The organism is Agrobacterium sp. 5Ca50 (assembly GCF_055381905.1).
Map to the genome: position 1 here is coordinate 3172672 of NZ_AP026438.1, position 230686 is coordinate 3403357.

At 55.2% G+C, this 230686-nt stretch carries 204 protein-coding genes and 3 riboswitches (2 of these 207 running past the window's edge); of the genes, 84 read left to right on the plus strand and 120 right to left on the minus strand.

Features of this window, described 5'->3' with window-relative positions:
* The 4 genes from ACZ5FM_RS15315 to ACZ5FM_RS15330 form a co-directional block, all read left to right on the plus strand.
* A protein-coding gene (locus ACZ5FM_RS15315) for a translocation/assembly module TamB domain-containing protein (protein ID WP_464039152.1) crosses the window boundary here: on the plus strand, positions 1-621 show its 3' end. The gene continues 3537 nt to the left of window position 1, outside the view; the window shows 621 of its 4158 coding nt (coding positions 3538-4158); its start codon lies off the left edge, out of view; it ends in the stop codon at positions 619-621.
* Positions 622-862: 241 nt separating this feature from the next.
* On the plus strand, positions 863-2650 hold the full coding sequence (locus ACZ5FM_RS15320) for a methyl-accepting chemotaxis protein (RefSeq protein WP_259149573.1): 1788 nt from the start codon (positions 863-865) through the stop codon (positions 2648-2650).
* On the plus strand, positions 2650-3126 hold the full coding sequence (locus ACZ5FM_RS15325) for a chemotaxis protein CheW (RefSeq protein WP_192490381.1): 477 nt from the start codon (positions 2650-2652) through the stop codon (positions 3124-3126). Before ACZ5FM_RS15320 ends, ACZ5FM_RS15325 begins: the two co-directional genes overlap by 1 nt.
* Before the next feature lie 304 nt (positions 3127-3430).
* The gene (locus ACZ5FM_RS15330) at positions 3431-5224 is read left to right on the plus strand and encodes a methyl-accepting chemotaxis protein (protein ID WP_275643681.1); all 1794 of its coding nucleotides are present in this window, start codon (positions 3431-3433) and stop codon (positions 5222-5224) included.
* Positions 5225-5281: 57 nt separating this feature from the next.
* On the opposite strand, the gene ACZ5FM_RS15335 is transcribed toward ACZ5FM_RS15330, so the two are convergent.
* The 11 genes from ACZ5FM_RS15335 to ACZ5FM_RS15385 form a co-directional block, all read right to left on the minus strand.
* On the minus strand, positions 5282-6937 hold the full coding sequence (locus tag ACZ5FM_RS15335) for an OFA family MFS transporter (protein WP_464039153.1): 1656 nt from the start codon (positions 6935-6937) through the stop codon (positions 5282-5284).
* A gap of 354 nt (positions 6938-7291) precedes the next feature.
* Positions 7292-9313, minus strand: a complete 2022-nt coding sequence (locus ACZ5FM_RS15340) for a sensor histidine kinase (RefSeq protein WP_464039154.1) — start codon at positions 9311-9313, stop codon at positions 7292-7294.
* Complete coding sequence (locus ACZ5FM_RS15345) at positions 9306-10691, minus strand: sigma-54-dependent transcriptional regulator (RefSeq protein WP_464039155.1); 1386 nt, start codon at positions 10689-10691, stop codon at positions 9306-9308. Before ACZ5FM_RS15345 ends, ACZ5FM_RS15340 begins: the two co-directional genes overlap by 8 nt.
* A 69-nt stretch (positions 10692-10760) precedes the next feature.
* Positions 10761-11585, minus strand: a complete 825-nt coding sequence (fdhD, locus tag ACZ5FM_RS15350) for a formate dehydrogenase accessory sulfurtransferase FdhD (protein WP_464039156.1) — start codon at positions 11583-11585, stop codon at positions 10761-10763.
* Between the two features lie 254 nt (positions 11586-11839).
* Positions 11840-12250: a F0F1 ATP synthase subunit epsilon gene (locus tag ACZ5FM_RS15355; RefSeq protein ID WP_250984301.1), complete on the minus strand. Its 411-nt coding sequence runs from the start codon at positions 12248-12250 to the stop codon at positions 11840-11842.
* 75 nt (positions 12251-12325) lie between these two features.
* Entirely contained in the window at positions 12326-13783 is a 1458-nt protein-coding gene (atpD, locus tag ACZ5FM_RS15360) for a F0F1 ATP synthase subunit beta (protein ID WP_192490388.1), read from the minus strand.
* 24 nt (positions 13784-13807) lie between these two features.
* Positions 13808-14686, minus strand: coding sequence for a F0F1 ATP synthase subunit gamma (locus ACZ5FM_RS15365; protein WP_192490389.1), 879 nt, complete (start codon positions 14684-14686; stop codon positions 13808-13810).
* Between the two features lie 28 nt (positions 14687-14714).
* Positions 14715-16244, minus strand: coding sequence for a F0F1 ATP synthase subunit alpha (gene atpA / locus ACZ5FM_RS15370; protein WP_464039157.1), 1530 nt, complete (start codon positions 16242-16244; stop codon positions 14715-14717).
* A complete protein-coding gene (locus tag ACZ5FM_RS15375; RefSeq protein WP_192490391.1) occupies positions 16244-16810 on the minus strand; it encodes a F0F1 ATP synthase subunit delta in 567 nt (188 codons plus the stop codon). The genes atpA and ACZ5FM_RS15375 overlap by 1 nt, the downstream gene beginning before the upstream one ends.
* A gap of 261 nt (positions 16811-17071) precedes the next feature.
* On the minus strand, positions 17072-17458 hold the full coding sequence (locus ACZ5FM_RS15380; protein ID WP_464039158.1) for an AGROH133_08824 family phage infection protein: 387 nt from the start codon (positions 17456-17458) through the stop codon (positions 17072-17074).
* A gap of 92 nt (positions 17459-17550) precedes the next feature.
* Positions 17551-19779, minus strand: coding sequence for a primosomal protein N' (locus ACZ5FM_RS15385; protein WP_464039159.1), 2229 nt, complete (start codon positions 19777-19779; stop codon positions 17551-17553).
* Positions 19780-19921: 142 nt separating this feature from the next.
* Here ACZ5FM_RS15385 and ACZ5FM_RS15390 point away from each other — a divergent pair, with 142 nt between their 5' ends.
* Both ACZ5FM_RS15390 and ACZ5FM_RS15395 read left to right on the plus strand, forming a co-directional pair.
* The gene (locus tag ACZ5FM_RS15390; RefSeq protein WP_250984297.1) at positions 19922-20857 is read left to right on the plus strand and encodes a tyrosine recombinase XerC; all 936 of its coding nucleotides are present in this window, start codon (positions 19922-19924) and stop codon (positions 20855-20857) included.
* 94 nt (positions 20858-20951) lie between these two features.
* Positions 20952-22049, plus strand: coding sequence for a TraB/GumN family protein (locus ACZ5FM_RS15395; RefSeq protein ID WP_464039160.1), 1098 nt, complete (start codon positions 20952-20954; stop codon positions 22047-22049).
* Positions 22050-22052: 3 nt separating this feature from the next.
* On the opposite strand, the gene ACZ5FM_RS15400 is transcribed toward ACZ5FM_RS15395, so the two are convergent.
* The 15 genes from ACZ5FM_RS15400 to sdhC form a co-directional block, all read right to left on the minus strand.
* Positions 22053-22523, minus strand: coding sequence for a DUF2867 domain-containing protein (locus ACZ5FM_RS15400; RefSeq protein WP_464039161.1), 471 nt, complete (start codon positions 22521-22523; stop codon positions 22053-22055).
* A gap of 103 nt (positions 22524-22626) precedes the next feature.
* Positions 22627-24033 (minus strand): dihydrolipoyl dehydrogenase, encoded by a 1407-nt coding sequence (lpdA, locus tag ACZ5FM_RS15405; protein ID WP_464039162.1) that lies wholly within the window; start codon positions 24031-24033, stop codon positions 22627-22629.
* Between the two features lie 58 nt (positions 24034-24091).
* Positions 24092-24736, minus strand: coding sequence for a LysE family translocator (locus tag ACZ5FM_RS15410; RefSeq protein ID WP_259149560.1), 645 nt, complete (start codon positions 24734-24736; stop codon positions 24092-24094).
* Between the two features lie 12 nt (positions 24737-24748).
* Positions 24749-25159, minus strand: a complete 411-nt coding sequence (locus ACZ5FM_RS15415) for an MAPEG family protein (RefSeq protein ID WP_312946975.1) — start codon at positions 25157-25159, stop codon at positions 24749-24751.
* Positions 25160-25177: 18 nt separating this feature from the next.
* Positions 25178-26410 carry a 2-oxoglutarate dehydrogenase complex dihydrolipoyllysine-residue succinyltransferase gene (gene odhB, locus ACZ5FM_RS15420; protein ID WP_464039164.1) on the minus strand — a complete coding sequence of 411 codons (1233 nt, stop codon included), beginning with the start codon at positions 26408-26410 and terminating at the stop codon, positions 25178-25180.
* Between the two features lie 54 nt (positions 26411-26464).
* The gene (locus ACZ5FM_RS15425) at positions 26465-29461 is read right to left on the minus strand and encodes a 2-oxoglutarate dehydrogenase E1 component (protein ID WP_464039165.1); all 2997 of its coding nucleotides are present in this window, start codon (positions 29459-29461) and stop codon (positions 26465-26467) included.
* A 171-nt stretch (positions 29462-29632) separates the two neighbouring features.
* Positions 29633-30535: a succinate--CoA ligase subunit alpha gene (gene sucD / locus ACZ5FM_RS15430; protein WP_192490402.1), complete on the minus strand. Its 903-nt coding sequence runs from the start codon at positions 30533-30535 to the stop codon at positions 29633-29635.
* An 18-nt stretch (positions 30536-30553) separates the two neighbouring features.
* Positions 30554-31747, minus strand: coding sequence for an ADP-forming succinate--CoA ligase subunit beta (gene sucC, locus ACZ5FM_RS15435; protein ID WP_250984289.1), 1194 nt, complete (start codon positions 31745-31747; stop codon positions 30554-30556).
* Positions 31748-31877: 130 nt separating this feature from the next.
* Entirely contained in the window at positions 31878-32840 is a 963-nt protein-coding gene (gene mdh, locus ACZ5FM_RS15440; protein WP_192490404.1) for a malate dehydrogenase, read from the minus strand.
* A gap of 174 nt (positions 32841-33014) precedes the next feature.
* Positions 33015-34178: a cell division protein ZapE gene (zapE, locus tag ACZ5FM_RS15445; RefSeq protein ID WP_464039166.1), complete on the minus strand. Its 1164-nt coding sequence runs from the start codon at positions 34176-34178 to the stop codon at positions 33015-33017.
* A 66-nt stretch (positions 34179-34244) separates the two neighbouring features.
* Positions 34245-34778 (minus strand): protease inhibitor Inh/omp19 family protein, encoded by a 534-nt coding sequence (locus ACZ5FM_RS15450; protein WP_192490406.1) that lies wholly within the window; start codon positions 34776-34778, stop codon positions 34245-34247.
* Between the two features lie 248 nt (positions 34779-35026).
* On the minus strand, positions 35027-35806 hold the full coding sequence (locus tag ACZ5FM_RS15455) for a succinate dehydrogenase iron-sulfur subunit (RefSeq protein WP_192490407.1): 780 nt from the start codon (positions 35804-35806) through the stop codon (positions 35027-35029).
* Between the two features lie 15 nt (positions 35807-35821).
* Entirely contained in the window at positions 35822-37666 is a 1845-nt protein-coding gene (sdhA, locus tag ACZ5FM_RS15460; RefSeq protein WP_250984287.1) for a succinate dehydrogenase flavoprotein subunit, read from the minus strand.
* Positions 37667-37673: 7 nt separating this feature from the next.
* Positions 37674-38054: a succinate dehydrogenase, hydrophobic membrane anchor protein gene (sdhD, locus tag ACZ5FM_RS15465; protein WP_192490409.1), complete on the minus strand. Its 381-nt coding sequence runs from the start codon at positions 38052-38054 to the stop codon at positions 37674-37676.
* Positions 38055-38066: 12 nt separating this feature from the next.
* A complete protein-coding gene (gene sdhC, locus ACZ5FM_RS15470) occupies positions 38067-38459 on the minus strand; it encodes a succinate dehydrogenase, cytochrome b556 subunit (RefSeq protein WP_250984285.1) in 393 nt (130 codons plus the stop codon).
* Positions 38460-38764: 305 nt separating this feature from the next.
* On the opposite strand from sdhC, the gene ACZ5FM_RS15475 reads away from it, so the two are divergent.
* The gene (locus tag ACZ5FM_RS15475; RefSeq protein ID WP_464039167.1) at positions 38765-39139 is read left to right on the plus strand and encodes a hypothetical protein; all 375 of its coding nucleotides are present in this window, start codon (positions 38765-38767) and stop codon (positions 39137-39139) included.
* A gap of 15 nt (positions 39140-39154) precedes the next feature.
* Here the strand turns inward: ACZ5FM_RS15475 and ACZ5FM_RS15480 are convergent, their stop codons facing one another.
* The 5 genes from ACZ5FM_RS15480 to tsaD are packed head-to-tail and all read right to left on the minus strand — an operon-like array spanning position 39155 to position 42659.
* On the minus strand, positions 39155-39799 hold the full coding sequence (locus tag ACZ5FM_RS15480) for a class I SAM-dependent methyltransferase (protein ID WP_250984283.1): 645 nt from the start codon (positions 39797-39799) through the stop codon (positions 39155-39157).
* Positions 39800-39807: 8 nt separating this feature from the next.
* Positions 39808-40251, minus strand: a complete 444-nt coding sequence (locus tag ACZ5FM_RS15485; protein ID WP_192490413.1) for an EVE domain-containing protein — start codon at positions 40249-40251, stop codon at positions 39808-39810.
* Between the two features lie 6 nt (positions 40252-40257).
* Positions 40258-40551: a YciI-like protein gene (locus ACZ5FM_RS15490; protein ID WP_192490414.1), complete on the minus strand. Its 294-nt coding sequence runs from the start codon at positions 40549-40551 to the stop codon at positions 40258-40260.
* Between the two features lie 24 nt (positions 40552-40575).
* Complete coding sequence (locus ACZ5FM_RS15495; RefSeq protein ID WP_464039168.1) at positions 40576-41565, minus strand: NAD(P)H-dependent glycerol-3-phosphate dehydrogenase; 990 nt, start codon at positions 41563-41565, stop codon at positions 40576-40578.
* Positions 41562-42659, minus strand: coding sequence for a tRNA (adenosine(37)-N6)-threonylcarbamoyltransferase complex transferase subunit TsaD (gene tsaD / locus ACZ5FM_RS15500; RefSeq protein ID WP_464039169.1), 1098 nt, complete (start codon positions 42657-42659; stop codon positions 41562-41564). Before tsaD ends, ACZ5FM_RS15495 begins: the two co-directional genes overlap by 4 nt.
* Positions 42660-42731: 72 nt before the next feature.
* On the opposite strand from tsaD, the gene hemC reads away from it, so the two are divergent.
* The 6 genes from hemC to ACZ5FM_RS15530 all read left to right on the plus strand — a co-directional run bounded on the left by hemC (position 42732) and on the right by ACZ5FM_RS15530 (position 48738).
* A complete protein-coding gene (hemC, locus tag ACZ5FM_RS15505; protein ID WP_464039170.1) occupies positions 42732-43661 on the plus strand; it encodes a hydroxymethylbilane synthase in 930 nt (309 codons plus the stop codon).
* 2 nt (positions 43662-43663) lie between these two features.
* On the plus strand, positions 43664-44398 hold the full coding sequence (locus tag ACZ5FM_RS15510) for a uroporphyrinogen-III synthase (protein ID WP_250984279.1): 735 nt from the start codon (positions 43664-43666) through the stop codon (positions 44396-44398).
* Positions 44399-44479: 81 nt separating this feature from the next.
* Positions 44480-45820, plus strand: coding sequence for a COG4223 family protein (locus ACZ5FM_RS15515; protein WP_464039171.1), 1341 nt, complete (start codon positions 44480-44482; stop codon positions 45818-45820).
* A gap of 5 nt (positions 45821-45825) precedes the next feature.
* Positions 45826-47475 (plus strand): heme biosynthesis HemY N-terminal domain-containing protein, encoded by a 1650-nt coding sequence (locus tag ACZ5FM_RS15520; RefSeq protein WP_464039172.1) that lies wholly within the window; start codon positions 45826-45828, stop codon positions 47473-47475.
* Positions 47476-47513: 38 nt separating this feature from the next.
* A complete protein-coding gene (locus tag ACZ5FM_RS15525; protein WP_250984276.1) occupies positions 47514-48005 on the plus strand; it encodes a tellurite resistance TerB family protein in 492 nt (163 codons plus the stop codon).
* Entirely contained in the window at positions 47995-48738 is a 744-nt protein-coding gene (locus ACZ5FM_RS15530; RefSeq protein ID WP_464040480.1) for a glutamine amidotransferase, read from the plus strand. Before ACZ5FM_RS15525 ends, ACZ5FM_RS15530 begins: the two co-directional genes overlap by 11 nt.
* 43 nt (positions 48739-48781) lie before the next feature.
* On the opposite strand, the gene ACZ5FM_RS15535 is transcribed toward ACZ5FM_RS15530, so the two are convergent.
* A complete protein-coding gene (locus ACZ5FM_RS15535) occupies positions 48782-50020 on the minus strand; it encodes an MFS transporter (RefSeq protein ID WP_464039173.1) in 1239 nt (412 codons plus the stop codon).
* Between the two features lie 185 nt (positions 50021-50205).
* Between ACZ5FM_RS15535 and ACZ5FM_RS15540 the strand changes: the two genes are divergently transcribed.
* Both ACZ5FM_RS15540 and ACZ5FM_RS15545 read left to right on the plus strand, forming a co-directional pair.
* Entirely contained in the window at positions 50206-50520 is a 315-nt protein-coding gene (locus ACZ5FM_RS15540; RefSeq protein WP_192490423.1) for a YggT family protein, read from the plus strand.
* 78 nt (positions 50521-50598) lie between these two features.
* Complete coding sequence (locus ACZ5FM_RS15545) at positions 50599-50919, plus strand: DUF167 domain-containing protein (RefSeq protein ID WP_275643656.1); 321 nt, start codon at positions 50599-50601, stop codon at positions 50917-50919.
* Here ACZ5FM_RS15545 and ppa read toward each other — a convergent pair.
* The 4 genes from ppa to ACZ5FM_RS15565 all read right to left on the minus strand — a co-directional run bounded on the left by ppa (position 50910) and on the right by ACZ5FM_RS15565 (position 56444).
* Positions 50910-51443: an inorganic diphosphatase gene (gene ppa, locus ACZ5FM_RS15550; RefSeq protein ID WP_192490425.1), complete on the minus strand. Its 534-nt coding sequence runs from the start codon at positions 51441-51443 to the stop codon at positions 50910-50912. The two genes, ACZ5FM_RS15545 and ppa, sit on opposite strands and share 10 nt — an antisense overlap.
* A 166-nt stretch (positions 51444-51609) precedes the next feature.
* On the minus strand, positions 51610-52116 hold the full coding sequence (locus tag ACZ5FM_RS15555; RefSeq protein WP_192490426.1) for a GNAT family N-acetyltransferase: 507 nt from the start codon (positions 52114-52116) through the stop codon (positions 51610-51612).
* A 200-nt stretch (positions 52117-52316) separates the two neighbouring features.
* Positions 52317-54137 carry a translational GTPase TypA gene (gene typA, locus ACZ5FM_RS15560; protein ID WP_192490427.1) on the minus strand — a complete coding sequence of 607 codons (1821 nt, stop codon included), beginning with the start codon at positions 54135-54137 and terminating at the stop codon, positions 52317-52319.
* A gap of 246 nt (positions 54138-54383) precedes the next feature.
* Complete coding sequence (locus ACZ5FM_RS15565) at positions 54384-56444, minus strand: M3 family metallopeptidase (protein ID WP_464039175.1); 2061 nt, start codon at positions 56442-56444, stop codon at positions 54384-54386.
* A 309-nt stretch (positions 56445-56753) separates the two neighbouring features.
* On the opposite strand from ACZ5FM_RS15565, the gene ACZ5FM_RS15570 reads away from it, so the two are divergent.
* The 3 genes from ACZ5FM_RS15570 to ACZ5FM_RS15580 all read left to right on the plus strand — a co-directional run bounded on the left by ACZ5FM_RS15570 (position 56754) and on the right by ACZ5FM_RS15580 (position 58977).
* Complete coding sequence (locus tag ACZ5FM_RS15570) at positions 56754-57185, plus strand: hypothetical protein (protein ID WP_464039176.1); 432 nt, start codon at positions 56754-56756, stop codon at positions 57183-57185.
* A 100-nt stretch (positions 57186-57285) separates the two neighbouring features.
* Positions 57286-57738 (plus strand): MarR family winged helix-turn-helix transcriptional regulator, encoded by a 453-nt coding sequence (locus tag ACZ5FM_RS15575; RefSeq protein WP_192490430.1) that lies wholly within the window; start codon positions 57286-57288, stop codon positions 57736-57738.
* Between the two features lie 60 nt (positions 57739-57798).
* A complete protein-coding gene (locus ACZ5FM_RS15580; protein ID WP_464040481.1) occupies positions 57799-58977 on the plus strand; it encodes a multidrug effflux MFS transporter in 1179 nt (392 codons plus the stop codon).
* Positions 58978-59026: 49 nt separating this feature from the next.
* On the opposite strand, the gene ACZ5FM_RS15585 is transcribed toward ACZ5FM_RS15580, so the two are convergent.
* The gene (locus tag ACZ5FM_RS15585) at positions 59027-60250 is read right to left on the minus strand and encodes an argininosuccinate synthase (RefSeq protein ID WP_192490431.1); all 1224 of its coding nucleotides are present in this window, start codon (positions 60248-60250) and stop codon (positions 59027-59029) included.
* A gap of 208 nt (positions 60251-60458) precedes the next feature.
* Between ACZ5FM_RS15585 and ACZ5FM_RS15590 the strand changes: the two genes are divergently transcribed.
* The 6 genes from ACZ5FM_RS15590 to ACZ5FM_RS15615 all read left to right on the plus strand — a co-directional run bounded on the left by ACZ5FM_RS15590 (position 60459) and on the right by ACZ5FM_RS15615 (position 65589).
* Entirely contained in the window at positions 60459-61319 is an 861-nt protein-coding gene (locus ACZ5FM_RS15590; protein ID WP_192490432.1) for an SDR family NAD(P)-dependent oxidoreductase, read from the plus strand.
* Between the two features lie 397 nt (positions 61320-61716).
* Entirely contained in the window at positions 61717-62793 is a 1077-nt protein-coding gene (locus tag ACZ5FM_RS15595) for a LacI family DNA-binding transcriptional regulator (RefSeq protein ID WP_250984269.1), read from the plus strand.
* A gap of 71 nt (positions 62794-62864) precedes the next feature.
* The gene (locus ACZ5FM_RS15600) at positions 62865-63512 is read left to right on the plus strand and encodes a LysE family translocator (protein ID WP_250984268.1); all 648 of its coding nucleotides are present in this window, start codon (positions 62865-62867) and stop codon (positions 63510-63512) included.
* A 123-nt stretch (positions 63513-63635) separates the two neighbouring features.
* Positions 63636-64175, plus strand: coding sequence for a sigma-70 family RNA polymerase sigma factor (locus ACZ5FM_RS15605; protein ID WP_250984267.1), 540 nt, complete (start codon positions 63636-63638; stop codon positions 64173-64175).
* Entirely contained in the window at positions 64127-64894 is a 768-nt protein-coding gene (locus tag ACZ5FM_RS15610; RefSeq protein WP_464039177.1) for an anti-sigma factor, read from the plus strand. The genes ACZ5FM_RS15605 and ACZ5FM_RS15610 overlap by 49 nt, the downstream gene beginning before the upstream one ends.
* A 137-nt stretch (positions 64895-65031) precedes the next feature.
* Positions 65032-65589, plus strand: a complete 558-nt coding sequence (locus ACZ5FM_RS15615; RefSeq protein WP_464039178.1) for a fasciclin domain-containing protein — start codon at positions 65032-65034, stop codon at positions 65587-65589.
* A 142-nt stretch (positions 65590-65731) separates the two neighbouring features.
* Here ACZ5FM_RS15615 and ACZ5FM_RS15620 read toward each other — a convergent pair whose 3' ends face one another.
* The 7 genes from ACZ5FM_RS15620 to ACZ5FM_RS15650 all read right to left on the minus strand — a co-directional run bounded on the left by ACZ5FM_RS15620 (position 65732) and on the right by ACZ5FM_RS15650 (position 71810).
* Positions 65732-66526 (minus strand): ABC transporter ATP-binding protein, encoded by a 795-nt coding sequence (locus tag ACZ5FM_RS15620; RefSeq protein ID WP_250984264.1) that lies wholly within the window; start codon positions 66524-66526, stop codon positions 65732-65734.
* Complete coding sequence (locus ACZ5FM_RS15625; RefSeq protein ID WP_192490439.1) at positions 66523-67404, minus strand: ABC transporter permease; 882 nt, start codon at positions 67402-67404, stop codon at positions 66523-66525. Before ACZ5FM_RS15625 ends, ACZ5FM_RS15620 begins: the two co-directional genes overlap by 4 nt.
* Before the next feature lie 224 nt (positions 67405-67628).
* Positions 67629-68582 carry an ABC transporter substrate-binding protein gene (locus ACZ5FM_RS15630; RefSeq protein WP_464039179.1) on the minus strand — a complete coding sequence of 318 codons (954 nt, stop codon included), beginning with the start codon at positions 68580-68582 and terminating at the stop codon, positions 67629-67631.
* 172 nt (positions 68583-68754) lie between these two features.
* Positions 68755-69981, minus strand: a complete 1227-nt coding sequence (gene rlmN / locus ACZ5FM_RS15635) for a dual-specificity RNA methyltransferase RlmN (protein WP_464040482.1) — start codon at positions 69979-69981, stop codon at positions 68755-68757.
* A gap of 210 nt (positions 69982-70191) precedes the next feature.
* Positions 70192-70695 (minus strand): invasion associated locus B family protein, encoded by a 504-nt coding sequence (locus ACZ5FM_RS15640; RefSeq protein WP_192490442.1) that lies wholly within the window; start codon positions 70693-70695, stop codon positions 70192-70194.
* Between the two features lie 377 nt (positions 70696-71072).
* Positions 71073-71450, minus strand: coding sequence for a YkvA family protein (locus ACZ5FM_RS15645; protein WP_259149526.1), 378 nt, complete (start codon positions 71448-71450; stop codon positions 71073-71075).
* Between the two features lie 51 nt (positions 71451-71501).
* Positions 71502-71810, minus strand: coding sequence for a 4a-hydroxytetrahydrobiopterin dehydratase (locus ACZ5FM_RS15650; protein ID WP_250984261.1), 309 nt, complete (start codon positions 71808-71810; stop codon positions 71502-71504).
* A gap of 46 nt (positions 71811-71856) precedes the next feature.
* Between ACZ5FM_RS15650 and ACZ5FM_RS15655 the strand changes: the two genes are divergently transcribed.
* Positions 71857-72339 carry a low molecular weight protein-tyrosine-phosphatase gene (locus tag ACZ5FM_RS15655; protein ID WP_464039180.1) on the plus strand — a complete coding sequence of 161 codons (483 nt, stop codon included), beginning with the start codon at positions 71857-71859 and terminating at the stop codon, positions 72337-72339.
* On the opposite strand, the gene thpR is transcribed toward ACZ5FM_RS15655, so the two are convergent.
* Positions 72270-72866, minus strand: coding sequence for an RNA 2',3'-cyclic phosphodiesterase (thpR, locus tag ACZ5FM_RS15660; protein WP_464039181.1), 597 nt, complete (start codon positions 72864-72866; stop codon positions 72270-72272). The genes ACZ5FM_RS15655 and thpR overlap by 70 nt on opposite strands.
* 72 nt (positions 72867-72938) lie before the next feature.
* Positions 72939-73583 (minus strand): arylesterase, encoded by a 645-nt coding sequence (locus tag ACZ5FM_RS15665; protein WP_464040483.1) that lies wholly within the window; start codon positions 73581-73583, stop codon positions 72939-72941.
* Positions 73584-73655: 72 nt separating this feature from the next.
* On the opposite strand from ACZ5FM_RS15665, the gene ACZ5FM_RS15670 reads away from it, so the two are divergent.
* The 3 genes from ACZ5FM_RS15670 (at position 73656) to ACZ5FM_RS15680 (ending at position 77994) form a co-directional block, all read left to right on the plus strand.
* Positions 73656-74369 carry an ABC transporter ATP-binding protein gene (locus ACZ5FM_RS15670; RefSeq protein WP_464039182.1) on the plus strand — a complete coding sequence of 238 codons (714 nt, stop codon included), beginning with the start codon at positions 73656-73658 and terminating at the stop codon, positions 74367-74369.
* A complete protein-coding gene (locus ACZ5FM_RS15675; RefSeq protein WP_464039183.1) occupies positions 74366-76915 on the plus strand; it encodes an ABC transporter permease in 2550 nt (849 codons plus the stop codon). The genes ACZ5FM_RS15670 and ACZ5FM_RS15675 overlap by 4 nt, the downstream gene beginning before the upstream one ends.
* A gap of 296 nt (positions 76916-77211) precedes the next feature.
* Positions 77212-77994 (plus strand): Bax inhibitor-1/YccA family protein, encoded by a 783-nt coding sequence (locus ACZ5FM_RS15680; protein ID WP_464039184.1) that lies wholly within the window; start codon positions 77212-77214, stop codon positions 77992-77994.
* A 209-nt stretch (positions 77995-78203) separates the two neighbouring features.
* On the opposite strand, the gene ACZ5FM_RS15685 is transcribed toward ACZ5FM_RS15680, so the two are convergent.
* From ACZ5FM_RS15685 to acnA, 3 genes are all read right to left on the minus strand, one after another.
* Positions 78204-78596 (minus strand): DUF2794 domain-containing protein, encoded by a 393-nt coding sequence (locus ACZ5FM_RS15685; RefSeq protein WP_464039185.1) that lies wholly within the window; start codon positions 78594-78596, stop codon positions 78204-78206.
* A 250-nt stretch (positions 78597-78846) separates the two neighbouring features.
* Positions 78847-79593 (minus strand): DUF1223 domain-containing protein, encoded by a 747-nt coding sequence (locus ACZ5FM_RS15690; protein WP_275643643.1) that lies wholly within the window; start codon positions 79591-79593, stop codon positions 78847-78849.
* A gap of 237 nt (positions 79594-79830) precedes the next feature.
* Positions 79831-82524, minus strand: coding sequence for an aconitate hydratase AcnA (gene acnA / locus ACZ5FM_RS15695; protein WP_464039186.1), 2694 nt, complete (start codon positions 82522-82524; stop codon positions 79831-79833).
* Between the two features lie 269 nt (positions 82525-82793).
* Between acnA and ccmA the strand changes: the two genes are divergently transcribed.
* The 5 genes from ccmA to ACZ5FM_RS15720 are packed head-to-tail and all read left to right on the plus strand — an operon-like array spanning position 82794 to position 85724.
* Complete coding sequence (gene ccmA / locus ACZ5FM_RS15700; RefSeq protein WP_464039187.1) at positions 82794-83435, plus strand: heme ABC exporter ATP-binding protein CcmA; 642 nt, start codon at positions 82794-82796, stop codon at positions 83433-83435.
* A gap of 43 nt (positions 83436-83478) precedes the next feature.
* Positions 83479-84138, plus strand: coding sequence for a heme exporter protein CcmB (gene ccmB / locus ACZ5FM_RS15705; RefSeq protein WP_250984252.1), 660 nt, complete (start codon positions 83479-83481; stop codon positions 84136-84138).
* Positions 84139-84183: 45 nt separating this feature from the next.
* Entirely contained in the window at positions 84184-84945 is a 762-nt protein-coding gene (locus ACZ5FM_RS15710; RefSeq protein ID WP_464039188.1) for a heme ABC transporter permease, read from the plus strand.
* Between the two features lie 3 nt (positions 84946-84948).
* Positions 84949-85125 (plus strand): heme exporter protein CcmD, encoded by a 177-nt coding sequence (ccmD, locus tag ACZ5FM_RS15715; RefSeq protein WP_192490457.1) that lies wholly within the window; start codon positions 84949-84951, stop codon positions 85123-85125.
* Complete coding sequence (locus ACZ5FM_RS15720; RefSeq protein ID WP_312947057.1) at positions 85122-85724, plus strand: DsbE family thiol:disulfide interchange protein; 603 nt, start codon at positions 85122-85124, stop codon at positions 85722-85724. Before ccmD ends, ACZ5FM_RS15720 begins: the two co-directional genes overlap by 4 nt.
* 26 nt (positions 85725-85750) lie before the next feature.
* Here the strand turns inward: ACZ5FM_RS15720 and ACZ5FM_RS15725 are convergent, their stop codons facing one another.
* The 7 genes from ACZ5FM_RS15725 to ACZ5FM_RS15755 form a co-directional block, all read right to left on the minus strand.
* Entirely contained in the window at positions 85751-86941 is a 1191-nt protein-coding gene (locus ACZ5FM_RS15725) for a GGDEF domain-containing protein (RefSeq protein WP_464039190.1), read from the minus strand.
* A 207-nt stretch (positions 86942-87148) separates the two neighbouring features.
* A complete protein-coding gene (locus ACZ5FM_RS15730; protein WP_464039191.1) occupies positions 87149-87739 on the minus strand; it encodes a DUF2585 domain-containing protein in 591 nt (196 codons plus the stop codon).
* A complete protein-coding gene (locus tag ACZ5FM_RS15735) occupies positions 87736-88386 on the minus strand; it encodes a septation protein A (protein ID WP_250984356.1) in 651 nt (216 codons plus the stop codon). The genes ACZ5FM_RS15730 and ACZ5FM_RS15735 overlap by 4 nt, the downstream gene beginning before the upstream one ends.
* Positions 88387-88388: 2 nt before the next feature.
* Positions 88389-89846, minus strand: coding sequence for a signal recognition particle-docking protein FtsY (gene ftsY / locus ACZ5FM_RS15740; RefSeq protein ID WP_464039192.1), 1458 nt, complete (start codon positions 89844-89846; stop codon positions 88389-88391).
* A gap of 20 nt (positions 89847-89866) precedes the next feature.
* A complete protein-coding gene (mtaB, locus tag ACZ5FM_RS15745; protein WP_259149058.1) occupies positions 89867-91141 on the minus strand; it encodes a tRNA (N(6)-L-threonylcarbamoyladenosine(37)-C(2))-methylthiotransferase MtaB in 1275 nt (424 codons plus the stop codon).
* Positions 91138-92055 (minus strand): diaminopimelate epimerase, encoded by a 918-nt coding sequence (dapF, locus tag ACZ5FM_RS15750; RefSeq protein ID WP_464039193.1) that lies wholly within the window; start codon positions 92053-92055, stop codon positions 91138-91140. The genes mtaB and dapF overlap by 4 nt, the downstream gene beginning before the upstream one ends.
* Positions 92056-92225: 170 nt before the next feature.
* Complete coding sequence (locus tag ACZ5FM_RS15755; RefSeq protein WP_464039194.1) at positions 92226-93293, minus strand: MBL fold metallo-hydrolase; 1068 nt, start codon at positions 93291-93293, stop codon at positions 92226-92228.
* Between the two features lie 323 nt (positions 93294-93616).
* On the opposite strand from ACZ5FM_RS15755, the gene ffh reads away from it, so the two are divergent.
* The 5 genes from ffh (at position 93617) to trmD (ending at position 97367) form a co-directional block, all read left to right on the plus strand.
* Positions 93617-95173 (plus strand): signal recognition particle protein, encoded by a 1557-nt coding sequence (gene ffh / locus ACZ5FM_RS15760; protein ID WP_464039195.1) that lies wholly within the window; start codon positions 93617-93619, stop codon positions 95171-95173.
* 8 nt (positions 95174-95181) lie between these two features.
* On the plus strand, positions 95182-95499 hold the full coding sequence (locus ACZ5FM_RS15765) for a chorismate mutase (RefSeq protein WP_192490466.1): 318 nt from the start codon (positions 95182-95184) through the stop codon (positions 95497-95499).
* A 33-nt stretch (positions 95500-95532) separates the two neighbouring features.
* Positions 95533-95910: a 30S ribosomal protein S16 gene (gene rpsP / locus ACZ5FM_RS15770; RefSeq protein ID WP_192490467.1), complete on the plus strand. Its 378-nt coding sequence runs from the start codon at positions 95533-95535 to the stop codon at positions 95908-95910.
* A 181-nt stretch (positions 95911-96091) separates the two neighbouring features.
* Positions 96092-96664, plus strand: coding sequence for a ribosome maturation factor RimM (gene rimM / locus ACZ5FM_RS15775; protein ID WP_192490468.1), 573 nt, complete (start codon positions 96092-96094; stop codon positions 96662-96664).
* Position 96665: 1 nt separating this feature from the next.
* Positions 96666-97367 (plus strand): tRNA (guanosine(37)-N1)-methyltransferase TrmD, encoded by a 702-nt coding sequence (gene trmD / locus ACZ5FM_RS15780; RefSeq protein WP_275643363.1) that lies wholly within the window; start codon positions 96666-96668, stop codon positions 97365-97367.
* Here trmD and ACZ5FM_RS15785 read toward each other — a convergent pair.
* The gene (locus tag ACZ5FM_RS15785; RefSeq protein ID WP_464039196.1) at positions 97349-98095 is read right to left on the minus strand and encodes a sulfite exporter TauE/SafE family protein; all 747 of its coding nucleotides are present in this window, start codon (positions 98093-98095) and stop codon (positions 97349-97351) included. The two genes, trmD and ACZ5FM_RS15785, sit on opposite strands and share 19 nt — an antisense overlap.
* 269 nt (positions 98096-98364) lie before the next feature.
* On the opposite strand from ACZ5FM_RS15785, the gene rplS reads away from it, so the two are divergent.
* From rplS to ACZ5FM_RS15800, 3 genes are all read left to right on the plus strand, one after another.
* Positions 98365-98904, plus strand: a complete 540-nt coding sequence (gene rplS, locus ACZ5FM_RS15790; protein WP_192490471.1) for a 50S ribosomal protein L19 — start codon at positions 98365-98367, stop codon at positions 98902-98904.
* Between the two features lie 234 nt (positions 98905-99138).
* Entirely contained in the window at positions 99139-99822 is a 684-nt protein-coding gene (locus ACZ5FM_RS15795; RefSeq protein WP_312947082.1) for a response regulator transcription factor, read from the plus strand.
* 167 nt (positions 99823-99989) lie between these two features.
* Positions 99990-100445: a cyclic nucleotide-binding domain-containing protein gene (locus ACZ5FM_RS15800; RefSeq protein ID WP_259149048.1), complete on the plus strand. Its 456-nt coding sequence runs from the start codon at positions 99990-99992 to the stop codon at positions 100443-100445.
* A 29-nt stretch (positions 100446-100474) separates the two neighbouring features.
* Here ACZ5FM_RS15800 and ACZ5FM_RS15805 read toward each other — a convergent pair whose 3' ends face one another.
* The 3 genes from ACZ5FM_RS15805 to ACZ5FM_RS15815 all read right to left on the minus strand — a co-directional run bounded on the left by ACZ5FM_RS15805 (position 100475) and on the right by ACZ5FM_RS15815 (position 104925).
* On the minus strand, positions 100475-101278 hold the full coding sequence (locus ACZ5FM_RS15805; protein ID WP_275643365.1) for an exodeoxyribonuclease III: 804 nt from the start codon (positions 101276-101278) through the stop codon (positions 100475-100477).
* A 135-nt stretch (positions 101279-101413) separates the two neighbouring features.
* Entirely contained in the window at positions 101414-102094 is a 681-nt protein-coding gene (locus tag ACZ5FM_RS15810; RefSeq protein ID WP_275643366.1) for an outer membrane lipoprotein carrier protein LolA, read from the minus strand.
* A 101-nt stretch (positions 102095-102195) separates the two neighbouring features.
* Complete coding sequence (locus ACZ5FM_RS15815) at positions 102196-104925, minus strand: FtsK/SpoIIIE family DNA translocase (RefSeq protein ID WP_250984235.1); 2730 nt, start codon at positions 104923-104925, stop codon at positions 102196-102198.
* A 167-nt stretch (positions 104926-105092) separates the two neighbouring features.
* Here ACZ5FM_RS15815 and ACZ5FM_RS15820 point away from each other — a divergent pair, with 167 nt between their 5' ends.
* Positions 105093-105641, plus strand: coding sequence for a L,D-transpeptidase family protein (locus tag ACZ5FM_RS15820; RefSeq protein ID WP_464039197.1), 549 nt, complete (start codon positions 105093-105095; stop codon positions 105639-105641).
* Positions 105642-105711: 70 nt separating this feature from the next.
* Here the strand turns inward: ACZ5FM_RS15820 and ACZ5FM_RS15825 are convergent, their stop codons facing one another.
* Positions 105712-106296, minus strand: coding sequence for a CarD family transcriptional regulator (locus tag ACZ5FM_RS15825; RefSeq protein WP_192490477.1), 585 nt, complete (start codon positions 106294-106296; stop codon positions 105712-105714).
* A 546-nt stretch (positions 106297-106842) separates the two neighbouring features.
* Between ACZ5FM_RS15825 and ACZ5FM_RS15830 the strand changes: the two genes are divergently transcribed.
* Both ACZ5FM_RS15830 and ACZ5FM_RS15835 read left to right on the plus strand, forming a co-directional pair.
* On the plus strand, positions 106843-111600 hold the full coding sequence (locus ACZ5FM_RS15830) for an NAD-glutamate dehydrogenase (protein WP_464039198.1): 4758 nt from the start codon (positions 106843-106845) through the stop codon (positions 111598-111600).
* Positions 111601-111758: 158 nt separating this feature from the next.
* Positions 111759-113078: an MFS transporter gene (locus tag ACZ5FM_RS15835; RefSeq protein ID WP_464040484.1), complete on the plus strand. Its 1320-nt coding sequence runs from the start codon at positions 111759-111761 to the stop codon at positions 113076-113078.
* 58 nt (positions 113079-113136) lie between these two features.
* On the opposite strand, the gene phaR is transcribed toward ACZ5FM_RS15835, so the two are convergent.
* A complete protein-coding gene (gene phaR, locus ACZ5FM_RS15840) occupies positions 113137-113718 on the minus strand; it encodes a polyhydroxyalkanoate synthesis repressor PhaR (RefSeq protein WP_192490479.1) in 582 nt (193 codons plus the stop codon).
* A gap of 223 nt (positions 113719-113941) precedes the next feature.
* Between phaR and ACZ5FM_RS15845 the strand changes: the two genes are divergently transcribed.
* From ACZ5FM_RS15845 to bfr, 3 genes are all read left to right on the plus strand, one after another.
* Entirely contained in the window at positions 113942-115123 is a 1182-nt protein-coding gene (locus tag ACZ5FM_RS15845; protein WP_464039199.1) for an acetyl-CoA C-acetyltransferase, read from the plus strand.
* A 297-nt stretch (positions 115124-115420) separates the two neighbouring features.
* Positions 115421-115732, plus strand: a complete 312-nt coding sequence (locus ACZ5FM_RS15850) for a (2Fe-2S)-binding protein (protein ID WP_192490481.1) — start codon at positions 115421-115423, stop codon at positions 115730-115732.
* Positions 115698-116183 carry a bacterioferritin gene (bfr, locus tag ACZ5FM_RS15855; RefSeq protein ID WP_192490482.1) on the plus strand — a complete coding sequence of 162 codons (486 nt, stop codon included), beginning with the start codon at positions 115698-115700 and terminating at the stop codon, positions 116181-116183. The genes ACZ5FM_RS15850 and bfr overlap by 35 nt, the downstream gene beginning before the upstream one ends.
* An 87-nt stretch (positions 116184-116270) precedes the next feature.
* Here the strand turns inward: bfr and ACZ5FM_RS15860 are convergent, their stop codons facing one another.
* Positions 116271-116930, minus strand: coding sequence for a YggS family pyridoxal phosphate-dependent enzyme (locus ACZ5FM_RS15860; RefSeq protein ID WP_259149042.1), 660 nt, complete (start codon positions 116928-116930; stop codon positions 116271-116273).
* Between the two features lie 188 nt (positions 116931-117118).
* Here ACZ5FM_RS15860 and leuS point away from each other — a divergent pair, with 188 nt between their 5' ends.
* Genes leuS through holA form a run of 3 tightly spaced genes read left to right on the plus strand, consistent with a single transcriptional unit; the run spans position 117119 to position 121337 of the window.
* Entirely contained in the window at positions 117119-119749 is a 2631-nt protein-coding gene (gene leuS / locus ACZ5FM_RS15865) for a leucine--tRNA ligase (protein WP_464039200.1), read from the plus strand.
* Positions 119739-120290 carry an LPS assembly lipoprotein LptE gene (locus ACZ5FM_RS15870; protein ID WP_250984228.1) on the plus strand — a complete coding sequence of 184 codons (552 nt, stop codon included), beginning with the start codon at positions 119739-119741 and terminating at the stop codon, positions 120288-120290. Before leuS ends, ACZ5FM_RS15870 begins: the two co-directional genes overlap by 11 nt.
* A gap of 9 nt (positions 120291-120299) precedes the next feature.
* On the plus strand, positions 120300-121337 hold the full coding sequence (holA, locus tag ACZ5FM_RS15875) for a DNA polymerase III subunit delta (protein ID WP_312947105.1): 1038 nt from the start codon (positions 120300-120302) through the stop codon (positions 121335-121337).
* Between the two features lie 68 nt (positions 121338-121405).
* Here the strand turns inward: holA and fdxA are convergent, their stop codons facing one another.
* From fdxA to ACZ5FM_RS15895, 4 genes are all read right to left on the minus strand, one after another.
* Complete coding sequence (gene fdxA, locus ACZ5FM_RS15880; RefSeq protein ID WP_192490487.1) at positions 121406-121744, minus strand: ferredoxin FdxA; 339 nt, start codon at positions 121742-121744, stop codon at positions 121406-121408.
* Positions 121745-121901: 157 nt separating this feature from the next.
* A complete protein-coding gene (locus tag ACZ5FM_RS15885; RefSeq protein WP_250984226.1) occupies positions 121902-122315 on the minus strand; it encodes an RNA-binding S4 domain-containing protein in 414 nt (137 codons plus the stop codon).
* A gap of 4 nt (positions 122316-122319) precedes the next feature.
* Entirely contained in the window at positions 122320-125346 is a 3027-nt protein-coding gene (locus ACZ5FM_RS15890; RefSeq protein ID WP_464040485.1) for a helicase-related protein, read from the minus strand.
* 743 nt (positions 125347-126089) lie between these two features.
* Positions 126090-127304 (minus strand): ubiquinone biosynthesis hydroxylase, encoded by a 1215-nt coding sequence (locus tag ACZ5FM_RS15895; RefSeq protein ID WP_464039201.1) that lies wholly within the window; start codon positions 127302-127304, stop codon positions 126090-126092.
* An 84-nt stretch (positions 127305-127388) separates the two neighbouring features.
* Between ACZ5FM_RS15895 and tesB the strand changes: the two genes are divergently transcribed.
* From tesB to ACZ5FM_RS15910, 3 genes are all read left to right on the plus strand, one after another.
* A complete protein-coding gene (tesB, locus tag ACZ5FM_RS15900) occupies positions 127389-128279 on the plus strand; it encodes an acyl-CoA thioesterase II (RefSeq protein ID WP_250984224.1) in 891 nt (296 codons plus the stop codon).
* 214 nt (positions 128280-128493) lie between these two features.
* On the plus strand, positions 128494-128844 hold the full coding sequence (locus ACZ5FM_RS15905; protein ID WP_192490490.1) for a P-II family nitrogen regulator: 351 nt from the start codon (positions 128494-128496) through the stop codon (positions 128842-128844).
* Between the two features lie 25 nt (positions 128845-128869).
* On the plus strand, positions 128870-130225 hold the full coding sequence (locus ACZ5FM_RS15910) for an ammonium transporter (RefSeq protein WP_192490491.1): 1356 nt from the start codon (positions 128870-128872) through the stop codon (positions 130223-130225).
* Positions 130226-130388: 163 nt separating this feature from the next.
* Here ACZ5FM_RS15910 and ACZ5FM_RS15915 read toward each other — a convergent pair whose 3' ends face one another.
* The gene (locus ACZ5FM_RS15915; protein WP_464039202.1) at positions 130389-131093 is read right to left on the minus strand and encodes a DUF1013 domain-containing protein; all 705 of its coding nucleotides are present in this window, start codon (positions 131091-131093) and stop codon (positions 130389-130391) included.
* Between the two features lie 229 nt (positions 131094-131322).
* Between ACZ5FM_RS15915 and acs the strand changes: the two genes are divergently transcribed.
* Complete coding sequence (gene acs, locus ACZ5FM_RS15920) at positions 131323-133281, plus strand: acetate--CoA ligase (protein ID WP_192490493.1); 1959 nt, start codon at positions 131323-131325, stop codon at positions 133279-133281.
* A 70-nt stretch (positions 133282-133351) separates the two neighbouring features.
* On the opposite strand, the gene ACZ5FM_RS15925 is transcribed toward acs, so the two are convergent.
* From ACZ5FM_RS15925 to ACZ5FM_RS15950, 6 genes are all read right to left on the minus strand, one after another.
* The gene (locus ACZ5FM_RS15925; protein ID WP_250984223.1) at positions 133352-134359 is read right to left on the minus strand and encodes a TRAP transporter substrate-binding protein; all 1008 of its coding nucleotides are present in this window, start codon (positions 134357-134359) and stop codon (positions 133352-133354) included.
* 42 nt (positions 134360-134401) lie between these two features.
* Positions 134402-135679, minus strand: a complete 1278-nt coding sequence (locus ACZ5FM_RS15930; RefSeq protein WP_192490495.1) for a TRAP transporter large permease — start codon at positions 135677-135679, stop codon at positions 134402-134404.
* 3 nt (positions 135680-135682) lie between these two features.
* On the minus strand, positions 135683-136213 hold the full coding sequence (locus ACZ5FM_RS15935; RefSeq protein ID WP_250984222.1) for a TRAP transporter small permease: 531 nt from the start codon (positions 136211-136213) through the stop codon (positions 135683-135685).
* A 115-nt stretch (positions 136214-136328) separates the two neighbouring features.
* On the minus strand, positions 136329-137489 hold the full coding sequence (locus tag ACZ5FM_RS15940) for a fumarylacetoacetate hydrolase family protein (protein WP_250984221.1): 1161 nt from the start codon (positions 137487-137489) through the stop codon (positions 136329-136331).
* 258 nt (positions 137490-137747) lie between these two features.
* Positions 137748-138464 carry a FadR/GntR family transcriptional regulator gene (locus ACZ5FM_RS15945; RefSeq protein ID WP_464039203.1) on the minus strand — a complete coding sequence of 239 codons (717 nt, stop codon included), beginning with the start codon at positions 138462-138464 and terminating at the stop codon, positions 137748-137750.
* 129 nt (positions 138465-138593) lie between these two features.
* Positions 138594-140036 (minus strand): FAD-binding oxidoreductase, encoded by a 1443-nt coding sequence (locus tag ACZ5FM_RS15950; protein ID WP_250984219.1) that lies wholly within the window; start codon positions 140034-140036, stop codon positions 138594-138596.
* 207 nt (positions 140037-140243) lie between these two features.
* Between ACZ5FM_RS15950 and denD the strand changes: the two genes are divergently transcribed.
* The 6 genes from denD (at position 140244) to ACZ5FM_RS15980 (ending at position 146900) form a co-directional block, all read left to right on the plus strand.
* Positions 140244-141227, plus strand: a complete 984-nt coding sequence (gene denD / locus ACZ5FM_RS15955) for a D-erythronate dehydrogenase (RefSeq protein ID WP_192490500.1) — start codon at positions 140244-140246, stop codon at positions 141225-141227.
* Positions 141227-142123 carry an NAD(P)-dependent oxidoreductase gene (locus ACZ5FM_RS15960; protein WP_464039204.1) on the plus strand — a complete coding sequence of 299 codons (897 nt, stop codon included), beginning with the start codon at positions 141227-141229 and terminating at the stop codon, positions 142121-142123. Before denD ends, ACZ5FM_RS15960 begins: the two co-directional genes overlap by 1 nt.
* Before the next feature lie 8 nt (positions 142124-142131).
* Positions 142132-143916 (plus strand): IlvD/Edd family dehydratase, encoded by a 1785-nt coding sequence (locus ACZ5FM_RS15965; protein ID WP_464039205.1) that lies wholly within the window; start codon positions 142132-142134, stop codon positions 143914-143916.
* A 38-nt stretch (positions 143917-143954) separates the two neighbouring features.
* Positions 143955-145388 (plus strand): aldehyde dehydrogenase family protein, encoded by a 1434-nt coding sequence (locus ACZ5FM_RS15970; protein ID WP_192490503.1) that lies wholly within the window; start codon positions 143955-143957, stop codon positions 145386-145388.
* Between the two features lie 165 nt (positions 145389-145553).
* Complete coding sequence (locus ACZ5FM_RS15975; protein ID WP_464039206.1) at positions 145554-146528, plus strand: threonine ammonia-lyase; 975 nt, start codon at positions 145554-145556, stop codon at positions 146526-146528.
* A gap of 228 nt (positions 146529-146756) precedes the next feature.
* On the plus strand, positions 146757-146900 hold the full coding sequence (locus ACZ5FM_RS15980) for a hypothetical protein (RefSeq protein ID WP_250984215.1): 144 nt from the start codon (positions 146757-146759) through the stop codon (positions 146898-146900).
* A gap of 80 nt (positions 146901-146980) precedes the next feature.
* Here the strand turns inward: ACZ5FM_RS15980 and ACZ5FM_RS15985 are convergent, their stop codons facing one another.
* A complete protein-coding gene (locus tag ACZ5FM_RS15985; RefSeq protein ID WP_312947132.1) occupies positions 146981-148159 on the minus strand; it encodes a M20 aminoacylase family protein in 1179 nt (392 codons plus the stop codon).
* 622 nt (positions 148160-148781) lie between these two features.
* Between ACZ5FM_RS15985 and ACZ5FM_RS15990 the strand changes: the two genes are divergently transcribed.
* Positions 148782-157265, plus strand: coding sequence for a glycoside hydrolase family 94 protein (locus ACZ5FM_RS15990; RefSeq protein ID WP_464039207.1), 8484 nt, complete (start codon positions 148782-148784; stop codon positions 157263-157265).
* 249 nt (positions 157266-157514) lie between these two features.
* Here the strand turns inward: ACZ5FM_RS15990 and ACZ5FM_RS15995 are convergent, their stop codons facing one another.
* Positions 157515-159275 (minus strand): glucan ABC transporter ATP-binding protein/ permease, encoded by a 1761-nt coding sequence (locus ACZ5FM_RS15995; protein ID WP_259149021.1) that lies wholly within the window; start codon positions 159273-159275, stop codon positions 157515-157517.
* 324 nt (positions 159276-159599) lie between these two features.
* Here ACZ5FM_RS15995 and ACZ5FM_RS16000 point away from each other — a divergent pair, with 324 nt between their 5' ends.
* The 4 genes from ACZ5FM_RS16000 (at position 159600) to ACZ5FM_RS16015 (ending at position 166056) form a co-directional block, all read left to right on the plus strand.
* The gene (locus ACZ5FM_RS16000; protein ID WP_275643383.1) at positions 159600-160337 is read left to right on the plus strand and encodes a helix-turn-helix transcriptional regulator; all 738 of its coding nucleotides are present in this window, start codon (positions 159600-159602) and stop codon (positions 160335-160337) included.
* 126 nt (positions 160338-160463) lie between these two features.
* On the plus strand, positions 160464-163925 hold the full coding sequence (gene pyc / locus ACZ5FM_RS16005) for a pyruvate carboxylase (protein ID WP_464039208.1): 3462 nt from the start codon (positions 160464-160466) through the stop codon (positions 163923-163925).
* 122 nt (positions 163926-164047) lie between these two features.
* Entirely contained in the window at positions 164048-164854 is an 807-nt protein-coding gene (locus tag ACZ5FM_RS16010) for a DeoR/GlpR family DNA-binding transcription regulator (protein ID WP_464039209.1), read from the plus strand.
* Between the two features lie 11 nt (positions 164855-164865).
* Positions 164866-166056 carry an MFS transporter gene (locus ACZ5FM_RS16015; RefSeq protein ID WP_464039210.1) on the plus strand — a complete coding sequence of 397 codons (1191 nt, stop codon included), beginning with the start codon at positions 164866-164868 and terminating at the stop codon, positions 166054-166056.
* Positions 166057-166114: 58 nt separating this feature from the next.
* Here ACZ5FM_RS16015 and ACZ5FM_RS16020 read toward each other — a convergent pair whose 3' ends face one another.
* Entirely contained in the window at positions 166115-166384 is a 270-nt protein-coding gene (locus tag ACZ5FM_RS16020; protein ID WP_464039211.1) for a hypothetical protein, read from the minus strand.
* Here ACZ5FM_RS16020 and ispG point away from each other — a divergent pair.
* Positions 166371-167621: a flavodoxin-dependent (E)-4-hydroxy-3-methylbut-2-enyl-diphosphate synthase gene (ispG, locus tag ACZ5FM_RS16025; protein ID WP_192490512.1), complete on the plus strand. Its 1251-nt coding sequence runs from the start codon at positions 166371-166373 to the stop codon at positions 167619-167621. The two genes, ACZ5FM_RS16020 and ispG, sit on opposite strands and share 14 nt — an antisense overlap.
* A gap of 68 nt (positions 167622-167689) precedes the next feature.
* Positions 167690-168358 carry a YiaD family glycine zipper/OmpA-like lipoprotein gene (locus tag ACZ5FM_RS16030; RefSeq protein WP_259149014.1) on the plus strand — a complete coding sequence of 223 codons (669 nt, stop codon included), beginning with the start codon at positions 167690-167692 and terminating at the stop codon, positions 168356-168358.
* A 55-nt stretch (positions 168359-168413) separates the two neighbouring features.
* On the opposite strand, the gene hisC is transcribed toward ACZ5FM_RS16030, so the two are convergent.
* Together hisC and ACZ5FM_RS16040 are read right to left on the minus strand one after the other, a co-directional pair.
* Complete coding sequence (gene hisC, locus ACZ5FM_RS16035; RefSeq protein ID WP_259149013.1) at positions 168414-169478, minus strand: histidinol-phosphate transaminase; 1065 nt, start codon at positions 169476-169478, stop codon at positions 168414-168416.
* Position 169479: 1 nt separating this feature from the next.
* On the minus strand, positions 169480-170394 hold the full coding sequence (locus tag ACZ5FM_RS16040; RefSeq protein WP_250984203.1) for a polyprenyl synthetase family protein: 915 nt from the start codon (positions 170392-170394) through the stop codon (positions 169480-169482).
* Between the two features lie 200 nt (positions 170395-170594).
* On the opposite strand from ACZ5FM_RS16040, the gene mtgA reads away from it, so the two are divergent.
* A complete protein-coding gene (mtgA, locus tag ACZ5FM_RS16045) occupies positions 170595-171278 on the plus strand; it encodes a monofunctional biosynthetic peptidoglycan transglycosylase (protein WP_464040486.1) in 684 nt (227 codons plus the stop codon).
* An 8-nt stretch (positions 171279-171286) separates the two neighbouring features.
* On the opposite strand, the gene ACZ5FM_RS16050 is transcribed toward mtgA, so the two are convergent.
* Positions 171287-172309 carry an aldose epimerase family protein gene (locus ACZ5FM_RS16050; protein ID WP_250984202.1) on the minus strand — a complete coding sequence of 341 codons (1023 nt, stop codon included), beginning with the start codon at positions 172307-172309 and terminating at the stop codon, positions 171287-171289.
* 74 nt (positions 172310-172383) lie between these two features.
* A complete protein-coding gene (metA, locus tag ACZ5FM_RS16055; RefSeq protein WP_250984201.1) occupies positions 172384-173301 on the minus strand; it encodes a homoserine O-acetyltransferase MetA in 918 nt (305 codons plus the stop codon).
* 100 nt (positions 173302-173401) lie between these two features.
* Positions 173402-173478, minus strand: a riboswitch (SAM riboswitch).
* A gap of 89 nt (positions 173479-173567) precedes the next feature.
* Between metA and ACZ5FM_RS16060 the strand changes: the two genes are divergently transcribed.
* From ACZ5FM_RS16060 to ACZ5FM_RS16090, 7 genes are all read left to right on the plus strand, one after another.
* Positions 173568-174221 carry a thiamine diphosphokinase gene (locus tag ACZ5FM_RS16060; RefSeq protein WP_312947150.1) on the plus strand — a complete coding sequence of 218 codons (654 nt, stop codon included), beginning with the start codon at positions 173568-173570 and terminating at the stop codon, positions 174219-174221.
* Positions 174222-174224: 3 nt separating this feature from the next.
* Positions 174225-176051 (plus strand): ABC-F family ATP-binding cassette domain-containing protein, encoded by a 1827-nt coding sequence (locus ACZ5FM_RS16065; protein ID WP_464039212.1) that lies wholly within the window; start codon positions 174225-174227, stop codon positions 176049-176051.
* Between the two features lie 95 nt (positions 176052-176146).
* The gene (locus ACZ5FM_RS16070; RefSeq protein ID WP_192490520.1) at positions 176147-176539 is read left to right on the plus strand and encodes a VOC family protein; all 393 of its coding nucleotides are present in this window, start codon (positions 176147-176149) and stop codon (positions 176537-176539) included.
* A 76-nt stretch (positions 176540-176615) separates the two neighbouring features.
* Positions 176616-176724: riboswitch (TPP riboswitch) on the plus strand.
* Positions 176725-176765: 41 nt separating this feature from the next.
* Entirely contained in the window at positions 176766-177785 is a 1020-nt protein-coding gene (gene thiB / locus ACZ5FM_RS16075; protein WP_464039213.1) for a thiamine ABC transporter substrate binding subunit, read from the plus strand.
* Positions 177786-177816: 31 nt separating this feature from the next.
* Positions 177817-179442 carry a thiamine/thiamine pyrophosphate ABC transporter permease ThiP gene (gene thiP, locus ACZ5FM_RS16080; RefSeq protein WP_464039214.1) on the plus strand — a complete coding sequence of 542 codons (1626 nt, stop codon included), beginning with the start codon at positions 177817-177819 and terminating at the stop codon, positions 179440-179442.
* Entirely contained in the window at positions 179439-180158 is a 720-nt protein-coding gene (gene thiQ / locus ACZ5FM_RS16085) for a thiamine ABC transporter ATP-binding protein (protein WP_464039215.1), read from the plus strand. The genes thiP and thiQ overlap by 4 nt, the downstream gene beginning before the upstream one ends.
* 272 nt (positions 180159-180430) lie before the next feature.
* Positions 180431-181957 (plus strand): M48 family metalloprotease, encoded by a 1527-nt coding sequence (locus ACZ5FM_RS16090; RefSeq protein ID WP_464039216.1) that lies wholly within the window; start codon positions 180431-180433, stop codon positions 181955-181957.
* Between the two features lie 87 nt (positions 181958-182044).
* On the opposite strand, the gene leuC is transcribed toward ACZ5FM_RS16090, so the two are convergent.
* The 17 genes from leuC to rplU form a co-directional block, all read right to left on the minus strand.
* Positions 182045-183454, minus strand: coding sequence for a 3-isopropylmalate dehydratase large subunit (gene leuC, locus ACZ5FM_RS16095; protein WP_192490525.1), 1410 nt, complete (start codon positions 183452-183454; stop codon positions 182045-182047).
* Positions 183455-183715: 261 nt separating this feature from the next.
* Positions 183716-184531: an amino acid ABC transporter permease gene (locus ACZ5FM_RS16100; protein WP_464039217.1), complete on the minus strand. Its 816-nt coding sequence runs from the start codon at positions 184529-184531 to the stop codon at positions 183716-183718.
* Between the two features lie 49 nt (positions 184532-184580).
* On the minus strand, positions 184581-185378 hold the full coding sequence (locus ACZ5FM_RS16105) for a transporter substrate-binding domain-containing protein (protein WP_464039218.1): 798 nt from the start codon (positions 185376-185378) through the stop codon (positions 184581-184583).
* A gap of 104 nt (positions 185379-185482) precedes the next feature.
* A complete protein-coding gene (locus ACZ5FM_RS16110; RefSeq protein ID WP_464039219.1) occupies positions 185483-185998 on the minus strand; it encodes an RNA pyrophosphohydrolase in 516 nt (171 codons plus the stop codon).
* Between the two features lie 47 nt (positions 185999-186045).
* Positions 186046-187242, minus strand: coding sequence for a divergent polysaccharide deacetylase family protein (locus tag ACZ5FM_RS16115; RefSeq protein ID WP_464039220.1), 1197 nt, complete (start codon positions 187240-187242; stop codon positions 186046-186048).
* 63 nt (positions 187243-187305) lie between these two features.
* On the minus strand, positions 187306-188634 hold the full coding sequence (locus ACZ5FM_RS16120) for a S41 family peptidase (RefSeq protein ID WP_250984190.1): 1329 nt from the start codon (positions 188632-188634) through the stop codon (positions 187306-187308).
* Positions 188624-190048 (minus strand): murein hydrolase activator EnvC family protein, encoded by a 1425-nt coding sequence (locus tag ACZ5FM_RS16125; protein ID WP_464039221.1) that lies wholly within the window; start codon positions 190046-190048, stop codon positions 188624-188626. Before ACZ5FM_RS16125 ends, ACZ5FM_RS16120 begins: the two co-directional genes overlap by 11 nt.
* 101 nt (positions 190049-190149) lie before the next feature.
* Complete coding sequence (gene rlmH, locus ACZ5FM_RS16130; protein ID WP_250984188.1) at positions 190150-190632, minus strand: 23S rRNA (pseudouridine(1915)-N(3))-methyltransferase RlmH; 483 nt, start codon at positions 190630-190632, stop codon at positions 190150-190152.
* Between the two features lie 162 nt (positions 190633-190794).
* Positions 190795-191223, minus strand: coding sequence for a ribosome silencing factor (gene rsfS, locus ACZ5FM_RS16135; protein WP_250984187.1), 429 nt, complete (start codon positions 191221-191223; stop codon positions 190795-190797).
* Between the two features lie 102 nt (positions 191224-191325).
* Positions 191326-191979, minus strand: a complete 654-nt coding sequence (locus tag ACZ5FM_RS16140; RefSeq protein ID WP_464039222.1) for a nicotinate-nucleotide adenylyltransferase — start codon at positions 191977-191979, stop codon at positions 191326-191328.
* Positions 191954-193240 carry a glutamate-5-semialdehyde dehydrogenase gene (locus tag ACZ5FM_RS16145; protein ID WP_464039223.1) on the minus strand — a complete coding sequence of 429 codons (1287 nt, stop codon included), beginning with the start codon at positions 193238-193240 and terminating at the stop codon, positions 191954-191956. Before ACZ5FM_RS16145 ends, ACZ5FM_RS16140 begins: the two co-directional genes overlap by 26 nt.
* A complete protein-coding gene (gene proB / locus ACZ5FM_RS16150) occupies positions 193233-194402 on the minus strand; it encodes a glutamate 5-kinase (protein ID WP_464039225.1) in 1170 nt (389 codons plus the stop codon). Before proB ends, ACZ5FM_RS16145 begins: the two co-directional genes overlap by 8 nt.
* Positions 194399-195469, minus strand: a complete 1071-nt coding sequence (obgE, locus tag ACZ5FM_RS16155; protein ID WP_192490537.1) for a GTPase ObgE — start codon at positions 195467-195469, stop codon at positions 194399-194401. Before obgE ends, proB begins: the two co-directional genes overlap by 4 nt.
* 145 nt (positions 195470-195614) lie before the next feature.
* The gene (locus ACZ5FM_RS16160; RefSeq protein WP_275643400.1) at positions 195615-196208 is read right to left on the minus strand and encodes a GNAT family N-acetyltransferase; all 594 of its coding nucleotides are present in this window, start codon (positions 196206-196208) and stop codon (positions 195615-195617) included.
* Positions 196205-196840 (minus strand): GNAT family N-acetyltransferase, encoded by a 636-nt coding sequence (locus tag ACZ5FM_RS16165; protein WP_464039226.1) that lies wholly within the window; start codon positions 196838-196840, stop codon positions 196205-196207. The genes ACZ5FM_RS16160 and ACZ5FM_RS16165 overlap by 4 nt, the downstream gene beginning before the upstream one ends.
* Before the next feature lie 128 nt (positions 196841-196968).
* Positions 196969-197238 carry a 50S ribosomal protein L27 gene (gene rpmA, locus ACZ5FM_RS16170; RefSeq protein ID WP_250984184.1) on the minus strand — a complete coding sequence of 90 codons (270 nt, stop codon included), beginning with the start codon at positions 197236-197238 and terminating at the stop codon, positions 196969-196971.
* A gap of 41 nt (positions 197239-197279) precedes the next feature.
* Positions 197280-197594 (minus strand): 50S ribosomal protein L21, encoded by a 315-nt coding sequence (gene rplU / locus ACZ5FM_RS16175; protein ID WP_192490541.1) that lies wholly within the window; start codon positions 197592-197594, stop codon positions 197280-197282.
* Positions 197595-197927: 333 nt separating this feature from the next.
* On the opposite strand from rplU, the gene ACZ5FM_RS16180 reads away from it, so the two are divergent.
* A complete protein-coding gene (locus tag ACZ5FM_RS16180; protein WP_192490542.1) occupies positions 197928-198368 on the plus strand; it encodes a metallopeptidase family protein in 441 nt (146 codons plus the stop codon).
* A gap of 67 nt (positions 198369-198435) precedes the next feature.
* Here the strand turns inward: ACZ5FM_RS16180 and ACZ5FM_RS16185 are convergent, their stop codons facing one another.
* Positions 198436-198642 carry a DUF1737 domain-containing protein gene (locus ACZ5FM_RS16185; protein ID WP_192490543.1) on the minus strand — a complete coding sequence of 69 codons (207 nt, stop codon included), beginning with the start codon at positions 198640-198642 and terminating at the stop codon, positions 198436-198438.
* Positions 198639-199550: an HpcH/HpaI aldolase/citrate lyase family protein gene (locus ACZ5FM_RS16190; RefSeq protein WP_464039227.1), complete on the minus strand. Its 912-nt coding sequence runs from the start codon at positions 199548-199550 to the stop codon at positions 198639-198641. Before ACZ5FM_RS16190 ends, ACZ5FM_RS16185 begins: the two co-directional genes overlap by 4 nt.
* A 111-nt stretch (positions 199551-199661) precedes the next feature.
* On the opposite strand from ACZ5FM_RS16190, the gene ACZ5FM_RS16195 reads away from it, so the two are divergent.
* From ACZ5FM_RS16195 to leuB, 3 genes are all read left to right on the plus strand, one after another.
* On the plus strand, positions 199662-199898 hold the full coding sequence (locus ACZ5FM_RS16195; protein ID WP_192490545.1) for a hypothetical protein: 237 nt from the start codon (positions 199662-199664) through the stop codon (positions 199896-199898).
* A 166-nt stretch (positions 199899-200064) separates the two neighbouring features.
* On the plus strand, positions 200065-200670 hold the full coding sequence (leuD, locus tag ACZ5FM_RS16200) for a 3-isopropylmalate dehydratase small subunit (RefSeq protein WP_259148991.1): 606 nt from the start codon (positions 200065-200067) through the stop codon (positions 200668-200670).
* A 228-nt stretch (positions 200671-200898) separates the two neighbouring features.
* Positions 200899-202011 (plus strand): 3-isopropylmalate dehydrogenase, encoded by a 1113-nt coding sequence (leuB, locus tag ACZ5FM_RS16205; protein ID WP_464039228.1) that lies wholly within the window; start codon positions 200899-200901, stop codon positions 202009-202011.
* A gap of 58 nt (positions 202012-202069) precedes the next feature.
* Here the strand turns inward: leuB and ACZ5FM_RS16210 are convergent, their stop codons facing one another.
* From ACZ5FM_RS16210 to cobA, 8 genes are all read right to left on the minus strand, one after another.
* Positions 202070-203263 (minus strand): cytochrome-c peroxidase, encoded by a 1194-nt coding sequence (locus ACZ5FM_RS16210; protein WP_259148989.1) that lies wholly within the window; start codon positions 203261-203263, stop codon positions 202070-202072.
* Between the two features lie 120 nt (positions 203264-203383).
* Positions 203384-205525, minus strand: coding sequence for a methylmalonyl-CoA mutase (gene scpA / locus ACZ5FM_RS16215; protein ID WP_464039229.1), 2142 nt, complete (start codon positions 205523-205525; stop codon positions 203384-203386).
* 72 nt (positions 205526-205597) lie between these two features.
* Entirely contained in the window at positions 205598-207601 is a 2004-nt protein-coding gene (locus ACZ5FM_RS16220; protein ID WP_464039230.1) for an acetyl-CoA carboxylase biotin carboxylase subunit, read from the minus strand.
* A gap of 160 nt (positions 207602-207761) precedes the next feature.
* On the minus strand, positions 207762-208139 hold the full coding sequence (locus ACZ5FM_RS16225) for a hypothetical protein (RefSeq protein WP_192490551.1): 378 nt from the start codon (positions 208137-208139) through the stop codon (positions 207762-207764).
* A gap of 11 nt (positions 208140-208150) precedes the next feature.
* Complete coding sequence (gene yghU / locus ACZ5FM_RS16230) at positions 208151-209062, minus strand: glutathione-dependent disulfide-bond oxidoreductase (protein WP_464039231.1); 912 nt, start codon at positions 209060-209062, stop codon at positions 208151-208153.
* 90 nt (positions 209063-209152) lie between these two features.
* Positions 209153-210685, minus strand: coding sequence for an acyl-CoA carboxylase subunit beta (locus tag ACZ5FM_RS16235; protein WP_464039233.1), 1533 nt, complete (start codon positions 210683-210685; stop codon positions 209153-209155).
* A gap of 96 nt (positions 210686-210781) precedes the next feature.
* Entirely contained in the window at positions 210782-212095 is a 1314-nt protein-coding gene (locus ACZ5FM_RS16240; protein WP_464039234.1) for a cobyrinate a,c-diamide synthase, read from the minus strand.
* Positions 212092-212877: a uroporphyrinogen-III C-methyltransferase gene (cobA, locus tag ACZ5FM_RS16245; protein WP_250984351.1), complete on the minus strand. Its 786-nt coding sequence runs from the start codon at positions 212875-212877 to the stop codon at positions 212092-212094. The genes ACZ5FM_RS16240 and cobA overlap by 4 nt, the downstream gene beginning before the upstream one ends.
* Positions 212878-212935: 58 nt before the next feature.
* Here cobA and ACZ5FM_RS16250 point away from each other — a divergent pair, with 58 nt between their 5' ends.
* Positions 212936-214066 carry a cobalt-precorrin-5B (C(1))-methyltransferase gene (locus ACZ5FM_RS16250; RefSeq protein WP_464039235.1) on the plus strand — a complete coding sequence of 377 codons (1131 nt, stop codon included), beginning with the start codon at positions 212936-212938 and terminating at the stop codon, positions 214064-214066.
* On the opposite strand, the gene cobM is transcribed toward ACZ5FM_RS16250, so the two are convergent.
* The 3 genes from cobM to cbiE are packed head-to-tail and all read right to left on the minus strand — an operon-like array spanning position 214021 to position 216433.
* Positions 214021-214794 carry a precorrin-4 C(11)-methyltransferase gene (gene cobM, locus ACZ5FM_RS16255; protein ID WP_464039236.1) on the minus strand — a complete coding sequence of 258 codons (774 nt, stop codon included), beginning with the start codon at positions 214792-214794 and terminating at the stop codon, positions 214021-214023. The two genes, ACZ5FM_RS16250 and cobM, sit on opposite strands and share 46 nt — an antisense overlap.
* Positions 214791-215168: a cobalamin biosynthesis protein gene (locus ACZ5FM_RS16260; protein WP_259148979.1), complete on the minus strand. Its 378-nt coding sequence runs from the start codon at positions 215166-215168 to the stop codon at positions 214791-214793. The genes cobM and ACZ5FM_RS16260 overlap by 4 nt, the downstream gene beginning before the upstream one ends.
* Positions 215165-216433 carry a precorrin-6y C5,15-methyltransferase (decarboxylating) subunit CbiE gene (gene cbiE / locus ACZ5FM_RS16265; RefSeq protein WP_464039237.1) on the minus strand — a complete coding sequence of 423 codons (1269 nt, stop codon included), beginning with the start codon at positions 216431-216433 and terminating at the stop codon, positions 215165-215167. The genes ACZ5FM_RS16260 and cbiE overlap by 4 nt, the downstream gene beginning before the upstream one ends.
* Between cbiE and ACZ5FM_RS16270 the strand changes: the two genes are divergently transcribed.
* Complete coding sequence (locus ACZ5FM_RS16270) at positions 216432-217199, plus strand: cobalt-precorrin-6A reductase (protein ID WP_464039238.1); 768 nt, start codon at positions 216432-216434, stop codon at positions 217197-217199. The genes cbiE and ACZ5FM_RS16270 overlap by 2 nt on opposite strands.
* On the opposite strand, the gene ACZ5FM_RS16275 is transcribed toward ACZ5FM_RS16270, so the two are convergent.
* Genes ACZ5FM_RS16275 through ACZ5FM_RS16305 form a run of 7 tightly spaced genes read right to left on the minus strand, consistent with a single transcriptional unit; the run spans position 217166 to position 225470 of the window.
* Complete coding sequence (locus ACZ5FM_RS16275) at positions 217166-217927, minus strand: precorrin-3B C(17)-methyltransferase (RefSeq protein WP_464039239.1); 762 nt, start codon at positions 217925-217927, stop codon at positions 217166-217168. The two genes, ACZ5FM_RS16270 and ACZ5FM_RS16275, sit on opposite strands and share 34 nt — an antisense overlap.
* On the minus strand, positions 217924-218673 hold the full coding sequence (locus tag ACZ5FM_RS16280; protein ID WP_275643417.1) for a precorrin-2 C(20)-methyltransferase: 750 nt from the start codon (positions 218671-218673) through the stop codon (positions 217924-217926). The genes ACZ5FM_RS16275 and ACZ5FM_RS16280 overlap by 4 nt, the downstream gene beginning before the upstream one ends.
* Positions 218670-219302, minus strand: coding sequence for a precorrin-8X methylmutase (locus ACZ5FM_RS16285; RefSeq protein ID WP_464039240.1), 633 nt, complete (start codon positions 219300-219302; stop codon positions 218670-218672). The genes ACZ5FM_RS16280 and ACZ5FM_RS16285 overlap by 4 nt, the downstream gene beginning before the upstream one ends.
* The gene (gene cobG, locus ACZ5FM_RS16290) at positions 219302-220660 is read right to left on the minus strand and encodes a precorrin-3B synthase (protein WP_464039241.1); all 1359 of its coding nucleotides are present in this window, start codon (positions 220658-220660) and stop codon (positions 219302-219304) included. The genes ACZ5FM_RS16285 and cobG overlap by 1 nt, the downstream gene beginning before the upstream one ends.
* Positions 220657-224007 (minus strand): cobaltochelatase subunit CobN, encoded by a 3351-nt coding sequence (cobN, locus tag ACZ5FM_RS16295; RefSeq protein WP_464039242.1) that lies wholly within the window; start codon positions 224005-224007, stop codon positions 220657-220659. Before cobN ends, cobG begins: the two co-directional genes overlap by 4 nt.
* A gap of 3 nt (positions 224008-224010) precedes the next feature.
* A complete protein-coding gene (gene cobW, locus ACZ5FM_RS16300) occupies positions 224011-225048 on the minus strand; it encodes a cobalamin biosynthesis protein CobW (RefSeq protein ID WP_192490566.1) in 1038 nt (345 codons plus the stop codon).
* Positions 225045-225470: a DUF1636 family protein gene (locus tag ACZ5FM_RS16305; RefSeq protein WP_464039243.1), complete on the minus strand. Its 426-nt coding sequence runs from the start codon at positions 225468-225470 to the stop codon at positions 225045-225047. The genes cobW and ACZ5FM_RS16305 overlap by 4 nt, the downstream gene beginning before the upstream one ends.
* A 123-nt stretch (positions 225471-225593) precedes the next feature.
* Positions 225594-225806, minus strand: a riboswitch (cobalamin riboswitch).
* A 134-nt stretch (positions 225807-225940) separates the two neighbouring features.
* Between ACZ5FM_RS16305 and cobO the strand changes: the two genes are divergently transcribed.
* A complete protein-coding gene (gene cobO, locus ACZ5FM_RS16310; protein WP_259148968.1) occupies positions 225941-226558 on the plus strand; it encodes a cob(I)yrinic acid a,c-diamide adenosyltransferase in 618 nt (205 codons plus the stop codon).
* Between the two features lie 11 nt (positions 226559-226569).
* Positions 226570-228027, plus strand: coding sequence for a cobyric acid synthase (locus ACZ5FM_RS16315; RefSeq protein ID WP_259148965.1), 1458 nt, complete (start codon positions 226570-226572; stop codon positions 228025-228027).
* On the opposite strand, the gene cbiB is transcribed toward ACZ5FM_RS16315, so the two are convergent.
* Complete coding sequence (gene cbiB, locus ACZ5FM_RS16320) at positions 228014-228979, minus strand: adenosylcobinamide-phosphate synthase CbiB (RefSeq protein WP_464039244.1); 966 nt, start codon at positions 228977-228979, stop codon at positions 228014-228016. The two genes, ACZ5FM_RS16315 and cbiB, sit on opposite strands and share 14 nt — an antisense overlap.
* Here cbiB and cobD point away from each other — a divergent pair.
* Positions 228978-230009, plus strand: a complete 1032-nt coding sequence (gene cobD, locus ACZ5FM_RS16325; RefSeq protein WP_464039245.1) for a threonine-phosphate decarboxylase CobD — start codon at positions 228978-228980, stop codon at positions 230007-230009. The two genes, cbiB and cobD, sit on opposite strands and share 2 nt — an antisense overlap.
* 47 nt (positions 230010-230056) lie before the next feature.
* Here cobD and ACZ5FM_RS16330 read toward each other — a convergent pair whose 3' ends face one another.
* Positions 230057-230686 carry the end of an L-fuconate dehydratase gene (locus ACZ5FM_RS16330; protein WP_250984157.1) on the minus strand. It continues 648 nt past the right edge of the window, so only the last 630 of its 1278 coding nucleotides appear in the window; its start codon lies off the right edge, out of view; its stop codon occupies positions 230057-230059.

Consider the following 230686-nt stretch of genomic DNA (forward strand, 5'->3'; position numbering starts at 1 on the left):
ACCGGCAATCTGGTGGTACGCGGCACCGCTGCCGATCCCGTGGTATCCGGTGGCTTTACCATGAAGCGTGGCAGGCTCGAAGTCCTGACCAAACGACTGGACTTCACCACCGGCAACATCACTTTCGGTGGGGGCTTGGTACCGGTTCTGGATATGGCAGCCGATTCCGCCTCCGGGTCGACAACTATTACTGTCTCTGTTTCAGGCCTTGCCAATGATCCGGCAATTACCTTCTCCTCGTCTCCGGCACTGCCGCAAGATGAAGTGCTGGCACAGCTTATTTTCGGTCAGTCCATGTCGAAACTGTCTGCCCTTCAGATTGCCCGTCTGGCAGATGCTGCAAGCCAGCTTGCCGGCGGACGTTCCACGTCGCTGTTCAACAGTTTGCGCAGCAATCTTGGCGTCGATGATCTTGATATCTCCACCGACGAAAAGGGTGACGCGAAAGTATCTGCCGGGAAATACATCAATGACCGCACCTATCTTGAACTGGAACAGAGTGGCAGTTCAGGCGCAAAGGCTGTGATCAATCTGGATGTTGGCAGAGGCGTCAAACTACGGGGTGAAGCAGGCGCAGATGGCGGTGGCGCAGCAGGTATATTCTACGAAAAAGAATATTGATCCCTTATGTACTGCTTATGTATAAGTTTATATTTTCATAATATTGCAAATATAAATATATCAAAAATACCCTATTGTTATTATTTATAATTTTTTAATGATGATTTTGTATAAAAATCGTCAGTTGATTTCGCATATTCAGGAAACACCCCAAACATAACATTGAGTCCTGACGTTTCAATCAATGGAAACGCTTCCGGACTTTCAATTGTACAACGCCTCGCGGAGACGGGAGCCACCCATGAGCTTGTCATTTTTTCCGGGATCACATGCAAAAGCTGTTTTGACTGCCCTTGGCGGCACTCAAGCGATGATTGAGTTTGATCCATCCGGGAAGATACTGTCTGCAAATGACAATTTCTGCCGCGCACTTGGTTATTCAGCCGCCGAAATCATCGGCAAACATCACAGTATATTCTGTGACCCCAAATATAGTGGCAGTCAGGATTACAGGAAGTTCTGGCAGGATTTGGCGAACGGCAAGGCGGATGCAAGACAATACAAGCGCATCGGCAAGGGCGGCACCGAAGTCTGGATACAGGCCTCCTACAACCCTGTGATCATTGGCGGCAAGGTCCAGAGCGTTATCAAGATTGCCACTGTAATTACCGAAGCAAAGCTCAAATCAGCCGAGGATGCGGGTAAGATAAATGCCATCTCACGCGCTCAGGCTATTATCGAATTTACCACCACCGGCCAGATCATTACGGCCAACAGCAACTTTCTGAACTGTCTAGGTTATAGGCTTGAAGAGATAAAGGGCAAACATCATAGCATGTTCTGCGAAGCAGCATTCCGCGACAGTGCCGACTATGCGACCTTCTGGAAAAAACTGGCAGCTGGAGAATTTATTGCCCAGGAATTCAAGCGCATAGGTAAAGGCGGAAAACCCGTCTGGATTCAGGCATCCTACAATCCAATTCTTGATGAGGAAGGCAATGTCTTCAAGATCGTGAAGTTTGCCACCGACGTGACGGAACGCGTTCGCGCCGTCAATGAAATCGCTGATGGTTTGACCGGCCTCGCCAATGGCGATTTGACGACGCAGCTCAACACACCTTTCATCCCTGCCCTCGACAAACTGCGCACAGACTTTAACGGATCGATCGCCAGACTGCGCGACGCCATGAAAGTTGTCTCAGACAATGCGACGGGCATTGCTGGTGCTTCACATGAAGTCAGCATTGCCTCAAGCTCTCTAGCCGAACGGACGGAGAAACAGGCAGCCGCTGTCGAGCAAACCGCAGCCGCACTGGAAGAAATGACCCAAACGGTTACTGACAACAGCCGCAGAGCGGAAGAGGCAGGGCAACTGGTCGCGAAGGCCAAGAGCGGCGCCGAGCTTTCCGGGACTGTCGTCAACAACGCCATTGCGGCCATGGACGAGATTGAGCAATCGTCCAAGGGCATAAGCAACATTATCGGCGTTATCGATGAGATCGCCTTCCAAACCAATTTGCTTGCGCTGAACGCTGGCGTGGAGGCAGCTCGTGCCGGTGAGGCTGGCAAGGGCTTTGCCGTGGTCGCACAAGAAGTGCGTGAACTGGCGCAACGTTCCGCCAATGCCGCCAAGGAAATCAAGGCGCTGATTACCAAATCAACCGAGCAGGTTGCCAATGGTGTTTCGCTTGTTGATGAGACAGGCAAATCACTGGAGTTAATCGTTCGTCAGGTGGCCGAGATCAATCAGAATGTCGCAGCCATGATTGAAACGACCCGCGAGCAGGCGACTGGATTGAAAGAAATCAATTCTGCGGTCAACTCCATCGATGCCAATACCCAGCAGAACGCGGCCGTGGTGGAAGAAACCAGCGCCGCCAGCCACGGTTTGGCAAAAGAAGCAGAATCTTTACGTAATTTGCTAAGACAATTTAGATTTACGCAAGACTCTCACGTTAAAAGGAATGATGTGAAAGGGGATGTGCAGCCCTTGGCATCAAGAGCACGCGGTACGGTTGCCACACCAGCAGCCAGAACACATGGTTCTCTTGCTTTGGCGCAAGTACAGCAAGATTGGGAAGAATTCTGATGGCGACGATTAATTCTACAAACTTCGGCAGCGACACTTTGGAAATTATTGCATTCCGCCTGCACGATCAGGAATTCTGCGTGAAGACGACCACAATCCGCGAAATTCGCGGCTGGGCGCCATGCACCCCGATCCCGCACGCCCCAGCTGACGTGATTGGCGTGATGAACCTGCGCGGTTCTGTTATTCCGATCATTGACCTCGCCTACAAACTCGGCATGAAAAGCACCGTTGCCAATGAGCGTAGCGCCATCGTGGTTGCCGAAGTTCACAACATGGTCATCGGCATGCTGGTTGACCGCGTATCCGACATTCTGACAATTCCTGCCAATCAGGTTCAGCCTGTGCCGGAAGTATCAGCTTCTTTCGACAAGTCCTTCTCCGAAGGCATCATCGCCAACGAACATGGCATGATCTGCTTCCTGAACCTCGCAAAGATGTTCAAGGGCAACGAGATCGAAGATCTGGCAGCATAAGAAACATGCATCACGCTACGCCACACATCGCGAGCGAGATCATCTTTCCAAACGTCCTATGATTTTAAACCGCTACGATCCATTCGTGGCGGTTTTTGTTTGTGTCAAACAGCTAAAATCCCCCTGTTTCTTTCTGTATTAAAAAGAGCTTCAAGCAACAATGCATCAATTACATTTTAATATTCTAATGTTCTAATCACTATATTGGAGATTGATGATTTTTCTCCCTGTCAGCGAATGAATCGCGATAACGCTGCCAAGCGAAAGTAAACGCTCTCACTTTCGCTGTTTCCGGGAGGGTACAATGTTCGGCCTGCATAAAGTCAGTGATGCCAGAAATATCGTTGATGCCATATCTAAATCGCAGGCCGTGATTGAATTCACCCCAAACGGCGTAATCCTCAATGCCAATGAAAACTTTTGCAAAGCCCTCGGTTACGACCTGAGCGAGATTGTTGGCAAACATCACCGCATGTTTTGTGAGCCAGATTACAGCGCATCTGCCGAATACACCCAGTTCTGGCAAAACCTGTCGGCGGGAAAACACGACACCAAAGAATACAAGCGCATCCGCAAGGACGGACGCGAGATCTGGATACAGGCTTCTTACAATCCGGTTTTCCGCTCCGGCAAAGTTTACAAGGTCATCAAGCTGGCGACCGACATCACCGCCGTCAAACAAAAAGCGGTCGAAGATGCCAGCAAGCTGAATGCCCTCTCCAAATCACAGGCGGTGATCGAGTTCACCTCAACTGGTGAAATTCTCACCGCCAATGAAAACTTCTGCAAAACACTGGGTTACGACCTCTCGGAGATCGTGGGAAAACACCATCGCCTGTTTTGCGAGCCGAACTATGCTGCGACATCCGATTATGCCCAATTCTGGCAGCGCCTTTCACAGGGCGAATTTATTGCCGATGAATTTGTTCGCTTTGGCAAAGGTGGCAAGGAAGTCTGGATACAGGCAGCCTACAACCCAATTTTCAACGACAAGGGCACCGTCGTCAAAGTCGTCAAATTTGCGACAGACGTCACCCCACGCATGAGCGCAATTACTGCACTTGGCGACGGCCTCAGAGCCCTGGCCGATGGAGAACTGTCGCAAAATCTCGATACTGCCTTTGTGCCCAGCATGGAAAGAGTTCGGCACGACTTTAATGAAGTCATCGCCAAACTGCGCAACACCATGCAGACGGTGGCCCACAACGCGACAACAATTGCCGCAGGTTCTTCTGAAATCCGCACGGCTGCGGACCAGCTGGCGCAAAGAACCGAGCAGCAGGCTGCCTCACTCGAACAGACCGCCGCAGCACTCGAAGAAATCACCACAACAGTCAAGGATTCCAGTCTGCGCGCCGACGATGCCGGAAGGCTGGTAACTTCCACCAAAAACAATGCCGAACGCTCCGGTGCGATTGTCGACAAGGCAATTGGCGCCATGGATGAGATATCTCGCTCCTCCAAGGAGATCACCAACATCATCGGCGTGATTGACGACATTGCGTTTCAGACGAACCTCCTGGCGTTGAATGCCGGTGTTGAGGCGGCACGTGCTGGCGAGGCAGGCAAAGGATTTGCCGTCGTCGCGCAGGAAGTACGCGAACTGGCACAACGGTCTGCCAGTGCTGCCAAGGAAATCAAGAACCTGATCAATACCTCAGGCGACCATGTCGCCAATGGTGTCGAACTTGTTGGTCAGACAGGCGGCGTGCTGCGAGAAATCGCCAATCAGGTCGACCAGATCCACGTCAATGTCTCGGCGATTGTCGAAGCGGCCCGCGAACAGGCCAACGGCCTTGCGGAAATCAACCAGGCCGTCAACATGATGGACCAGGCAACGCAGAAGAATGCGGCAATGGTTGAGGAAACGACTGCCGCCAGCCACGGTCTGGCGCGCGAATCGGAAATATTGCGGGAGCTGTTGACCCAGTTCCGTATCGGCAATGCTCAGGCACAGGCCTATGAAGCACCGACCCCACATGCCGTTGTCAGCAGACACCAGCAGGTCGCATCACCGGTACATAAGATGGTTGCCAGTCTGCGGCACGCCACATCAGCCATGCCTGCAGAGCGCGCCGATCAATGGACAGAATTCTGACGCTGTAGCGCGTACATCCAGAAACAAAAAAGGCGGCCCGAAAGCCGCCTTTTCTTATTATACGAAGAGCACGAAAGTCTTCTGCAGGGTAATCCAGATACCCCACACAATCGGAACACCGACAACGGCCCAGGCAATCAGTGCCTTGGCGTCGAGACCACCCTTGCCAATACCGAACGAACCGGAAGGACCGGTGTCCACGGCCTTGGTCTTGGCCTGTAAGGCTGCAACTTCTTCATCAGACATGTACCACTTGGCATCCAGCGGCTTCACCAGCAGGTTGGCGATGAGGCCAACAGCCAGCATGCCCGCCAGAATATACATGGTGAAATCGTAGACCTGCGCGCGTGGAATGCCCGCTGCGATCTGTGCTTCACGGATGTAGTTCACGACAACAGGACCGATGATACCGGCTGTTGCCCATGCCGTCAGCAGACGACCATGGATAGCACCAACGAACTGCGTACCGAAGATATCGGCTAGATAGGCTGGAACAGTCGCAAAACCACCGCCATACATCGACACGATGATGCAGAACATGCCCACGAACAGCGCCTTGTTGCCGAGACCTGCAGCCCAAGGGGCAGATGCGTAGAGTACGATACCGAGTGCGAAGAAGGTGAAGTAGGTTGCCTTGCGGCCGATACGGTCAGACATGGAGGCCCATACGAAACGGCCACCAATGTTGAACACCGAAAGCAAACCGGTGAAACCGGCAGCAATCGCTGCAATCGACGCCAGTTGTTCCGTGTTCAGATCAGCAAACTTGACATCAGGCAGACCAATCAGCGAACCGGCAAAAATTTCCTGCAGCATTGGCGAAGCCATGCCGAGTACGCCGATACCAGCCGAAACGTTAAGGCACAGTACCAGCCAGATCATCCAGAACTGCTTTGTCTTGTGCGCGTTCTTCAGGTGAACGTGGCGGGTCGTGATCATTGAGCTCTTGGCAGCAGGCGCTGTCCAGCCTTCAGGCTTCCACCCAGCAGGTGGAATGCGGTAGCCAAATGCACCAGCCATCATGAACACGAAGTAGATCGCAGCCATGACCAGGAAGGTTTCCCAAACACCGATCGATACATCGGTACGGAAATGGCGCATCAGCGCATCCGCAAGCGGCGCACCGATCATGGCACCACCGCCGAATCCCATGATCGCCATGCCGGTCGCCATGCCGCGACGGTCAGGGAACCACTTGATCAGGGTCGAAACCGGAGAGATGTAGCCGAGGCCAAGGCCAATACCACCGATAACACCGGCGCCGAACCACATCAGCCACAGCTGGTGGGTCATGATACCGATGGCAGCGATGGTCATGCCACCACACCAGCACACAGCCGATACGAAACCGGCCTTGCGTGGGCCAGCGCGCTCAAGCCAACCGCCCCAAATCGCAGCCGAGCAGCCCAGCAGAACGAAGAACAGCGTGTAGATCCAGCCAAGGTCACTGACGCGCCAGTCGCAGCTAGTGGTGAACAGGGCAGTCGCAAGCCCCATGTCCGAGCAGACGACGGACTGGTTGATGCCGATTGCCTTGGTCAAAGGCAGCCAGAACACGGAAAAGCCGTAGGCCATACCGATGCAGAGATGAATGGCCAGCGCAGCAGGCGGCACCATCCAGCGGTTAAAGCCAGGCTTGGCGATAATGCGCTCACGGTCAAGGAAGCCGATACCGGCTGCGTTGCCAGTGAAAGTCTCGTTCGTAGCAGTCATGTGTTTCCTCCATTCGACCCGGCTGGACGCCACGCGAATACGGTTATTGTCATTTATTCGGCTGTTCCGACCGGCGGTGAGCACACACCGGCATGGGACATTTGATCAGGCTTGCGTGTCATGGACCCCGACCCTGACGCGGCTTGAGCGGCCTCTCCTAAAACCCGCCCATTTCGCTTGTTCCGAATTGCGTTTTGACAACTGCAAAGATCGTGCCAAAAATAAAACCACGGAATTACAATGAATTAGAATACAATTCCGCCGCATTTCGGACAAAATGTCCGTGGCGATGCGACAAAGTGTCCAGGTGGTGCGACAAAATCGCGCCCGGACAGCAGGTCTGATATGGAAGATTTATTGCGCTTCAGGTAGCCAGACCGTGAAGGTCGTTCCTGTTCCGGGCGTGCTTTCAGCGGTAATGATACCGCCTTGACGGATCACCAGCATCTGGCTGACCGATAGACCAAGCCCTGTACCTTCCTGCCGTTTGGTGGTGAAAAACGGTTCAAAAATTCGAGCGAGAACATCCTGATCCATGCCGATACCGGTGTCGGACACTGTCAGCACAACACCAGCTCGCTCGTCACGCTCTGCATCATGGCAGCCAAGACCTAACGTGCCGCCATGCGGCATTGCGTGAGCGGCATTGACGATCAGATTGACCAGCACCTGCTGCAACTCGGTGCGGTTCATCAACACCAACCGGCTGACATTGTCATCACGCACGACATTGATACCGCTGCGGTTCAGCACGTGCTGAACCAGTGGCATGGTATCGGTCATGATATGGGCCGGGTCATGCCGTTCAACATAACCGGCGAATTCTTCTGGTCGCGCAAATTGCAGCAGCTTGGTGACAATACGGCTTATGCGCTCGACCTGCTCATCAATCAGTCGAAACTCGGTTTTGGCCAGATCGGCCTTTTCACCGATCAGATAACGCGCCACCTCGAGATTGCCCTGAATGACGGCAATCGGATTGTTGATCTCATGGGCAACGCCGGCGGTGATCTCTCCTACCGTGGCCAACTTTTCAGAAATCACCAGCTGTTTCGTGGTGGCTTCCAACTGATGGTTAGCAAGCTGCAATTCCCGCGTCCGTTCGTCAACGCGGACATTGAGCTCTTCATTCCAGGCCCGCAGTTCCCCTTCACGTTCCTGCAACCGTTGCAGCAAATCATCCAGATGCACGGCCACCTGCCCGATTTCATCATGCGTGGCAGGCAGCCCGGTTCGCGCACCAAGATCGCCCTCATCCACACGGGCGATGGTTTCGGTCATTCTTTCCAGTGGCTTGAAGATGCTGCGCGCCCACCGCAAGAACACCGGAATGCTCATCAAGGTTATCGCAAAAAATGCAATAATGACCGCGGCGACCGTTTCATATTTGGCGCGGGCAAAGGGCGCTTCCAGAAATCCGACGTAGAGCATGCCCGCACGATTGCCGTAACTGTCGACCAGCGGTTCATAGGCGGAGACATACCAGTCGTTTACGACAAAGGCGCTGTCGAGCCATACGCGCCCTTCACCCAGCACCGCAGTCCGCACGGCGTTGGATACCTGCGTTCCCAATGCCCGCTTCCCTTCGAAAAGACGGACATTGGTGCTGATGCGGACATCATCCAGAAACAGCGTTGCCGTACCCTGACTGCCCTCCGGCAGACTGGCTTCCTTGTAGACCAGATCATTGATCGTATCGATGAAATCGAGATTCTGGTTGAGAAGTTTGCCACCGACAAGAGCCAGACGCCGGCCAGGCGAAACATCAATCGGACTGGCGGCGTGAATGGCGAGACCGCGTGTTTCCCAAAGCTGTTCCGATTGCCCAGAATTTGGCGTCTTTACAAGCTCCAGGCGAGCACGTTGCGCCAGCGCAGCGGAAATCTCTCCCAACTCGTCATTGGAAAAAATGTCGAATGCGTAAGCGGCTTTTCCCTGCAGCGCCTTGGCCCGCACGGGCCAATTGACCCGCACACGCGACACTTCCGTTCCGGCACTGGCGGTAACCCGCCCCTCAGGGTCAATGATAAACAGGAAGTCGAGCCCCAGCTTTTCGCGGCTTTCTTCCAGATAACCACCCAATTGTGTCGCTGTATCATCCTGCAAGACATCCTGAAGCCGCGCAGAAGTCGCAATGGATTCAATACGTTCGCCGGTGTTTTCGAGAATGGTCGACAGATATTGATGCGCGATGGTCAGATCGCCATGCACTTTGGAGATCAGAAGTGAATCGAACTTGGCGCCCCAACGCACCATCGTCACGCCCAGCAGTAGCGGCAAAATCACCAGGGTTGGTAAAAGGGCAATCGCCAGCAGTTTAACGCGGACGGAGCGAACCGGGCTGACGGCTTTTGGCTGATGTTGCAGATCAGCCATGCCAGGAGGTCAGCTTGCGATCAATGGTCTTGCGGGAAATGCCAAGCCGTTTTGCCGCCTCATCACGGTTGCCAGCAACCTCGTCGAGCACACTCAATATGTGGCGGCGCTCAACCTCTTCCAGCGTGGCATTGCTGGCAGGCGCAGAAATACCGCCACGTAGGTCCGCAGGAAAGCGGCCCAGAATGAGGGTACGTTCAATCAGGTTACGCAACTCACGAACATTACCGGGCCAGTTATAGGCGAGCAAAGCCGCCTTGATCGCATCATCGACCTGCACGGGTGGCATGCCGAGTTGCCGCGACAGCTTGTTCATGAACAGATCGGTCAGTTCAAGAACATCCTTTTCACGTTCACGCAACGGCGCGAGATGCACCTGCATGACGTTGATGCGGTAATAAAGGTCAGCGCGAAAACGGCCTTTTTCAACGTCCTTGGCAAGATCGGCATTGGTGGCAAACACAAAGCGAATATCGATCGGCACTTCGCGCTCGGAACCAACCGGCCGAACCTTGCGATCTTCAATGACGCGCAGCAGCTTGCTTTGTAGCGCCACCGGCATTTCACCGATTTCATCAAGGAACAGCGTGCCACCCTGCGCATGCAGGAAAAGACCCTCGCGCCGGGAATCCGCGCCCGTGAAAGCGCCCTTCAAATGGCCAAACAATTCTGTTTCCAGCATGTCAGCGGGAATAGCCGCACAATTGAGCGGCACGAAGGGTTTACCAGCCCGGTCGGACAGTTCGTGAAGGGAACGCGCCAGCACTTCCTTGCCGGTCCCGGACTCACCTGTCAGCAACACCGACGTTGGCAAGGGTGCAACGCGACTGATCATTTCACGTGTCTGCTGAATGGTCGCAGAGCTACCGAAAATCCGATCACGCAGATAGATGTGATCCGACGCGGCCCTCAGCTCATATTTGAGCGCAAAGTTCTCCCGCTGCAACTGGATGCGGTCCAGCGCGCGAGTTATGGCATTGAGGATCTGGTTTGACCGAAACGGTTTCAGCACAAAATCCGCCGCACCGGCGCGGATCGCCTGTATCGCCGTATCCAGATCGGCATATGCCGTCATCAGGATCGTTTCGGCATAAAGGCCGATGGAGCGCTGCTCTGCCAGCCATTCAAGACCGGTTTTCTTCGGCATGATATTGTCGAGAATTACAATGTCGAAATGACGCTCATCCAGCTTGTGGCTGGCCTCAACCGTATCTGATGCTTCGTCGATAAATTTGCAGCGGCTTTCCAGCGTGCGCACAAGGAAATTGCGCATGCCTGGCTCATCGTCCACCACAAGAATAGATGCCTTGGCGAGCCACGGTCCGAAATCGGATTCTTGAGCCGCGGCCTGCGGCTTTGAAACCACTTCGTGTTGCACATCACTCTCCTGCGACATCCGCTATCAGCTTAAAAATGACGAATAGCAGAGCGGCGCCTAAAAGCAAAATCAGGACCCGATATCCGCACCCGCTGCGATCTCAACAATTCTGTGAGCATGGGTGAAAATTTCGAAGTCCTCACCCCTCACCAATGCCACCAGTGTCACACCGGCCTTTTCCGCCGTCTCGATGGCAAGTGCAGTGGGCGCCGAGATCGCCAGGAGGATGGGACTGCCAAGAATAGCAGTCTTCTGCACCATCTCGACGGAAACACGGCTTGTAACCGCAATCATACCGTCGCGGCCACGGCGGCCAGCACGAAGGACAGCGCCAACCAACTTGTCGAGGCCATTATGCCGCCCGACATCTTCGCGGACAGCCAGCAATCCCTCACCTGGCAGGTAGAAGCCGGCGCCGTGCACGGCGCGCGTTTCCCGATTAAGTGACTGCCCGTCCGACAACAGCGTGATCGCAGACACAATGTCATCAAACGTCGCTTTGAGCGTGGCAGTTGAAACGTCGGGAACCGGACGAAGTGCCTGCTCGATCGATTCAATTCCACAGAGGCCACAGCCGACTGGCCCTGCCATATGACGACGGCGCGCACGCAGTGCATCAGCCTGATTATCTCCAAGCATCACCTGCACATCGTAACCCTGATCGGCCGCAAGGATTTCAACGTCAACGATCTCGGAGACATCACGGATGATGCCCTCGGTCAGACTGAAACCAATGGCAAAGTCTTCTAAGTCCGCCGGCGTTCCCATCATGACTGCATGGGTAGAACCGCCATAAGAAAAGGCGATTGGCACCTCCTCGGGAACCGCACGTGTCGCTTGCGCCAAAACACCTGCGTGCCGTGATATGCGTATGACTTTCCGCGAGGTTTCCATCAGATAACAGCCCTATTCGCCTGCATGCGACAAAAGCCGGAACAATTGGCAGCATCACGCGCACTTGCCATTGGCTTTCATCAAAATTGGAGCCTAGTTCTACCCAAGAGCTAGGGCGCATCAAAGCGCAAATTCGCAACAGCGACGATAGTAGCAGCTGAACATGGGTAGTCTAAAAACAAAAAAGCGACCGAAACGGCCGCTTTTTTCTCATTTTTTGTGGGCAGTCATTCTTTCGAACCCGCCCGGTGCTTTCAAGCAGCGACGAGAACCTCATGCAGGTTCGTCAGTTCGTAGAGGTGCTTTTCAAGCTTGGTCAGGTGCTCGTGGTGGTGGCTACCACCTTCGATTTCTGCCTTCGCTGCATCAATACGCTTCTGCAATGTGTCAGGGCTGATTTCATCAGCCGAAACAGCAGATTCAGCAAGCAATGTGCAACCTGTTGGCAGAATGTCGGCAAAACCACCGAACACCACGTACTTGTGTGTCTCACCAGAGGCAAATTTCACCGAAACGAGACCAGGCTTGATCGTCGTCATTACCGGCGCATGGTTTGCCAACACCGTCATTTCGCCCAGAGTGGCTGGAATGACGACTTCAGTAACCGTTTCGGAAACGAGCAGGCGCTCCGGAGAAACAAGTTCGAATTTGAAAGTGTCGGCCATGGCTATTCACTTCTTGTTTTGTTGCGCGACAGACAAAGGCGCGTGGAAAAGCCACGCGCCCTTCTTAAAGCATTATCAGGCAGCTTCAGCAGCCAGCTTCTTTGCCTTTTCGATAGCTTCTTCCATCGAACCGACCATGTAGAATGCTGCTTCTGGCAGGTGATCGTAGTCACCATTTACCAGGCCCTTGAAACCCTTGATGGTGTCTTCGAGAGCAACCAGCTTGCCCGGCGAACCGGTGAAGACTTCAGCCACGAAGAACGGCTGCGACAGGAAGCGTTCGATCTTACGAGCGCGGGCAACAGCCAGACGGTCTTCTTCAGACAGTTCATCCATGCCAAGGATGGCGATGATGTCCTGAAGAGCCTTGTAGCGCTGCAGTGTCGACTGAACCTTACGAGCCACTTCGTAGTGCTCTTCGCCAACGATCATTGGGTCAAGCATACGCGATGTGGAGTCGAGCGGGTCAACAGCCGGGTAAATACCCTTTTCAGCGATCGAACGCGACAGAACGGTCGTTGCGTCCAAGTGGGCGAACGAGGTTGCTGGTGCCGGGTCGGTCAAGTCGTCGGCAGGTACGTAAATAGCCTGAACCGAAGTGATCGAACCCTTCGTCGTTGTGGTGATGCGTTCCTGCATCTGGCCCATGTCGGTTGCAAGCGTCGGCTGGTAACCCACAGCAGAAGGGATACGGCCGAGCAGAGCGGACACTTCGGAACCAGCCTGCGTAAAGCGGAAGATGTTGTCCACGAAGAACAGAACGTCCTGGCCCTTGTCACGGAAGTCTTCAGCGATCGTCAGACCGGTCAGAGCAACACGTGCACGTGCGCCTGGTGGTTCGTTCATCTGGCCGTAAACGAGAGCAGCCTTGGAGCCTTCACCACCGCCGTGCTTGTTAACGCCCGACTCGATCATTTCGTGGTAAAGGTCGTTACCTTCGCGAGTACGTTCACCCACGCCGGCAAATACCGAGTAACCACCGTGCGCCTTGGCCACGTTGTTAATCAGTTCCATGATGAGAACGGTCTTGCCAACGCCAGCGCCGCCGAACAGGCCGATCTTACCGCCCTTTGCGTAAGGAGCGAGAAGGTCAACAACCTTGATGCCGGTAACCAGGATCTGGCCTTCAGTCGACTGGTCGACGTAGGACGGAGCTTCCTGGTGGATAGCGCGCTTGCCGGAAGTGACCAGCGGGCCAGCTTCGTCAACAGGCTCGCCGATAACGTTCATGATACGACCAAGCGTCTCAGGACCAACCGGAACGGTGATCGGAGAACCGGTGTCACGAACGGCCTGACCGCGAACCAGACCTTCGGTCGAGTCCATGGCGATCGTGCGAACGACGTTTTCGCCGAGGTGCTGTGCAACTTCGAGAACCAAACGGTTGCCCATGTTGTCAGCTTCAAGCGCGTTGAGGATCGCAGGCAGGTCGCCTTCGAACGCCACGTCGACAACAGCGCCGATAACCTGCGTAACTTTGCCAGTCGCGGTTGTGCTCGCTGCGGTTTTCTTGGGGGTAGCTGCCTTAGCCATTATCCTTACCCTCTTTCCTTAACCTCAGAGCGCTTCAGCGCCCGAAATGATTTCAATCAGTTCCTTGGTGATCTGAGCCTGACGCTGACGGTTGTAAGACAATGTCAGCTTGTGGATCATTTCACCGGCGTTGCGCGTTGCGTTATCCATCGCGCTCATTTTGGCACCCATTTCGCCAGCAACGTTCTCGAGCAATGCCCGGAAAACCTGAACCGAAATGTTGCGCGGAATAAGGTCTTCCAGAATGGAAGCCGCATCCGGCTCGTATTCATAAATCGCAGTCGTTGCCGTCTGCTCGACTTCAGCGGCCGGCGCAGCAGCAGGAATAAGCTGCAAGCCTGTCGGCACCTGGCTGATAACCGATTTGAACTCGGAGTAGATCAGCGTGCAGACATCGAATTCACCGGCGTTGAAACGCGCAATGATCTTCTTGGCAATCTGGTCGGCATTTTCGAAAGCGATCTTCTTCACTTCGCGCAGTTCAACGCGCTCAATGATGTTCGATGCGAATTCGCGACGCAGGCTATCGTAGCCCTTTTTACCAACGGTCATGATTTTGACCGTCTTGCCTTCGGCGATCAGCTTACGCGCACGATCACGAGCAAAACGGGAAATCTGTGAGTTGAAACCACCGCAAAGACCACGCTCGGCTGTGCAGACGACGAGCAGATGCACGTCGTCCTTGCCGGTACCGGTCATCAGTGCAGGAGCTACGTCTGCCTCAACCGCCTGAGCGATATTGGACAGAACGGCGCTCATGCGCTGTGAATATGGCCGGGCAGCCTCAGCAGCCTCCTGCGCACGACGAAGCTTCGCCGCGGCGACCATTTTCATCGCCTTGGTAATCTTCTGTGTCGCCTTGACCGAGGCAATGCGGTTTTTCAGATCCTTTAGTGAAGGCATCCGTTATCCGTCCCAGTGTGAACCCTAATCAGGTGAAAGACTTTGCGAAGCTATCCAGAGCAGCCTTGAGCTTGCTCTTGGTGTCATCGCTAACAGCCTTTTCCGTGCGAATGGTGTCGAGAATGCCCTTGCCTTCCGAACGGAGGTAGGACAGCAGACCCTGCTCGAACTTGCCAACCTGGTTCACAGCAACCTTATCGAGGTAACCGTTCACGCCAGCAAAGATCACGGCAACCTGTTCTTCCGTCTTGAGCGGCGAGAACTGTGGCTGCTTCAGGAGTTCCGTCAGACGTGCACCACGGTTCAGCAAACGCTGTGTGGAGGCATCGAGGTCCGAACCGAACTGAGCAAATGCGGCCATTTCGCGGTACTGAGCGAGCTCACCTTTGATCGAACCAGCAACCTGCTTCATGGCCTTGATCTGAGCAGCAGAACCAACGCGCGAAACCGACAGACCGACGTTAACAGCCGGGCGGATACCCTGATAGAACAGGTCGGTTTCAAGGAAGATCTGGCCGTCGGTGATCGAGATCACGTTGGTCGGAATAAACGCGGAAACGTCGTTACCCTGGGTTTCGATAACCGGCAGAGCGGTCAGCGAACCTGCGCCCATTTCGTCGGAGAGCTTTGCAGCGCGCTCGAGAAGACGGGAGTGAAGGTAGAAAACGTCGCCAGGATAAGCTTCGCGGCCCGGAGGACGACGCAGAAGAAGCGACATCTGACGGTAGGCAACAGCCTGCTTGGAAAGGTCGTCGTAACCGATCAGCGCATGCTGACCGTTGTCACGGAAGTATTCGCCCATTGCGCAACCAGCGAACGGAGCCAGATACTGCATAGGAGCAGGATCGGAAGCCGTAGCGGCAACGATGATCGAGTACTGCAGTGCGCCACGCTCTTCCAGAACCTTAACGAACTGGGCAACGGTAGAACGCTTCTGACCGATAGCAACGTATACGCAATAAAGCTTGTCACCGTCAGGACCATTGTCGTGAATGGCCTTCTGGTTGAGGATCGTGTCGAGAATGATCGCGGTCTTGCCGGTCTGGCGGTCGCCGATCACGAGTTCGCGCTGGCCACGACCAACTGGGATCAGGGCGTCGATAGCCTTGAGACCTGTGGACATCGGCTCATGAACCGACTTGCGTGGAATAATGCCAGGAGCCTTTACGTCAACGCGAGCGCGCTTCGTGGCATTGATCGGGCCTTTGCCGTCAATCGGGTTACCGAGAGCATCGACCACGCGGCCAAGCAGCTCAGGACCGACAGGAACGTCAACGATGGCGCCGGTCCGCTTAACGGTGTCGCCTTCTTTGATGTCACGGTCAGAACCGAAAATAACCACACCGACATTGTCGGATTCGAGGTTCAGCGCCATACCACGGATGCCGCCTGGGAACTCGACCATCTCACCAGCCTGAACATTGTCAAGGCCGTAAACGCGAGCGATACCGTCACCAACGGACAGAACCTGGCCGACTTCCGAGACCTCAGCCTCGTTGCCGAAATTTTTGATTTGATCTTTCAGAATTGCGGAAATTTCCGCGGCGCGGATATCCATCAGCCAACCTCTTTCAGTGCAAGCTTAAGGGTGGAAAGTTTGGTGCGAAGAGACGTGTCGATCTGACGGGAGCCAACCTTGACGATAAGGCCACCGAGGATTGACGGATCAACGGTTACTGAAACCGTTACATCCTTACCAGTAACGCTCTTCAGCGCCGCCTTCAGTTCAGTTTCCTGCGCTGCATCGAGCGCATGTGCCGAAGTAACTTCGGCAGTAATTTCGCCACGGTGTGCGGCAGCGATTTCGCGATAAGCGCGTACCATGCCAGGAACGGCAAACAGACGGCGATTCTTGGCGACAACTTTGAGGAAGTTCGCAGCAAGCGTCTTCAGGCCGGCCCTTTCGCAGATAGCTGCGATGGCCTTGCCCTGATCTTCAGACGAAAATACCGGGCTTTCTACCAGACGCTTCAAATCGTCACTCTCGTCGAGAAGCGACTGGAATGCATCGAGATCGGCCCCAACCGCCTCTACAACACCCGCCTCAAGAGCAAGCTCGAAAAGCGACGACGCATACCTTTCCGCTACACCGGATGTTCCATGGGAGGTGTCTGCCACTGGCACTTTTTCCCTGCTTATCATCCAAGAAAGACAAGTCGCGTCAGCAACTTTGCCAAATTCTTGAAATCGTTTCAATTTCCCCGAAAAAGGCTAAAGTGATCCCCCTCACCTTTTCGAATTTCGCGGTCCGTCTAGCATAGGATGCCGGGACTCGCAACACGGGTAATAACGGAATAAGGCTTTAGGGCAACAGGAAAGCAGAAAAAAATACGAAATCCCCATTCCTTTGCCAAAAGCGCCACACCTTGGGCGTTTCAGCCAGCCTCACACTATTCCAAAAACATAGAGTAACGGCAAGGCAGCAAGTAGAAAATTTACAACCATAAGTAGGCAATTTCGCCATGTCGTGCCACCGTCAGACAGGATGGAAAGCACTGCACCGAACACTGAAAGACCGAATGCGGCACCAAACGCGAGATAGACCATAGGCTGCGCGAGCAGCAAAGCAGCAGCGCCAAGTCCCAGGTAAAAGCCAGCCAGCGAGGAGCGGATCAGCACAAACCCGTCATTGCGCTCACGGCTGGATTGCAATGCAAAGAGGCGCAAGGTCACACCAGGCGCAAACAACATCAATAACCCGATCAGGGCTGAGACCGATGCAGCCAAAAACGCCAATTGTTCTCCAAACTCGGTTGGAAAGTAAAATTCCATGATTGCCAGCCCCTCGCTTCAAATCAGTTTCACTTGCCGACTTACAATATTGACCTAAAAATCGGAATCGTTATTTCAGCGCTACTTCAGCCTCACAGAAAACTCTGCGGGTCGATGTCCACTTGGACATGGATAGAGCCACGTTCCTTTGGACCATTGGCCAGCATAGCGCGCATAAACCCCTGCATGTCCGAATTGCGTTTTCCGTGAACCAGCAGCCGGAAACGATACCGTCCGCGAATAAGTGCGAGCGGTGCCTCCGCCGGCCCCAGCAAGGCAATGCCAGCAGCCTGCGGCGCTGCAACTCTCAGAGCACGGGCATGGGTTTCCGCATCAGCGCGGGTTTCCGCCGACACGATAATCGAGGCTAAGCGCCCGAACGGCGGCAACATCGCTTTTTCACGTTCAATGATTTCACGATCATAAAACGCCCCGGCATCACCGGAGACGATGGCCTGCATGACCGGGTGCTGCGGTTGATAGGTTTGCAGAAGACCATGACTTTTCAGACCGGTACGACCGGCGCGACCCGTCACCTGTGACAGAAGTTGGAAGGTGCGCTCCGCCGCACGCGGATCGCCATTTGCCAATCCCAGATCGGCGTCAACAATGCCAACCAGCGTCATCAGCGGAAAGTTATGGCCCTTCGCCACCAGCTGCGTGCCAATGACGATATCGACCTCACCGTTGGCAATCGCTTCCAGTTCCAACCGCAAACGTTTTACGCCACCGGGCATATCCGATGACAGAAGGATGGTTCGTGCATCGGGGAAGTGTTTCTCGACCTCTTCAGCAATACGTTCCACCCCCGGACCGCAGGCAGCCAGATGGTCAAATGTGCCGCATTCCGGGCAGTGGTCGGGTGTCTTTTCGGCGTAACCGCACTGGTGGCACTGTATCTGCTCACGGAAACGGTGCTCCACCAACCAACTGGCACATTGCGGGCACTGAAAGCGATGGCCGCATACGCGGCAAAGCGTCAACGGGGCATAACCACGTCGGTTGAGGAACAGCAGCGCCTGCTCACCGCGTTCAATGGTCTTGCCCATGCCGCGCAGCAACACCGACGACAGAAAGCCGCCCCGTTCTGGCGGGTGGCGTCGCATATCGACAAGGTGCAGATCGGGCATCGCCGCATCGCCAAAACGCGTGTGCAGATGAATGAGATTATAACGCCCGGAATTGCCGTTGACCTGGCTTTCCACCGACGGCGTCGCAGAGACCAGTACGACGGGAAAATCAGCTATTCGCGCCCGCACCACCGCCATGTCGCGTGCATTATAAAACACGCGATCTTCCTGTTTGTAAGCTGGGTCATGTTCTTCATCGACAATGATCAGACCAAGATTGTCGAAGGGTAGAAACAGAGCGGAACGCGCACCTGCCACCACCCGCACCTCGCCGGTCGAGATCTGCCGCCACACCTTTTCGCGGGTTTTCGGGGCAAGCTCGGAGTGCCATTCGGCCGGTTTTGCGCCAAACCGGTTCTGAAATCGCTCTAGAAATGCAGCCGTCAGTGCAATTTCAGGCAACAGGATCAACACCTGTTTGCCTTGCCGCAACGTTTCGGCAACCGCCTCGAAATAGACTTCTGTCTTGCCGGAGCCGGTGACGCCATCGATCAGCGAGACAGAAAATCCGCCCTTGCGCTGATCCTCAAGAATTTCAGACGCTGCCTGCTTTTGCGGACCTTCAATACGCGCCTCGACATAATCAGGGTCAGGTTCGGCAACCACGGGCGGGGCAGGTAGAAACACGGTTTCGAACACGCCCTGTTTTGCCAAACCATCAATAACGCTGGTGGAAACACCGGCGGCATGCGCAAGTCCGCTCTTTGTCCAGGTATGGCCCTCACCCGCTAGCTCGATCACCCGCTGGCGTGCCGGTGTCATGCGTTCGGGCCGGCCTTCGCCCAGACGCAGGCCTTCAATCATCGGCTCGGGGTCAAATGCGGCGGGAGCGCGCAGCGCCATGCGGGCCACCAGCCCCGGCGGAGACAGCGTGTAGGAGGCAACCCAATCGATAAAACGGCGCATTTCAGGCTTCAGCGGCGGGCAGTCAAAAGCCTTGATGATCGGGCGCAGTTTCTTCGGATCAACCGTCTTGCCGTCATCCTGCTCCCTGTCCCAGACCACTCCAATGACCTGCCGAGGCCCAAGCGGAACCTGCACCACAGTACCCGGTTCCACCACCATATCGTCAGGGACAGCGTAACTGTAAGGACCCGGCGCAGGCAGCGGCACAAGAACCGGCACGCTATTGCGCGCCACAGGTGCAGGATCGAATAATGCGCCAAACAGGTCAGTCGAATCTTTTGCCATTGTGCGGCGACCATGCCTTTTCATGAACAAAAAGGAAACTGCAAACAGCGATGCGCGATGCCTTCAATATCGTCAATTTTAACCAAATGCTGATCCGCAGGCTCTATCCTTGTCATCAATTGAACCACCGGAGCTTAATGAATTGTCCGAGATTCTGACCTTTGCCGATCAGGCTCTTCTTGATGAGCGGCAGACATGGCTTGCCACGTTGCAGGGTGAGCGCCGTCTTTCCGGAAACACCGTTGAGGCCTATGAGCGCGACACAAGACAGTTCCTGATGTTCCTCACCGGTCATCTCGCCGCACCGGCAGGCATCAAGGATATTGCCGACCTACGCCCTGCCGACTTACGCAGTTTTCTGGCATCCCGCCGTCGTGATGGTGCAGGCGCCCGTTCGCTTGGCCGCCATCTGGCGGGCTTACGATCCTTTCTGCGCTATCTGGAACGCAAAGGTCTGGTGAAGACAGCAGGGGCAAATGCCATTCGCACGCCCAAACAGCCAAAATCTCTGCCAAAGCCGCTTACCGACAGGCAGGCACTGAACCTGACACAGACCGATACCCAGATGCAGGAAGAACCGTGGATCGCCGCGCGCGATGCAGCGGTACTGTCTCTTCTTTATGGCTGTGGTCTGCGTATCTCCGAGGCACTAAGCCTGCGCGCAGTGGATATTCCAAGCGCCACAAGCGCACTTCGCATCACTGGTAAAGGCGGAAAAACGCGTCTGGTGCCATTGTTGCCGATCGTCGCCGAAGCAATCGCAACATATCGCAAACTTTGCCCGTACCATCTTACGAATGACGAACCCATGTTTGTCGGCGCACGCGGCGGAAAACTGCACGCAGCCATCATCCAGCGCGGCATGCAGAAATTGCGCAGCGCGTTTGGTTTGCCGGATACGGCGACACCGCATGCTTTACGACATTCCTTCGCCACCCACCTGCTGGCTGGCGGCGGTGATCTGCGCACCATCCAGGAATTGCTCGGCCATGCCAGCCTATCAACCACCCAAATCTATACCGGGGTCGATACGGCACGTCTGTTGGAAATCTACGATAACGCCCATCCGCGGGCGTGAACGGAACGGTTGTGCTGTCCGCGCATTAACCACTTTCGTTAATACAATCGCGACGTCGCCGTCATAAAAAACTTTAGCGAAATTACGGGATTGCATGACCATGGCTGGCGGATTGAACACTGAACGTCTTCTTGGTTGGAGATTGCCAAGTCCGGGCAACACCATGCTTGGCCTGTGCGCGCTGTTTAACATCACCCTTCTCACTATCCTGCTTTTGACATTGCTCGGTATCAAACCGGCACATGCACAGGAAGATTTGAGCTGTGTCGGCCAGGATCTCGTCGAGATCATGCAGCGTGATGAACCCCAGAAATACCAGAACTTGCAGGCAGAGGCGGATAAGGTCCTGAATGGAAAAGGTACATTCTGGCGCATCGAAAAGGACGGTCTTGCACCGTCCTATTTGCTGGGCACCATGCATGTGACCGATCCGCGTGTTCTCAAAATGCCAAATGGCGCTCAGGAAGCATTTGCCAGTGCAAAGACGGTGGTGGTTGAGTCAGACGAAATCCTTGATGAACAGAAAGCCGCCGTCGCAATTTTCGCCAGACCCGATCTTTCGATGTTCATCGATGGAAAATCCATTACCGACATGCTGTCAACGCAAGACAAACAGCGCCTGGAAGATGGCTTGAAACAGCGCGGCATTCCGCTGGTCTCGGTTCTGAAGATGAAGCCGTGGATTCTGGCAAGCTTCGTGGCTCTGCCGGCCTGTGAATTCAAACGCAAGGCGCAGGGAGCATCCTTCCTCGACAAGAAGATCGCCCAAGACGGCGTAGCTTCTGGAAAATCCATCAAGGGACTGGAAACCCTTGTCGAACAGATACAGGCCATGGCTGATCTTCCAATGGATTTCCACATGAAGGCATTGGTCGAAACCTTGAGCCTTGGCGACCGCATGCAGGACATCATGTGGACGATGACCGATCTTTACCTTCAGGAAAATGTCGGCGCGATCATGCCAATGGTAACGGCCGTCACACCGGAAAGCTCCGACGCGGACGAAGACGGTTATGCCAGCTTCGAAAAGAGAATTATCACCGACCGTAACCACGTCATGGCCGAAAGAGCAGCGCCGCTGCTTGCGCAAGGCTCAGTCTTCATCGCAGTCGGTGCACTCCATTTGCCGGATGAAGAAGGGGTCATCGAACTCCTGCGCAAACAGGGTTATACGCTGACCCGCGTCAACTGATCATCAGCCCTCAATGGCAACCTTGTGAATGCCACGGCTCACCTTTTTCAGGGTGGCTGGAACGATGCGCCGGTGGACGGGCGCAACAAACATCATATAGACCCAGCCCAGCCAGTTTTTGCGGTTCACAAGCGTCGTGACACTGATTGTCGGATTGCTGTCGTGTGCTTCGACATCAATCACGATGCGAAAATCGAGATGATGATCATCAAACCCCATCACCGTTCTGTCTGCGGTGGAGGCGATAATCGGAAATCCCCCAGCGCTTTCGCCCGCTGAAAGCTGCACGGTCTTCAGACCGAGCCAGCGCACAACGCTGTTGCGCAGTCGCATGAGAAACGAAACCCAGGCCGGTGGATTTTCCAGAATAAGGCGCGCTGCGGTAAGCGATGTCAGCCCCTTCCCCTTAAGGGTACCTTCGAAACGATCCGCCCAGTTAAACGAAAACGGCAACGGTTCTGACAAAAATTTCATGTTCGACCTCGACATTCACTGAGGCCAAGCATTTACCGATACGCACAAAAACAAAAGGCGGCGAATTGTCGCCGCCTTTCATAAACTGTGAAATCAGCAATGATTACATGTGGATTGGCTTGAAGAACGTGGCGAGTGCCGCTTCCTTCACAGCTTCCGACATGGTCGGGTGAGCGTGGCAGGTACGACCGAGGTCTTCGGAGGAACCGCCAAATTCCATGATAACCGCAATCTCGTGGATCATTTCGCCAGCGCCGAAGCCAACGATGTGACCGCCGAGAACGCGATCGGTTTCCTTGTCCGCCAGGATCTTCACAAAGCCGTCGGTAACCTGCATGGCGCGAGCGCGACCATTGGCCGTGAATGGGAACTTGCCAACCTTGTAAGCAACGCCGGCGGCCTTGAGTTCTTCTTCTGTCTTGCCAACCGATGCGATTTCAGGCTGCGTGTAAACAACGCCTGGAATGACGTCGTAATTGACGTGGCCATGCTCGCCAGCCAGGATTTCGGCAAGAGCAACGCCTTCGTCTTCAGCCTTGTGCGCCAGCATCGGGCCCTTCACAACGTCGCCGATTGCATAAATGCCAGCAACGTTGGTCTTGTAGTGAGCATCGATTTCAACGCGGCCACGGCTGTCCAGAACAACGCCGGCTTCGGCAAGGCCGAGACCGTCAGTGTAAGGCTTGCGGCCGGTGGAGATCAGCACAACGTTGGCATCAAGAGTTTCGGCTTCGCCACCCTTTACAGGCTCGAAGACAACCTTTGCGCCGTCAGCCGTTTTTTCAACGGCAGTAACCTTTGCGCCGAGCTTGAAGTCCAAGCCCTGCTTGGCCAGCAGACGCTGAGACTGCTTGGACACTTCGCCGTCCATGCCGCCGAGAATGTTGTCGAGATATTCAACAACGGTCACCTTGGCACCGAGACGCGACCAAACGGAACCGAGCTCGAGACCGATAACACCGCCGCCGACCACGATCAGCTTTTCAGGAACCTTGGTGAGCGCAATGGCGCCGGTCGAGGAAACGATGGTCTGCTCATCGATTTCAACATTGACGCCAGGAATGCCGGCAACGTCAGAACCGGTAGCAATAACGATGTTCTTGGCTTCGATTTCCTGAACTTCGCCCTTGTCGTTGGTCACGGAAACCTTGCCCGCAGCCGCGACCTTGCCGGTGCCTTGGAAAGCATCGATCTTGTTCTTCTTGAACAGGAAGGAAACGCCATCGACGTTGGCTTTCACCACACCGTCCTTGTGCGCCATCATCTTTTCGATGTTGAGCTTTGGTGCGGCAACTTCAACGCCGAGCGAATCCAGACCGTGTGCAACATGTGCGAAGGTTTCGGATGCATGTAGCAGCGCCTTGGAAGGAATGCAGCCGACGTTCAGGCAGGTGCCGCCATAGGTCGAGCGCTTTTCAATAACGGCAACCTTCAGGCCAAGCTGGGCCGCCTTGACCGCGCAAACATAACCACCAGGTCCGGTGCCGATAACAACTACATCATAAGCCATGTTCTAATTCCTGATTGATGATGGAAACGGCTAAACCGTGACCATTCGGTTTTGGCCTTCAGGCCGCTTTTTCAGTGGCAAGTTTAATTCCAAGCGCAATGAAAACCACACCGCTGGTGCGATCGATCCACTGGCTTGCACGCGAGAATGCCGCACGCATGCGTGGCGTTGTCATGAACAGGCTGACCCCGATGAACCACAGGATCAGGAAGCTAGCCATGACCAGCCCGTAAGAGAATTTGATGGCAATCGGTGTATGTGCGCTGACAACTGTCGAAAAAATCGACAGGAAGAAAAACACCGCTTTGGGATTGAGTGCATTGGCCGCAAAACCCAACGTAAAAGCCTTGAGCGCCGATTGCTGCTGACGGGGCGCAGTCGTCACATCGCCTGTGGCTGCCGTTACATCGGTCTTGCCAGCGCGCAACGCCTTGATGCCGATATAGAGCAGGTAGGCAACACCTAGCCATTTGACGAGATTGAACAGGTAAATCGACTGGGAAATGACGAGGCCTAGACCAAGGATCGTGTAGCTGACATGGACCATCAACGCCGCGCCAATACCAAAACTGGTGATGATTGCCTGACCGCGGCCGTGCACGATGGCCTGGCGCATCACCATCGCCAGATCGGCGCCCGGTGATACGATGGCAAAGGCAAAGATCGCCATCAGCGAGAGCAATTCAATCAGGTAAGCGTGCATGACGGATATTCCTCAGATCAACGACAGCAGCATGATAAGCAGTCCGCCAGCCGAAACGAGCCATACCAGCGAACGAATATAGGGAATTCCCAGCAAATAAAGCGGAATATAGGCGATACGCGCCACAAACCATATCCACCCGCCTATCAAACCCCAACCTGAAGCGTCACCCACAAGAGCAACACCGAGGATCAGCCCCACAAAGGCCGGATAGGTTTCCTTGTAGTTTGCCAAGGCGCGTTCAGCCCGACCGGCCAGCGCGCCTTTCGGCTTTTTGCCCTCGTCACGCGGACCTGCATTCCATGCAGATCCGAGTTCCTTGGTCGCAAGTATCCCCTGCAACCCGATATGCAAGAAGAGAAGAATGACACTGAGAGCCAACAGCACCATGTAAGGCGCGTTTTCGCTTGCCAGCGTTTCCATTCTTCTCTTCCTTTTTTCTTAGAGATCGAGAACCAGACGCTCTGGATCTTCCAGGCTTTCCTTGACGCGAACGAGGAAGGTCACGGCTTCCTTGCCGTCAACGATACGGTGATCGTAAGACAGCGCGAGATACATCATCGGGCGGATGACAACCTGACCGCCAATAGCAACTGGACGCTCCTGGATCTTGTGCATGCCAAGAATACCGGACTGCGGAGCATTGAGGATCGGCGAAGACATCAGCGAACCGTAAACACCACCATTGGTGATGGTGAAGGTGCCGCCCTGCATGTCAGCCATGCTGAGCGAACCGTCACGGGCTGCCTTTGCAAGACGACCGAGTTCCTTTTCAACGCCAGCAATAGAACGCTGGTCAGCGTCACGGATAACCGGAACAACCAGACCCTTGTCGGTGCCGACAGCCATGCCGACGTGACAATAGTTCTTGTAGATGATGTCGGTGCCATCGATCTCGGCGTTAACTGCAGGCAGTTCCTTCAGCGCGTGGGTAACGGCCTTGGTGAAGAAGCCCATGAAGCCAAGCTTTACGCCGTGCTTCTTTTCAAACACGTCCTTGTAGCGGTTACGCAGATCCATAACGGCCGACATGTCCACCTCGTTGTAGGTGGTCAGCATGGCTGCGGTGTTCTGTGCATCCTTCAGGCGCTTTGCAATCGTCTGACGCAGGCGGGTCATCTTTACGCGCTCTTCACGTACACCGTCTTCAGCCGAAGACACTGGACGTGGTGCAGAGACCGGAGCAGCGGCAACAGGAGCCGAAGCGCCCTTGGCAACAGCAGCCAGAACATCGCCCTTGAGAACCTGGCCACGCTTGCCAGAACCGTCGATATCTGCAGTCGAGATGTTGTTATCGGCAGCAACCTTTGCAGCAGCTGGAGCAGCAGGCATGGAGCCGGTTGCAGGTGCAGCAGCGGCAGCAGGTGCAGGCGCCGAAACAGCTGCAGCTGGTGCGGAAGCAGCAGCCGCAGGAGCGGTCGGTGCCGCGCCAGCAGCACCTTCAGCGATCTGGCCGAGCAATGCGTCGAGGCCAACCGTTTCGCCGTTCTGCGCAACGATTTCCGTCAGAACGCCAGAGGTCGGCGAAGGCACTTCAACAGTTACCTTGTCGGTTTCGAGTTCAACCAGAGGCTCGTCAGCCTTGACGAAGTCGCCAACTTTCTTGAACCAGGTCCCGACAGTCGCTTCGCTGACGGACTCTCCCAGAGTTGGTACGCGGATTTCAGTGGCCATAATCTTGTTCCGTTTATAGGTGTCTGTTTTGGATGGATGATGGAGGGAGAGTTTTCACTCTCCCAGCGCGTCTTCTAGGAATGCAGCAAGCTGTGCGAGATGCTTGGACATCAGACCCGTTGCAGGCGAAGCTGCAGCCGGACGGCCCGTGTAGCGTACCTTCTGGTACTTGGCGTCGATATGTGCCAGCACCCATTCCAGGTACGGGTCGATGAACGACCATGCACCCATGTTCTTCGGCTCTTCCTGGCACCAAACCATCTCGGCGTTACGGAAGCGCGACAACTCGTTGATGAGCGCCTTGGCCGGGAACGGATAAAGCTGTTCGACACGCAGCAGGTAGATATCGTCGATGCCACGCTTTTCGCGCTCTTCGAGCAGATCGTAATAGACCTTACCCGTGCAAAGCACGACGCGACGGATCTTAGAATCCTTCTGCAGCTTGATCGGACCATCCTTGATCACTTCTGCATCGTCCCACAGCAGGCGGTGGAACGAGGATTCGCCAGCCAGTTCAGCAAGCGAAGACGTTGCACGCTTGTGGCGCAGCAGGGACTTTGGAGTCATCAGAACGAGCGGCTTGCGGAAGTCGCGACGAACTTGACGGCGCAGGATGTGATAGTAGTTTGCCGGTGTGGTGACGTTGGCAACCTGCATATTGTCTTCGGCGCAAAGCTGGAGGAAACGTTCCAGACGAGCGGAAGAGTGCTCGGGACCCTGACCTTCATAACCATGCGGCAGAAGGCAGACGAGACCGGACATGCGAAGCCACTTGCGTTCACCCGAAGAGATGAACTGGTCGAACACCACCTGCGCACCGTTTGCGAAGTCGCCGAACTGTGCTTCCCACAGTGTCAGTGCATTCGGACGGGCCAGCGAGTAGCCATATTCGAAACCAAGCACAGCTTCTTCCGACAGCATCGAGTTGATGACTTCGTAACGAGCCTGTGTCGGAGCCAGGTTGGCAAGCGGAATGTAACGCTCTTCCGTGTCCTGATCGTAGAGAACAGAGTGGCGCTGCGAGAAGGTGCCGCGCTCGCAATCCTGGCCGGACAGACGGATCTTGTGGCCTTCGACGGCAAGCGTACCGAACGCAAAGGCTTCAGCCATTGCCCAGTCGATGCCTTCACCGGTTTCGACCATCTGTGCGCGGTTGTCCATGAAGCGCTGGATCGTGCGGTGCGCATTGAAGCCTTCAGGAATGGTCGACAGTTTCTTGCCGATTTCCTTGAGGGTCTTCATTGCAACGCCGGTCTTGCCGCGACGCTGTTCATCGGCATTGTCGGCAATACGCAGACCGGACCACTGACCGTCCAGCCAGTCAGCCTTGTTAGGCTTGTAGGACTGACCTGCCTCGAATTCCTGCTCAAGATGGGCGCGCCAGTCAGCCTTCAGCTTTTCGAATTCGCCTTCGTTGATCAGGCCTTCCGAGATCAGACGGTCAGCATAGATACGTGCGACAGTCTTGTGGCTGCGGATAACCTTGTACATCTTTGGCTGCGTGAACGCAGGCTCATCGCCCTCGTTATGGCCAAAGCGACGGTAGCAGAACATGTCCACAACAACAGGCTTGTGGAACTTCATGCGATATTCGGTTGCAACCTTGGCTGCATAGACAACAGCTTCCGGATCATCGCCGTTAACGTGGAAGATCGGTGCCTCGATCATCTTGGCAACGTCAGATGGATATGGCGAAGAACGCGAGAAGCCCGGGTTCGTCGTAAAGCCGATCTGGTTGTTGATGATAACGTGCATGGTACCGGCAACGCGATGACCGCGGAGACCGGATAGGCCGAGAATTTCAGCAACAACACCCTGACCTGCAAAAGCGGCATCACCGTGCAGCAAAAGCGGCAGAACCTTTGCGCGCTCGGACAACGGAATGACGTCGCCTTCCCAGACCTTGGCCAACTGGTCCTGCTTGGCGCGGGCCTTGCCCATGACAACAGGGTTGACGATTTCAAGGTGCGACGGGTTGGCTGTCAGCGACAGGTGAACCTTGTTACCATCGAATTCGCGGTCTGAAGAGGCACCCAGGTGGTACTTCACGTCGCCGGAGCCTTCAACTTCGTCCGGCTTGAACGAACCGCCCTTGAACTCGTGGAACACGGCACGGTGCGGCTTGCCCATGACGTTGGTCAGAACATTCAGACGGCCACGGTGAGCCATGCCGACGATGACTTCTTCCAGACCTTCCTGGCCGCCACGCTTGATGATCTGCTCAAGAGCAGGGATCAGCGATTCACCGCCATCGAGACCAAAACGCTTGGTGCCCTTGAAACGAACGTCGAGGAACTGCTCGTAACCTTCGGCTTCAACCAGCTTCGACAGAATGGCCTTCTTGCCCTCAGGTGTGAAATCGACGCCCTTATCCGGACCTTCGATACGTTCCTGGATCCAGGCCTTTTCTTCCGGGCTGGACATATGCATGAACTCAACGCCGAGCGTCGAGCAATAGGTGCGCTCGAGAATTTCGAGCATTTCGCGCACGGACGCATATTCAAGGCCCAGCACGTTATCGATGAAAATCTTGCGGTCGTAGTCGCTTTCTTCAAAGCCATAGGACTTCGGCGACAACTCGTTGTAGTCCTCAACCGCGCTGGCAATGCCGAGCGGATCGAGCTTGGCGTGCAGGTGGCCACGCATGCGGTACGCACGGATCATCATGATGGCGCGTACGCTGTCGCGTGTCGCCTGAAGAACCTCTGCTTCGCTGACCGGCTTGCCGGTCTCTACGACCTTGGCTTCTGCCTTGGCCTGCACCTTCTTTTCGATGGCCTTTTCGACCGTCGCCCAATTGCCGTCCAGCGCGGAGACGAGATCGCCACCAGCCGCGATCGGCCAGTTGGCACGCTTCCAGGAAGCGCCCTTAGCGGCTTTTTTTACATCTTCGGGATTGTCGGACAGGCCCTTGAAGAAGCTCTGCCATTCCGGCGATACGGAAGAAGGATCTTCTTCATACCGTGCATAGAGCTGCTCGATGTAAGCTGCGTTCGCACCGTCGAGAAACGACGTGATCTGAAACTGCTCGTTGGCTTCTTGCCTTGCCATTTGTCCTGCGGGGGAAGTACCCCGCCTCCTCGATTTGTTGATGGCCGCTGATGGCCTGCCGCTTTGGTCATATATGCCGCCGCAGCGGCCTTCATCCCGCGCTCTGTAAGCGCATCCGGACAGCCGGCTCTTCACGATCCGCCTGCCCGGTTTTAGTCTCAGTATGTGGTCTTAGCCCTTGAGAACTTCAACCAGCGTCTTGCCGAGGCGTGCCGGGGAAGGCGAAACCTTGATACCAGCTGCTTCCATGGCAGCGATCTTGGATTCTGCATCACCCTTGCCGCCGGAAACCACAGCACCGGCGTGGCCCATGGTGCGGCCCTTCGGAGCAGTACGGCCAGCGATGAAGCCAGCCATTGGCTTCTTGCGACCCTTCTTGGCTTCGTCGATCAGGAACTGTGCTGCATCTTCTTCAGCCGAACCGCCGATTTCACCGATCATGATGATCGAGGTGGTGGCTTCGTCAGCGAGGAACATTTCCAGCACGTCGATGAACTCAGTGCCCTTGACCGGGTCGCCACCGATACCAACAGCCGTCGTCTGGCCGAGGCCTTCGTTGGATGTCTGGAACACGGCTTCATAGGTCAGAGTGCCGGAGCGCGAAACGATACCAACCGAACCCTTGCGGAAGATCGAGCCCGGCATGATGCCGATCTTGCACTCTTCCGGTGTCATGATGCCTGGGCAGTTAGGGCCAAGCAGACGCGACGTGGAGCGGTCGAGGCGAGCCTTGACGCGAACCATGTCCATGACCGGGATACCTTCGGTGATGCAGGTGATGAAAGGAATTTCAGCATCGATGGCTTCGATGATCGCATCTGCGGCGCCTGCTGGCGGAACGTAGATAACGGATGCATCAGCACCGGTCTTGTCCTTGGCTTCAGCAACAGAAGCAAAGATCGGCAGGCTTTCGCCCTTCGAACCGGTCCAGGTTTCGCCGCCCTTCTTAGGGTGGATACCACCAACCATCTGCGTGCCGTAGTAGGCAAGGGCCTGCTCGGTGTGGAAGGTACCGGTCTTGCCGGTCAGACCCTGAACGAGGATCTTTGTGTCTTTATTTACGAGAATAGACATTATTTCCGGTCCTTCAAATTAGCCGTTGATCGCCGCAACGATCTTCTTGGCTGCATCGTCGAGGTCGTCAGCAGCCGTAATTGCAAGACCCGATTCGTTCAGGAGCTTTTTGCCCAGCTCAACGTTGGTGCCTTCGAGACGCACAACGAGCGGAACCTGCAGACCGACTTCCTTCACTGCGGCGATAACACCTTCAGCGATGACGTCGCACTTCATGATACCACCGAAGATGTTGACCAAAATGCCTTCAACCTTCGGGTCAGCAGTGATGATCTTGAACGCAGCCGCAACCTTTTCCTTGCCAGCGCCTCCGCCGACGTCGCAGAAGTTTGCAGGCTCTTTGCCGTACAGCTTGATGATGTCCATCGTTGCCATGGCAAGACCAGCGCCGTTGACCATGCAGCCGATGTTACCATCGAGAGCAACATAAGCGAGGTCCCACTTGGAGGCTTCGATTTCCTTGGCGTCTTCCTCGGTTTCGTCGCGCAGCAGCTTGACGTCGTCGTGACGGAAGAGCGCATTGCCATCGAAAGACATCTTGGCGTCGAGAACGCGCAGGTGGCCATCTTGCATGACGATCAGTGGGTTCACTTCGAGAAGAGCCATGTCCTTCTCGTTGAATGCCTTGTAGAGCGCAGGGAACAGTGCCTTGGCATCTTCAGCAGCAGCGTCTGTCAGTTCCAAAGCCTTGGAGATCGCAGCAACGTCAGCGTCGGTCACGCCGACTTCCGGATTGATCGCAATCGTGTGAATCTTCTCAGGCGTATCGTGAGCAACAGCTTCGATGTCCATGCCGCCTTCGGTGGAAACCACGAAAGCAACCTGACCAACCGAGCGGTCAACCAGCAGCGAGCAGTACAGTTCGCGAGCGATGTCTGCGCCGTCTTCGATGTAGAGGCGGTTAACCTGCTTGCCAGCATCGCCCGTCTGCGCTGTTACCAGCGTGTTGCCGAGCATATCCTTGGCATGGGAAACAACTTCTTCGATGGACTTCGCAAGACGAACGCCACCCTTTGCATCTGGACCAAGCTCCTTGAACTTGCCCTTGCCACGGCCACCAGCATGAATCTGGCTCTTGACCACGTAAAGTGGGCCAGGAAGCTGCTTTGCAGCGGCTTCAGCTTCTTCAACCTTGAGGATTGCAACCCCTTCGGCGACCGGTGCACCATAGCCCTTCAAAAGAGCCTTGGCCTGATACTCATGAATATTCATGGATTAATCCCTGTTTGTAGCCGTCTGGAGCGCCCCAGATCCTGATGAACTCAGGACGCTCTCAACTGTTGAGTCTCCGCATCGTGGTGCACAGAGGCCTGAACTGCCCTTGCACCGATGCGTCGGGCAATTACTTCAGCGACGGAGCAATGTTGATGCAGGCTTCGCAAAGACCAGCAACCGCGCCGACGGACTTCTGGAAGGCAGCTTCCTCGTCCTTGTTGAGTTCGATTTCGATGATGCGCTCGATACCGCCAGCACCGATAATGGTCGGAACGCCAACATACATGTCGTTGACGCCGTACTGACCGGAGAGGTGAGCAGCAGCAGGCAGAACGCGCTTCTTGTCCTTGAGGTAGGACTCAGCCATTTCGATTGCCGAAGCAGCAGGTGCATAATAGGCAGAACCGGTCTTCAGCAGGCCTACGATTTCAGCACCGCCGTCACGGGTGCGCTGAATGATCTGCTCGAGACGTTCGGCAGTCAGCCAGCCCATCTTCACGAGGTCGGTCAGCGGAATCCCACCAACTGTCGAATAGCGAGCAAGCGGCACCATGGTGTCGCCGTGACCACCCAATACAAATGCAGTGACGTCCTGAACGGAAACGTTGAACTCTTCCGAGAGGAACAGACGGAAACGTGCGCTGTCGAGAACGCCAGCCATGCCAACTACCTTGTTCTTCGGCAGACCGGAGAACTTCTGCAGCGCCCAGACCATCGCGTCGAGTGGGTTGGTGATGCAGATTACGAAAGCGTTTGGTGCATATTTCTTGATGCCGGCACCGACCTGCTCCATGACCTTGAGGTTGATGCCGAGAAGATCATCGCGGCTCATGCCCGGCTTGCGAGCAACACCAGCGGTGACGATGCAAACATCTGCGCCTTCGATAGCTGCATAGTCGCTTGCACCGGTAAGCTTGGCATTAAAACCTTCAACCGGGCCGGACTGTGCAATATCAAGACCTTTGCCCTGCGGAATGCCATCAGCAATATCGAACAGGACGATGTCGCCCAGTTCTTTCAGACTGGCGAGATGCGCCAGCGTACCACCGATCATGCCAGAACCAATAAGTGCAATCTTCTTGCGAGCCATCGAATGCTTCCTCTCGAGCTTCAACTCAATCGCTGCCATAGGGGCAGCTAAATTGTCGCACTCGACTTAGCGTCATTAGCTCAAATTGGCAATAGATTCTTTCAACGTGAGGTTTTTCAATCGTTTAGATATTAAATAACTTACGTAAACGTAAGAAAATACGTCACAGAATTGTCAAATTACGGCGCGTTTCTCGTTGTGTTGCGCGAGATATTCCGCACTTCTCATCTCGAAAAGCCGAGATGCGGTTCGATCAAACTCGAAACCTTCGGTGCCCTTGCGCTTGCCCAGGAGGTCTTCAGGCATCGCTGCAGCCGATGCAAACAGCCGCACTTTGTGGTCGTACAATGCGTCAATAAGGATAATAAAACGTTTCGTTTCGTTGCGCTTATCCGCGTCCAGAAACGGTATATGATCAACGAAAACCGTGTCGAAACGATCGGCAATTGCCAGAAAATCGCTGGCGCCCAACGGCTTTTCGCAGAGGTCCGAGAAAGTAAATCGCGCGACACGTCCCTGCGCGTGAGGAACGTGGATGGAGCGGCCCTTCATTGGAATTTCCGTCGGCGCTATAATGTGGCCAGCGGTAATGTGATGCCAAGCCATATCCATTGCCTGATCCGCAGCACCATCGAGCGGCGAGATATAAACCGGCAAGCTGTTCAACTTTTCCATACGGTAATCGGTAGGGCTATCCAACGTCACCACGTCGACATACTTTTTGAGAAGGTCGACGAATGGCAGGAATAGCCCGCGGTTAAGACCGTCCCTGTAGAGATTATCTGGCACGACGTTGGAGGTGGTGACCAGTGTACAACCATTGGCAAACAGCTCGGTAAACAACCGCGCCAAGATCATCGCATCGGCAATATCGGTGACCGTAAATTCGTCGAAGCACAGCAGCTTTGCTTCTGCCAGCAATGCGGCAGCGACCGGCGGAATAGGGTCTGCCTGTTTGGTCTCGCCATTCTTCAGCTTTTGCCGATGTGCATGGACCCGGTTATGAACGTCGGCCATAAACTCATGAAAATGGCAACGGCGCTTGGATTCAACCGGCGCCATCTCATAGAACATGTCCATCAGCATGGTTTTGCCACGACCGACACTGCCATAGACATAAAGCCCTTTAACCGCATTGTTCTGCTTTGCCTTGCGGGCAAACATCCAGCCAAGGGCGCTGGATTTTTTGGCAGGTTTCAGGGTCTTCAGGTCGTGCAGGATACGGTCAAGCTGCGTGGCCACCTCGATCTGCGCCGGATCGGCTTTCAACTCGCCTGATGCGGTCAGGCTTTTCAGCCGTTCGACAACGCTTAGATTATAGTCGGGAAGTGGCTGCATCGAACGGCGCCCTGAAATATGGGCGCCGCGCACCCGAAATGGGGTGATGTAATGTGAAAAGCCGCCTTAGCGGCTGAGGCTGATCGGCTGACCACTGTTGGTGGTGCCGTCATAACGGGTATCGCCGCTCTTGTAGACGCGACCAAGCGTGTTACCGGCACGATCCTTGAACAGAACCATCTTGCCGGACACTTCCCATGAACCCATGGCGGTCAACTCGCCTGCGCAACCACGTGTGCCGCCGCGCGAACCGCTACCGAGATTGGTTAAGGTCAGGAACATGTCGCAATTTGCGCCGCCATTGGCCACACGCCAGTTACCAACCATGGTTTCCTTGCGGATATCCATAGCCGTCGCGGGCGCCGCAGCAGCCATGTCAACACCGCCCTGGGCGGGTGCTGTGGCTGGTGCGGTTGGAAACTGTGAACTGCCACCGGGTGGAGGCAATGCTCCGGACTGTACCGAAGGCACCGGTTGGGCCTGTAGCGGAGGCGTATAGCCAGAATTGCCGCTGTTATTGTTGTAGTCGTAAGACGTACGTTGGCAACCCGCCAGAGTCATTACGACTGCAATGCCCGTTGCCACATATCTCAATTGCATATCAAGCTCCCGTTCGCTGCTCGCCGTAACACATGAACTGCCGTTGCATATCGGAATTAGCGTATTTCAGTTTGGTTAATCAAGTCAGCACAGGCTTAAATAACCGTTACCAGGGTTTCAAGCCTTGTCCGAGACGAGCAAATCCCGTCACGACATAAACAAAAGCCGTGACCGGAATGCGGCCACGGCTTCCAAAATCTCCCGCCTGACATAGAAACGCGCTTGGTTTCGCAGACGGGTTTTACAAATCAGACGCGGCGCTCGACCATCATCTTCTTGATTTCCGCAATAGCCTTGGCCGGGTTCAGACCCTTCGGGCATGCCTGCGCACAGTTCATGATGGTGTGGCAACGGTAAAGGCGGAACGGATCTTCGAGGTTATCGAGACGTTCGCCGGTTGCCTCATCACGGCTGTCGATGAGCCAGCGGTAAGCCTGCAGCAGAACCGCTGGACCGAGGTAACGGTCGCCATTCCACCAGTAGCTGGGACAGGACGTCGAGCAGCATGCGCACAGAATGCACTCATAAAGACCATCCAGCTTCTGGCGATCTTCATGGCTCTGCTTCCATTCCTTGGCCGGAGCCGGAGACACAGTCTTCAACCATGGCTCGATCGAACGGTGCTGGGCGTAGAAGTTGCTGAGGTCAGGAATCAGATCCTTCACCACAGGCATATGCGGCAGCGGGTACACCTTAACGGTACCCTTGATCTCGTCCATGCCCTTGGTGCAGGCCAGCGTATTCGTGCCGTCAATGTTCATCGCGCACGAGCCGCAGATGCCTTCACGACAGGAACGGCGCAGCGTCAGCGTCGGGTCGATATTGTTCTTGATGTACAAAAGTGCATCAAGAACCATCGGGCCACAGTCATCGATATCGATATAATAGGTATCGATACGCGGGTTCTGGCCGTCATCAGGGTTCCAGCGATAAACGCGATATTCGCGAACGTTCTGGGCGCCTTGAGGCTTCGGCCAGACCTTGCCTTCGTTGATCTGGGAATTCTTGGGGAGAGAAAGTTCAACCATGTCCAGTTCCTCAAATCAGTAGACGCGGGCCTTCGGCGCGATCTTCTTGGGATCAATGCCGTCGGCGATCAGGTCGGTATGGACCGGACGATAGTCGAGTTTAACGTCACCCTGCTCGTTGACCCACGCCAGCGTGTGCTTGCGCCAGTTAACGTCATCGCGACCGGCAAACGGACCATCAACGAAGTCTTCGCGTGCATGGCTGCCGCGGCTTTCCTTGCGGGCTTCCGCGCCGTAAACCGTGGTGATGGCGTTGGCCATGAGGTTGTGCAGCTCGAGCGTTTCGACGAGATCGGAGTTCCAGACCATCGAACGGTCGGTAACTTTGACGTCTGGCAATTCCTTCCAGATGGCGGAAAGACGCTTACAACCGCTTTCCAGCGATTCCTGGGTACGGAACACGGCAGCGTCGTCCTGCATGGCGCGCTGCATCTTGTCACGCAGTACTGCGGTCGGTGTGCCACCATTGGCGTAACGCAGGCTGTCGAAACGATCCATGATCTTGTCGCAGGCCGCAACGTTGAGCGCCGGGATCGGCTCTTCGCGGTTGATAACCTCGGCAGCGCGGATAGCCGCAGCACGGCCAAACACCACAAGGTCGATCAGCGAGTTGGAGCCGAGACGGTTTGCACCGTGAACGGATGCACAACCGGCTTCACCAACCGCCATCAGGCCCGGGATGACCCGCTCCGGATTGCTGCTGTCAGCGTTCAGCACTTCGCCCCAATAGTTGGTCGGAATGCCGCCCATGTTGTAATGAACGGTCGGCAGAACCGGGATCGGTTCGCGCGTCACGTCAACACCTGCGAAAATCTTGGCGCTTTCGGAAATACCCGGCAGACGCTCATGCAAAATGTCCGGATCAAGGTGGTCCAGATGCAGGAAGATGTGGTCCTTGTTCTTGCCAACGCCACGGCCTTCACGGATTTCCATGGTCATGCAGCGCGAGACAACGTCACGCGAGGCAAGATCCTTGGCGGAAGGTGCGTAACGCTCCATGAAGCGTTCGCCTTCGGAGTTGACGAGATAACCGCCCTCACCGCGCGCACCTTCAGTAATCAGGCAGCCTGCGCCGTAAATGCCGGTCGGGTGGAACTGAACAAATTCCATGTCCTGCAGCGGCAGGCCAGCGCGTGCGATCATGCCGCCGCCATCACCCGTGCAGGTGTGTGCGGACGTGGCAGAGAAGTAGGCGCGGCCGTAACCGCCAGTCGCCAACACCACCATCTTGGCAGAGAAGCGATGGATCGTGCCGTCATCAAGGTTCCAGGCGACAACGCCGGTGCAACGGCTGCCGTCGTCAGACATGATCAGATCAAGTGCGAAGTATTCGATGAAGAATTCGGCGTTGTTGCGCAGCGACTGGCCATAGAGCGTGTGCAAAATGGCGTGGCCGGTACGGTCGGCAGCAGCGCAGGTACGCTGTACCGGCGGGCCTTCACCGTAGTTCTGCATGTGACCGCCGAACGGGCGCTGATAGATTTTGCCTTCAGCGTTACGTGAGAACGGCACGCCGTAATGCTCAAGCTCATAAACCGCCTTTGGCGCTTCCATGGCGAGATACTGCATGGCGTCAACGTCGCCCAACCAGTCGGAGCCCTTCACGGTGTCGTAAAGGTGCCATTGCCAACAGTCGGGTGTCATGTTGGTCAGCGAAGCGGCAATACCGCCCTGCGCCGCAACCGTGTGCGAGCGGGTCGGGAAAACCTTGGTGATGCAAGCCGTGCGGAAACCCTGTTCGGCCATGCCGAGCGTCGCGCGAAGACCGGCGCCGCCTGCACCCACGACGATCACGTCGTAGGAGTGGTCGACATAGGTATAGGCCTTGCCATTCTGTGAAGGTGAGCTTGGAGATGCCATGACCGGTTTATCCTGCGAATGCGATTTTCAGAATGGCGAACAGACAGAGACCGCCAACAGCGACTGCAAAGAAGGTGTTGAGCATCACAAGCACTAGCTTGGATACTTCGCCGTGCACGTAGTCCTCGATGATAACCTGCATGCCAAGCTTCATGTGAATGAGGCCAGAGATGATCACGAGGCCCATCACCACCGCAACGAGCGGGTGAGAAAGCGCAGCCTTCACTTCCTCGTAAGGCGCGCCGCCATACATGACGAGGAAGACGACGAAAAAGATGAGAAGCGGCACGTTGGCAACGGCCGTCAGGCGCTGGCGCCAGAAGTGCTCGGTGCCTTCCTTTGCGGAGCCGAGGCCACGAACTTTGCCGAGGGGTGTACGCATATCCATATATGTATCTCCTTAGCGCACGATGAGGGCGATGACCCAGATCAGCGCGGTCAGACAGATCGAAGCCGCGAACATTGCCTTGGCCAGCTTGGTGTTGAAGTGTTTTTCAAAACCGTGTCCAAGATCCCACATGAAGTGACGCAGACCGCCCAGCATGTGGTGAACCAGTGCCCATGTGTAGCCGATCAAGATGATCTTGCCGATGATCGTGCCCATGGCCCATTGAACCCAGGCATAGGCATCAACACCTGACGCCGTTGCGATAAGCCACCAGGCAACCAGCAACGTGCCGAAATACAGCGCTCCGCCCGTGATGCGATGCACGATCGATGCAAACATCGTCGGAATCATGGAGTAAATTTGAAGATGCGGCGACAGAGGCCGATTATTAGTACCGTTCGCCATCAGAACCTCGCGGCGTTTTCCTTTGCGCTCCGAATTTTCGGGCGTCCTACAACAACGCACATGACGAAAGAATGTGCATTGCACCAACCGCGACCTTTAATCGCACGATGGCATCACGACAAGCACAATTCATGGCTGATTCGAATTTAATCGATTGTGTTTTGAGATTCCTGCGAAATTTTTGCTCGGCAAAATAAAAAGTACAGCATTTCCAAGATCACAACGCCAAAAATTTTGACTTTTACGTAAATCAAAAATGCGATATTTAATAGTTTGTTAAGGTAAAAAACCGGAGAAAAAAGCTCATGTTCGACAAACGAATCGCATTGCGACTGACCACCCTGTCAAGCATGATTGCCTTGGCTCTGCCTGTTATGGCGGCAGAAAATTACAATAGTTACCGCCATCATAATCCCGACCGCGACACACGCCAAGAGGTCGTTGGTGGCAACGGATTGCCATCTTATATCCCACGAGTTGGCACCTATGCAGGCTCGATTTCCGGCGTGCGCTTCAAAGGAAATGGCATCTATTTCTACAAGCAGGGCCGCCCCGCCTTTTCTCAGGCAAACAGCACCTCGCAAACAGTCGCACCCAAGGCGAAGATCATTCACGTCAACGCCAGAACGGCAGGCGCCGAATGCTCCTACGAGGCCGGCGTTTGCGTGATCCGTCCATAACGGACAAAAAAAGGTTCAGATAAACCGCCAGACAGTGGTTTTTTTCACGTCACTGTCTTCGAGTGCGCGCGTCACCGGCACCTGATAGGTTGCCAGCAGCTCAAGCCTTTCCTTGGGCAGATAGGCGCGACCGGGATCACCGACCATCACAGTGACACCCTTTTCACAGAGCGCTACAAACCACGGCACCAGCATCTCGGCAAAGGCGCGGTCGTAAAATACATCACCTGCCAGAAGAACATCGGTACGGAGATCGGTACCGACGAGGTTGTCGCCGATAAAGCCGATTTCAGCAACGTTCTCTGCGGCGTTGAGCGCGATAGCAGTCTGCGCCCAGGGATCGATGTCGGCAGCCATGACACTGGCAGCCCCAGCCTTTGAGGCGGCGATGGCAACCAACCCGGAGCCACTGGCAAAATCCAGTACCTTCTTTCCTGCAACGGTCGTCGGATGATCAAGAACATAGCGTGCAAGACCCTGCCCACCGGCCCAGGCAAATGCCCAGAACGGTGGCGGCAGGCCGATCTCATCCAGTTCTTCTTCGGTTTTCAGCCATAGATCATGCGCCTCACTGGCCAGATGTAAACGCACCTCCGGCACATGCGGCGGCGTCATGACATCCGTGTTGGCACGGACGAACTGGCTGGGATCGGTCTTCACCTCAGTTATCAGTCCGGCGAGCGCGGTGGCTTATCGAGGTTACCCATCCGGCAAACCTCGAGGTATTCCTCTTCGGTCACCGGCTGCACCGAAAGCCGCATAGAGGTGACCAGCGACATTTTCTCCAGCTTCGGATTGGCCTTGACATCCTTCAGGGTAACGGACTTTGGCATGTCGCAAACGGCGCGAATATCCACGCAATCCCATTTGGGATCACCTTCTGCCGTCGAATCCGGATGAGACAGCGCGCAAACCTCGGCAATACCAACCACTTCCAGACCCTCGTTGGAATGGTAGAAGAAGCCCTTGTCGCCAATCTTCATGGCGCGCATGTTGTTGCGTGCCTGATAATTGCGGACACCGCCCCATTCTTCACCAACGTCGCCCTTGGCCTTTTGCTGTGTCCAGGACCATGTGTCCGGTTCGGACTTGAAGAGCCAGTAATTTGCCATGGCCAATTACGCTCCCGGATTGTTGAAGACCCAATTGTAGGGCTTCACTTCGACGCTTTCGAACAGGCCGGCCTTTGCATAAGGATCAGCATCGGCAAGTGCCTTGGCAGCATCGATGTCAGCAGCTTCAACGATCACCAGGCTGCCATTTGGCTTGCCTTCCGCATCGAGAAACGGTCCGGCTATCTTCAAAGTGCCTTCCGCATTCAGTTTGTTGAGGTGCTCAAGATGCACAGGACGGGTTTCCATGCGCAGGTTCAGGTGACCGGGCTTGTCTTTGCAGATAAAGGCAAACAGCATTTTCATCTCCTTAAGGGCCATCACTCATTCAGTGGTGATAGGCCGTGTCATCAATTGTTGCATGGCGGTGCGCACATCAAGGCTGCCTTCTATAATGGCAGCCACGGCATCCGTCACAGGCATATCTATCGCAAGTCCCTCAGCCAGCCGGGCAGCAACCGAGGCAGCGAATGCGCCTTCGACCAGACCACCGCCGAATGCGCCCGCATCCAGCCCCTGCCCAAGTGCAATACCAAAACGCAGGTTGCGCGATTGGTGGCTTGTGGCCGTCAATACCAGATCGCCAAGTCCCGAAAGACCACGCACGGTATCTGCCTTGCCACCCATGGCCACCACAAGCCGCGACATTTCCGCAAGACCGCGTGAAATCAGCGCAGCTCTGGCGGAATCGCCAAGCCCAGCGCCTTCGACAATACCGCACGCAATCGCCAGCACGTTTTTCAACGCGCCGCCAAGCTGCACCCCGGCACGGTCTGTCGAGGCATAGAGCCGAAATGTGCGGCCGGAAATGGTTTGCGCCAGTCTCTCGGCATCGCCAGCCTCAGCTGCCGCGATCGCCATGGCTGTCGGCAATCCCTTGGCGATATCCGCGGCAAAACCTGGCCCAGACAGCACAGCAATCGGGTGATGCGGCAGTTCATGTTCCAGAACATCGGTCAGCAACCGTCCCGACGAGCGATCGATGCCCTTGGCGCAGGTTACGATGATTGCATCATTAGCCAGGTAAGGACCGTAGTGGCGCGCTGCATCGGCTTGCGCCTGCGATGGCATGGCAAACAGCACGATACCGGCATCGGTAAGCACGTTGGCGTCGGCTGAAAACTGCAATGCATCTGGCAGGCCGATGCCAGGCAGCGCCGCTTCGTGCACGCCATCGGTTTTCAAATCTGCCATTAGGGACGGATCGCGCCCTAGCAGGGTGACGTCGTGGCGGTTTTCCAGCGCCATGACCACGGCAAGCGCTGTGCCGAAAGCACCGGCACCAATAACGACGACCTTTTCGCGCTCGTTCATGCCTTTGCTCCGCGCTTGCCAAAACCAATCAATGTTTGCGCCGAGGCATCCAGTGGCCAGCGCGAACGTGGTTGCGTATCCAGACCATCCGATGGCATGTCTTGCGCCATACGCTCAAGTCCTGCCCATGCAATCATCACGGCATTATCGGTGCAAAGATTAAGCGGCGGAGCGACAAAGCGGAATTTCTGCTTGTCACACAGCTCCTGCAACGTCCGCCGGATCTCCTGATTGGCCGCCACGCCACCAGCAACCACCAGCGCAGGCACTCCATCGACATCAGGGAACTTTTCACGGAACCGCTGCAAGCCGCGGCCGATCCGGTCCTTCAACGTGCGCGAAACCGCCTTCTGGAACGATGCGCAGATATCGGAAATATCCTGGTCTGACAGCGGCACGATAGCAGTCGCCGCCTGACGAACTGCAGTTTTCAAACCTGAAAAAGAAAAATCAAGCCGTGTCTCCCCCACCATCGGCCGCGGCAAGGCAAAGCGATCAGGATTACCGCTCGCAGCCGCCCGCTCAACGGCTGGTCCACCGGGATAGGGAAGTCCAAGCAGCTTGGCGGTTTTATCGAACGCCTCACCCAGCGCATCGTCGATCGTCGTTCCCCAACGCTCATATTGGCCGACGCCGCGCACCAGAATGAGCTGCGTGTGGCCGCCGGACACCAGAAGCATCAGATAGGGGAACGACAGTCCGTCCGTCAGTCGCGCCGTCAGCGCATGACCTTCCAGATGGTTGACTGCATAAAGCGGCTTATCGGCAGCACGAGCAATGGCTTTGCCAGTCATCAAACCAACGATCAGACCACCAATCAGGCCGGGGCCGGAGGTTGCGGCCACCGCATCGATATCAGCAAGTGTAACGCCAGCACTGTTCAATGCTTCCTCAACCAGCGTATCGAGTGCCTCGACATGGGCGCGGGCTGCGATTTCGGGGACGACACCGCCATAAGCGCTGTGCTCATCGAGCTGCGACAAAACGACGTCGGACACGATCTCGCCACGACCGTCAGGATGCCGGATTACAACGGCAGCAGCGGTTTCGTCACAACTTGTCTCTATGCCGAGGATACGTAGAAAGGAGGCCATTAACCTGTTCGTTCATTGCGATGCTTGGGAAACTTAGGTACGAACACCTCCGGTAACAATGGATAGAAGCGGATGCAAACAAAACCTTTCCGAATCGGCACACGCGGCAGCCCTCTGGCACTTGCGCAGGCTTATGAAACACGCGACCGGTTGATGAAAGCGCACAACCTGCCGCAGGAAATGTTTGAGGTTGTTGTGCTGTCCACCATGGGGGATCGCATTACCGACCGTGCCCTATCGGAAATCGGTGGCAAAGGCCTGTTCACGGAAGAACTGGAAGCCCAGCTTTCTTCTGGCGATCTCGACTTCGCGGTACATTCTTCAAAGGACATGCCGACCGTATTGCCCGAAGGCCTGTTCCTTTCCGCTTTCCTTCCGCGTGAAGATATCCGCGATGCCTTTATCGGCCGTACGGCAAAAACGCTGATGGAATTGCCGCATGCAGCGGTTGTTGGCTCGTCGTCTTTGCGCCGTCAGGCGCTTATTCGTCGTCTGCGTCCAGATATCAGCACCATCATTTTCCGTGGTCTGGTCGATACCCGCCTGCGCAAGCTGGAAGAAGGACAGGCCGATGCCACCCTTCTCGCCTATGCCGGCCTGAAACGTCTTGGAAAGCAGGATGTGCCAACCGCACTGCTTGACCCGAAAGAATTTCCGCCTGCTCCAGCGCAAGGCGCAATCTGCGTCGAAAGCCGCATAAATGACGCCCGGGCCAATGACATGCTGGCCGCAATCAATGATCAGCCGACCTATGATGCCGTGACGTGCGAACGGGCATTTCTGGGCGCGCTCGACGGTTCCTGTCGCACACCGATTGCCGGTTATGCCCTTTGTGACGGCGACGACCTGCATTTCCGTGGCCTCATTCTGACGCCGGACGGACAGACCGAACACGGCATAGAAGTAAGCGGCAAACGTGCTGATGCTGCTGATCTCGGCCGAAAGGCCGGTGAAAAGGTTCGTGCCGCAGCTGGCGCAGGTTTCTTCGAGAGCTGGGATTAAGCATGCGCATTGTCGTCACACGCCCGGAAAACACCGGAAAAAAGACGGCAGCACTTTTGCATGACATGGGACATGACGCGGTGCTTCTGCCATTGGTGGAAGCCCGCCACAATATCGAATCCGCCAGACTTGCGGTGGCAAGCCCATGGGCTTCACTGACCTTTACGAGTGCTCAGGCTCTTGCAGTGTTGGCAGATGCCAAAATTGATTTACGGCCTTTTGCGAAAAAGCCGGTTTTTGCCGTAGGTCAGGCAACGGCGACTGCCGCCAGACATGCAGGTTTTGAGAATATCCATACTGCGGATGGTTATGGTGAAAGCCTTGCCCGACTGATTGGCGAGCAAATCAATGGGTCCGACGGCACCATCGCGCCCCTGCTTTACCTGGCTGGATCCCCCCGATCATCAGCGCTTGAAACCGCGCTGGATGGTTTGGGAATTACCTATACGACGACGGAATGTTATCGCATGGTGCCGATTGATTGGTCGAATGACGATCTCGACGCCTTGCTGGTGGCAAAACCGGTTGACGCCGTGCTGTTGTTCTCGACTGAAACCGCACGGCTTTTTTTTAAAAATATTATTTCTGACCGCTACGAGAACGAGCTTCGGCACAGCCATTTCTTCTGTCTGAGTGAGAATGTGGCAGCCGCAGTTCCCAAGGCTTTTTCCAGCAATGTTCATGTCAGTTCCCTGCCGTCGCAGGCGGGCCTGCTTGACCTTCTAAAGTCGCATTAGGAACCTAATTCGTGCCTTTGCTCTTTCCTTTGCGGTCATCACTGACTAGTTTTGAATTGTTGAAGGCACAAAGAGGTAGACATGGTCTCGGGAAAACCGCCACGCCACTCCAGGACAAAAGCCGAACCGGTCACGATCGACCTTGATGCAAAGGACGTGAAAACGCTTGCGCCCGGCGCAACAGAGCCGGACAAACAAGAGCCGGTCGTCGCGGCTGATCAACCTTCACAGGACATTCATGCCTCATCGCCAATTGAACCGCAGCCGAATGTGGATATTGGCGACGAGCCGAAAGACGAACAGATAAATGAAAAGCCCTCATTTGAGGAGCAACTTTCAGAGGCCTCTGACAAACCGGATGCCCCCAAAACTCTGGAACATGAAACTCAGGAAAATGAGGTGAAGGAAGCGGCGCAGCAAGAAGAGCCAGTCTTCTCGCCACCACCGCCTCAACAACCTGCCTCGACAGAGGCCCGGCAGGGATCATCAAGCTTCATCGCCGCTGGCATTTTTGGTGGCCTGATCGCACTGCTTGCCGCTGGCAGCATGCAATATGCGGGCTACCTTCCACCCTTCTCGTCAGCAGCCGGTCAGGATGCGGAAAATGCACTGTCGGCAGAAATAGCCAGCCTCAAAACACAACTTTCCGCTCTCCAGCAACAAGCACAACCAGCGCCAGCGGCAGACACCTCGGCACTTGAGACTCGCTTGGCCGCACTTGAAAATGCCGTACCTGCAGCGAGTGGCGAAAGTGCCGATGTCTCTGGCCTTGCCGATAAAATCGCAAGCCTTGAAGGAACGGTCTCCAGTCTTCAATCGGAACGCTCTGCGCAGGAAACAGCCACTGCTGATCTGACGCGTCGGTTGAACGATGCTGAAGCCAAACTCAATGAACCGCGGGACGACATCGAAGTCGCCCGTGCCATTGCATCCGCTGGCCTGAAGGCAGCCGTCGATCGTGGCGGGCCATTCCTGACAGAACTGGACACCCTTGCCGGTGTTGCAACCGACGATCCGTCCGTGGCAGCCTTGAAACCTTTTGCCACCACCGGCGTCCCATCGCGTGCCGAATTGCTGCGAACATTCCCGGACGTTGCAAACTCTATGCTGGCCACGTTGAACCAGCCCGACCCCAACCAGTCGATCGTCGAACGTCTGACCGAAAGCGCCTATTCGCTGGTCAAGGTACGGCCGGTCGGCAACATTGAAGGTGAGACGCCTGAAGCCGTCATCGCGCGCATGGAAGACAAGATGCGCAATGGTGACCTGCAAGGTGCCGCCCTGGAATGGAATGCTCTTCCCGATGCGGCCAAAACCGTATCAACCGCCTACAAGCAATCGCTTGATGCACGGATAGAGGTTGAAAAACTGGTCGGCGACAGCCTGTCGCGCGCCATCAACAGCTCCGGGCAGAAGGGATAAGCGGCATGGCAAAAATTCTGACCTTTATCGTCCTTGTTCTGGCCATCGGTTTTGGTTTTTCATGGCTTGCTGACAGGCCGGGCGTGCTTTCGGTCGTCTGGCAAGGACAGCTCATTGAAATGAGCCTGATGGTCGCTGCCTCCATGATCGCGGTGCTGGTTGCCGCTGTCATGCTGTTGTGGTGGCTGTTTGCCGCCATCTGGACCTCACCTTATGCAGCCCGCCGTTATTTCCGCGCCCGCAAGCGTGACCGTGGTTATCAGGCGCTTTCAACCGGCTTGATTGCCGCTGGTGCCGGTAATGCGCTGATGGCACGCAAGATGACGGCCCGTGCTCAAGGACTGATCAGCGCCGATCAGGAACCGTTGATCCATTTGCTCGAAGCACAGGCAGCCCTCATTGAAGGCAAATATGACGAAGCCCGCCGCAAGTTCGAGGCGATGGCACAGGATCCCGAAACACGGGAACTGGGTCTGCGAGGCCTCTATATCGAGGCACGACGTCAGGGCGCGCACGAAGCCGCCATGCAATATGCCGAAGATGCCGCTGAAAAAGCCCCCTACCTTCCATGGGCAGCTCAGGCTGCATTGGAATTCCGCAGCCGCACCGGCCAGTGGGATGATGCCATTCGCCTGCTCGATCAGCAAAAGGCTGCTCATGTTATGGATCGCGGCGAGGCAGAGCGCCTGAAAGCCGTGCTGTTGACCGCCAAAGCCAATGATAAGCTGGAAGGCGACCCGAAGGGCGCGCGTGATGATGCGCTGCAGGCACTCAAGCTTGCCAAGAGCCTTGTCCCGGCCGCTCTCATTGCCGCCAAGGCCTATATTCGCGAAGATAATCTGCGCAAGGCAGCCTCGGTGCTGGAAAGTGTGTGGAAAATCGCCCCGCACCCTGAAGTCGCGGCCGTTTACGTGCGTGCACGCAGCGGCGATACGGCAATCGATCGTCTAAAGCGGGCAGAGAAGCTGGAAGCCCTGCGACCCAACAACGTTGAATCGCTGTTTACCGTGGCGCATGCTGCACTGGATGCCAAGGAATTTGCCAAGGCCCGCAGCAAAGCTGAAGCAGCCGCCAGAATTGAACCGCGTGAAAGCATTTTCCTGCTGATGGCGGATATTGAAGATTCTGAAAACGGTGATCAGGGCCGAGTGCGTCACTGGATGGCGCAGGCGCTGCGTGCGCCCCGTGATCCTTCATGGGTGGCTGATGGCATTGCCTCTGAAAAATGGTTGCCCATCTCACCGGTCACCGGTCGACTGGATGCCTTTGAGTGGAAAGCGCCGTTTGGACAAATCGAAGGCCCGTTGGAAAATGCCGATGTCAAAGAGGCATTCGCCTCACTGCCACCGGTTGCCAAGCCAGCGACGCCAAAAGCACCTGAGCCTAAGCCTGCAGCAGTAAAGCCGATCGACATTCCGCCTGTCGTGACAGTTGCCGAGAAAGCAGAAAAGCCGGCAAAGCCGATCTCAACACCAGCACCAGCTCAAACATCGACGCCTGCCCCCAAATCCAAAGAAACAATTGCTGCACCGCCATTGGCAGAAACGGCAAAGGAAGAGGAACCAGTTCCGTTCTTTGGCGGTTTGCCGGATGACCCGGGCGTTAAAAAAGCCGGCTCTGAACAGGAACCCAAAACTCGGCTCAACCTGTTTTGATCTGCAAGTCTTGAAGCGCCAATTTGAACAGGATAGGCATGCTTAATCGTATTCAATCCTTTTTTCAGGAACTTACGGGTGGTCATTCCGGAAAAGACTTTGCACCGGATGATCTGCGTGTCGCTGTTGCGGCGCTATGTTTCCAGGTGATGGAAGCCGATGGCACCATTTCCAAAAGCGAACGCCAGAAATTGCGGGAAATACTTTCCCAGTATTATTCGTTGAGTGGCAGCACGCTGGAAGCTCTTCTCGAGGCCGGACGCGAGGCAGGCACCGAAGCGGTCGATTATTACCGTTTTACCACCGATATTCGCCGTCACCTTGATGAAGCCCAGCGCGTCGCGTTGATCGGTATCCTCTGGGATATCGTTTACGCAGATGGCGATCGCAGCGAAATGGAAGACCACGTGATCTGGCGTATCGCCGATCTGCTCGGTGTTTCGGTCCGCGATCGGGTTTTGCAACGGCAACAGGCTGCAACGCGCACCACAAATGTCAGGGAAAATGAAAACGACGAAAATGCTGTTTGACCCCTCCCGTCAACAGAGCCGGAAACCTGCAATACTGGTCGTTCTGCATCAGGAGCGGTCAACACCCGGCAGAGTTGGCCAGATGCTGGAGGAAAAAGGATATTCGCTGGATGTCCGTCGACCAGCGCTGGGTGATCCCCTGCCCGACACTCTGGTGAACCACGCTGGTGCAGTTATTTTTGGTGGCCCGATGAGCGCCAACGATCCGCATGATTACGTCAAGACGGAAATCGACTGGCTGAAAGTGCCACTCAAGGAGGACAAGCCGTTTCTCGGCATCTGTCTTGGTGCGCAAATGTTGTCGAAACATCTTGGCGGCAAGGTTCATGCCGCCAATGATGGTCAGGTCGAAATCGGCTGGTACCCACTGCACAGCACCGAGAAGGGCCGGTTGCTGATGCCACACTGGCCAAAGATGGTCTACCATTTCCATCGTGAAGGGTTCGAACTGCCACGGAGCGCTGATCTTCTGGCAACCGGTGATGCCTATCCCAACCAGGCTTTTCGTTACGGGAAGAACGCCTGGGGGCTGCAGTTCCACGCGGAATTGACCCGCGCCATGATGCAGCGCTGGGTCGTACACGGTGCTGAACGTTTCACGATGCCGAACGCACAGGTCGGCAGCCAGCACCTTGAGGGACGGATGATGTTCGACACGCCGCTTCGGGCCTGGTTGTCGAATTTTCTGGAAATGGTTTTTGAAGGAAAACCACAGCGCCAGAAAGCGCTGTAAGTCTTGCCGGACACCTGCCCCGAATTTGACGATGGAAGAACGTCTAGAGATGTTTCGGCATATCCAGACTGTCGACTCTGCGCAGCTTCGGGAAGCTCAACGCCCAGACGACCGCCACAGCCAGTGTTCCAAAACCGCCAATCACCACGGCCGGGACAGCGCCGATCACGTGAGCCATGGTACCAGCGCGAAACTCGCCCAGTTCATTGGATGCGCCGACAAACACCATGTTGACGGCATTGACGCGACCACGCACCTCGTCCGGCGTCCAGAGCGCAATCAGCGTTTCACGCACATAAACCGACACCATGTCAGCAGCACCCATCGCCATCAGCGCACCAATGGAAACCCATGCGGTCTGGGACAGGCCAAATACAATAGTCGCCACACCAAACAGCGCTACGCCGACAAACATCAGCATGCCGGCATGATGACGAATGGGGTTAAAGGCCAGAAAAGCCGCAACCACGATTGCACCAATGCCGGGTGCCGCACGCAGAAGACCAAGGCCCCAAGGACCAAGTGTCAGCACTTCCTTGGCAAAAATCGGCATCAGCGCCACCGCACCGCCGAGCAGCACGGCAAACAGATCAAGCGAGATCGCGCCGAGAACGATTTTTTCCTGCGAGATGAAGCGAAAGCCTGCCAGCATGCTTTCCAGAGATACGGCACGGGCCGGGCTGCGTTGTTCCGGCTTCTTGATGGAGAAGGCCAATACAGCGGAAAGGGCAAACAGCGCGAGCGCCACTGAATATGCAATCCATGCGCCAGCGCCATATAGCAGGCCGCCGGCAACCGGGCCCATGATCGATGCCATCTGCCAGGACGATGAGTTCCAGGCAATCGCATTGGGCAGGTCTTCTGCTGGGACAAGGTTGGGGGCAAGCGATTGCACGGCAGGGCCCATAAACGCCCTCTCAATGCCGAAGATCACGAGGATGAGAAATACCAGCCACGGCACGAAATTATGCGTCAGCGTCAATCCCAGCAGCATTCCAGCGCATAGACAGGCAACCAGTAGGCAGCTTGCCATGATCATGCGACGATTATGCCTGTCGGCCACGGTGCCCGTAACCAGAATAAGCAGAAGCGATGGCAGAAACTGAAACAGGCCGATCAAGCCAAGGTAGAAACTGTTACCCGTTACCTCATACATCTGCCAACCGACGGATACGCTGACGATCTGTACGGCAAAAGCTGAAAAGAAACGCGCCGTGAAGAAACGGCGGTAAGAGGGATGCCGGAAAGCGCCGAAGCGATTTTCAGCGGAAGGCAGAGACATTGGTTTGACTTTCGGCTGGTGGCCAATCGATATGAGGCAGGACCACGGCAAAAGATGGATGAGGCGCGTGATTATGTCGCGCTTCCATAAAGCTATTAAGCATGAATCACCAGCCCTGTTGCGGCGGGTCTTGCCGGTTCAAGCTGCAATGTCTAAATGTCTGTCTGCAACTCATGGAGATATTGATGCCAGGCATTATAGACGCGCTGCTTAGTGTTATCATTTTAGCACTGAATCTGTATTGGTGGATATTGATCGCAAGCGCCATTTTTTCCTGGCTCTATGCGTTCAACGTCATCAATTCAAGAAACCAGTTCGTCAGCTCGATTGGCGCCTTTTTATACAACGTTACAGAGCCAGTCCTGCGTCCCATCCGGCGTGTTCTGCCAAATCTCGGCGGTATCGACATTTCACCGATCATCGTTCTGCTTGGCATCGTTTTCCTGCAGATGATCATACAAAATCCGATCCGACCGTTCCTGTTGTCGCTGTTCCAATAAGGCATCACAGACTGCCCATAGGACTGCCGGTGTAAACTTATAGACCGGCAGATGTCTTCACCGACAGGATGCGCTGGTATGACCGACAGACCGTGGACAGCGTTCAATGACCATCTGCGTCTGTCTGTGCGCCTGACACCAAATGGTGGGCGCGACGTGCTGGAGAAGCAGGAAACAAGTGCTGATGATGATGTGGTGCTGAAAGCACGTGTCAGCGCCGTACCGGAGAATGGCAAGGCCAACAAAGCCCTGATTGCTTTGCTCGCAAAATCTCTGCGCGTACCCAAGAGCACAATTTCATTTATATCGGGCGAAACAGCCCGTAAAAAAATCCTCCGGATCGATGCCGACCCGGAGGACTTGATAATCAAGCTTGAAAAGCTGCTGGATCAGCCCTGAGCCTTGTAGCGCTCGATGGCTTCAACGATCAGCTTCTTGGCAACGTCTACGTTCTGCCAGCCGCCAATCTTAACCCACTTACCCGGCTCAAGATCCTTGTAGTGCTCAAAGAAGTGTTCGATCTGCTTGAGCGTGATTTCCGGCAGGTCTGTGTAGTTTTCGATCTTGTCGTAGCGGCGCGTCAGCTTTGGAGCCGGAACCGCAATGATCTTCTCGTCCTGACCGCCGTCATCTTCCATGACCATGACGCCAATAGGACGAACGTTGATAACGCAACCTGGCACCAGCGGACGGGTGTTGCAGATCAGAACGTCGATAGGATCGCCATCATCAGACAGGGTATGCGGCACGAAACCGTAGTTACCCGGATAGGTCATCGGGGTATAAAGGAAGCGGTCCACGATCAGAGCGCCAGCTTCTTTGTCCATCTCGTATTTGATTGGGTGGCCGCCAACCGGCACTTCTACGATGACGTTCACGTCATCAGGCGGGTTCTTACCAATAGAAATTGCATCAATACGCATTCGTGATCCCTCAATCCAGGTGTGGTGGCCAAGTGTAATGGTGGATCGTTCGATACTGGGAAACAACCTGCAATGCAACACAGGCTTTGGTACGAAGCCGAATTTCAAGAAAAACGGTAATAGCGACCGCGGGTTTCAAGCAATACGTGTCCTGCCGTATTGCCTTTTACTTCCAGGCGTAACCAACTTTTTTAAGTTGCTTGCCAGCAAAGTCTTCCATGCCTTCTGCAACATCGCGGCCGCCATGCGATCGGAAGAACCGGTTTGCCAGTTCGCTGTCTTCAAGGCACCAGACGACGATGCCATCACAGCCAAGCGATTTCAGCAGCCGGCGAGCTTCGGTAAACAGTACCGAGCCAAGGCCGATACCCTGATATTCAGGACGCAGATACAACTCATAGACTTCGCCATCATGTGGCAGGCCACGGGCGCGGCTAAGGCCGAGCGTCGCATAACCGGCAATAACACCAGCCACTTCGACCACCAGCATCGTCGCGGAGCCGCGTGTCGCCTTGCGCCACCAGCTTTCGCCACGGCGTTCCAGCATCTGCGTCAGGGGCTTGTGTGGAATGAGACCCGAATAGGTCTGTTCCCACGACATACGGTGTGCCTGGGAAATGGCACCCGCGTCCTGCGGTTCTGCTCGGCGAATCTCTATCGATAACGTTTTCATAACGCGCTTCTGGCCCCGGCGAGGCAAACTTGCCAGCCGTAAAGGTTAACGACCTGAAGCTTACCCACAACCTTATCATGTGGACGACGCACCAACGTTAACGCTTTTTTAACCGAAGCAGCAAGCGCCTTTCATGGAAAGCCACAAATAAAAAACCCGGCACATGGCCGGGTTTTCTAAAATCAAAATCCTCAAGTCAATCAAACAGCAAGCTTGGACTTTTCGAAACGCTTGCGGTCGTTCGCGTCAAGGAACATCTTGCGCAGGCGGATCGACTTTGGCGTGACTTCCATCAGCTCATCGTCCTGAATCCACGACAATGCGCGGTCAAGGGTCATGCGGATTGGCGGTGTCAGCTTCACAGCTTCATCCTTGCCGGCAGCGCGGATGTTGGTGAGCTGCTTGCCCTTCAGAACGTTCACTTCGAGATCGTTGTCACGGGTATGAATACCAATGATCATACCGGCGTAAACCTTTTCACCTGGCTCGATGATCATCGGACCCCGGTCTTCAAGGTTAAACATCGCGTAAGCAACCGCTTCACCCGAACCGTTGGACAGCAGAACACCGTTGACGCGACCGGCAATAGCACCCTTGAATGGCTGGTAGTCATGGAACAAACGGTTCATGATTGCCGTACCGCGCGTATCCGTCAGCAGTTCGGACTGGTAGCCGATCAGACCGCGGGTCGGAGCAAGGAACTTCAAACGAACGCGGTTACCACCGGATGGACGCAGTTCGGTCATTTCAGCCTTACGTTCAGACATTTTCTGAACGACGACACCGGAATGTTCTTCATCAACGTCGATAACGACTTCTTCGATCGGCTCGATGGTCTGGCCGTTCTCGTCCTTCTGCATCACAACGCGAGGACGCGAAACTGCAAGTTCGAAACCTTCGCGACGCATGGTTTCGATCAGAACTGCAAGCTGCAATTCGCCACGACCGGAAACGAAGAATGAATCCTTGCCTTCAGCTTCTTCGATCTTGAGAGCGACGTTGCCTTCAGCTTCCTTGAACAGACGGTCGCGGATAACGCGAGACGTTACCTTGTCGCCTTCTGTGCCGGCAAGCGGGCTGTCATTAACGATGAAGGACATCGTAACGGTTGGCGGATCGATCGGCTGAGCCTTCATCGCTTCCGTGACCGAAGGATCACAGAATGTATCAGCAACGGTACCCTTGGAGAGACCGGCAATAGCAACGATGTCGCCTGCATGCGCTTCATCAATAGCTGTGCGCTCAATACCACGGAACGCGAGAATCTTGGAAATACGACCGGTTTCGATGGTCTTTCCATCTTGGCCCAAGACCTTGACGGCCTGGTTAGGCTTGATCGAACCAGATGCGATACGACCAGTGATGATGCGGCCGAGGAAGGGGTTGGCTTCCAGAATGGTGCCGATCAGACGGAAAGGACCTTCTTCAATTGTTGGCTCAGGAACGTGCTTCAGAACCAGATCCAGAAGTGGTGCAAGACCCTCATCCTTAGGACCTTCTGGGTTGACGTTCATCCAGCCATCGCGACCAGAACCGTAGAGGATCGGGAAGTCGAGCTGTTCATCAGTCGCATCGAGGTTTGCGAACAGGTCGAAAACTTCGTTGATTACTTCTTCATGACGGCCGTCTGGACGGTCGATCTTGTTGATCGCGACGATTGGGCGAAGACCAACCTTGAGCGCCTTGGAAACAACGAACTTGGTCTGCGGCATTGGGCCTTCAGACGAGTCGACCAAAACGATCGCGCCATCCACCATCGAAAGGATACGCTCAACTTCACCACCGAAGTCGGCGTGGCCGGGGGTGTCGACGATGTTGATGCGAACACCCTTCCACTCAACCGAAGTTGCCTTGGCGAGAATGGTGATGCCGCGCTCTTTTTCGAGGTCGTTGGAGTCCATAACGCGCTCAGCAACGCGCTGGTTGTCACGGAACGAGCCGGACTGCTTCAGAAGTTCGTCAACGAGGGTTGTTTTCCCATGGTCAACGTGCGCGATGATCGCGATGTTGCGAATTGCCATTGTTCAAAATCTCTGAGGTTGGGCGCTCAATTCGGGAGGGTGCGCCAGTTCATTTGGCGCGCTCATAACCTTTTTTTTGGTTTTGCGAAAGGGGGGGGCCATGTCATATGACCCTTGCGTATACGCAATAACATAAAAATATGACAGCCAAAGCGCGCAACCCAAAGCGGTTGGCGTTTTCTGAAACGCTTTCGATTTCCGCATAGTTTTCAACAAAAAGGCGGGGAATGACCCCGCCTCATATTGTTAGATTAAGCCACGCTTTTTCAGCATCGCATCTGGGCTTGGCATTTTTCCGCGAAATGCCAGATAGGCCGCCTCAGGGTCAACGGAACCGCCAGACGAGTAGACATTCTCCTTCAACTTGCGGGCAAGCTCCGCGTTGAACGGGTTGCCACTTTCCTCAAATGCCGCAAACGCATCGGCATCCAGAACCTCGGACCACATGTAGGAGTAATAACCGGCAGAATATCCGTCACCGGAGAAGACGTGCTGGAAGTGCGGGGTGGCGTGACGCATGACCAAAGACTGCGGCATGGAAAGCGAAGACAGCACTTCAGCCTGCACCGCCATGGGATCATTCACCTTGCTGCGGTTGTGGAACGCCATGTCGACCAACGCCGACGAGGTATATTCCACCGTGTTGAAACCGGCATTGAAGGTTTGCGCTGCCAGAACCTTGTCGAGCAACGCTTTCGGCATTGGCTGACCGGTTTCGAAATGCAGCGCATAGGTGCTGAAAATTTCCGGCACTGTCAGCCAGTGTTCGTAAAGCTGCGACGGCAGTTCCACGAAGTCACGTGACACACCGGTTCCCGAAACGGAAGGATAGGTCACGTCGGACAACATGCCGTGCAGCGCATGGCCGAATTCATGGAACAGGGTACGGGCGTCGTCCAGCGACAGCAGCGCCGGCTTGCCTTCCGCTGGCTTGGCGAAATTGCAAACATTGTAGATGATCGGCAGTTCGCCCTGAACACCGTTTTTCAGGGTCAGTTTGTGCTGCGATTGGAACGAGCTCATCCACGCACCGGAACGCTTGGACGGACGCGCGAAATAATCACCAAGGAACATTGCTTTCAGCGCACCCTTGTCGTCACGAATTTCGAAAACCCGCACATCCGGATGGTAACCGGTCACGCCTTTCATCTCGGAGGCACGAACGCCAAATAGTCGTGTTGCCACGTCGAAGCAGGCATCAATGATCTTTTCGAGCTGAAGATATGGCTTCAGTTCGGCTTCAGAAAAATTGAACTTCTGTGCACGCAGCTTTTCGGCGTAGTGACGCCAATCCCATGGAGAAACCTCGTGATTACGGCCTTCTTCGCGGATGAGGTCGGCAAGCTCGGCTTCTTCCTCACGGGCCCGAGCAACAGCCTTTTCCCATACCGTGGTCAACAGGCCATTTACCGCCTGTGGCGTTTTCGCCATGGTGTCGTCCAGCTTGTATGCAGCAAAGCTTTCGTAACCGAGCAGACCGGCCTTTTCCTCACGCAGCGCCAGCGTCTGTTTGACAATGTCGATATTGTCGGTTTCTCCACCATTCGCACCGCGCGCCACCCAAGCCTTGAACGCCTGCTCACGCAGATCACGACGTTCGGAAAATGTCAGGAACGGTTCGATAATCGAACGCGACAGGGTTACCGCATAGGCCGCATCCAGACCTTTTTCCTTGGCAGCTGAGGCCATTGCATCACGCAAAAATGCAGGAATGCCAGCAAGCTCCTCGTCACTGGACAACGCCAGCGACCAGTTTTTTTCATCGGCCAGAACGTTTTGGCCAAACTTGGCACCAAGACCAGCCAGTTGCTCGTTAATTGCAGCAAGCCGTTCTTGACGGTCCTTGGCTAGCTTGGCGCCGGAGCGGACAAAACCCTTCCAATGTCGTTCCAGAACCCGCTTTTCCTCAGTCGTCAGGCCAAGCGTCTCACGCTTTTCCCAGAGAGCATCGATGCGGGCAAAAAGCTGCGCATTCATACCAATCTTCGAATAATGACGCGACATTTTCGGCGCGATTTCACGCTCCAGCGCCTGAATGGTCTCGTTGGTGTTGGAGCCCGCCTTGTTCCAGAAGATCGACGAAACACGTGAAAGTTCGTCGCCGGCAATTTCCAACGCAACGATGGTGTTTACAAAGGTTGCGGCCTCGGCATTGCCTGCAATCGCTTCGATTTCCGCTTCGTGATTTGCCAATGCGACATCAAAGGCTGGCGCAAAATCACTGTCTTTCACCGCGTCGAACAGCGGCAATCCGTTCGGTCCGGTCCACTGAAAAAGCGCCTGATTTACTGCGGAATGCGATGTCATATGCCTTCACCTCTGAACTGTTACCTTAAACCGCATATAGTACAGGCGTTGGTCAAAATCCAATCAGCTTCGCAGGTTTAAAATGAGGTTTTTGCGCCCACCATCAAGGCGGAAATGTTACCCGATTTGGCATCAGAAAGGGGGATAAGGGTAGAGAAGAAGTCAGGGATTGCAGGCGTTTTGAAACCTCACGACAATATCCGGTGCATAAAGCCGACACGCTGCCCTTTGAGGCGTGCAGAATATTGACCGACACCCTGAACGTGTGATGTATTTTTCCAATAATATCCCATGATGGAGATATAAATTATGGAGATTTATTCTTTACGGACATCCGCGAATTTCATTTTTAACAATAGCGCCAAGAAAAATCCGACGCCAGAAATTGAAATTCCTCGTATCGAAGAACAATCAAACAGCGAAACCTTTGCGGCCCCGCAAGAGCAAAATGAGCGTGGTAATTTCTCCAGCATGAGCCCGCGCGAATTACGCGACATGGCAACTGAATATTATCAGGCCGGGCAAATACAGCAGACGATATATAGCGAGCTATCGTCTGAACTTCCCACCCATGCCTTGAATGCAATGGGCGAAGTAGTCGATCTTACCCACATCACCGACGATACCTATTTCGATTTTGGCTCCTATTTCCGGGACCAACTGACCATTGCCCAATCCATCGGTGATCCCGCCAAGGCGGAAGTTCTAGAAGATGTCGTGTCGTTTATCGATAGCATTTGAAGCCAAAGCGCATTGATTTGTGGCCTTGCGGCACGATACTTCGCAAGTTGATTTGATTTCCACGGTAAAACTAGTAAGTCTGCCTTATGGAAGGCGGCTCATGACACAGCATCAGGAAACACAATCGATTGCATTTCTGGTCATTTCCGGTGCGCGCCTGTTCAACAGCGCATTTGAAAAACGTGTCTCCATTGCCGGGTTGGAATTGACGCCGGGTGAAGCTCGAACCTTGCTGACAATCGCTGCTATCAATGGCAGCAGGCAAACTGAAATTGCCGCCCGTATCGGCGTGGAGCCAATGACCCTCTGCGCCTATCTTGACCGGCTGGAGGGCTTGAGCCTTGTCGAGCGCCAACAGGATCAGAAGGATCGCCGCTCCAAGCGCGTGTTTCTCGCTCCGGCCTCGACCGTTATGCTCAAGGAAATTCGCATTGAGATCGATGCTCTGATCACGCAGGCGACCAAAGGTCTCACCAAGACAGAGGTTGATACCATGCATCGGTCACTCACCCTCCTGAACAGCAATCTGCAAAACCTGCAGGATCAGCCTTAAGCGGCGATAATCGGAATATCAGAACGAATGCCGCCTCCTCTGCCCGCTCCTACTCCGATCATGACCACACGGCGCACCGCCATTCTTGGTGCCCTGCTAATGGCGATCGGGCCAATTTCCATGGCGATCTACACGCCGGCCATGCCGGAACTGGTCAAAGCATTCGGCACAACGGAAGCGGCAATCAAGATCAGCCTTGCCCTGTATTTTGCAGGTTTCGCGCTGGCGCAGCTTGTATCCGGCCCGGCATCGGATGCTTTTGGCCGCAAAGTGGCCAGCCTTGTTTTTCTGTCGATCTATCTGGTGGGCGGGCTGATTGCGGTGTTTGCTCCATCGGTCGAGTTTCTTCTGGCCGCCCGACTTATCCAGGGTATCGGCGTATCCGTTGGCATGACGGTGGCGCGCGCCATTGTCCGCGACCAGTTCATCGGATCTGAAGCATCCAGCATCCTCAACCTGATCGGCGTCATGCTGGCAATCGGCCCTGCTATTGGCCCGACAATGGGCGGACTGTCGCTTGCCGCCTTTGGTTGGCATTCTGTTTTTTGGCTGATGGTCGGTTTTGGCGTCATCTCGGTTGTCGCAGTCGTATTTTTCCTGCGTGAGACAACCGTGCCGGACAGAAAGCTGATCAGACCGGGAAACCTCGTCAGGGCCTATGCCGAATTGCTGAGAAACAAACGTTTCCTCTTTGCCGCCCTCATTATGGCCGGTTCGGTTGGCGCCCTTTATGCCCAGGCCACCATGCTGTCCTTTATCCTCATCAATGAGGTCGGCCTGACGCCAACGGGATTTGGGCTGAGCATGCTGATGCAATCAGGCGCTTATTTCTCCGGTTCTGTCGCGCTGCGGTTTCTGGTCAAAATCTTAGGTGACCGCCACTCCGCAATTCTCGGACTATGCTGTTCGGGCATCGGCGGAACATTGATGATCCTGTCGGTTTTCCTTCTGGAGCCATCGTTCATTACCATTATGGGGCCGGTGGCTGTTGCCACCTTCGGCATCGCATTGATCACGCCTTACATTGTAACGGCCGCGATGGCGCCCTTTCCGCATATTGCTGGCTCGGCATCGGCAATGATGGGTTTTATCCAGATGAGTTCCGGTTTTATCGCCGGTGTTATGGCCTCCCTTATTGGCTCTCCACTACTCGCCTTCGGCACCGTTATTCCTTTTATGGAATTTATGGCCATCGCTGGCTACATCGGTTTTGCCAGCTTCACCCGCAAAACGGCATGAAAAAACCGCGGCGTCGCCACCGCGGTTCTTTAAATCACAGCTCTGTCGATTACTTGCCCTGATTACGCTTTGCGAGGGTGCGCAGACGAAGTGCGTTGAGCTTGATGAAGCCAGCTGCATCCTTCTGGTCGTAGGCACCCTGGTCGTCTTCAAACGTCACCAGCTTGTCGGAGTAGAGCGACTTGTCGCTTTCGCGGCCAGTCACCATCACATTGCCCTTGTAGAGTTTCAACGTGACTTCGCCTTCAACATGCTCCTGGCTCTTGTCGATCAGTGCCTGCAGCATTTCGCGCTCTGGCGAGAACCAGAAGCCGTAATAGATCAACTCGGCGTAACGTGGCATCAGCTCATCCTTGAGATGGGCTGCACCACGGTCAAGCGTGATGGATTCGATGGCGCGGTGAGCAGCCAACAGGATTGTACCGCCAGGTGTTTCGTAAACGCCACGCGACTTCATGCCAACAAAACGGTTCTCAACGAGGTCGAGACGACCGATGCCATTATCACGACCGTAATTGTTCAGCGCAGCAAGCAAGGTTGCCGGCGACATTTCAACACCGTTGATCGAGCAGGCATCGCCCTTACGGAATCCGATCTTGATGGTTGTGGCCTGATCCGGTGCAGCTTCCGGAGAGATCGTGCGCATGTGCACATATTCCGGAGCCTCGACAGCCGGGTCTTCCAGAACCTTGCCCTCGGAAGAGGAATGCAGCAGGTTGGCGTCGACGGAGAATGGCGCCTCGCCCTTCTTGTCCTTGGCAACCGGGATCTGGTTTTCTTCGGCGAACTTCAGCAGATCAGTACGGCTCTTGAAGGCCCAGTCGCGCCATGGAGCAATGATCTTGATATCAGGGTTCAGCGCATAGGCCGAAAGTTCGAAGCGAACCTGGTCGTTGCCCTTGCCGGTTGCGCCGTGGGCAATCGCGTCTGCGCCGGTCTTCTTGGCAATATCGATGAGGTGCTTGGAAATCAGCGGACGCGCAATGGACGTGCCCAACAGATAGACGCCTTCATAAACAGCGTTGGCGCGGAACATTGGGAATACGAAATCACGCACGAATTCTTCGCGGACGTCCTCAACGAAGATTTCCTTGATGCCCAGCATCTCGGCCTTCTTGCGTGCTGGTTCCAGCTCTTCGCCCTGACCAAGGTCAGCTGTGAAGGTTACGACTTCCGCACCGAGTTCGGTCTGGAGCCATTTCAGGATGATCGAGGTATCGAGACCGCCAGAATAGGCGAGAACGACTTTCTTAACGTCTTTCGGAAGTGCCATGAGTGATGTCCATCTGCGTACCGGCGAGCGATGAGTTCGCCATTTCCTTGGGAATGCGGCACTTTTAGCGAGTTTATTGGCGCACGCAAGGAAAACCGGTGAAAGGCAGTGTCAGAGCAAGTGAAATTCCATCGGGAACAAAATCCGTCCTCGTGAATTAAGCCATCCGGGCATCTTCGCTCTGAAGGGAAGGTTTGAGGAGAGACCGATGAGCAATCCGCATCCAGCATTCGCGCAAGGCAATGTCGCGGTCATCACAGGGGCCGCTTCGGGGATAGGGCTGGCGGCAGCAAAAAAATTCGCAAGTCTCGGTATGAGTGTCGTGCTGGCGGATCTGGAGGGCGACAACTTGGCCAATGCTTACGCCGATGTGTTGGCAGAGGCCGAGGAAGGCGAAGCGCAGGTCGTGTCGATTGCGTCTGATGTTTCAAAACCCGATGACCTCGGCGCACTGGAACGCGCCGTCATCCAGCGTTTCGGTCGGGTGCATGTGTTGATGAACAATGCCGGAATTCAGCCGGGCAGCTCGATCTTTGGCCCGCAGACCAATTGGGAAAATGTGTTTGGCGTCAACCTGCTCGGCGTCATCAATGGCAGCCGAGTGTTTGGACCAGGCATGATTGGCCATGGCGAGCCGGGCCTGATCATCAATACCGGCTCCAAACAAGGCATCACCACCCCTCCGGGCGATCCGGCCTATAATGTTTCAAAAGCCGGTGTCAAAGCCTTTACTGAGGCACTGCAGCATGAACTGCGCAACGTTGCCGATTGCGCGATCACCGCCCATATGCTGATCCCCGGTTTTGTCTTTACCAACCTCACGGCCAATGGTCGCACGGAAAAACCTGAGGGGGCATGGACACCGGAACAAACCATTGAGTTCATGCTGGAAAGCATTGGTCACGGTGATTTCTATATACTGTGCCCGGACGGCGAAGTGGACAGAAAGACAGACGAAAAGCGTATTCTCTGGGCCGCAGGCGATATCGTTGAAAACAGGCCACCTCTGTCACGTTGGCATGGAGATTACACCGGCGCTTTTGATTCCTTTCTCAAGGCGCAGCAGTAGATAGCTGGCGTCGCGATATCCGCGTTCACCGATACCGTTCATCGATCGGCAAACAGAAAGACCAGGCTTTCGACAGCATGGTCTTTTTTTTCCTCTGCCGTTCCGGTCCAAAATTGTTGCTCGCGTTGTGACCGCCATGATCACCGCATTGGTTGTGCGCCGGTTTTAGATCACACGCATTAATTTTCTCGTCGCAATAAGACAGGCTGCCCCACCTTTCGCGGAACATATCCTCGTACAAGGGATGCATTTCGTCACCTCAAAATTGAATCGATTCAATAACAATATGGAAATCAAATTGAACCGATTCAATATTACGCAAAAATTCGCTCTGTCAAACGTTTCTTGAACCGATACAAAAAGCTGCTACTTTTTATGAAGAAAAAAAGGAGTGGTTTTGACAAAAGGCCCGATAAGACTGGCAGATATCGCCAAGGCGGCAGGGGTTTCCCAAGGTACGGCATCGAATGTTTTCAGCCGGCCGGAAATCGTCCGTGAAGAAGTCCGCGAACGTGTGCTCGGTATCGCGCGGGATCTTGGCTATAAAGGACCTGACGTGAAGGGCCGACTGCTGCGTGCCGGCAAGTTCAACGCCATCGGCGTCGCATCATTGGAGCCGCTCTCCTATTTCTTTGATGACCCATGGGCACGCGCCATGATGAAGGCTGTCAGTGATGTTTGCGATGAAACCGGCACTGGCATTGCACTGGTTTCTGCCCGCAATCAGCAAAAACTGGCCTGGAATATCAACAGCGCTCTGGTTGATGGTTTTATTCTTCTCTGCGTCAAAGAAGGCGCAAGGCTGGTTGATCTCAGCCGGCAGCGGCAAGTTCCCTGCGTCGCGCTGGCGCTGGAAAACGCCGAAGACGGCTTTCCGATCATCGAAATTGATAATCGCAAGGGTGCAGAAACCGCTGCCCGACACCTGGCAGAACTTGGCCACAAGAACTTTGCCGTCCTGGCGATCACCCACCGCTCGGCAGTTCCGGGAACGGTGAAACCAGAGGCGGTAACCTCTGCAATGTCATCCAGCGCGAGACTGCGCATCGAAGGTTATTTCGATGCCCTACGGGACTTCGACATCAATCCGCAAGACGTTGCGATCCACGCCACGCTCAACGACAAAAAGAGCGTCGTTAACGCATTGGAAGCGCTGTTTTCGGCACCTGAACCACCAACAGCACTGCTTGCCATGTCGGATCGTATCGCGCTTTACGCCATACAGTGGCTAACTGAACGTGGCATATCTGTTCCCAACGATGTCTCGGTCATCGGTTTTGACGGTGTTCCAGAGGCCGCCTTGAGCACACCAGCCCTGACAACAATGCAGCAGCCATTTGAAGACATCGCAGCCAAGGCAGTAAGTGCCATCCTGAATGACGAGGAACTGGCAAGCAGTCAAATTTTGGATGTGAAGCTGGTTTTGCGGAACAGCACGGCACCACCACGATCATTTTCCGCAAGCCTAATATAAGCAACGATTGGCAGAATTAGAAAATACCGCTACAGCTTGGCCAAAGGACACATTAACCGGGTACCATTCTCATGGATTTCGTGCCAAGCCTGCCAACTCTCATTGCATTCACCATCGCTATTCTGCTTTTGGCTGTCACGCCCGGTCCTGACATGACGCTGTGGATCAGCCGCTCCCTGCGTGAGGGGCGTGCTGCTGGCTTCATGACCCTGGTCGGTACCAATCTTGGCATTACCGTTCACACCATGCTGGTGGCATTTGGTGTTGCCGCCCTCATCGTTGCCTCACCGACCGCCTTTTTGATCTTGAAGACAGGTGGCGCTGCCTACCTCGTCTGGCTGGCCATTCAGGCCATTCGCAAAGGTTCCGATTTCGTGATGGCGAAACCGGCAGAAGAAAAGACACAAGGATCGTGGGTTTCCGCGCTTGTGAACGGACTGTGGGTCAATCTTCTGAACCCGAAGGTCATTATCTTCTTCATGACGTTCCTGCCGCAGTTCGTCAGCGCATCGGATCCGCACGTCACCGGCAAGCTGATCTTCCTGGGCATTTGGTCAATTATCGTCGCGCTGCCAATCGGTATCGGCATTGTCATTGCCGCGGATGCCCTGTCTTCATGGCTGCAGCGTAATCGCAAGGTTCTGCGCGGGCTAGATTATACGATCGCGGGGGTCTTCTCGCTATTTGCAGTGAAGATTTTCCTCACCCAGACCAAATAAAAAGCAAACCGCGCAGGCCTTCGGCAAGAGAGTTTGTTGCGACTTGCCACGAGCTATACGTTCAAAAGTCGACTCTTAGAGAACGCAAGAACGTTTTGTTCTTTGTGACATCGGGATGGAGAAATGCCAAACGAAGACCTTGCCCGCTTGATAAGCAATATTGCGCTATCCGATCGCAAGGCCTTTGTTGTGCTTTACAACCAGACAAGCTCGAAACTTTTCTCCATTTGCCTGCGTATATTAAAAAATCGGACAGATGCCGACGAGGCGCTGCAGGAAGTTTACGTCAAGATCTGGCAGCGTTCTCATTTGTTTTCGGCCATATCCGGTACTCCGGAAAGCTGGCTGGCAACAATTGCGCGCAATCAGTCAATAGATATGATTCGTATGCGTAAACCGATAGCCAGCGAGTTGGATGAGGTTTTTGATCTGAGTGACCAAGCCCCAAACCCGGAGCAGGCGACATTGCAAAGGGATACAGGTCGCACAATAGATTTGTGTCTCGATGAGCTGGAAGAAACCCGTGCGGAGGCCGTAAAACGCGCTTATCTGGACGGAATGACCTATCAGGAACTTGCAGATCGGTACGCTGTACCATTGAATACAATGCGGACATGGTTGAGACGCAGTCTCATCAAACTCAAAGAGTGCATGGAGAGATGACAGGCCCGAAGCAAACTAAAGGGAGCAATCCCCGAGATGACATCATCGCCGCAGAGTATGTTCTGGGCGTTTTGTCGTTTGCTGACCGGAAAACCGTTGAACAACGTCTTCTCAACGACACGACCTTTGCCGACCTTGTTAAAAACTGGGAAGAGCAATTTTCTAGCCTCAATAATGCCTATGAACCAATAGCACCAGATGCGGCGACGCTTGCCAGGGTCGAAGACCGCTTATTTGGCCTCTCTCAACACCAAATCGAGTCCCCGTTCCGAATTTGGAGTTCACTCGGTTTCTGGCGAAGTATGACAGCGCTGACTTCCGCTGCTGCGGCCTTCGCCACGGTCATGATGGTTATGTCACCATCATCCCAGCCATCGACACGTATGTCATACATGGCCGAACTATCATCTCCCGACACACCAATGGCCGTCATGGTGGCTTATGACGCGGAGACGGGGAAAATGGTTCTGACGCCAATGGCGGCGGGGGATAAGGAGCAAAAATCTCTCGAACTTTGGCTGGTAAATGCTGACGGAAGCCCTCGGTCGCTTGGCGTGATTGACCCGCATACCGATGCGGAAATGATCGTGCCGGTCGACATGCGTGATGCGCTACATGATGGAATGACCCTGGCTGTCAGTCTCGAGCCATACGGCGGGTCCCCAACTGGCAAACCAACAGGCCCTGTTCTCGCAAGTGGAACAACGCGCCAATTGTAGGTTTGCTTTTCCTTCATTTAAAAAAAATGTCACCGTCCTGAAACTTCGTGTGAACATCACCCGTATCTCTTCATGTCCCGGATATGCCGCTTGCAACAACGCTGGTGGCGATTGGCGGAACCAGAGGAGAATACGCCATGATAAAATCCACCCTACGCATGTTTGCGCTTGCCGCAGCAGTTTCAACGGTTGCATTCGCAGCCCAGGCCAAAAACCCGATGGTTGGCGGCGCCGCGATGTATGAGAACAAAAACATCGTCGAAAACGCCATGAACTCCAAAGACCACACCACGCTGGTTGCCGCTGTCAAAGCTGCTGGCCTTGTCGAAACGCTGCAGGGAAAGGGGCCATTCACAGTTTTTGCCCCAACCAATGAAGCTTTCGCCGCCTTGCCAAAAGGCACCGTGGATACCCTGCTGAAGCCTGAAAACAAGGCTCAGCTTACCAAGATCCTCACCTGCCATGTCGTTGCTGCAGATGCCATGTCGACCGCGATTGAAAAGATGATCAAGGACGATGGCGGCACCCATGACGTCAAAACCGTTGGCGGCTGCATCCTGAAAGCCAAAGAAAGCATGGGCAAGATCACACTAACCGATGAAGCCGGCAATGAAGCCCACGTCACCATTGCCGACGTCAAACAATCGAATGGCGTCATTCACGTCATCGACAAGGTCTTGCTGCCGAAAATGTAATTGGTATCGTCGCAAGAACCGGAGCGCTTTCACTTGGGTTTCGGATGAATAAAAAAATCTCGACTGAGATTTCGAGGCGCCTTATATCGGCGCCTCTCTTTTTGCCCGGTGCTGGGCAACAATGGTCTAACGGCAGAAAAGATCAGCCGATCAGCAACTCGTCATCATCAAGCGCCTGACCGCGTATCTTGCGGAACATCTCGATAAGGTCTTCGACCTGCAGGCCCTTGCGGCTTTCACCGGACACATCGAGAACGATCTCACCACCATGCAGCATGATCGTGCGGTCACCATAATCCAGCGCCTGTCGCATGGAGTGCGTCACCATCAATGTGGTCAACTTGCGCTCCTCAACCACCTTACGGGTCAATTCCATGACGAATTCCGCCATGCCGGGATCAAGTGCCGCCGTGTGTTCGTCGAGCAGCAACACATCGGAATCGGCAAGCGTTGCCATGACCAGCGATACAGCCTGACGCTGACCGCCCGACAACAGATCCATGCGGTCTTTCAGGCGGTTCTCAAGCCCGAGATTAAGCGAGGCGATGCGTTCGCGGAAGAAGTCACGACGACCACCACCCAAGGCAGGCAGAAGACCACGGAACTTGCCGCGTGATGCAGCAAGTGCCAGGTTTTCTTCGATGCTGAGCGCACCGCAGCTGCCAGCCAGTGGATCCTGAAACACGCGGGCGACCTTGCCAGCACGGTTAGCCGTTGGTTTGCGTGTTACATCACTGCCGCCAATGGTGACCTTGCCAGCGGTTGGCAGAACATCACCCGCCAGAACGCCGAGCAGCGTCGACTTGCCGGCGCCGTTGGAGCCGATAACGGTAACAAAAGACCCGTCTTCAATTTTAAGATCGACCTTCGACAGCGCCTGCTTTTGCAGCGGCGTGCCTCGACCGAAGATAACCTGAATACCATCGAGCGCGATCATGACGATGCTCCTCCGCGACGCAATCTGGGAAGGATGAGAGCAATCGCCACCAGAACAGCTGTAACGAAGTTAAGGTCGGATGCCTTCAATCCCAGACTGTCACTGGACAGCGCCAGCTGGATGGCAAGGCGATAGGCAATCGAACCGAACACGCAGCCGATCAGAGCAATCAGAATACCGCGAGCCCCAAACAGCGTTTCACCGATGATAACGGCAGCAAGACCAACAACGATGGTACCGACACCGGAGGTCACATCGGCAAAACCGTTCGTTTGTGCAAACAATGCCCCACCAAGCGCCACAAGTGCGTTGGAAATTGCCATACCGAGATAAATCTGGTTGCCGGTCTTCACGCCCTGCGCACGCGCCATACGGGCGTTGGCACCGGTCGCGCGCATGGCAAGGCCCGCATCGCTCTCAAGGAAACGCCAAACCACGATCACAGCGATTAGCACCAAGGCTCCAACGAACAACGGACGCACCAGATATTCAGACAGACCAAGACCATAAAATGGTTCGATCATCGTTTCCTGATTGAGCAGCGCCACATTCGGTTTGCCCATGACACGCAGGTTGACAGAAAACAGCGCTATCATCGTCAGAATTGAAGCGAGTAGATTGAGGATCTTGAAGCGGACATTCAGCGTCGCGGTCACAACACCGGCAACGGCACCGGCCGCCATTGCACAGGCAGAAGCGAGCCAAGGATTCAGACCCGCGATGATCAGAACCGCAGCAACGGCTGCACCAAGTGGAAAAGAACCGTCTACGGTCAGATCCGGGAAATCCAACACACGGAATGCGAGGTAAACGCCAATAGCAACAAAGGCGAAAACCAGCCCCATTTCTACAGCACCCCAGAAGGCGATTTGACTCACAAGAAAAATCCTTGGTTTATCGCCCAATGCTCACACTGGGCGCATTTACTGCAGTTCCTAAACTGCCATGAAAGCTGCTCGCTGACCCCGTCGTCGCAATCCTGCCTGGAGGATTAGATCACATCTACCTTTGACGATGCCCGGGACAGGCCCGGGCATGACGAAGATCGTGCGGCAGTTTTCTCAAGACATAACGAGGCTGCCCGAAGGCAGCCCTTCCCTGCTTATTCGATAACCTTGGTGGCGCGCTTCACAACGCTTTCCGGGAACGTCACACCAACCTTTTCCGCAACGGTCTTGTTGATAACGAGATCGGTACCAACAGCAACAGTTGCAGCGATATCACCGGGCTTTTCACCTTTGAGGATACGCACAACAACAGCACCGGTTTGTTTGCCAACGTCGAAATAGTTGAAGCCGAGTGCCGCAACTGCACCACGTGCAACGGAATCTGTATCAGCAGCAAACAGTGGAATTTTCGCTTCAGCGGCAACACCAGCAGCAGCTTCGAAGGCCGATACAATTGTGTTGTCGGTAGGAACGTAGATCACGTCAGCCTTGCCAACCAGCGCGCGGGCAGCGCCCTGCACTTCAGCAGACTTGGTTGCGACGGATTCAACGACCTTTAAACCAGCCTTTTCAGCTTTAGCCTTAAGGAGCTCCAGCGTGGAAACCGAGTTGGCTTCTGCGGAGTTGTAGATGTAGCCGACAGTCTTGGCCTCAGGAGAGATTTCTTTGATCAGCGCCAGATGTTCGTTGACCGGAAGCGCATCGGAAAGGCCTGTGACGTTACGACCTGGCTTTTCCATTTCCTTGATTAGCTGCGCGCCAACCGGATCGGAAACGGCAGTGAAAACAACTGGAATATCGCGGGTGGCGGCAACAACAGCCTGTGCAGATGGTGTGGAGATCGGAACGATGACGTTTGGCGCGTCGCCTACGAACTGGCGGGCGATCTGTGCGGCAGTTGCCGGATTACCCTGCGCGGACTCATAGACAAATTTGAGGTTTTCGCCCTCCTTGTAACCAGCCTCGGCCAGAGCTTCCTTGACGCCATCTCGGGCTGCATCGAGAGCAGGATGCTCAACAATTGCAGTAACGGCGACGGTAACGGTTTCAGCCTTGGCAGGCAGGACAAGTGCGGTTGCTGCCGCAAGTGCCAGAATGAGTGAACGCATGGATGATCCTCCGAGTTTTTTGTTTCGGATATCTTCTTAGGAAAGCGGTGATTTGAAATCAATCAGAGAACGGCCAGAAAAGGCTTATTCCTATAGCTATATTGACTTCACGACGGCCGCACTGAGGGTCAGGCACGCCGACTCAAGAAATAAGAGACAGCGTACTAGACGATCAATCATCTGCACCGTGGTTGGCAATCATCATTGCCTCAAACGCCAGACGCTCGGTCTTGCGCATGCGCTCAGACTCCGACTTCAGCTGGCCACAGGCCGCGAGAATATCACGACCGCGTGGTGTACGGATCGGCGATGCATAACCTGCCTGATTGATGAAATCGGCAAATTTCTCGATCTGCGCCCAATCCGAACACTGGTAGTTGGTGCCCGGCCACGGGTTGAACGGAATGAGGTTGATCTTGGCTGGAACGCCCTTGAGAAGCTGCACCAACATCTTGGCATCTTCCAAACTGTCGTTGACGTCCTTCAGCATTACATATTCAAAAGTGATGCGGCGCGCATTGGACAGACCGGGATATTTGCGACAGGCCTCGATCAGTTCTTTTAGCGGATACTTCTTGTTGATCGGCACCAGCATGTCGCGCAGTTCGTCGCGTACCGCATGAAGCGAGATCGCCAACATCACGCCAATTTCATCACCAGTGCGGAAAATCTCCGGCACAACGCCTGAAGTCGACAACGTAACACGACGCTTGGAAAGCGACAGGCCGTCTCCATCGGTCGCGATCAGCAGTGCTGTCTTCACATGTTCGAAATTATACAGCGGCTCGCCCATGCCCATCATCACGATGTTGGACACCTTGCGACCTTCGCTTGGCACATAGGCACCAACCGGCGTCGAGCCATCTGGGAAGTCACCAAGCCGGTCACGCGCCAATAACAATTGCGAGAGAATTTCTTCCGCCGTCAGGTTACGAACCAGACGCTGCGTCCCGGTGTGACAGAACGAACAAGTCAGCGAGCAGCCAACCTGGCTGGAAATGCACAGCGTGCCACGTCCCTCTTCGGGAATATAAACGGTTTCGATCTCGACCGGACGGCCTGCACCGCGTGGTGGAAAACGCATCAGCCACTTGCGCGTGCCATCATTGGAAATCTGCTCTTCAACGATCTCTGGGCGGGCGATGGTGAATTTAGCCTTCAGCGTCTCACGCAGATCCTTGGCAACATTGGTCATGTTGTCAAAATCAGAGACACCGCGCACATAAAGCCAGTTCCACAACTGGCTGACGCGCATCTTGACCTGCTTTTGCGGCACGCCGGCATCGACCAGCGCTTCGGCCATGTCTTCACGGGTAAGCCCAATCAGGCTGGGCTTGCCAGACATCAGATCGTTATTGGCAACAATCGGCTTCTTAATAGCCAGGCCAGCGGTTTCCATTACGGACATCGCAATATCCCATCATCGAATACAGCATCGAAAGCGGCCGCTTCAAAAGGCCGGAACATCGTCTGCATGTCATGAAAATCAGCGGCAGGCAGCAAAAATGCGCCCGCTTGCGGTTTGTTGCCGCGCCTTTAGCATTATTCCAGCCTCAACGCAAATGGCCGGTCAATGACCGGCCATTCAAAAACATACACTGCAAAAGACTTACTTGCAGGTTTCGATCTGCTTAAGGGCAGCAGAAATGCCCGATAGTGAGTAGGAGTAGGACGTTGCAGTTCCGCGGCCAGATGTAGCCTTCACGGTCATGCTCTTGCCACCCTTCATCGCGGCAACCAGTGCTGGCTCTTCGGCTGCATTTTCAACCCAAGCAGCCTTGTCCTTTGTGAACATGACGAAGTTCTTGTTGTCGATCGTTACATTGACCTTAGAACCTTCGCGCAACGCATAACCAACCATGGCCTGCGGCTCATAGGAGATGTTCTGGCCCGGACGCTGCGATACGATGAAGAAGATATCACCGTGGTCTACATTTGCTGGCTCTTTGGTTGTCGGAATGGACAACACATAACACACGGTACTGTTACCGGATTTGTACGAATAAGCACCCCATGCGTTGAACTGCTGGATGCGCGTGGGCGACTGTGCATAGGCCAGGCTCGCGCCTGTCATCAGGATTGCCACTGCGGTTGCTACACTTCTTACAAACATTGATTTCCTGCCGGGTTTACTGTCACCAAATGCCCGGAACGGCTCTGCCGGGCGCATGAAGTTATTCTCATTTTTAGTTTGGCTTAACATGGGTTACCAAACCGTCAACAAGAACGATAAAATAACGAAAATGTATCACCCTGTTACAATTCCGCGACGTTGAGGCACCTGCTTCTTCGCAGTGATGCAACACGTTTTTACGCGCCGTATTAACGCATGTCTCTGTCCCAAAACCGGTTCCCACTTTTGGGAGACATGCGTGAGCCATAAGGGGAAATTTGGTGTCGGATGCTGTCTCTGCCTACAGCATTGACACAAAGTTTAAGGCGAGAATTTGTTCTTTTCCCGCGCAGCAAGGCAGTGAGCAAGTTAAGTTCTCATTCTTCTTCCTGACGCTCCAGCATGGCATCGGCAGCATCATAATGTTCCATTTTGATATTGGCGCGGATCATCGCCAGCGCCGCTGTCAAAACAGCAATATCGTCAGTAAATCCAATCACCGCAAACATGTCCGGTATCACGTCGATCGGCATGATGAAATATCCGAGCGCTGCAAGGAGAATACCCTTGGCACGCATCGGCGTCGTCGGGTCCATCGCACAGTAATAAGCGGCCGCGGCATCACGGGCAAAAGGCACGCGTTTCATGGCACGACGCATCTTCGGCCAGAACTTCGACCGAACCTCTTTCTCGCGTTTCTCCTGGGTATCAGGATCGCCCGGCAACAAGATTTCACCGATCTTGATATCGTCCATTGTCTCAGCAACCTCCGTCTACCAGCCAATATGGTGGTTTTTCAGCGCTGTTCAATTGCCTCGTCCCGCTGCTGCCTTATTGATGCAGGCAGCAAGCTGGAAATCCCTTTCGCTGACACCCTGTGAATCATGGGTCGTCAACACCACCTCCACCCGGGAATAGACATTGCGCAATTCGGGGTGATGGTTGAGCTTTTCAGCCGACAGGGCGATCTGCGCCATAAAGCCAAATGCTTCCGAGAAGTTCGCGAACTTGAATGTTCTTGTTATTGCCAGACCATCTGGACGCATCACCCAGCCACCGCCCAGTTTTTTTAGTTCCTGCTCAATTGCAGCCGTCTCCAGCCTGTCGTAGTTCATTGCGTAGACCTCCCAAATTGAAGTTGCTCAGTTTATGGATCACAGCATGAAACCAGTCTCGATACTGTTCGTCTGCATGGGCAATATTTGCCGTTCGCCACTGGCTGAAGGCATTTTCACACACATAACTGAAACAGCGCAACAGCAAGAGCGGTTCCATGTGGATTCCGCCGGCACCGGTGGCTGGCACGCCGGAAACGCGCCCGATCCACGTTCTGTAGCGATTGCGGCCCAGCACGGCATTGATATTTCCGGCCAGCGTGCCCGGCAGATAAAAAGGGATGACTTTGAGCACTTCGATCTCATCCTGTGTATGGATGACGACAATCTCAGCCGCGTTCTGCAATCCTGTCCGCAAAGCTTGCGGCACAGGGTGCATCTGTTCAGCCAATATGTTGTTGGCACCAATGATAACGTGCCGGACCCCTATTATGGCGGCGAAGACGGTTTTCTGAGCGTCTACAACATGCTCTTTGCCGGCTGCAGGTCCCTGCTGGAGAAGATCGACGCCGAGGGTGACGTCTCGTAGAGCGGGAACGCTTCTTCAACGATGTAAGGACCGCCGCCGACCGATTCCTTTGACGACATCAGCACAAAGCGCCCGACCGTAAAGTCAACCGTTCTGAAATCGCCCCGCCCCGACAGATAATGCACTACATCGTCCAGCCGGGAATTGCGCAACCGTGCCAACGTTACATGTGGCATGAATTTGCGCGGATCAGGCGGCAGGCCGATGCGCTGGCAGATACGCTCGATTTCGGACTGCAGCGCATTCATCTCCGGCGAAGGTGATACCCCGGCCCAGAGCGAGTGCGGTTTTTTGGACCCGAAGGAGCCGATTCCGGACAGATTGAGCTGAAATTCTGGCCGATTTATCCGGTCGAGACGATCAACCACCTCATCGGCAGTACGTCCGTCTATATCGCCGATAAAGCGCAGGGTTATGTGATAATTCTCCACATCAATCCACCGGGCACCCGGCAGACCACCACGCAACAAAGAAAGGCTTAACGCCGCGTTGCGTGGAATTTCGAGAGCGGTAAATAGTCTCGGCATGGCGAGCTCCCCGAATCTCTTGCAGATATCAGCAGCGAATCATGCAATGCCTTCGCACGCAAGCGCTTATTTTTATTGCCCACCAATTGTCTTGATGAACTCTTCCACCACAGGCAGGGCATTTTTGACCATCACGTCCACACCCGCCGTATTGGGATGCATGCCGTCCTCCAGTTTCAGGGATGCATCCAGCACCATGCCTTCAAGGAAAAACGGATACAGGATCAGCTCGTATTTATCGGCCAGACGCTTGTAGATCGGGTTGAACCGCGCGGCATAGTCGTCACCCATGTTGGGTGGCGCCATGATACCGACCAGCAGAACCGGAATGTTGCGTTTCTTGAAACCTGAGATGATGGCGTCGAGGTTTTTTTCGGTCTCGTCCGGCGAGATACCCCGCAATGCGTCATTGGCACCAAGTTCGACAATCACACCGTCAGTTCCATCTGGAACGGACCATTCGGCACGCGCCAGACCGCCGGCACTGGTGTCGCCGGAAACACCGGCATTGGTTACGGTGACATTGACACCCTTGGCCTTCAATGCCTCTTCCAGTTTGGCAGTAAAGCTATCGGTCGGTGGCAGTTGATAACCGGCCATCAAGCTGTCACCTAGCCCGACCAATTGCAAGGTCCGGTCCTGCGCATTCGCGCCAGAGGCGAAAATCGAGACTGCACAAATGACGATGAAGTGAAACGCTGCGGCTTTAAATCCCATCATACCTCTCCTAAGTTGTTTCAGAACATCGCGAAAAATCGCCTTATCTCCTGTTATATAGGAACCTATTCTGTGACGAAAACCATTATCGAGCTGAACAAGGCTGACCTGACACTTGGAAACGCCGCTGCTTCCGTTCACGTCCTGAAAAAAATTGACCTTAAAATTGGTGAAGGTGAGGCGGTCGGCATCGTTGGTCCATCCGGCTCCGGCAAATCGACATTGCTGATGGTGCTGGCAGGTCTCGAAAGGCTCGATAGCGGCGAAATTCACATTGCTGATAAGGCGCTGCACAATCTGAACGAGGACGCGCTCGCCGATTTTCGCGGCAAGAATATCGGTATCGTCTTCCAGTCATTTCACCTGATCGCCAACATGACGGCGCTTGAAAATGTGGCTGTGCCGCTGGAGCTCGCCAATGTGAAAAACGCGTTTGATATTGCCCGAAAGGAATTGCAGGCAGTTGGTCTGGGTGAGCGTCTCTCCCATTATCCCGGCCAGCTTTCCGGCGGTGAACAGCAGCGTGTGGCAATTGCCCGCGCACTTGCACCGTCTCCAGCAGTGCTGATCGCCGATGAGCCGACTGGTAATCTGGACACCGAAACCGGGCGCCAAATTGCCGACCTGCTGTTTTCCAAACAGGCTGAGCGTCGCATGACGATGATCCTTGTGACCCATGATCCCGCTCTGGCAGCCCGCTGCTCACGCCAGATCAGGGTACGGTCCGGCGAGATTGTCGAAGATTCAGGCACCACGACCGAGATCAAGGAGGCAGCATCCGCATGATGCCGTCTTCCTTTCAGATCCGCACCGCATTTCGTTTGGCCAGACGCGAAATTCGCGGCGGCTTTCGCGGTTTTTATATTTTTCTTGCCTGTATAGCGCTCGGAACAGCCACCATTGCCGCCGTCAATTCGGTGTCGCAGGCCGTCACCAGCTCTATCGCGTCTGAAGGCCAAGCTATTCTCGCAGGCGATGTGCGTTTCGAACTGCGCAATCGCGAAGCAACCCCTGAAGAACGCAGTTATCTTGAAGGGCTGGGTGACATTGCCGTGTCGACCGGTCTTCGGTCCATGGCACGCGCGCCTTCAGGCTCCGAGCAGACACTGGCGGAAGTGAAGGCCGTTGATGGCGCCTACCCGCTTTACGGCACCTTTGAGGCGGAACCGAACCGTCCACTGGATGAGCTGCTCGCCAAGGATCAGGACAGCTACGGTGCGTTGGCCGCACCGCTTTTGTTTGAACGACTGGGCGTCAAACCCGGCGATGAGATATTGCTCGGTTCTGCCCGGTTGAAGCTCACTGGCTCCATCGTCAACGAACCCGATGCGCTTTCGGATGGCTTCGGTTTTGCGCCACGTCTGTTGGTCAGTCGTGATGCTCTTGTGGCATCCGGGCTGATCCAGACAGGCAGCCTCGTTGAACATGCCTACAAAATCAGGCTCACGGATCCGCTCAAACGCGCGTCGATCACCGCTGACACCAACAAGGCCTATCCCAATGCCGGCTGGTCGATCCGCACCAGCGATCGCGCCGCACCGTCCCTGACTGAAAATGTCAATCGTTTCTCGCAGTTTCTGACACTTGTCGGACTAACCGCTCTTATCGTTGGCGGCGTTGGTGTGGCAAATGCCGTGCGGGCATTTCTGGATGCCAAACGCACCACCATTGCCTCGTTCAAATGCCTGGGTGCACCGGCCATCATCGTGACGATGACCTATCTGTTCCAGATATTGTTCATCGCGCTGATTGGCATCCTGATCGGACTTGTGGTCGGCGCTATCGTACCGCTGATTGCCATGCAGTTCCTGGCAGGTGTTTTGCCGGTGCCGAAAGAAATCACCCTTTATCCATCGGCCCTTCTGATCGCTACGGTTTTTGGTCTGGTCACCACACTAGCCTTTACCATCCTGCCGCTTGGCCAGGCGAAAGAGGTTCCCGCCACTGCACTGTTCCGTGACCAGTGTTTCGATGAAGGCCGCTGGCCGTCATGGCCCTATCTGCTGGCGACCGGCCTGTTGCTGGCTTTGTTGGCAGGGCTTGCCGTACTGACCGCCGAAGACCGTTTCATCGCATCGGTCTTTCTCGCCGCTGTCGCTTTTGCCTTTGTTGTGTTGCGCGTGGTTGCCAGCCTGGTACGGCTGATTGCCCGCAAAAGCCCGCACGTCAACTCGACTGCGATGCGACTTGCGATCGGCAACATCCATCGCCCCGGCGCATTGACACCTTCGGTGGTTCTGTCACTTGGCCTTGGTCTGACTTTGCTGGTTACCCTGTCGCTGATTGATGGCAATCTGCGTCGCGAACTGACGTCTACCCTGCCGGAACGTGCACCGAATTTCTTCTTTGTCGATATTCAGGGCAGCGAACTGGAAGGTTTCCGCAACGTCGTCAAACAAAATGCACCCAATGGCACCATTACCGAAGTGCCAATGTTGCGCGGTCGCATTCTTGCGCTGAACGGCCAGGATGTGACCAAGATTGACGTTCCATCATCCGGTCGCTGGGTGCTGCGTGGAGATCGTGGCATAACCTACGCTGGCGACATGCCCGAAAATACCAAGCTCACAGAGGGTAGCTGGTGGGCCGCCGATTATACTGGCGAACCGCTGGTTTCCTTTGCCGCAGAGGAGGCCGGTGAACTTGGCCTGAAAATTGGCGACAGCGTCACCGTCAACGTGCTCGGCCGCAGCATTACCGCGAAGATTGCCAACTTGCGCAATGTCGAGTGGGAATCGCTGTCGATCAACTTCGTGATGGTCTTTTCTCCCAACACCTTCCGGGGCGCACCCCATGCCTGGCTGGCCACTCTTGCCGATCCGGAAGCGACCCCTGCCGATGAAGGACAAATCCTGCGTGCAGTCACCAATGCCTACCCGACCATTACAAGCGTCCGGGTAAAGGACGCACTGGAAGTGGTCGACAGGCTGGTCGGCCAACTGGCCACCGCCATCCGTGCGGCTGCCGCCGTAGCCCTGATCGCATCTGTTTTGGTACTGGCAGGCGCGCTGGCGGCCGGAAACCGTGCTCGCACTCATGACGCAGTCATTCTGAAAACCCTTGGCGCAACACGCATCACCCTCATCAAAGCGTTTTCCTATGAGTATATGATCCTCGGTCTGGCGACAGCGGTCTTTGCGCTGGCAGCTGGCGGTGTGTCCGCATGGTTCGTCATTGCCCGCATCATGAAACTGCCATCGGCATTTCTCACCGATGTGGCGGTGGGAACCGTTGTTGTGGCGCTGGTCATGACAGTGGGTATCGGGCTGCTTGGCACTTGGCGCATCCTTGGTCAAAAGGCGGCGCCGGTCCTGCGGCAGATTGGAGAATAAGTGGCAAAACGCCCCATGCGCGTGATGGAGCAGTAAGCGCTTAATGCGCTACAGCAAAGGCCATTACCGCATCGGTTGCGCTCACCCGTTCTGGGACCATAACTTTAACGATTAATTCTTGGTAATCTTCGATAAATTGATCGCGATTTTCCCGTATTTGGTGTTTTTGGATACAAAAGGTCTTGTATCAAACACATTCTCCCATCATATTTTGGACAGGCTTGCTGAAGCTCCGCAGCGGCGCCTGGGAGTTATCCCGACACCGTGAATAATTCCGGAGCTTGAAAGAGGAACAAATGGCTGATTTCAACAATTACCAAAACCGAATGGCGCAGACCCGCGGCCAGACGGATGCGATGATCGATGAAGGTCTGCGTAGCTACATGGTCAAGGTTTATAACCTTATGGCTGTGGGTCTCGCGATCACCGGTATCGCTGCTTACTTCACATTCTCGATGGCAACTACAACAGATCCATCAGCTGCTGCTGCACAGCTTGGCAACGGAACAATGTTGACGGCTCTTGGCGCGGCCCTTTACGGTTCGCCGCTGCGTTGGGTTGTGATGCTTGCTCCGCTCGGCATGGTGTTCTTCCTCAGCTTCCGCGTTCATAAAATGAGCGTCGCCGCTGCGCAGACCACCTTCTGGGTCTATGCTGCAATGATGGGTCTGTCCCTGTCGTCGATCTTCGTGGTCTACACTGGCCAGAGCATTGTTCAGACGTTCTTCGTCACCGCCGCTTCGTTCGGCGCGCTGTCGCTGTACGGTTACACCACGAAAAAGAACCTGTCCGGCATGGGCTCGTTCCTTATCATGGGTCTGTTCGGTCTGATCATCGCGTCGATCGTCAACATTTTCCTGCAGTCTTCTGCTATGGGCTTTGCCATCTCGGCCATCGGTGTTCTGATCTTTGCTGGTTTGACAGCCTATGACACCCAGAAGATCAAGGAAATGTATTTCGATGGTGACGACGTTGCCGTTGCTGGTCGCAAGGCCATCATGGGTGCGCTGACACTCTATCTCGACTTCATCAATCTCTTCACCTTCCTGTTGCAGTTCCTCGGTAACCGCAACGACTAAGAGGGGTGGAAACCCACATGAAGAAGGCGGCTTTCGGGCCGCCTTTTTTTGTTGCCTCAGATTTACAGCATGCAGCAACCGCGAGTGCCGACGCTCAGCGTAGCAGCGCTCTCGCAACGACAATCCGGCAAAACGATAGATCAGGAAACCGTATAGCAACGGCGACGGAGAAAGCCCGCCACTAACGTACAATAGGGGTTGGCAATCAGTTATTCGACCAGCTTCAGGGTCTTGTCGAAAACCTTCAGCACCTGCCGCAACTCATGGCCACGCTTCAAAATCGTGCCATTCACGTTGATGACGCTGTAAGCGCCCTGTTTCGCCGCAAGCTTTGGGTTCTTTTCAATCCGGTAAAGCGGCATCTCACCTGATCGTTTGAAAACCGAAAACACCGCCCGGTCTTTCAAGTGGTCGATGGCATAATCACGCCATTCGCCGTCGCCCACCATGCGGCCATAAATCCACAAAATGGCGTCGAGTTCCCGACGATGGAAGGTCACCGGCAAGGGATCCTTGTTTCTTTGATATTCACGAAGATCAACGACGGTCGAACCGTCTCGCGTCGAATTACCGCCCTGCGACAAATCCGGCTGATCGGTCATGCGCGCCTCGCTGCAAATCATAACAGGTTGGTGACAGTGTTGCCCCAGCCTGAGAAAATTGCAAGTAAAACGACGCAAAAGCGCGTGTTGCGACGTGAAACAGTGAAATTAGAATCGCCGCATTTCGGTCAAATCACTGCCTAAATTGGATGTCAGTGTGAAGCCTGTCAATTGATGTCTAGGCACCAAATGACCCGGTTCGGTGCATTGACCCTTTACCCCCAGCCCCCAATGCCCGGACCGGATAAGACTATTTCGCCTCATTCATCAAAATGCTGGCGCCGATAATCGCTGAGGGATCACCCGTTTCATTGGCAGTTTGCAGCAGCACCGCACAGCCGCCCTTCTTGGCTTTTCCAAGAACGCTGGCAGGCAGATTGACCTTCATTGCCTCGCCGTTCCACATCCCCACTGTCTGCACGTCATAAACACTGTGCCAGTAGGAAATCTTGCGGCCCTTGTTTTCTCCGCGCGTCACATCAACCATTTGCTGCTGGTTGAAATAGGCTACGACGATATCCGCTTTGCCTTGGCCGGCACCAATATTGATCTCGATCTCGTCGTTGACCAGGCTGGACTGAACAGGGACAACCAGTCCCTTGCCGCTCGAGGCAAATTCCTCAAGCTTGCTGTAAATCGCCTTGCTATCGGCACCCTTTGCATGGTCGCGACCGTTCAGAACGGCTTGTGGCGTATAAACGCCGTTACGGCCAAGCGCGCGGGCATAACCATACTGACGTTCGGTATTTTCCTTGGAGCTAAGGGAATCATTCCAGCCGAGATAGTTCCAGTAATCGACGTGGAATGACAGGCCTATGACGTCACCCTTCTCGATCATCTTCTGCAACGCCGCATCAGCTGGCGGACAGGAAGCGCAACCCTGCGAGGTAAACAGTTCTACCACACCCTTCGGCTGGTCCGGCGATGTTTGTGCAAGAGCAGGACTGGCGGTTGCGACACTGATAAGAAGAAGGGGGAAACCATATTTCAGAAGCATTGCGATCTTGGGCCTTTCATCCGCACAAACGTCCGGATGTTCATCTGCTATAAAACCTATCGGGCGTTGCTGGAAAATAAGCGCGAAACACGTTCAAAGGGAAGTCACGAAGGGGTGAGGGTCGATCACATTTCATGCTCGTCAAAATTTGTAAGTGAACAGACTACATTTGACAATTGCCTCTAATACGCAAAACGCCGGGATTTCTCCCGGCGTTTCTTGTTGCCCTGAGTATTATCAGGCAGCCAGATCGCGAAGAACGGTCTGGAGAATACCGCCATTGTCCATGTAAGTGACTTCATCCAGCGTATCGATGCGGCAAAGCAGAGGAATTTCCTTCACCGTGCCGTCGCCGTAAGTGATCTTGGCGATCTTGGTTTCACGTGGCTTGATCTCGCCTTCGAGACCATCGATCTCGACGATTTCATCACCCTTGAGGCCAAGGCTTGCCCATGTGGTGCCTTCCTGGAAGGTGAATGGAACAACGCCCATGCCAACCAGATTGGAGCGGTGAATACGCTCGAACGACTGCGCAATCACAGCCTTCACACCAAGAAGGTTGGTACCCTTAGCGGCCCAGTCACGGGACGAACCGTTGCCGTATTCTACGCCTGCAAAGATAACCAGCGGAACGCCTTCATCCTTGTACATCATGGCCGCATCGTAAATCGACATCTCTTCCTTGGATGGATAGTGAATGGTGTAACCACCTTCCTTGCCGTTCGGTCCAAGCATGTGGTTGCGAATGCGGATGTTGGCAAACGTGCCGCGCATCATCACTTCATGGTTGCCACGGCGCGTGCCGTACTGGTTGAAGTCGGCAACACCGACGCCATTTTCAGTCAGGTAAGCGCCAGCTGGCGAAGCAGCCTTGATCGAACCGGCCGGAGAAATATGGTCGGTGGTGATCTTGTCGCCGAACAGGCCGAGAACGCGAGCACCCTTGATGTTTTTGACGCCCGTGCCCTTTTTCCCCATACCAACGAAATATGGCGGGTTCTGAACATAGGTGGACTTGTCGTCCCAAGCATAGGTTTGACCTTCAGGAACCTGAACGGCCTGCCAGTTTTCGTCACCCTTGAACACGTCAGCATATTTGGTTTCGTACAGTTCTCTGGTCACATACTTATGGATGAACTGCTGCACCTCTGCCGAGGTTGGCCAGATATCTTTGAGGTAAACCGGCTTACCGTCCTGATCTTCTCCAAGTGGCTCCTTGGTCAGGTCCTTCTGAACCGTACCGGCCAGCGCGTAAGCGACAACCAGTGGCGGCGAAGCCAGGTAGTTGGCCTGCACGTCAGGAGAAATACGGCCTTCGAAGTTACGGTTGCCCGACAGAACGCCAGCGGTAATCAGACCCTTGTCGTTGATGGTCTTGGAGATCGGCGCTGGTAACGGGCCGGAGTTACCGATGCAGGTCGTGCAACCAAAACCAACCAGGTTGAAGCCGAGCGCATCCAGTTCCTTCTGCAAGCCGGACTTGGCGAGATATTCACCCACCACCTGCGATCCCGGTGCCAGGGATGTCTTGACCCATGGCTTGGACTTCAGGCCCTTGGCAACGGCGTTGCGAGCCAGAAGGCCGGCGGCGATCAGGACCGACGGGTTGGATGTGTTGGTGCAAGATGTGATGGCGGCAATGGCTACATCACCATGACCCAGATCGAAATCCGTGCCTTCGACCGCATAACGTGCGTCAATCTGGCCGGGTTTCTTGTAGTCGTTTTCCAGAGCTGTCGCGAAGTTCGGCGCAATGGTTTCCAGCGGCAGACGACCTTCCGGACGCTTTGGGCCAGCCATCGATGGCACAACGTCACCAAGATCCAGTTCCAGCGTGTCGGTGAACACAAGCTGCGAACCATCATTGTCGCGCCACATGCCCTGCACCTTGGAATAGGCTTCCACCAGTGCAATACGATCCTTCGTACGGCCGGACATGTTGAGGTAATTGACGGTTTCACTATCGACAGGGAAGAAACCACAGGTCGCGCCATACTCCGGACCCATGTTACCAATTGTCGCACGGTCTGCCAGTGTCATTGAGTCAAGGCCGGGGCCGAAGAACTCAACGAACTTGGAAACAACACCCTTTTTGCGCAGCATCTGCACAACGGTCAGTACGAGGTCGGTGGCTGTCACGCCTTCCTTTACCTTGCCGGTCAGCTTGAAGCCGATAACTTCAGGCAACAGCATGGACACTGGCTGACCGAGCATTGCAGCTTCAGCTTCAATGCCGCCGACGCCCCAACCCAGAACGCCAAGACCATTGATCATGGTGGTGTGGCTGTCGGTACCAACGCAGGTATCAGGATAGGCAATGGTTTCGCCGTCTTCTTCCTTCGTCCAGACTGTCTGACCGAGATATTCGAGGTTCACCTGGTGACAGATGCCGGTGCCCGGAGGAACGACACGGAAGTTCTTGAACGCCTGCTGGCCCCACTTGAGGAAGCGGTAACGCTCACCGTTACGCTGGTATTCCAGATCCACGTTGCGGGCGAAAGCCTGCGGCGTACCGAATTCATCAACGATAACAGAGTGATCGATAACCAGGTCGACAGGAACCAGCGGGTTGATCTTTTCAGGATCACCACCCAGAGCCTTCAGACCATCGCGCATTGCAGCAAGGTCAACCACGGCTGGAACACCGGTAAAGTCCTGCATCAGCACGCGGGCCGGGCGGTAGGCAATTTCTGCTTCCTTGACGCCCTTGTTGTCGAGCCATGCAGCAACGGCTTCGATATCGGCCTTGGTCACCGAGCGACCATCTTCGAAACGAAGCAGGTTTTCCAGAAGAACCTTCATGGAATAAGGCAGCTTGGAAACGCCCTTCAAGCCATTGGCTTCAGCTTTGGGCAGGCTGTAATAAACATAGTCCTTACCATCAACGGTAAGAACGGAACGACATTGGAAACTGTCAAGAGATTTTGTCACGGATAAACCCCGTTCTCTGATAGCCAACACACGCGTGCAGACACCTATGCACTTATTCATGCACATCAGGATGCGGGTACGGCCATTTCCGCTGTCCGCACGTGAAATTTGCAATTGCAATTCTCAGGTCCGGCGGAAGATGATGATCACGCCGACCGCTGGCGTGGTTGAAACTCATATAGATAATTTCTAAGACAGGTTCCAGATCAGAAGACGATTCAAATCGAATTTTTTTTCGAATTGATCAAAATCTTACATGAGGCGAAGCAATGTTGCTGACGGCGGAGCATCTATCGGTCAAAAGAGGCGAAGATTTCATATTCATGAATATTTCCCTCATGTTAACTGATGGCGAAGCATTGCTTCTGACCGGCCGCAACGGGTCGGGAAAATCCACCTTGCTACGTGTTCTTGCGGGCCTTCTCCACCCGGAAACCGGCACCGTAAAGATAGCCGGCGAAGGAGTTGAGCCGGGCACACGCGCCGCCGAAGCCAGCCATTATCTCGGCCACCGCAACGCCATGAAAACCGAACTCACTGTTTCGGAAAATCTGCAATTCTGGAAAGAGTTTCTCGGCGACTTTACTGGTGGCTGCTCCATCAGCGTGGAAGACGCTGCAGACGCCGTCGGTCTTTCAGGTATCACACATCTGCCGTTCGGTTATCTGTCCGCCGGCCAGCAGCGACGATTCGCCATGGCCAAACTGCTTGTCGCATGGCGCCCAATCTGGATACTGGATGAACCGACAGCCGCTCTTGATGCCAATGCCGATAAAATGTTCACCGGCCTGGTTGAGGCGCATCTGCAAAAGGGTGGCATCGTTATTGCCGCTACACATCAGCCATTGGGGCTAAAGAACGCGAAGGAATTGCAGATGACGGGTTTTGCAGGCGTGGAGACCGTTTGGTGACGTCAGATTTTTCCTTCACCTCGCTCGAGAAAAGTGCTCAGCCATGATCGCGCTGTTTTTCCGTGACCTGAAACTGTCCATTCGTGCAGGTGGCGGTGCCCTGATCGGCGTGCTGTTTTTCATGACTGTGGTTGCCGTCATTCCTTTTGGCGTGGGACCTGATCTCAATCTTCTGTCGCGCATCGGGCCCGCCATCGTCTGGATTGGTGCGCTGCTCGCTGCACTGCTGGGTCTCGACCGGTTGTTTCAAGCCGAACGAGATGACGGTGCACTCGATCTTATCCTGATGAACGAAAACCCGCTGGTTCTGACGGTGTTTGTGAAATGTCTGGCGCACTGGACCGCAACCGGCCTGCCGCTCGTCATCGCCTCGCCGCTGCTTGGCCTTTTCATGAACATGAGCGAGGTGGCTATTGGTGCCGTCATGCTAACACTGCTGGTCGGCTCCCCGGCCTTGACCTTCATCGGCGCGGTCGGCGCAGCAGTCGCCGTCGCATTACCGCGGGGTGGGCTGCTGGTGTCCATCCTCGTGCTGCCGCTTGCCATCCCCGTGCTGATTTTCGGCGTCAGTGCCTCCTATGCCGCCGTTCAGGACCCCGCTCCATTTCTGCCGCCGTTCCTGATCCTGATGGCGATCACGCTATTTTCATCGGTTATCGGGCCTTTCTTTGCGGCTTTGGCGCTGCGCAACAGCAGCGATTGACAGGGATCAATTGCAGGTGGCCATGACACAAGGTAGAAAGACGGCATGAACGACACGAGCCTTGCCATTACCAAATTCAGCGACCTCGCCAACCCAACCCGGTTTCTGGCGTTGGCCTCGCGCCTGCTGCCATGGATGAGCGCCATCACTGCTCTGCTGATCGCGGTTGGCCTCTACCTATCCTTCACGACGGATGGCGATTATCAGCAGGGCAATACTGTGCGCATCATGTATGTGCATGTGCCTGCCGCCTGGCTGGCGATGATGTGTTATACGGTCATGGCAGCTTCCGCGATCGGCACGCTGGTCTGGCGCCATCCACTGGCCGATGTCAGCCACAAGGCTGCTGCACCGCTCGGCGCCGCCTTTACCCTGATAGCGCTGATTACCGGTTCACTATGGGGCAAACCCATGTGGGGAACATGGTGGGTGTGGGACGCACGACTGACCTCGGTCTTCATCCTGTTTCTGATGTATCTTGGCCTGATTGCTTTCAACAAGGCCATGGATGATCCCTCGCGCGCCGCTCGCGTCAGCGCAGTGCTCATTCTGGTCGGTTTCGTCAACATTCCGATCATCAAGTTCTCAGTGGAATGGTGGAACACGCTGCATCAGCCCGCCAGCGTTATCCGTATGGATGGTCCGGCCATCGACCCTGAATTTCTCTGGCCACTGCTGATCATGGCATTTGGTTTCAGCATGTTGTTTTTCACGTTGCATATCGCCGCCATGCGCAATGAAATCCTGCGCCGACGTATTGCCGCCCAGCGCCGCCTGGCCGCGCGTATGGCCAACAGGGAGGCGTAAAACATGAGCCACGCCTTTTACATCGGCCTGTCCTATGGCCTGACCGGCTTGATCGTGATCGCATTGATCGGGTGGGTAATGCTGGACGGCCGCGCACGAAATCGGGAATTGAAAGAGCTGGAAGCCTCTGGCATTCGCCGCCGCGCCTCAGCCAAACCAAAAACCGGGGAAACAGCATGAGCGACGACATCAGCGCCCCGAAACAGGCCCCCAAAAGCAAGGCACGTTACCTCTTTGCCTTGCTGCCACTGGTTGCTTTTGCAGGTTTCGCAGCCGTTGCTGCCAAGATGCTCTACGAACAGGACGTCAACGGACTGGATGTCAGCGCCATTCCATCGGCCCTGATCGGCACGCAAGCTCCATCGCTTGCCATGCCGCCACTTGAAGGATCAGCCACCCCGGCCCTGACCACTGCCGCCATTTCCGGCCAACTGACGTTGGTCAATGTATTTGCATCTTGGTGTGTACCCTGTCGTCAGGAACATCCGATGCTGAAAGAGCTGTCGAAGGATAGCCGCATCAATGTGGTTGGCATCAACTACAAGGACAAGAACGACAACGCGCTGCGTTTCCTGGGCGAGTTGGGTAATCCCTACAAGGCAATCGGCGTCGATCCCAACGGCAAAGCGGCCATAGATTGGGGCGTTTACGGCATTCCGGAAACCTACCTCGTCGATAAGAATGGCACCATTGTTTACAAGAAGGTTGGCCCTATCGATCCTGCAACGCTGGAAAAGGGCCTGCTGCCAGCCATTGAAAAGGCTGTATCCGGAAGCTGAGCACGGTTTGACCGTGGTAAGCCCAATCAAAGAATGGAAATGATCTTTAGCGGCGGCGCAGACTGCGTCGTCAGCACGGACATGCCTTCCTGAACCACCTGATTGCGGCCATTGGATTTCGCTTTGTAAAGAAAGCTGTCGGCTCTCGCGATCGCGTCGTGAATGGAGTGGTCGCCTCTGGCAATTGATGAAATGCCGAAACTTGCGCTGATCTGCCGGTCAATACCGACAGCTGTCCATTCGCGGGCCGCGAAACTGACGCGCAACATATTGGCAAGCACAGCAATTTCCGTCGCCGTTGTGTCTGGCAGATAGACCACGAATTCCTCGCCGCCAAAGCGAGCGATACGCGCTTGTGGCGGCAGGCGTTCCTTCAACAATTCGGCAAAACCGATGATAACACGATCACCGGCCGCATGTCCGAACTGGTCGTTGACATGTTTGAAGTGGTCGATATCGCACATCAAAACGGTGCCTTCCGGCTGTTCCTGTCCGCGGAAATCCGGAGAACGGTCATCAAAACCACGTCGGTTCAACAGACCAGTGAGCGGATCATGATCAGCGGCATGGCGATGCTGCAAAAGAACATTGGCAACCACACTGGCCAGCACGGCAAGCGCCATCAGGAAACCGAAGATACTGGCAGTCATCTGCATCAGGAATGCATAGTCCGACGCCATGAAGGCATCAATGTCACGAGGCGAACCGCCCGGTGTCATCACCAGAAGCACGCTCACGCGAATAATAGTTTCCAATACCACGGCCGAGCTCGCCGCCAGTAGCACCTTGTCCATTACATGCCGGGTCTTATTTGCGACCAGCAGGATGCACGGCGCAAGCAGCGCAGCGCACATCAAATCACTCAGCGCAAGTTCAGCGCGCAAATCGATCTGGAAGACAATAAAATACGACACAACCGCATAGGCTGCGGCCAGAAATCCGATGCGCCAACCAAGTAGCGTCTTGACCTCAAATTGCACCAGCAACGCATGGCCGTAAAAAAAGAACGCGGAAAAAAACAGGATGTTGGAAATCAGGGCATGCACCAGAAAGGCATCATCGGCAAAAAACATCGGGCTTGAAAAGCCCAGAGCCGCACAGATGTAACCAATGCCCCAGAAACGCGCAGGCTTGAAACCCATGGTCTGCAAACCGAGAAATACCAGGCCAAATGTAAGCATGATAAACGGAAGCAGATAGGCGAAATTATCCTGCACGGTGACGAAGCCTTGATCAGAAACAGTTTTTGTTAAATGCGATGCGTGGTGCTACCGGCGTCACGGCATGGCCGTGCATCCGGTTCAATGCGTGATCCCCAGCGAGCATGGACATCTAGATGCTTTCCGTTAAGAATCCATGTGAAGTCAGCACGATGTGACATCAGTTATGTATTGTTTCATAACGATTGACGACTATTACACGGATCAGGAAATCGCGTTCTGCCATTCCTTGATGGCATCGATCGGCCACAGCAGCATGATGACATTGAGCGTCAGATTGTCTCGGATCAGCCACCCCGTGAACACCTCAAAGACAACAGCCACCACGACGGTCACCCATACAGGCATGCGCGCGGCGAAGAAGAAACCAAGCGCCATGAAAACAGTGTCCATGGCCGAATTGAGAATACTGTCACCGGAGTAACCAAGCGCCATGGTGGCACTGCGATAGCGGTCGATAATCAGAGGGGAATTTTCAAGCAGTTCCCAGGCGGCCTCGATCAACACCGCAAATGACAGGCGCATAGCAATCGGTTGTTTGCGAAACAGCAGCCATGCAAGGCCGAAGAACAGGAAGCCGTGAATGATATGCGACGGCGTATACCAGTCGGACAAATGCTGCGAGTTGCCCGGTGTGTTGACGCCCGGCTCGAACAGCTTGACGTAGCTGCATTCGCAGATCGGAATACGGCCCATGAAATAAAGAATGACGATCTGCGCCAGCAGAAGTGCTGCGGCGACGCCAAACCATTTCAGCGATGAGCTACGGCTGACAGTGAGATCCGCAACGGTCATTTTTCGTCTTTCACCAGCGGTTCAACCGAGTGACGCATGATCAGCGGCATCTGTGCCATGGTGAACAAAACGGTGACCGGCATGGTGCCCCAGACCTTGAAAGCGACCCAGAAATCGGTCGAGGAGTTCCGCCAAACGACTTCATTCAACACCGCGAGAAACAGGAAAAAAATGCCCCAGCGAAGGGTCAGCTTGCGCCAGCCTTCGTCAGTCAGTTTGAAAGCGGAATTGAAGACGTAACCCAGCAACGACTGTCCAAACAGCAAACCACCCAGCAGGATCGCACCAAACAGAGTGTTGACGATGGTGGGCTTCATCTTGATGAAAGTGTCGTTCTGCAGCCACAATGTCAGCGCGCCAAACACAAACACCACGATGCCGGAGATCAGCGGCATCATCGGCAGTTTGCGGGTCATGATCCACGACACGATCAACGAAGCGGCGGTGGCAATCATGAACAGACCAGTCGCGATAAAGATCGGGCCACCGAATTCGGTCAGCACCGGAAACTTTTCAGCAAGCCAGTCACCACGCGAATTGGCAAAGAAGAAAACCATCAACGGGCCAAGTTCCAGCACCATCTTCAACAGAGGGCTGGTCTCCTTGACCATATTTTCGCTTTCGCGCTGATTGCTTTCCACGTCCATCATCAAACTCCCGCAATCGCCTTCGCGAAATCTTCTGCCTCAAACGGTTCCAGATCGTCCACGCCTTCGCCCACGCCGATGAAATAAACCGGCAGCTTGTGCTTCGCAGCAATGGCAACGAGGATACCGCCGCGAGCCGTGCCATCCAATTTTGTCATAATCAGGCCATTCACACCCGCCACGTTGCGGAAAATCTCCACCTGGTTCATGGCGTTCTGGCCTGTCGTTGCATCAAGTGTTTGCAAGACAGTGTGCGGCGCGTCTGGATCAAGCTTGCCAAGCACACGCACGATCTTTTCAAGCTCGGCCATCAACTCTGTCTTGTTCTGCAAACGGCCGGCCGTATCGATAATCAGAACGTCGCTTTTTTGGGCCCGCGCCTGCTCATAGGCGTCATAGGCAAGGCCAGCAGCATCAGCGCCCAGCTTCGTCCCGATGAACTCAGATCCGGTACGATCCGCCCAGATTTTCAACTGTTCAATCGCCGCGGCACGGAACGTGTCGCCTGCTGCAAGCATAACCTTGAGCCCGGAACCGGACAGTTTGGCCGCAAGCTTGCCAATGGTCGTGGTTTTGCCGGTACCATTGACACCCACCACCAGAATGACATGTGGTTTGTGATTGAGATCAAGTTGCAGCGGCTTGGCGACCGGGGTCAAAACCTTGGTGATTTCACCAGCCATGATGCGCGCCACATCTTCGCCGCTGACATCCTTGCCATAACGCTCGGACGACAATGCACCGGTGATGCGCATCGCAGTTTCGACACCAAGGTCTGACTGAATCAGCAAATCTTCCAGCTCGTCCAGTGTGTCTTCGTCCAGCTTGCGCTTGGTGAACAACGCCGAGATCTGGCTGGTCAGTTGCGAAGAAGTCCGCGCCAACCCGGCACGAAGACGCTGAAACCATGTCAGCTTCTGCTGCGGTGTTTCTTCAACCGGCACAACAATCTCGCTGGCTGTCGAAAATCCTTTCGGCAGCACAGTCGCAGCCGTTTCCGCAATCGCAGATGAAATAATTTGTTCTTCGGCCTCAACAACGGCCTCGGCCTTATCAGCCGTTGTTACCGGCTCGTCTTCAACGACCGGTTCATCAGCGACGGCAAACGACGTTTCATCCTCTGCCGCTTCGGCTTCCGCTTCAACCTCGAGCAGCGAAAGAGGTACGACACCAATATCGCTGGCTTCCAATGCAGCAGGAAGCAGTGGCGCATCATCCGGTTCCGTCTGCGGTTCAACCGCGTCTGACTGCATCACTTCATCGGGAGCAGGGCCACCAGCAGTTTCGACCTCGACTTCAAGCACCGGGTCATCGACGGGAGAATGTTGCTGCGCTTCGGCCAAAGCCTGTTCAAAGGCAGCTTCAGATGACTGTTCCTTCAGGCCATTTGGTTCAGCCTTGTCGTCTTCGGCTTTGTCCTTGCCGAATGAAAAGACCTTTTTGATGAAGCCAAGGGCCATGATAGTTCCGTATCGTTTTCTCAGGCCGCGTTTGCAGCCAGAAGTTCCATTGTAAGGTGCTTGCCGTTGTGACCGGTAATCGCAACACGCGCAAGAGTGCGCGGCTCAAGCGATGGGGCTGCAACCAGCGTAAAATTGTCGGTATGCGCAAAACCGTTGTTTTCAACCAGAATAGTCTGCTCGCTGCCAACCATATTTTGCAGATGACGAAGTTTTAGCACCTCACCCCGCTCACGTAGCCTTGCCGCACGCTCTTTCACCAGACCACGGTCAAGCTGCGGCATGCGCGCTGCCGGTGTTCCGGCACGCGGACTGTAGGGAAAAACATGCAAATTGGAAATGCCGCACTCTTCCGCAAGTGTGGCAGCATTTTCGAACATGTCTTCGGTTTCTGTCGGGAAACCGGCAATCATGTCAGCACCGAATGCAATATCAGGCCGCAGAGCCCTTACCTCGTTGCAGAAACGAATGGCATCATCGCGCAGATGACGGCGCTTCATGCGTTTCAGGATCATGTCGTCGCCATGCTGCAGCGAGAGATGCAGATGCGGCATGAACCGTGGTTCATCGGCGATCAGATCCATCAAATGTTTGTCTGCTTCTATGCTGTCGATCGACGACAGCCGCAAGCGCAGGATATCCGGCACCTGTTTCAGCAAGGTCTTGGCGAGATAACCAAGCGAAGGTTCACCCGGCAGATCAGCACCATAACTGGTCGCATCCACCCCGGTCAGCACGATTTCGCGGTAACCGCTTTCGGTCAGCTTGCGGGCCTGTTCGACAACCGCTCCCATCGGCACCGAGCGAGAGTTACCGCGACCATAAGGAATGATACAAAAGGTGCAGCGATGATCACAGCCATTCTGTACCTGAATAAACGCGCGAACGTGCCCGTCAATATGTTTGACCATTTGCGGCGCTGTCGCCTTGATGCTCATGATATCGTTGACGCGCAGTTTTTCTTCCGCAGACACACCAAAATCCGGAAGGGCGCGGTAGGAAGCGCTTTTCAGCTTCTCCTCATTACCGAGCACTGCATCCACCTCAGGCATGTCGGCAAAGGTCAGCTTCTCGGTCTGTGCAGCACAACCGGTAACAATGATGCGGGCGTGCGGATTGTCGCGGCGCGCACGCCGAATGGCCTGGCGCGCCTGACGCACAGCCTCGCCCGTCACGGCACAGGTATTGACCAGAACGGCATTGTTGAGCCCGGCTTTTTCCGCCTCGGCCTTCATCACTTCCGATTCATAGGTATTGAGACGACAGCCGAAGGTAATGACCTCGACGCCGCTCATTTTACTGAAGCCTCACGGGACGATGTCTCACTGGCTTCATCGCGCTGCCAAGTGCCATTCTGCGGATCAACGGCACCGGACCATTCCCATTCGGCAGGACCAGTCATCATGACATGATCATCATCGCGCCATTCGATGGTCAGCGGCACACGGATCGGGCTTGAGGCAACATCGATGGTCACGGTACGCCCGGTTCTACCCGTGCGTGCCGCGCTGACGCCGGCTGCACAGGCGGCAGAACCGCAGGCAAGCGTCAAGCCTGCACCACGTTCCCATGTGCGGGTGCGCAGTGATGCGTCTGACGTGACCTGCGCCAACGTTATATTGGCCTTTTCCGGAAACATCGGATGGTTTTCAAGCAGTGGACCGAAACGCTCCAGATCGAAGTCCATCGGATCACGATCGACCCAGAAGATAGCGTGCGGATTGCCCATCGACATTACGGCTGGCGAATGCAGGATGGGATTGTCGATGGGCCCGATCTGCAATTCGATGCGGCTGGTATCATGGAACTCCTCGGACAGAGGAATTTCCTGCCAGCCAAACCTGGGCTTGCCCATGTCGACCGAAATCATGCCATCCTCGTGTTCTACAGCATTCAGAATGCCGGCAACAGTCTGGAAGGTGAAGGTCTTTTTGCCTGTTTCGGACGACAGCGCCTGCACCACACAGCGCGTACCATTGCCACACGCCTGCGCCTTGGTTCCATCACAGTTGAGAATATCGATATAAGCGTCGGTACCGGCAAGTTTGGGGTCATGGATCGCCATGATCTGATCGAACTGGGTGGCTGTATCCGCATTCAGCGCAATCGCAGCTTCCGGCGTGACATCGTCAGTGCGGCCGCGCATATCGACAACCAGGATCTTGTTTCCAAGTCCATTCATCTTCGCAAATTCGACCGTGTTCGCCATAGCTCGTGTACCTGATAGAGAAAATGCCCGTCACAGAGAGCAGGCTTATTTTGCCCTATATGGCGGAAAGTGCAGCAAATTACCAGCCTTGAGCCAACATGCATGGCATGCGTCAGCCGCGTATGATCATGGCTGCGAACAGTGGCTGGCCCTAATCCTGAAAAGGCCACTCACGCAGGAACGTCGAAAACCTCACCGGGACGCATCGGTCGGAAACGGTTGTGCTCCAGCCCTTTTTCATTGAGCGCCAGTTGAAGCGCAAACACCGGTGCATCAATCGCCTCATCAGTCAGCTGAACGGTACCCCAGTGATGACCGCAGACATGCCGCGCATCACACAGCACCATGCCCTCCACCGCCTCTGCCGGGTTCTGGTGTTGCCCCTTCATGAACCAGCGTGGTTCGTAGGCACCAAACGGCAGGTTTGCCAGGCGAAACGCGCCATGTTTTTCCTTCACAGCCCGATAGTTGTTGCCCTGAAAGAAACCAGTATCGCCAATGTGGTATATTTTACCGCCGGGTGTCTCGATGACAAATGCCGCCCAGAGCGCCATGCGCCGATCATTCAAACCACGCGCAGACCAATGATGGCAGGGCTCCACGTGAATTTTCACGCCGTTACCAGCGGTGATCACATCGCCCCAATCACCGACCTCTATCTTCGCATCAGGCACATCGGACAGGATAATGCTGTCATTGCCCAGTGGCGTAATGAATGTTGGTTTATGGGCAGCCTGCAATCGCTTCAAGGTCTCGATATCGAGATGGTCGTAATGATTATGTGTCACCAGAACGATGTCGATTGGCGGAAGATCCTCGAACACGATACCGGGCGGATTGACCCGCTTCGGGCCGGCGAAGGAAAAAGGGCTCGTCCGCTGCGACCAAACCGGATCAGCCAGGATGTTCAGGCCGGCCGTCTGGATCAGGAAAGACGCGTGACCGACAAAAGTAATGCGCAAATCGGCGCCATTGACCCGCTGGTCCGGTTTTGCGGTCGGATAAGGACTGGGATAATCCTGCGGCCAAGTGGCCTTTGCACCGTTGGTGCGCCATTTCAAAAGATCAAAAAAATTCCCCGGAGGTTCACCACCGGGGTTAAAAAAACGTGTCCCGTCAAAGTGATCGGAAACCGGGCCGTGATAATAGCCAGCCGCCTTCGACTTGGTGGCGGCAAAAACACCACCCGCAGCAAGCGCGGCCAGAGCTGACAATCGAAAAAGGTTGCGACGTTTCATCGCGATGATATAGCCACGGCACCGGCTATATTCAATGTGACAGGACCTTGCTTTGCCATCACATTGCCGGGAGTTATTGCCCAAGGCCTCTAAAACACCTGAGAGCCTTGACTTTCCCATCACTTTCCTGTTTATCCGCACCGATTAGCTGGCAGTTTCAAGACTCCAAGCCACCGACCGGGACCCGAAAAGGTATAAAGAGATCCCGGAGGTCAACACCCGACAGCGCGTCGCGCCCTCGGGTGCTTTTTGGCTTTGCGTCTTGTTTTTGCCAGCAAAAGCACCGACGTTTCGGAAACCCCGGAACGAAGAAGGAAGAAACGATGTTTGAAAACCTCCAGGACCGCCTTGGTTCCATTCTAAATGGACTGACCGGCCGTGGCGCGCTGTCGGAAGCCGATGTATCGGCAGCCCTGCGCGAGGTTCGCCGCGCGCTTTTGGAAGCCGACGTGGCGCTGGAAGTTGTACGTTCCTTCACGGACAAGGTGCGTGAAAAGGCAGTTGGCGCTTCCGTTCTAAAGTCCATCAAGCCTGGCCAGATGGTTGTGAAGATCGTTCACGACGAGCTGGTTGAAATGCTGGGTTCTGAAGGCGTTTCAATCGACCTTCATGCACCGGCCCCTGTTGTTATCATGATGGTGGGTCTGCAGGGTTCTGGTAAGACAACCACCACCGGCAAAATCGCCAAGCGCCTGACCGACCGCGAGAAGAAGAAGGTGCTGATGGCATCTCTCGACACGCGTCGTCCAGCCGCCCAGGAACAGCTGCGCCAGCTTGGCGTACAGACCGGCATCGACACCCTGCCTGTTATCGCCGGACAGTCCCCGACAGATATCGCCGCACGCGCCGTTCAGGCTGCGAAACTCGGCGGCCATGACGTCGTCATCCTCGATACGGCTGGCCGTACCCACATCGACGAACCGTTGATGCTGGAAATGGCCGATATCAAGAAGAAGTCCAACCCGCATGAAATCCTGCTGGTTGCCGACAGCTTGACCGGTCAGGACGCCGTCAATCTCGCCCGCAATTTCGATGAGCGCGTTGGCATCACCGGCCTTGTCCTGACCCGTATGGACGGTGATGGCCGCGGCGGTGCCGCCCTTTCGATGCGCGCTGTTACCGGCAAGCCGATCAAGCTGATTGGTACGGGCGAGCGTATGGGCGAACTGGATGAATTCCATCCACGCCGTATCGCAGACCGTATTCTCGGCATGGGCGACATTGTTTCGCTGGTTGAAAAAGCCGCTGAAAACATCGACGCCGAAAAAGCCCGCGCCATGGCCGAAAAAATGGCCAAGGGCAAATTCGACCTCAATGATCTTGCTGACCAACTTGCCCAGATGAAAAAGATGGGCGGCATGGGCGGCATCATGGGTCTGATGCCCGGCATGGCAGGCATGAAGGACAAGATGGCTTCGGCCGGTCTGAACGACAAGATGTTCGACCGCCAGATCGCCATCATCTCGTCGATGACCAAGGCTGAGCGTGCCAATCCTGATATGCTCAAGCATAGCCGCAAAAAGCGTATCGCCGCCGGTTCCGGCACGGATGCCGCCGAAATCAACAAGCTGCTCAAGATGCATCGCGGCATGGCCGATATGATGAAAGCCATGGGCGGTAAAGGCAAGGGCGGCATCATGAAGCAGATGATGGGCGGCCTTGCAGGCAAAATGGGCCTTGGCGGCATGGGTGGAATGGGCGGCATGCCTGATCTCGCCAACATGGACCCCAAGCAGCTTGAAGCCTTGCAGAAGCAGGCCGAAGCCGCAGGACTGACCAAACCAGGCGCAATGCCAGGCCTCGGTGGCCTGCCAGGCGGACTTCCCGGTCTGGGCGGCGGCGGATTGCCCGGCCTACCTGGCTTTCCGAAGAAGAAGTGAGTGCGATCATGACCAATTCTGAAGTGAAAGCCCAGCTCGCAGAATACCGCCAGTCCATCGACAACATCGATGCAGCACTGGTCCATGTTCTGGCTGAACGGTTCCGCTGCACCAAGGCAGTCGGTGTCCTGAAAGCCAAGTACGAATTGCCGCCGGCAGATCCGGCGCGCGAAGAATACCAGATCGAACGCCTTCGCCGTCTGGCAAAGGATGCCAATCTGGATCCGGATTTCGCCGAGAAGTTCTTGAACTTCATCATCAAGGAAGTCATCCGGCATCATGAAGCAATCGCTGCCGAACATGGCAGCAACGAAAAGACCGCCTGATAGGCGGACACGACATCTCAAGGAGTAAATGACATGACACTTAAAATTCGTCTCGCACGCGGTGGTTCCAAGAAGCGCCCTTACTACCAGATCGTAGTTGCTGACGCCCGTTCGCCACGCGACGGCCGTTTCCTCGAAAAGGTTGGTTCCTGGAACCCAATGCTGGCCAAGGACAACCCACTGCGCATCGAACTGAACGCTGACCTGGTGAAGACCTGGCTCGAAAAGGGCGCACAGCCAACCGACCGCGTTCTGCGCTTCCTGAACGAAGCTGGTATTGCTGAGCGTGCAACACGCAGCAACCCAGACAAGGCAAAGCCAGGCAAGAAGGCGCTGGAGCGTATTGCTGAGAAGAAGCAGAAGGCTGAAGACGCCGCTGCTGCTGCTGCAGAAGCTTCTGCTGCCGAATAAGTCCGGCATTTATGCATCAAGAAGCGGGTGGCATGGTTCATGCTGCCCGTTTTTGTTTTGAAACACTTGAGCCATCGACGTTTTAAAAGCGCAACTGGCCGGGTTTCAGGCATTTTTTGTTTCAATTTCGAATGCATGCTTTTACAAGCATCTTCATCAACATTCTCCAACGGACGAGCCCATGGCAAAGCTGGAAAACCCGATTCTGATGGCCAAAATCGGCGCGGCGCAAGGCCTGCGCGGTGAAGTGCGCGTCAGCTCCTATACAGACGACGCTATGGCGCTCGGCGATTACGGCAACCTTGTAGCGGCTGACGGACGTGTTTTCGAAATTCTCGAAATGCGCGAGAACAAGACGGTGGTGATCGTCAGGTTCCGTGGGATCAACGACCGCAATGCGGCAGAAGCCCTGAACGGTCTTGAGCTTTTCATCGATCGGGAAAATCTGCCCGACGACGAACTTGATGATGACGAGTTTTTCTACACCGATCTGGAAGGGCTTGAAGCCGTTGACGCCGATGGCAAGAGCTATGGTTCGGTCACCGCCGTTCATGACTTTGGCGCTGGCGATCTGTTGGAGCTGAAAGGTGCGGGAAGACGCCCTGCCCTTATTCCTTTCTCGGAAGCGGCGGTTCTGGAAATCGATCTCGAAGCTGGCAAGATCCTCATTGACCCGATGGCCGCCGGACTGATCGATAACCCCGATGATGGCAAGGACGATCCTGACCATCCGGTTTTCGGCAAGAAGAAATAACATGACCTTCAAGGCCACCGTCCTGACACTCTACCCGGAAATGTTTCCGGGACATTTGGGCTACTCACTCGCTGGCAAGGCGCTTGAGCGTGAACAGTGGTCGTTGGAAACGGTGCAGATTCGCGAATTTGCAACAGACAAACATCGTAGCGTCGATGACACGCCCGCAGGCGGTGGTGCCGGCATGGTGCTGAAACCGGACGTTCTGGCACGGGCCATTGATCACGTCTCGCAGGGTGATAACAGACCACGTCTGTTGATGAGCCCACGCGGAAAGCCTTTGACACAGGAGCGCGTGCGCCAACTGGCCGAGGCAGAAGGCGCCATTATCGTTTGCGGTCGCTTTGAAGGCATCGACCAGCGCGTCATTGATGCCCGCAATCTCGAAGAGGTCTGCATTGGCGATTACATCCTGTCCGGCGGTGAACCGGCAGCGCTGACGCTTCTGGATGCGGTGGTGCGTATTCTGCCAGGTGTGATGGGCAACGACCTCTCTGGCGTGCATGAGAGTTTCGAGGGCGGCCTGTTGGAACACCCCCATTACACGCGCCCGCAGGTCTGGGAAGAACGCGATATTCCCGCTGTTCTGACCTCCGGAAACCACGCTGCCATTGAAAAATGGCGACGCGAACAGGCACTCGCCCTGACACGCGAACGTCGGCCTGATCTTCTGCCAAAAGACAGTCAGAGCGTGAAGAAATAATACCCTGTCAGCATGGTTCCGACGGCAACGACAAGCAGACGCACCAGCCACTGCGGCACACGTCTTGCGATATGAACCCCAACATATCCGCCGATCGCAGCACCGGGGATCATCACCAGCGCCGCCATCCATGAGACAACGCCTCCGCTGACAAAAACAACAATGGCGATAAAGGCAACGACGACCGACAGCAGGTTTTTCAACGCGTTCATGTAGTGATAGCTGCCACCCGTCGTCAGGCCGAGGACGGCCAACATCATGATGCCAAGACCGGCGCTGAAAAAGCCGCCGTAGATGGACACCAATCCCTGGCACAGCACACTGGACAGGTTACCCGCCGAACGCTCCGTGCTGGATTTGGGCCTCAGCCACGGACCGGCGGCAAAAAGCACGGTTGCAGCAAACAGCAGCCAAGGCACCAGTTGCCTGAAAGAACTGTTGTCCAGCGACAGCAAGAGAAGCGCACCCATCAATGCGCCAATCACTGAGACGATGCACAACACAACGGCCTCGCGCCAATGGCGCCTGATTTCCGGCAGGTAGGCGATGGCCGAGGTGACATAGCCTGGAAACTGGACGATCGCGGATGTCGCATTGGCCGAGATCGGTGTGATGCCAGCCAGTGTCATAGCACCAAATGTCAAAAACGTGCCACCACCGGCAATGGCATTGGCTATGCCGGCGAAAAGCCCTGTCGCAAATAAAAGAACTGCCATAAAGATCGACATGGAACCTCTCCCGGGAATGGGCATGCCATATAGCGTGCTTTTGGGCCTCGCAATCCATGCTGAACCGGCTTTTGGTGATAAATATTGCGTTTAATGGGATGACAAATGCGCCACTTTGCTGTATTTGCGCCCGTGGAAATGGGAAATATCCCTTAACCGCAAGCAAAGAATGGTGAATTCGCTCCTGCCGCAAGGCAAACCCTCGAGGCTTTGATCCAAGAGGACCATGTTGAGCGCTCTGGCTGTTTCAGAAGAAATTAGAGGTTAATATGACTAACATTATCGAACAGCTGGAAGCCGAACAGGCCGCCAAGATTGCTGCCAAGCGCACCCTGCCTGAGTTCTCCCCAGGTGACACCGTTCGCGTTAACGTACGCGTTACGGAAGGTACCCGTACACGCGTACAGGCTTACGAAGGCGTCGTTATCGCCCGTTCCGGCGGCGGCATCAACGAAAGCTTCACAGTTCGCAAAATTTCCTACGGCGAAGGCGTTGAGCGCGTATTCCCGATGTACTCTCCGCTGGTTGAAGGCGTTGAAGTTGTTCGTCGCGGTAAGGTTCGTCGCGCGAAGCTGTACTACCTGCGCGACCGTCGCGGTAAGTCTGCACGTATCATTGAAAACACTGGTACACGCGCTCGCAAGCTGAACGACGCTGAGCGTCAGGCAATTGCCGAAGAAAAGGCACGTCTGGAAGCTGAAAAGGTTGCAGCAGCACAGGCTCTGGCAGCCGAAAAGGCAGCAGCAGACGCCGCTGAAGCAAAGGCTGCAGAAGAAGCAGCAAAGGCAGCAGAAGCAGCTGCTGAATAAGATTTCGAATGAGGCCTCGGCCTCGTTCTGGATATCGGAAGGCCGCACCGGAAACGGGGCGGCCTTTTTTATTTGCGCTAACGAGGTGCTTTGAGCGCGAAAAATACCCCGAAAATCATGAAGGGAGGCACTAATCGCCCATTATCACGCTTTTTTGCCTTTTATCCTGCGTTCTGAGCACTAAATATGAGTTCGAACCGCAAACAAGTTATTGAAACAAAAGGCAAGCAACGCATGACGGCTCGAACAATCCTTCTTGTTGACGACGATGATGACCTGCGTGAGACGCTGAGCGAGCAATTGTCGCCCTATGAGGAGTTCTCGCTGCTGACAGGCGCAAACGCTGCCAAGGCCATCCAGACGGTCAAGGACGCGCAGGTTGACTTGTTGATCATGGATGTTGGCCTGCCTGACATGGATGGGCGTGAAGCGGTCAAATTGATGCGCAAGGGCGGCTTCAAGGCACCCATCATCATGCTGACAGGCCATGACACCGATTCCGATACAATCCTCGGACTCGAGGCTGGCGCCAACGACTACGTCACCAAACCGTTCCGCTTTGCGGTGCTGCTGGCGCGCATCCGCGCACAGTTGCGCCAGTACGAGCAGAGTGAAGACGCCGTCTTTACGGTTGGTCCGTACCAGTTCAAGCCGAGCCAGAAGCTTCTGACGACGGAAGACAACAAAAAGATCCGCTTGACAGAGAAAGAAGCGGCAATCATCCGCTATCTTTACAGAGCCGGAAATACGGTTGTCACCCGCGACGTTCTGCTGGAAGAAGTCTGGGGCTATAACTCCGGTGTGACCACTCATACTTTGGAAACACATGTCTACCGCCTGCGCCAGAAGATTGAACGCGATCCTTCCAACGCCGAAATCCTCATTACCGAAAACGGCGGCTACAAGATCGTTCCCTGAACTTTGCGTTCGGAAGTGCATCCGACACGTCAGATCGCACTGCAAGCGCAGGAAAACTATATGACAGTGCGTTTCCATACCTTTCTCGGGCTGGAAATGCACTGCGTTTTGGTGTTTTGATGCTAGCAATATCTCTTTAAAAAACACAACGCGTTGCGGAGCACGTCATGGCATTGATGGACGACATTCGGCTGCTTTCGCAGGTCCCGCTGTTTGCGGGCCTCAGCGAAGATCAGTTGCGTCTGATCGCCTTTGGTGCCGAGCGTCGCCGGGTGTCGACGGGTCAGTTGCTATTTCGCGAAAACTCACCGGCCGAATGCGCTTTTCTGGTGATCAAGGGATTGTTTGAACTGTCCAACATGGGGCGTGGCGGAAAGCCTGTTCTGGCCACACGGTCGGGTGAAGGCACGCTTCTGTCGGAACTCGCACTTTTTACGCTGTGTGAACGTAAATTCACGGCCGTAGCAGCAGAAGATTCAGAGGTTATTAGGATAACCCGCACCCTCTTCCACCGTCTGGTCGAAGAATATCCTGATGTGGCCGACATGGTTATCGCACGTATTCGCGATAACCTCGCATCACTGGCATCAGGTGCGGCGGCCATGCAGCACCGTTTTAACTGACAAAACCGGTCAGTCAGCCAACACTATGCTCAAAACTTGAAATGGGCCGTCACCGGAACGTGGTCGGATGGCCGGTTCCAGCCGCGTGCTTCGCGCAGGATCTCGATCTTGTCCAGCGATGGGCCAAGATCCGGAGATGACCAGATATGGTCCAGACGACGGCCACGGTTGGCCACATCCCATTCCTTGGCGCGGTAGCTCCACCACGTGTAGATCTTTTCGCTGTCCGGTACGTTAAGGCGCATCAGGTCCAGCCAGTCGCCTTTCTTCATCACATCCAGCAAACCTTCGGTTTCGACAGGTGTATGGCTGACGATCTTCAAAAGCTGCTTGTGTGACCAGACGTCATTCTCCAGTGGCGCGATGTTCAGATCACCGACCAGAATGGAGGAAAGCCCCGGACCGGCATTGGACTTCAGCACCTTCATCTCCTCGATAAAATCCAGCTTGTGACCGAATTTCGGGTTGATGCTGCGATCCGGCTCATCGCCACCAGCCGGCACATAAAAATTATGAACGCGAATCCGACGTGAACCGGCTTCCACGATTGCCGAAACATGACGGGCATCACCCACGCCACAATAGTCCTGACGGTGATCTTCGCTCAGCGGCAGCTTGGAGGCAATCGCCACGCCGTGGTAGCCTTTTTGGCCGTGGATCATCACATGTTCATATCCCAGCGCCTTGAGCGGCTTCAGAGGAAACTCACCATTGGGACATTTCGTTTCCTGAAGGCACAGTACGTCGGGCTGGTAACGGACAAGAAACTGTTCAACGATCGGCATGCGCAACCGCACGGAATTGATGTTCCAGGTGGTTATCGAAAATGTCATGAATTGCTCCGCGTTCCCATGTACCGGCAAGGCCGGTAACCCTTGCGGCAGGCTTACACTATCGAACTGGAAACCTGAACAAAAAAGGCGGCCTAAAGCCGCCTTTCCGTGGAACAGTGCAAAACCGCCAGCAGCTTATTTGCCGCGGCGACGCACTTCATCATAATTGATGTTGAACACACGCTTGTCAAAGTCGACACCGGTCTGAACATTAAAGATCATCACGGTGGTGTCCTTGTTCTGGGTGTCAGTGGTCGTCCACTGGCGCAGATCGAAGGTTTTAGGGTCAAACATCAATGTAATTGTGGCTTCACCAAAAATGCTCTTGTCGCCAAGCACGATGGTGGTGAGGTCTGGCTCTTCCTTGACGTTCTTAACCTTGTCGTTGGACAGGTCGATCTTGTTGGACAAAAGTAGGCTGAGTGGTGTCTTGGACAGCGGGTAAATATCCCAGGTCTTGAGCTTCATATTGCCGATGACGACGTTGTTGCCATCAGAGATAACACGCATTGGTGATGGGTCTTCATAATTGAAGCGCAATTTGCCGGGCCGCTCGATGTAAAACTTGCCACCGGTCTGTTCGCCACGTGGGCCAAACTGCACAAATTCACCCATCATGGTTTTGACGGACGAAAAGTGATTGGCAATCTTCTGGGCGGTTGCGTTGGCCGGGGCCTGCGCCAAAGCAGCAACCGGCGAAAGCCCAACTGCGGCAAACACACCCGCCATGGAAACGGCCGACAACAATCCGCGACGTGTAACGCCCGGTTGTTCCAAGCCTTCATTCGTGTCACGGACCGGTGTGATTTCGTTCATACTATTCTCCTTCATCGCTCACCCAAATGCCTTGAAAAGGCGGCAGCTTCATGACGTTTCAGGTTAACAAACGTTCATGCTGCCCAAGGGGTTGCGCAGATTTATCGCTCTATGATGTCGGCTTCCGTCGGCACGAGAATTTCGCGCTTGCCGGCATGGTTCGCCGGACCGATGACGCCTTCCTTTTCCATACGTTCGATCAGTGAAGCGGCACGGTTGTAACCAATGCCAAGACGTCGCTGGATGTAGGACGTCGATGCCTTGCCATCCCGCAGAACCACGGCAACGGCCTGATCGTAAGGATCTTCCGAATCCGCAAGGTTGCTGGTTCCGGCAGGTCCACCACCGGCACCACCGTCTTCATCTTCATCGATGGTGATGGCTTCGAGATATTCCGGTGCACCCTGTGTCTTCAGATAGGCAACGATTTCCTCGACTTCATTATCCGATACGAAAGGACCGTGAACACGCTGGATACGTCCGCCGCCCGCCATGTAAAGCATGTCACCCATGCCAAGAAGCTGCTCGGCGCCCTGCTCTCCAAGGATCGTGCGGCTGTCGATCTTCGACGTTACCTGGAAGGAGATACGGGTTGGGAAGTTGGCCTTGATCGTACCGGTAATAACGTCAACCGATGGGCGCTGCGTTGCCATGATAACGTGGATACCGGCAGCACGGGCCATCTGTGCCAGACGCTGTACGGCACCTTCAATGTCCTTGCCGGCGACCATCATCAGGTCGGCCATTTCGTCGATGATCACAACGATATAGGGGATCGGCTTGAGATCGAACTCCTCCGTCTCATAGATTGCTTCGCCGGTCTGGCGGTCAAAGCCAGTCTGAACGGTACGTGTCAGCACTTCACCCTTGTCCAGCGCCTGCTGAACACGCGAGTTGAACCCATCGATGTTACGCACACCGATCTTCGACATCTTTTTGTAACGTTCTTCCATCTCGCGCACGGTCCACTTGAGCGCGACAACAGCCTTCTTCGGATCGGTCACCACTGGTGACAACAGGTGCGGAATACCGTCATAGACAGACAATTCCAACATCTTCGGATCAATCATAATCAGGCGGCACTGCTCTGGGGACAAACGGTAGAGCAAGGACAGGATCATGGTGTTGATGGCAACTGACTTACCCGAACCGGTCGTACCAGCCACCAGCAGGTGAGGCATCTTGGCAAGGTCGGCGATAACAGGTTCACCGCCAATGGTCTTGCCGAGCGACATGGCGAGCTTTGCCTTGCTGCCCTCGAAATCACGGCTGCCGATCAGTTCGCGCAGATAAACCGTTTCGCGGCTGTGGTTCGGCAATTCGATACCGATGGCATTACGGCCGGGGACCACGGCAACACGCGCTGCAATCGCACTCATTGAGCGGGCAATATCATCGGCAAGGCCGATAACACGCGACGATTTGATACCTGGCGCAGGCTCCAGTTCATAAAGCGTAACAACAGGACCCGGGCGGACATGGATGATTTCACCCTTAACGCCAAAGTCTTCCAGAACACCTTCCAGCATGCGGGCATTCTGCTCGAGCATTTCTTCGCTCAGCGTATGGTCACGCACCACACCCTTTGGCTCTGCCAGAAGATGGACCGAAGGAAGCTGGAAGCCATCAGGATCGATAAAGGATGCCTGTGCCTCACGCATGACCCGCGCACTTGGCTGCGGACGCGTAACCTGCGGCGTTACACGCAGCGGGTTTTTCTGACCATTGGCCGGGCGTGGTGTGCCTGCCACGAAGTTTTCTGCCTGCATGTCGAGATCATCATCATCGTCATCCGCAGACAGGATACCTGCAGGAAGACGGCGTTCATCGACATCAAATGGTGGCTCGTCATCCTCTTCATCACCAATCGAGATTGGCGGCGGCGCAACGACGCGACGTTCGGACTGTGCACGCGCTTCTGCACGCTGCTCGAACGAGGGTTCGGTGCGCTGTGTTATGCGGGCTGGTTGCGCTGGGGTATGACGGGCGGGTGCTTCATCCGCGACAAAATCATCGTCTTCGTCGTTGAAGTCGTAAGGTTGCTCGAAATCATTGCGGAAGGATGCGCGTGGCTTGATACCGAAAATGCGACGTGCCCGCGCCTGCGTAATGTACCAGTAGTGGGCAGCAGCGCCGATTGGCAGAATACGGTAGAGGAAACTTTCGCTATCATCCTCATCATCTTCTTCCATGTCACGCAAGCTGCGCGCCTTGCTGGTCGAGACTACGGCAGGCTTGTCGTCTTCTTCATCTTCATCGGCCTGCGCACCGGTAATGATGCCAGAGGCAAACAACAGCATCCAGGTCGCCGGTACAGCAAAAATGCAGCCGATGATCATGGCGAAGGTACCGGTAGGGTACGCACCGATGAACAGGGCTGGAAAACGCAGGATCATGTCACCGATCACTCCGCCAATGCCATTCGGCAGCGGCCAGGTGGCGGGTGCGGTAAAACAGCCAATCGCAGCGGCAGACACGAATGCACCACCAAGCCAGGCGGCAACCCGCGCCGGAATACGCCGCAGCCGTCGACCCGAGATCATGCAGAATGACCACGCCAATATCGGCAGCAAACTGACGATTGCCGACAGGCCGAAGAACTGCATCAGAAGATCGGCAAAGGCCGCACCGCTATAACCGAGAATGTTAGTCGGTTGATTCGATGTTGCGTATGACAAGCTCGGATCAGAAACGTTCCACGTCGCCAGAGCGGCAACAGCCAGCGCAAGCGCGATAAAAACAGTGAAACCAGCAAGCGCAATGATCTGACGCATCAGAAATGCGCTTAGCGCAAAGCGATGCGGACCGTCGTCCCAAGCCGGAGAATTCATTTTTCCCATGTCCTGAACCCGTAAATTCGCAGTCCCACAGGCAAGGACGCCCATAGACACAATTCCAGATGACAGGTCAAAATATCTGATGGAGGGTTAACGTCGCATTAACCATGGAATATTTGATATGAAAGCGATCTCTGGAAGTGGGGTAAATCAGGAAATCGATGGCAAAACCACGCGGCGAAATGCGCAACTACTCCAACTGTCTAGTCGTGCGACCAGCTCCCGGTCAAAAAAGCCGGGCACTTTTGCAATATTGTGGGCTGACATTTCAGGCCGCCATTGGCCGCAACGGTCGCACAGTCCTGAAAAAAGAAGGCGACGGCAAAACACCTATCGCCAGCATGCGCATTCTGGACGGCTTCATCCGCGGCGACCGTCTTAAAAATGTCCGCTCGCCTTTGAACCTGAAACGGGTCCACAAAACCATGCTGTGGTGTGACGCACCCGACCATGCCTCTTATAACCGGCCGGTTTCTGCGCCCTTCAAGGCCAGCCATGAAGAATTGATGCGACAGGATGGTCTCTACGATATCTGCATCGTTCTGGACTGGAATATTTCGACACGCGGTCGCAATCGTGGATCGGCGATATTTTTCCACCTGATCCGACCCGGATATCAGCCGACGGCTGGCTGCGTCGGGCTTAGCCTGCGTGACATGCAACGGTTGCTGCAACATCTGCGCAAAGGCATGACGCTCAGGGTTATCTAGGGTCGGAATATAGACGTAAAAAAAACCCGCCATCACTGACGGGCTTTTTTAAAGAATGAAAAAGCTGGGATTATGCAGCTTCTTCCTGGGAATCATCCGCGTCGCTTTCGTCTTCTTCAACGACTTTGCCGCGCTTTGGTCCCTTGTTGAGGTTGGTTTCAACCAGACGGACAGCTTCTGTTTCCGACATCTTGTTAACGGCAGCGATTTCGCGTGCCATGCGGTCAAGTGCGGCTTCATAAAGCTGGCGCTCGGAATAGGACTGTTCCGGCTGATTTTCAGCGCGGTACAAGTCGCGAACCACTTCTGCGATAGCGATCAGATCGCCCGAGTTGATCTTGGCATCGTATTCCTGGGCACGGCGGGACCACATGGTCCGCTTTACCTTCGCCTTGCCTTGAACAACCTTCAGCGCACGCTCAACGAAATCAGTCTCGGAAAGTTTGCGCATGCCAATGCTTACCGCTTTGGCAACAGGAACCTTGAGGCGCATCTTATCCTTTTCGAAGTCGATGACAAAAAGCTCAAGCTTCATGCCAGCCACTTCCTGCTCTTCAATAGCGGAAATGGTGCCGACTCCATGAGCGGGATATACAATCGCTTCGCCGGTCTTGAATCCGTGGCGCGCCGGAGATTTCTTCTGCTGGGTCGTCATTCGTTCTAAAAACTCCCTGTTACACACCCGGAGTTTTCTCCGGGTTCGGGTCGGTCAGGCCCGTATGAGACGGGGGAAACCGTCAGGTGACTCCATACTGATCCAATCCAGCACGCATAAAAAAACACCATCGCAATCGTAGATTCGATAACATAAAACTAGACTATGTCACGGAGACAACGTGCAAAATGATATTTGCTTTCGTGGCGGTTTCGGGCACGCAAAATGCCACTAAGTGGATCAGTTCTTTTGGTGTATCACAAAAATACGTGGAAATCAATAATTTGCTTCAATCGTGGCGAAGCGGCCACGCTTCTGGTGGCAATAAGGTGGCTTGGCCGTTAATTTCACACTGTCCACAGTGATGATTTTTCCGGCCTAAAGAGATTCGGACGCCCTTACAAACAAATTTTCAGTTTTTGGACATTTTTGCGAGATTCCGCCTCAAAACTATTCATATTTAGCGTCCATGATCGCGATTCGAAGGGCAAGAGGCCCAAAAAATCGCAAAACTGTATTGGATTCGTCGTCCGCACGGGGGAACACATGGTCTACAGGAACAATCCCAAGAAAGAAAAACAGCTCTCTCAGGCCAGTGAGGTTGCGAAATCACTGAAAAAGCCATTCCTCGACACCGCGCTTCTTTATGGGCGTGCAAGTGCAGACGACCTTGAAAACTATTCTGCCGCCATGCTGGCAGCAACCGCGGCCCATACCCATAATGAGTTAGCCAAATGGAACGGCAAGAAACCGCATGTCGACATCAGCCAGATTGATGGCGTTTCGCCAAAGGGCGTTCCCGTCTGCATTCTGACGGTCATCGATCGCAACATGCCGTTCCTTTATGATTCCATCATGGGGGAAGTCACCAGCAACCACCGCGATCTCTATCTGGCGGTTCACCCCATTCTCGTTGCAGATAAAAAGGCCAGCGACAATTATCATCTGGCGGCAGGCGATAGCGACCCTGCAGACAGTGTCAGTCTAATTCAACTGCATATCGCACCGATCGCCGCTCATGCGGCAGCCAATCTCATTGAACGGCTGCAGACCATCCTTGAACAGGTTCATTCCGCTTCCAACGACTGGAAGCCAATGCTGGCCAAACTCGACACGGCCATCAGCGAGTTGGCAGAGCGCGGTTCGGACCGCCGCAAGGCTGAACGTACAGAGGCTGTCGCTTTCCTTGAATGGCTGCGTGACAACAACTTCACTTTCCTCGGCATGCGCGACTATACCTATTCCGGCAAGGGCAAACATGCCAAGGTTGAACGCGGCGATGAAACCGGGCTCGGCATTCTGACAAATCCGGACGTGCGCGTGCTGCGCCTCGGCAAAGATGCCGTTACAACGACACCCGAAATTCTGGCGTTCCTTGATGGCCCGGATTTCCTGATCATCACCAAGGCCAACGTGAAGTCCGTTGTGCACCGCCGCGCCTACATGGACTATATCGGTGTGAAGCGTTTCGATGCTGACGGCAATGTCATTGGTGAACTGCGCATCGTCGGTCTGTTTACGGCTACCGCCTACACCCGTCAGGTCAAACACATTCCGCTTCTGCGCGCCAAGGCGGCAGCGGTCGAGCGACATTTCGGTTTCGACCAGAACAGCCACTCGGGCCGCATTCTGCAGAACACGCTGGAATCCTACCCGCGTGACGATCTGTTCCAGATCGAAAATGATGTGATGGTTCGTTTCAGCGAACAGATCATGGATCTCATCGACAGACCGCGCGTGCGTGTCCTGCCGCGTATTGACCGTTTCGACCGTTTTGTATCGGTCATCGTGTTCGTACCACGCGAAGAATACAACTCGCTGGTTCGCGAAAAGATCGGTGCCTATCTCAGTCAAGTCTATGAAGGCCACGTGTCCGCCTATTATCCGGCTTTCCCGGAAGGTGCGGTGGCACGCGTTCACTTTATTATTGGTCGCACCGACGGCAAGACCCCACGCATTGCGCAGGACAAGCTGGAAGAGGCCGTCAGCGATATCGCAGCCCGCTGGATCGACCATTTCGACGCGCTGGGTGAAGCCGGTGCACCGACACTGGATGTCGATCAGGCCTATAAGGAAGCCTTCACACCGGAGGAAGCCTTTGGTGATATGAGCGATATCATCGCCTGCGCGGCAGGTGATGCAATTCGTATCGAGTTCTATCGTGCGGCCGGCGAAGGGCAGGAACATCTGTCCCTGAAGATTTTCCACCGCGACGGCCACCTGCCGCTGTCACGCCGCGTGCCTTTGCTGGAAAACCTTGGCTTCAGCGTCATCAGCGAACGCACATTCGACATCGGCGTCGTCAAGGATGACGAAAACCGCCATATCGTGCTGCATGACATGGAGCTTTCCATTCAGAACGGCATGACGATTGACCTTGCCAAGCACGGCCAGCAGCTTGAAGACGCGTTTCTCGCTGCTTTCAGCGGTCAGGTCGACAACGACAACTTTAACCGGCTTGTGCTGGCAACCGGCCTGACAGTGCGTGAAGTCTCCGTTTTGCGCGCCTACGCGCGTTATCTGCGCCAAACCGGCATTGTCTACGCTCAGGAGCACATCTCCGAGACGCTGTTTAAATATCCTCATATCGCCCGCGATATCTTTGAACTGTTCCGCCACGGTTTCGATCCAAAGCTTTCGGAAAAGAACCGCCCGCGCAAACTGTCTGAACTGCACAAGGCCATCGAAACCGGCTTGGCGCAGGTACCAAGCATTGATGAAGACCGCACTTTGCGCCGCTACGTCAATGCCATCGATTCCACACTGCGCACCAACTATTTCCAGAAGAATGAAGACGGTACGCCAAAGGCAATGCTGGCCTTCAAGTTCGATCCGCAATTGCTGGATGGTCTGCCAGACCCGCGTCCGTTCCGCGAAATCTTCGTATACGGCACGGAAGTCGAGGGTGTTCACCTGCGCTTCGGTAAAGTCGCACGCGGTGGTCTGCGCTGGTCGGATCGCGGCCAGGATTACCGCACCGAAGTTCTCGGTCTGGTCAAGGCTCAGCAGGTCAAGAACGCCGTGATCGTTCCGGTTGGTGCCAAGGGCGGTTTCTTCCCTAAGACCCTGCCAGTTGGTGGCAGCCGTGATGAAATCTTCAACGCTGGTCGTGAAGCTTACAAGACCTATATCCGCACGCTTCTGTCCATCACCGACAATATTGTCGGCGACGACATTATTGCACCGGCCGATACGCTGCGTCTTGATGGTGACGACCCGTATTTCGTGGTGGCAGCCGACAAGGGCACGGCCACCTTCTCCGATACGGCAAACGGTCTGGCCCAGGACGCCGGTTTCTGGCTGGATGACGCCTTTGCCTCGGGTGGTTCCGCCGGTTACGACCATAAGAAGATGGGTATTACCGCGCGCGGCGCATGGGAAACGGTAAAACGCCACTTCCGTGAAATGAATATCGATATCCAGACGACACCATTCACTGTTGCCGGTGTGGGTGACATGTCCGGTGACGTGTTCGGCAACGGCATGTTGCTGTCGGAGAAAATCCGCTTGATCGCGGCATTCGACCATCGTGACATCATTATCGATCCTAATCCGGACACCGATGTTTCCTTCGCCGAAAGAAAGCGCCTGTTCGATCTGCCGCGCTCCAGCTGGCAAGATTACAATCGCGCCACGTTGTCCAAAGGTGCGATGATTATTTCGCGTGCGGAAAAATCTGTGACGCTGACACCGGAAGCCGTCGCGGCAATCGGCATCGACAAGGCCGTGGCAACACCGGCTGAAATCATGACCGCGATCTTGAAATCGCCTGTTGACCTGATGTGGTTTGGCGGCATCGGCACGTACATCAAGGCGGCCGCAGAAACCAATACCGAAGTCGGTGACCGCAGCAATGATGCCATTCGCATCAATGCTGGCGAGGTTCTTGCCAAGGTAATCGGTGAAGGCGCCAACCTCGGCGTAACCCAGAAGGGCCGTATCGCCTATGCATTGACCGGTGGTCGATGCAACTCTGACGCCATAGACAACTCGGCCGGCGTTAACTCCTCTGACGTTGAGGTGAACATCAAGATCGCCCTTTCACCGGCGGTGAAGGATGGCAGACTGCCCATCAACAAGCGCAACCAGTTGCTGTCGTCGATGACCAGTGAAGTGGCTTCGCTTGTTCTGCGCAACAACTACCTGCAATCGCTAGCCATCTCGCTTGCCGAACGCAAGGGGCTGGAAAACCGTGAAGAACTGGGGCGCCTGATGAATGCACTGGAAGCGGCTGGCAAACTGAACCGCAAGGTGGAAACCCTGCCCAATGACGCGGAGTTCACCGAGCGTTACACCGCCGGAAAACTGCTGACCCGTCCGGAAATCGGCGTCTTGCTGTCCTATGCAAAGTTGACACTGTTCGACACGCTGGTGGCCAGCAATCTGCCTGACGACGCCTATCTGCAGCATCTGCTGGTTTCGTACTTCCCGGCAAAAATGCAGAAGAACTATGCTGGCGACATCGAAGCCCATCGTCTGCGCCGTGAAATCATCGCAACGGTGCTTGCCAACGATGTTGTCAATCGTGGCGGCCCGGGCTTTGTGCAGAAACTGTGCGATGCCAGCGGTTTGCTTGCTGCTGACGTGGTGAAAGCCGCAATCATCGTGCAGGATGGTTTTGGTCTTGACCGGTTGTGGAACGCAATCGACAAGCTCGACAATGCTCTGCCGGGCGATATCCAGAACGGTCTCTATGCTCGTGTCTCGCAGATTTTCCTGGATGCGACACGGCTGTTCCTGCAGACCCAAACAATGGATGACCGCTCGATGGGCGATGGCATTGCCCGTCTCAAAGATGCGATCAAGAGCCTGCAGCCGCTGCTCGTCAAGCGTTTGCCATCGGCGGATGTTCTGGAAGAAAACGGTGTGCCAACAGAACTGGAGAAAGAACTCTCCGTCCTCGCACATCTGGTCTTCACACCGGAAATCATGCAGATCACGGAACGTGCCGGCACCACGCTGACGCGTGCGGCAGAAAGCTATGCTTCCGTGTCGACCACCTTCCGCGTGACTAGACTGCTGGAAGCAAGCAGCCGTATCATCACCGGCGACCACTACGAGAGCCTCGCCCTGTCACGTGGACAGGACCTGATTGCCTCCTCACGCCGCCGCATCGTCATCTCGGCGCTGACTGCATATCCCAAGGAAAAAGATCCGGTGCAGGCATGGTACGCGGCTGACCGCGTACGCGTGAACCGTATTGCCTCGGAGCTTTCCAGCCTGACGGACACCAGTGAACTTAATCTGGCACGGTTGACGGTAGCAGCCAGCCTGCTGTCCGATATCGCGCAGGACAAGGTCTAAAAAACAACCATGCCCGGCTTCGCCACCATGGCGGAGCCGGGCATCTTTCACTATTGAAGAGACGTACTATTATCTGATCCCTTGCCAAAACGGGGCTGCCTTTGACCGAGACTTCGATTGAGACAGCCGTCAGCAAACGCGGCATTCGCGGATGGATTATGTTTGACTGGGCAGCCCAGCCCTTTTTTACGGTTGTCACCACCTTCATCTTCGGACCCTATTTCGTATCGCGCCTAACAAGCGACCCGGTTTCCGCGCAGGCCATGTGGAGCAATACGGCAACCATCTCGTCGATCATTATTGCCATCCTGTCGCCGGTTCTCGGTTCAATTGCCGACCAGTCCGGCGCGCGAAAGCCGTGGATCGCCTTTTTTGCGACAATCAAGATCGCCAGCCTGTTCATGCTGTGGTTTGCCGCCCCCGGATCGCCCATCCTCTGGCCCGTGCTGTTTATGATTCTAGCCTCGATTGCCGCAGAGTTTTCAATTGTCTTTAACGATTCGATGATGCCGAGGCTGGTACCCTCACGCGAGATCGGCAGACTTTCGAATATCGCCTGGGGGCTGGGTTATCTCGGTGGCATGATCGTTCTGATCGGCGTGGTGGCTTTGCTGGCCGCCGACCCACAAAAAGGCACCACGATCATTGGTGTGCAACCACTATTCGGGCTCGATCCGCAACAAGGCGAAGACGCCCGGATAACAGGTCCCATCTCGGCCGTCTGGTATTTGATTTTCGTGATACCGATGTTTCTGTTTACGCCAGACGCTCCGAAAGGCGTGGCATTTAAAACAGCGATCCGCCAAGGCATTCACGAATTGCGTGGCACCTTGCAGGAACTGCGCAACAGACGCCCCCTGACCCGCTTTCTGATTGCACGGATGATCTATCAGGACGGCGTAAACGGACTGCTGATCTTGGGTGGGGTTTTCGCGGCCGGCATGTTCGGCTGGGCAACCATGGAAATCGGCATTTACGGCATCATCCTCAATGTCGTCGCGATTTTTGGATGCATGATTGCGAGCTCGCTCGATAGCCGTATTGGCTCCCGAACAACCATCCTGATCAGCCTCATATTGCTGCTTGTGGCGACGCTGGGCATCGTTTCAACGGAAAGAGGTTCGACCCTATTTGGACTGCTGCAATTATCGCAGGACGACAATGGCGGGATTTTTGCCACCGGGGCCGAAAAGGCGTATCTGCTGTTTGGCATTCTGATCGGTTTTGCCTTTGGTCCAGTACAAGCTTCGTCACGTTCCTATCTGGCAAGGAATGTCGCTCTGTCGGAAGCTGGCCGATATTTCGGCATCTATGCGCTAACCGGCCGTGCCACCAGTTTCATGGCCACCCTGTTTTTCTCAATCGTGACCTATGCCACGGGCTCTGCGCACCTTGGCATGGCAACGTTGCTTATCTTTCTGGTAGCCGGGCTGCTGCTGATGTTGCGCGTTCCCGACACAATCAAAACAGCCCACTAAGACGAAACTGCTGATGAGGAATATGAGGCACCTCCCAATGCCTCATATCGCCGCTCATTCAGTGGTCGAGGCGATCCAGACGGTGCTGGATGACTTTCAACTGTGCTTTCAAATCATCGATTTCCGATGCACCAAGTCTTGGTTCACGATCGCTGGCTGGTTTGGTTGCCAGGAATGGTGAAAAAGCCTGAAGGTTCTGCCGAAAATTTTCCGTATTGCGACGCACCTGTTCATCCACGGCCGGAACCGGAATATCCTTGGCAAGCGGCGTGTTACCGAAAGTGCGGTTCACCTGATCGCGAATCTGTACCTGCTGCTCCGAAAAAGACCGGAGTGACTGGTCAAGGAATGCCGGAACGAGTGTCTGCATCTGATCGCCGTAATAGGAAATCAGCTTGCGCAGGAACGATACGGGCAGCAGCGAATTTTCGGTTTTCGCTTCCTGCTCGAAAATGATCTGCGTCAGAACGGTGTGGGTAATGTCTTGAGATGTCCGGGCATCAAGAACCTTGAACTGCTCTTCCCGCCGGACCATCTGGGCCAGATCGTCAAGCGTGACATAGGTGCTGGTGCCGGTATTGTATAAACGCCGGTTGGCGTATTTCTTGATGATTATCTCATCACTGATGCGCTTCGCCATTCTCGCCTCCTCACGATATAGCAAATTATAAATCTATGGTGTTTCATGCTCTCCCGTCGGCAAGTGTAAGCGCAAATGTGACGCTATGACAACAGAATTGTGCGTCGCAATAGCATAATGTGCAGTGCAGTCATGCCGATTGCTTCTCAAAGCCTGCGTGAACAACATTTGACTTGGCTGATATGCTTTGACAGTCTGCCGCCCTCTCAAGAGGAGACAGAGCATGACTTCCCCGTCCATCGTCATCGCCAGCGCTGCGCGCACTGCGGTTGGCTCATTCAATGGCAGTTTTGCCAACACACCAGCCCATGAACTGGGCGCAGCGGTCATAAAGGCCGTTCTGCAACGGGCAAATGTCGAAGCATCCGAAGTCGACGAAGTCATTCTTGGCCAGATACTCACCGCCGGCGCCGGCCAGAACCCTGCACGTCAGGCCGCCATGAGCGCGGGTATTCCGCAGGAGGCGACCGCCTTTGGCATCAACCAGCTATGTGGCTCCGGACTGCGCGCGGTCGCACTTGGCATGCAGCAGATTGTTGCCGGTGACGCCGAGATCATCGTGGCTGGCGGTCAGGAATCGATGTCGATGGCGCCACACTGCGCGCATTTGCGCGGTGGCGTAAAAATGGGTGACTTCAAGATGGTTGATACCATGCTGAAGGACGGCCTGATCGACGCCTTCCACGGTTACCACATGGGCATCACCGCTGAAAATATTGCCCGCCAGTGGCATTTGTCGCGCGAGGTTCAAGACAGCTTTGCTGTGGCATCGCAGAATAAAGCAGAGGCCGCTCAGGCCGCCGGCCGTTTTGACGACGAGATCGTGCCCTTCACCATCCAGAGCCGCAAGGCCGAGATCATCGTCGACAAGGACGAATATATCAGGGCGGGCTCCACCATCGAACTGCTTGAGAAACTGAAACCAGCCTTCGACAAGGACGGTACGGTCACCGCCGGGAACGCATCAGGGCTTAACGATGGCGCAGCAGCCGTTCTGCTGATGACGGAAAATGCAGCTCGGCAACGTGATATCCTTCCTCTGGCACGTATTGTTTCATGGGCAACCGCCGGTGTCGATCCAAGCATCATGGGAACAGGGCCGATCCCTGCTTCTCGCAAGGCACTTGCAAAGGCGGGATGGTCGACGTCAGACTTGGGACTGGTAGAAGCGAATGAAGCATTTGCCGCTCAATCTTGCGCAATTGTCAGGGATCTGGAACTCGATCCGGCCATCGTCAATGTCAACGGCGGCGCTATTGCGATTGGCCACCCAATCGGGGCCTCCGGTGCCCGTGTTCTCAATACGCTGCTGTTTGAGATGAAGCGCCGTAACGTCCGCAAGGGAATGGCGACCCTTTGTATTGGTGGCGGCATGGGTATCGCCATGTGTGTTGAGGCAGTGTGAGTAAAACCAGTTTAAACGGCCACAACCTGTCGTTTCATCGCCTTTGGAATTACAAATATCGCGCATTCATAACTGCGGCATTTTGTCGCAGTTATTAGAGAATTGAAAATAAGAATACTAAAATTTTTACACTCGCGAAATTCACTAAGTAAATGAAAATACGATAAATTCCATCAAGTTTAGAATGAATCTAATTTATTCGGAAAACAATTTGGCGATGCTTTTTCTTGACAATTAGCATCCTGTTTTGCTTTAAGTGCAAAAACAATATGTTGCGTAGTACGGTCTAACTTCACCATGCTGGTTTGTAGCTGCAATTACATCACTGACCACGACATCCGGGACGTCATTAACGAGCTCCTGGACGAAGACTGTTGGCAGCTCATCGTTCCTGCAAAAGTGTACCACGCGATGGAAAAACGGGGTCGCTGCTGCGGCTGTTTTCCAACCGTCGTAGACCTTATCATCAAGACAACCGAAGAATACCACGCCCGTCACCACTCGACGGAAGCCGAAGTTTTTGATTTCATGTCCCGCCTGAGACAGTTCCATGATGAAAACAGGAGAGCGGACATTGAAAGGCGACAAAAAAGTCATCGAGCGGCTTAACGAGGCACTGTTCCTCGAACTCGGTGCTGTAAACCAGTACTGGCTGCACTATCGCCTTCTTGACGACTGGGGCTACACCAAGCTCGCAAAGAAGGAACGCGCTGAATCCATCGAAGAGATGCAGCACGCCGACAAGATCATCAACCGCATCATCTTCCTTGAAGGTCATCCGAACCTGCAGACCGTTGCACCGCTGCGCATTGGCCAGAACGTCAAGGAAGTGCTGGAAGCTGATCTGGCTGGCGAATACGACGCACGCACATCCTACAAGAAGTCGCGTGACATCTGTTATGAGGTCGGTGACTACGTATCGATGAAGCTGTTCGAAGAACTGCTGATCGATGAAGAAGGTCACATCGACTTCCTTGAAACCCAACTTGAGCTTCTCGGCAAGATTGGCGAAGAAAAATACGGTCAGCTCAACGCTGATTCCGCCGACGCCGCTGAATAAGCGACAGGATACGCAAGGCTTGTGCCTTGCAAACGAAAGCCCCGGTTTTGCCGGGGCTTTTCATTTTACGGGTCTTTAAAACGATATTCAGCGCGATCCGAAGATGGCCGACCCGACCCGCACACTGGTTGCGCCGAATTCGATCGCCGTTTCAAAATCCCCGGACATGCCCATGGAAAGCTTGTTCAAGCCACACTCCTTGGCAATTTTGGCCAGCAGCGCAAAATGTGGACCTGGGTTCTCATCGGCTGGAGGAATACACATCAGCCCTTCGACGGGAAGTTTCAGCTCATCGCGGCATAAAGCTACAAATGCAACGGTTTCCCGCGGATCAATGCCCGCCTTCTGCGGCTCCAGCCCGGTATTGACCTGCACATAGAAGCGAAGTGTACGGCCCTGCTTCTGGCATTCGTCCGCCAGTGCCCGGGCAATCTTTTCCCGGTCAACGCTTTCGATCACGTCAAATAGCGCCACGGCATCGGCCGCCTTGTTGGATTGAAGAGGTCCGATCAGCCGCAGTTCAATATCAGCGGTTTCCTGCTTCAGATCAGGCCACTTGCCCTGCGCTTCCTGGACGCGGTTTTCACCGAAAATCCGCTGCCCGCACGCAATCACCGGCCTGATATCATCGGCATCGAACGTTTTCGAAACCGCAACAAGTGCGACATCGCCAGCCTTGCGACCGGATTTCTTGGCCGTTGTTGTTATGCGGTTATTGACCTCTGCGAGGCGTGCTTCGATTTCCATGATGCCGCTTTCATTCCTGATAATACCAGCAATTACCTAGACGCCACACTATCGAAAGCCAAGCCGCTTTGTGCCCTTTGTGTGCCAATTGCAAAGTTTGAACGCCCTGTGATGCCACCAAACTTGACGCACCGGCTGTTTCATGGTGAAGGTCAGCGCAATTTTCCCATGGATACCGGATTTTGAGAATGGCCACCGAACGTTACAATCCTCGCGATGCCGAGCCACGCTGGCAGCAGAAGTGGAATGAAGACAAGGTCTTCGAAACCGATAACGCCGACCCGCGCGAGAAGTACTACGTTCTTGAGATGTTTCCCTATCCGTCGGGCCGCATCCACATGGGCCACGTACGCAACTACGCCATGGGTGATGTCGTCGCGCGCTACAAGCGTGCCCGCGGTTATAATGTTTTGCATCCAATGGGTTGGGACGCATTCGGCATGCCTGCTGAAAACGCCGCCATGCAGAACAAGGTTCACCCGAAGGACTGGACCTATCAGAACATCGCAACCATGCGTAACCAGCTGAAGTCCATGGGCCTGTCCCTGGATTGGAGCCGTGAGTTCGCGACATGCGACGTGGAATATTACCATCGCCAGCAGGCGCTCTTTATCGACTTCATGCAAAAGGGCCTGGTTCATCGCAAGCAGTCAAAGGTCAACTGGGACCCGGTCGACCACACCGTTCTTGCCAATGAGCAGGTTATCGATGGTCGTGGCTGGCGCTCCGGCGCTCTGGTTGAACAGCGCGAGCTGACTCAGTGGTTCTTCAAGATCACCGACTTTGCGGAAGATCTTCTGGAAGCGCTGGACACGCTCGACCAGTGGCCAGAAAAAGTACGTCTGATGCAGAAGAACTGGATCGGCAAGTCCGAAGGCCTCTCGCTGCGTTGGGAAACCGTGGCTGCAACCGCGCCACAGGGTTTCTCTGACGTTACCGTCTACACCACACGCCCTGACACGCTGTTTGGCGCATCGTTCCTGGCCATCTCTGCCGACCATCCGCTGGCCCGCGCATTGTCTGCCAACAACCCTGAGATTGCTGCATTCTGCGAAGAATGCCGCCGTCAGGGCACATCGCTGGCAGCACTGGAAACCGCTGAAAAGAAGGGCATGGATACCGGCGTCAAGGTCGTTCACCCACTGGACGCATCCTGGGAACTGCCCGTTTACATCGCCAACTTCGTGCTGATGGATTACGGCACCGGCGCGATTTTCGGTTGCCCGTCCGGCGACCAACGTGACCTTGATTTCGCACGCAAATACGATCTGCCGGTTGTCGCTGTCGTTATGCCGGAAGGCGAAGATGCGCAGACATTTGCGGTTGGCGACACGGCCTATGTCGATGACGGCGTGATGATCAACTCACGCTTCCTCGACGGCATGACAACCGCCGACGCCTTTGAAGCCGTTGTTTCCAAGCTGTCGGCACAGACGCTGGGCAATGAGCCACAAGCCGAGCGCAAGGTGAACTTCCGCCTGCGTGACTGGGGTATTTCACGCCAGCGTTATTGGGGCTGCCCGATCCCGGTCATTCACTGCGAAGTCTGCGGCGTCGTGCCGGTTCCGAAGAAGGACCTGCCGGTCAAGCTGCCTGACGATGTAACGTTTGACGTTCCTGGCAACCCGTTGGACCGCCATCCCACATGGCGCCACGTGTCCTGCCCGCAATGCGGCAAGGATGCACGTCGTGAAACAGACACGATGGATACATTCGTCGATTCCAGCTGGTACTTCACCCGCTTTACGGCACCATGGGAAGACAAACCAACAGATCCGAAGGTCGCCAACCACTGGCTGCCAGTCGATCAGTATATTGGTGGTATCGAACACGCGATCCTTCACCTGCTCTATTCGCGTTTCTTTACGCGCGCCATGCGGGAAACAGGACATGTGGATGTGAAGGAGCCCTTCAAGGGCCTGTTCACACAGGGCATGGTTGTGCACGAAACCTACAGCCGTGGCGAAGGTATGAGCCGCGAATGGGTGCCGCCGGCGGACCTGCGGATTGACGAAGCCGACGGCACACGTCGTGCTTTCCTGCTGTCGAACGGCGAAGAGGTAAAAATCGGCTCCATCGAAAAGATGTCGAAGTCGAAGAAAAACGTCGTTGATCCCGATGATATCATCGCGTCCTACGGTGCCGACACGGCGCGTTTCTTCGTACTATCCGATTCACCACCTGATCGTGACGTGATCTGGTCAGAATCTGGTGTTGAAGGCGCACACCGCTTCGTGCAGCGCGTCTGGCGCATCATTGGCGAGGCTGCCGACGAACTGAAGACTGTCAAGGCGGCTCCGGCAACCGAGGGCCCGCTTCTTGCAGTGTCCAAGGCCGCGCACAAGACGCTGAAGGCAGTGCAGGAAGACCTGGACAAGCTGGCATTCAACAAGGCAATTGCCCGCATCTACGAATTGGTCAACACCATTGCCGGCCCGTTTGCCGATATCGCGGCCGGTGGCAAATCCGATGCGGACAAGGCAGCAGCACGTGATGCCGCTGAAATCCTTATTCGCATGATCGCACCGATGACGCCGCACCTGGCGGAAGAGTGCTGGACTGTAATTGGCAATGACGGACTCGTTGCTCAAACCCCTTGGCCAGCATTCATTGCAAAGCTGGTTGAGGAAAATGAAGTCGTTATGCCAGTACAGATAAACGGCAAGAAACGTGCAGAATTGACAATCGCGCGCGATGCGGATCAAGATGCCGTCAAAGCTGCCGTGCTTGCGCTCGATGCCGTTGTCACGGCATTGGCAGGTAACGCGCCGAAAAAGATCATTGTGGTTCCTCAAAGGATTGTGAACATTGTCGTCTAACGTCTCTTCCGGATGGAGCCGCATCGCGTTCGTGGTTTGCGCAATTGTTTTGTCCGGTGCTCTCGCCGGCTGTCAGGTGCGCCCGCTGTATTCCAAGGAATCAGGAACCACTGAAAAGCTGGCATCGGTGCAGTACGCACCGGTGACCGGCCGCATTGCGCAGGCTCTGCGCAACGAACTGATCTTCAAGTCCGCTGGTGGCGCAGGTGAACCTGTGAAGCCGGAATATGAGGTGAAGCTCGTTGTGTCGTCATCGTCGACCTCGACAGAAGTAAACGACAATGACCTCTATCTGAACCTGCCGGACAATACGTTTGAAGGTCATTATCCAGGCCGTGTCGACGTGTCAGCACAATATGTTCTGGTTCGCATTTCCGACCAGAAGGTCATTCGCTCCGCCACACGGACGGTGACCTCGATGGTTGACCTTCCGCAGCAGCAATTCGCCAATATGCGTGCGATCCGTGATGCACAGGACCGTGCCGTGCGTGAAGTCGCGGAAGTGATCCGTACGGACATCGCCTCTGCACTGAGCCGTTGAGACGCCAGCATGGCGGAAATAAAGTCCCATGAATTTGACCGCTTCGCCGAAAAACCGGTGGAGCGGTTTCGCATGTTTGTCGTCTACGGTCCCGATCGCGGCCTCGTATCGGAGCGTGCATCGCTAATCGCGTCCAAGACAGGCATTGATGCCAACGACGCTTTCTCCTCACTCAAACTGAACGTCGGCGATTTGCAGGGCGATCCTGGCCGCTTGCTGGATGAAGTCAACGCTATCGGACTGTTCGGTGGCGAAAAGCTGGTATGGGTCAAGGGTGCGGCAAACGAAAAAGCTTTGGTCGACGCATTGCAGGTTCTCAACGAGACCCCTCCGCAATCTGCATTCCTGATCATCGAAGCCGGAGATCTGAAAAAAGGGACCGGCCTTCGCAAGATCGCTGAGGCATCCAGAGATATCGCCATCATTCCCTGCTATGCCGACGATGCCCGAGCGCTCAACGCCCTGATTGATCATGAACTGGCTCAGGATGAGTTGAGAATAGCGCCTGCAGCCCGCCAGAGGCTGATAGAATCGCTGGGCGGCGATCGCATTGCCTCGCGCAACGAAATCCGCAAGCTGGGCCTCTACTGCCGTGGAAACAGCGTTATTGAGGAAGAGGATGTGCTGGCCATTATTGGTGATGCCAGCGCCATATCCGCAGACGATGCGGTTGACGCCATCCTGAAGGGTGACCGCAACGCATTTTTCCATGCGACGCAAAAAATCGTATCGTCCAAAACGCCAATCTTTCTGGTGTTGCAAGGCTGCCTTCGCCAGTTCCAGCTTCTGGACCAGATGCGCGCGGAAATGGACGAAAAAAAACTGCAGGCAGGCCAGGTCATGCAGACACTTGGCCGGCATATCCATTTCCGCCGCAAGCCGATCATCGAGCGTGCGCTGCGTACATGGCAGCCAGCGGCGATTGCGCGTGAGATGAACCGGTTGCAGGCCGCGATCCTGCAGAGCCGCCAGCGTCAAAGCCTGGAGGACAGCGTGGCTCTTCTGACGCTGTTGTCTACCACACTGCAATCCGGCCGCAGCGGGTAACAGATACACAAAAGCCCTTGTGCAGCAGCAACAAGGGCTTTTCCATTTCCAAGCTTATCAAAACCTTATCAGTCGCCGCTACCGGGTTCGGCAGAGAAATACAGCGCCAGCTTACCTGAGACGCCATCCATTTCCTTGGCTTCAGGCATCGCGTCACGTTTGATGGTGATGTTCGGCCAGATCTGCGAATATTCGGCGTTCAGCTTCAGCCACTCATCAAGACCTGGCTCGGTGTCCGGCTTGATGGCTTCGGCGGGACATTCCGGTTCGCATACGCCACAGTCGATGCACTCATCGGGATTGATGGCGAGGAAGTTCTCACCCTCGTAGAAGCAGTCCACAGGGCAGACTTCAACGCAGTCAGTATATTTGCAGCGAATGCAATTGTCGGTCACGACATATGTCATGAAGAACTCCAGAATACACGTTCCGGGAATGAAGGCTTTGGCAAAAATCCGCAGCCCGGACTTGCGGTATTGGTATTTTTGCCAGTGACGTAATGCCTTTACACAGTGAAGGCAAGAATAATTATTTCACAAAACATGTGTGATTTAGTCATATATTCTAGTCGGAAACGTCGTTGGCAGTATTGATGAACTTATCCAGTTCACGACGCTCTTTTTTGGTCGGCCGCCCTGCTCCCGGCTGCCGTACCGCCTGCTCAAGCAGGGTCAACCGCGTCGTCTTTTCACGCGGTGGCGTCTGGTCATCATAGAGGAGTTTGGCTTCCTCATAAGGTCCGCGTCTGTCACCAGCGGACTTCACGACAAGAATACGATCCATTCGGTCGAAGCTGATTTCCAGCTTGTCACCCGGCTTCACCATATGGCTTGCCTGCCGGATGACTGTTCCGTTGACACGCACATGGCCGGACTGGACATGGCTTTGCGCGATTGAACGGGATTTCGCCATGCGAGCGAAGAACAGCCATTTGTCGATGCGCTGGCGCGCGTGCTGACCTGACTGTTCTTCGTCCATGAGCTTATTTCTTCATTTGTTCCTTGAGCGCAGCGAGCTTCGCGAAAGGTGAATCCGGATCCAGCGGCTTCTCCTTGCGCGGTGGCTTGGATTCGAAACGCTGCGACTGCGGCTTTCCGCCACGGTCATTGCGATCGTGCTTGTCCTTGCGCTCGCCACGGTCGTTGCGGTTGCCACGATCTGGTCTTTGACCACCATCACGCTTGCGTTCACCGTCACGATTGTTTTCGCGATTACCATCACGGCCGGCAGCGGCACGATTGCGGTCACGACCTTCGCCACCTTCGTTGCGACGTTCACCCTGGCCACGGGACTGCCCGTGACCTTGACGGCGGTTGTCGTTACGCTGGTTTTCATTACGTCCACCTGGACGCCACAACAGAACCGGCTTTGGTTCGGCTGTTTCAGCAGACGCATCGGAAGAATGAGGCGCTTCAGCAGATGCAACCGCCTCTTCCGCTACAGCCTTGGTTTCTTCGGCAGAAACCTCGTGTTCAGCCGCATCAGCGTCATGCTCGTCACCAGCCTCTTCGCCAACTGGCGCTTCAGCGGAAGCAGCAGCCTGACCACTCTGGCCTGCCAGGAAGGTCGCTGCATCTTCAGCGCTTACCTGATCTGCACGATAACCAAGACCCTTGAGAATTTCTTCCATGTCATCCAGCGTAGCGCCGAGAATGGAGAGCATACCCGTAGTCGTGGTGAAACGACGGCCGTCATATGCGCCCTCAGGACGCGGCTGCGCGCCGGGCTTCCACTGCAGCAGCGGACGGATGATATCCGCCAGACGCTCCAGAATGTCGATACGAACGGCGCGCTTTCCGAGGAAACGGAAACCGGCCAGCTTATAGAACATGCGGTCGAAGCTCGGGTCAGTGACGACAGACGTACGACCAGCAGCCAGAACCGGGATAAGATCGCCATAACCGGCATTGCCAAGACCGTCGTTCTTGAGCGCCCAAAGCAGGGTCACAAGTTCGGCTGGTGCTGGCTTCAAAAGCGCAGGCAGGAAAATGTGGTAAGCGCCAAAACGCACGCCGTAACGGCGCATGGATGCGCGCGCGTCCTGATCGAGCGACTTTACCTCTTCGGCCACGTCGCGACGGAACAGCACACCAAGGTTTTCGACGAGCTGGAAAGCCAGCCCCTTCGCCAGTCCCTGCAAATCTTCAGCGCGGGAAATATCATCCAGCGGCTTGAGGATCGTCGCAATCTGGTGATTGACGAAACGTTCGATACGGGCAACGGCGTGTTCACGCGCATTTCCGTTCAACTGTTCATCAGCCAGCATAATGACACGTGGCTTCATGATATTGTCGCCGGCGGCAAGCCGGGCAACAGGCTCACCGAGCCAACGCACCGCACCATCCGAGCCAAGCGCCAGATCATTATTGCCGCTGGCATGCAGACGGGCAGCACGTGCCTCATATTCGAGGGCAAGCGCCTTCTGCGCAGCCGACTGTACGGCCTTGGCATCTGGACCTTCGGTTCCGCTTATTGGCGTAAACCGGAATCCCGCCAATTGACCGACGTGATGTCCTTCAACGAAGACATCACCATTCACACTGATTTCAGCTTCAAGCATCGCATTCTCTCTCAGGCGCTTCATGAGCACAGATGTCCTGCGATCTACAAAGCGTTTCGTCAACCTTTCATGTAGCGCATCGGACAATCGATCCTCGATTTCCCGCGTCTTTTCTTGCCAGTGTGTCGGATCGGCAAGCCATCCGGGACGGTTGGATACATACGTCCATGTTCTTATCTGCGCAATCCGTGCCGACAGCGTATCTATTTCGCCATCGGTTCGGTCAGCCCTGCGCACCTGCTCGGCCATGAAATCTTCATTCACCGTGCCGCGACGAACGAGATCGAAATAGAGTGTCGAAATCAGATCGGCATGCTGGGCAGGTGTGATTCGCCGGTAGTCAGGCAGTGCACATGCTTCCCATAGCCGTTCCACTCTCTCCGGGGTAGTGGTGAGATCAATGATTTCCGGATAACGGGCAAGATAATCAAGCGCCTGCTGGTCCACAGCAGGCAAAGCACGCGACAAGCCTTGAAGAGCAGGTGCCACTTCAAGGCTTGAGCGCAGATTTCCAATCGAGGAATAGTCAAGCGCCTTGCTGCGCCACTGCAAAACCTTCACCGCATCGAATTCATGCGCTTCAATGCGTTCCACCAACTCATCATCGAAAGGTTCGACGCGACCGGTGACACCAAAAGTGCCATCACGCAGATGACGGCCAGCACGACCGGCGATCTGTCCCAGCTCTCCGGGGTTCAGATTGCGGAACTGATAACCGTCGAACTTGCGGTCTTGAGCGAAAGCAACGTGGTCGACATCCAGATTGAGGCCCATGCCAATGGCATCGGTCGCAACGAGATACTCCACATCACCCGCCTGGTATAAGCCGACCTGCGCATTACGGGTGCGCGGAGACAGAGCGCCCATAACCACGGCAGCACCACCACGCTGACGTTTTATCAGCTCGGCGATCGCATAAACTTCATCCGCCGAAAACGCGACAATTGCCGAGCGTTGCGGCAGACGGGTGATTTTTTTCTGCCCGGCATAAAAAAGTTGCGACAGACGCGGACGCTCAACGATGGTGATACCGGGAAGCAGCTTTTGTAAAATGGGCCGCATGGTACCGGCACCGAGGAAAAGTGTTTCCTCCCGTCCGCGCAGATGCAGCAGGCGGTCGGTAAAAATATGCCCGCGCTCCAGATCGCCAGCCAGCTGGACTTCGTCGATGGCCACAAAAGACGCATTGGTTTCGCGTGGCATGGCCTCAACGGTGCAGACGGAAAAACGTGCCTTGGGCGGAGAAATCTTCTCTTCGCCTGTCACCAGCGCGACATTGGCGACGCCAACCTTCTCGACCAGACGCGTGTAAACCTCACGTGCGAGCAGACGCAAAGGCAGACCAATGATACCGCTGCCATGCGCAACCATGCGCTCAATCGCATAGTGCGTTTTGCCGGTATTGGTGGGTCCGAGTACGGCGGTTACGCCGCGCCCGCTCAAGATCATTGGTTGAAAATTCAACGTACTGTCCGTGCGATGGTCATGCCTGTCGCTTCACCGGACGACAATCCGCCAGAAGCATGGACTTAACACATGGCGATGAGCAGCGACAAAGGCAAGGAATGTTTGCAGCAAAGCGCATTTTTCCATGTCTGTGACGGTTTTCGAATCCGGGAAAACAATGCCGGAATTAACATTTGGAACAGCGTGCGAACGAATCAGCGACGAATCGCTGACTCCATGAGATTCAGGGTTTGTTCACCGCAACATATGGTTTCTTAATCGTCGACCTGCACGACATGCTGAATCCGGTTAAGAACATGCGCCGCATTCGAGCCGGCTTTCATTTACCTTCGTAAATAGATTGTTAAAATTTGAATAAATCACCTTTAAGATTCTGAAAAATATAGATAATTTTCAAATTCTTCTGAAAACACGATATTGACGCATTAACCTTTGGAGTAAATGGAGAACGAATCGCTGACGAATCACAGACATCGAAAGTTTCCCGGTTTGTTCTCCACCATATATTGTGGAATAATAGTTTGTTAACCATACGATTATGTGGATAACGCAAACTGCTGACGCGCAATTTCATCGCAGCGTTAACATTTGCAGGGTAGCGGGCAGTCGTAAAACCCGAGGGGTTTTCGAGACGACACCCAAGTGATGTCCAAATGCAAAAAGACGGCCCAACCGAGCCGTCTTTGACATCAAACATCATCCCTTTTTGGGCGAAGGAAACGCCCTTAAAGCGGCTGTCCTGCCAGAAGTTTCGGACTGCTTTCACCCGCCAGACCCGCGGCTTGATCGATGAAATAAGACTTCAAAGCTGGCAGTCGGTCGACAAGCCCCAGGCCCAGATCACGCACAACGCGGATTGGCGTGCTGTCATTCGAGAAAAGGCGGTTGAGCACATCTGTCGTTATGCCCATGCGTAGCGTATCGAACCGGCGCCATGCCTGATAACGCTCCAGAACATTCAGCGAGCCGATGTCGAGGCCCAGCCGATCTGCTTCAACGATCGTTTCGGCCAGTGCTGCTACATCCTTATAACCAAGGTTCAGGCCTTGGCCTGAGATTGGATGAATGCCGTGGGCAGCATCGCCCGCCAGCGCAAAGCGTGGTGCGACGAAAGCCCTCGCAAGTGTCAGGCCAAGCGGAAACGCCCGACGAGGACCAACCGCACGGACAGAACCAAGCTTGTGGCCAAAGCGGCGTTCAAGTTCTTCATCAAACAGGAAGTCATCGGATGCCACCAACTTATCGGCATCGGCGCGACGTTCAGTCCACACCAGCGATGAGCGATTGCCCTTGAGCGGCAGTACAGCAAATGGTCCGGATGGCAAGAAATGCTCTTCAGCCACACCATTATGAGGGCGCTCATGTTCTACCGTCGTGACGATACCGGACTGATCATAGTCCCAGCGAACCGTCTTGATACCGGCCATATCGCGCAGAGAGGATCGAACGCCGTCACAGGCGACCAACAATCTGGCATCGAGAACATTGCCATCGGACAGGCTGATGCTGGTGCTCTGGGCACCGGTAACAAAACCGGACACTGTGAGACCGTGGCGAATGGTAATACCGAGACGATCACAAAGGCCTCTCAAGGCGCCGACGATCGCAACATTGGGAATCATATGCGCGAAGGGGCGTCCCTCTTCTACTTCGCCATCAAAGGTCAGGAATACCGGGCGAACCGGATCTGTCGTCTTGGAGTCCGTCACGATCATCTTGCGGATAGGCTCAGCCTCCGGCTCGATCTCGCTCCAGATGCCGAACACGTCGAGCATACGGGTTGCCGCTGAAATAATCGCCGAGGCACGCATATCCTTTTTCCACACATCCTGCGGTGCCGCCTCGACGATCTCGACCTGCATATGTGGAGCCGCCTGCTTGATGGCGACAGCAACGGCAAGTCCGACATATCCGCCCCCGGCAATCACCACATCCAGCATAATCAAACTCCTGCATTCTTGAGAATATTGCCCCGGCACTATAGACCATGGAAATCCATCTTCCTACAGCAGGAGCAAAGCTGAATGACGATTGATTCCGATCCGACGGAAAAATCCGCCATGCACAAACTGGTTGATACACTCGATCTGGAAAAGCTCGAGGAGAACCTGTTTCGTGGCACAAGCCCGCAAATTGGCTGGCAACGGGTTTTCGGCGGACAGGTCATCGCTCAAGCTCTGGTGGCTGCACATCGCACCGTCGATGCAGATCGGTTCATCCATTCACTGCATGCCTATTTCATGCGACCCGGTGATCCCTCGGTGCCGATTATCTATCAGGTTGAACGCATCCGGAACGGCTCCAGCTTCAATACCCGCCGTGTCGTCGCCATCCAGCACGGCGAACCGATCTTCTCGATGTCGGCTTCGTTCCAGATCGAGGAAGAAGGTTACGACCATCAAATGCCAGCACCAAAGGTTCCAGCACCGGAATCGCTGCTCAGCGAAACCCAATTGCAAGAAGCCTTCTTGGCAAAAGCGCCGCCGATGATCCGCAAATACTGGCAGAACAAACGGCCGATCGAGATAAAGCCGGTATCGCTGGCCCATTACATCTCCAACGAGAAGCTGGCGCCCAATCAGGATGTCTGGGTGCGCGCCGTTGGCGACGTGCCCGATGACCGCTGTTTCCAGGCAGCAATTCTCGCCTACCTCTCGGATATGACGCTGCTCGACACCTCGCTTTATGCGCATGGCACAACGATTTTTGATCCCAGTATCCAGGTTGCCAGCCTTGACCACGCCATGTGGTTCCACCGTCCATGCAAGCTGGATGATTGGCTGCTTTATTCGCAGGACAGCCCAAGTGCATCCGGAGCGAGAGGTCTTACCCGCGGCAGTATCATGACGCGAGATGGTGTGCTGATTGCATCGGTTACACAGGAAGGTTTGATTCGGAAAAGAGCAAATGATTAAATTTTGCGCTTAAATTTCAAACTGCATAATTATTGCGCGATTATTGTGCAAACAAATGCCTCCAAAACAGACTGTAAGAATATAGCTTTTACTTTTCAATAACTTATTCCCCATCCTCAAAACTGGCACGCGCCTTGAATGTATAGCTGCAGTCGCTGTTCAGTGCGCCGCCAGCGGCAAGGAGAGTCGGCTCCGTGCCGAGGAAAAACAAAGGATGGGAAACCTGATGAAAATTGTGATGGCCATTATCAAGCCGTTCAAGCTGGACGAAGTGCGCGAAGCACTCACCGCTGTCGGTATCCAGGGCCTGACCGTAACCGAGGTCAAGGGTTACGGTCGCCAGAAGGGACACACGGAAATCTACCGTGGCACGGAATACGCCGTGAGCTTCCTTCCGAAGCTGAAAATTGAAATCGCCGTTCCTTCAGATGTGGTTGAAAAGGCTGTCGAGGCAATCGCATCCGCCGCCAAGACCGGCCAGATCGGTGACGGCAAGATTTTTGTCTACTCGATCGAGCAGGCAGTTCGCATCCGCACCGGCGAAACCAACACTGAAGCGTTGTAATCGGCTGATCAGGGAGTTTTATACAATGTCGTTTTCAAGAATTTCTACCTCTCTCGGTCGGCTGGGCGCCGGCACGGCGGCCCTTTTGGCCCCTGCCTTCGCTTTCGCGCAGGAAGCAGCCGCTCCTGCCGCTGAAGCAGCAGCCGCTGCACCGACAATCGACTCCGGCGACACCGCATGGATGCTGACGTCGACCGTTCTGGTTCTCTTCATGATCCTGCCGGGCCTCGCCCTGTTCTATGGCGGTCTCGTCCGCTCCAAGAACATGCTGTCAGTGCTCATGCAGTGCCTCGTGGTTTCCGCAGCAATCATGATCGTCTGGGTATTCTACGGTTACAGCCTTGCCTTCTCCAACGGTGGTGGCCTCAACACCTTCATCGGCGGCTTCGAAAAGCTCTTCCTGTCCGGCGTTACCTCTGAAAGCGTCAGCGGCAGCATTCCGGAATACGTCTTCATCTCGTTCCAGCTGACCTTCGCTTGCATCACGCCAGCGCTGATCGTTGGTGCATTTGCAGAGCGTATCAAGTTCTCTGCCGTGATCCTGTTCTGCATTCTCTGGGTTACCTTCGTGTACTTCCCGGTTGCTCACATGGTCTGGTCGGGCGACGGCGCCCTGATGTGGGACTGGGGTGCACTTGACTTCGCAGGTGGTACGGTTGTTCACATCAATGCTGGTGTTGCTGGTCTTATCGGCGCAATCCTCGTCGGCAAGCGTACAGGCTTCGGCAAGGACATGATGGCTCCTCACTCGATGACCCTGACCATGGTCGGCGCTTCGATGCTGTGGGTTGGCTGGTTCGGCTTCAACGCCGGTTCCGCCGCCGCTGCCAACGGCGTTGCAGGTCTCGCCATGATCAACACGCTTACTGCAACAGCAGGTGCAATCGTTGCATGGTGCGTGATTGAAAGCTTCGCCCGTGGCAAAGCTTCCATGCTCGGCGCTGCCTCCGGTGTTATCGCCGGCCTCGTTGCCGTCACTCCGGCCGCTGGCGCGGTTGGCCCGATCGGCGCGATCTTCCTCGGCGCAATTGCCTCGGCATTCTGCTACTTCTTCGTGTCTGTCGTGAAGAACAAGTTCGGTTACGACGATACGGCTGACGTATTCGGCGTACACGGCGTTGGTGGTATCGTAGGCGCTATCGGCACCGGCATCTTCGCAAGCACTTCTCTGGGTGGCGTAGGCTACGCAGAAGGCGTGACCATGGGCGCTCAGGTCTGGGTACAGATCAAGTCTGTTATCCTCACCATCGTATGGTGCGGTATCGGCTCCTTCGTCCTCTACAAGCTCGTTGATCTCATTGTTGGTCTGCGTGTACCGGTTGAAGCAGAACGCGAAGGTCTTGACCTCGCATCGCACGGCGAAGCTGCTTACCACAACTAAGACACTTAAGCCGGTGCGAGGTTACGGCCTCGCACCTCGCAAACTTTCGAACCGCCCTCCGGGGCGGTTTTTTTATGCCGAGATTTGCACCGCAAACATGGCCAAAGAAAAACCCCGGCTCATCACCGGGGTTTTATCGATTCCGCTTTGTAACGGCAGATGATCAGAAACGATCATCCTCTTCATCATCGTCGTTCTTGGAAGACTTGAGGGATGCCAGTTTCGCAAATACGGCGTCAGCGTCGATTTCTTTTTCTTCTTCGCGCTGGTAGTTGAAGTCCAGACCTTCGGTCTGGGCAGCTGGCTGCAGCGTTGCATCCAGCTCTTCAGCTGTCGGCAGCGGACGACCGCGCGATGCGCGCTCTACTTCCAGGTCCAGATCGATCTGGCTGCAGAGGCCGAGCGTCACCGGGTCCATTGGTGTGAGGTTCGCAGAGTTCCAGTGCGTACGATCACGAATCTGCTCAATCGTCGACTTGGTTGTACCGACGAGACGCGAAATCTGCGCGTCTTTCAGTTCTGCATGGTTACGCACCAGCCACAAAATAGCGTTCGGGCGGTCCTGACGCTTGGAAACTGGCGTGTAACGTGGGCCACGACGCTTGGATTCCGGTACACGAACCTTAGGCTCGGAAAGCTTCAGCTTATGGTTCGGGTTGCCTTCACCACGCGCAATTTCATCACGCGACAACTGACCTGTAGCAATAGGGTCGAGGCCCTTGATGCCTTGTGCCGCTTCGCCGTCGGCAATCGCTTTCACCTCAAGCGGATGCAACTTGCAGAATGTCGCGATCTGTTCGAACGACAGTGCAGTGTTGTCAACCAGCCATACGGCGGTTGCCTTTGGCATAAGCAGTGTTTGAGCCATAGATACAGTCCTTCTGTCCGTCCGCTCCGGTGTCGCGGTCCGTGGATATTAACCACCAATTTCCGGGATATGTCTGCTCTATAAACGTATTGTATCGAAATTGCAATTCTTTGGGACACAAATGACCTTTGTCTAATTGCCGTGCGAGCGCGAAGTGTTATGAATTAAACACATATCGGAGGTGGGAGTCTCCGAACCGAAATTGACGTAATGCTTTTAGGAGGAGTTCATGTCAGCCAAAGTCTATCCAGTGTTGAAAACGGCGAAAACCCGAACACTGATTGATAATGACCGTTACCAGAAGTGGTATCAGGAAAGCGTAGAAGATCCGGAAAAGTTCTGGGACAAACACGGTCGCCGCATCGATTGGTTCAAGCCATATACCAAAGTCAAAAACACCTCATTTAAAGGCAAGGTACCGATCAAATGGTACGAGGACGGTCTGACCAACGTTTCCTATAACTGTATTGACCGTCACCTGAAGACGCATGGCGAACGCACCGCTATCATCTGGGAAGGTGACAACCCCTATATCGACAAGAAGATCACCTATAACCAGCTGTACGAACAGGTGTGCCGTCTGGCCAACGTTCTCAAGAAGCATGGTGTGAAAAAGGGTGACCGCGTTACCATCTACATGCCGATGATCCCGGAAGCGGCATACGCGATGCTCGCCTGCGCGCGTATCGGCGCAATTCACTCCGTGGTGTTTGGCGGCTTTTCTCCCGAAGCACTTGCAGGCCGTATCGTTGACTGCGAATCGACCTTTGTTATCACCTGCGACGAAGGTGTTCGTGGCGGCAAACCTATTCCACTGAAGGAAAACACCGACACCGCGATCGACATTGCCGCCAAGCAATATGTCATGGTCAATAAGGTGCTGGTTGTGCGCCGTACCGGCGGCAAAACCGGTTGGGCACCTGGTCGCGACTTCTGGTACCATCAGGAAATTGCAAGCGTTAAGCCGCATTGCGAACCGGTCAAGATGCGTGCGGAAGACCCGCTGTTTATTCTCTACACTTCTGGCTCCACCGGCAAGCCGAAGGGCGTGCTGCACACCACAGGCGGTTATCTCGTCTACACGTCGATGACGCATGAATATGTGTTCGATTACAAGGACGGCGATATCTACTGGTGTACGGCTGACGTCGGCTGGGTGACAGGCCACTCCTATATTGTCTACGGACCACTCGCCAATTGCGCGACTACGCTGATGTTTGAAGGCGTGCCGAACTTCCCGGATCAGGGTCGTTTCTGGGAAGTCATCGACAAACACAAAGTCAATATTTTCTACACCGCACCAACCGCACTTCGTTCGTTGATGGGCGCTGGCGATCACTTCGTGAAACGCTCCTCCCGCTCCAGCCTGCGGCTGCTCGGCTCGGTCGGAGAACCGATCAACCCAGAGGCATGGGAATGGTATTACCACGTGGTTGGTGAGGACCAGAGCCCGATTGTCGACACATGGTGGCAGACTGAAACCGGGGGTATTCTGATTTCACCACTGCCGGGTGCGACGGATCTTAAGCCCGGATCGGCAACCCGTCCGTTCTTCGGAGTCCAGCCACAGTTGGTGGATGCGGAAGGCAATGTGCTGGAAGGGCCGGCCGACGGCAATCTGTGCATCACAGACAGCTGGCCAGGGCAGGCACGAACGGTTTACGGCGACCATAACCGTTTCGTGGAAACCTACTTCTCCACCTACAAGGGCAAGTATTTCACCGGCGATGGCTGCCGACGTGACGAAGATGGTTATTACTGGATAACCGGACGTGTCGATGACGTGTTGAACGTCTCTGGCCACCGTCTCGGCACGGCGGAGGTCGAATCTGCGCTGGTCTCGCACCATCAAGTGTCGGAAGCAGCGGTGGTCGGTTATCCGCATTCCATCAAAGGACAGGGCATCTATTGCTATGTGACGCTGATGGCAGGGCAGGTCGGCGACGACGCATTGCGCGCGGAACTGGTCAAGCATGTCCGTAATGAAATCGGCCCGGTTGCCACCCCGGACAAGATCCAGTTTTCTCCAGGCCTGCCGAAAACCCGTTCCGGCAAGATCATGCGCCGCATTCTGCGCAAGATTGCCGAGGATGACTTCGGGTCTCTGGGCGATACATCGACCCTTGCCGATCCGGCTGTCGTTGAAGATCTCATCGCCAACCGTCAGAACAAGGCAGTGGCGGCATAAGCAAAAAACAAAGCAACAAAAAACCCGGCTACCGAAAAGTAGCCGGGTTTTTTAGTCGAAAATGACCGGCTTATTCGCCGCGAATTTTCTTCAGCTCGGCCAAAGCGGCGTCGACAACGTCTGCACCGATGGCTGCCTTGTGCTTTTCATAAACAACAGCCGACTTCTCACGAATACGGGCCTGCTCTTCTGGCGAAAGCGTGTTTACCTGCAGGCCTGCTTCCTTGATCTTCTCCAGAGATTTCTGGTTCAGTTCGCGGATAACCTTACGTTCTACGTCACGGCCAACGATGGCGCACTCACGAAGAGCCGCCTGTTCTTCAGCTGTGTAGCTGTCGAAGATTGGCTTGGAGAAGAGGAACAGGAACGGCGTGTAAGCGTGGTTCGTTTCCGTAACAAACTTCTGAACTTCGTAGAACTTCGACGTATCGATAGTCACGTAGGGGTTTTCCTGCGCGTCGATAGCGTTGGTTTCGAGAGCCGAGAACACTTCACCAAAAGCCATTGGCGTTGCGTTGGCGCCAAGGTTCTGGAACGTGTCAAGGAAGATGTTGTTTTGCATCACGCGCACTTTCATGCCCGAGAAGTCTTCCCACTTGTTAACAGCATGCTTGGAGTTGGAAAGGTTACGGAAACCGTTTTCCCAGTAAGCAAGGTTTACGAGGCCCTGCTCTTCCAGCTTCTTGTTCATCATGTCGCCGAATTCGCCATCCATCAGGGCGTCAGCTTCTTTCGCATTGCCAACGAGGAATGGCAGGTCGAATACGCCGAGAGCCGGGATAAGGCCAACAAGTGGAGACGAAGACGTTACAACTGCTTCCTGAACGCCGGAACGCAGTGCTTGCGTAGCTTGCAAGTCGCCGCCGAGAGCGCCACCCCAGAATGCGGTCAACTTCAGCTTGCTGCCAGTCTTATCATTGAGGCAAGCCTGCATGGCTTCGATACCGTTACCAACCGGATGATCCTGGTTGATGCCGTTCGAAACGCGGATGGTGCGATCATTGAATTCTGCCATGGCAGGTGCAGCGGCACCCATAGCGAAAGCAATAGCGGTGGTGGTCAGAAAAAATTTTCTCATAATATCCTCCCTTGGACTGTTAGCGAGAAAACAGATTAACGATTACTTGAGGTAAGCCAGTGGTACCAGGACGATGTCCGGGAAGAGCACCAACAGAGCCAGAACGATGGTTTCAGCAACAAGGAATGGCCATACACCAACCGTGACCTTGCCCAGCGGAATACGACCGACGCCACTGACCACGTTCAGAACTACACCTACAGGTGGTGTGATAAGGCCAATTGCATTATTAATGATGAACAGAACACCGAAATAAACCGGGTCGATACCTGCCTGCTTGACGATTGGCATCAGAACAGGCGTTAGGATCAGAATGGTCGGTGTCAGGTCAAGCGCTGTTCCGACGATGAACACCAAAACCATGATGACAGCCATCAGCAACATCGGACGGTCAATCAGAGGTTCGATGTAGCCAGCAACTTCATTTGGAATGTTTGCAGCGGTGATCAGCCATGCGGAAACCAGAGCGGCGCAAACCAGGAACATGATGATCGACGTGCTCTTTGCGGCACGCAGAAGAACATGCATCAAATCGGCTGGTTTAAGTTCGCGGTAGATAAACATGCCAACGAACAAGGCATACGCAGCAGCGATAACCGCAGCTTCGGTTGGCGTTACAACGCCGGCCTTGATACCGCCGAGAATGATGACTGGCATACCGAGAGCCCAACCGGCACGTCCTGTTGCCAGCAAACGTTCTTTGGCAGAGGTTTTTGGCAGCGGCTTGACGTCATCTTTGCGAACAACGATCAGCCAGGCGATGATCAGGGAAATACCCATCAAGATACCGGGCACGATACCGGCCAGGAAGAGCTGGGTGATCGAAACGTTGGCAGCAACACCAAAGACGATGAATGCCATGGAGGGCGGGATAACCGGCGCGATGATACCACCAGCGGCGATCAGGCCACCGGACCGCGGGATATTGTAGCCAGCCTTCGCCATCATCGGAATGAGGATAGCAGCAAGAGCTGCCGTGTCAGCTGCGGCCGAACCCGAGATACTCGCCATGATGATAGCAGCGAAAATCGCCACGATACCAAGACCGCCACGGATGTGACCGACGCAGGCAATAGCAAAGTCGATGATACGGCGAGACAGACCGCCCGAGTTCATCAACTCACCAGCGAGAATGAAGAATGGAATGGCAAGCAGCGTGAATGTGTCAGCGCCTGCAATCATGTTCTGGGCAATGATCTGCGTGTTGAACATGCCCATATAGGCCATGAGCACGACACCGCAGAACATCAAAGAGAATGCAACCGGAACCCCGATGGCCATGGCTCCGAGCAGGGAGCCAACAAAAACGAGAAGTGTCATGTATCAGCGCTCCGAAAGCTGTTCGATTGTCAGGTTTTCGCCGGCAAAAACGGCGATTTCCTCTTCGGTTACCCGACCGGTCAGCAACCGGAACAATCGCTCAAGAGCAATGATGAACATCATAGCACCTGTAAACATGCCAATGCCATAAACCCAGATCATCGAAAGGCCGGTGACCGGCGCATGCATGCTGGCGTTGATGCCCGACTGCTTCCAGGTTCCCCAGAAGAAGATGGCCGAACAGGCAATAATGATGATGTTGGACAGGATCATACAGAAAATGCGCTTGCCGCGCGAAAGGAACATGACCAACGTTTCGATACCCATGTGGCTATTTTCACGGAAGGTCAAAACGGCACCGATGAAGGTGATCCAGACGAAGAAGTAGCGCGACATTTCTTCCGATACATTGAGACCGGAGTTCATGGTGTAACGCATGACGACATTCACGAAAACCATGATCGCCATGCCAGCAAGCAGAGCAATCAGAATGATCTCGAGAAGCCGGTAAAAAAGGTTGATCGCCTTTTGCATTTTCCCTCCCTGAGAAAACATGAGCAGACGTCGAAAGATCCAGGATGCTTTCAAAAACGCACTGCTACTAAACTGAGAATGAGAAAAACGGGCGCTCTAGGAGCACCCGCAGTCCTTAAAGAAGGCCACGCCCGGCCAGATTACGCATCAACGCCACGGTGCCGAATGTCCATTCAGGGCAATCGGAAGTCGAGGCAACCCGGTTGATGAGCTTGCCAAGCTTCGGGCTGGAGATTTCCACCCGGTCACCCTTTGCATGGGTGAAACCAAGGCCTGGGCCATGACGATCCTTGACCGGAGCAAACATGGTGCCGAGGAAAAAGACGGCACCATCAGGATACTGGTGATCACGGTTGAGAAGCTGCGATACCAGATTTTCCGGTGTGCGGCTGATGGCTTCCATTGGGCTGACACCCGTCATGGTGAAGCCATCTTCCCCTTCAACAACCAGAGAAATCTGCGACTTCTTGACATCTTCAAGCGTAAACTTGCCGTCGAACAGTCGGATAAACGGACCAATCGAGCAGGACGCGTTGTTGTCTTTCGCCTTGCTGAGCAGAAGGGCTGAACGACCTTCAAAGTCACGCAAGTTGACGTCATTCCCCAAAGCAACACCGACGATACGACCGTCGGACGTTACCGCCAGAACCACTTCCGGCTCGGGGTTATTCCACTGCGACTTCGGATGCACACCGATCAGCGCACCGCAGCCAACGGAGGACATGGGCTGAGCCTTGGAGAAGATTTCAGCGTCCGGGCCGATACCGACCTCAAGATACTGCGACCAAAGACCCATATCCTGGAGAAGGGCCTTCACCTCGGCGGCCTTGGGAGAACCAGCTTCGAGACCCTTGAGATTGTCACCCAGCACAGGCGCCAGACGGCCACGGATTTCCTGCGCACGCAGTGGATCACCCTTGGCCTGCTCTTCGATGACACGTTCCAGCATGCTGTCGGCGAAGGTAACGCCAGCTGCCTTGACGGCCTGAAGGTCGTTTGGAGCAAGAAGCTCACCGGAAACGCCATCGAGGAAAGATTGTAAATCGCCCAACGCCGGGAAGGCGGAGACATCTGCCAGCAATTCGACAAGATTTTTCTTTTCGAGAACCTCGGACATGACAGGTGCGATTTTGGTAATATCGTAAAGGGTGCCGTCTTTCAGAACGACAGGGCAAGGGCCATTGGCAGCCTTGGACCAGACGCGGCCAACCAGTACGGCAGTTGCAGCATCTTCAGGCAAAATCATATCTGTCGTGATCGACAAACGGTCAGTCATATTGTTCTCCTCCCACCCAGGCAATTCCAGCGGCTGCACTCCAAGCAGTCGTATTGTCTGGATGTCTGACAAGCTTTAACGATCTTCATAGTATGACTTTTGAGCCGAGTCCAGCGCATCGCCCAGAAAATGTCGTAAGCCTTAATTTTTATTGTGCGCCGCGTTATTGCACTTGCAACAAAAGCTGTCGACAGTTTCTGACGATTGTCACACCCCAAAGTCAAACCGGTCTGACAAGATATTGAAAAAATTCAACTGTCAGAACACGTCGAGATCGATGTTTAGCCGCTTGGCAGCACCCATGATATGTCTACGCATCGCGTCACGCGCCATCACGACATCTCGTGATGCAATAGCTTCACGCAAAATCACATGCTCATTGATGGTGACCTCAAGGATCTCTCCATACACGGCGCGTGAAAATGCAGTGTTAATCGCCAGGCTGATACGCTGGGCTATGAAGCCCAGAAAAATCAGAAAATATTCATTACCCGTCGCTTCGGCCATGGCGCGGTGGAAGTCGAGATCGGCTTCAACGCCGTCCTTCGACCACTCTATAGCATTGCGCATGCCGTAGATAGCCTTGTCGAATTTTTCCAGATGTTCGGGCTTATGATGAAGGGCTGCAAGTCCGGCCGCATCGATTTCTAGCGACATGCGAAGCTGCATCAGATCACGGAAGTTTTCCGGATCATTAAGCGCAGATTGCTCAATGCGCACCGAAAGCCTTTGCCGTGGATCGGTCACGAAGGCACCGACACCCTGGCGGGTCTCGACAAAACCTTCATTACGCAGCTGTGCAATTGCTTCGCGGATCACTGAACGGCTGACACCAAATGTCTTCGCCAGAATATGCTCAGTCGGCAATCTGTCGCCCGGCCCCAATTTTGATTCGGTAATCTCGCGCGTGATTTCGGCGGCAATTCTGCCGGGCAAATGTTCATTGCGATGAATCTGGTTGAATTCGAGCGACATGCGGCCTCCCAGCCCTTACAGCTTCGCCCCCTTTGCGGGGGCGACGATTGAACGGAAAGGCAAGCCTAGCCTGCCGTCATATTTGCTCGAGAGCGACCCGTAAGAGCCGCTCTCGAATTCCTCCGAGCATTAGCTATCCGCTTGCAGGGTAATCTGGCAACCGGGATTCATTCGAAACTCCGGATCGAACGCCTTTTTCAAGTTCATGATCATATTCCGCTGAACTTCAGGCAGACGTGCCTCGAAATCGCTGCGCTTCAAGCGACCGATGCCATGCTCGGCACTGATGCTGCCGACGTAACGGTCGAGAACCTCATTCACCAGCACCTTCGACTTGTAGATGTAAGCATCACGCTCTTCGCGGCTAGAGCCATCCGGCGGCAGAACGTTGAGGTGAACGTTGCCGTCTCCGACATGGCCGTAGGATACGGCAAGGCATTCAGGCAGCTTTGCCTGCAGTTCGGCCTCTGCCTCAGCGACAAATTCAGCGAGCTTGGAAAGCGGCACCGAGATATCAGTACGCATATGCGCACCGCGCAGCGCCTGACCTTCATTCATGCCTTCGCGGAACAGCCATAGCGACTGCGCCTGTGCACGCGAAGACGCGATAACGCCGTCCAACACCAGACCATCTTCCATCACACCTTCAAGGAAACGGCCCATCAGGTCAGCCGTATCCACAAGACCGGAACCGGAAATTTCCATCAGCACGTAGGCTGGATAGTCGCCCGCGATCGGCATCTTGAGATCCGGAATAGCTTCGATTGCCAGTGTGAAGGCGACAGGTGGCATGAACTCGAAGGCAGACATCAGGTCACAACATTCGCGGCGCGCACGACGGTAAAGCTTGATGGCATCATCCAGCGAGTTGAGGCCAAGAAGAGCTGTCTCGACATGTTCCGGGTTCGGATAAAGCTTGACCGAAACCGCAGTGATAATGCCAAGCGTACCTTCCGCACCGATGAACAGTTGCTTGAGGTCAACACCACGGTTGTCCTTGCGCAACGTCGAAAGGCCGTTCCAGATCGTTCCGTCCGGCAGCACAACCTCAAGACCAAGCACCAACTCGCGTGTCATACCATAACGCAGGACGTTGATACCGCCGGCATTGGTGGAGACATTGCCGCCCATACGGCAGCTGCCCTGCGCACCTAGCGACAGCGGGAAGAACATGCCTTGTTCAGCAACGGCATCCTTGAATTCAGACAGAATGCAGCCGGCTTCAACGACAGCCGAAAAATCATCCGCATCAATGGCGCGAATGGCATTCATACGTTCGAGGCTCATAACGACTTGGCGGGCAGGATCGTCAGGCGTGCCACCGAGAACCAGACCTGTATTCCCGCCCTGCGGGATAATTGCCAGACCAAGCTCAGCACAAGCGCGAACGGCTGCCGATACATCTTCCGTGGAACGGGGCCGGATCACGGCAACCGCAGAGCTTTTCACGTCGCCATGCCAATCGCTGCAATAACGCTGCATGTCTTCCTGCGCCGTCAAAAGCAAACCTTCGCCCAGCACCGCCTTGAGCTTCTCGCGCAGGCTTTCAGTCCCGCTAACCGCATCGGCCATCTTATACCCTCTATAATGACTGTCCTGCCCACGCATCAGATGCAACGATCGCCGTGTCGTTTTTGGCGACGCGTGAAAAATACTATTTTCAAACCGACCATATAAGGTTATCAGACAACCCTACAAGATATTTTCTCACGAGACAGCAATCAAAGTGTTTCAAGCCAGGGATTAGGTTAAGGCTGGAACACGCAAAGGGAGGCATTAATGCATATTGCAATTATCGGCGCAGCAGGCATGGTTGGCCGCAAACTCACTGAACGCCTGGTTCGTGATGGCGCACTGGATGGCAAGACCATCGAAAAGTTCACTCTGCTCGACGTCATTCAGCCTGAGAAGCCAGCCGGTTTCAACGGCGCAGTCGAGACCCGCGCCGCCGATCTCTCGGCGTCAGGAGAAGCTGAAAAGCTGGTTGAAAGCCGTCCTGACGTGATTTTCCACCTCGCTGCCATCGTGTCGGGCGAAGCAGAGCTGGACTTCGACAAGGGTTACCGCATCAACCTTGATGGCACCCGGTATCTCTTTGATGCCATTCGCATTGCCAACGGCAAGGATGGCTACAAGCCACGCGTCGTCTTCACCTCTTCGATTGCGGTATTTGGCGCACCACTGCCTTATCCGATCCCCGACGAGTTCCACACAACACCGCTGACAAGCTACGGCACCCAAAAGGCAATTTGCGAACTTCTGCTGTCCGATTACAGCCGTCGCGGTTTCTTTGAAGGCATCGGCATTCGTCTGCCAACCATCTGCATTCGTCCCGGCAAGCCAAACGCCGCAGCATCGGGTTTCTTCTCCAACATCCTGCGCGAGCCACTGGTTGGTCAGGAAGCAGTCTTGCCAGTTCCAGAAAGCGTTCGTCACTGGCACGCTTCGCCGCGCTCTGCCGTCGGCTTCCTCATCCATGGCGCGACTATCGACGTTGCAAAGGTTGGTCCACGCCGCAACATCTCTATGCCGGGCCTCAGCGCCACCGTTGGCGAACAGATCGAAGCACTGCGCAAGGTTGCCGGTGAAAAGGCTGTTGGCCTCATCCGTCGCGAACCGAACGAAATGATCATGCGCATGTGCGATGGCTGGGCACCCGGCTTTGAAGCAAAGCGCGCTCGCGAACTCGGCTTCACCGCTGAAAACTCCTTCGAAGAGATCATTCGCGCCCATATCGACGACGAACTCGGTGGAAACATCTGATGAGCAACGCGGGAGGGAAAGCAACAATCGCGTTTATCGGCACCGGCCTTATGGGCGGGCCGATGGCTCACAACCTGTTGAAGAACGGGTTTACCGTGCGTGTCTGGAACCGCAGCGTTGAAAAGGCTGAGGCACTTGTCACTCACGGTGCAGTATTGGCTCCCTCCCCGGCAGAGGCTGCCACGGGCGCGGACATTGTCATCACCATGCTGAGCGACGGCCAGGCCGTGGGTGAAGTGCTGTTTGAGAAGGGCGTTGCCAACGCTCTAAAAAAAGGCGCGGTCATTATCGACAGCAGTTCGATCGCTCCACCGATTGCCCGCGAACATGCCGGCAAACTCGCGGAGATCGGATTGGCTCACGTCGACGCTCCGGTATCCGGTGGCGTTCCCGGCGCGACCGCTGGAACGCTGGCCATCATGGCCGGCGGCGACGAAAAAATCGTTGCCAGCCTGGCAGATGTTTTTGCTGTCATGGGCCGCGTGACTTATGTTGGTCCTTCCGGTGCAGGCCAACTTTGCAAACTCGCCAACCAGCAGATTGTTGCCGTAACGATTGGCGCTGTGGCGGAAGCAATGATGCTGGTGGAAGCTGGTGGCGCATCCCGCGAAGGTTTCCGCAATGCGATCCGTGGCGGTTTTGCCGAAAGCCGCATTCTGGAACTGCATGGCGAGCGCATGGTGAAACGTAATTTCGTGCCCGGCGGTCCTTCCAAATTCCAGCTCAAGGACCTCAATGGCGTCATGGCCATGGCGGAACAACTGTCGCTTGATTTGCCGCTGACGGCACAGGTTCGGCAGGAATTTGCCGACTTCGTTAATGACGGCGGCGCCGATATCGATCATAGCGGTCTGCTGATCCACCTTGAAAAACTGAACAACCGTCAAAAGGACTGAGCTGCGCCATGGCCCAAGAGATTACCGGAAAACGCCGCTTGCGTTCGCAGGACTGGTTTGACAACCCCGATCACATCGACATGGCAGCGCTCTATCTCGAGCGATTCATGAACTACGGCGTGACGCCGGAAGAACTGCGGTCCGGCAAGCCGGTCATCGGCATTGCCCAGAGCGGCAGCGACCTAACCCCATGCAACCGCGTCCATGTCGAACTGGTCAAGCGCGTGCGCGACGGCATTCGTGATGCCGGTGGCATTCCAATCGAATTCCCCACCCATCCGATCTTCGAAAACTGCAAACGCCCAACAGCGGCCCTCGACCGTAACCTTGCCTATCTTGGTCTGGTCGAAATTCTCTACGGTTACCCGCTGGACGGCGTCGTTCTGACCACCGGCTGCGACAAGACTACGCCATCTGCGCTGATGGCAGCCAGCACGGTCGACATTCCGGCCATTGTTCTATCCGGCGGCCCAATGCTTGACGGATATCACGACGGTGATCTGGTTGGCTCCGGCACGGTGATCTGGCGTATGCGCCGCAAATACGGTGCAGGTGAAATCACCCGCGAAGAATTCCTCGAGGCAGCACTCGAATCGGCACCATCGGTCGGCCACTGCAACACCATGGGTACAGCATCGACCATGAACGCCATGGCTGAAGCGCTCGGCATGTCGTTGACCGGCTGCGGCGCCATTCCTGCCGCCTACCGCGAGCGGGGCCAGATGGCTTACCGTACCGGCAGACGCGCCGTGGAACTGGTCATCGAAGACATCAAGCCATCGGACATCCTGACCCGCGAATCCTTCCTCAATGCCGTTCGCGTCAACTCCGCCATTGGTGGTTCCACCAATGCACAGCCGCACCTTGCTGCTATGGCGCAGCATGCCGGTGTCGAGTTGAAGGAAGAGGACTGGCAGGTTCACGGTTACGACATTCCATTGCTGGCCAATGTACAGCCAGCAGGTAAATGGCTGGGTGAAAAATACCACCGCGCAGGCGGCACGCCGGCGATCATGTGGGAACTGCTGCAAGCCGGCAAACTGGATGGCAACTGTCGCACCGTTACCGGCAAGACGATGGCGGAAAACCTGTCAGGTCGCGAAGCAACCGACCGTGACGTTATTCTGCCCTATGATGCGCCATTGAAAGAGCGTGCGGGTTTCCTTGTTCTCAAGGGTAATCTGTTCAATTTCGCCATCATGAAAACCAGCGTTATCTCCGACGAGTTCCGCCAGCGTTATCTGAGCGAGCCGGGCAATGAAGGGGTTTTCCAAGGAAAATGCGTGGTATTCGACGGCTCTGAAGACTATCATGCCCGCATCAACGATCCTTCGCTGGATATCGATGAGCGCACCATTCTGGTTATTCGTGGCGCTGGTCCGCTCGGCTGGCCGGGTTCCGCCGAGGTGGTCAACATGCAGCCACCGGATGCACTGTTGAAGCAGGGTATCACCAGCCTGCCGACCATTGGCGACGGACGTCAGTCCGGCACCGCCGACAGCCCTTCCATTCTCAACGCATCACCTGAAAGTGCGGCAGGTGGCGGATTGGCCTGGTTGCGTTCCGGAGACATTATCCGCATCGACTTTAACCACGGAGAATGCAATATGCTCGTCCCGGACGAGGAGATTGCCCGCCGCAAGGCTGATGGTATCCCTCCGGTTCCGGCAGATGCCACGCCGTGGCAGCGCATCTATCGAAAGTCGGTTACCCAGCTTTCGGATGGTGCAATTCTGGAAGGTGCAGCAGATTTTCGTCGGATTGCCGAGAAAATGCCGCGGCACAATCATTGACCGCAAGGTCCGAGCATGAACAGGGAGCATGTTTTTAAATGACCATCTATCAAAATCTTATTGCCGGTGAGTGGACTGGAACCAACAGTTCGCAGAACATCAATCCATCTGACACCAACGAAGTTGTTGGCCTTTACGCGCAGGCTTCTTCTGAAGATGCCCAGTCTGCTATCGCAGCGGCAAAGGCAGCATTCCCTGCATGGTCGCGTTCCGGCATTCTGGAGCGTCACAGCATTCTGAAGAAGACTGCGGACGAAATCCTTGCTCGCAAGGAAGAACTCGGCGCGCTTCTGGCCCGTGAAGAAGGCAAGGTTCTGGCTGAAGGTATCGGCGAAACCATCCGCGCTGCGCAGATCTTTGATTTCTTTGCTGGCGAAGCACTGCGTCTGGCCGGTGAGGTTCTGCCGTCTGCCCGTCCGAACATCGGTGTTGAAATCACCCGCGAACCGCTCGGCGTTATCGGCATCATCACGCCATGGAACTTCCCGATCGCTATTCCAGCGTGGAAGATCGCACCTGCACTGTGCTACGGCAACACCATCGTCTTCAAGCCTGCCGACCTGGTTCCAGGTTGCGCATGGGCCATCGTTGACATCCTGCACCGCGCAGGCCTGCCAAAGGGCGTTCTGAACCTCGTTATGGGCCGTGGCTCGGTCGTTGGTCAGGCCATGCTTGACAGCAAGGACCTTGCCGGCATCACCTTCACCGGTTCGACAGGCACTGGCCAGCGCGTTGCAGCGTCTTCACTGCCGTTCAACCGTAAATTCCAGCTTGAAATGGGTGGCAAGAACCCGTTCGTCGTTCTCGACGACGCTGATCTCGGCGTTGCCGTCGAAGCTGCTGCAAACTCCGGCTTCTACTCCACCGGCCAGCGTTGCACGGCATCTTCGCGCATCATCGTGACCGAAGGCATCCACGACAAGTTCGTGGCCGCCCTGACCGAACGTCTTGCCAAGATCAACGTTGGCAACGCGCTCGACAAGGACACCCATGTTGGTCCGGTTGTTGATGAAAAGCAGCTCAAGCAGGACACCGATTACATTGAAATCGGCAAGAAGGAAGGCGCGAAGCTGGCCTTCGGTGGCGAAGTGCTCAAGCGCGACACCCCCGGCTTCTTCCTGCAGCCTGCTCTGTTCACCGAAGCGACCAACGACATGCGTATTTCGCAGGAAGAAATCTTCGGACCGGTTGCTGCTGTTATCCGCGTCAAGAACTACGACGAAGCGCTGGCTGTTGCCAACGACACGCCGTTTGGTTTGGCATCCGGTATCGCCACCACCAGCCTAAAGCACGCCACCCACTTCAAGCGCAATGCTGAAGCTGGCATGGTCATGGTCAACCTGCCAACCGCAGGCGTGGACTTCCACGTTCCGTTCGGTGGACGCAAGGCATCGTCCTTTGGTCCTCGCGAACAGGGCAAGTACGCTTCGGAATTCTTCACCACTGTGAAGACAGCTTACACTCTGGCCTGATCCGCCAACGAATTATGAGACAAGACGATCCCCGGCCAAGCGCCGGGGATTTTCGTTTGGCCACCTGAAACGCGTCATCCTTTTGCGGTTTGACTGGCCGCAAAACCGTCTTATGGTTTTGCCGACCTACCCCGTGCCCCATCCCCGCCTGAAAGGATATCCCGCATGACCAGTATTGCAATGATTGAAGCCGCACGTCAGCGTATTGGCGATCAGGCGCGCCGCACACCATTGCTGTCCTCTCCCTTTCTGGATGAGATTGCCGGGCGAAAAATCCTTGTGAAAGCTGAGTGCTTGCAGCGAACCGGCTCTTTCAAATTCCGCGGAGGATGGTCCGCCGTTTCAGCATTGGATCCAGATGTTCGAAGTCGCGGCGTTATTGCCTTTTCCTCTGGTAATCACGCGCAGGGCGTTGCTCATGCCGCAGCGCTGCATGGCGTCCCCTCCGTCATCATCATGCCGGCAGACGCTCCGAAGATCAAAATAGACAATACCAGAGCCTTTGGCGCCGAAGTGGTGCTGTTTGACCGTGCCAAGGACGATCGTGATGCACTGGGCGCCCGTCTGGCCAGCGAGCGCCAACTGACGCTGATCAAACCCTTCGATGAACCTCAGGTCATTGCGGGACAGGGTACGGTTGGTCTGGAAATCGCAGAACAGGCGGCAGAACTGGGCATTCAAAAAGCTGACGTCCTGATCCCTTGCGGTGGCGGTGGCCTGACCTCCGGCATCGCACTTGCATTGGAGGCCAAGGCACCGGGCCTGACCGCCCGCCCCTGCGAACCCGAAGACTTCGATGACACGACCCGCTCTCTGAAAAGCGGTCAGATCGAAAGAAATGCCAGATTGGCCGGGTCACTCTGCGATGCCATCATCACACCGCAACCGGGAAACATCACTTTTCCAATCATGAAATCCCTGTGTGGTGAGGGCATTGTCGTTACCGAGGTAGAAGCTCTGAAGGCCGTGGTACTGGCATTCACGCGGCTGAAAATCGCACTGGAACCCGGTGGTTCCGTGGCACTTGCCGCCGCACTTTTCCATGGTAATGCGATTTCTGGTGACGAGGTTATTGTTGTTGCGTCAGGCGGCAATGTCGAGCCGGATGTCATGCGCGACGCACTTTCCAGATACGCCTGAAGGATCGGGCAGTCTTAATCTTTATGCCAAATGAGCCCGGCGACGGAACTGACCGGGCCAAACGGCGTTCTCTATGCGGAGATGAGGACAGGCTTTGCTCGATCAAGGCCAAAAACATCAGTATTTTTCCGAAGGGGCCGCATGGTTGAAAATTTATCTCTACACAATTGGTAGAGATAAGATTAATCTTTGTTAACAGTGGGCAAAGCCACAATGGAGGAAACCGCGATGACCTATATGAAGGCAGAGAAAGTCAAAACTTTTTCGACATCGTCTACGCCCCGCAGCACTTGGAGCAGCACGCTCAACAGTGCACTTGTCGGCGCAAGCTTCCTGTTTGTCGCAGCTGTGGTCTGCGGACTGTTTGCCTAATAGTTTTTTTAAAATCCTCCCATATTTTAAGAAAAAGGCCGGTTGTTAAACTGGCCTTTTTATTGTCCGTGAGATCGCTTTCACGCCTTGAGGTAATCCTCGACCAGTTCTGCCCAGAACGCCGTGCCGATCGGCAGAATGTCATCATTGAAGTCATATTTGGGATGGTGAAGCGGCGGATCGTTTTCCGTGCGTGCACTGCCCAGGAAGAAATAGGCACCGGGTCGCTTTTCCAGCATATAGGCAAAATCTTCAGCCCCCATGGAGGGGCGCGACATCTCTGCTACATTGTCATCGCCCGCAAAACGTCGAGCGAGATCAAATATGTAATCCGTTTCAACCTTATGATTAATGGTGGCGTTATAACCACGCTGATAGTCGATATCGACACTCATGCCGTAGCTTGCGGCCTGTCCTTCTGCAATCAGACGAATGCGCTTTTCCAGCTCATCACGCACTCCGGGATCGAAGGAACGAATGGTCAGCGACATCTGCGATGTCTCGGGAATGACGTTACTGGCAACACCGGCATGGAACGCCCCAACCGTCACGACGGCCGACAGCTGCGGGTGAATGTTGCGCGACACGATGGTCTGTAACGCCATGATGATGCTTGCACCCGCCACGATCGGATCTGAAGCATCCTGGGGCTCGGCTCCATGCCCTCCATAACCCTTTACGGTGATGGTGCATTCATCGACGGCCGCCAGCAGCGGTCCGTCACGGAGGATAAACTTGCCAAAAGGCTGGCCGGGATCATTGTGCAGGCCAAATACCGCATCACAGGGGAATTTTTCGAACAGGCCGTCCTCAATCATGATGCGGGCCCCACCGAAATTTTCCTCGGCGGGCTGGAAAATCAGGTGCACGACGCCGTCGAAATTCCGGCGCTCGGCAATGATCTTGGCTGCGCCCAGCAACATTGCCGTATGACCATCGTGTCCGCAGGCATGCATCACGCCGGGATGCTCGCTCTTATACGCGGCACCGGTTTCCTCGTGAATCGGCAGCGCGTCAATATCCGCCCGGATACCGACAGAACGCGTGGAACTGCCATTGCGAAGAGTGGCGACAACACCTGTACCGGCCAGACCGCGCGTCACCTCATAGCCCAGAGCCACCAGCTGTTCCGCGACAAAATCCGAGGTCTTGAATTCCGAAAGCCCGATTTCAGGAAACCGGTGCAAATGCTGTCGCGTGGCAACCACGTCGGGCATGTGGTTTGCAAATTTTTGCGAAACGGAGAATTGGCGCGTCATGATCAGCTTCCGGTATATTCAGTCTTATGAACATGTGCTTGGACAATCGAGATCCAACACACTGAAAGATGAAGCTTTAGCAGCATCCGGACAGGCTTGTAAGGCCTCCACATGATCCGTGAATTTCACCAAAGCAGCGGGGCAAAAATGACTTTGCGGCCCCGACTACGTTTTGTCGCGCAAAGGGGCCAAGGCCATTGAAATGATTCAACTCTTGCATCCAAACGCAACAGGTGGCATGGAACTGTAAATGGTCCGGTTTGGTCTTTTGCTACAGGCGGTTAAACGCCCTTACGAGTGAAATGATGATCACGAAGGTAAAACCGGAAAACCATGTTGGCTTGGGGGGAGTTCGCCAGATCGCACGCGATTGCTGGGGCAGTTTGTCCTGAAGAATGCGCTTGCCTCAAACGACTGATATTCAACGATTTCCGACACTGCGACCCAAAAATGCCACTATCATGGGAAAGCAGAGTTGTAGTGAATTAATGACTGTCTGAACAAAAAATCCATATTTTCGTTCAGACTATAGACTGGCCTGCCCAAGCAACGCCGAAAGTCCTTTTTGGTGTTGCGAAGCGGGTAAACAATTAAATCTTTCATCACACAGAATTACGAGCCGATGTCCTTCCATATCACGCCGAAAGCCGCCGCCCGTGAAGCCGAGAGCAAGCAGATCGATCACAACGATTCGATCCGCTCTGACTATCTTGCTATGGAGGAGCTGAATGCATATGGCGCCTCTCTGTCGCGGGACGGTGCAAGTGACCTCCCTGGGTTCATGAGCTTCGATTTCTTCGCCCGCCACCGGGAGAATGAAAAGGAGATTTTACGCGTCTATCGCGCAACAGCGGCCGATGTGGAAAATGGCGCAACGATCACGCCAGCCGCCGAATGGCTGTTGGACAATCACTACGTCATCGAGGAAGCCATTCAGGAAGTTCGGCGCGATTTCCCGCGACGCTTCTATCGCCAGCTTCCAACCATGCAAATCGGTGATGTCACTATCCCGCGCGTCATGGCGCTGGCATGGCTTTATGTTGCCCACACGCACAGCACGGTTTCCCGTGAAAGCCTGACGGCACTGGTTGAAGGTTACCAGACCACAAATACCCTGCAGATCGGCGAGCTGTGGGCGCTTCCGTCCATCCTGCGTTTTGTGCTTATCGAAAACCTGCGCCGCATCGCGTTTCGCGTCGACCGCTCGCGTCGTATGCGCCAGAAGGCCAATGAGGTTGCCGACGAGATCATTCGCCTGAATGACCCGGAAGCATCCGTCGAGGTTCTCAAACGCATCGACAGTTTCGCTGAAGATCGCACCTTCGCGACCCAGTTCCTGTATCGCCTGCGCAACGGATCGCAGAGCTCAGGTTTCGCCGTTTCCTGGCTGGAAGAGCGCCTGATCAGCGCCGGTACAGACGCCGAAGAAGTGATGATGGCGGAGCATAACCGCCTCGCCTCTGGCAACGTGACGATGGGCAACATCGTCAAGAGCCTGCGTGAAATCGACGATACCGAATGGTCTGTATGGTTTGAAGAGGTCAGCCATATTGACAAGGTGCTGCGTGAGCACACCGATTACAGTGTTCTGGATTTCGGTTCGCGCAACACCTACCGCAACACGATCGAGCTGCTGGCGCGCCGTTCCGGCAAGACAGAAGTGGAAGTGGCACAGCTGGCGGTCGACATGGTCACCGCAGCAGAACAGGCCAATGAACACCATCCGCATGTTCCTAACGTCGGCACATTCCTGGTCGGACGCCGCCGCAAGGAGTTGGAGGAAGCGATTGGCTATCGCCCGCTGATTGCCCAGCATGTCGTTCGTTCGGTGCGCAAATTCCATTGGATGGCAGTTGCGGTTCCAGTTGTTCTGCTGACAGTGCTTGCCATGACCGTAGCCGGTTGGCTGCTGGGTCGCGCCGGCATGGAATGGTACGTCATTCTTGCCTTCCTGCTGATGTTTTCTCTGCCTGCATCCGAAGGTGCAACGGGCCTGTTCAACACGTTGGTCACGCTGTTCGTCAAGCCGTTCCGGCTTGTCGGATACGAGTTCAAGGAAGGCATCCCGCAGGATGCCCGCACGCTTGTTGCGGTTCCCTGTCTGATTACCAACCGCGATAGCGTCGATGAACTCGTGCGTAACCTCGAGGTCCATTACCTCGCCAATCCGCATGGCGCGATTTCCTTTGCGCTGATCAGCGACTGGCGTGACGCCAAGACCGAGGAATTGGCCGGCGACCAGGAAGTTCTGGATTATGCCCGCAAGGAAATAGCGCGTCTCAATACGCGTTACCCATACAGTGACGGCCAGCGTTTCCACATTTTCCACCGCCGTCGTCTCTACAATCCGTCCGAAGGCGTGTGGATGGGCTGGGAGCGCAAGCGCGGCAAACTGCACGAACTGAATCTGCTTCTGCGCGGCGACAAGGACACCAGCTTTATCGCAGGTCTCGAAAATGTACCGCTCGATGTCCGTTACGTTATGACGCTTGATGCCGACACACGCCTGATGCGTGAAGCAGTTACCAAGCTTGTCGGCAAGATGCACCACCCGATCAACCGCCCGGTTCACGATCCAGAAACCGGACGTGTCATCTACGGTTACGGCCTTCTGCAGCCGCGTGTAACGCCATCCCTGACCACGGGCAAAGACGCGTCGGTGTTCCAGCGCGTCTATTCGATCAACCGAGGTATCGACCCTTACGTCTTTACCGTGTCGGACGTCTATCAGGACTTGACCGCCGAAGGCACCTTTACCGGCAAAGGCCTTTACGACATTGACGCGTTTGAAACCGCCCTTAAGGGTCAGGTGGATGAAAACGCCGTTCTCAGCCACGACCTTCTTGAAGGTTCGTTTGCGCGCTGCGCCCTGATCACCGACGTTGAGCTGGTCGAAGATTTCCCGACCCGTTACGAAGTGGAAGTATCGCGCCAGCATCGCTGGGCACGTGGCGACTGGCAGCTGCTGCCTTACATTCTCGAAGCCAAGCGTGGTGTGACAGCCATTGGCCGCTGGAAGATGATCGACAACCTCCGTCGCTCGCTGACGCCGATCGCATGGTTCTTCGCATCTGTTCTCGGCTGGTACTTCATGGACCCGCTCGGTGCGCTGATCTGGCAGATACTGCTGATCTTTTCGCTGTTTGTGGCTCCGACCCTGTCCATTCTTTCGGGCATTGTTCCGCCAAGCACCGACATCATTCCACGCGCGCATTTCCACACGCTTTGGTCTGAAATTCGCGCCACAAATGCGCAGGTTGCTCTGCGTATCGTGTTTATTGCTGATTCTGCCTGCATGATGACCGACGCGATTGGTCGCTCGCTTTACCGCCTGTTTGTCAGCCACAAGCTGATGCTGGAATGGAAAACGGCGGCAAGCGTGCAATCCAGCGCGCAGGGCAGTATTACCGACTATTACCGCACCATGTGGCATGCACCGGTTATCGCGCTTTTGGGTCTGCTGTTTGCGGCACTTCCAGGCGACAATGCCTTCCTGGTCGGGATTCCATTTGCTGTGCTGTGGGTATTGTCTCCAGTCGTCGCCTGGTATGTCAGCCAGTCGGCTGAAACCGAAGACCGTCTGTTTGTGGCCGATCACGTCTCTGACGAACTGCGCAAGATCGCGCGTCGGACATGGCGTTATTACGAAGAGTTTGTCACGCCCGAGCAGAACCACCTGCCGCCGGACAACTTCCAGGAAACACCGCAGCCGCTTGTTGCCGAGAGAACGTCTCCGACCAATATCGGCGTTTATCTGCTGTCGGTGATTTCGGCCCGCCATTTCGGTTGGATCAGCTTTGCAGACACCATCGACCGGATGGAAAAAACCATCACCACCGTCGAGAGCATGGAGAAATACCGCGGCCACCTGCTCAACTGGTACCACACCGATACGCTGGCGCCTCTTGGCCCGCACTATATTTCGGCGGTGGACAGCGGTAACCTTGCGGGTCATTTGATTGCGGTGTCGTCTGCGTGCCGTGAATGGTGTGAAGCGCCATCCGCTCACCTTCAGGGCAACCTCGATGGTATTGGCGACGTCGCCGGTATTCTTCAGGAATGCCTCAAGTCCCTGCCGGACGATCGCAAGAACCTGCGACCGCTGCACCGTCGTCTCGAAGAGCGCATCACCGGCTTTGCCAATGCCTTAGCATCGGTCAAGCGCGAACACGAGTTTGCATCGATCCGCGTCATCAATCTTGCTGTGCTGGCACGTGACATCCAGAAACTCGCTTTCAACCTTGATCACGAGGTCGATTCCACACAGAGCGCCGAAGTCACCCATTGGGCGGCACTTCTGGTCAATGTCTGTGAAGCACATATCTCTGACAGCGCTTTCGACCTGACCAATATTGAACCGGTGCGTCAGCGACTCGCCGCTCTGCGTGACCGCGCGCGCTCCCTCGCCTTCTCGATGGACTTTACCTTCCTTTATCGCAAGGATCGTCGTCTACTTTCAATTGGTTACCGCGCAGATAGCAAGGAATTGGACGAAGCCTGCTACGACCTTCTGGCATCCGAGTGCCGTCTGACCAGCCTTTTCGCCATTGCCAAGGGCGATCTGCCAACCGAACACTGGTATCGTCTTGGCCGCCAGGTCGTGCCGGTTGGTGCGCAGGGTGCGCTGGTATCATGGTCCGGCTCCATGTTCGAATATCTGATGCCGCCACTGGTCATGCAGGAGCGTCAGGGTGGTATTCTCAACCAGACCAACAATCTTGTGGTTGTTGAACAGATGAACCACGGTCGTCGCCTCGGCACGCCGTGGGGCATTTCTGAAGCGGCCTTTAACGCCCGCGACCACCAGATGAACTACCAGTACACTAACTTTGGTGTGCCGAGCCTCGGTCTCAAACGTGGCCTTGGCCAGAACGCAGTGATCGCACCTTATGCGTCGATCCTCGCCAGCCAGTACAATCCGGAAGCAGCCCTCGAAAACCTCGAGAAGCTGCGTAAACTCGGCGCACTTGGCCAATATGGTTTCCACGACGCCGTGGACTTCACGCCAACCCGCGTGCCGGATGGCAAGACATGCGCCGTGGTTTACAACTACTATGCCCACCACCACGGCATGTCGATTGCAGCCATTGCCAACGTGGTGTTCGACGGCCGTCTGCGTGAACTTTTCCATTCCGATCCGGTTATCGAAGCCGCGGAACTGCTGTTGCAGGAAAAGGCACCGCGCGAAATACCGGTCATGAGCGCCAAATACGAGCCGGAAACACCCGGCAAGGAACAGGCAGATCTGTTGCGCTCGGAAGTGCGCACCGTGACAGACCCGGCCATCAAGGACCGCGAAGTCGTGTTCCTGTCTAACGGTCACTATTCGACCATGCTAACCGCCACCGGTTCGGGTTACTCCCGCTGGAACGGCCTTGGCATATCCCGCTGGAAAGCAGATCCGACCGAAGACCGTTGGGGCACCTTCATCTTCCTACGCGACACGACGACAGGTGAATGGTGGAGCGCAACCACGGAACCAAGAGTAGCCGAGGGAGAAAAGACAAAGGTCGTGTTCAGCGATGACAAGGCCGAGTTCCATAAGACCACAGGCGACCTGACCAGCACCGTCGAATGCATTGTCGCCACCGAGCATGATGCCGAAGGGCGTCGTGTAACATTGCTGAACGTTGGTTCGGAAGACCGTTACATCGAAGTGACGTCCTATATGGAGCCGGTCATTGGTGCAGAAGACGATGACAACGCACACCCTGTCTTCTCACGCATGTTCCTGCAAACCGAAATCGGCCGTCGTGGCGACGTCATTCGGGCATGGCGAAATAAACGCACCCCGAATGAACCGGGCACCGTTATCGCGCACCTGACAGCCGACACCACCGGTACATCGCGTCCGACAGAATTCGAAACCGATCGCAGACGCTTCATCGGCCGCGGCCGCACGCTTGCGGAAGCAGCAGCCTTTGATTCCGGCGCAAGCCTTTCAGGTTCGGACGGCGTTACGCTCGATCCAATCCTGTCTCTGCGCCGTGTTGTCCGCGTTCCGGCCGGCAAGAAAGTCAGCATCATCTTCTGGACGATTGCTGGACCAAGCCGCGAAGAAGTCGATAAGGCGATTGACCGCTACCGTCACCCGGATGCGTTTGCCCACGAGCTTGTTCATGCCTGGACAAGAACCCAGGTGCAGATGCGCCACGTTGGCGTTACCTCGCAGCAGGCTGCCGCTTTCCAGCATCTCGGCCGTTATCTGGTCTATCCGGACATGCACATGCGCATCGATGCGGCGACTGTCCAAAACACGCTCGCATCACAACGCAAGCTCTGGCCATTGTCCATTTCGGGCGATTATCCGATCTTCAGCCTGCGCATCAATGACGACATGGACATGGAAATTGCGCGTGAGGCGCTCAGTGCCCATGAATATCTACGTTCGCGCGGTGTACTGTTCGATCTGGTAATCGTTAATGAACGCGCCACCTCTTACGCGCAGGACATGCAGCACGCGCTGGATGTCATTTCCGAAGGACAGCGCCGTATCAACCCGGCAGATGGCGGCAAACCGCATGTCTTCTCCGTCCGCAAGGATTTGACGGATGAGGAAACATGGGCAGCCTTGCTGGCTGCGTCGCGCGTCGTCCTGCACGCCCGCAATGGCAAGATTGTCGATCAGGTCAACCGTGCAGTGTCGCTATTTGCAGCGCACCGCACACCGGATGGCAGCGACAGCATTGTTCCACTGCCCGCCGAGCAGTTCCCGGCAGCCCAAGCCGTGGACGACAAGGGCGATCTGGATTTCTGGAACGGCTTTGGCGGCTTCAACAAGGTTGGTGACGAATACATCGTGCGTCTGCGCGGCGGTCAGTCGACGCCGCAGCCGTGGATCAATGTGATCTCCAATGAAAACTTCGGTTTCCACATTTCAGCAGAAGGCGCAGGATTTAGCTGGAGTCGCAATTCGCGCGACTATCAGCTGACACCATGGTCGAATGATCCGGTCAGCAACCGTCCGGGCGAAGCATTTTATGTGACTGATCTGGACAGTGGCAAACTGCACAGCCCGCTCGCCACGCTGTCACGTAATCCGGAGCTTGTCTTTGAAGCCCGCCACGGCTTTGGCGTTTCAAGCTTCACGGTTGAAGACAATGGTCTGGCGCTTGGCCTGACGCAGACGGTAGACCGCAATCATCCGGTCAAGCTGTCACGTTTGACCATCAAGAACACCGGCGGCGAAACTCGCCGCCTGCGGACCTATGGTTATGTGGAATGGGTGCTTGGCAATAATCGCCAGAAAACCGCACCGTTCATCCTCAGTTCGCATGACGAAGAAACCGGCGCACTGCTTGCAACCAATGCCTACAGCATTGACTATAGCGGCAACTTCGCCGTCTTTGCGTCAGACAGCAGCAAAGCCGGCTACTCGACCAGCAGACGCGAGTTCATCGGTCGCCATGGCAGTGTTGTCAAACCAAAGAGTGCGGCAACAGGTGCAAGCCTGTCAGGCAGCATCGAGCAGGACGGTGATCCGTGCGCAGCACTGAGCCAGGATCTGACACTGGCGCCGGGCGAAGAAAAGAGTGTCCTGTTCTATCTTGGCGACGCCGACAGTGCTGACGCTGCCAAGGCACTGGTAAAAGATATTCGCGCGACGGATTTTGACGCAACCGTCAAAGCAAACCGCGATTTCTGGAATGACTTTACCGGCCGCCTGCAGGTTGAAACGCCAGACAAGGCGTTTAACCACATGGTCAATCGCTGGCTGCCCTATCAGGCCCTGTCTTGCCGTATGATGGCACGCACCGCCTTTTACCAGTCGAGCGGCGCATTTGGTTTCCGTGACCAGCTGCAGGATACACTTGCCTTCCTCATCCAGCAGCCGGAACTGGCCAGAGGCCAGATCATTCGTGCAGCTGGCCGCCAGTTCGCGGAAGGCGACGTTCAACACTGGTGGCTGCCAAACAGCGGCGCGGGTGTACGGACACTGATCTCGGACGACGTTGTCTGGCTTGGCTTCGCCATCAATCAGTATCTGGCGGCAACGGCCGACACCGCTATCCTTGAGGAACAGATCCCGTTCCTGAAAGGCCAGCAGCTTCTGCCGGGTCAGCACGACGCATTCTTTGAGCCTGAAGTTTCGAGCGAAACGGTAAGCCTCTATGAACACGCGGCGCTGGCGCTTGATCTGGCAATTGCCCGCACCGGCGAAAACGGTCTGCCACTCATTTTGGGCGGCGACTGGAACGATGGCATGAACCGTGTTGGCACCAGCGGACGCGGCACCAGCGTGTGGCTTGGCTGGTTCCTGGCCGGTACGTTGCGTGACTTCATCGGTGTTGCCGAACAGCGCGGCGACCATAAACGCGCCAAAGCGTGGAAAATCCATCGCGATCGACTGCGTTCAGCACTCGAAACAGCCGGTTGGGACGGTAGCTACTACCGTCGTGGATATTACGACGACGGTACGCCACTCGGCTCCTCTGAAAGCGACGAATGCCGTATCGATTCTCTTGGACAGAGCTGGAGTGTTCTGTCCGGTGAAGGTGAAGATGCCCGTTCGCAGCAAGCCATGAATGCCGTGCTTGAGCAGCTGGTGGATAGTGAAAAAGGCATCATTCGCCTGTTCACACCACCGCTTTCCAAAACCGATCAGGATCCCGGTTATATCAAGGCCTATCCGGCCGGTGTGCGTGAGAATGGTGGCCAGTACACCCACGCAGCCACCTGGGTTGTGATGGCGCTGGCCAAACTTGGTCGCACGCAGGATGCATGGAAATGCTTCTCGCTGCTGAATCCGGTCAACCATGCGACCGATGCCACCTCGGCGGAACACTATCGCGTTGAGCCTTATGTCGTAGCAGCTGACGTGTACGGCGAAGGCGCTCTTGCCGGTCGTGGTGGCTGGAGCTGGTACACTGGCTCTGCCGGTTGGCTCTACCGCGCAGCCGTCGAGAGCATTCTTGGCCTGAAACGTGAAAATGGCGAGCTTCACATCAATCCTGCTATTCCGCAGGAATGGGATGGCTTCTCTGCCGACATCAACGTCGATGGCAAGGTCCGCAAAATCACGGTTAAGCGCTCCGGCGATACTGTGACTGTCTCGGTGGATGGCAAGCCACTGGACGCCGCAAAGCGTACAATCAAGCTCGGCTAAGTCTCTTCTCCGAACCGACACCGGTTCGGGATGAGGACGAACCTCAGACGATAACCGCCACCTGCAAGGGTGGCGGTTCTTTTTTGTCTGCAGTCTGCGTATTTCAAATGAGGGGCGCTCAATACCAGCCAGCAATACGGAGGTTCTGGCCGACCAGACAGCCTATGATGGACGGCACAAAAAAACCTCCGTTCGCAAACGGAGGTTTTCAGATTAATGACAATCGACAGATGACTGAGGTTCAACCCATCAGGTCAAGGCAGGAGCCGTTTGGCGATTGCCCTCTTCCGCCAGGATGCCACTGGTGCGCAGAAGCGATGCAAAGCGGCCGTCACGGGCACTCAGCTCATCAAACGTACCCATTTCAATGATGCGTCCGTGATCTAGGAACAGCACGAGGTCAGCGTCCCGCACGGTCGAAAGACGGTGGGCAATAATGAAGGTGGTGCGGTTCTTGCGCAGAGTATCGACCGCCGCCTTGACGCGCGCTTCTGTTTCAACGTCAAGCGCACTGGTCGCCTCGTCAAGAACCAGAATAGGCGCATTCTTCAAGATGGCACGTGCGATCGCAACACGTTGGCGTTCACCACCCGACAGACGGTTACCGCGCTCACCAACATGGGTGTCATATCCCTCCAAACGACCAACGATAAAATCGGTCGCCGCAGCCGCTGTCGCAGCTTCAGCAATCTCGGCATCCGTTGCATCCATGCGGCCAAGTCCAATATTGTCACGGATACTGCGGTTGAGAAGACCGGCATCCTGGAACACAGTGGCAATGTTGTTGCGCAAGGATTTGCGCGTCACCGTCGAGATGTCGATATTATCGATGAGGATTTTGCCCTGGCCGGGATCATACACACGCTGCAACAGGTTGATGAGCGTAGTTTTACCGGCACCGGTCGGCCCAACAATAGCAATTGTCTGCCCCGCTTGCGCAATAAATGAGACGTTGCGAACGCCCTGCGTGGTATTGACAAAATCAAAGGACACATCGCGGAATTCCACCGTGCCTGCCGCATGGCCAAGATCCTTGGCATCCAGTGGTTCTTCACGGTCCTTCACGCTGTCTTCCAGCGTGAAGAAGTCTTCGAGCTTGGAGCGGGCTTCGAAAATCTGTGTCGCAAAGGCACGCATTTGATCAAGACGACCAATCAGCAGGTTGGCAAAACCGATAAAGGCAATGACATCGCCAACGCGCAGTTCGCCGCTGCGAACCAGAAGTGTGCCGATAATCAGAATGATCATCATCGATACGGTGGATGCCGTGCGGTTCAACGCACTAGCCAGCGCCCACCAGTCTAGAACAGGATACTGTGCGCTCAACAGGCGCTCGGTAAAGCCCTTCAGCGCCTTTGTCTCTGCTTCAATCCGGTTATAGCTGTGCAGCACGGAGACGTTGCTGATCGAATCGCTGACATGCGAAAAAACCGTGTGGTAGTGTTTTTCCACAGCAGCCTGACCATTCTTGGTCCGCTGCATGACCATTCTGCCGATGATCCAGTAAACCACACCCAGCGCAATCAGCACGAAGCTGAGACGCAGATCCATGGAAATGGCTGTCGGGATAAGCAGCAGCAGAGCGACAGCTGTTGCCAGGTGCGTGCGCATGAATTCCAGCCACAGACCAAACAGGGTTTCACTGGCGCGCAGAAGCGTGTGCAGCGCATTGGAGGTACCACGTTGCTGGTGCCAGGAAAGCGGCATGGAAATGATGCGCCCGAAGGCTTCTGTCAGCAGGGTAGCGCGCCGTCCGTGCGCCAGCCGGTCGGCCTCACGCGCCACAAGCACATAGGCAATGGTGTTGAAAACACCGAAGGCCGCCCAGATCATCAGGATGCCGGTTGCATCACTGCCGCTCGAAATCGCATCAATAATGCGACCGAACAGAATAGGCTCGGCAATGCTGATTGCCGCCAAGATGACGTTGGCGATCACAACGATCCCGACGCGCAAACGGTTTTCTGCGAGATAACGAAGGGCTCTTGCGTAAACCTGAAACAGTGTCAATTTCGTATCCAATCCTCATGAAGCCGGCTTCAAACTCCGGTATTCATTTTTCGCCTTCGGGTGCACGCGCAAATCGCACGCGAAGTTCAAAAAAAGTCCCTGTGCTGAACTATCAAATAAACCGCACAACTCATAGCATTTGATGGTTCAATGGTTTGTATTTCCTGGAGAGCATGGCAAGATTTAGCCGTTGTGTTTTAGGTATTGATAACCAAATGGGGTGAAACCTGACCGCGGTCTAACCTGCGTAACATGACGTCACCAAAAAACGGTTCGGGTCCATAGTTATTTAGGATTTATGCCAATTTCGGGACGTGCATCGTCATGCGTCATATAAATGAGTTTCTTTTCATCTGCTCGGAAGCCGACACGAGAGAAGAACTTCTGACTGGTTTCGGACGCCTTCTGGAACAGTATAACTTCAAGTTTTTCATATTTTTCAAGCGTTCGCAGGACGATGTGGACGATCTTGGCACTCCTCTCGGCGAAAAATTGCCGGAGGGCTGGCGCGATTATTATCACAGCCGCAAATACCCGCTGATCGATCCGACACGCAAAATGCTGGCCTCTTCCCATCGTCCGTTCAGATGGCAGAATAGCGTTGGCCCGTTCAAGCCAACCGCATATCGCAAGCGTATTGCCAGATTGTTTCAAGATAGTGCCCGTTACGGCATGACCGACGGATATGTCTTCCCGATCCACGGCCGTGGCGGCTTGTTGGGCAGCGTCTGGATTGCAGGCGAACCGGGCGACATGGCGCCTTCGGAATTGGCACTTTTTGATGCCGCTGCCCGCGCCACCTTCTGGCGCCTTCTGGAACTCTCACAGGACGATGCTGCAAAGCTGGACATGCCGCTGCCACCGGAAATTCGTCTCACCCAGAGAGAGATGGATATTCTGATTTTGCTGTCAAAGGGCATGACGTCCCCAGAAATGGGCAAAGAGCTGTCAATCTCCAGTCATACGGTCGACTGGTATATCAACGGCATTCAGCGGAAGCTCCATGCCCGCAATCGCCAACATGCCATCGCTCTGGCATTCCGCTACGGACTTATTTCCTGATCTCAACCGATTGGTCTTCTGTCGAGCGAACGCTTTGGCGCTGAATAGCCCTTCCCAAGACAGGGTTTTGCTGCTTAATTTCGCGCTGCAACATATATGCATCCGCGACGATTTTGGGAGACCGTCTTGAAGATATCGAAAATTCTTGTAGCGAACCGATCCGAGATAGCGATCCGTGTATTCCGTGCAGCCAACGAGCTGGGAATAAAAACGGTGGCGATCTGGGCTGAGGAAGACAAACTTTCGCTGCACAGGTTCAAGGCGGATGAAAGCTATCAGGTTGGTCGCGGCCCGCATCTGGCCAAGGATATGGGACCAATCGAAAGCTACCTGTCGATTGATGAAATCATTCGCGTTGCCAAACTCTCCGGCGCCGATGCCATCCATCCAGGTTATGGCCTCCTGTCCGAAAGTCCGGAGTTTGTAGAGGCCTGTAACGTTGCAGGTATCATTTTTATCGGTCCTACCGCCGACACGATGCGCCAGCTTGGCAACAAGGTAGCAGCCCGTAATCTAGCAATTTCGGTTGGCGTACCCGTCGTACCGGCAACCGACCCGCTGCCTGAAGACATGGCCGAGGTCGAGCGTATGGCCGAACAGATCGGTTATCCAGTAATGCTGAAAGCCTCCTGGGGCGGGGGCGGACGCGGCATGCGCGCCATCCGCAAAAAGGAAGATCTGGCGCGTGAGGTTATGGAAGCCAAGCGCGAAGCCAAGGCTGCCTTTGGCAAGGATGAAGTTTATCTGGAGAAGCTGGTCGAGCGTGCACGCCACGTTGAAAGCCAGGTGCTTGGCGATACGCACGGCAATGTCGTGCATCTATTTGAGCGTGATTGTTCCATTCAGCGCCGTAACCAAAAGGTCGTCGAACGCGCGCCTGCCCCTTACCTTTCGGAAGAACAACGTCAGGAACTGGCCAATTACTCGCTGAAAATTGCCGCTGCCACCAATTACATCGGCGCGGGCACCGTCGAGTACCTGATGGATTCCGACACCGGAAAATTCTACTTCATCGAAGTTAACCCGCGCATTCAGGTGGAACACACGGTTACCGAAGTTGTGACCGGTATCGATATCGTCAAGGCGCAGATTCATATTCTCGAAGGTGAAGCGATCGGCACGCCCGAATCCGGCGTACCAAAGCAGGCTGACATTCGTCTCAATGGTCACGCACTGCAGTGCCGTATCACCACCGAAGATCCGGAACACAACTTCATTCCTGACTACGGCCGTATCACCGCCTATCGTTCGGCAGCCGGCTTCGGCATTCGTCTGGATGGCGGCACGGCTTACACCGGCGCTATCATCACCCGTTATTACGACCCGCTGCTGGTCAAGGTAACAGCATCAGGCGGAACACCACAGGAAGCCATCAGCCGCATGGACCGCGCGCTGCGCGAGTTCCGTATTCGCGGCGTTGCAACCAACCTGACCTTCCTTGAAGCCATCATCGGCCATGAAAAGTTCCGCAACAACACCTACACGACACGTTTCATCGACTCGACACCAGAGCTGTTCCAACAGGTCAAACGGCAGGACCGTGCCACCAAACTGTTGACCTATCTGGCTGATGTGACCGTCAACGGCCACCCGGAAACCAAGGGTCGCGCCACACCATCGGACAAAGCTGCCAAGCCGATTGTACCTTACATCGACAAGGCCATTCCCGACGGCACGAAGCAACTGCTGGACAAGCTAGGGCCGAAAGGTTTTGCCGAGTGGATGCGCAATGAAAAGCGCGTTCTCGTCACCGACACCACCATGCGCGATGGCCACCAGTCGCTGCTGGCCACCCGTGTGCGCACCCATGACATTGCCAGCGTTGCCAATGTTTACGCCAAGGCACTGCCGCAACTGCTGTCTCTGGAATGCTGGGGCGGCGCGACATTTGACGTATCGATGCGCTTCCTGACGGAAGATCCTTGGGAACGCCTGTCGCTGATCCGTGAGGGCGCACCGAACCTCTTGCTTCAAATGCTGCTGCGCGGTGCCAATGGCGTTGGTTACAAGAATTACCCGGACAATGTCGTCAAATATTTCGTGCGTCAGGCTGCCAAGGGTGGCGTAGACCTGTTCCGTGTGTTCGACTGCCTCAACTGGGTTGAGAACATGCGCGTCTCGATGGATGCCATAGCCGAAGAAAACAAGCTGTGTGAAGCAACCATCTGCTACACGGGCGATATCCTGAATTCGGCGCGCCCGAAGTATGACCTGAAATATTATACCAACCTTGCAGGCGAACTCGAAAAGGCTGGCGCCCATATTATCGCCGTCAAGGACATGGCCGGCCTGCTGAAGCCAGCAGCCGCAAAGGTTCTGTTTACCGCGCTGCGTGAGGCAACATCCCTGCCAATTCACTTCCATACCCATGACACGTCAGGCATTTCGGCTGCGACCGTTCTTGCCGCTGTCGATGCAGGTGTGGACGCGGTGGATGCAGCCATGGATGCGCTTTCCGGCAACACATCCCAGCCTTGCCTGGGTTCGATTGTCGAAGCCCTCTCCGGCACCGAGCGTGATACCGGCCTTGATCCGGAATGGATCAGACGTATTTCCTTCTATTGGGAAGCGGTACGCGGCCAGTACGCAGCCTTTGAAAGCGACCTTAAGGGACCAGCTTCCGAAGTCTACCTGCACGAAATGCCCGGTGGACAGTTCACAAACCTCAAGGAACAGGCCCGTTCGCTTGGCCTTGAAAGCCGCTGGCACGAAGTGGCGCAGGCTTATGCTGACGCCAACCGCATGTTCGGTGACATCGTCAAGGTAACGCCTTCGTCCAAGGTTGTCGGTGATATGGCCTTGATGATGGTCAGCCAGGATCTAACGGTTGCGGATGTCGAAAACCCTGACAAGGATATCGCGTTCCCTGAGTCTGTTGTCTCCATGCTGAAGGGCGATCTTGGACAATCACCAGGCGGCTGGCCGGAAGGCCTGCAGAAAAAGGCTCTGAAGGGCGACAAGCCCTACACGGTACGTCCCGGTTCACTGCTGGAAGATGCTGATCTGGATGCAGAACGCAAAACCATCGACGCGAAGATCGGTCGCACCGTCAATGACTTCGAATTCGCATCCTATCTGATGTATCCGAAGGTGTTTACGGACTTTGCCTTGGCATCCGAGCAATATGGACCTGTTTCAGTTCTTCCCACCCACGCCTATTTCTACGGCATGGCAGATGGCGAGGAACTGTTTGCCGATATCGAACGCGGCAAGACATTGGTTATCGTTAATCAGGCGATGAGCGGCACCGACGACAAGGGCATGGTCACCGTGTTCTTCGAAATCAACGGTCAGCCACGCCGCATCAAGGTGCCAGATCGTGCCCATGGCGCATCCGGCTCTGCTGTCCGTCGCAAGGCCGAGCCAGCCAATGGCGCACATCTGGGCGCACCAATGCCAGGCGTCATCTCTCGCGTCTTCGTCAACCAGGGCCAGACGATCAAGGCCGGTGATGTATTGCTGTCAATCGAAGCCATGAAGATGGAAACAGCACTGCACGCAGAAAAGGACGGCACAATCGCTGAAGTTCTGGTGCGCGCAGGCGATCAGATCGACGCCAAGGACCTGCTGGTCATCTACGGCGAGTAACAGAATTGCCACTCATGACGCTTCAACATCATGCCCGCTGAAAAGCGGGCATTTTTCTTCTTGCTGTTTTAACTCAATCGATTTATGCGTGTTTTTGCACGTTTATTCACGATTGATAGTCAATGTCCAAAACAGAGCATTTTGTAAGCGAAAGACAGGCCTTCATTCTCTCGGAACTCGAGACGAAAGGTCGTGTCAATGCGCAGGAACTCGCCCAGACCTTCAGCACCTCGGAGGATACCATCCGCCGTGACCTGCGTGAGATGGCCGCCCGCGGTGAATGCGAACGCGTTTATGGCGGTGCGTTAAAGACAACGGGTCTCACCACGCCACTGCAGACACGGCTGACCGAAAAAACCGATCGCAAAGCGCTTCTCGCACAAACGGTCGTCTCCCTGCTCAGCGAGGGGATGGTTGTCTTTATCGATGCCGGCTCGACAAATCTCGCGGTCGCACGTCAGATACCGCAGGATTTGCGTCTGACGGCAATTACCAACACACCCATCATTGCCGCAGAACTTGCCAGTAAATCTGGTGTTGATCTTATTGTGATTGGCGGCAAGGTCGACGCCAATGTCGGCGCCTCCATTGACGCCACGGCCCTGCGGCAGCTGGAACAGGTACGTCCTGATCTGTGTATTCTCGGCGCCTGCGGCATGACTCTGGAACATGGCCTTGCTGCAGACATTTACGAGGATGCGGTTTTCAAGCGCTTGGCATGCCAGGCAAGTGCAAAAATATTGGCCGCCATTACCCGTGAAAAACTTGGCCACAAGGCCGCCTTCAATGTGTGTGATCTCGGTGATCCGCTGTCGCTCATTCTCGAACATCAGGCAGATCAGGTCTTCGCCGATGCGTTGATCGCCCGCGGCATTGAAATTCACATGGCAGCATCCGCTTCATTACAACCCGTAATCCCCAATCCCTGAGGATAACTCCGATGTCTGGCTCTGCCATGAACACCACCTTGCCCGTCCGCACGCCCTATATGACGAAAACACGACTGGCCATTTCTCTGCTGTTCCTGATGAACGGTTTCATGATGGGCTCCTGGGCACCAATGATCCCGGAATTTGCCCATCGACTTTCCTTGAGTGAAAGCCAGCTCGGTCTTGTCATCTTGATGTTCGGCGTAGGATCATTGCTGATGATGCCAGTGGCAGGCGCAAAAATCGCCCGTTACGGCTCCAGAAAAGTGTCACTGACAGCCGCCGTTGCGTTTCTGCCGACCCTTCTGCTGATCACTCTCACCAACAACGTCTGGAGCGGTGTGGCTGCAGTGGTGTTGTTCGGTGGTCTTACGGGCGCCATGGACGTGGCGATGAATGCCAACGCTGTCGCAACAGAGCGCGGCATGCGCCGCTCGATCATGTCGTCTTGCCATGCCTTCTGGAGCCTTGGCGGCTTGCTTGGCGCTGGTCTGGGCGGCTTGCTCATCAAACAAATCGGCGTTTATGGCCATGCAATAACTCTGACGGTGGTCGCCGCAATCCTGCTGACAATCGCATGGCCACGTGTTCTTGCCGATCCTCCGCATCCTGAACAACACCACGAAAAGCTTCGCCTGCCGATGACACCACTACCTTGGATCATTGGTATCATGGCGCTGTTTTCCATGGTGCCGGAAGGTGCGATCCTTGACTGGGGTGCACTTTATCTGCGCAATGAACTTGGCGCTTCGGTCACCGCCTCGGGTTTTGCCTTCGCCGCATTCTCCATGACAATGGCCATCATGCGTTTCGCCGGCGATCTGGTGCGTGACCGGTTTGGTGCCGTAAACACCTTGCGTGTGTGCTCGGTGATCTCGATTATCGGCCTGTTGATTGCCGGCATCGCCACCAACCCGGTTGTCGCTATCGCCGGCTTTGCTATCGCCGGTATCGGTATTTCCAACATGGTGCCAATTGCCTTCTCGGCGGCTGGCAACATGCCGGGCCTCGCACCCGGCATTGGCCTCTCGGTTGTCACGACCATGGGGTATTCCGGTATTCTGGTTGCTCCGTCTGCCATCGGCTTCATTGCCGAGCATATCGGGCTTGGAACAGTATTCATCGGCCTGCCGGTACTGCACGTTATCGTCCTGCTTCTCTCGAGGCTGGCCCGCCACGCAGATGGTGCCAGCGGCCACTGACCGGTTTCCACCGCAGAAAAATGTCCGCCACATCAACTGGCGGACACATCGACACCGTTTAAGACGCCTTTATTATCATAACCTCAATCAAAGATTGCATCGCAGGAAAATCTGCAGCCTGTATGTATTTCATTTTTTGTGATTGATGATAATTCCTGACAATGATCATCAAAGCGCCTGAAATAGGCGACAAATCAGCTCTTCCTGGCGGCAGGTAATGCAACTCAAAGCAAAACGTGATAGGTATAATATTGACAAGGCACGCGCCTTGATCCACCTGAATAGGCGCATTTGTCGCAAGCGTAGAGATAACGATGTCATCACCCACTGATTTTGATCCCAAGCCACGCCGTGCCTCGGTTGCCGTCGATGTGGGGGGCGTCATCGTCGGTGGCGGAGCGCCTGTTGTTGTGCAGTCGATGACCAACACCGACACGGCCGACATTGACGCGACTGTTGCGCAGGTTGCTGCGCTTTATCGCGCTGGCTCTGAAATCGTTCGCATCACCGTTGACCGCGACGAGAGCGCTGCCGCTGTACCGAAAGTACGCGACCGGCTGTTGCGCCTTGGTCTTGATGTACCGCTGGTTGGCGACTTCCATTACATTGGCCACAAACTGCTGGCGGATCATCCCGCCTGTGCGGAAGCGCTTGCAAAATACCGCATCAACCCCGGCAACGTCGGCTTCAAGGACAAAAAGGACAAGCAGTTCGGCGATATCGTCGAAATGGCGATCCGTTATGACAAGCCGGTTCGAATCGGCGTCAACTGGGGGTCTCTCGATCAGGAACTGCTGACCACATTGATGGACAAGAACCAGGCTGAAGGTTTTCCTCTGTCTGCCCGTCAGGTCACCCGCGAAGCCATCGTTCAATCGGCATTGATTTCCGCTGAGCTGGCCGAAGATATTGGCTTGCCACGCAATCGCATCATCCTGTCGGCCAAGGTCAGTCAAGTGCAGGACCTGATTGCCGTCTATTCCATGCTGTCAGAGCGTTCTGACCACGCCCTGCATCTCGGCCTGACCGAAGCGGGCATGGGCTCCAAGGGCATTGTCGCCTCGTCTGCGGCCATGGGTTATGTGCTGCAACACGGCATTGGTGATACGATCCGCGTTTCTCTGACGCCGGAACCCAATGGCGACCGTACCCGTGAAGTGCAGGTTGCGCAGGAACTCCTGCAGGTCATGGGCTTCCGTCAGTTCATTCCTGTTGTTGCGGCGTGTCCTGGCTGTGGTCGCACGACCTCGACGGTGTTCCAGGAACTGGCGCAAAACATCCAGAACGACATCCGAAAAAACATGCCGATCTGGAAGGAAAAATATCCCGGCGTCGAGGGTCTCAACGTTGCGGTCATGGGCTGCATCGTCAACGGCCCGGGCGAAAGCAAACATGCCGATATCGGTATTTCCTTGCCCGGCACCGGTGAAACTCCGGCCGCTCCGGTCTTCATTGATGGTCAGAAAGCCCTGACCTTGCGTGGTCCAGATATTGCAGCAGATTTCGAAGCGCTGGTCATCGACTACATTGAAAAGCGGTTTGGACACAAACACGCAGCAGAATAATCAACACCCGCCGGGATTTTGCCCGATTCGTGGTATTTCAGGTCCATCAATCAAGGAGCCATGATTCGATGATCAAAAAGTTTGCAATCCTTGCGCTTGCCGCAACATTCCTTTCAGCCTGCACCACGACGGACCCCTATACTGGCGAACAGAAGATGTCCAACATGGCAGGCGGCGCCGGTATCGGTGCTGTTGCAGGTGCGCTTGGCGGTCTGGCTGTGGGCGGCGGATCTGGCAAGTCCGGCCGTAATGCCATCCTGCTGGGCGCAGGTATTGGCGCGCTGGCTGGCGGTATGGTCGGCAACTACATGGACAACCAGGAGGCAGAACTGCGTCAGCAGCTTCAGGGCACCGGCGTTTCAGTGACCCGTCGTGGTGACAGCATCGTTCTCAATATGCCATCCAACATCACTTTCGCAACCGATCAAGATCAGGTGATCCCACCGTTCTACGACACACTGAACTCGGTCGCCATTGTTCTGAACAAGTTCAACCGCACGCTGATCGATATCAATGGCCATACCGATTCCACCGGTAGCCTTGCCCATAACCAGGGTCTGTCTGAGCGCCGTGCCGCGTCTGTCGCCAACTACATCGGCGCGCGTGGCGTAGACCAGCGCCGCATTTCGACACTGGGTTACGGCCCGTCGCAGCCGGTGGCATCGAATGCATCGCCAGAAGGCCGCGCGCAGAACCGCCGCGTTGAAGTGCTGATCTCTCCGCTCACCCAGAGTTGATAGAATTCACATACAAACTAATTGAAAAACGCCGCTTTATGCGGCGTTTTTTGTGTCAGACAGATGCAAAAACCTGATCCAGCGCCGTGATCAGTGCCTGGCACTGCTCTTGCGTGCCAATGGAAATACGCAGGAAATCCGAAATACGTGGCTTGTCGAAATGGCGCACCAAAACGGCACGTTCACGCAAAGCAAGAGCAAGTGCCTTGCCCGCCCATCCATCCTTGCGGGCAAAGATGAAATTGGCCTGCGATGGCAAAATATCAAAACCACGTTCGCGCAGTGCCTGTTCCAGCCCCTGGCGATTGTCGATCAGCTTCTGGCGGTGGTCCATGAACCAGACATCGTCCTCGATCGAGGCAACAGCCGCGACCTGCGCCAGCCGGTCGAGCGGATAGGAATTGAAGCTGTCTTTCAAGCGTTCCAATGCGTCGATAAGCGGGCGCTGCGCAATTGCATAACCGACCCGCATCCCAGCCAGCGAACGAGACTTGGAAAAGGTCCTGATAACGATCAGATTGTCATGGTCGCGGACAAGCGGAACGGCCGTTTCACCGCCAAAATCAATATAGGCTTCGTCAATCGCCACCACCTGATCGGCATGGGCGCTGACCAGTTTTTTGATATCGGCAAGCGGCAATCCGATACCGGTCGGCGCATTGGGGTTTGGCAGAATGATCGCACCACATTCACCTTCGTAATCCTCCAGACGGATCTGGAAGTTGTCGTCCAGCGGCACGGTTGTGGTTTTAACGTCGAAAAACCGGCTGTAGGTCGGATAAAAGCTGTAGGTGATGTCAGGGTAAAGCAGCGGCTTGTCATGTTTCAGAAGGCCTGCAAAGATAAATGCCAGAACCTCATCCGAGCCGTTGCCGACAAAAACTTCATCCGGCGACACACCATGATAGGCGGCAATCGTCTCTCTCAGCTTTTTGGCTGAAGGATCAGGATAGAGCCGCAAATCATCCGTCGCAGCATCCTTGATGGCTTCCACGACACGCGGAGAAGGCCCCCACGGGTTTTCATTGGTGTTGAGTTTGACCAGATTGGCGATGGCTGGCTGCTCTCCCGCCACATACGGATGAAGCGATGCAACAATAGGAGACCAGAATTTGCTCATCTCAACTCTTTCTTTCCGCGATAAACCGCGCCGCCGCGGTTAGAATATCGGCACGTTCGCCGTAAGGCTCCAGAAGCTGTGAGGCCTCATCAACCAGTTCACCCAGACGCTGTTCAGCCCACGCCTGCCCACGCAGAGCAACCAATGTACCCTTGCCACGTGCCGCGTCCTTGCCAGTTGCCTTGCCCATGGTTGCGGCATCGGCCGTCAGGTCAAGAAGATCGTCAGCCAACTGGAACGCAAGTCCAACGCGCTCGCCGAAGGTTCTGAGCCGCTGACGTGTCTCGGCATCAGCACCAGCAATGATCGCACCGGCCTCACAGGCAAAACGCAACAACGCGCCGGTTTTCATGGCCTGCAGGGTGATGATACCCTGCTCGTCCGGCGCTTGTTTTTCAGCCGCCAGATCAAACGCCTGCCCACCGGCCATGCCACCGATACCGGCTGCCCGTGCAAGCGCCAGTACAAGAGCCGTTTTGGAAGCGTCCGGCAGCGGAGTTTCTGGTGCTGCAATAATGTCGAATGCGATTGTCAGCAGGCTGTCGCCAGCCAGAATGGCGGTCGCCTCATCAAACTTGCGATGTACTGTTGGCTGTCCGCGGCGCAGATCATCATCGTCCATCGCCGGAAGGTCGTCATGGACAAGAGAATAGCAATGCAGGCATTCCAGCGCCGAGCCTACACGCAAGGCCGCCAGCGCGTTGCCACCCAGCATCTTGCTGCTCTCGATCACCAGAAACGGCCGCAAACGTTTGCCACCATTCAGTACGCCATAACGCATCGCTTCCAGCAGGTTGTCCGGTCTGGTGATTTCATCGCTGCGATGGGCTGGGGAAAGAACGTTATCCAGCAGATTTTCCACCTGCTGCGCGTTTTCACGCAATGCGCGTTCGAATAAGGTTGTTTCTGGCTTCATGGCCGCTCTTTGCCATGAGAAGTTAACACAGGCAATGAAAATCAGGCTTTTTGCAGCATCGGCAAGGCTTGATCGCATCTTGCCAATGTGAAACGGTTCGGCAAACAAAAAGGCACAGGTTTGAAAGATTGGCAGTCGCACCTGAAAACCAGAATGATGACGTTGTACTGTCGCAGGATGACGATGCGCAGGATAGGTCCATGCTGAGGGAACGCAGTCTCCGGCAGCGTCTGGTCATGGCGATCTTAATCTTCCTTGCCCTGCCCTATTTTCTCATTCTGGTTTACGCACTGCCATTCATGCGGCCCGTTTCTACGCTGATGCTTGCCGATCTGGTGGCGTTACAGGGCTATGACCGGCAATGGGTATCGATCGATGACATTTCACCAAATGTTGTTCGGTCCGTCATGATGTCGGAGGACGGCCAGTTCTGTTTCCATGGCGGTGTTGACTGGAAACAGATGAGTGGTGTGATCGAGGGCACATTGCAGGGTGATACCACCCGTGGTGCCAGCACCATTCCCATGCAGACCGCAAAGAACCTGTTCTTGTGGAATGGTCGTTTCTTCGTTCGTAAAATTCTGGAAATTCCATTGGCCATGACCGCCGACTTCGTCTGGTCGAAACGGCGGATGATGGAAATATATCTGAACGTCGCCGAATGGGGACCGGGTATTTACGGCATCGAAGCGGCGGCCCGTTATCACTTCAAGACATCAGCCTCCAAGCTCAGCACCAGACAGGCGGCACTTCTGGCCGTCAGCCTGCCGAACCCAATCGAACGTGTAGCCTCCAAACCGGGACGTGGCACTCAGCGGCTGGCGACGCTCAATGAGCGCCGCGCCCGTGCATCCGGCGGCTATGTCGGATGTGTTCTCGATTGACTGGCTGATCAGCCGCGCGTGAAGATATAATCGGTTTCCTGACGCAGAATCTCGCCTGGACGCAAGATGCCGTTCGGAAAATCGGGATGATTCACTGCATCCGGCCAAATCTGTGTTTCAAGGCAGAAGCCTGCAAAGGCACCGTAATGACGGCCATCGAGACCGGGAACGGCTGTGTTGAGCTTGAAGCCGGAATAGAACTGCACGCCCGGCTCCGTGGTGTGCACCTCAAGTGCAACACCGGAAGCAGGTGCAAACACCCGTGCCACCTTGCGCTTTTCGCGGCGCTCAGGCGACAGGCAGAAATTATGATCGTACAGAACCTGTTCGCCATTGTCCTCACGCTTCATCGGCGTGGATGAGCGCAGGTCAAATGCAGTGCCTTCAACAGCACGAATTTCACCGGTCGGGATCTGCCGTTCATCCGTCGGCAGATAGTGGTGAGCCGCAATCATGATCTCGTGATCGAGTGCGTTGTCAGCACCATCCAGATTGAAGTAGGAATGCTGGCAAATATTGGCGATGGTCGGCTGGTCAGTGGTTGTCTCATAGAGAACCGAAAGCACACCACCTTCACGGATTGTGTAGGTCACGTTTACCGTGCAATTGCCGGGATAACCGGCACGGCCATCGGGATCAATGATCTGCAGCACGACGTGGCTTGGGCCATGTTCCATGATCAGCCAGTTGCTTTTACCGATACCATCACTGCCGCCATGGATATGGGTGACGCCTTTTTCGTTCAGTTCAAGCTGGTATTCTTTGCCGTCAATCGAGAAACGCCCGCTATCGATACGGTTGGAGTTACGGCCGGGCGTTGCACCGAAATAAGAGGAATATTGCGGATAGTCCTCAAACTTATCAAAGCCGAGAACCAACGGTGGCTGATGGCCATCGAGGCGCAAATCCTGAATGACTGCGCCCCAGGTGATAATATTGGCGGTCAAACCGCCTGCCGAAATAATGACGCGCTCCACTTTTTCGCCGGTGGGCGTTACGCCGAAGTTTTCCCGTGTGGCACCATTCGTCATTATATCGACCTCCGTTTGCAAGAATTACGGGCCAGACGTTGCGTCATTTCCCATCGCTTCGCAATCGGCAAATTTCACTTTCCGATTTCGTTCAGATCGTAATAGGTCGTCTGATAGATTTCATTGATCCAGTTGCCGAAAAACAGATGGGCATGGCTGCGCCAACGGTTTTGCGGGGTGATATCAGGATCATTGTGCGGAAAGTAATTATGCGGCACCTTGATCGGAATACCAGCATTCACATCCCGGAAATACTCATCGGAAAGCGATGTGGAATCATATTCCACATGGTTGAACATGTAGAGACGGTTGCCCTTCTTTTCATGCACCAGGCAGACACCCATCTCCTCCGATTCCATCAGGATTTCAAGCTCGGGGTGCTTTTCAATGTCCTCGCGACGGACCTCGGTCCAGCGTGAAACCGGCACCTGGAAATCGTCGGAAAAACCGTTCAGATAGATGGACGACGGGCAAAGATTGCGGTGACGATAAACACCAAACGCCTTTTCCTTGAGCGGATGTTTTGGCACGCCATGGAAATGGTAGATGGCCGCCATCGCGCCCCAGCAGACGTTCAGGGTTGAATGGACATTGGTCTGCGTCCACTCAAAAATCTTCTGCATCTCGTCCCAGTAGGTCACATCCTCGTAAGCAATGGTCTCGACCGGTGCGCCGGTAATGATGAAACCGTCAAACTTGCGATGCTTGACCTCTTCCCAGGTCTCATAGAACGACAAGAGATGCTCTTCAGAGGTGTTCTTGGCACGGTGTCCGCCAATACGCACCAGCGAAAACTCGACCTGCAAAGGGGATGCGCCGACTAGGCGCGCCATCTGGATTTCAGTTTTGATCTTGTTCGGCATGAGGTTCAAAAGCCCGATCTGCAACGGGCGGATATCCTGACGAACAGCCGCCGTTTCGGTCATCACCCGCACACCCTCATTGATGAGGGTTTCAAAAGCAGGCAGCGTATCGGGTATTTTGATGGGCATATTGGAACACTCTCATCCGGCGGGTAACCAAGGCAGACAGCCCGGACAAACCGCACAAAACAAAAAAACCGGCAACGAAATCGCAACCGGTTCTTGGAAAATCCACGTTTCCTCGACCCTTTAGCGACTTCTTTAAAGTGGCTGCAAGCCGGTCGGCAAATCACCACTATGAGATTACATAATCCCGCATGATGCGAAAATCAATATAGCCGCATTTGCGGGCGCTGGCCGTTCCCTTCTGCGAACATTTGGGCTATTGGCGGGGCATGGAAAAAACGGGCTTTACAATTCTGCTGGGCGGCAACCTGTCGGTGACCGAGCGCGTGCGCAAAGCCGCAGACGGAACACGCGTCATCGCAGCCGACAATGGCATGCGCCATGCGCAGCCGCTATCGCTGACACCGGAATTGTGGGTGGGAGATTTTGATTCCACCGACACCACTCTTCTCACCGAATGGCCGGATGTGGAGCGTCACACCTTTCCCGCAAGCAAGGCCGCAACAGATGGCGAGATCGCTGTCTCGCAGGCGATTGAGCGTGGTGCCCAAAGCCTCGTTCTGATTGGCGCACTGGGTGGCGACCGAACCGACCATGCCTTTCAGCACATGCTGAATGCCATCAGCCTTAAGGAAAAAGGTTACGATGTCACCCTTCTATCGGGTGAAGAAGAGGCCTACCCCTTGGTATCCGGTGGCGAGAAAGCACTCGACTTACCCGCCGGTTCGCTGTTTTCCGTTCTCGGTTTCAGCGATCTTGACGGCCTTGACATCGAGAACGCCCGTTATCCGTTGAATGACTATTCGCTGACCTTCGGCACATCCCGCACAATTTCCAACGTTGCGGAAGGTCCGGTGCGCTTCTCCCTGAAAAGCGGTAGAGCCATCATCCTTGCCCGCCCTTATGACATGACTGGAGCCTGAGCCTTGGCGCCTCCCATTTTGAAACTTGACGATATCACGCTGACCTTTGGCGTTACGCCGCTGCTGAACGGTGCCAACCTGCAAGTGGAACCGGGTGACCGTATCTGCCTCGTTGGTCGCAATGGTTCCGGCAAGTCCACGCTGATGAAAATTGCCGCCGGCCTGGTCGAAGCGCAATCGGGCGAGGTTTTCCGTCACCCCTCCTCGACCATCCGTTATCTTGAGCAGGCACCGGATTTCAGCGGTTACGATACCGTACAGGCCTATGCCGAAGAAGGGCTTGGACCGGGCGATGATCCCTATCGGGTGACATATCTGCTTAACCACCTTGGCCTGACGGGACAGGAAGACCCCAAAAGCCTGTCCGGTGGTGAAGCCCGTCGTGCGGCGCTTGCTCGCGTCATGGCACCTGAACCCGACATCCTGATGCTGGACGAGCCGACCAACCATCTGGATCTGCCGACAATCGAATGGCTGGAAGATGAACTGCAGAAAAGCCGCAGCGCACTGGTCCTCATTTCGCACGACCGTCGGTTCCTTGAAAAAGTTTCCAACTCCACTGTATGGCTTGATCGCGGTACTTCGCGTCGCCTCAGCCGCGGCTTTGCCCATTTCGAGGAATGGCGCGACAAGGTGCTGGAAGAGGAAGAACTCGAGCAGCACAAACTCGGCAAGGCGATTGAGCGCGAAGAACACTGGATGCGCTATGGTGTAACCGCCCGTCGCAAACGCAATATGCGCCGCGTCGGCGAACTTCAGGCGATGCGCGCTCAACATCGTGGCCACAAGGGACCGCAAGGTTCCGTGCAGACCACAGCTGTCGATACCCGTGAATCCGGCAAACTGGTGATCGAGGCCGACAGCATTACCAAGTCCTATGGTGATCGCACCATCGTGGCACCCTTCTCACTGCGCGTGCATCGTGGCGACTGTATTGGTCTGGTTGGGCCAAACGGAGCAGGCAAGACCACGCTTTTGAAAATGCTGACCGGACAGCTGCAACCAGATAGCGGCACGGTCAAACTTGGCACCAATCTCGACATCGCCACGCTCGATCAGAAGCGTGAAGAACTGAACCCGAATGACACGCTAGCGCACTATCTGACCGACGGACGTGGTGAAAACCTGCTGGTCAATGGCGAACTGAAGCACGTGACCGGCTATATGAAGGATTTTCTGTTCCAGCCGGAACAGGCCCGCACACCGATCAGGAATCTCTCCGGTGGTGAACGTGCTCGTTTGATGCTGGCGCGTATTCTCGCCCGCCCCACCAACCTCCTCATTCTCGACGAACCCACCAACGACCTCGATATTGAGACGCTTGATCTGTTGCAGGAAGTGGTCGCCGGATTTGTCGGCACCGTCATTCTCGTCAGCCACGACCGCGACTTCCTCGACAGAACAGTGACCTCGACCATTGCGCCGGCCAATCCCGATGCGCCAGATGGCCGCTGGATCGAATATGCCGGCGGTTATTCCGACATGATGGCGCAGCGCAAGGGCGCGGCCGAGGAAAAGCGCAAGGCGGAAAAGCAGGAAAAGGCAAGAAGCACCTCCTCTTCAACTGCGTCGGATGATGCACCAAAGGCCAAGGGTAAATTGTCCTTCAAGCAGAAGTTCGCTCTGGAGAACCTGCCCAAGGAAATGGAAAAGGCCCAGATCGAAATCGCCAAGCGCGAAGAAAAGATGGCCGATCCCAACCTCTTCACCAAAGACCCCGCAGCTTTTGGCAAGCTTGCCGACGAAATGGAAAAGCTGCGACACAAGCTGGTCACTATGGAAGAAGAGTGGTTGGAGCTTGAAATGCTGCGCGAGGAACTGGAAGGCTAAATTCCTTCCACCATATCGGAACCTCTGTTCTTCATCCGTCTTTGACAGGGAAGCGATTTTACGTTTTCCTTGGCAAAGATGGAGGAGTTCAGAAAATGCGTATGATTTTCGTCAATCTGCCTGTTCGCAATATCGAAACGACAAAAGCTTTCTTCACCGCACTCGGCTTCAGCTTCAATCCCGAATATTCGGACGAGAGAACGCTCTGCATGATCGTGGAGCAGAACATCTTCGTCATGTTGCTCCAGGAAGAACGTTTCCGTGATTTCATCAACGGCGATATTGCCGACGCCACCCGCACGACCGAAGTGTTGACCTGCCTGACGGCAGAAAGCCGCGAAGACATCGACAGGATGATTGCGACAGCATTGTCATCCGGCGGCCGCGAATGGAAACCGATTCAGGATCATGGCTTCATGTATGCCGGAAGTTTTCAGGATCCCGACGGCCATGTCTGGGAACTGGTCCATATGACCGGGCAATCCTGAAACCATCGGATTTGACACCCGACTGTTGCCATGGCTGGCTATCTTGCCAATTGATGACAGTAAGATTACATCTTGCCTTGCTCTAACGGGGTGCTTTGTCTTTACCGACAAGGCTGAGAGGCTTCCGCCAACCCGAAGAACCTGATCCGGTTAACACCGGCGGAGGGATTAGACGGCTCATTATCAGCGCCCTATTCCCGTTCAACATATGAAAGAGGAGGCGCGGATGCGCAGCATTTTGAACAATTCCCTGATTGCCAAGGCACTGGTGCTTGCGGCATTTGCCGTGCCCGGCGCAGCATTTGCAGCCGACAAGGCACTGACGGTCTACACCTATGAAAGCTTCGTGTCCGAGTGGGGTCCTGGCCCCAAGGTCAAGGAAGCATTTGAGAAAAATTGCCAGTGCACTGTCAATTTTGTCGGTGTTGCCGATGGCGTTGCGCTTTTGACGCGCCTCAAGATGGAAGGTGAAACATCCCACGCCGATGTCGTTCTGGGGCTCGACACCAACCTTGTTGCTGAAGCCAAGGAAACCGGCCTGTTCGAGGCAAGCGGCATCGATACGTCAGCTGCCAGGATTCCAGGCGACTTCAAGGATGATATCTTTGTTCCCTACGACTACGGCCACTTCGCCATCATCTATGACACCCAGACCATCAAGAACCCGCCACAGAGCCTGAAGGATCTGGTCGAAGGTGATCCTTCCCAGAAGATTGCCATTCAGGACCCGCGCACCTCTACTCCCGGCCTTGGCCTGCTCCTGTGGGTGAAGTCCGTTTATGGTGATCAGGCACCGGAAGCCTGGGCAAAGCTCAAGAACCGTATTTTGACGGTCACGCCGGGCTGGTCTGAAGCCTATGGCCTGTTCACCAAGGGAGAAGTGCCAATGGTGCTGTCCTACACGACCTCACCTGCCTACCACATGGTCGCAGAAAACACCGACCGCTATCAGGCAGCCAGTTTCTCGGAAGGTCATTACATTCAGATCGAGGTGGCCGGCCTATTGAAAAATGCTCCGGAGAAAGACCTTGCCAAGTCATTCCTCTCCTTCATGCTGACACCAGGTTTCCAAGACGCCATACCGGAAAATAACTGGATGATGCCGGCTGCGGCAACCAGCGCACCGCTGCCAGAGGCGTTTTCCAAACTTGTTGTACCGACCAAGACATTCCTGATGTCACCTGAGGAGGTGGCCAAGAACCGCAAGGCATGGATTGATGAGTGGCTGACAGCCATGAGCATCTAACCTTTGCAAATCGGAAATTCGGGCCAGCGCCATGATTTCAAAGGCCGAACAACGGCAATCGATAGGCACGGGAATGGCGGCTTTTGCCGCTGTTCTCGCATTCATTGGCCTTGGCACATTTGCCCTTCTGTCTTTTGATGCAGGTGCTGCAAGCGATGAGCTGTTCGGTACCTACACCTGGCGTATCCTGCGCTTCACCCTCTATCAAGCAACGTTATCGACCGGACTATCGATCCTTTTTGCGCTGCCTGTCGCACTGGCTTTGGCAAGACAAACTGCGTTTCCCGGTCGTATCTGGATTATCCGCCTTATGGCCGTTCCCATGGGGCTACCGGTTATCGTCGGTGCGCTTGGCCTTATTGCCATCTGGGGAAGACAGGGCTTCCTGAACACCACACTGACATCACTCGGTGTTGAACAACCTTTCAGCATTTACGGCCTGTCAGGAATTCTGCTGGCACATGTCTTCTTTAACCTGCCGCTTGCCACCCGTTTGCTACTGGCCGGGCTGGAGCGTATTCCCGGTGAATATTGGCGTATGGCGGCAAGCCTTGGCATGCCCTCCTGGTCCATTTTCCGGTTCATTGAATGGCAGGCGCTGATAAAACTGGTTCCCGGTGTCGCCGGGCTGATTTTTATGCTCTGCGCCACCAGTTTCACCCTTGTGCTAATGTTGGGCGGCGGGCCTGCGGCGACAACGCTTGAAGTGGCGATCTATCAATCGCTGCGCTTTGATTTCGATCCTCCACGCGCCATTGCACTTGCTACTCTGCAAATCGTCATGACCGGGTTGTTGCTCGCCTTATTAGGCTGGCTGCCCAGACCTGACGACGAGGGTTTGAGCCACGGCCGAGCAATCCAGCGCTATGATGGAAAACGGCTTCAGGTACGGCTGCGCGACGGTATTCTAATTATCGCCGCTGTGGTTTTTATGATGGCACCCTTACTCAGTATCGCCATATCCGGCTCCACCGCCAACTTATCGCGCCTGTTGGCGGCCGATGTGTTCTGGCAGGCAGCCGGAACCAGCCTGTCCATTGCGCTGGTTTCAGCCAGTATTGCCATTGGCATTTCCGTCGCCCTCATCAACGCGCGCTCGACGATCCGTGGCAACCGCAAGGCAAACCTGACACTACGTCTTATGGCCTCCACGATGTCCGGTGGCGCATCCATGGTGCTGCTGGTGCCACCAGTGGTGCTGGGGAGTGGCTGGTTCCTGCTGTTACGGCCGCTTGGTGACATCACGCTGTTTGCACCGGCGCTGGTTGCCTGCATCAACATGCTGATGGCGCTTCCCTTCGTTATGCGGGTACTTGAACCGGCGTTCCAGACCCACCAGGCACGAACAGCAAGACTGTCAGCCAGTCTCGGCATGCATGGTTTTGCCAGATTGCGTTACATCCATTGGCCAATCCTGCGTAGACCCCTGGCAACGGCCTTCAGCTTTGCAATGGCGCTGTCGCTTGGCGATCTCGGCGCAATCGCCCTGTTCGGCTCGCAGAACTTTATCACGCTGCCTTGGCTGGTTTACAGCAATATGGGCAGCTATCGTACCAATGACGCCGATGGTTATGCGCTGATCCTGGGTGTGATCTGCCTGATATTGGCCATGGGTGGCGCAGGCACCGCACAAACCCGCAAGGAGCAAAACCAATGACTGAAACCGCTCCTTCCGGCATTCGTTTTAATGATGTAGCGCTGAAACTTGGATCGCAGGAGTTTTCCTTTGATTGCCACTTGCCGCAGGGCAAGATCACGGCAATTACCGGCCCATCCGGCTCAGGGAAATCAACCCTGTTGAATCTGGTCGCTGGTTTTGAAACAGCAGATGCCGGCACCATCATGATTGACGGGCAGGTCGTCACACACCTAGCCCCGGCCGAGCGACCGGTCTCGGTGATCTTTCAGGACAACAACCTGTTTTCGCACCTTGATGTGTTCACCAATATAGCGCTCGGCATCAATCCTTCGCTGAAACTTTCCGCGCAAGAGCGGCAGTCCGTTTCAAATGCCCTGCAGCGTGTCGGTCTTGCGGGCTTTGAAAAGCGTCTGCCGCCAAATCTGTCGGGTGGAGAACGGCAACGCGTTGCCATGGCACGGGCTCTGGTGCGCCACCGCTCGGTTCTGTTGCTGGATGAGCCCTTTGCCGCTCTTGATCCCGGTTTGCGCGCCGGGATGGCTGAATTGCTGTCCAGTTTGCATCAGGAAACCGGCAACACTGTATTGCTGGTCACCCACAAACCCGAGGAAGTACAACAGTTGGCCAAACATGTCGTGTTCATGGATAAGGGGAAAATCCTGTTCCAGGGCACACCGGAGATTTTTTCCGAGAACGGGAACATCCCCCAAATTCGTACGTTCCTGAACGGATAGCTGCGGCACACGCCGTTCGCCACAATTTCGACGCGGGCAAGTGGCAATCGGCTTAGTACGGCTTCAACAGGGGATTGAGTTTATTTGATCGTCTATTTGCTAATTTACTTTGGTTGCCTGATGAGCCATGCAAGATGGTCAAGAATATTGAAAAGATTCGTCATCGATAATAGCACACCACAAGGCGTGACAATTTGTGTCCATTGATGGACAGTATTCGCACAATAAACTAGCAGTGCGTAACATCAGGGGCATAGGAACTGACTGACAAGATGACGATTTCCATAATAGCAAGGCCGGCAAGGACATCTGATCCGCGCGCGCAGCGTTATGGCAAACTTGTGCGCTCTGTTGCCGGCCTGACAATTGCTGCGATGACGCTCAGTGCATGCCAGTCGCTGTTCAGCCAATCCTACCAGGCAAGTGTTCGCCCGTCGGACAACCCGCAGACTGTTGAAGAAGTTCAGAAAAATGACCCGCGTGCCCAAATGGGAGCACGCGAACACCCGCGTATTGTTGCAAGTTATGGCGGTGAATACCGCGATGAAAAAACCGAACGGCTGGTTGCCCGCATTACCGGTGCACTGACGGCCGTTTCGGAAAATCCGCAGCAATCCTACCGCATTACCATTCTCAATTCCCCGGCGATCAACGCATTCGCGCTGCCCGGTGGCTATCTTTATGTGACACGCGGACTGTTGGCGCTCGCCAACGACGCGTCGGAAGTTGCCGCCGTTCTGTCGCACGAAATGGCCCACGTCACTGCCAACCACGGCATTGAACGCCAGCGCCGAGAAGAGGCTGAGGTGATTGCCAGCCGTGTTGTGGCGGAAGTGCTGTCCAGTGATCTGGCTGGAAAACAGGCATTGGCGCGCGGCAAGCTGCGATTGGCAGCATTTTCTCGCCAGCAGGAGTTGCAGGCCGACGTCATTGGTGTACGCATGCTGGGTGAGGCGGGTTATGACCCCTATGCCGCTGCGCGCTTCCTCGATTCCATGGCCGCTTATGCCCGTTACACATCCGTTGAGCCGGATAGCGACCAGAGCCTCGACTTCCTTTCCAGCCATCCCAATGCGCCACAGCGCGTTGAGCTGGCACGTCGCCATGCTCGCGCCTTCGGGCAGGAAGGCAGCGTCGGAGATCGTGGCCGCGAATGGTATCTGAACGGCATTGACGGCCTGCTTTATGGCGACAGCCCGCAAGAAGGCTATGTACGTGGCCAGACATTCCTGCATGGCAGCCTTGGCATTCGTTTCGATGTGCCGGAGGGTTTCCAAATCGACAACAAGGTTGAAGCCGTTCTTGCAACCGGCCCAGGCGAAATGGCCATCCGTTTTGATGGTGTGGCAGATGCCAAGCAGACCGATCTTGCCAATTACCTGACCAGCGGCTGGGTGGCCGGCCTTCTGCCGAATACCGTGCGCAAAACGCAGGTCAACGGTCTCGAGGCAGCAACTGCCCGCGCCACAGCTGAAAAATGGGATTTCGACGTTACTGTCATCAGGCAGGGTCAGCAGATTTTCCGCTTCCTGACAGCTGTACCGAAGGGCAATCCACAGCTTGATACGGTCGCGAACGTCTTGCGTACCAGCTTCCGGCAGATGACCAGCGCAGAAATCGCCTCACTCAAGCCATTGCGCGTGCGCGTGGTAACGGCAAAGCCAGGCGAAACCATAGCCACCATGGCGGCGCGCATGATGGGCACGGACCGCAAACTGGATCTGTTCAAGATGATCAATGCGATGGGCGCCGGTGCAGTGTTGCAGCCCGGACAGCGCGTGAAGATCATCGCGGAATAACCGGCGAATTACGCCTTCTATCCGAACAAAAAGCCCTCAGGAAATTTCGTTTCCTGAGGGCTTTGTCTTATTCGGCAGTCTTAAATCTTATTTCCACTCGCGCACGTCAACGAAGTGGCCAGCGATGGCAGCAGCAGCGGCCATGGCAGGCGACACAAGGTGCGTACGGCTCTTGTAGCCCTGACGTCCCTCGAAGTTACGGTTCGAGGTCGACGCACAACGCTCACCCGGCTGCAGGCGATCATCATTCATCGCAAGACACATCGAACAGCCAGGTTCGCGCCATTCGAAACCGGCGTCGAGGAAGATCTTGTCGAGACCTTCGGCTTCCGCCTGTTCCTTTACTAGACCGGAGCCGGGAACAATCATAGCCGAGACGGTTGGTGCAACCTTGCGACCATCGACCATCACCGCAGCAGCCCGTAGATCTTCGATACGTCCATTGGTGCACGAACCGATGAACACCCGGTCAATGGCGACGTCAGTCATTTTGGTGCCCGGCTGCAGGCCCATATATTCGAGCGCACGCCACTTGGAGTTACGCTTGTTTTCGTCAGCGATATCATCCGGGTTTGGAACGGTGCCCTGAACCGAAACAACGTCTTCCGGTGACGAACCCCAGGAAACGATCGGCGGTAGATTGGCGCCATCGAGAACAACGATCTTGTCGTAATGTGCGCCTTCGTCAGACTTCAGAGTCTTCCAGTAGGAAATTGCCTGTTCCAGCGTTTCACCCTGCGGTGCACGTGGCTTGCCCTTGATATACTCGAAGGTCGTTTCGTCCGGAGCAATCAGGCCCGCACGTGCGCCGCCTTCGATTGTCATGTTGCAGACCGTCATACGGCCTTCCATTGACAGAGACTGAATGGCTTCGCCTGCAAATTCAATCACGTGACCGGTACCACCGGCTGTGCCGATTTCACCGATGATGGCGAGGATGATATCCTTGGCTGTTACGCCTTCCGGCACCTTGCCATCGACACGCACCAGCATGTTCTTGGCCTTCTTCTGGATCAGCGTCTGGGTCGCCAGAACGTGTTCCACTTCCGAAGTGCCGATACCGTGCGCCAAGGCGCCAAACGCGCCATGCGTCGATGTATGGCTGTCACCGCACACAATCGTCATGCCGGGCAGGGTAAAGCCCTGTTCAGGACCGACGATGTGAACGATACCCTGACGTTTGTCGCGCTCGGAATAATATTCAACACCGAATTCCTTGGCATTTTGTGCCAGCGCTTCAACCTGAATACGGCTTTCTTCGTTCTTAATGCCTTCAAGACGGTCAGCAGTGGTTGGAACATTGTGGTCGACCACGGCCAGTGTGCGGGTTGGCGAATGAACGGGACGACCCGCCATACGCAGACCTTCAAAGGCCTGCGGCGACGTCACCTCGTGAACAAGGTGACGGTCGATGTAGAGAAGACAGGTTCCGTTGGGATCACTATTAACGACGTGATCATCCCAGATTTTATCATAAAGGGTGCGGGGTGCGCTCATGGCTTTATCCATCGGATATTGAAAAAGGGAAATGGGCTTCGCAAAAAGGCTGACAGCCTTGAAGGGCTATCAGGCGAGCGTAAGTCGGCTGTTGAGCGCCCCGGACAAGCGCGCGAAGAAACGTGCCGGCAGACGCTTATGATCCTGCAGCACGAAAATATTTTGCGCGAGACATCCGAATTTCGATCCCATGGCCATTTCATTAGCAGATTGCTGCCTGCGCTTCAATATCAATCACACGCAGGAACACGGGGGCTCGCCTTATCCAGCCGGAGCCCGCCGCATGGCCTTTTCAATACGCCTGAGAACAAGCGACAAACCAACCGTGAGGATCAGGTAGATATAGGCGACGATCGAGTAGGTTTCGAAGAAACGAAACGAGCCAGCTGCGTAGACCTTGGCCATCTGGGTTATGTCGGCAACGCCAAGCACCGACACCAACGAACTGTCCTTCACCATCGATACAAAGTCGTTGGAAAGTGGCGGAAAAACCGTCCTGACCGCCTGCGGCAGAATGATCAGCCGAAACCGTTGGTAACGATTAAGCCCAAGAGCCTTTGCGGCCTCAATCTGTCCTTCGTCAACGGACTGAATACCAGCGCGAAAAATTTCCGCGAGAAAAGATGCGTAACCAATCGTAAGCGCGATAATCGCCCGCCAGACCAGCGAGAAGTCACGCACCAGAACCGGCTCCAACCAGCCTGCCGACACAAGCGGCGTAGTCACCCAGTTGTAGAGACTGACAAGCCCCGGCGCCCCGACAAAAGCAATATAGAACAGCAAGACCAGGATGGGGATGCCGCGGATAACTTCAATGTAAAAGCGCGCAATCTGCCGCAGCACCACATTGTGAGACAGACCGAGTAGTGCAATGCCGAGACCAAACACAACAGCAAGAAAAAAAGCTGCGAGCGTCACGAAAATGGTGATACCGATGCCTTTGACAACGGTGGAAAAAACCTGCGCGTAAAGGTCGGTGGCAATGATTGTTACCGCTAGTCCAGCACCGATCACGACCAATGCAACAAGCCACCACGGAAAGTCTTTCTCCGTGGTGCTGTGTTTGATAAAACTCATCGTGACAATTTCCGATAAACGGAAATCAGCATGCAGGCGATGATTTCACTCATTCGCCAAGCTTGTAATCGAGGAACCACTTCTTATCGAGCGCGGCAATGGTGCCGTCTGCCTTAAGGGCCGCGATACCTGCATTGATCGGTGCGACGAGGTCCGAGCCCTTTTTGAAGATGAAGCCGAAATCATCGCCGCCCAAAGGCGCACCAATCAGCTTCAAGGTGCCGTTGGACGCGGCTACGTGACCATTGCCGGCAACTCCATCGGTCAGGACCAGATCAACGTCGCCGGTCTTGAGCGCCTGTACGCTTGCACCGAAGGTTTCCAGCAGCTTGATACGCGGGTTCTGCTCGTTGCCGTCGAGAACATCATAAACGGCGGTGTAAAATGGGGTTGTTCCAGCCTGCGCACCAACAAGGCCTTTTTCGAAGGCAGCAAAGCTCTTGGCATCGGCGAAGCGGTTTTCATCAGCACGCACCAACATGAACATTTCCGAGCGCATGTAGGGGTCGGAGAAGTCGACCTTTTCCTTGCGGTCATCCTTGATGCTGATGCCGGTCATGCCGATGTCATATTGGCCATCCGAAACCGCCTGGATCATCGCGTCCCAGGAGATGTTCTGATATTCGACCTTGAAGTTCAAACGCTTGGCAAGCTCGGCAACCGCATCATATTCCCAGCCGATAGCCTTGCCAGACTTAGGATCGACAAACTGCAGCGGCGGGTAAGCATTTTCCGTAACCACTACCACCGTACGCCCTTTAAGGTCGGGAAGATCGGCAGCAAAACCCGTGAAAGGGGCAACAATTGCGGCCATGATGCCGGCAAGCAGCGTACGTCTGAAAAACATGTCTTTCTCCTGTGGCGGGAGCGGTGAAAATGTCACATTTCAAGCCGCAAAGACAAGAAACAAATTGGCTTGAAACATGCGGCTTTTAAAACGATCCGGTTAAATCAGGCCTGCGGAGAGAGGTGCCGGAATTCGGCGATAACCTGCTCGTAAACACCGCGTTTGAACGGCACGATAAGGTCCGGCAGGCTTTCCATCGGCTTCCAGCTCCAGGCATCGAATTCCGGATAATTGCCGGTTGGTGGCGGGTTGATCTCGATCTCGCTTTCGTCGCCGTCAAAACGGAAAGCAAACCAGCGCTGCGCCTGCCCACGGAATTTTCCTTTAAGGCCAATGCCAAGAAGATGAGGTGGCAGGTCGTAATGTATCCAGTCGCGCGCTTCTGCGAGCAGTGTGATGCTACGCATGCCGGTTTCTTCATAAAGCTCGCGAATAGCGGCGTTCAACGGCTTTTCGCCATCATCGATGCCGCCCTGAGGCATTTGCCACAGCTGCTCGGAGCCATCATATTCCGAGTTCTTTTCAGGGATACGTCGTCCGGCCCAAACCAGCCCTTGCGCATTCAACACCATAATCCCAGCGCAGGGACGGTAAGGCAAATCTTCAGGCTTGATTGTCATGAACAGTCCTCACGGAAAACGGCATACGATAGCCGCAGCAGCGATCTTTACTGTCCCGGCCTGTCAGAAACAAGCGCCGAAACCGCAACGATCTCAATGCCGCGTGATGTCGCTTCGGAGACCCAGTCGGACACCGCGGTAATGCTCTCATCAAAGGCCGAGGCAACGCCAATCGCCGAGCCGTTGCGACGCGCCAGACGTTCAAGATCATCAAGCCGTGTCATGATGGATGAACGGTTCACCTGTTCGTCGATCTGTATATCGCCAAACGCGTGCGGCATTGCCAAAGCTTTGGCGACCGCGCCGGTCTGGGATTGCGCCGAAGAACCATCATCAAGGAACAGCAGCCCGCGCTCGCTGACGTCACGCAAAACAGGTTCCAGCATCTTGGCATCGGCCATGTAGCGGCCGCCAAGGTAATTCATCACACCGGTATAGTTGGTGATCTTGGCCATGGAACGGTGTAGGCGCTCCATATTGATCTTCTGGCTGTCACCAACCAGTAAGGTATCAGGACCGGGATTGTTACCGGGATAACCGAACGGTTCAAAAGGTACCTGCAGCAGAATTTCATGCCCCTCACGCCGCGCCTCCTGCATCCAGCGCTGCAAGCTGTTGCCGCTGGCTGCAAAGGCAAGCGTGATTTCCGGTGGCAATGTTCTGATAGCGTTCTGGGTGCCGGTCTGACTAAGGCCAAGTCCACCAATCACAATGGCAATACGTGTACCACGCGCGCCAGACCAGGGACGGGCATATTGTTCCAGCGAACGCAAACCATCAGCTCCGGTTTTCGGCAATTTGCCAAATGCCGAATCCTCCAGCAGATCCTCGTTCGGCATGGTGGCCATGCGCGGGTTCTGACCATAAGTCTGACCGGTCATCAAAACCGGACCGTCACCATCCCGGGGGCGGGGTGAAAACACCGATACGACATTGCCGTCTTCCGTGGTGTCCTGACGTATATTTGCGCCGGACCGGCCACTGCTGACGGGAAGTCCAGCCGTTTCTTTTTCCGTTTTGGTTTGAGGCGACGGAGTTGTTTCCGCCTGCGCAACGTCAGGCGATGATTGTGGATCGAGGCCGGGTTTTGCCAGATTGTCAGGAGCAATCACTGTGTAAACAGACAATCCCAGAACCGCGCATAGCGCAACGGTACCGGCAAGAGCAGCAACAGAAAAACGCCGGCTTTTGCCGGCGCTTTCCTTACGATCTTGCCCCAAGGGTTTGCGCAGTTCAGATACCAAAACGCGGCCTATCCCGATTGTTGTATGCAGGGGTAGGAAGCGCCGGAAAACCGGCGCCCCTTATTACTGCTTGGTTACGACAGCTTTTTCAGGGTTTGGCGGGAAAGACGGGTCGGTCTTGTCGCCGCGCAGCAGATCAAGCGCGTAGTTCAGCTGAATGTCGTCCTTGGCTTCCGGCGGCACATAAGCAGCAGAACCCGAACCTTCGTCCGTTTCGCTCTGGCCCTGGATGTGACCCGGCAGGCTGGATTCACCTTCGGAGCGAATGCGGCCCTGAAGCTCTGGCGGCAGCGGCTGGTCGACCTTGATATCAGGTTCGATACCTGTGCCCTGAATGGACTTGCCAGATGGCGTGTAATAGAGCGCCGTGGTCAAACGAAGCGCACCGGTTTCACCCAGCGGGATGATCGTCTGGACAGAGCCCTTGCCGAACGAGCGAGTGCCGACAACGGTGGCACGACGCAGATCCTGCAGAGCACCGGCAACGATTTCCGAAGCAGACGCCGAACCACCGTTCACCAGAACGATAACCGGCTTGCCGTCCGTCAGATCGCCCGCGGTTGCGTTGAAGCGACGGGTTTCTTCCGGGTTACGGCCGCGGGTCGAAACCACTTCACCTCTTTCAAGGAAGGCATCCGATACGTTGATCGCCTGATCAAGCAGGCCGCCCGGGTTGAGGCGAAGGTCGAGAACATAACCCTTCAACTTGTCAGCAGGTACCTCGGCCTTGATTTTTTTGATCGCGGCTTCGAGATCGTCATAGGTCTTCTCAGTGAATGAGATCACACGCAAATAACCAACATTGTCACCTTCAACACGCGACTTGACGGCACGTACGGCAATGATGTCGCGCATAACGGTGATATCAAGCGGCTTGTCAGCACCCTGACGAATGATCGTCAGCTTGATAGGTGTCTTGACCTCACCGCGCATCTTTTCAACGGCCTGCTCGAGCTTGAGACCTCGAACCGGCTGACCATCGATTTCCGAAATGAAGTCGCCGGCCAAAATGCCAGCTTTGGAGGCAGGCGTATCATCGATTGGTGTGATAACCTTGACCAGTTCATTTTCCATGGTCACTTCGATACCGAGGCCACCAAACTCACCCTTGGTCTGGCTACGCATATCGGTAGCATCCTGCGCATTGAGGAAGCTTGAATGCGGATCAAGAGAGCTGAGCATGCCATTGATGGCGTTCTCAACCAGCTTCTTGTCATCCGGTGGCGTTACATATTGTGCACGTACGCGCTCGAATACGTCGCCGAAAATCGACAATTCCTTATAGGTAGACGGCCCAGCGGCCTGCGCCGGGATGCTCGCAGAATAAATGACACTCATCGCCGTGGCACCCATGAGTCCACCGATGAGCAGAAGCGAAACCTTACGAATCATTGTGCGCCCTTCCGGTATTTTTTGCGGTCCACCAAGGTTGGGAATCAACCGGCACACCGTCTTTTCTGAATTCTATGTAAAGCGTTGGCCTATCAGTTTCCAGCGCCAATGCTGCTGCACTGGCCACTCTTTTTGCTCCCATGGAAGCAATGGGTTCACCTGAAAACACGAACATACCCTGGCGGGTTCTTATCGCATCCATTCCGGTCAGTACCAGATGGTACCCGTCACCTGCATTGAGAATAATCATTCGGCCATAACTGCGGAATTCTCCAGCAAAAACAACATACCCGTCTGCGGGGGCTGTTACCAGTGCGCCGGGACCGGTTGCGATCACAACACCGCGAGAGGTATGGCCAGTTCCATCGGCATCGCCAAACTTTCTCAGCACATCGCCCGTTACCGGCATATCCAGTTTGGCCTTCAGACTTGCAAACGGATATGCGGGCGCAATGCGGTTTTTATCGGGCATGCCAGCATCGGCATTTGCCCTTTCACGCTCGCGCTCATCTTCCGACAAACGACGAACCCGTTCCTCTTCGGCGCGCATCTTTTCCTGCGCTTCACGGACGGAGAATATCTCGTTTTCCAATGAGGCAACGAGGCTTTCAAGACTCGTTGCCTTAGAGGCAAGTTCTTCAGAGCGTTTGCGTTCCGCTTCAAGGTCCGCAGCCGTGCGCGTTCCCTGCCTGTCATTTTCAGCGAGCAACAGGTCGAGGCGCTTTTCTTCCTCGAGCTTTGCCGTCATCATGGCGGTCAGGTCAATCTTCTCACTGGCGATGGCCTTGCGCACATCCGTCAATGCCTTGAGGTCCGCGACCAGCTTGTCCGTTTCATGCCGCACACCGGGAACCACAGCTCCAAGTAAAATGGCGCTACGCACGGATGCGAGAGCGTCTTCAGGCGAAACAAGCAGGGCAGGCGGCGGATTACGCCCCATACGTTGCAGAGCAGCCAACACTTCAGCCAAGACACCCCGACGCTCACGAAGCGACGCCTTCACGCCGTCTTCTTGCACACCAAGTTTGGCCAGCCGGTCTTCACCCTCTTCAATCTTGCGTTCAAGATCTTTTCTACGCGACGCAGAATCGATCAATTCCTGGCGGATACGACTGCTGTCCTGATTGAGAAACGCAATGCTTTCTTCCAGCTGTCGAGCCTTGTCTTCGGAAAGACCGATACTATCGACCAGCTCTTGCAAGTCCTCGCGATTACGATCACGCCGCGCTTCAAGGTCATTCAGGGCGTCTGGCTGCGCGGTCTGCCCATTCTGTTCGGTCGGTGCAGCCTGGGTCGGAAAGGGCGCAGCCACCGGCTCTTGCGCGTACACACCCTGCGCAAGCACAAAAAGAGAGACAGCCAAGGCTGCTCCCGCAGAGGTCACGCATCTGGTGTGGGCGCTTTTCCGGTTCATGCCGCTTTCTGGAAAATCAAAATCAAGCGATTAACATACTCTGCTTCGCAATCGCCAGCCAACAACATCCTTTTATTCAGGCAACACAATGGCGTGTTTCCTTATACCCTGTGGTAAGGATGCCCCGAAAGAATGGTAACGGCGCGATAAAGCTGCTCGGCAATCAGGATTCGAACAAGCTGGTGTGGCCAGGTCAGTTTCCCGAGACATAAAACAGCTGAGGCTTTTTCATAAAGGGCAGGATCGAGACCATCTGCACCACCGATGGCAATGACAAGATCACGTTTGCCACCATCACGCAGATTGCCGATGGCATCTGCAAAGGCCGGGCTATCAAGTGCCTTGCCGCGCTCATCCAGCAAGATAAGCGCTGCCCCGTCGGTCAAATGTTTCTCAAGCAGTGCCGCTTCTTCGCGTTTTCTGGTCTCGGCATTCGATGCACGGCTTTCAGCCACCTCGATCACCCGTGAAAACTCAAGACCGATGGCCGGACCACTTTTGGCAAAACGGTCTAGATAACGCGACGCAAGATCCTTCTCAGGACCGGATTTGAGCCGCCCCACCGCAAAAATCGCAATCCGCATTCCTGCTCCACATTGGTTGGTGATCAACGGTAGCAAGGGTCAGAACGCTGAACAATGACATGACCGCGGAATTTTTTTCGGCCAGACGCCCATCGTCCGGCCGCGCTTGACGACAATCAAGAATGCTCCAGGTCTGAAATCCAGTTCAGAGGGAGCTTTCGTTCAGTGCAGTGTTTCTTCCTCGATATCCGGCGTCGCCCACATCTTTTCGATGTTGTAAAACACACGAATTTCCGGACGGAACACATGCACGATAATGTCACCCGTGTCGATCAGAACCCAATCACCGGTTTCCAGCCCTTCCACGCGGGCGTTACGGAAACCATCATCTTTGAGGTCTGAAATAAGGTGTTCACAGATAGCCGAGACATGCCTGCTCGATCGCCCGGAAACTACAACCATGTAGTCCGCGAGCGCCGATTTCCCGGCAATATTCAAGGTAACGATATCTTCTGCCTTGGAGTCATCGAGGCTGGCGATGACGGTTTCGAGGGCACGTCTGGCGGCATCGGCGCCACTGTCATGACCCTTCGGGATAGCAACGGATGCTCTTCCCTTAGCGTGTACTGTTGTCAGAGGTTGTCCTTTCATATTTGACAAAACAAGCACAAAACGAACCGATTCTTCTTTCGATCCGTTACATGAAGGTGGCATCAAAGCCACCGGTTTTCAAGGGATCGCTTAAATCACCTTTTATCTCTTCACTGAATTGCGCAGAGCCGTGGAACTTAAGGTCGAGCGGGGACCATGGACAAAGGTCCAGGCTGGGGCGTTTTTGGTCCACAATACGCCGGCGTCATCTTCATCGACACGCGCATGACTGTAAGCCTGCGCCATCGTGGATGACAAATAGGACAGGGTCGCTCCCGGTCTATCAATAACTGCAATTGGAAATGTCTCGGCGATTTCCCGCCATTTCTGCCAGCGGTGGAAGCTCTTTAAATTGTCTGCCCCCATGATCCAGATGAACCGGACTCCCGGGTTTCTAGCCTTGATCTTCTTGAGCGTATTGGCGGTATAACTGACCCCGAATGACTTCTCAAAGGCCGTGATCTTGATACGTGGATCATGAACCAGATGTTCACACGCCTGGATGCGCGCGGAAAGCGGGGCAAGTTCCTTGTGGTTTTTAAGTGGATTGCCCGGCGTCACCATCCACCACAGTTGATCCAGCCCCAAACGGCGCAACGCGATTTCTGCGACCAGCGCATGCCCACCATGTGGTGGATTGAACGACCCACCAAACAGCCCCACCACCATGCCGCGCTCCACATGCGGGATGGTCAGGTAACGCCGGTTGACAGGGTCTGCCATCAAAACGTCAGGTCCGTATCTGGCCGGTGCCATGCACGCGATATTTGAATGACGTCAACTGCTCCACCCCAACCGGACCACGCGCATGCATCTTGCCGGTCGCGATACCGATTTCCGCACCCATGCCGAATTCTCCGCCATCCGCAAATTGCGTTGAGGCATTGTGCAGCAGAATGGCTGAGTCGATCTCGTTGAAGAAGCGTTCAACAACCGCGCCATCTTCGGCAATGACCGCTTCCGTATGGTTGGAGGAATAGGTGCTGATATGCTCGATCGCGCCGGAAATTCCGTCCACCAGACGGACCGAAATGATCGCATCCAGATATTCGGTGCGCCAGTCTTCCTCGGTCGCGGCCTTCACACCGGAAATGGCCTTTTCAACGGCTTCGGAACCGCGAACTTCACAACCCGCATCAAGAAGAACCTTGACCAGCGGTTCCAGATGCGTGGAAGCAACAGCCTTATCGATAAGCAGGGTTTCAGCGGCACCGCAGATACCGGTCCGGCGCATCTTGGCGTTGAGAACAATCTTTTCGGCCATTGCAAGGTCAGCGGATTTGTCCACGTAGATGTGGCAAATGCCTTCGAGATGCGCAAAAACCGGCACGCGGGCCTCCGTCTGCACCCGCGAGACAAGGCTTTTTCCGCCGCGCGGGACAATGACGTCCACGGTGCCATTCAGGCCGCCAAGCAAGGCACCGACCGCTGCACGATCGGCAACGGGGACCAGTTGAATGGCATGTTCCGGCAGGCTGGCAATTTTCAAACCTTCAACGAGGCAGGCATGAATTGCTTGCGACGAATGTAAGGAGTCCGAACCACCGCGCAAGATGACCGCGTTGCCCGCCTTGAGGCAAAGCGCGCCAGCGTCCGCAGTCACATTGGGTCGGCTTTCGTAAATCACACCGATAACACCAAGCGGGGTCCGCACGCGTTCGATCTGTAAGCCATTGGGGCGATCCCACGCGGCAATGACCTGACCGACCGGGTCAGCAAGTGCCGCAATGGCGCGAATGCCTTCTGCGACCGAAGCAATACGGGTTTCATCAAGGGTCAGGCGGTCAATAAAGGAGGCAGCAAGGCCCACCTTTTTGCCAGCCGCTAGGTCTATCGCATTGGCCTGAAGAATCTTGTCTTTCGATGCCTCGATCGCAGACGCCATAGCCAGCAACGCACGGTTCTTTTGATCCGTCGACGCCACTGAAAGAGGTCGCGCAGCAGCTTTCGCCTGAAGACCGATCGTATTCATCAGTCCGTCAATATCAAGGCTACGGCTCACGGCCTGTTCAGGCATGGATTTCATCCTTCTTTACGGCTGCTACGGTCACACTTGCGCCGGTCATAACGAGATCGTCGCGGTGGATCATGGCGGAACGTCCGACATAACCCAGAATAGCTTCAATTTCCGAGGACTTGTGCCCAGTAATCTGGCGGGCCTCTTCGGCATCGTAACCGGCAAGACCACGCGCGATTTCACGCCCGTCCACGCCGATGATGGCCACGGCATCGCCGCGTCCGAAATTGCCGCTCACCCGACGCACACCGGCCGGCAAAAGGCTTTTGCCGGCATAAAGTGCGGTCTGCGCACCGGCATCGACATGCACTTCACCGGCAGGCTGCAATTGTCCGGCAATCCAGGTTTTGCGTGCGGTGACAGGTGTGCCTGACGGCGCAAACCACGAGGATCGTGCACCCTCGTCAATGGCACGAAGGGGATTGAGGGTCTTGCCAGACGCGATAATCATGCCGCAACCGGCAGCCGTCGCAATCTTGCCGGCATCAATCTTGGTGCGCATGCCACCACGTGACAGTTCCGACGCAGCGCCACCTGCCATCGCCTCGATTTCAGGCGTGATAGTAGCAATGCTGTCAAGAAATCTTGCATCAGGATCAAGATGCGGGGGCGCTGTATAAAGCCCGTCAATATCCGATAACAGAACCAGAAGGTCGGCTCCGGTCATCGTCGCAACACGTGCTGCAAGACGATCATTGTCGCCATAACGGATTTCGGTTGTCGCAACCGTATCGTTTTCATTGATGATCGGAATGGAGCCGATCTTCAGAAGCTGGTTGATGGTCGCGCGGGCGTTGAGATAACGCCTGCGCTCCTCCGTATCAGACAGCGTCAACAGGATTTGCCCGGCTATAATGTCATGCCGTGAAAGGCTCTCAGACCAGGCGCGGGCCAGAGCAATCTGGCCAACTGCTGCTGCTGCCTGGCTTTCTTCCAGCTTCAATGCGCCGGATGGCAGTCCTAGGACGGTACGCCCGAGCGCAATCGCACCCGAAGACACCACCTGAACATCAGCGCCCTTTGCCTTCAAAGCGGCGATGTCTTCGCAAATCGCGTCCAGCCAGTCTTTTTTCAGACCGCTCTTACGGTCAACAAGCAGAGCCGAACCGATCTTGATAACGATGCGGTGGTGGCTGGAAACAGGTTTGCGCTTTGCGCTCATAACCGGTCGTCTCCGTCATCCTCACCGCTTCTGTCCTCGATCGGCATGGAACGGTCTGGCAGCGCAGTTTCACCGCCTGCTGCAGAAACAATAATGTCACGCAGCGCACGCAACACTTCCGTCATGCCGGCATGGGTCGCTGCCGAAATCAGAAGTGGCGGACGTCCACACGCCTTTTCCAACTCTTTGGCTTTTTTCTTCAGTTCTTTTTCGTCGAGAACGTCGATCTGTGAAAGGGCGACAATTTCCGCCTTGTCGGTCAGACCACCGCCATAGGCCTCAAGCTCGGCCTTGACCGTCTTGTAAGCTTGGCCAACCTTTTCTTCCTGCGCCGAAACCAGATGCAGCAATACGCGCGTCCGCTCGACGTGACCGAGAAAACGGTCGCCGATACCAACACCTTCATGCGCACCTTCGATCAGGCCCGGAATGTCAGCCAGCACGAATTCGCGGCCATCGATGGTCGCAACGCCAAGGTTGGGATGCAGCGTGGTAAATGGGTAGTTGGCAATCTTCGGGCGCGCGCGGGTAACCGTGGCGAGGAAGGTGGACTTTCCTGCATTCGGCAAACCAACCAGACCGGCATCGGCAATCAGCTTGAGACGCAGCCAAACGGTTTTTTCTTCACCGGCCAAACCAGGATTTGCCCAGGTCGGTGCCTGGTTGGTCGAGGATTTGAAATAGGCGTTGCCGAAACCACCGTTCCCACCGGCGGCCAGACGGAACCGCTGGCCTTCCTTGGTCAGGTCGGCAATTAGCGTTTCATTGTCTTCTTCAAAAATCTGCGTCCCAACTGGCACTTTCAGCGTCACGTCAGAACCCTTGGCGCCGGTACGGGTCTTGCCCATGCCATGCTGGCCGATCGACGCTTTGAAGTGCTGCTGAAAGCGGAAATCGATCAGCGTGTTAAGGCCGTTGACCACTTCCACCCAGACATCGCCACCACGTCCGCCGTCACCGCCATCCGGTCCGCCGAACTCGATGAACTTTTCGCGCCGGAAGGATACAGCGCCTGCGCCGCCATCACCGGACTTGATATAGACTTTTGCTTCATCGAGAAATTTCATTGTAGTGCCGTTCTGTCAGCCGTTTACGCAACATTGCTTTTGTCGCTTGGAATATAGGCGCTTTGCCCGCACGTCAAAGATTATCGTGACGGGCGGCGCCATGTAAAACAAGGCCGACTTCGCACGAAACCGGCCTCGTGTATGGTTATCGCGGTCGTGAAGGCACGAAATCCTCTGCCGTCAACACGGTATCCAGATGCGCAACCATTGCCGCGCGCGAGACAGCGTAGGTCTCATGGCAGCCGGTAATCCGGAAACCCAGCTTCTCCTGAACCCGCAGCGAACCGGGGTTATCCGCAAAGACACCAGAATGCATGGTCGCATTCGGCATGCGGCGGAAGAACCGTTCAACAACACCGCTAACCGCCTCGGTCATGTAGCCCTTGCCCCAATAGAAGCGGTTGAGCCAGTAACCGAGATGCCATTCGCCGTGACGGAACTCGACGGAAACGACGCCAATCAGGGTATCGTCATCGCAGGTAATGGCAAAATCCCAGTCCGGCAATGTGCCGGATGTTCGCAGGATCAGCCATTCCAAAGCATCCTGCCGGTAATAAGGGGCAGGAACTCTGGCCAGCATGCGTGTTACTGCAAAATCACTCAAGGATTCTGCAATACTGCCGGCATCGGCAAGCCGTTGCGGCCTAAGCACGAGACGGCGTGTTTCAATGGTCGGGCAGGGACCGGGAGGTGGCAGGGTATCAACCTGCCTGCTGCGCAACAATTCAGCGTTGGTCATCGCATATCCCCCCAGCTTCTGAGAGAAACCCAGGTCTTGCGATCCAGCCGGAACCATTCAACAGGCACCATGCCGCCCAAAGCCAGCGAACCGACCATGCCGGAGCTCTGGAACTGGAAACCGCACTTCTGGATAACGCGGCGCGATGCGACATTGGTGACCCGGCAACGTGCATCGATGAAGTCGATGTCACGGGTGCGGAACGCCATGTCGATCAGGGCATGTGCAGCTTCGGTCGTATAACCATTATTCCAGTAGGGTTCGCCTAGCCAATAGCCAAGCTCGACCGTACCGGGATCATCAGGGTCAGGCTCCAGACCGCAGCACCCCATAAACTCGCCATTGTCCATGCGGGTAATCGCATAGACGCACTTGCCAATCTCGCCAGCTTTCGTACGTCGCACAAAATCAGCGGCATCTTTGGCCGTATATGGGAGCGGCATACGCGACACCATGGTCGCAATATTGGCGTTGTTGGCGAGATGGGCAAGGGCGTCAATGTCTTCTTCGTGTGGCGCGCGCAAAACGAGCCGTTGCGATAATAAGACAGGGCAATCGGTCCTTGACCGCTGCGGCCTCAGCCGTTCCTGGGGTAACCGCTCTTGGTCAGCCCTGATCAATTCATCCTGCATGGTTCAGTCCTCCTGTTGGGATAAAGAAAAAGGGGAGATGGGTGGTGCCCCATCTCCCCTGTTTTCTGACTGAACCTAAAGCGTCAGCCGGGTCGATGAGACACCGGCTGCATATAACGCTTACCGGCTTATTCTGCGGCTTCCGCTTTCGGTGCCACAGACACGTATACGCGGCCGTTAGCCTTCGTACGGAAGGATACGTTACCGGCGGTCAGCGCAAAAATCGTGTGGTCCTTGCCGAGGCCAACGTTGGTGCCCGGATGCCACTGCGTGCCGCGCTGGCGCAGGATAATGTTGCCTGGAATGACGGCTTCGCCGCCGAACTTCTTTACGCCAAGGCGCTTGGAATTCGAATCGCGACCGTTACGCGATGAACCGCCAGCTTTTTTGTGTGCCATTGGAGTGCTCCTTTAAAACCTAGTTTCTCGTGACGCGCCGATTAGGCAGCAACGATGTCCGTGATACGAACAACAGTGTGATGCTGACGATGACCGCGAATACGCTTCGAGTTCTGACGACGACGCTTCTTGAAGGACAGAACCTTCTTGCCGCGGTTGTGTTCAACAACTTCAGCCTTGACGGTCGCGCCCTTTACGAAGGGTGCACCGAACTTTGCGTCGGCGCCTTCGCCGATAACGAGAACTTCGGTGAATTCTACAGTGTCACCAGCTTCGACTTCCAGCTTTTCGATGGTAAGTACGTCGTTGGCGGCCACGCGGTACTGCTTACCGCCGGTCTTGATGACTGCGAACATTTTTTATCCTTTCATGTTCGTTCCGGCTCTGATCACTTGAAACCAAGTGTCCGGCCGTCTTTTTATCAGTCGGAGTAGTGAAAACCCTGAGCCAAATGGCGTCAAAATCTTCACCGGTGAAACCTGCCCGAAAAGGCAGAACAAAACAGAAGACGCACTACGCCCCTTCAATTCGCGTGCCGGGATACTTGAGCGCCCTTGATCTGTCAAGGCACAAACCACGCAAAATCCCTTGTCAGCCATGCCATTTGCGATGATTTTTCATGTTCTTGCAAACGGCTCTCGAAATTTCTGCTTCAACTGTTTATATGATGGCCATAGCAAGGAGTAAAAATGGCCCGCATTGACCAGACCGACGATTGGCGGGACCGCCATGCACCAACAATTTCCAGTTTTGAGTCATTGGCCATCGAGGCGTACGGCCACCTGCCGGAAGAATTCCGCGGACTGACCAACAATCTCATTATCGAAATTTCCGATTTCCCGACCGATGAAGTTTTCGAGGATATGGCGCTCGAAACCCCGTTCGACCTCTTGGGATTGTTTGAGGGTAGGGGCATTACCGAACGTTTCACCATGGAAACGGGTGAAATGCCGAACCGTATCACGCTCTATCGCCGTCCTATCCTGGATTATTGGGCCGAAAACGAAGAGACACTAGGCGACATCATCACCCATGTTCTCATCCACGAAATCGGCCACCATTTCGGTCTGTCCGATGACGACATGGAGCGCATCGAAGAAAGCGCTGAAGCTGCTGCTTCCGAACGCTGAAAGACAGATACCCGCATATTGAATGCGGGCACCATCTTCCAGGACATGCTGAAAAAGATAGCCGCGATTATTGCTCGCCGAGCTTCATGTCCGGGTGATAGTCCTTACCCTCAACGGTCTTGGTGACCGGCTGGCCGCAATGCATGACGCCAGCTGCCGCGTTGAAAGCATAGGTCGGTGATCCCGCAAGTTCCCAGCCCTTGTTGAGGGCATCGGTGACGCGATGGCAAAACTTTGCATCATCAGGACCGGTGATAAAACGGTAGAGTTTCATAGTCTGTCTGCCTTTCTTGCGTCTATGGCACTGGCCATCTGCAACAGTTTTTCAGCACCCGTTACATGCAGGCGCTCAATCATGCGACCATTCGCGTTGATAATGTTCAGACCAGCCGCCTCGGGCGCAGCAAAAGCAACAACGATGCTGCGTGCTTCCTCCAAAGCGTCTTCTGACGGCGCAAAATGCCGGTTTGCAGCAGCAATCTGCGCCGGATGAATCAGCATCTTGCCATCAAACCCCATGGCACGGCCTTGTTCGCACTCGGCTGCATAACCGTCGAGATCACGGAAATCATTCGACACGCTATCGATGACATCAAGGCCGTAGGCTCTTGCAGCCAACACGATCTGCATCAGCCAGGGAACCAGATAGGTACGGCCGGGCAGATTGGGCACACCGGTTTCCTTGCGCAGATCGTTTAGCCCGACAACAAAGGCCGAAAGACGCGAGTCTGGTGTGTGTGCGGCCTCGGAGATGGCAGCTGCATTCAGAACACCGCGCGGTGTTTCAATCATGGCCCAGATGCGCATGTTCTCCGCGCCATCTCTTTCGGTCAGAATATCAGAGATGTCATGAACGTCAGACGGCTGGTCGACCTTGGGCAACAAGACCGCATCGGGCGCGCAACGCAAAACCGTTTCAATATCTGCACGGCTGAACGTGCTGTCAAAGGCATTGATGCGGATGATCGTTTCGCGCCCGACAAGTGGGGTCTTGTCAAAAAAACGCTCCAAAGCTTCGCGCCCCTGCTGCTTGGCATCAACAGCCACAGAATCTTCGAGATCAAAAATCACCGCATCACAGTCGAGATCAGGTAGTTTTTCTAGCGCACGTTCATTGATTGCGGGCACACAAAGTACCGAACGGCGCGGACGAGCAATATTTTCAGGCTCAAATTTGGTCATGCCGCACTTGTGTCAAGGTTTTATGGCATCCGCAAGCACACTTCGCGTCGAATCCTCTTGCAAGCAAGGCAAACAACGCCCACATTGCTGATGAACGAAAGGTTTTGAATTATGCAAGGCATCCGCACTTTAATCATAGCGGCTTCCAGCATCGCAATTTTGGCGCTGGCCGCCGTTTTCACGGCTTCTCTTACTGTGGCATTTGTTGGCGTGCTCGCGCTCATCAGCCTTACTCGCGCAGTAACTGCCCGACTGAAACCGGCACCTATTCCGGTCAAGACCCGCAATCAGAGCCAGCGTGACATGCGCGTCTGGAACGACGGCAAGGGCACAATCATCGACCTTTGATGATATGAAAGCGAACTGGAAAAGCAGCGGCGTTCCGCTGCTTTGAAGTGGCGTATGCCCGTTGAGCTGTTTTCCCTTCAAATCTTGCGGGAATTGCTTTATTGGCGACATCATCATGCGCAAAGCCCGATTTTGCTTTGCAAATACAGCCAAGCTGGAGCGATAGATGGACAAGTTCACCAAGCTAACGGGTGTTGCCGCCCCCATGCCGGTCGTTAACATCGATACGGACATGATTATCCCGAAGGATTACCTCAAGACCATCAAGCGTACCGGTCTGGGCAAGGGGCTTTTTGCGGAATCCCGTTACCTTGAAGACGGTTCACCAAACCCTGATTTCGTGCTGAACAAGCCAGCCTACCAGAATGCACAGATCCTTGTGGCTGGCGACAATTTCGGTTGCGGTTCGTCGCGTGAGCATGCGCCATGGGCGCTTCTTGACTTCGGCATCCGTTGTGTCATCTCGACCAGCTTTGCCGATATCTTCTACAACAACTGTTTCAAGAACGGCATTCTGCCGATCATCGTCAGCCCGGAAAATCTGGAAAAACTGCTGGACGACGCATCGCGCGGCTCCAACGCCGTTCTCAGCGTCGATCTCGAAAACCAGCAGATCAGTGGTCCTGACGGAGGCACGATCAGCTTCGAAATCGATTCCTTCAAGCGCCATTGCATGCTGAACGGTCTCGATGACATTGGCCTGACGCTGGAACATTCTTCAGCTATCGATACGTTTGAAAAAACCAACGCATCCGTCCGTCCCTGGGCGTAAACAGCTTTACCTGACTATTTAGAGCCGATTTGGAACGAAAATCCGTACCAAATCGGCTTTTGCTTTCCTTGAAATGCCCTCATCCCAAGGATATGAAACCTGGACCCCCGCAGACCGCGTCACGTCTCACGTGAAACACGGTCAGGCGGGATTGAGGTTTTCACGTTGTGCATGCCGTTATCGCAAAACTGGTTACGGTTTTCCGGTATGCGCCAAGGAGAGGTTCCCATGACAGTTCGCACCCTGTTTCTGCTGCCCGGCGACGGCATCGGCCCTGAGGCCATGGCTGAAGTCCGCAAGCTGATCGACCACATGAACAGCGCCCTAAACACCGGCTTCAAGATCGAAGAAGGTCTTGTTGGCGGTTCGGCCTATGACGCCCATGGTGTAGCAATTTCCGATGCAGACATGGAAAAGGCGCTGGCGGCAGACGCCATTCTGTTTGGTGCCGTTGGTGGTCCGAAGTGGGATGGCGTGCCGTACGAGCAGCGTCCGGAAGCAGGCCTGTTGCGCCTTCGCAAGGATCTCGAGCTTTTCGCCAACCTGCGTCCGGCCATCTGCTACCCGGCACTTGCTGCCGCTTCCTCGCTGAAGCAGGAACTGGTTGAAGGTCTCGATATCCTCATCGTTCGAGAACTGACCGGTGGCGTCTACTTTGGCGAGCCAAAGCAGATTATCGACTTGGGTAACGGCCAGAAGCGCGGTATCGACACACAGATCTACGACACATTCGAGATTGAACGTATCGCCAGCGTTGCCTTCGAACTGGCCCGCACCCGTGGCAATCGCGTTTGCTCGATGGAAAAGCGCAACGTCATGAAATCGGGCGTGTTGTGGAACCAGGTTGTGACGGAAACCCACGCTGCAAAGTACAAGGACGTACAGCTGGAGCACATGCTGGCAGATGCCGGCGGCATGCAGCTGGTGCGCAAACCAAAACAATTCGACGTTATCGTTACCGACAACCTGTTCGGCGACATGCTGTCCGACGTCGCGGCCATGCTGACTGGTTCGCTGGGCATGCTGCCATCCGCTTCGCTTGGCGCACCGGATGCCAAGACAGGCAAACGCAAGGCCATGTATGAGCCGGTTCACGGTTCGGCACCGGATATCGCCGGTCAGGGCATTGCCAACCCGATCGCCATGATCGCCTCCTTCGCCATGTGCCTGCGTTATTCATTCAACATGGTCGACGAGGCAACCCGACTGGAAACAGCAATTGCCAACGTGCTGGAAAAGGGCATTCGCACCTCCGACATCATGGATGAAGGTTGCCGTCAGGTTGGCACATCTGAAATGGGTGACGCGGTTCTGGCCGAGTTCAAGACACTGTCTGCCTGATCAAACCCAAAAACTTTAAAGAAGACGGGCAGAGGAGCATTGTTTCTCTGCCCGTTTGTTATTGAGTGCCCGCATCCTTGGGCAGAAGATGCTCATACTGCTTGTCGGTCAGCGTTTTCATGAACGCCACCAAAGCATCGACGCGATTGTCATCAAGCGCCGGCCCTGCCGTCAACTCTGTCATGGCGATATTTTCAGGGACTTCCGGTGCAGCCCAGACGTCACCGGTTTCCGGATTGATCTGACGGCTTTTTTTCTTGCTATTGTACTTCACGTAAAACAGCACAACGGTGCGCAAATCCTTGAACACGCCATTGTGCATGTAGGGCCCGGTCACGGCGACGTTGCGCAGTGTCGGTACCTTGAACTTGCCGCGCTGCGCATCGGCATCTGTCACCGCCGGGTTCTGCGCCAGACCCGTGTCGACTGTACCCACTTTTGAGCCATTGGCTTTGCGCACCGCCGTATTCTCCGGCACGCCAATATTGAAATATTTGTGGTTGGTGAACAGCCCTTTTTCAATACCGTTCGGTCCGTTGACCTCATGGCAGAGATTGCAGTTGGTGAACTGTTTGGAGAAAAACAGTACCCGACCCAGTTCTTCCTGATCCGTCAGTTTTTCTTCGCCGCGCAGATACCGATCATATTTGGAATCGAAGGGCGCGAATTCGTCGGTGCGCTCAAAAGCAGCCAATGCCTTTGTCATCGCGTCATAGGCATCATCAGGATTATCAAATACTTTGGATCCAAATTGCGTGCCGAAGGCTGCAACATAATCCGGATTTTCTTTGAGACGTCCAACCACTGTGGCCTTATTGGGCATGCCCATTTCCACTGGGTTCAAGGGCGGACCTGCGGCCTGATCTTCAAGGCTCGAGGCGCGACCATCCCAGAACTGGCCTCCGACATATTCGCCCGCTTCATTTTTGCTGAACGGGGGAGAGAGCTTTGCGTAAGACGCGGTTGGCGCGTTGCGATCACCAAGTGAACTGCCATTGTCGCCAAGCGATACGTCTTGGCCAGCACCGTCATTCTCCCGCACGTCCACCAAGCCGAAACCCTGCATGTGGCAGGTGGAGCAGGCTTGGCTGCGATTATGGGAAAGATTGGGGTCGTTGAATAACGCTTCGCCCAGTTTCTCTATCGTCGCGTAATCCTCGCCACTATGGGCAGGCGAAAACCAAAGAGCACCATTCGCGGAAGCGAACAAGGCCACGCTGGTTATGACAAGACGGAAGGTGATCTTAAACATGGTCTTTCAATACCGGCCTAATGCCGCATTATTGTTGACCTATATCACCTCAGCCCATTCAAACGCCAGAAACTTTCTTTTTTGCTTCCACTTTGCCGTGGCCGTGACTGGCAGCAGCCATCAAGTGTTACGAAGGCGTCCTTGCATCAGGTCTACAACCGCGCGTGCTGCTTCAAGCACATGGGTGCCAGGACCAAACACGGCAGCTACGCCATTATCGAGCAGATACTGATAATCCTGGCGCGGAATAACACCGCCAACCACCACAATCACATCTTCTGCACCCTTGGCCTTTAGCGCCTGAACCAGCTGTGGCGCCAGCGTCTTGTGACCCGCCGCAAGCGACGACATACCGACCACGTGAACTTTGCTCTCAATAGCCAGGGTTGCCGCCTCTTCAGGCGTCTGGAACAGGGGGCCAGCTACGACCTTGAAGCCAACATCGCCAAAGGCCGAGGCAATGACCTTGGCACCGCGATCGTGCCCGTCCTGTCCAAGTTTTGCGACCATGATTTTCGGTTGGACTTTCAAGACACCGGCAAGTTCGGTCAATCGACCCTTCAGCGTCGAAAACTCGGGATCGTCACCATAGGCTGCGCCATAGACATTATCGACAACATCTGGCACGGCGGAGTGATCGCCAAATACCACACGCATGGCATCCGAAATTTCACCAACAGTCGCACGCGCACGCGCTGCTTCAACAGCCGCTTCCAGCAGGTTACCCTGTCCCGACGTTGCCACGTCGGACACTCGGGCAAGTGTCTGCTCCAGTGTTTTCGGATCACGCTGCTGGCGCAGCTTCTCCAAACGTTTGATCTGTGCTGCTCGGACTGCACTATTATCGATTTCCAGAATGTCGATAGGTTCTTCGTTTTCCAAACGGAAACGATTGACCCCGACAATCACCTCTTCTCCGCGATCAACCGCAGCCTGCCGGCGCGTCGCCGCCTCTTCGATAAGCCGTTTTGGCAGACCATCCGACACGGCCTTGGTCATGCCGCCCAACCCTTCTACTTCCTGGATAAGCTGCCAGGCTTTCTCTGCCAGCTCATGGGTCAGACTTTCCACATAATAGGAACCAGCCAGTGGGTCGACGACCTTCGTCACGCCGGTTTCATGCTGCAAAATAAGCTGGGTATTGCGGGCAATACGCGCCGAAAAATCGGTCGGTAGGGCTATTGCTTCATCCAGTGCATTGGTGTGCAAGGATTGCGTACCGCCGAGCGCTGCCGACAGCGCTTCATAGGCGGTGCGGATAACATTGTTGTATGGGTCCTGCTCTTGCAGCGACACACCCGACGTTTGGCAATGGGTGCGCAGCATGAGGGAAGACGGCTTCTTCGGTTCAAATTCCTCCATGATACGAGACCACAAAAGACGCGCAGCGCGCAGTTTGGCAGCCTCCATGAAAAAATTCATGCCAATGGCAAAAAAGAACGACAGACGACCAGCAAAGGCATCCACATCAAGACCTTTGGCGATGGCGGCGCGCACATATTGTCGGCCATCAGCCAAGGTGAACGCCAGTTCCTGTACCAGTGTCGAGCCCGCTTCCTGCATATGGTAGCCGGATATCGATATCGAGTTGAAGCGCGGCATCTCTTTCGCGGTATATTCGATAATATCGGCAATGATGCGCATCGACGGTTCTGGCGGGTAGATATAGGTGTTGCGCACCATGAATTCTTTGAGAATGTCATTCTGGATGGTGCCGGACAGTTCGGCGCGCGTACAGCCCTGTTCCTCCCCCGCAACGATGAAGTTGGCGAGAATGGGAATGACGGCACCATTCATGGTCATGGAAACCGACATGTCTTTGAGCGGAATGCCGTCAAACAGGATCTTCATGTCCTCGACACTGTCGATAGCAACACCGGCCTTGCCTACATCACCCTCTACCCGCGGATGATCGCTGTCGTAACCGCGATGGGTTGCCAGATCGAAGGCAACTGACAGGCCTTTTTGGCCAGCAGCAAGATTACGCTTGTAAAATGCGTTGGATTCTTCCGCTGTGGAGAAACCAGCATATTGGCGGATCGTCCAGGGACGACCGGCATACATGGTCGCACGCGGTCCACGCACAAAGGGCTTGAATCCAGGTAAGGTATCGAGGTGATCGATGCCCTCAATGTCCTGCGCGGTGTAAAGCGGCTTGATATCGATGCCTTCGGGTGTGTGCCAGACGAGTGTCTCTGCGGGAGCCTTCACTTCCTTCTCGGCAAGCGCTTCCCAGTCCTTCACTGTCTTGTCCACCGGCATCAATCTTTCCCTTTACCTTCATTCATCCATAGGAAACCACGCTCACCGGATTGGGTTCCAGCCGCGAAGTCCTCATTCAAATTCCAGTATGATTTCGTCAACACTCAGGCTTTGACCGGTTTTTGCAGCAACACTTGAAATGCGCCCGCGTTTTTCAGCTCGCAGCACATTTTCCATCTTCATGGCTTCAACGGTCGCGAGTGCCTGTCCGGCCTCCACATCATCCCCCACGGCCACCAGAACTGAGGTAATGATACCTGGCATTGGGCATAGCAGCATTTTAGAGGTATCAGGTGGCACCTTGACCAGCATCAACCGGGCAAGTTCAGCGATACGCGGCGAGCGAACATTTGCAAGCACATCGATTCCCCGCCAGCGCAAACGAATGCCGGTGCCAGCAATATCCACCTTGGCAAAAAGAACGTCGCCATCAATGGTAAAGACGCCGAGAGTTCTACCCGGCAACCAGTCGGTGGTAACATGTAGATTTTGCTGCTTGTCGATCTGTACAACATCGCCGTCATCGTTTGCTGAGAGGACGATGTGTCTTTCCTGCCCAGCAAGGGAAACAACCCAATCTGGACGAAGGACTTTGTGATGACCGCCAAGAGATCCGGAAATTGCTGTCGCGCGATTTTGCAAACGCTTGTGAATGACGGCCGCAATCGCCACCAACCTGTTTAAACCTTCAGAATCCGGCTCAACGCCGACAAAACCGTCCGGAAATTCCTCAGCGATAAAGCCTGTCGTCAGATTTCCATCGCGAAAACGTGGTTTCTGCATGACCGCTGACAGGAAGGCCAGATTGTGACCGATGCCGTCCACCTCGAACTTGTCCAGCGCCTCAGCCATCGCATCAATGGCGCTTATACGATCCGGCGCCCAAGTGCAGAGCTTTGCAATCATTGGATCGTAATACATGGATATCTCGCCGCCTTCGAACACGCCTGTGTCGTTGCGTACAATCACACCCGTTTCCTGCTGCCCTTCGGCTGGTGGCTGGTAGCGGGAAAGCCTGCCAATCGACGGCAGAAAGTTACGATAGGGGTCTTCAGCGTAAAGTCGGCTTTCAATCGCCCACCCGTTAAGAACGACATCATCCTGCCCAAAAGTGAGTTTTTCGCCCGCTGCGACGTGGATCATCTGTTCGACTAGATCAATACCGGTGATCAACTCGGTGACCGGATGTTCAACCTGCAGCCGGGTGTTCATTTCAAGGAAATAAAAGTTCTTTTGCCCATCAACGATGAATTCAACCGTTCCTGCTGAAAAATAACCGACGGCTTGGGCCAGTGCGACCGCCTGTTCACCCATGGCCCTGCGTGTTGCCGCATCCAGAAAAGGCGAAGGGGCCTCTTCAATAACCTTCTGGTTTCGGCGCTGTATCGAACATTCGCGCTCGCCCAGATAAATCAGATTGCCATGCTGGTCGCCAAGCACCTGAATTTCAATATGGCGCGGTTCGGTGATGAATTTTTCAATAAAGATGCGGTCGTCACCAAAGGAAGATTTCGCCTCGTTTTTTGACGACTGAAATCCTTCGCGAGTCTCCTGATCATTCCAGGCAATACGCATGCCCTTGCCACCGCCACCAGCAGAGGCCTTAATCATCACAGGATAACCGATTTGCACAGCAATCCGGACCGCTTCATCAGCATCAGCGATCAGATCCATATGCCCGGGCACGGTGGAAACGCCTGCCTTGGCCGCAAGCTTCTTGGAGGTGATCTTGTCGCCCATCGCCTCGATGGCACCAACCGGTGGGCCAATGAAAACCACGCCCGCTTTTTCCAAAGCCTCAGCAAAGGCAGCATTTTCAGACAAAAATCCGTAACCGGGATGCACCGCATCGGCACCGGTCGTACGGATTGCCTGAAGAATTTTGTCGATAACGATATAAGACTGGTTTGATGGGGCAGGGCCAATATGCACCGCCTCATCGGCCAGCTTTACATGCAGTGCATTGGCATCTGCATCTGAGTAAACTGCGACAGTGGCAATCCCCATCCTCTTTGCCGTGCGAATAACGCGGCAGGCAATTTCACCACGATTGGCAATGAGGATTTTGGATATCATCTATCACCGCCTCCCAACGGCATAACGCTCAATCAATCAATGTCAAATACTCGGCAGGAACTGCGTCAATCAGCCAGACATCATTGTCTGTCTGATAAAATTGATGCCCGGTGTGTGTTGACATCGAACGTCTATTCCTTGCTGGCGAACGCATGCAGGCTCAAACCTCGAAAACGTCGTCGAAGGATTCCGGGAAGCTCAGGCGCGCCACTTTCTCATTGATCTGCAGCAATGCCTCGTAGGACAAGGGATCAAAATTCTTTTCGCCAGCAATAACCTCACGCCCGAAGAGCAAATTGATGCGTGCCGCATCAAGATTGCCGCGTTCGAATGGCTCTGAGCCAAAGTGATGCCAGAGAGCATGCAGGAAGGCCGCATCGATACGGTGTTCCTTCGTATCGGGACGAGCCCGACGTGGTAACGCCTTGATTGGCGTTACCCCTTTCGGATTGGCGCGGCGTATCGTGAATTGAACGCCAGTGCCCGGCATGCCGGATGGGAAACCTCGGTGTTTTGTCATGTCGGGCAGGTTTGCCATGGGTAGTCTCCTTACGCCTTTGCAGACGAATTCTGGCCAATTTTGTCCTGTGTCTTCGTATCGAAGTCAGAGGCATCATGGCGCTCATGCAATTGTTCAGATGGGTCGCCGGACGTCTTGTTGACCATGCAACCCCGTTTTACCGCTGGACGCGCGGCAATCTCGTCAGCCCAGCGTTTGACGTTTTTGTAGATGCCGGTATCGAGGAAGGTTCCGGCATTCGGATAGGACTGGTCGAGAGCCAGCTTGCCATACCACGGCCAGATCGCCATGTCCGCGATGGTGTATTCATCGCCAGCAACAAATTTGTTGTTGGCCAGATGCTGATCGAGAACATCCATCTGGCGCTTGGTTTCCATCGCATAACGATCAATGGCATATTTGATATGGATCGGGGCATAGGCATAAAAATGGCCAAAGCCACCACCAACAAAGGGTGCAGAACCCATCTGCCAGAACAGCCAGTTCATGGTTTCCGTGCGGGCTTTCAGATCCTTTGGCAGGAAGGTGCCAAACTTTTCAGCAAGGTAGACAAGGATCGAACCGGATTCGAAAACGCGGGTTGGTTCCGGTGTCGAATAATCCATCAGTGCCGGGATTTTGGAGTTTGGATTAACCTCGACAAACCCCGAACCGAACTGCTCGCCTTCACCGATCTTGATCAACCAAGCATCATATTCAGCACCGGTATGGCCTGCCGCGAGTAGCTCTTCCAGCATGATGCCGACCTTCTGGCCATTGGGTGTCGCCAAGGAATAAAGCTGCAACGGATGTTTGCCGACCGGCAATTCTTTCTGTTTCTGCGCGCCTGCGGTTGGGCGGTTGATACTGGCAAACTGGCCACCATTGCCCGTTTCCCATTCCCAGACTTTCGGGGCTTCATAACCAGCGGGGAAGTTATTCGCGGGAGATCTCTCGGTCATCAAAATGTGTCCTTGTTCCTGAAATGGCGCATCCGGAAAACCGGAATGACCCGGAAGCAATATAGTAAGGCCTCCAAAGCATTTCTGCCCCTATAACGGAATTGTATCGTGTTTTTTCCACCGTACGTCCACCTGCTTGCCACGCAGTGACGCAAAAGCCCGGGCAATACGACGGCGAGAGGAATGCGGCATGATGACCTCGTCAATGAAACCGCGCTCCGCCGCCACAAACGGATTGGCGAAACGCTCTTCATATTCCTTGGTGCGAGCAGCAATTTTCTCCGGATCAGCCAATTCAGAGCGATAGAGAATTTCGGTGGCCCCCTTGGCGCCCATCACCGCGATTTCAGCCGTTGGCCAGGCGTAATTGATATCGGCACCAATATGTTTTGATGCCATCACGTCATAGGCACCACCATAGGCCTTGCGGGTAATCAGCGTCACCATCGGCACTGTTGCCTCGGAATAGGCATAAAGCAGTTTTGCACCATGCTTGATGACACCGCCATATTCCTGGGCCGTGCCGGGAAGAAAACCTGGGACATCGACCAGCGTCAGCAGGGGAATGTTAAATGCATCACAGAACCGCACGAAACGTGCAGCCTTACGCGAGGAATCAATATCAAGGCAGCCCGCCAGCACCATCGGCTGGTTGGCGACTACCCCCACAGTCTGCCCCTCCAGCCTGATAAAACCGGTGATGATGTTTTTGGCAAAGGCTTCCTGAAGTTCGAAAAAATCGCCTTCGTCAGCCAATGCGTGGATCAGTTCCTTCATATCGTAAGGTTTGGCTGAATTGTCTGGCACCAGCGTATCAAGCCGCATTTCAAGCCGTGCAGGATCATCGAAATGCGGTCTTACCGGCGCTTTCTCACGGTTGTTTGCCGGCAGAAAGTCAAACAACAGCCGCACCTGTTCCAAGGTCTCGATGTCGTTTTCGTAGGCGCCATCAGCAACGGAAGACTTCTTTGTATGGGTTCCGGCTCCACCCAGTTCCTCAGCCGTAACAATTTCATTGGTGACGGTTTTCACTACATCCGGCCCGGTCACGAACATGTAGGAGGTGTCACGAACCATGAAAATGAAATCTGTCATGGCAGGCGAATAGACCGCACCACCTGCGCATGGCCCCATGATGACAGAGATCTGCGGCACGACGCCCGACGCAATGACGTTGCGCTTGAAGACTTCCGCGTAACCGCCAAGTGAGGCAACGCCTTCCTGAATGCGGGCTCCGCCACTATCATTGAGGCCGATGGTCGGCGCACCATTGCGCACCGCCATATCCATGATCTTGCAGATTTTTTGCGCATGAGTTTCAGAAAGAGACCCGCCCAGAACGGTAAAATCCTGTGCAAACACATAAACCTGGCGTCCGTTGATCGTTCCCCAGCCGGTCACAACACCATCCCCGGCAATCTTTTGGCTTTCCATACCAAAATCCACCGCACGGTGGGTGACATACATGTCGTATTCTTCGAAAGAGCCCTCATCGAGCAGCACATCAATGCGCTCGCGTGCTGTCAGCTTGCCTTTGGCATGTTGCGCATCGATACGCTTCTGCCCGCCACCAAGACGCGCCTCGGCACGGCGTTCCTGCAACTCTTCAAGAACTGACGGCATTGCTCCTCCCCCAATCACCAAATCAACCTTATGACAGACCGACAAGGGAGGCTATTCAGCCAAAAGTCGCAAGGATTAAATCCATGGCTGGCAATTTCAGCCTTTGGCGATGGCGTGGAAAAACGTGCCGGTAACATGACCGCGCCGTCCGCCGGAAGGACCAAGTGGCCGTCCCTGGCCATCGGCAATCTCTGCAAATGGCGCATCATGACCGGGTTCCGTCACCCGCGCATAATGGAACTCGTGCCCGCGCAAGACGTCACCGGCCGAACCGACAGGACCGTCAACGGCAATGGTTGCCTGCCGGTAGCCCAGATTCATCTTGCGTTTGGCAAAGCTGGTCGAATGCGACAGAAGACCCGTCATGGCATGGGTGACACCCTGCGCATCTTCCAGCGCTTCACCCAGAACCATGTAACCACCGCACTCGCCATGAACCGGTTTGCTTTCAGCAAAACGTGATAGGCCTGCTTTGAAGTTTGCAGCAGTACCGAGCGTTGCAGCATGCAGTTCCGGATATCCACCCGGCAACCAGCAGACGTCACAATCATCCCGCGGCGCCTCATCGGCCAGTGGCGAAAACGGAATGATTTCGGCACCTGCCGCCCGCCAATGTTTGTCGAGATGCGGATAGAGGAAGGTAAAAGCAGCGTCCTGCGCCAAAGCGATACGTTGGCCTGGCGGCGCAATCGCGGTTTCACGTGAACCACAATCAAGACTGACGGGTGCTGCGAGTGCCATCAGCGCATCGAGATCAAGCGACTTTTCCATCGCATCGGCCAAGGCCTCGATATGGGCATCAATTTCGGGATGCTCACTGGCCTGTACCAATCCCAGGTGTCGTTCTGGCAAAACCAGCGACGGATCGCGCATCACGCACCCAGCGACAGGCAAGCCGATTTTTTCAATGGCATCGGTGCACAGCGTGCGGTGTCTTTCGCTGCCCGCCCGGTTCAGCACAACAGCAGACATTTTTACGTCAGGATCATAATGGGCAAAACCATAGGCAACCGCTGCCGCGGTTTGCGATTGGCCAGAGACATCCAGCACCAGCAGAACCGGAATGCCGAAAAGCCGCGCCAGATCGGCAGCGCATCCAGTGCGATTTTCGGCAACCGGAATACCATCAAATAGACCCATGGCACTTTCAATCAGCAGCAGCTCCGCACCATCAGCCTGCTCGGCAAACAAGTGCTGCAACAGGTCCGGCTGCATCGCCCAGCTATCCAGATTAAGGCCCGGCGTCCCCGTCGCAACCGCATGAAAGCCGGGATCGATGTAATCCGGACCAGTCTTCACGCCACGGACCTTCACGCCACGGCGTGCGAAAGCCCGCAGCAAGCCAATTGTTACGCTGGTCTTGCCAGACCCGGAACGGGGTGCGCCGATGATGAGTGCGCGCGCAGTCATTCTTTCACTCCAAGGCGAGACCGCATCGAGACGATGTCACCGATCACAATCAGTGCCGGCGCTTCAAACTGTTCGCGCTCGGCATCTGCAGCAATCGTCTCCAGACGACTGGTGAAAATCCGTTCCTGTGGCGTGGTTGCAGACATGATGACCGCAACCGGCGTTTCAGGCGCACGCCCGCCCTGCATCAGCATGGAAACGATCTTTTCGATGTTTTTCAGTCCCATATAAACCACAACAGGCTCATTGGTTTTAGCCAATGCTAGCCAGTCGACGTCATCGTCAGTGCCGGCGGCATGCCCGGTTGCAAGTGTGATAGCCCGGCTGATACCACGCATGGTGACAGGAATGGAGGCTGACGCCAAAGCCGTCAGTGACGAGGTCATACCAGGAAGCACCCGAAACGGAATGCCTGCATCCACCAGAGCTTCCGCTTCTTCGCCACCACGACCGAAAACAAAGGGATCGCCACCCTTAAGACGTAAAACTCTTTTACCCTGACGGGCGAAATCAATCAGCGATGCAGTAATATCGTCCTGCACAGCAGAGGGTTTTCCCCCACGCTTGCCCGCAAAAACAATCTCCGCCTGTGGCGCAAGCTTGAGAACCATGTCGCTTACCAAGGCGTCGCGTACGATGATGTCAGCCTGTCCCAAGGCCGCAGCCACTTCCAGCGTCAGATAACGCGGGTCGCCGGGACCGGCACCGGCCAGCCAGACATGTCCCGGCTGGAGATGCGGACCAGTGGACATGATGCTGTTGAGAATTTCGGCTGTCGTCATTGTCTTTACTTGCTGTTTAACGATGACGGAAAAGCCGCCACCGGTTATAGGAATGGTCATGGAAACGGATGGAAAAAACCTTCGCCGCGGCTGGACCACGGGCACTTGCGCAACCGCAGCGACGAAAGCTGCCTGCGCCGCCCTGTTGACCGGCGATTTTCCATACCCTGTCGAGGTGGAACTTCCAAGCGGTGCCAGACCGGGCTTTTCGCTTGCCACCCATGAAATGGGCACAGATTACGCCCGAGCCGGGGTTATCAAGGATGCGGGTGACGATCCTGATGTCACCCATGGGGCGCTGATTGAAAGCACTGTCAGACGCGGCCAACCGGGAAGCGGAATTGTTTTCAAGGCAGGGCAGGGCGTCGGCGTCGTTACCCGTCCCGGTCTGCCGTTGCCGGTTGGAGAGCCGGCTATAAACCCGGTTCCCCGCAAGATGATGGAAACCGCAATTCATGAAGTCGCCGGTGCCAACGCCGATTTTGAAGTCGAGATTTCCGTTCAGGACGGCGCAAAAATTGCCGAGAGAACCCTGAATGGCAGACTTGGCATTGTCGGCGGCATTTCCATTCTCGGCACCACCGGTGTGGTTATTCCCTTTTCCTGCTCGGCATGGATCCACTCCATCTGGCGCGGCATCGATGTGGCGCGCGCGGCCGGTCTGACCCATGTCCTCGGTGCCACCGGCAATACCTCCGAAAAAGCCGGACAGGCTTTTTACGGGCTGGATGAAATCGCACTCATCGATATGGGCGATTTTATTGGCGGTATGCTGAAATATCTGCGCAGCCATCCCGTTGAAAAAGTGACCATTGCCGGCGGCGTCGCCAAGATGACCAAGCTGGCGCAAGGCATGCTGGATGTACACTCCAAACGTGGCCTTGCCGATCTTGATGCGCTGGCGGCTTTGGCCAGCGAGGCCGGCGCCGAGGCAGCGCTTATCGACCAGATAACTTCCGCCAACACGGTTGCCCATGCGTTTGAAATGGCCGAAACCAACGGTATCGATCTGGGCGCCGTGGTGGCCAAAAAAGCGTGGGTCACCGCTGCAGCGGCGCTGAAGCATCCCGATATGTCGCTGGAAATCCTCGTTTTTGACCGCCTTGGCATACTCAAGGGCCAAAGTGGCTTCGCCTGCTCGGTTCACGCGTCTGCATTCCCCTTGGGTGAACGGAACCTGCGGACATAGTCTGTGCTGTAAAGCGCGCTTTCACGGAAATCTTCCGAAGCAAGGCCCTTGCCGACAAAGATCAATGCGGTACGCCCAACCGGTTCCTCAGCAAGTTTTGCCTCGATGTCCCCAAGCGTTCCACGGATAATCCGCTCCTCTGGCCAAGAGGCACGCACCACGATGGCCACCGGGCAATCACCGCCATAAAGCGGTGTCAGCTCTTCAACCACCTTGGCAATGGCGTGAATGGCAAGATGAATGGCAAGTGTTGCCCCTGTCGCACCAAATGCCCTAAGGTTTTCCGTCTCCGGCATTTTGGAGGCGCGACCAGACACACGGGTCAACACAAGGCTTTGCGCCACCTCCGGTACAGTCAGTTCCCGCTTTAAGGTGGCCGCTGCTGCTGCAAAGGAGGGCACGCCAGGCGTTACCGTATAATCCAGCCCAAGACGTTCAAGTCGGCGGATTTGTTCACCCATGGCACTCCAGACCGAAAGGTCGCCCGAATGCAAACGCGCCACGTCCTTGCCTTCACGGGCAGCCGCAGCATATTCCGCTTCGATTTCATCCAGCGACAAGGCCGCCGTATCAACAATACGTGCGCCGGGCGGGCAATAATCCAGCAACGCCTTTGGCACCAGTGATCCCGCATAAAGGCAGACCGGGCAGGCGGCGATCAGATCACGCCCGCGCACTGTAATGAGGTCTGCAGCGCCCGGACCGGCACCAATAAAATGAACTGTCATTCCTGATCTCCTGACGTGGCAATTGCCACCGTAATCTCATTGATCACCATACGCGGCGCGATAAGTCTTGAACTTGGTCCCAATGCCGCAAGGGCCGAGGCCTCACTGAGGCTTGGGGAACCGGAATGCGCTTCGCTTACTGCCGAGCGGGTGAGGGTGCGGCTCGCCGCCTGTTCAAAATCTGCCTGCGCCACGACAACAAAGGCCATGTTGCGTATGGTTGCGGCCTCCAGCAAAGCTGGCTCGTCAGCCTTTAACGGTGCCGTGGCGATAAAGTCGATATTGACCTTATGCTGCCTGGCCGCCTCATCCAACGCCGCCATGACCGCTTCAACGCTGACGCCCTTGCGGCATCCAATGCCCGCAACAATCACGCTGTTTCTCCTGGTTTTACCCAGGACCATTGGGTGACCGGCATGGCCGGACGCCAGCCTTGCATGCTACCGACCGGTGTAGCACGCGATACTTCCAGCCGGATCAGTGAACCGCCAAGCCGGGCTTGAGCGGCCAGCAACACGGCCTCCATTTCCAACGTCACAGCATTAGCGACCAATCGACCACCTGGCTTCAACGCTCTGACTGCGCCATCCAGCACGCCAGCTTCACTGCCGCCGCCGCCGATAAAGATTGCATCCGGCACCGGCAAACCCTCAAAAGCATGAGGTGCAGTACCGATGACAACTTCCAGCCCCGGAACACCAAAGTTTTCGGCATTACGAACAGCGCGTTCTGCCCGCTCCGCATTCTGCTCGATGCCGATGGCCCTGAGGGACGGGTGCGACAGCATCCATTCAATCCCAATGGAGCCGGAACCCGCACCGATATCCCAGAGAACTTCGCCATAACGGGGGGCAAGCGATGACAAAGTCACGGCGCGAATTTCCCGTTTGGTGATCTGGCCATCATGCTCAAACAGGGTGTCGTCGAGACCGCTCGTAAATGGCAAGACACGCGCTGTTTTATGCGCAACCACGTCCACCGCCAGCACATTCAGGGGATCAACATCAGTGAATGAAAATGCAGAGGCCTTTGTTTGCCGTAGTGTTTCACGTGAACCACCCAAGGCCTCGAGCAATGTCAATTCCGAAGTGCCGAAACCAGTCTCCGTCAAAAGCTCCGCCACCAGGGCAGGCGCCTTGTCATCGGATGTCAAAACTATGAGTTTTGCGTCCGGCTGCAAATACGGACGGATGAGATCAATCGAACGACCATGCAAGGACACACATTCGACATCCTGTAACGCCCAGCCGAGCCTTGATGCGGCAAGCGAAAACGCCGATGGCGCGGGATAAGAGAGGGTTTCCTCTGCCGCCACATGCCGCAGAAGCGTGACGCCGACCCCGTAAAAGAACGGATCGCCAGAGGCCAACACGCAGACTTTTTTGCCGCGCAGCGCCACGACGTCGGCCATTGCGACATCAAACGGCACCGGCCAGGATTTCGCGTCGCCCTTAATCGCGTCGGCAGCAAGTACAAGATGTCTTTTGCCACCAAACACAAATTCTGCTTCCTCAATGGCAAGGCGGGCATTTTGGCTGATGCCATGCAGCCCGTCTTCGCCAATACCGACGATCGAAAGCCAAGAGGTTTGTGCCTTTTCGGTGGAAGCCTGTCCATTTCCGGCATATTCAGAAGCCATGACACGTTCCATTCTTATTCTTGGCGGTACCGCCGATGCCCGTATTCTCTCGGGCAAACTGGCGGAAGAATCCGGCTATCGGATATTGCTTTCTATGGCAGGACGCACTCGCGAGCCTGTCAAACAGCCGGTTCCGGTGCGCATTGGCGGTTTTGGCGGAGCAGATGGTCTTGCTTCCTTTATCATGGAAAATGCGTTTGATCTGCTGATTGATGCGACGCATCCCTACGCCGCACTTATCTCTGCCAATGCCGTTCATGCTGCGCAGCAGGCGCAAGTGCCGCTGATTGCGCTGGAGCGGGCGCCGTGGCAAAGGCAGGTGGGTGACCGCTGGCAGGCCGTTGCCGATGTCAATACGGCGGTCGGCGCAGTGGGCTCCAGCAGCAAGAATGCCTTCCTTGCGCTTGGTCGCCAGGAGCTCTTGCCATTTGAGGCCGCGCCCCAACATCATTACCTGGTCCGCAGCGTCGATCCGGTTGAACCACCTCTCAATGTGCCCGATGCCCGTTACATCACCGCGCGCGGACCCTTTGTACTGGAGGACGAGATTACCATGCTGCGCGATAACCGGATCGACATCATCGTGTCCAAAAATTCCGGCGGCACGGCGGCTTATGGTAAGATCGAAGCGGCGCGGCAGCTGGGCATCGAGGTGGTGATGATCGAACGCCCGCCGCATCCCTGCGCCGCGACGGTACCCAATATCGAAGCTGCGCTCACCGCCATTAAGCATCAGCTTTCCCTTTTGGAAAACCGTGGTGAATAAACAATCGGTTCTTCGCCATCGCGCATGATAAGCCGGGTTTCTTCGGTACCGACGATAATGCAGGTTGCCATGTCGGCCATATCGCTTGTCGCTTCCGACAGCGGCACAACACGGATACGTTCGTCAACACGCCCTGCCGCACGGCCGAAAATAACCGGCACCGTGCCCGGTAGATGGGCTCGCAACACCTCGAATGCAGTCGACAACTGATGCGGGCGTGCCTTGCTGACCGGATTATAAAACGCCATGACAAAGCCGGCACCTGCCGCCGCAATCAGGCGCTTTTCAATCAGCGGCCAAGACTTGAGATTGTCCGAGAGCGATATTGCGCAGAAGTCATGCCCAAGAGGAGCACCAGCCTTGGCCGCAACCGCCAGCATGGCCGTCACACCTGGCACCACCGAAAATTCAATATCGCGCCACGCGTCAGGACCATTTTCAATGGCTTCACAGACCGCCGCAGCCATGGCGAAAACGCCGGGATCACCACCGGATACCACGCAGACATTGCCACCCGCCGCAGCGAGCGTCAGCGCGGCTTCGGCGCGGGAGATTTCCTCGCGATTGTCAGAGGCGTGGCGACGCTGATCCGGCCGCAAGGACAGGCGGTCGAGATAGGGAATATAGCCGAAAAAATCGTCTGCCGCTTCCACAGCTGCCAGAGCTTGCGGTGTTATCTGCGCCAGATTGCCCGGACCAAGTCCAACAACGGTAAGACGGCCGCTCATGGACGGTCCTTCCAGCCAGGAACCAGAACAAGCGAAAAATAGGGAGCCGGAGAACTGTCCCGCTCGCGCATCGGAATGGCCGCACTGTTCGCCATCGTGCCACGCTCGACATAAAGCGCGCTCTCCAGCTTGCCTGCCTTTTCCAGTGCCTTGCGAATTTTGGGCAGGTTGCGTCCGACCTTCATGATAACAGCACCGTCAGTGCCAGACAGACGTTCTGCGAGGATGTCTTCCGAGAGCGTGCCAGGCAGGACACTCAAGATATCATCGCCCTGTACCAGTGGAAGACCAGTCATCGACCAGCAACCAGACATCGCCGTGATACCCGCCACCACTTCCGCCGGATACGATGGCGCAAGTCGCAAATGCAGATGCATATAGGAACCATAAAACAGCGGGTCGCCCTCGGACAGCACCGCGACATTACGTCCCTGATCCAGATGAACGGCAATATCCTTGGCCGACTGATCAAAGAATCCGGCTATCGCACCGCGATAGTCCTCGCCGTTCTTATCGCTTTCCACCGTAACTGGGTAAACCAGCGGCATCTCGATGGTGCCTGGTCGGATGAAAGCCTCGACAATACCGCGTCCATTGCCGGTGCTGCCTTTTTTGCAGAAGAACGCCAGCACATCGGCAGTTTCAATGGCGCGAACGGCTTTCAAGGTCAAAAGCTCAGGATCACCCGGGCCGGTGCCAACACCAATCAGCTTGCCTTTGACATTTTCAAGAAGAGCAGCACTCACAGACCCGCCCTCGCGATGGCATTAACCGCGGCAGCAGTCATGGCCGAACCACCCAGGCGTCCCTTGACGATGGCGTAGGGAATGCCGAGCGGGCTGACCTCCAAAGCATCTTTCGATTCCGCAGCCCCGACAAAACCAACCGGCATGCCGATAATGGCGGCCGGACGCACTCCGCCCTTGTCAAGCATCTCAAGCAGATAGAACAGCGCGGTTGGCGCGTTGCCAATGGCCACAAGCGCGCCATCAAGCTTATCTGCCCACAGATCAAGCGCTGCTGCCGACCGGGTATTGCCAATCTGTTTGGCGAGCTCAGGCGTGCGCGGATCACGCAAGGTGCAGATCACTTCGTTATCGGTCGGAAGACGTGCGTGGGTAACGCCACGCGCAACCATCTCAGCGTCACACAAAACAGGTTTACCGGCCTGCAATGCACCACGCGCAGCGACAACAAAGTCTTTGGAGAAACGGAAGTGCTGCGCGGCTTCGACCTGTCCGCAGGCATGGATCATACGGATCGCAATGTCAGCCTCATCAACTGTGAACGCAGAAAGGTCGGCTTCCTCGCGGATAATGGCGAATGAGCGTTCGTAGATGGCATTACCATCGCGGATGTAATCGTAGTCGGTCATCAATTATCCTGTTGGAGCAGCGCGCTGACGGTTTCGCTTCCCAAACGGGAAAAAAATGTACGCGCGTTTTCTCCGGGCTTATGTTCTTTTTCGTAAAGCTGGGCAAGCCGCGAAAGCGCAGCCTTTTGTGCGCCAATCGGCAGAATAGCAGTTGGTGGGTCTCCGACACGCGCTGAAAGGCCAAAAGCCAGACCTTCAGCACGGCCGTGAAAAGCCAAAAGCGCTGGTGAGGGATGTGCACATCCCTTGGCGCAGCCTGATAAATGCAGCGTAAATGATCCGTCCAGTATCGAGCCACATTCAGCAGCTGCATGGTCTGCAAGCGCATGGGTCGGCATGAAGGCTGAACCACAGGCTGGAGCACCCGGACAGACGGCGATGGCAGATCGGGGATCTCTTGCCATTGTCACAAAACCAGCCGTGGCAGCATAGGAAAGCAACTCTCGGCAATCCGCTTCGCGGCCACAAAATATCAGTGAATGTGACGGCCCGGGCCTGACATTTGCCAACCCCAGAATGGTTGCCTGTTGAAAGAGCGATGCCAGAACGTCGGCCGAGATTTGCCCGAATGCCGGTGCAAGCCCGACGGCAAAGAAACCATCACCCAACGGCATCAGACCGTAAGGCAAATCTACGACGCATCTGGAAGCATCATCAATATCTCGGTCCAGCAACCGTTCAGCGCAGACAGCACGCACCGTTGACAAATCCAAATCACGTCCACGTGCATCTGGCCCGATTGTCGCAAGGTGCGAAAGCAGATCAATGACCACACAAGCAGCGTGTTCCTGGCGCAGCAAACCGGCCCTCAAAGCCTTATTTTCCGCGCCACCCAGCATCAATTGCCAAAATATGCCGTCATCTAGTGTGACAGCGTTCAGACGGATATCAGCGAGCAAATCACCGAGAATGACATGGCCGCCGCCATCAACGATAACCGACATCTTTGCCGCCAGCCTGTCGTGAAGATCAAGCTTTTCAGCCGATAAACGAATCCGGCTTATGATATTTCGTGTGTCCGCAATTGCGGTTTGGTCGATACCAGCCAGCGGCGACGTTTCAACGGCCAGGCCTTGGCGAATAGGCATGCCAAGCTGCAAAACATCACGCTCCAACCCAGTCGCACTTTGTACTGTCAGACCACGAAACTGAAGCCCGCCACGGGCGGTGATATCAACCAGACCATTGCCGTGCCGGGTGGCCAATGCGCAAAGTGTGACAAAATCCTGCGGAGACACATAACCGGTAAAGGCTACCCGAGACAGCAACCCGTCACCGGTCTGCATCGGTGCAGACAGTGCCGGACAAACACCGCGACGCGAAAATGGCTGTACATCGGAAAGCGGCAATGCACTCATGTTGCCACCCGCATCTGTCGGGGTGTGAGCAGCATTTCCAACTCCGCGTCCACGGCGTTACGACGGCTGTGCCAGAGATTTCGGCGGCGGGCAGAGATAAAGCGCTGCGCCATTAATTCTGCAGCCTGCGGATTTTCTTGCAGAATAAAATCCCGAACCGCCTCATCGCCAAAATAGGCATCATAAAGCGCCTCGATCAGCGATGACGGAACGACATGAGTGGTTTCAGCAAATCCTATCAGTCGATCAACCGTTTCGGCAAATTCGGCAGCACCACGCGGACCATGCCGCATTTGTCCGGCGATGAACCGTGGATTGACTGCGCGAGCCCGCACCACACGGGTCAAAGCTTGGGCGATGGATCTTGCCCTTGGGCGAGCCGGATCAGTGGTGTCCAGTGCCACGACATCTGCGGCTTGACCAAGTGCCGCCTTGGCTGCCGCAAAACCACCAATAAAGGCGACATCCGATGAACCATCGAGAAGATCGCGTCCAGGATCATCACCAGTATGGATCAGAAATTCAGCCTTTTTCACCTGACCAGCAAAGCCGGTATCAGCAAAGACATCCAAACCGTCGGCACCGCCAAAGGCATGGCTAGCAGCATCAAGATAGATTTGCCCCAATTCATCGCGCTCATCCCAGCGGCCATTTGCCAGTTTTTCTTCAATCCCCGCTCCATAAGTGCCGGGTGCAGAACCGAAGATACGCGAGGGAATACGACCCAGAGTGACCGCTTCCTCAGCCAGTGGATTATCGCCGGGCGCTTCTTCACGCTGCGCAATCGCCTTGGCCGCAGCATCCAGCAGCGCAATGAGAGCTGGAAACATGTCGCGGAACAGGCCGGAAATACGGAATGTAACATCCACTCTGGGACGTCCAAGCGCAGCCGGTGGCAAAACTTCGATCCCAGTCACCCGGCCAGTGGCAGGATCATAGATCGGCCTTGCCCCCATCAGATGCAGAGCTTGCCCGACATCCTCGCCACCATTGCGTAAGGAGGCCGATCCCCAGAGGTCGAAAACCAGATGTTTTGGCCAATCACCGTTGCTTTGCAGATAATGCCGCAACACCTCTTCACCCGCCATCCGGCCCAGTTCAAACGCCGTTGGTGTGGGCATGGTGCGCGGATCGGCAGCGTAAAGATTGCGCCCGGTCGGCAACACATCCAGCCTGCCACGCGCAGGAGCACCTGACGGGCCGGGAACTATGTGCTGGCCGTCCAGCGCTGCCAACAAAGCAACTTTTTCTGCGGTTGCACTTTGAGTTCTCAGCGGGTCCTGTTCACCATCCACCGCGCGCCCAAACACGTGCTGGCCATCCTTGATGGCAAAATCCTTGAGATCGCAGAGAAAAGCATCAATGCGCGACAGCGCGGTATCGGCATCGTCACCCAAGTCAACGCCGGCGTCAGCTGCCAGGCCCGTATCGCGCGCTTTTTCAACGATCAGCGTGGCCAGTCTATCGCGGCGGCGGCGGTCCAGACCATCGGCCTGCGCATATTCATCAACAAGCTGCTCCAGCGCCGCCTGATCTGGTGAGAGTCCGGCATCCACAAGTGCAGGCGGAATATGCCCAATGGTTACGGCAGCAATACGCCGTTTGGCGACGGCAGCTTCACCCGGATTGGACACGATAAATGGATAGATGACAGGCAGCGGTCCGGTAACAATTTCCGGAAAACAGGCTTGCGACAGCGCAACGGTTTTACCCGGCAACCATTCAAGGGTGCCATGGGCACCCACATGGATCACAGCATGCGCGTTAAGCTTTTCACGCATCCAGGCACCAAAAGCCACCAATGCATGACGCGGCGGCAAGGCAGGATCGTGATAATCAACACGCCGGTCTTCGTTGCGTCCGCGATCAGGAGCAAGTGCGACCGTCACCGCGCCGAAATGCGCTGCTCTAAAATGGAAATGACCATCAGTAACGACATCGTCCAGTGCCGCGTCACCCCAGGTGTCTTGTAAGGCCTGAAGGGCAGACGAGGGAAGGGATGCGCAAAAGGCGGCATAGTCAGCCTGCGAAAGATCAGCTGTTTCACCTTCAATACGATCCAGCAAACCGCGTGCGGTTTCAGGGATGTTTTCAACGCGGTAACCAGCATCACGCAGGTCACGCATCATCTCCAGCACGCTCTGTGGCACATCCAGACCAACAGCATATCCGGTTCGGCCCGGTGCGGCACCGGGATAGTCCGGCATCAGAATGAGGAGGCGTCGATCAGATGGTTCTGCACTCTTGAGCCGAAGAAAAGCTTGGACGCGTGCAGCAACCTGCTCGACGCGATCAGCCTCAGTGACGTTTACCAGCCCTTGCCCACCCTGCGGATCAAGCTGCTTGAACGAGATGGCCCCAGCCAGAATGCGCCCGTCCAGCTCTGGCAGCACCACATGCATGGCAAGATCAGACGGGTTGAGACCGCGCATATTGTCGACCCAACCATCATGACGTGTTGTCGCCATGATGACCTGAAAAACCGGAACGCCCAATCGGTCGAAAAGCGTATCGCCAACATCGTCGGTGTGGCTTGCAAAAGCAGTCGCAGCGATGATCGCTGCAGGTTCCAACAGAGGCAGCTTCTCCTCTAGAAACCGAATTGCCTCAGCGTCCTTCAGGCCGCTGACGAAAATCGGCAATGGCGCAAACCCACGCCTTTCCAAAGCCGCAAACAACGCATCGACAGGCGCGATATCCGCCGCCAGCAACATCGAGCGGTAAAACAACATTGGCAAGACAGGTGCATCGGGAGCAAAGCCATCCAATGCTCGCTCAAGATCGACAAACCCCTCACCGGGTCGGTAGAAGCCGGCCTTTGGCAACGGGTCTGGTACGATCTCTGGCCATGCTTGACCCTTGGAAAGGGCCGTTAGACCGGTCGAAAGCCGCGCCATATTGACAGCGCCGCCTTCGCGGAAAAATGACAGGATTGCCGAAAGAGTAGAAGCATCAACAGTCGATGCCGCTTCCAGCTTTTCGTCCCGTTCACTGCATTCACCGGGCAAAAGGACCAGTTTGATGCCACGTCGCCTAGCCATCAAACCAAGCTGATCGACACCGTAACGCCAACGATCTGCACCGCCGAGAATCCGGATAAGGATCAGTTTCGCCTTTTCCGCCGTCTTCTCAATCCAGAGATCGACAGACATGGGATGGCGAAGTTCGGACAGGTTGGCAGAGACGAGCGAGAGGGAGCCAGCACATGCCTGCGTCCAACCGCGCTCCAGACCTGCCAGATCGCTGCTAGAAAAAGATAACACCACCACATCCGCCTGTGGCTGGTTGAGATCAACCGGCTCGATCAGGTCGTCGAGAGACGAAGATGTGGTGGCGAGAATATGCATGGATCAGGCCGCAAGCATCTTTTCGATTTTTGCGCGATCGATACCCTTTTCACCAATAACCACCAGACGGCTGCGGCGGGTTTCGCCTGCTGCCCAAGGGCGGTCAAAGTAATGATTGACGCGCGAACCTACTGCCTGCACCTGCAGGCGCATAGGCTTGGCGGAAACCTCGACAAATCCCTTGATGCGCAGCACGTTTTCCGCAGCGGCTGTTTCAGCGATACGGGACGCCAGAGCTTCAGGGTCACTTACCGCGGACAATTCCACAACGAAGCTGTCGAACTCGTCGTGATCGTGGTCTTCTTCCTCATCGTGATGGGTATGGCGATTTTCAATGTCGTCTTCCACAGCAAGACCAAGACCGATCAGGACAGCGGGATCAATGGCGCCATTGGACGCTACAACGATCTTTGCAGCCTTGGGCAGATGTTCGCCAATATGCGCCTTGGCGCGTTCCAGACCTTCGGCATCCAGCAGATCGCCCTTGGTCAGGACGATAAGGTCAGCGCAGGCAATCTGGTCTTCGAACACTTCTTCAACTGGATCATCATGGTCAAGCGCCTCGTCATTGGCACGCTGGGCAGCAAGAGCATCCAGATCATGCGAGACCATGCCTTCTGCAAGTGCAGCACCGTCGGCAACAGCGATAACAGCATCCACCGTGACGCGGCTTTTGATTGCCGGCCACTGGAACGCCTGCACCAGAGGCTTCGGCAGGGCAAGGCCGGAAGTTTCGATCAAAATATGCTCCACCTTCGGCTGACGGCTGAGGATCTGCTCGATCGCTGGCTGAAAATCATCGGCAACCGTGCAGCAAATGCAGCCATTTGCCAGTTCAACGATATTTTCTTCCGGGCAGCTTTCGATACCGCAGCCCTTGAGGATTTCGCCATCAATGCCAACATCGCCAAACTCATTGACGATAATCGCAAGACGCTTGCCTTCCAGTTTTTCCAGAAGACCACGCAGAAGCGTGGTTTTTCCAGCACCCAGAAAACCGGTGACGATGGTGCAAGGGACACGGTCCAGCGAATTGCTCATGATTTTTCCTCTGTGTAATCAAATGGTGGAATACGGGCAATCATGCCGCGTTTCAAACTGTCGGGACGTCCGCGCCAAGGCATAAGACCGTCCGGCGCACTGGCAAGCAATTGCGCGCCGATCAGCAGGTCGTCAGCATCGTCTTGTGCAAGGCCGCCAAAAATATAGGACCAGCCATCAACACTGCGAATACTGGCGCTCAAACCACGCTTGCAATTGGCAAGACAATTGACGCTACGTACCTCGATGCCAACATCCTGGGCCTTCGCGATAGCGGCAGATGACAAAAGCGCGCCGGGTCGGGGATCGGCATTCGGATCGTCCTCGCTGCGACAGTTTCGGCAGACAAATACAACGACACCATCAGCGGTGCCGTTTTGTGTTTTACCGTCAAGGCAGGGTGACGTTGCCGTAATATCCAAATCCGTATTCGCTTTCCGCGCCTTCAAAAAAATCATGGGGTGCGGTTATCGAAAACGGCAATTCATCGCGATGAGAGCCAGATATTCGATCGGTTCGACTGACCGGAGCACCCCGCCCGACAGACGTATTTTCCTGAAACGGCAGGTCTCCTGGCTTGCGGCTTATGGCGCCCGTGTCGCCGCCTTCCCGAACATATGTCCAGTGGCGTTTCGGCGTGGGCTGACCGCTTACAGTTGCGGGGGCAGCCACGGAGTGGCCCGTCAAATCGGGGCGGAACCGTGTTCCCTCTTAGCTTTTCCCGTTGCCGGAAAAAGACCGTCAGTGATTTACACTTAGGCGCAACCGCTGCTGCGGTCAATGCAAAGCCCACATGCCGCCAGCATTGCCGGGTGAGGCAAATTGGCTATAGTTGCCGCTTCGCAAATAGCAGATAAGCGTTTTTAGACATAGCAATGACAGGAATACCGCCATGACCCGCGAGATTACCGAGACTGAGGCCGAGCGTCACCGCCAAAAAATGGTCAATCGCAAAGCCGTCCAGGATGCCGAAGTCGCGGAAAAAACGGTCGAAAAAGGGCTTTTGATCGTCAATACCGGACCGGGTAAAGGCAAGTCTACCGCGGCCTTCGGTCTGGCGCTGCGCATGCTTGGCAATGGCCGCCGCGTCGGTGTCGTGCAGTTCATAAAGGGCGCTTGGGCGACCGGTGAACAACAAGCCTTGACTCTGTTCGGAGACCGCGTCGAATGGCGCACCATGGGCGAAGGTTTCACGTGGGACACTCAAGATCTGAAACGCGATGTCGCCGCAGCCGCCAAGGCATGGGCGGAAGCAAAGACGCTTATGGAGGACAAAACGATCGGACTTCTTGTCCTCGACGAGTTGAACATTGCTCTCCGCTACGAATATCTTGACCTGAACGACGTGATCGAGACATTGCAGAACCGTAGCCCCGATTTGCATGTTGTCGTCACCGGCCGTAACGCCAAGCAGCCTTTGATCGATGCTGCTGATATGGTGACTGAGATGACGCTGGTGAAGCATCACTTCAAGGCTGGCGTCAAAGCCCAGGCCGGTATCGAGTTTTAGGATAAAACCACATGGCAGCACGCGTTCTGATGTTTCAGGGCACCGGCTCTGATGTCGGCAAATCGCTTATGGTCGCAGGCCTTGCCCGCGCCTTTGTCAAACGTGGCTTGTCGGTGCTGCCATTCAAACCTCAAAACATGTCCAACAATGCTGCTGTGACCGCTGACGGCGGTGAAATTGGCCGCGCCCAGGCGCTACAGGCGCGCGCTGCCGGCGTTCCTCTATCTGTTCACATGAACCCGGTGCTGTTGAAGCCGCAAAGCGAAACCGGTGCGCAGGTGGTTGTGCAGGGAAAGGTCATTGGTAATGCTAAGGCTGCCGATTACCAGCATATGAAGGCAGGTCTGATGCCGCATGTGTTAGAGAGTTTGGAACGTCTTAAGTCACAAGCTGATCTGGTGCTGGTCGAAGGTGCTGGCAGTGCCTCCGAAGTCAATCTGCGCGCCAATGATATTGCCAATATGGGATTTGCCCGTGCCGCCGATGCACCCGTCATTCTGATCGGCGATATTGACCGAGGAGGCGTTATCGCCAGCCTGGTTGGCACCAAAACGGTTCTGGACCTGGATGATGCGGCGATGATCGAGGGATTTATCGTCAACCGTTTCCGCGGCGATCCAACACTGTTCGACAATGGAATGCGGATCATTGCCGACAAAACCGGATGGCGCAGCATAGGCCTTCTGCCTCACTTTGCCGAGGCGCAACAGCTACCGGCCGAAGACGCGCTTGGCCTGAGTGGGCCCGCCACACAAAAGCCCGGCGCAAAAATCCGTATTGCAGTGCCGATCCTGCCGCATATTTCCAATTTTGATGATCTCGATCCTCTCGACATGGAAGAGACTGTCGAACTTGTCAGGGTGAGACCCGGACAGACCATTCCAGCCGATTGCGCGCTGGTTCTCCTGTGCGGATCAAAGTCGACAATTGCTGATCTGGAAGTGCTGAAAAAGTCCGGGCTTGATATCGATATCAAGTCTCACGTCAGACGCGGCGGTTATGTGCTGGGCCTGTGTGGCGGCTATCAGATGCTGGGCAACACGATCGCCGACCCAAAGGGCATCGAAGGACCGCCAGCCACGGTCGAGGGTTTGGGCCTGCTTGACGCCGACACCGTTTTGACAGGCGATAAGCGCCTCGCCTCGGTGACCGGTTCAAGTTTCGACGGTACTTCATTCTCCGGCTATGAAATGCACGTCGGCATTACCACTGGTAAAGACTGCGACCGACCGTTTTCATCTGTCGATGATCACATTGAAGGGGCGATTTCACCGGCGGGGCGTGTTCTCGGCACCTACATCCACGGTCTTTTTGCCGATGATCGACAAAGAGGCGTGTGGCTGGAGCGGTTAGGTGGCAGCAGTTCGGCACTCAATTACGAACAGCAGGTTGATGAAGTCCTTGATCGATTGGCGGCCCATATGGAAACTCATCTCGATCTGGACAGACTTTTGGCTATCGCCCGATAACAAGAACTAGACAACCAAACAGCGCAATCAGCAATCCATCGGCGATCCGTGTCAGCTTCAAGGCGCGACGAATGTCGGCGGCCGTCAAGTCACGACGTCCACCTCTGCCCATAAAACGTGCCTCAATCATCTGGCCATCATAGGAACGCGGGCCAGCAAGCGCGTAGCCCAAAGCACCGGCAAGTGCCGCTTCCGGCCATCCAGCGTTGGGAGAGCGATGATGATGCGCATCACGTTTGATGGCATTCAGCGCACGCTTGGGAGACGCGTCCTTTACGAACACGGCAGCAACAACAAACAGATAACCAGTCAGACGTGAGGCTGGCAGATTGACCAGGTCATCCAGCTTGGCTGATGCCTTGCCAAAGGCTTCATAACGCTTGTTGCGGTGGCCGATCATGCTGTCTGCCGTGTTGATAGCCTTATAGGCTGCACCACCGGGCAAACCCAACATGCCGATCCAGAAAGCGGGGGCAACGATGCCATCGGAAAAATTTTCAGCCAGACTTTCAATCGCTGCCCGGCATACAGCGGCTTCATCAAGCTGCTCCGGGTCACGGCCGACAATCATCGAAACGGCTTTGCGACCACCTTCCAACCCTTCGGTCTCAAGTGCGATTGCAACCGCCTCGACATGCTGCTCAAGGCTTTTCTGCGCGGGCAATGCAGCGCAAACGATCGCCACAAACAAAAGGCCAAGGGGCAGAAGAAACAAAACGGACTGCACCAGCGATGCCAGAAAAATGGTCACCACCAGCAAAACAATCAACGCCGTCATACCCATGACTTTTCGTTTTGCAAAATCGTCACTCTCCCGGTTCCATTTTTTATCGAGGAGCGCAATAAACGAACCAACCCATGTCACGGGGTGCCCGATACGGGCAAAAAGCCAGTTCGGATAACCGGTGAACCGTTCGATCAGCAGCGACAGGAAGGCGAGAGCGAAAAACATGGACAGTCCAATAGCAGAAAAGATTGAGCCTGTGATCCTGCACGGTGGAAATCTTGCCCGCGCCCGTAGCCTGTTTCCACAGGCGCCAGCCCCCTGGATCGATCTTTCGACCGGCATCAATCCAATTTCCTATCCACATTCGCCCATTCCGGCAGAGGCTTTTTCGCGCCTGCCAGAACCAGCATTGGCAGAGATACTTAGAGAACGCGCTGCACGCGCCTATGGGGCGCGCTCTGCTGCCCACGTTGCGGCGGCACCGGGCACGCAGATCTTGCTGCCGCTGGTTTCTGAGCTGGCAAAAAAATCGGCCAAACCAAAAGCTGTTATTCTGTCACCTACCTATGCCGAACATGCCCGCGCTGCACGATTGAATGGGTTTGAGGTGATCGAGACGGATGACTTTGCGACGCTTTCAACGGCTGACCTCGCCATCGTCGTCAATCCAAATAATCCGACCGGTCGCGTCATCTCGAAATCAGACCTTTTAGCGCTGGCCACAGCACTGAAGGTAAAAGGTGGCACGCTGATTGTCGATGAAGCATTTGGTGACGCTGGCGACGGTTATGAAAGCCTGTGCGGTGATGTCGATCAGGGCGGTATTGTTGTATTGCGCTCATTCGGCAAGTTTTACGGCATGGCAGGTTTAAGACTTGGCTTTGCAGTGACAACAGCGCAGACCGTTGGCCTGTTGGAAAACCGTCTCGGTCCCTGGGCCATTTCTGGTCCCGCGCTCCACATTGCCACGGAAGCACTGAACGACAAGCATTGGCAGGTGGATATGCGTCTGCACCTTCGGCAAAAGTCAGAACGACTGGATGAGGTGCTGTACGCTGCCGGCCTGACGGTATCAGGTGGCACCAATCTCTTCCGGCTGGTCCGCCATGAAAATGCAGGCAAGATTTTCAGCCATCTTGGCGAACATGGCATTCTGGTGCGCGCCTTTGAAGAGAGACCGCAAGATTTGCGTTTCGGACTGCCGGGACGCCAGGAAGAATGGCAGCGGCTTCGTGATGCCTTGAAAGGCGTGTAATAAAAAATCCCCGGTCAGAACCGGGGATTTTTTTGGCTTAATCAGTATCAACCCTTGAAAGTATATTCCGCAATCGATGCTGGCTTCATTTCAATGGAGAAGCCCGGCAATTTTGGCGGCATATAGGCAGCCTCACGGATATCGCAGGGCTCGATGAAGTGCTCATGCAGGTGGTCGACATATTCGATCACGCGGCCTTCCTTGGTGCCGGAAACAACGAGATAGTCGATCATCGACAGGTGCTGAACATATTCGCAAAGACCAACGCCACCGGCATGCGGCCAGACCGGCAGATTGTATTTTGCAGCAATCAGCAACACGGCCAGAACTTCGTTCAGACCGCCCATACGGCATGAATCGATCTGCACCACGTCAATCGCACCTTCAGCGATGAACTGCTTGAACATGATACGGTTCTGGCACATTTCACCAGTCGCAACCTTCACATCGCCAATCGCCTGACGGATCTTGCGGTGGCCGGCAATATCATCCGGGCTGGTTGGCTCTTCGATGAAGAACGGCTTGGAGAAGGCCAGCTTGTTGACCCATTCGATTGCCTGATCAACTTCCCAGACCTGGTTGGCGTCGATCATCAGATAACGATCCGGACCAATCACTTCACGTGCAATGGTCAGACGGCGGATATCGTCTTCCAGATCACGGCCAACCTTCATCTT

Excerpts from the sequence above, each read along its gene's own strand:
- acs (WP_192490493.1), top strand. The coding sequence starts at position 131,323 with ATGTCAGCCAAAGTCTATCCAGTGTTGAAAACGGCGAAAACCCGAACA.
- ACZ5FM_RS15765 (WP_192490466.1), top strand. The coding sequence starts at position 95,182 with ATGACCAATTCTGAAGTGAAAGCCCAGCTCGCAGAATACCGCCAGTCC.
- zapE (WP_464039166.1), bottom strand. The coding sequence starts at position 34,178 with ATGCAGCCACTTCCCGACTATAATCTAAGCGTTGTCGAACGGCTGAAA.
- ACZ5FM_RS16210 (WP_259148989.1), bottom strand. The coding sequence starts at position 203,263 with ATGTTTAAGATCACCTTCCGTCTTGTCATAACCAGCGTGGCCTTGTTC.
- ACZ5FM_RS16195 (WP_192490545.1), top strand. The coding sequence starts at position 199,662 with ATGCAAGGCATCCGCACTTTAATCATAGCGGCTTCCAGCATCGCAATT.
- ACZ5FM_RS15945 (WP_464039203.1), bottom strand. The coding sequence starts at position 138,464 with ATGTCGCTCGAATTCAACCAGATTCATCGCAATGAACATTTGCCCGGC.
- ACZ5FM_RS16270 (WP_464039238.1), top strand. The coding sequence starts at position 216,432 with ATGACACGTTCCATTCTTATTCTTGGCGGTACCGCCGATGCCCGTATT.
- rpmA (WP_250984184.1), bottom strand. The coding sequence starts at position 197,238 with ATGGCACACAAAAAAGCTGGCGGTTCATCGCGTAACGGTCGCGATTCG.
- ACZ5FM_RS15485 (WP_192490413.1), bottom strand. The coding sequence starts at position 40,251 with ATGGCAAATTACTGGCTCTTCAAGTCCGAACCGGACACATGGTCCTGG.
- ACZ5FM_RS15425 (WP_464039165.1), bottom strand. The coding sequence starts at position 29,461 with ATGGCAAGGCAAGAAGCCAACGAGCAGTTTCAGATCACGTCGTTTCTC.
- ACZ5FM_RS15525 (WP_250984276.1), top strand. The coding sequence starts at position 47,514 with ATGCTTAATCGTATTCAATCCTTTTTTCAGGAACTTACGGGTGGTCAT.
- ACZ5FM_RS16090 (WP_464039216.1), top strand. The coding sequence starts at position 180,431 with ATGACGATTTCCATAATAGCAAGGCCGGCAAGGACATCTGATCCGCGC.
- ACZ5FM_RS15645 (WP_259149526.1), bottom strand. The coding sequence starts at position 71,450 with ATGGACGATATCAAGATCGGTGAAATCTTGTTGCCGGGCGATCCTGAT.
- ACZ5FM_RS15690 (WP_275643643.1), bottom strand. The coding sequence starts at position 79,593 with ATGCTTCTGAAATATGGTTTCCCCCTTCTTCTTATCAGTGTCGCAACC.
- ACZ5FM_RS15755 (WP_464039194.1), bottom strand. The coding sequence starts at position 93,293 with ATGAAACGTCGCAACCTTTTTCGATTGTCAGCTCTGGCCGCGCTTGCT.
- ACZ5FM_RS15805 (WP_275643365.1), bottom strand. The coding sequence starts at position 101,278 with ATGACATTTTCGATAACCACCTGGAACATCAATTCCGTGCGGTTGCGC.
- atpD (WP_192490388.1), bottom strand. The coding sequence starts at position 13,783 with ATGGCTAAGGCAGCTACCCCCAAGAAAACCGCAGCGAGCACAACCGCG.
- mtgA (WP_464040486.1), top strand. The coding sequence starts at position 170,595 with ATGCTGAGGGAACGCAGTCTCCGGCAGCGTCTGGTCATGGCGATCTTA.
- cobG (WP_464039241.1), bottom strand. The coding sequence starts at position 220,660 with ATGAGTGCATTGCCGCTTTCCGATGTACAGCCATTTTCGCGTCGCGGT.
- atpA (WP_464039157.1), bottom strand. The coding sequence starts at position 16,244 with ATGGATATCCGCGCCGCGGAAATTTCCGCAATTCTGAAAGATCAAATC.
- leuC (WP_192490525.1), bottom strand. The coding sequence starts at position 183,454 with ATGAGCGCACCCCGCACCCTTTATGATAAAATCTGGGATGATCACGTC.
- leuS (WP_464039200.1), top strand. The coding sequence starts at position 117,119 with ATGGCCACCGAACGTTACAATCCTCGCGATGCCGAGCCACGCTGGCAG.
- ACZ5FM_RS15850 (WP_192490481.1), top strand. The coding sequence starts at position 115,421 with ATGCTGGTTTGTAGCTGCAATTACATCACTGACCACGACATCCGGGAC.
- ftsY (WP_464039192.1), bottom strand. The coding sequence starts at position 89,846 with ATGGCCCTTGGCTTCATCAAAAAGGTCTTTTCATTCGGCAAGGACAAA.
- ACZ5FM_RS15540 (WP_192490423.1), top strand. The coding sequence starts at position 50,206 with ATGCCAGGCATTATAGACGCGCTGCTTAGTGTTATCATTTTAGCACTG.
- ACZ5FM_RS15335 (WP_464039153.1), bottom strand. The coding sequence starts at position 6,937 with ATGACTGCTACGAACGAGACTTTCACTGGCAACGCAGCCGGTATCGGC.
- rlmH (WP_250984188.1), bottom strand. The coding sequence starts at position 190,632 with ATGCGGATTGCGATTTTTGCGGTGGGGCGGCTCAAATCCGGTCCTGAG.
- ACZ5FM_RS15795 (WP_312947082.1), top strand. The coding sequence starts at position 99,139 with ATGACGGCTCGAACAATCCTTCTTGTTGACGACGATGATGACCTGCGT.
- leuD (WP_259148991.1), top strand. The coding sequence starts at position 200,065 with ATGGACAAGTTCACCAAGCTAACGGGTGTTGCCGCCCCCATGCCGGTC.
- sdhA (WP_250984287.1), bottom strand. The coding sequence starts at position 37,666 with ATGGCATCTCCAAGCTCACCTTCACAGAATGGCAAGGCCTATACCTAT.
- ACZ5FM_RS15575 (WP_192490430.1), top strand. The coding sequence starts at position 57,286 with ATGACACAGCATCAGGAAACACAATCGATTGCATTTCTGGTCATTTCC.
- ACZ5FM_RS16060 (WP_312947150.1), top strand. The coding sequence starts at position 173,568 with ATGGAAAAAACGGGCTTTACAATTCTGCTGGGCGGCAACCTGTCGGTG.
- ACZ5FM_RS15835 (WP_464040484.1), top strand. The coding sequence starts at position 111,759 with ATGTTTGACTGGGCAGCCCAGCCCTTTTTTACGGTTGTCACCACCTTC.
- ACZ5FM_RS15545 (WP_275643656.1), top strand. The coding sequence starts at position 50,599 with ATGACCGACAGACCGTGGACAGCGTTCAATGACCATCTGCGTCTGTCT.
- ACZ5FM_RS15910 (WP_192490491.1), top strand. The coding sequence starts at position 128,870 with ATGTCGTTTTCAAGAATTTCTACCTCTCTCGGTCGGCTGGGCGCCGGC.
- dapF (WP_464039193.1), bottom strand. The coding sequence starts at position 92,055 with ATGGCGAACACGGTCGAATTTGCGAAGATGAATGGACTTGGAAACAAG.
- thpR (WP_464039181.1), bottom strand. The coding sequence starts at position 72,866 with ATGCCGAGACTATTTACCGCTCTCGAAATTCCACGCAACGCGGCGTTA.
- ACZ5FM_RS15475 (WP_464039167.1), top strand. The coding sequence starts at position 38,765 with ATGTTCGACAAACGAATCGCATTGCGACTGACCACCCTGTCAAGCATG.
- sucD (WP_192490402.1), bottom strand. The coding sequence starts at position 30,535 with ATGTCTATTCTCGTAAATAAAGACACAAAGATCCTCGTTCAGGGTCTG.
- hisC (WP_259149013.1), bottom strand. The coding sequence starts at position 169,478 with ATGAGCAAATTCTGGTCTCCTATTGTTGCATCGCTTCATCCGTATGTG.
- ACZ5FM_RS15655 (WP_464039180.1), top strand. The coding sequence starts at position 71,857 with ATGAAACCAGTCTCGATACTGTTCGTCTGCATGGGCAATATTTGCCGT.
- cbiE (WP_464039237.1), bottom strand. The coding sequence starts at position 216,433 with ATGGCTTCTGAATATGCCGGAAATGGACAGGCTTCCACCGAAAAGGCA.
- rplS (WP_192490471.1), top strand. The coding sequence starts at position 98,365 with ATGACTAACATTATCGAACAGCTGGAAGCCGAACAGGCCGCCAAGATT.
- ACZ5FM_RS16315 (WP_259148965.1), top strand. The coding sequence starts at position 226,570 with ATGGCAGCACGCGTTCTGATGTTTCAGGGCACCGGCTCTGATGTCGGC.
- ispG (WP_192490512.1), top strand. The coding sequence starts at position 166,371 with ATGTCATCACCCACTGATTTTGATCCCAAGCCACGCCGTGCCTCGGTT.
- ACZ5FM_RS16235 (WP_464039233.1), bottom strand. The coding sequence starts at position 210,685 with ATGCCGTCAGTTCTTGAAGAGTTGCAGGAACGCCGTGCCGAGGCGCGT.
- ACZ5FM_RS15515 (WP_464039171.1), top strand. The coding sequence starts at position 44,480 with ATGGTCTCGGGAAAACCGCCACGCCACTCCAGGACAAAAGCCGAACCG.
- ACZ5FM_RS15990 (WP_464039207.1), top strand. The coding sequence starts at position 148,782 with ATGTCCTTCCATATCACGCCGAAAGCCGCCGCCCGTGAAGCCGAGAGC.
- ACZ5FM_RS15710 (WP_464039188.1), top strand. The coding sequence starts at position 84,184 with ATGAACGACACGAGCCTTGCCATTACCAAATTCAGCGACCTCGCCAAC.
- rplU (WP_192490541.1), bottom strand. The coding sequence starts at position 197,594 with ATGTTCGCAGTCATCAAGACCGGCGGTAAGCAGTACCGCGTGGCCGCC.
- ACZ5FM_RS15970 (WP_192490503.1), top strand. The coding sequence starts at position 143,955 with ATGACCATCTATCAAAATCTTATTGCCGGTGAGTGGACTGGAACCAAC.
- ppa (WP_192490425.1), bottom strand. The coding sequence starts at position 51,443 with ATGCGTATTGATGCAATTTCTATTGGTAAGAACCCGCCTGATGACGTG.
- cobO (WP_259148968.1), top strand. The coding sequence starts at position 225,941 with ATGACCCGCGAGATTACCGAGACTGAGGCCGAGCGTCACCGCCAAAAA.
- ACZ5FM_RS15825 (WP_192490477.1), bottom strand. The coding sequence starts at position 106,296 with ATGACGACCCAGCAGAAGAAATCTCCGGCGCGCCACGGATTCAAGACC.
- rsfS (WP_250984187.1), bottom strand. The coding sequence starts at position 191,223 with ATGAAAGGACAACCTCTGACAACAGTACACGCTAAGGGAAGAGCATCC.
- cobN (WP_464039242.1), bottom strand. The coding sequence starts at position 224,007 with ATGCATATTCTCGCCACCACATCTTCGTCTCTCGACGACCTGATCGAG.
- ACZ5FM_RS15520 (WP_464039172.1), top strand. The coding sequence starts at position 45,826 with ATGGCAAAAATTCTGACCTTTATCGTCCTTGTTCTGGCCATCGGTTTT.
- ACZ5FM_RS15965 (WP_464039205.1), top strand. The coding sequence starts at position 142,132 with ATGGCCCAAGAGATTACCGGAAAACGCCGCTTGCGTTCGCAGGACTGG.
- ACZ5FM_RS16275 (WP_464039239.1), bottom strand. The coding sequence starts at position 217,927 with ATGAGCGGCCGTCTTACCGTTGTTGGACTTGGTCCGGGCAATCTGGCG.
- ACZ5FM_RS16105 (WP_464039218.1), bottom strand. The coding sequence starts at position 185,378 with ATGTTTTTCAGACGTACGCTGCTTGCCGGCATCATGGCCGCAATTGTT.
- rlmN (WP_464040482.1), bottom strand. The coding sequence starts at position 69,981 with ATGGAAACCGCTGGCCTGGCTATTAAGAAGCCGATTGTTGCCAATAAC.
- obgE (WP_192490537.1), bottom strand. The coding sequence starts at position 195,469 with ATGAAATTTCTCGATGAAGCAAAAGTCTATATCAAGTCCGGTGATGGC.
- ACZ5FM_RS15400 (WP_464039161.1), bottom strand. The coding sequence starts at position 22,523 with ATGAAATTTTTGTCAGAACCGTTGCCGTTTTCGTTTAACTGGGCGGAT.
- ACZ5FM_RS15580 (WP_464040481.1), top strand. The coding sequence starts at position 57,799 with ATGACCACACGGCGCACCGCCATTCTTGGTGCCCTGCTAATGGCGATC.
- tesB (WP_250984224.1), top strand. The coding sequence starts at position 127,389 with ATGACGATTGATTCCGATCCGACGGAAAAATCCGCCATGCACAAACTG.
- cbiB (WP_464039244.1), bottom strand. The coding sequence starts at position 228,979 with ATGTTTTTCGCTCTCGCCTTCCTGTCGCTGCTGATCGAACGGTTCACC.
- ACZ5FM_RS16160 (WP_275643400.1), bottom strand. The coding sequence starts at position 196,208 with ATGACCAACGCTGAATTGTTGCGCAGCAGGCAGGTTGATACCCTGCCA.
- cobM (WP_464039236.1), bottom strand. The coding sequence starts at position 214,794 with ATGACAGTTCATTTTATTGGTGCCGGTCCGGGCGCTGCAGACCTCATT.
- proB (WP_464039225.1), bottom strand. The coding sequence starts at position 194,402 with ATGAGCGCAAAGCGCAAACCTGTTTCCAGCCACCACCGCATCGTTATC.
- ACZ5FM_RS16225 (WP_192490551.1), bottom strand. The coding sequence starts at position 208,139 with ATGGCAAACCTGCCCGACATGACAAAACACCGAGGTTTCCCATCCGGC.
- rimM (WP_192490468.1), top strand. The coding sequence starts at position 96,092 with ATGGCAAAGCTGGAAAACCCGATTCTGATGGCCAAAATCGGCGCGGCG.
- ACZ5FM_RS16125 (WP_464039221.1), bottom strand. The coding sequence starts at position 190,048 with ATGAACCGGAAAAGCGCCCACACCAGATGCGTGACCTCTGCGGGAGCA.
- ffh (WP_464039195.1), top strand. The coding sequence starts at position 93,617 with ATGTTTGAAAACCTCCAGGACCGCCTTGGTTCCATTCTAAATGGACTG.
- ACZ5FM_RS16240 (WP_464039234.1), bottom strand. The coding sequence starts at position 212,095 with ATGACTGCGCGCGCACTCATCATCGGCGCACCCCGTTCCGGGTCTGGC.
- ACZ5FM_RS15630 (WP_464039179.1), bottom strand. The coding sequence starts at position 68,582 with ATGCGTTCACTCATTCTGGCACTTGCGGCAGCAACCGCACTTGTCCTG.
- lpdA (WP_464039162.1), bottom strand. The coding sequence starts at position 24,033 with ATGGCTTATGATGTAGTTGTTATCGGCACCGGACCTGGTGGTTATGTT.
- ACZ5FM_RS15535 (WP_464039173.1), bottom strand. The coding sequence starts at position 50,020 with ATGTCTCTGCCTTCCGCTGAAAATCGCTTCGGCGCTTTCCGGCATCCC.
- ACZ5FM_RS15380 (WP_464039158.1), bottom strand. The coding sequence starts at position 17,458 with ATGGAATTTTACTTTCCAACCGAGTTTGGAGAACAATTGGCGTTTTTG.
- ACZ5FM_RS15320 (WP_259149573.1), top strand. The coding sequence starts at position 863 with ATGAGCTTGTCATTTTTTCCGGGATCACATGCAAAAGCTGTTTTGACT.
- ACZ5FM_RS15930 (WP_192490495.1), bottom strand. The coding sequence starts at position 135,679 with ATGACACTTCTCGTTTTTGTTGGCTCCCTGCTCGGAGCCATGGCCATC.
- ACZ5FM_RS15800 (WP_259149048.1), top strand. The coding sequence starts at position 99,990 with ATGGCATTGATGGACGACATTCGGCTGCTTTCGCAGGTCCCGCTGTTT.
- ACZ5FM_RS15495 (WP_464039168.1), bottom strand. The coding sequence starts at position 41,565 with ATGAACGAGCGCGAAAAGGTCGTCGTTATTGGTGCCGGTGCTTTCGGC.
- ACZ5FM_RS15665 (WP_464040483.1), bottom strand. The coding sequence starts at position 73,583 with ATGGGATTTAAAGCCGCAGCGTTTCACTTCATCGTCATTTGTGCAGTC.
- ACZ5FM_RS15830 (WP_464039198.1), top strand. The coding sequence starts at position 106,843 with ATGGTCTACAGGAACAATCCCAAGAAAGAAAAACAGCTCTCTCAGGCC.
- ccmA (WP_464039187.1), top strand. The coding sequence starts at position 82,794 with ATGTTGCTGACGGCGGAGCATCTATCGGTCAAAAGAGGCGAAGATTTC.
- thiP (WP_464039214.1), top strand. The coding sequence starts at position 177,817 with ATGATTTCAAAGGCCGAACAACGGCAATCGATAGGCACGGGAATGGCG.
- ACZ5FM_RS16285 (WP_464039240.1), bottom strand. The coding sequence starts at position 219,302 with ATGACCGACTACGATTACATCCGCGATGGTAATGCCATCTACGAACGC.
- ACZ5FM_RS15890 (WP_464040485.1), bottom strand. The coding sequence starts at position 125,346 with ATGATCTTGAGCGGGCGCGGCGTAACCGCCGTACTCGGACCCACCAAT.
- ACZ5FM_RS16140 (WP_464039222.1), bottom strand. The coding sequence starts at position 191,979 with ATGGCACCGGCCAGATACGGACCTGACGTTTTGATGGCAGACCCTGTC.
- ACZ5FM_RS15325 (WP_192490381.1), top strand. The coding sequence starts at position 2,650 with ATGGCGACGATTAATTCTACAAACTTCGGCAGCGACACTTTGGAAATT.
- ACZ5FM_RS15385 (WP_464039159.1), bottom strand. The coding sequence starts at position 19,779 with ATGGCAAAAGATTCGACTGACCTGTTTGGCGCATTATTCGATCCTGCA.
- ACZ5FM_RS15905 (WP_192490490.1), top strand. The coding sequence starts at position 128,494 with ATGGGAAACCTGATGAAAATTGTGATGGCCATTATCAAGCCGTTCAAG.
- ACZ5FM_RS15600 (WP_250984268.1), top strand. The coding sequence starts at position 62,865 with ATGGATTTCGTGCCAAGCCTGCCAACTCTCATTGCATTCACCATCGCT.
- ACZ5FM_RS16050 (WP_250984202.1), bottom strand. The coding sequence starts at position 172,309 with ATGACGAATGGTGCCACACGGGAAAACTTCGGCGTAACGCCCACCGGC.
- sdhD (WP_192490409.1), bottom strand. The coding sequence starts at position 38,054 with ATGGATATGCGTACACCCCTCGGCAAAGTTCGTGGCCTCGGCTCCGCA.
- ACZ5FM_RS15720 (WP_312947057.1), top strand. The coding sequence starts at position 85,122 with ATGAGCGACGACATCAGCGCCCCGAAACAGGCCCCCAAAAGCAAGGCA.
- ACZ5FM_RS15620 (WP_250984264.1), bottom strand. The coding sequence starts at position 66,526 with ATGATCGCGCTCGATGGTATTCAGGTTATCTTCGGTCGAGGCACGCCG.
- ACZ5FM_RS15510 (WP_250984279.1), top strand. The coding sequence starts at position 43,664 with ATGCGCATTGTCGTCACACGCCCGGAAAACACCGGAAAAAAGACGGCA.
- ACZ5FM_RS15675 (WP_464039183.1), top strand. The coding sequence starts at position 74,366 with ATGATGCCGTCTTCCTTTCAGATCCGCACCGCATTTCGTTTGGCCAGA.
- ACZ5FM_RS15565 (WP_464039175.1), bottom strand. The coding sequence starts at position 56,444 with ATGACATCGCATTCCGCAGTAAATCAGGCGCTTTTTCAGTGGACCGGA.
- denD (WP_192490500.1), top strand. The coding sequence starts at position 140,244 with ATGCATATTGCAATTATCGGCGCAGCAGGCATGGTTGGCCGCAAACTC.
- ACZ5FM_RS16220 (WP_464039230.1), bottom strand. The coding sequence starts at position 207,601 with ATGATATCCAAAATCCTCATTGCCAATCGTGGTGAAATTGCCTGCCGC.
- mtaB (WP_259149058.1), bottom strand. The coding sequence starts at position 91,141 with ATGAGCGGCGTCGAGGTCATTACCTTCGGCTGTCGTCTCAATACCTAT.
- ACZ5FM_RS15845 (WP_464039199.1), top strand. The coding sequence starts at position 113,942 with ATGACTTCCCCGTCCATCGTCATCGCCAGCGCTGCGCGCACTGCGGTT.
- metA (WP_250984201.1), bottom strand. The coding sequence starts at position 173,301 with ATGCCCATCAAAATACCCGATACGCTGCCTGCTTTTGAAACCCTCATC.
- ACZ5FM_RS15585 (WP_192490431.1), bottom strand. The coding sequence starts at position 60,250 with ATGGCACTTCCGAAAGACGTTAAGAAAGTCGTTCTCGCCTATTCTGGC.
- ACZ5FM_RS15935 (WP_250984222.1), bottom strand. The coding sequence starts at position 136,213 with ATGCAAAAGGCGATCAACCTTTTTTACCGGCTTCTCGAGATCATTCTG.
- ACZ5FM_RS15785 (WP_464039196.1), bottom strand. The coding sequence starts at position 98,095 with ATGTCGATCTTTATGGCAGTTCTTTTATTTGCGACAGGGCTTTTCGCC.
- ACZ5FM_RS16000 (WP_275643383.1), top strand. The coding sequence starts at position 159,600 with ATGCGTCATATAAATGAGTTTCTTTTCATCTGCTCGGAAGCCGACACG.
- thiB (WP_464039213.1), top strand. The coding sequence starts at position 176,766 with ATGCGCAGCATTTTGAACAATTCCCTGATTGCCAAGGCACTGGTGCTT.
- thiQ (WP_464039215.1), top strand. The coding sequence starts at position 179,439 with ATGACTGAAACCGCTCCTTCCGGCATTCGTTTTAATGATGTAGCGCTG.
- holA (WP_312947105.1), top strand. The coding sequence starts at position 120,300 with ATGGCGGAAATAAAGTCCCATGAATTTGACCGCTTCGCCGAAAAACCG.
- ACZ5FM_RS15395 (WP_464039160.1), top strand. The coding sequence starts at position 20,952 with ATGACCATGGCTGGCGGATTGAACACTGAACGTCTTCTTGGTTGGAGA.
- phaR (WP_192490479.1), bottom strand. The coding sequence starts at position 113,718 with ATGGCGAAGCGCATCAGTGATGAGATAATCATCAAGAAATACGCCAAC.
- ACZ5FM_RS15590 (WP_192490432.1), top strand. The coding sequence starts at position 60,459 with ATGAGCAATCCGCATCCAGCATTCGCGCAAGGCAATGTCGCGGTCATC.
- cobA (WP_250984351.1), bottom strand. The coding sequence starts at position 212,877 with ATGACGACAGCCGAAATTCTCAACAGCATCATGTCCACTGGTCCGCAT.
- ACZ5FM_RS15455 (WP_192490407.1), bottom strand. The coding sequence starts at position 35,806 with ATGGTTGAACTTTCTCTCCCCAAGAATTCCCAGATCAACGAAGGCAAG.
- ACZ5FM_RS15980 (WP_250984215.1), top strand. The coding sequence starts at position 146,757 with ATGACCTATATGAAGGCAGAGAAAGTCAAAACTTTTTCGACATCGTCT.
- fdhD (WP_464039156.1), bottom strand. The coding sequence starts at position 11,585 with ATGGAAACCTCGCGGAAAGTCATACGCATATCACGGCACGCAGGTGTT.
- ACZ5FM_RS15895 (WP_464039201.1), bottom strand. The coding sequence starts at position 127,304 with ATGCTGGATGTGGTGATTGCCGGGGGCGGATATGTCGGACTTGCCGTT.
- sdhC (WP_250984285.1), bottom strand. The coding sequence starts at position 38,459 with ATGGCGAACGGTACTAATAATCGGCCTCTGTCGCCGCATCTTCAAATT.
- ACZ5FM_RS15960 (WP_464039204.1), top strand. The coding sequence starts at position 141,227 with ATGAGCAACGCGGGAGGGAAAGCAACAATCGCGTTTATCGGCACCGGC.
- ACZ5FM_RS16165 (WP_464039226.1), bottom strand. The coding sequence starts at position 196,840 with ATGCAGGATGAATTGATCAGGGCTGACCAAGAGCGGTTACCCCAGGAA.
- yghU (WP_464039231.1), bottom strand. The coding sequence starts at position 209,062 with ATGACCGAGAGATCTCCCGCGAATAACTTCCCCGCTGGTTATGAAGCC.
- hemC (WP_464039170.1), top strand. The coding sequence starts at position 42,732 with ATGCAAACAAAACCTTTCCGAATCGGCACACGCGGCAGCCCTCTGGCA.
- ACZ5FM_RS15925 (WP_250984223.1), bottom strand. The coding sequence starts at position 134,359 with ATGAGAAAATTTTTTCTGACCACCACCGCTATTGCTTTCGCTATGGGT.
- ccmD (WP_192490457.1), top strand. The coding sequence starts at position 84,949 with ATGAGCCACGCCTTTTACATCGGCCTGTCCTATGGCCTGACCGGCTTG.
- ACZ5FM_RS16120 (WP_250984190.1), bottom strand. The coding sequence starts at position 188,634 with ATGATTCGTAAGGTTTCGCTTCTGCTCATCGGTGGACTCATGGGTGCC.
- cobD (WP_464039245.1), top strand. The coding sequence starts at position 228,978 with ATGGACAGTCCAATAGCAGAAAAGATTGAGCCTGTGATCCTGCACGGT.
- ACZ5FM_RS15810 (WP_275643366.1), bottom strand. The coding sequence starts at position 102,094 with ATGAACGAAATCACACCGGTCCGTGACACGAATGAAGGCTTGGAACAA.
- ACZ5FM_RS15615 (WP_464039178.1), top strand. The coding sequence starts at position 65,032 with ATGATAAAATCCACCCTACGCATGTTTGCGCTTGCCGCAGCAGTTTCA.
- ACZ5FM_RS15610 (WP_464039177.1), top strand. The coding sequence starts at position 64,127 with ATGGTTGAGACGCAGTCTCATCAAACTCAAAGAGTGCATGGAGAGATG.
- mdh (WP_192490404.1), bottom strand. The coding sequence starts at position 32,840 with ATGGCTCGCAAGAAGATTGCACTTATTGGTTCTGGCATGATCGGTGGT.
- ACZ5FM_RS16180 (WP_192490542.1), top strand. The coding sequence starts at position 197,928 with ATGGCCCGCATTGACCAGACCGACGATTGGCGGGACCGCCATGCACCA.
- ACZ5FM_RS15975 (WP_464039206.1), top strand. The coding sequence starts at position 145,554 with ATGACCAGTATTGCAATGATTGAAGCCGCACGTCAGCGTATTGGCGAT.
- ACZ5FM_RS15730 (WP_464039191.1), bottom strand. The coding sequence starts at position 87,739 with ATGACCGTTGCGGATCTCACTGTCAGCCGTAGCTCATCGCTGAAATGG.
- ACZ5FM_RS15640 (WP_192490442.1), bottom strand. The coding sequence starts at position 70,695 with ATGTTTGTAAGAAGTGTAGCAACCGCAGTGGCAATCCTGATGACAGGC.
- ACZ5FM_RS15555 (WP_192490426.1), bottom strand. The coding sequence starts at position 52,116 with ATGAAAACGTTATCGATAGAGATTCGCCGAGCAGAACCGCAGGACGCG.
- leuB (WP_464039228.1), top strand. The coding sequence starts at position 200,899 with ATGACAGTTCGCACCCTGTTTCTGCTGCCCGGCGACGGCATCGGCCCT.
- ACZ5FM_RS15860 (WP_259149042.1), bottom strand. The coding sequence starts at position 116,930 with ATGGAAATCGAAGCACGCCTCGCAGAGGTCAATAACCGCATAACAACA.
- ACZ5FM_RS15490 (WP_192490414.1), bottom strand. The coding sequence starts at position 40,551 with ATGCTGTTTGCCTTTATCTGCAAAGACAAGCCCGGTCACCTGAACCTG.
- ACZ5FM_RS15415 (WP_312946975.1), bottom strand. The coding sequence starts at position 25,159 with ATGGAAACGCTGGCAAGCGAAAACGCGCCTTACATGGTGCTGTTGGCT.
- sucC (WP_250984289.1), bottom strand. The coding sequence starts at position 31,747 with ATGAATATTCATGAGTATCAGGCCAAGGCTCTTTTGAAGGGCTATGGT.
- ACZ5FM_RS15330 (WP_275643681.1), top strand. The coding sequence starts at position 3,431 with ATGTTCGGCCTGCATAAAGTCAGTGATGCCAGAAATATCGTTGATGCC.
- ACZ5FM_RS15650 (WP_250984261.1), bottom strand. The coding sequence starts at position 71,810 with ATGAACTACGACAGGCTGGAGACGGCTGCAATTGAGCAGGAACTAAAA.
- typA (WP_192490427.1), bottom strand. The coding sequence starts at position 54,137 with ATGGCAATTCGCAACATCGCGATCATCGCGCACGTTGACCATGGGAAA.
- ACZ5FM_RS15605 (WP_250984267.1), top strand. The coding sequence starts at position 63,636 with ATGCCAAACGAAGACCTTGCCCGCTTGATAAGCAATATTGCGCTATCC.
- ACZ5FM_RS16100 (WP_464039217.1), bottom strand. The coding sequence starts at position 184,531 with ATGAGTTTTATCAAACACAGCACCACGGAGAAAGACTTTCCGTGGTGG.
- ACZ5FM_RS15820 (WP_464039197.1), top strand. The coding sequence starts at position 105,093 with ATGGCAAAACCACGCGGCGAAATGCGCAACTACTCCAACTGTCTAGTC.
- ACZ5FM_RS15940 (WP_250984221.1), bottom strand. The coding sequence starts at position 137,489 with ATGACTGACCGTTTGTCGATCACGACAGATATGATTTTGCCTGAAGAT.
- ACZ5FM_RS15735 (WP_250984356.1), bottom strand. The coding sequence starts at position 88,386 with ATGGACGTGGAAAGCAATCAGCGCGAAAGCGAAAATATGGTCAAGGAG.
- ACZ5FM_RS15340 (WP_464039154.1), bottom strand. The coding sequence starts at position 9,313 with ATGGCTGATCTGCAACATCAGCCAAAAGCCGTCAGCCCGGTTCGCTCC.
- ACZ5FM_RS15950 (WP_250984219.1), bottom strand. The coding sequence starts at position 140,036 with ATGGCCGATGCGGTTAGCGGGACTGAAAGCCTGCGCGAGAAGCTCAAG.
- ACZ5FM_RS16110 (WP_464039219.1), bottom strand. The coding sequence starts at position 185,998 with ATGACAATCAAGCCTGAAGATTTGCCTTACCGTCCCTGCGCTGGGATT.
- ACZ5FM_RS16010 (WP_464039209.1), top strand. The coding sequence starts at position 164,048 with ATGTCCAAAACAGAGCATTTTGTAAGCGAAAGACAGGCCTTCATTCTC.
- ACZ5FM_RS15815 (WP_250984235.1), bottom strand. The coding sequence starts at position 104,925 with ATGAATTCTCCGGCTTGGGACGACGGTCCGCATCGCTTTGCGCTAAGC.
- ACZ5FM_RS15885 (WP_250984226.1), bottom strand. The coding sequence starts at position 122,315 with ATGGACGAAGAACAGTCAGGTCAGCACGCGCGCCAGCGCATCGACAAA.
- ACZ5FM_RS15685 (WP_464039185.1), bottom strand. The coding sequence starts at position 78,596 with ATGACCGATCAGCCGGATTTGTCGCAGGGCGGTAATTCGACGCGAGAC.
- rpsP (WP_192490467.1), top strand. The coding sequence starts at position 95,533 with ATGACACTTAAAATTCGTCTCGCACGCGGTGGTTCCAAGAAGCGCCCT.
- ACZ5FM_RS15450 (WP_192490406.1), bottom strand. The coding sequence starts at position 34,778 with ATGCAATTGAGATATGTGGCAACGGGCATTGCAGTCGTAATGACTCTG.
- ACZ5FM_RS16040 (WP_250984203.1), bottom strand. The coding sequence starts at position 170,394 with ATGAAGCCAGAAACAACCTTATTCGAACGCGCATTGCGTGAAAACGCG.
- ACZ5FM_RS16190 (WP_464039227.1), bottom strand. The coding sequence starts at position 199,550 with ATGACCAAATTTGAGCCTGAAAATATTGCTCGTCCGCGCCGTTCGGTA.
- ACZ5FM_RS16185 (WP_192490543.1), bottom strand. The coding sequence starts at position 198,642 with ATGAAACTCTACCGTTTTATCACCGGTCCTGATGATGCAAAGTTTTGC.
- ACZ5FM_RS15985 (WP_312947132.1), bottom strand. The coding sequence starts at position 148,159 with ATGACGCGCCAATTCTCCGTTTCGCAAAAATTTGCAAACCACATGCCC.
- ACZ5FM_RS16250 (WP_464039235.1), top strand. The coding sequence starts at position 212,936 with ATGGAAACGGATGGAAAAAACCTTCGCCGCGGCTGGACCACGGGCACT.
- fdxA (WP_192490487.1), bottom strand. The coding sequence starts at position 121,744 with ATGACATATGTCGTGACCGACAATTGCATTCGCTGCAAATATACTGAC.
- ACZ5FM_RS16145 (WP_464039223.1), bottom strand. The coding sequence starts at position 193,240 with ATGCCTGAACAGGCCGTGAGCCGTAGCCTTGATATTGACGGACTGATG.
- ACZ5FM_RS16030 (WP_259149014.1), top strand. The coding sequence starts at position 167,690 with ATGATCAAAAAGTTTGCAATCCTTGCGCTTGCCGCAACATTCCTTTCA.
- ACZ5FM_RS16070 (WP_192490520.1), top strand. The coding sequence starts at position 176,147 with ATGCGTATGATTTTCGTCAATCTGCCTGTTCGCAATATCGAAACGACA.
- ACZ5FM_RS15365 (WP_192490389.1), bottom strand. The coding sequence starts at position 14,686 with ATGCCTTCACTAAAGGATCTGAAAAACCGCATTGCCTCGGTCAAGGCG.
- ACZ5FM_RS15680 (WP_464039184.1), top strand. The coding sequence starts at position 77,212 with ATGGCTGATTTCAACAATTACCAAAACCGAATGGCGCAGACCCGCGGC.
- odhB (WP_464039164.1), bottom strand. The coding sequence starts at position 26,410 with ATGGCCACTGAAATCCGCGTACCAACTCTGGGAGAGTCCGTCAGCGAA.
- ACZ5FM_RS15570 (WP_464039176.1), top strand. The coding sequence starts at position 56,754 with ATGGAGATTTATTCTTTACGGACATCCGCGAATTTCATTTTTAACAAT.
- cobW (WP_192490566.1), bottom strand. The coding sequence starts at position 225,048 with ATGAGCAATTCGCTGGACCGTGTCCCTTGCACCATCGTCACCGGTTTT.
- scpA (WP_464039229.1), bottom strand. The coding sequence starts at position 205,525 with ATGCCGGTGGACAAGACAGTGAAGGACTGGGAAGCGCTTGCCGAGAAG.
- ACZ5FM_RS15915 (WP_464039202.1), bottom strand. The coding sequence starts at position 131,093 with ATGGCTCAAACACTGCTTATGCCAAAGGCAACCGCCGTATGGCTGGTT.
- ccmB (WP_250984252.1), top strand. The coding sequence starts at position 83,479 with ATGATCGCGCTGTTTTTCCGTGACCTGAAACTGTCCATTCGTGCAGGT.
- trmD (WP_275643363.1), top strand. The coding sequence starts at position 96,666 with ATGACCTTCAAGGCCACCGTCCTGACACTCTACCCGGAAATGTTTCCG.
- ACZ5FM_RS16015 (WP_464039210.1), top strand. The coding sequence starts at position 164,866 with ATGTCTGGCTCTGCCATGAACACCACCTTGCCCGTCCGCACGCCCTAT.
- ACZ5FM_RS15530 (WP_464040480.1), top strand. The coding sequence starts at position 47,995 with ATGCTGTTTGACCCCTCCCGTCAACAGAGCCGGAAACCTGCAATACTG.
- ACZ5FM_RS15355 (WP_250984301.1), bottom strand. The coding sequence starts at position 12,250 with ATGGCCGACACTTTCAAATTCGAACTTGTTTCTCCGGAGCGCCTGCTC.
- ACZ5FM_RS15410 (WP_259149560.1), bottom strand. The coding sequence starts at position 24,736 with ATGCACGCTTACCTGATTGAATTGCTCTCGCTGATGGCGATCTTTGCC.
- tsaD (WP_464039169.1), bottom strand. The coding sequence starts at position 42,659 with ATGGCCTCCTTTCTACGTATCCTCGGCATAGAGACAAGTTGTGACGAA.